The sequence below is a fragment of the Paenibacillus sp. FSL R7-0128 genome, assembly GCF_038002245.1.
GTDB lineage: Bacteria > Bacillota > Bacilli > Paenibacillales > Paenibacillaceae > Paenibacillus_AQ > Paenibacillus_AQ silagei.
Window position 1 is genome coordinate 2,941,245 of sequence record NZ_JBBOCD010000001.1, and the last position, 230,686, is coordinate 3,171,930.

Annotated in this window: 208 protein-coding genes, 1 tRNA gene, 1 pseudogene and 1 other annotated feature (2 of these 211 only partly in view); of the genes and pseudogenes, 146 read left to right on the forward strand and 64 right to left on the reverse strand. The window is 53.0% G+C overall.

What is annotated here, in order from left to right:
* The 3 genes from NST26_RS11870 to NST26_RS11880 all read right to left on the reverse strand — a co-directional run.
* On the reverse strand, positions 1-218 hold the beginning of the coding sequence (locus NST26_RS11870) for an IS3 family transposase (RefSeq protein WP_340979196.1). 715 nt of this gene lie to the left of the window's left edge; 218 of the gene's 933 nt are visible here — the first part of the coding sequence; the start codon lies at positions 216-218; its stop codon lies off the left edge, out of view.
* Positions 219-223: 5 nt separating this feature from the next.
* Positions 224-538, reverse strand: a complete 315-nt coding sequence (locus tag NST26_RS11875) for a helix-turn-helix domain-containing protein (RefSeq protein WP_339313306.1) — start codon at positions 536-538, stop codon at positions 224-226.
* Positions 539-1,054: 516 nt separating this feature from the next.
* A complete protein-coding gene (locus NST26_RS11880) occupies positions 1,055-1,912 on the reverse strand; it encodes an AraC family transcriptional regulator (RefSeq protein WP_340979197.1) in 858 nt (285 codons plus the stop codon).
* 249 nt (positions 1,913-2,161) lie between these two features.
* Between NST26_RS11880 and NST26_RS11885 the strand changes: the two genes are divergently transcribed.
* The 3 genes from NST26_RS11885 to NST26_RS11895 all read left to right on the forward strand — a co-directional run bounded on the left by NST26_RS11885 (position 2,162) and on the right by NST26_RS11895 (position 14,158).
* Positions 2,162-3,511 carry a glucuronoxylanase gene (locus NST26_RS11885; protein ID WP_340979198.1) on the forward strand — a complete coding sequence of 450 codons (1,350 nt, stop codon included), beginning with the start codon at positions 2,162-2,164 and terminating at the stop codon, positions 3,509-3,511.
* 247 nt (positions 3,512-3,758) lie between these two features.
* Positions 3,759-11,885, forward strand: coding sequence for an endo-1,4-beta-xylanase (locus tag NST26_RS11890; RefSeq protein WP_340979199.1), 8,127 nt, complete (start codon positions 3,759-3,761; stop codon positions 11,883-11,885).
* A 917-nt stretch (positions 11,886-12,802) separates the two neighbouring features.
* The gene (locus NST26_RS11895; RefSeq protein WP_340979200.1) at positions 12,803-14,158 is read left to right on the forward strand and encodes a hypothetical protein; all 1,356 of its coding nucleotides are present in this window, start codon (positions 12,803-12,805) and stop codon (positions 14,156-14,158) included.
* A 3-nt stretch (positions 14,159-14,161) separates the two neighbouring features.
* Here NST26_RS11895 and NST26_RS11900 read toward each other — a convergent pair whose 3' ends face one another.
* Genes NST26_RS11900 through NST26_RS11910 form a run of 3 tightly spaced genes read right to left on the reverse strand, consistent with a single transcriptional unit; the run spans position 14,162 to position 18,524 of the window.
* Positions 14,162-15,124, reverse strand: a complete 963-nt coding sequence (locus tag NST26_RS11900) for a sugar ABC transporter substrate-binding protein (RefSeq protein ID WP_340979201.1) — start codon at positions 15,122-15,124, stop codon at positions 14,162-14,164.
* Complete coding sequence (locus tag NST26_RS11905; RefSeq protein WP_340979203.1) at positions 15,121-16,719, reverse strand: response regulator transcription factor; 1,599 nt, start codon at positions 16,717-16,719, stop codon at positions 15,121-15,123. The genes NST26_RS11900 and NST26_RS11905 overlap by 4 nt, the downstream gene beginning before the upstream one ends.
* A gap of 2 nt (positions 16,720-16,721) precedes the next feature.
* Positions 16,722-18,524 carry a cache domain-containing sensor histidine kinase gene (locus NST26_RS11910; protein ID WP_340979204.1) on the reverse strand — a complete coding sequence of 601 codons (1,803 nt, stop codon included), beginning with the start codon at positions 18,522-18,524 and terminating at the stop codon, positions 16,722-16,724.
* A 269-nt stretch (positions 18,525-18,793) separates the two neighbouring features.
* Between NST26_RS11910 and NST26_RS11915 the strand changes: the two genes are divergently transcribed.
* The 9 genes from NST26_RS11915 (at position 18,794) to NST26_RS11955 (ending at position 30,701) form a co-directional block, all read left to right on the forward strand.
* Entirely contained in the window at positions 18,794-19,834 is a 1,041-nt protein-coding gene (locus tag NST26_RS11915) for an ABC transporter substrate-binding protein (protein ID WP_036729933.1), read from the forward strand.
* Positions 19,835-19,919: 85 nt separating this feature from the next.
* The gene (locus NST26_RS11920) at positions 19,920-21,431 is read left to right on the forward strand and encodes a sugar ABC transporter ATP-binding protein (protein WP_340979207.1); all 1,512 of its coding nucleotides are present in this window, start codon (positions 19,920-19,922) and stop codon (positions 21,429-21,431) included.
* A gap of 7 nt (positions 21,432-21,438) precedes the next feature.
* Positions 21,439-22,479 (forward strand): ABC transporter permease, encoded by a 1,041-nt coding sequence (locus tag NST26_RS11925; protein WP_340979208.1) that lies wholly within the window; start codon positions 21,439-21,441, stop codon positions 22,477-22,479.
* Positions 22,469-23,437 carry a galactofuranose ABC transporter, permease protein YjfF gene (yjfF, locus tag NST26_RS11930; protein ID WP_036729927.1) on the forward strand — a complete coding sequence of 323 codons (969 nt, stop codon included), beginning with the start codon at positions 22,469-22,471 and terminating at the stop codon, positions 23,435-23,437. Before NST26_RS11925 ends, yjfF begins: the two co-directional genes overlap by 11 nt.
* A 189-nt stretch (positions 23,438-23,626) precedes the next feature.
* Positions 23,627-24,688: an ABC transporter substrate-binding protein gene (locus NST26_RS11935; RefSeq protein WP_339255666.1), complete on the forward strand. Its 1,062-nt coding sequence runs from the start codon at positions 23,627-23,629 to the stop codon at positions 24,686-24,688.
* A 204-nt stretch (positions 24,689-24,892) separates the two neighbouring features.
* On the forward strand, positions 24,893-26,812 hold the full coding sequence (locus NST26_RS11940; RefSeq protein WP_076073792.1) for a carbohydrate-binding protein: 1,920 nt from the start codon (positions 24,893-24,895) through the stop codon (positions 26,810-26,812).
* A 29-nt stretch (positions 26,813-26,841) separates the two neighbouring features.
* Positions 26,842-28,404: a glycoside hydrolase family 43 protein gene (locus NST26_RS11945; RefSeq protein WP_036729923.1), complete on the forward strand. Its 1,563-nt coding sequence runs from the start codon at positions 26,842-26,844 to the stop codon at positions 28,402-28,404.
* Between the two features lie 44 nt (positions 28,405-28,448).
* On the forward strand, positions 28,449-29,537 hold the full coding sequence (locus tag NST26_RS11950; RefSeq protein WP_340979209.1) for an endo-1,4-beta-xylanase: 1,089 nt from the start codon (positions 28,449-28,451) through the stop codon (positions 29,535-29,537).
* A gap of 525 nt (positions 29,538-30,062) precedes the next feature.
* The gene (locus NST26_RS11955) at positions 30,063-30,701 is read left to right on the forward strand and encodes a hypothetical protein (RefSeq protein WP_340979210.1); all 639 of its coding nucleotides are present in this window, start codon (positions 30,063-30,065) and stop codon (positions 30,699-30,701) included.
* 404 nt (positions 30,702-31,105) lie between these two features.
* Here the strand turns inward: NST26_RS11955 and NST26_RS11960 are convergent, their stop codons facing one another.
* On the reverse strand, positions 31,106-31,912 hold the full coding sequence (locus NST26_RS11960) for a helix-turn-helix domain-containing protein (RefSeq protein WP_340979211.1): 807 nt from the start codon (positions 31,910-31,912) through the stop codon (positions 31,106-31,108).
* A gap of 344 nt (positions 31,913-32,256) precedes the next feature.
* Between NST26_RS11960 and NST26_RS11965 the strand changes: the two genes are divergently transcribed.
* The 5 genes from NST26_RS11965 to NST26_RS11985 all read left to right on the forward strand — a co-directional run bounded on the left by NST26_RS11965 (position 32,257) and on the right by NST26_RS11985 (position 38,332).
* Positions 32,257-33,240, forward strand: coding sequence for an ABC transporter permease (locus NST26_RS11965; protein WP_340979213.1), 984 nt, complete (start codon positions 32,257-32,259; stop codon positions 33,238-33,240).
* Between the two features lie 17 nt (positions 33,241-33,257).
* Entirely contained in the window at positions 33,258-34,139 is an 882-nt protein-coding gene (locus NST26_RS11970) for a carbohydrate ABC transporter permease (RefSeq protein ID WP_209992353.1), read from the forward strand.
* Between the two features lie 69 nt (positions 34,140-34,208).
* Positions 34,209-35,786: an extracellular solute-binding protein gene (locus NST26_RS11975; protein ID WP_235192010.1), complete on the forward strand. Its 1,578-nt coding sequence runs from the start codon at positions 34,209-34,211 to the stop codon at positions 35,784-35,786.
* 96 nt (positions 35,787-35,882) lie between these two features.
* On the forward strand, positions 35,883-37,628 hold the full coding sequence (locus NST26_RS11980; RefSeq protein WP_209875717.1) for a sensor histidine kinase: 1,746 nt from the start codon (positions 35,883-35,885) through the stop codon (positions 37,626-37,628).
* The gene (locus NST26_RS11985) at positions 37,625-38,332 is read left to right on the forward strand and encodes a response regulator transcription factor (RefSeq protein WP_036729911.1); all 708 of its coding nucleotides are present in this window, start codon (positions 37,625-37,627) and stop codon (positions 38,330-38,332) included. The genes NST26_RS11980 and NST26_RS11985 overlap by 4 nt, the downstream gene beginning before the upstream one ends.
* A gap of 49 nt (positions 38,333-38,381) precedes the next feature.
* Here NST26_RS11985 and NST26_RS11990 read toward each other — a convergent pair whose 3' ends face one another.
* Complete coding sequence (locus tag NST26_RS11990) at positions 38,382-39,218, reverse strand: YheC/YheD family protein (protein ID WP_340979214.1); 837 nt, start codon at positions 39,216-39,218, stop codon at positions 38,382-38,384.
* 171 nt (positions 39,219-39,389) lie between these two features.
* Between NST26_RS11990 and sbnA the strand changes: the two genes are divergently transcribed.
* From sbnA to NST26_RS12020, 6 genes are all read left to right on the forward strand, one after another.
* A complete protein-coding gene (gene sbnA / locus NST26_RS11995; RefSeq protein ID WP_340979215.1) occupies positions 39,390-41,612 on the forward strand; it encodes a 2,3-diaminopropionate biosynthesis protein SbnA in 2,223 nt (740 codons plus the stop codon).
* A gap of 248 nt (positions 41,613-41,860) precedes the next feature.
* Positions 41,861-43,087, forward strand: a complete 1,227-nt coding sequence (locus NST26_RS12000) for an MFS transporter (protein ID WP_340979216.1) — start codon at positions 41,861-41,863, stop codon at positions 43,085-43,087.
* Position 43,088: 1 nt separating this feature from the next.
* On the forward strand, positions 43,089-44,402 hold the full coding sequence (locus NST26_RS12005) for an alkaline phosphatase family protein (RefSeq protein WP_340979217.1): 1,314 nt from the start codon (positions 43,089-43,091) through the stop codon (positions 44,400-44,402).
* A 757-nt stretch (positions 44,403-45,159) separates the two neighbouring features.
* Entirely contained in the window at positions 45,160-45,903 is a 744-nt protein-coding gene (locus NST26_RS12010) for a metal ABC transporter ATP-binding protein (protein WP_209875828.1), read from the forward strand.
* A complete protein-coding gene (locus NST26_RS12015) occupies positions 45,896-46,738 on the forward strand; it encodes a metal ABC transporter permease (protein ID WP_209875708.1) in 843 nt (280 codons plus the stop codon). Before NST26_RS12010 ends, NST26_RS12015 begins: the two co-directional genes overlap by 8 nt.
* Complete coding sequence (locus NST26_RS12020) at positions 46,735-47,655, forward strand: metal ABC transporter substrate-binding protein (RefSeq protein WP_339313753.1); 921 nt, start codon at positions 46,735-46,737, stop codon at positions 47,653-47,655. Before NST26_RS12015 ends, NST26_RS12020 begins: the two co-directional genes overlap by 4 nt.
* Before the next feature lie 95 nt (positions 47,656-47,750).
* On the opposite strand, the gene NST26_RS12025 is transcribed toward NST26_RS12020, so the two are convergent.
* Positions 47,751-48,434, reverse strand: coding sequence for an O-methyltransferase (locus NST26_RS12025; RefSeq protein ID WP_036729898.1), 684 nt, complete (start codon positions 48,432-48,434; stop codon positions 47,751-47,753).
* A gap of 146 nt (positions 48,435-48,580) precedes the next feature.
* Between NST26_RS12025 and NST26_RS12030 the strand changes: the two genes are divergently transcribed.
* The 4 genes from NST26_RS12030 to NST26_RS12045 all read left to right on the forward strand — a co-directional run bounded on the left by NST26_RS12030 (position 48,581) and on the right by NST26_RS12045 (position 51,082).
* The gene (locus NST26_RS12030) at positions 48,581-49,465 is read left to right on the forward strand and encodes a LysR family transcriptional regulator (protein ID WP_340979218.1); all 885 of its coding nucleotides are present in this window, start codon (positions 48,581-48,583) and stop codon (positions 49,463-49,465) included.
* 99 nt (positions 49,466-49,564) lie between these two features.
* The gene (locus tag NST26_RS12035) at positions 49,565-50,053 is read left to right on the forward strand and encodes a DUF2975 domain-containing protein (RefSeq protein WP_340953788.1); all 489 of its coding nucleotides are present in this window, start codon (positions 49,565-49,567) and stop codon (positions 50,051-50,053) included.
* 10 nt (positions 50,054-50,063) lie between these two features.
* The gene (locus NST26_RS12040) at positions 50,064-50,279 is read left to right on the forward strand and encodes a helix-turn-helix domain-containing protein (RefSeq protein ID WP_340979219.1); all 216 of its coding nucleotides are present in this window, start codon (positions 50,064-50,066) and stop codon (positions 50,277-50,279) included.
* A gap of 29 nt (positions 50,280-50,308) precedes the next feature.
* Complete coding sequence (locus tag NST26_RS12045; RefSeq protein WP_340979220.1) at positions 50,309-51,082, forward strand: DUF817 domain-containing protein; 774 nt, start codon at positions 50,309-50,311, stop codon at positions 51,080-51,082.
* On the opposite strand, the gene NST26_RS12050 is transcribed toward NST26_RS12045, so the two are convergent.
* Positions 51,045-52,181: a saccharopine dehydrogenase family protein gene (locus NST26_RS12050; protein WP_340979221.1), complete on the reverse strand. Its 1,137-nt coding sequence runs from the start codon at positions 52,179-52,181 to the stop codon at positions 51,045-51,047. The genes NST26_RS12045 and NST26_RS12050 overlap by 38 nt on opposite strands.
* A gap of 123 nt (positions 52,182-52,304) precedes the next feature.
* Between NST26_RS12050 and NST26_RS12055 the strand changes: the two genes are divergently transcribed.
* A complete protein-coding gene (locus NST26_RS12055) occupies positions 52,305-53,366 on the forward strand; it encodes a LuxR C-terminal-related transcriptional regulator (RefSeq protein WP_340979222.1) in 1,062 nt (353 codons plus the stop codon).
* A 129-nt stretch (positions 53,367-53,495) separates the two neighbouring features.
* Here the strand turns inward: NST26_RS12055 and NST26_RS12060 are convergent, their stop codons facing one another.
* From NST26_RS12060 to NST26_RS12080, 5 genes are all read right to left on the reverse strand, one after another.
* Entirely contained in the window at positions 53,496-54,038 is a 543-nt protein-coding gene (locus NST26_RS12060) for an NADPH-dependent FMN reductase (RefSeq protein WP_036729889.1), read from the reverse strand.
* A gap of 196 nt (positions 54,039-54,234) precedes the next feature.
* Complete coding sequence (locus NST26_RS12065) at positions 54,235-55,185, reverse strand: 2-keto-3-deoxygluconate permease (protein WP_340979223.1); 951 nt, start codon at positions 55,183-55,185, stop codon at positions 54,235-54,237.
* 5 nt (positions 55,186-55,190) lie between these two features.
* Positions 55,191-56,648 carry a glycoside hydrolase family 1 protein gene (locus NST26_RS12070; protein WP_340953779.1) on the reverse strand — a complete coding sequence of 486 codons (1,458 nt, stop codon included), beginning with the start codon at positions 56,646-56,648 and terminating at the stop codon, positions 55,191-55,193.
* 28 nt (positions 56,649-56,676) lie between these two features.
* Positions 56,677-58,584: a beta-glucoside-specific PTS transporter subunit IIABC gene (locus NST26_RS12075; RefSeq protein ID WP_340953776.1), complete on the reverse strand. Its 1,908-nt coding sequence runs from the start codon at positions 58,582-58,584 to the stop codon at positions 56,677-56,679.
* Positions 58,585-58,724: 140 nt separating this feature from the next.
* Positions 58,725-59,555 carry a PRD domain-containing protein gene (locus NST26_RS12080; protein ID WP_339255706.1) on the reverse strand — a complete coding sequence of 277 codons (831 nt, stop codon included), beginning with the start codon at positions 59,553-59,555 and terminating at the stop codon, positions 58,725-58,727.
* A 348-nt stretch (positions 59,556-59,903) separates the two neighbouring features.
* Here NST26_RS12080 and NST26_RS12085 point away from each other — a divergent pair, with 348 nt between their 5' ends.
* A complete protein-coding gene (locus tag NST26_RS12085; protein WP_036729879.1) occupies positions 59,904-60,950 on the forward strand; it encodes an aromatic ring-hydroxylating oxygenase subunit alpha in 1,047 nt (348 codons plus the stop codon).
* A 128-nt stretch (positions 60,951-61,078) separates the two neighbouring features.
* On the opposite strand, the gene NST26_RS12090 is transcribed toward NST26_RS12085, so the two are convergent.
* Both NST26_RS12090 and NST26_RS12095 read right to left on the reverse strand, forming a co-directional pair.
* Entirely contained in the window at positions 61,079-61,684 is a 606-nt protein-coding gene (locus NST26_RS12090; RefSeq protein WP_340953771.1) for a histidine phosphatase family protein, read from the reverse strand.
* 178 nt (positions 61,685-61,862) lie between these two features.
* A complete protein-coding gene (locus NST26_RS12095) occupies positions 61,863-62,831 on the reverse strand; it encodes a quinone oxidoreductase family protein (protein WP_340953767.1) in 969 nt (322 codons plus the stop codon).
* A gap of 175 nt (positions 62,832-63,006) precedes the next feature.
* Between NST26_RS12095 and NST26_RS12100 the strand changes: the two genes are divergently transcribed.
* The 8 genes from NST26_RS12100 to NST26_RS12135 all read left to right on the forward strand — a co-directional run bounded on the left by NST26_RS12100 (position 63,007) and on the right by NST26_RS12135 (position 71,674).
* The gene (locus tag NST26_RS12100; protein ID WP_339255711.1) at positions 63,007-63,462 is read left to right on the forward strand and encodes a MarR family winged helix-turn-helix transcriptional regulator; all 456 of its coding nucleotides are present in this window, start codon (positions 63,007-63,009) and stop codon (positions 63,460-63,462) included.
* Between the two features lie 47 nt (positions 63,463-63,509).
* A complete protein-coding gene (locus NST26_RS12105) occupies positions 63,510-63,860 on the forward strand; it encodes an ArsR/SmtB family transcription factor (RefSeq protein ID WP_339255713.1) in 351 nt (116 codons plus the stop codon).
* Between the two features lie 406 nt (positions 63,861-64,266).
* On the forward strand, positions 64,267-64,932 hold the full coding sequence (locus tag NST26_RS12110; RefSeq protein WP_339313768.1) for a TetR/AcrR family transcriptional regulator: 666 nt from the start codon (positions 64,267-64,269) through the stop codon (positions 64,930-64,932).
* The gene (locus NST26_RS12115) at positions 64,925-66,205 is read left to right on the forward strand and encodes an MFS transporter (protein ID WP_036730223.1); all 1,281 of its coding nucleotides are present in this window, start codon (positions 64,925-64,927) and stop codon (positions 66,203-66,205) included. Before NST26_RS12110 ends, NST26_RS12115 begins: the two co-directional genes overlap by 8 nt.
* 3 nt (positions 66,206-66,208) lie before the next feature.
* Complete coding sequence (locus NST26_RS12120; protein ID WP_340979224.1) at positions 66,209-68,527, forward strand: ABC transporter permease; 2,319 nt, start codon at positions 66,209-66,211, stop codon at positions 68,525-68,527.
* Between the two features lie 9 nt (positions 68,528-68,536).
* Positions 68,537-69,295: an ABC transporter ATP-binding protein gene (locus NST26_RS12125; protein ID WP_339313771.1), complete on the forward strand. Its 759-nt coding sequence runs from the start codon at positions 68,537-68,539 to the stop codon at positions 69,293-69,295.
* 74 nt (positions 69,296-69,369) lie between these two features.
* Positions 69,370-70,083 carry an ABC transporter ATP-binding protein gene (locus tag NST26_RS12130; RefSeq protein ID WP_036729857.1) on the forward strand — a complete coding sequence of 238 codons (714 nt, stop codon included), beginning with the start codon at positions 69,370-69,372 and terminating at the stop codon, positions 70,081-70,083.
* On the forward strand, positions 70,076-71,674 hold the full coding sequence (locus NST26_RS12135; RefSeq protein ID WP_340979226.1) for a hypothetical protein: 1,599 nt from the start codon (positions 70,076-70,078) through the stop codon (positions 71,672-71,674). Before NST26_RS12130 ends, NST26_RS12135 begins: the two co-directional genes overlap by 8 nt.
* Positions 71,675-71,782: 108 nt before the next feature.
* On the opposite strand, the gene NST26_RS12140 is transcribed toward NST26_RS12135, so the two are convergent.
* On the reverse strand, positions 71,783-72,784 hold the full coding sequence (locus NST26_RS12140) for a tryptophan--tRNA ligase (protein WP_340953756.1): 1,002 nt from the start codon (positions 72,782-72,784) through the stop codon (positions 71,783-71,785).
* A gap of 44 nt (positions 72,785-72,828) precedes the next feature.
* Positions 72,829-73,085 (reverse strand) — a binding site (T-box leader).
* 198 nt (positions 73,086-73,283) lie between these two features.
* Between NST26_RS12140 and NST26_RS12145 the strand changes: the two genes are divergently transcribed.
* From NST26_RS12145 to NST26_RS12180, 8 genes are all read left to right on the forward strand, one after another.
* The gene (locus NST26_RS12145; protein WP_340953755.1) at positions 73,284-74,162 is read left to right on the forward strand and encodes a MerR family transcriptional regulator; all 879 of its coding nucleotides are present in this window, start codon (positions 73,284-73,286) and stop codon (positions 74,160-74,162) included.
* A gap of 33 nt (positions 74,163-74,195) precedes the next feature.
* Positions 74,196-74,681: a GNAT family N-acetyltransferase gene (locus NST26_RS12150; protein ID WP_339313777.1), complete on the forward strand. Its 486-nt coding sequence runs from the start codon at positions 74,196-74,198 to the stop codon at positions 74,679-74,681.
* Between the two features lie 18 nt (positions 74,682-74,699).
* A complete protein-coding gene (locus tag NST26_RS12155) occupies positions 74,700-75,191 on the forward strand; it encodes a GNAT family N-acetyltransferase (RefSeq protein ID WP_340953752.1) in 492 nt (163 codons plus the stop codon).
* Positions 75,192-75,594: 403 nt separating this feature from the next.
* The gene (locus NST26_RS12160) at positions 75,595-76,533 is read left to right on the forward strand and encodes a ring-cleaving dioxygenase (protein WP_340953750.1); all 939 of its coding nucleotides are present in this window, start codon (positions 75,595-75,597) and stop codon (positions 76,531-76,533) included.
* Positions 76,534-76,564: 31 nt separating this feature from the next.
* Positions 76,565-77,158 carry a flavin reductase family protein gene (locus NST26_RS12165; RefSeq protein ID WP_340953748.1) on the forward strand — a complete coding sequence of 198 codons (594 nt, stop codon included), beginning with the start codon at positions 76,565-76,567 and terminating at the stop codon, positions 77,156-77,158.
* A 281-nt stretch (positions 77,159-77,439) separates the two neighbouring features.
* Positions 77,440-79,869 (forward strand): RNA polymerase recycling motor HelD, encoded by a 2,430-nt coding sequence (gene helD, locus NST26_RS12170; RefSeq protein WP_340953746.1) that lies wholly within the window; start codon positions 77,440-77,442, stop codon positions 79,867-79,869.
* 146 nt (positions 79,870-80,015) lie between these two features.
* On the forward strand, positions 80,016-80,552 hold the full coding sequence (locus NST26_RS12175; protein ID WP_340953744.1) for a hypothetical protein: 537 nt from the start codon (positions 80,016-80,018) through the stop codon (positions 80,550-80,552).
* 207 nt (positions 80,553-80,759) lie between these two features.
* Positions 80,760-81,749, forward strand: coding sequence for an aldo/keto reductase family protein (locus NST26_RS12180; RefSeq protein ID WP_339313782.1), 990 nt, complete (start codon positions 80,760-80,762; stop codon positions 81,747-81,749).
* A gap of 21 nt (positions 81,750-81,770) precedes the next feature.
* Here the strand turns inward: NST26_RS12180 and NST26_RS12185 are convergent, their stop codons facing one another.
* Both NST26_RS12185 and NST26_RS12190 read right to left on the reverse strand, forming a co-directional pair.
* Entirely contained in the window at positions 81,771-82,655 is an 885-nt protein-coding gene (locus tag NST26_RS12185; protein ID WP_340953739.1) for a LysR substrate-binding domain-containing protein, read from the reverse strand.
* A gap of 211 nt (positions 82,656-82,866) precedes the next feature.
* Entirely contained in the window at positions 82,867-83,208 is a 342-nt protein-coding gene (locus tag NST26_RS12190) for a hypothetical protein (protein WP_340979227.1), read from the reverse strand.
* 239 nt (positions 83,209-83,447) lie between these two features.
* On the opposite strand from NST26_RS12190, the gene NST26_RS12195 reads away from it, so the two are divergent.
* The 3 genes from NST26_RS12195 to NST26_RS12205 are packed head-to-tail and all read left to right on the forward strand — an operon-like array spanning position 83,448 to position 84,942.
* Complete coding sequence (locus NST26_RS12195; RefSeq protein WP_340953734.1) at positions 83,448-83,867, forward strand: MerR family transcriptional regulator; 420 nt, start codon at positions 83,448-83,450, stop codon at positions 83,865-83,867.
* Positions 83,864-84,403 (forward strand): hypothetical protein, encoded by a 540-nt coding sequence (locus NST26_RS12200; RefSeq protein ID WP_340953731.1) that lies wholly within the window; start codon positions 83,864-83,866, stop codon positions 84,401-84,403. Before NST26_RS12195 ends, NST26_RS12200 begins: the two co-directional genes overlap by 4 nt.
* On the forward strand, positions 84,400-84,942 hold the full coding sequence (locus tag NST26_RS12205; RefSeq protein WP_340953729.1) for an AAA family ATPase: 543 nt from the start codon (positions 84,400-84,402) through the stop codon (positions 84,940-84,942). The genes NST26_RS12200 and NST26_RS12205 overlap by 4 nt, the downstream gene beginning before the upstream one ends.
* Before the next feature lie 86 nt (positions 84,943-85,028).
* Here NST26_RS12205 and NST26_RS12210 read toward each other — a convergent pair whose 3' ends face one another.
* From NST26_RS12210 to NST26_RS12245, 8 genes are all read right to left on the reverse strand, one after another.
* Positions 85,029-85,991 carry a hypothetical protein gene (locus tag NST26_RS12210; protein WP_340953726.1) on the reverse strand — a complete coding sequence of 321 codons (963 nt, stop codon included), beginning with the start codon at positions 85,989-85,991 and terminating at the stop codon, positions 85,029-85,031.
* The gene (locus tag NST26_RS12215) at positions 85,988-86,482 is read right to left on the reverse strand and encodes an RNA polymerase sigma factor (RefSeq protein ID WP_036729806.1); all 495 of its coding nucleotides are present in this window, start codon (positions 86,480-86,482) and stop codon (positions 85,988-85,990) included. The genes NST26_RS12210 and NST26_RS12215 overlap by 4 nt, the downstream gene beginning before the upstream one ends.
* Before the next feature lie 211 nt (positions 86,483-86,693).
* Positions 86,694-89,351: a family 16 glycosylhydrolase gene (locus NST26_RS12220; protein WP_340953723.1), complete on the reverse strand. Its 2,658-nt coding sequence runs from the start codon at positions 89,349-89,351 to the stop codon at positions 86,694-86,696.
* Between the two features lie 645 nt (positions 89,352-89,996).
* A complete protein-coding gene (locus tag NST26_RS12225) occupies positions 89,997-91,568 on the reverse strand; it encodes a response regulator (RefSeq protein WP_340953721.1) in 1,572 nt (523 codons plus the stop codon).
* 2 nt (positions 91,569-91,570) lie between these two features.
* Positions 91,571-93,412 (reverse strand): sensor histidine kinase, encoded by a 1,842-nt coding sequence (locus tag NST26_RS12230; protein WP_340953718.1) that lies wholly within the window; start codon positions 93,410-93,412, stop codon positions 91,571-91,573.
* A 148-nt stretch (positions 93,413-93,560) separates the two neighbouring features.
* Positions 93,561-95,231, reverse strand: coding sequence for an extracellular solute-binding protein (locus NST26_RS12235; protein ID WP_340953715.1), 1,671 nt, complete (start codon positions 95,229-95,231; stop codon positions 93,561-93,563).
* Between the two features lie 45 nt (positions 95,232-95,276).
* Positions 95,277-96,161 carry a carbohydrate ABC transporter permease gene (locus tag NST26_RS12240; protein WP_340953712.1) on the reverse strand — a complete coding sequence of 295 codons (885 nt, stop codon included), beginning with the start codon at positions 96,159-96,161 and terminating at the stop codon, positions 95,277-95,279.
* 37 nt (positions 96,162-96,198) lie between these two features.
* Positions 96,199-97,119 (reverse strand): ABC transporter permease, encoded by a 921-nt coding sequence (locus NST26_RS12245; RefSeq protein ID WP_340953710.1) that lies wholly within the window; start codon positions 97,117-97,119, stop codon positions 96,199-96,201.
* Between the two features lie 149 nt (positions 97,120-97,268).
* Between NST26_RS12245 and NST26_RS12250 the strand changes: the two genes are divergently transcribed.
* Positions 97,269-98,012, forward strand: coding sequence for a glycoside hydrolase family 16 protein (locus tag NST26_RS12250; RefSeq protein ID WP_340953707.1), 744 nt, complete (start codon positions 97,269-97,271; stop codon positions 98,010-98,012).
* Positions 98,013-98,022: 10 nt separating this feature from the next.
* Here NST26_RS12250 and NST26_RS12255 read toward each other — a convergent pair whose 3' ends face one another.
* The 3 genes from NST26_RS12255 to NST26_RS12265 all read right to left on the reverse strand — a co-directional run bounded on the left by NST26_RS12255 (position 98,023) and on the right by NST26_RS12265 (position 103,013).
* Positions 98,023-98,997: a phosphotransferase gene (locus NST26_RS12255; RefSeq protein ID WP_340953704.1), complete on the reverse strand. Its 975-nt coding sequence runs from the start codon at positions 98,995-98,997 to the stop codon at positions 98,023-98,025.
* An 88-nt stretch (positions 98,998-99,085) separates the two neighbouring features.
* Entirely contained in the window at positions 99,086-99,631 is a 546-nt protein-coding gene (locus NST26_RS12260) for a MerR family transcriptional regulator (protein WP_340953702.1), read from the reverse strand.
* Positions 99,632-99,899: 268 nt separating this feature from the next.
* Entirely contained in the window at positions 99,900-103,013 is a 3,114-nt protein-coding gene (locus NST26_RS12265) for a glycoside hydrolase family 2 TIM barrel-domain containing protein (RefSeq protein ID WP_340953700.1), read from the reverse strand.
* A gap of 132 nt (positions 103,014-103,145) precedes the next feature.
* Here NST26_RS12265 and NST26_RS12270 point away from each other — a divergent pair, with 132 nt between their 5' ends.
* A complete protein-coding gene (locus tag NST26_RS12270) occupies positions 103,146-103,967 on the forward strand; it encodes an AraC family transcriptional regulator (protein ID WP_340953699.1) in 822 nt (273 codons plus the stop codon).
* 21 nt (positions 103,968-103,988) lie between these two features.
* Here the strand turns inward: NST26_RS12270 and NST26_RS12275 are convergent, their stop codons facing one another.
* On the reverse strand, positions 103,989-105,449 hold the full coding sequence (locus tag NST26_RS12275) for an alpha-L-fucosidase (RefSeq protein WP_340953696.1): 1,461 nt from the start codon (positions 105,447-105,449) through the stop codon (positions 103,989-103,991).
* A gap of 120 nt (positions 105,450-105,569) precedes the next feature.
* Here NST26_RS12275 and NST26_RS12280 point away from each other — a divergent pair, with 120 nt between their 5' ends.
* The 3 genes from NST26_RS12280 (at position 105,570) to NST26_RS12290 (ending at position 107,913) form a co-directional block, all read left to right on the forward strand.
* A complete protein-coding gene (locus tag NST26_RS12280) occupies positions 105,570-106,403 on the forward strand; it encodes an AraC family transcriptional regulator (protein WP_076073962.1) in 834 nt (277 codons plus the stop codon).
* A complete protein-coding gene (locus NST26_RS12285; RefSeq protein ID WP_340953695.1) occupies positions 106,403-106,933 on the forward strand; it encodes a GNAT family N-acetyltransferase in 531 nt (176 codons plus the stop codon). Before NST26_RS12280 ends, NST26_RS12285 begins: the two co-directional genes overlap by 1 nt.
* 74 nt (positions 106,934-107,007) lie before the next feature.
* Positions 107,008-107,913, forward strand: a complete 906-nt coding sequence (locus NST26_RS12290; protein ID WP_209875639.1) for a hypothetical protein — start codon at positions 107,008-107,010, stop codon at positions 107,911-107,913.
* A gap of 127 nt (positions 107,914-108,040) precedes the next feature.
* On the opposite strand, the gene thiD is transcribed toward NST26_RS12290, so the two are convergent.
* The gene (gene thiD / locus NST26_RS12295; protein ID WP_036729773.1) at positions 108,041-108,853 is read right to left on the reverse strand and encodes a bifunctional hydroxymethylpyrimidine kinase/phosphomethylpyrimidine kinase; all 813 of its coding nucleotides are present in this window, start codon (positions 108,851-108,853) and stop codon (positions 108,041-108,043) included.
* 185 nt (positions 108,854-109,038) lie between these two features.
* Here thiD and NST26_RS12300 point away from each other — a divergent pair, with 185 nt between their 5' ends.
* A complete protein-coding gene (locus NST26_RS12300) occupies positions 109,039-110,136 on the forward strand; it encodes a glycosyltransferase family 2 protein (RefSeq protein WP_340979228.1) in 1,098 nt (365 codons plus the stop codon).
* A 50-nt stretch (positions 110,137-110,186) separates the two neighbouring features.
* Here NST26_RS12300 and NST26_RS12305 read toward each other — a convergent pair whose 3' ends face one another.
* The 3 genes from NST26_RS12305 to NST26_RS12315 form a co-directional block, all read right to left on the reverse strand.
* Positions 110,187-110,951 (reverse strand): SGNH/GDSL hydrolase family protein, encoded by a 765-nt coding sequence (locus NST26_RS12305; protein ID WP_340953692.1) that lies wholly within the window; start codon positions 110,949-110,951, stop codon positions 110,187-110,189.
* Positions 110,952-111,136: 185 nt separating this feature from the next.
* Positions 111,137-112,219: a glycosyltransferase family 4 protein gene (locus tag NST26_RS12310; protein ID WP_340953689.1), complete on the reverse strand. Its 1,083-nt coding sequence runs from the start codon at positions 112,217-112,219 to the stop codon at positions 111,137-111,139.
* A gap of 123 nt (positions 112,220-112,342) precedes the next feature.
* Entirely contained in the window at positions 112,343-113,185 is an 843-nt protein-coding gene (locus tag NST26_RS12315; RefSeq protein WP_340979229.1) for a sugar phosphate isomerase/epimerase family protein, read from the reverse strand.
* A gap of 97 nt (positions 113,186-113,282) precedes the next feature.
* Between NST26_RS12315 and NST26_RS12320 the strand changes: the two genes are divergently transcribed.
* The gene (locus NST26_RS12320; RefSeq protein ID WP_209875608.1) at positions 113,283-114,245 is read left to right on the forward strand and encodes an acetylxylan esterase; all 963 of its coding nucleotides are present in this window, start codon (positions 113,283-113,285) and stop codon (positions 114,243-114,245) included.
* Between the two features lie 111 nt (positions 114,246-114,356).
* Positions 114,357-114,731, forward strand: a complete 375-nt coding sequence (locus NST26_RS12325) for a YkvA family protein (protein ID WP_051493493.1) — start codon at positions 114,357-114,359, stop codon at positions 114,729-114,731.
* A gap of 352 nt (positions 114,732-115,083) precedes the next feature.
* Here NST26_RS12325 and NST26_RS12330 read toward each other — a convergent pair whose 3' ends face one another.
* Positions 115,084-115,470 carry a winged helix-turn-helix transcriptional regulator gene (locus NST26_RS12330; protein ID WP_340953683.1) on the reverse strand — a complete coding sequence of 129 codons (387 nt, stop codon included), beginning with the start codon at positions 115,468-115,470 and terminating at the stop codon, positions 115,084-115,086.
* A gap of 150 nt (positions 115,471-115,620) precedes the next feature.
* On the opposite strand from NST26_RS12330, the gene NST26_RS12335 reads away from it, so the two are divergent.
* The 3 genes from NST26_RS12335 to NST26_RS12345 all read left to right on the forward strand — a co-directional run bounded on the left by NST26_RS12335 (position 115,621) and on the right by NST26_RS12345 (position 117,648).
* Positions 115,621-116,307, forward strand: a complete 687-nt coding sequence (locus tag NST26_RS12335) for an NAD(P)H-dependent oxidoreductase (protein ID WP_340953682.1) — start codon at positions 115,621-115,623, stop codon at positions 116,305-116,307.
* 238 nt (positions 116,308-116,545) lie between these two features.
* On the forward strand, positions 116,546-116,962 hold the full coding sequence (locus NST26_RS12340; protein ID WP_245368333.1) for a CidA/LrgA family protein: 417 nt from the start codon (positions 116,546-116,548) through the stop codon (positions 116,960-116,962).
* Positions 116,959-117,648 (forward strand): LrgB family protein, encoded by a 690-nt coding sequence (locus tag NST26_RS12345; RefSeq protein WP_209875602.1) that lies wholly within the window; start codon positions 116,959-116,961, stop codon positions 117,646-117,648. The genes NST26_RS12340 and NST26_RS12345 overlap by 4 nt, the downstream gene beginning before the upstream one ends.
* A gap of 18 nt (positions 117,649-117,666) precedes the next feature.
* Here the strand turns inward: NST26_RS12345 and arfA are convergent, their stop codons facing one another.
* Complete coding sequence (gene arfA, locus NST26_RS12350; protein ID WP_340953677.1) at positions 117,667-119,175, reverse strand: arabinosylfuranosidase ArfA; 1,509 nt, start codon at positions 119,173-119,175, stop codon at positions 117,667-117,669.
* Between the two features lie 149 nt (positions 119,176-119,324).
* Between arfA and NST26_RS12355 the strand changes: the two genes are divergently transcribed.
* The 7 genes from NST26_RS12355 to NST26_RS12385 all read left to right on the forward strand — a co-directional run bounded on the left by NST26_RS12355 (position 119,325) and on the right by NST26_RS12385 (position 123,908).
* Positions 119,325-120,227, forward strand: coding sequence for an ArsR/SmtB family transcription factor (locus tag NST26_RS12355; RefSeq protein ID WP_036729749.1), 903 nt, complete (start codon positions 119,325-119,327; stop codon positions 120,225-120,227).
* A gap of 167 nt (positions 120,228-120,394) precedes the next feature.
* A complete protein-coding gene (locus NST26_RS12360) occupies positions 120,395-120,583 on the forward strand; it encodes a hypothetical protein (RefSeq protein ID WP_339255790.1) in 189 nt (62 codons plus the stop codon).
* 217 nt (positions 120,584-120,800) lie between these two features.
* Entirely contained in the window at positions 120,801-121,388 is a 588-nt protein-coding gene (locus NST26_RS12365) for a putative ABC transporter permease (protein ID WP_340953672.1), read from the forward strand.
* 406 nt (positions 121,389-121,794) lie between these two features.
* On the forward strand, positions 121,795-122,040 hold the full coding sequence (locus NST26_RS12370) for a hypothetical protein (protein ID WP_340953669.1): 246 nt from the start codon (positions 121,795-121,797) through the stop codon (positions 122,038-122,040).
* 55 nt (positions 122,041-122,095) lie between these two features.
* Positions 122,096-122,572: an NUDIX domain-containing protein gene (locus tag NST26_RS12375; protein ID WP_339255796.1), complete on the forward strand. Its 477-nt coding sequence runs from the start codon at positions 122,096-122,098 to the stop codon at positions 122,570-122,572.
* A 34-nt stretch (positions 122,573-122,606) separates the two neighbouring features.
* Positions 122,607-122,996, forward strand: a complete 390-nt coding sequence (locus NST26_RS12380; protein ID WP_051478355.1) for a ribosomal maturation YjgA family protein — start codon at positions 122,607-122,609, stop codon at positions 122,994-122,996.
* 120 nt (positions 122,997-123,116) lie between these two features.
* A complete protein-coding gene (locus tag NST26_RS12385) occupies positions 123,117-123,908 on the forward strand; it encodes a lipid II flippase Amj family protein (RefSeq protein WP_209875594.1) in 792 nt (263 codons plus the stop codon).
* A 23-nt stretch (positions 123,909-123,931) separates the two neighbouring features.
* Here the strand turns inward: NST26_RS12385 and NST26_RS12390 are convergent, their stop codons facing one another.
* A complete protein-coding gene (locus tag NST26_RS12390) occupies positions 123,932-124,756 on the reverse strand; it encodes a hypothetical protein (RefSeq protein WP_340953665.1) in 825 nt (274 codons plus the stop codon).
* Between the two features lie 299 nt (positions 124,757-125,055).
* Between NST26_RS12390 and NST26_RS12395 the strand changes: the two genes are divergently transcribed.
* Genes NST26_RS12395 through lepB form a run of 9 tightly spaced genes read left to right on the forward strand, consistent with a single transcriptional unit; the run spans position 125,056 to position 133,436 of the window.
* Positions 125,056-126,057: a beta-ketoacyl-ACP synthase III gene (locus tag NST26_RS12395; protein WP_340953661.1), complete on the forward strand. Its 1,002-nt coding sequence runs from the start codon at positions 125,056-125,058 to the stop codon at positions 126,055-126,057.
* Positions 126,047-127,264 (forward strand): ATP-grasp domain-containing protein, encoded by a 1,218-nt coding sequence (locus NST26_RS12400; RefSeq protein WP_340953658.1) that lies wholly within the window; start codon positions 126,047-126,049, stop codon positions 127,262-127,264. The genes NST26_RS12395 and NST26_RS12400 overlap by 11 nt, the downstream gene beginning before the upstream one ends.
* Complete coding sequence (locus NST26_RS12405) at positions 127,261-128,253, forward strand: NAD-dependent epimerase/dehydratase family protein (protein ID WP_340953655.1); 993 nt, start codon at positions 127,261-127,263, stop codon at positions 128,251-128,253. Before NST26_RS12400 ends, NST26_RS12405 begins: the two co-directional genes overlap by 4 nt.
* A complete protein-coding gene (locus NST26_RS12410; protein ID WP_340953652.1) occupies positions 128,250-129,104 on the forward strand; it encodes an MBL fold metallo-hydrolase in 855 nt (284 codons plus the stop codon). The genes NST26_RS12405 and NST26_RS12410 overlap by 4 nt, the downstream gene beginning before the upstream one ends.
* The gene (locus NST26_RS12415; RefSeq protein WP_340979230.1) at positions 129,101-130,417 is read left to right on the forward strand and encodes a F390 synthetase-related protein; all 1,317 of its coding nucleotides are present in this window, start codon (positions 129,101-129,103) and stop codon (positions 130,415-130,417) included. The genes NST26_RS12410 and NST26_RS12415 overlap by 4 nt, the downstream gene beginning before the upstream one ends.
* Positions 130,414-131,559, forward strand: coding sequence for a GNAT family N-acetyltransferase (locus tag NST26_RS12420; RefSeq protein ID WP_340953647.1), 1,146 nt, complete (start codon positions 130,414-130,416; stop codon positions 131,557-131,559). Before NST26_RS12415 ends, NST26_RS12420 begins: the two co-directional genes overlap by 4 nt.
* Positions 131,560-131,605: 46 nt before the next feature.
* Positions 131,606-132,478 (forward strand): SDR family oxidoreductase, encoded by an 873-nt coding sequence (locus NST26_RS12425; RefSeq protein ID WP_340953645.1) that lies wholly within the window; start codon positions 131,606-131,608, stop codon positions 132,476-132,478.
* Positions 132,479-132,511: 33 nt separating this feature from the next.
* Entirely contained in the window at positions 132,512-132,913 is a 402-nt protein-coding gene (locus tag NST26_RS12430; protein ID WP_339313834.1) for a DUF4265 domain-containing protein, read from the forward strand.
* Between the two features lie 25 nt (positions 132,914-132,938).
* Positions 132,939-133,436, forward strand: a complete 498-nt coding sequence (gene lepB / locus NST26_RS12435) for a signal peptidase I (protein WP_340953643.1) — start codon at positions 132,939-132,941, stop codon at positions 133,434-133,436.
* On the opposite strand, the gene NST26_RS12440 is transcribed toward lepB, so the two are convergent.
* Positions 133,433-133,732: a Dabb family protein gene (locus tag NST26_RS12440; protein WP_340953640.1), complete on the reverse strand. Its 300-nt coding sequence runs from the start codon at positions 133,730-133,732 to the stop codon at positions 133,433-133,435. The two genes, lepB and NST26_RS12440, sit on opposite strands and share 4 nt — an antisense overlap.
* Before the next feature lie 81 nt (positions 133,733-133,813).
* On the opposite strand from NST26_RS12440, the gene NST26_RS12445 reads away from it, so the two are divergent.
* The 9 genes from NST26_RS12445 (at position 133,814) to NST26_RS12485 (ending at position 141,679) form a co-directional block, all read left to right on the forward strand.
* Positions 133,814-134,272: a hypothetical protein gene (locus NST26_RS12445; protein ID WP_340953637.1), complete on the forward strand. Its 459-nt coding sequence runs from the start codon at positions 133,814-133,816 to the stop codon at positions 134,270-134,272.
* A 251-nt stretch (positions 134,273-134,523) separates the two neighbouring features.
* Positions 134,524-135,558: an HD-GYP domain-containing protein gene (locus tag NST26_RS12450; RefSeq protein ID WP_340953635.1), complete on the forward strand. Its 1,035-nt coding sequence runs from the start codon at positions 134,524-134,526 to the stop codon at positions 135,556-135,558.
* 239 nt (positions 135,559-135,797) lie between these two features.
* On the forward strand, positions 135,798-136,538 hold the full coding sequence (locus tag NST26_RS12455; RefSeq protein ID WP_076074027.1) for a GTP pyrophosphokinase: 741 nt from the start codon (positions 135,798-135,800) through the stop codon (positions 136,536-136,538).
* 28 nt (positions 136,539-136,566) lie between these two features.
* Complete coding sequence (locus tag NST26_RS12460; RefSeq protein ID WP_340953633.1) at positions 136,567-137,421, forward strand: Cof-type HAD-IIB family hydrolase; 855 nt, start codon at positions 136,567-136,569, stop codon at positions 137,419-137,421.
* Positions 137,418-138,608, forward strand: coding sequence for a glycoside hydrolase family 9 protein (locus NST26_RS12465; protein ID WP_340953630.1), 1,191 nt, complete (start codon positions 137,418-137,420; stop codon positions 138,606-138,608). The genes NST26_RS12460 and NST26_RS12465 overlap by 4 nt, the downstream gene beginning before the upstream one ends.
* Positions 138,514-139,044 (forward strand): glycoside hydrolase family 9 protein, encoded by a 531-nt coding sequence (locus NST26_RS12470; protein WP_340980843.1) that lies wholly within the window; start codon positions 138,514-138,516, stop codon positions 139,042-139,044. Before NST26_RS12465 ends, NST26_RS12470 begins: the two co-directional genes overlap by 95 nt.
* A 20-nt stretch (positions 139,045-139,064) precedes the next feature.
* Entirely contained in the window at positions 139,065-139,772 is a 708-nt protein-coding gene (locus NST26_RS12475) for an HAD family hydrolase (RefSeq protein ID WP_340953627.1), read from the forward strand.
* 19 nt (positions 139,773-139,791) lie between these two features.
* Positions 139,792-140,343: a YfiT family bacillithiol transferase gene (locus NST26_RS12480; RefSeq protein ID WP_340953624.1), complete on the forward strand. Its 552-nt coding sequence runs from the start codon at positions 139,792-139,794 to the stop codon at positions 140,341-140,343.
* Between the two features lie 562 nt (positions 140,344-140,905).
* Positions 140,906-141,679, forward strand: a complete 774-nt coding sequence (locus NST26_RS12485) for a cupin domain-containing protein (protein WP_445323320.1) — start codon at positions 140,906-140,908, stop codon at positions 141,677-141,679.
* A gap of 191 nt (positions 141,680-141,870) precedes the next feature.
* On the opposite strand, the gene NST26_RS12490 is transcribed toward NST26_RS12485, so the two are convergent.
* The 3 genes from NST26_RS12490 to NST26_RS12500 all read right to left on the reverse strand — a co-directional run bounded on the left by NST26_RS12490 (position 141,871) and on the right by NST26_RS12500 (position 144,860).
* Positions 141,871-142,269, reverse strand: a complete 399-nt coding sequence (locus NST26_RS12490; RefSeq protein ID WP_036729690.1) for a MerR family transcriptional regulator — start codon at positions 142,267-142,269, stop codon at positions 141,871-141,873.
* Positions 142,270-142,306: 37 nt separating this feature from the next.
* On the reverse strand, positions 142,307-143,761 hold the full coding sequence (locus NST26_RS12495; RefSeq protein WP_340979231.1) for an alpha/beta hydrolase family protein: 1,455 nt from the start codon (positions 143,759-143,761) through the stop codon (positions 142,307-142,309).
* Positions 143,762-143,867: 106 nt separating this feature from the next.
* A complete protein-coding gene (locus tag NST26_RS12500; protein WP_340979232.1) occupies positions 143,868-144,860 on the reverse strand; it encodes an acrylyl-CoA reductase family protein in 993 nt (330 codons plus the stop codon).
* Positions 144,861-145,001: 141 nt separating this feature from the next.
* Between NST26_RS12500 and NST26_RS12505 the strand changes: the two genes are divergently transcribed.
* The 12 genes from NST26_RS12505 (at position 145,002) to NST26_RS12555 (ending at position 157,380) form a co-directional block, all read left to right on the forward strand.
* Positions 145,002-145,493: a hypothetical protein gene (locus NST26_RS12505; RefSeq protein ID WP_340979233.1), complete on the forward strand. Its 492-nt coding sequence runs from the start codon at positions 145,002-145,004 to the stop codon at positions 145,491-145,493.
* 81 nt (positions 145,494-145,574) lie between these two features.
* Positions 145,575-146,981: an NAD-dependent malic enzyme gene (locus NST26_RS12510; protein ID WP_340979234.1), complete on the forward strand. Its 1,407-nt coding sequence runs from the start codon at positions 145,575-145,577 to the stop codon at positions 146,979-146,981.
* A gap of 143 nt (positions 146,982-147,124) precedes the next feature.
* Positions 147,125-147,664, forward strand: coding sequence for an AAA family ATPase (locus tag NST26_RS12515; protein ID WP_340979235.1), 540 nt, complete (start codon positions 147,125-147,127; stop codon positions 147,662-147,664).
* A 28-nt stretch (positions 147,665-147,692) separates the two neighbouring features.
* Positions 147,693-148,130: a hypothetical protein gene (locus tag NST26_RS12520; protein WP_339313853.1), complete on the forward strand. Its 438-nt coding sequence runs from the start codon at positions 147,693-147,695 to the stop codon at positions 148,128-148,130.
* Between the two features lie 12 nt (positions 148,131-148,142).
* Positions 148,143-148,709, forward strand: coding sequence for a histidine phosphatase family protein (locus NST26_RS34030; RefSeq protein ID WP_339313854.1), 567 nt, complete (start codon positions 148,143-148,145; stop codon positions 148,707-148,709).
* A gap of 37 nt (positions 148,710-148,746) precedes the next feature.
* Positions 148,747-149,190 carry a GNAT family N-acetyltransferase gene (locus NST26_RS12525; RefSeq protein WP_339313856.1) on the forward strand — a complete coding sequence of 148 codons (444 nt, stop codon included), beginning with the start codon at positions 148,747-148,749 and terminating at the stop codon, positions 149,188-149,190.
* A gap of 13 nt (positions 149,191-149,203) precedes the next feature.
* The gene (locus tag NST26_RS12530; protein ID WP_339313858.1) at positions 149,204-150,103 is read left to right on the forward strand and encodes an alpha/beta fold hydrolase; all 900 of its coding nucleotides are present in this window, start codon (positions 149,204-149,206) and stop codon (positions 150,101-150,103) included.
* Between the two features lie 445 nt (positions 150,104-150,548).
* A complete protein-coding gene (locus tag NST26_RS12535; RefSeq protein WP_340979236.1) occupies positions 150,549-152,252 on the forward strand; it encodes a response regulator transcription factor in 1,704 nt (567 codons plus the stop codon).
* A gap of 5 nt (positions 152,253-152,257) precedes the next feature.
* The gene (locus tag NST26_RS12540; RefSeq protein ID WP_036729661.1) at positions 152,258-154,033 is read left to right on the forward strand and encodes a sensor histidine kinase; all 1,776 of its coding nucleotides are present in this window, start codon (positions 152,258-152,260) and stop codon (positions 154,031-154,033) included.
* Positions 154,034-154,227: 194 nt separating this feature from the next.
* On the forward strand, positions 154,228-155,556 hold the full coding sequence (locus tag NST26_RS12545; protein WP_340953601.1) for an ABC transporter substrate-binding protein: 1,329 nt from the start codon (positions 154,228-154,230) through the stop codon (positions 155,554-155,556).
* A gap of 110 nt (positions 155,557-155,666) precedes the next feature.
* The gene (locus tag NST26_RS12550; RefSeq protein ID WP_209879802.1) at positions 155,667-156,563 is read left to right on the forward strand and encodes a carbohydrate ABC transporter permease; all 897 of its coding nucleotides are present in this window, start codon (positions 155,667-155,669) and stop codon (positions 156,561-156,563) included.
* Positions 156,556-157,380 (forward strand): carbohydrate ABC transporter permease, encoded by an 825-nt coding sequence (locus NST26_RS12555; protein ID WP_036729652.1) that lies wholly within the window; start codon positions 156,556-156,558, stop codon positions 157,378-157,380. The genes NST26_RS12550 and NST26_RS12555 overlap by 8 nt, the downstream gene beginning before the upstream one ends.
* A gap of 409 nt (positions 157,381-157,789) precedes the next feature.
* On the opposite strand, the gene NST26_RS12560 is transcribed toward NST26_RS12555, so the two are convergent.
* From NST26_RS12560 to NST26_RS12575, 4 genes are all read right to left on the reverse strand, one after another.
* Complete coding sequence (locus NST26_RS12560; protein WP_339313862.1) at positions 157,790-158,695, reverse strand: AraC family transcriptional regulator; 906 nt, start codon at positions 158,693-158,695, stop codon at positions 157,790-157,792.
* A 272-nt stretch (positions 158,696-158,967) separates the two neighbouring features.
* Positions 158,968-159,123: a hypothetical protein gene (locus NST26_RS12565; RefSeq protein ID WP_340953596.1), complete on the reverse strand. Its 156-nt coding sequence runs from the start codon at positions 159,121-159,123 to the stop codon at positions 158,968-158,970.
* Entirely contained in the window at positions 159,113-159,508 is a 396-nt protein-coding gene (locus tag NST26_RS12570) for a hypothetical protein (RefSeq protein WP_340953595.1), read from the reverse strand. The genes NST26_RS12565 and NST26_RS12570 overlap by 11 nt, the downstream gene beginning before the upstream one ends.
* A 2-nt stretch (positions 159,509-159,510) precedes the next feature.
* Positions 159,511-159,837 carry a hypothetical protein gene (locus tag NST26_RS12575; protein ID WP_340953593.1) on the reverse strand — a complete coding sequence of 109 codons (327 nt, stop codon included), beginning with the start codon at positions 159,835-159,837 and terminating at the stop codon, positions 159,511-159,513.
* A 228-nt stretch (positions 159,838-160,065) separates the two neighbouring features.
* On the opposite strand from NST26_RS12575, the gene NST26_RS12580 reads away from it, so the two are divergent.
* From NST26_RS12580 to NST26_RS12590, 3 genes are all read left to right on the forward strand, one after another.
* On the forward strand, positions 160,066-160,896 hold the full coding sequence (locus NST26_RS12580; RefSeq protein WP_340953590.1) for a copper amine oxidase N-terminal domain-containing protein: 831 nt from the start codon (positions 160,066-160,068) through the stop codon (positions 160,894-160,896).
* Positions 160,897-160,931: 35 nt separating this feature from the next.
* Positions 160,932-161,780 carry a DUF1835 domain-containing protein gene (locus NST26_RS12585; RefSeq protein WP_340953587.1) on the forward strand — a complete coding sequence of 283 codons (849 nt, stop codon included), beginning with the start codon at positions 160,932-160,934 and terminating at the stop codon, positions 161,778-161,780.
* A 415-nt stretch (positions 161,781-162,195) separates the two neighbouring features.
* A complete protein-coding gene (locus tag NST26_RS12590) occupies positions 162,196-162,687 on the forward strand; it encodes a DinB family protein (protein WP_340953584.1) in 492 nt (163 codons plus the stop codon).
* Between the two features lie 66 nt (positions 162,688-162,753).
* Here NST26_RS12590 and NST26_RS12595 read toward each other — a convergent pair whose 3' ends face one another.
* Positions 162,754-164,430, reverse strand: a complete 1,677-nt coding sequence (locus NST26_RS12595; protein WP_340953582.1) for an ABC transporter substrate-binding protein — start codon at positions 164,428-164,430, stop codon at positions 162,754-162,756.
* A gap of 123 nt (positions 164,431-164,553) precedes the next feature.
* Between NST26_RS12595 and NST26_RS12600 the strand changes: the two genes are divergently transcribed.
* From NST26_RS12600 to NST26_RS12610, 3 genes are all read left to right on the forward strand, one after another.
* Positions 164,554-166,092 (forward strand): DUF4153 domain-containing protein, encoded by a 1,539-nt coding sequence (locus NST26_RS12600; RefSeq protein ID WP_340953580.1) that lies wholly within the window; start codon positions 164,554-164,556, stop codon positions 166,090-166,092.
* A 64-nt stretch (positions 166,093-166,156) separates the two neighbouring features.
* Complete coding sequence (locus tag NST26_RS12605) at positions 166,157-166,855, forward strand: Crp/Fnr family transcriptional regulator (RefSeq protein WP_209879837.1); 699 nt, start codon at positions 166,157-166,159, stop codon at positions 166,853-166,855.
* A gap of 166 nt (positions 166,856-167,021) precedes the next feature.
* On the forward strand, positions 167,022-168,725 hold the full coding sequence (locus NST26_RS12610) for a methyl-accepting chemotaxis protein (protein ID WP_340953574.1): 1,704 nt from the start codon (positions 167,022-167,024) through the stop codon (positions 168,723-168,725).
* Between the two features lie 53 nt (positions 168,726-168,778).
* Here NST26_RS12610 and NST26_RS12615 read toward each other — a convergent pair whose 3' ends face one another.
* Positions 168,779-169,861 carry a nucleotidyltransferase domain-containing protein gene (locus NST26_RS12615; RefSeq protein WP_340953572.1) on the reverse strand — a complete coding sequence of 361 codons (1,083 nt, stop codon included), beginning with the start codon at positions 169,859-169,861 and terminating at the stop codon, positions 168,779-168,781.
* Positions 169,862-170,102: 241 nt separating this feature from the next.
* Here NST26_RS12615 and NST26_RS12620 point away from each other — a divergent pair, with 241 nt between their 5' ends.
* The 3 genes from NST26_RS12620 (at position 170,103) to NST26_RS12630 (ending at position 176,158) form a co-directional block, all read left to right on the forward strand.
* Positions 170,103-173,999 carry a galactose-binding domain-containing protein gene (locus NST26_RS12620; RefSeq protein WP_340953570.1) on the forward strand — a complete coding sequence of 1,299 codons (3,897 nt, stop codon included), beginning with the start codon at positions 170,103-170,105 and terminating at the stop codon, positions 173,997-173,999.
* A 199-nt stretch (positions 174,000-174,198) separates the two neighbouring features.
* Entirely contained in the window at positions 174,199-175,122 is a 924-nt protein-coding gene (gene cysK, locus NST26_RS12625; protein WP_036729630.1) for a cysteine synthase A, read from the forward strand.
* A 19-nt stretch (positions 175,123-175,141) separates the two neighbouring features.
* Positions 175,142-176,158 carry a hypothetical protein gene (locus tag NST26_RS12630; RefSeq protein WP_340953567.1) on the forward strand — a complete coding sequence of 339 codons (1,017 nt, stop codon included), beginning with the start codon at positions 175,142-175,144 and terminating at the stop codon, positions 176,156-176,158.
* Positions 176,159-176,187: 29 nt separating this feature from the next.
* Here NST26_RS12630 and NST26_RS12635 read toward each other — a convergent pair whose 3' ends face one another.
* The 4 genes from NST26_RS12635 to NST26_RS12650 all read right to left on the reverse strand — a co-directional run bounded on the left by NST26_RS12635 (position 176,188) and on the right by NST26_RS12650 (position 179,574).
* On the reverse strand, positions 176,188-176,703 hold the full coding sequence (locus NST26_RS12635) for a VanZ family protein (RefSeq protein WP_036729627.1): 516 nt from the start codon (positions 176,701-176,703) through the stop codon (positions 176,188-176,190).
* Between the two features lie 47 nt (positions 176,704-176,750).
* A complete protein-coding gene (locus NST26_RS12640; protein WP_340953562.1) occupies positions 176,751-177,608 on the reverse strand; it encodes a M15 family metallopeptidase in 858 nt (285 codons plus the stop codon).
* Between the two features lie 180 nt (positions 177,609-177,788).
* Positions 177,789-178,886 carry a HAMP domain-containing sensor histidine kinase gene (locus NST26_RS12645; protein WP_340953560.1) on the reverse strand — a complete coding sequence of 366 codons (1,098 nt, stop codon included), beginning with the start codon at positions 178,884-178,886 and terminating at the stop codon, positions 177,789-177,791.
* Positions 178,879-179,574 (reverse strand): response regulator transcription factor, encoded by a 696-nt coding sequence (locus NST26_RS12650; RefSeq protein WP_339255891.1) that lies wholly within the window; start codon positions 179,572-179,574, stop codon positions 178,879-178,881. Before NST26_RS12650 ends, NST26_RS12645 begins: the two co-directional genes overlap by 8 nt.
* 240 nt (positions 179,575-179,814) lie before the next feature.
* On the opposite strand from NST26_RS12650, the gene NST26_RS12655 reads away from it, so the two are divergent.
* The 9 genes from NST26_RS12655 (at position 179,815) to NST26_RS12695 (ending at position 189,601) form a co-directional block, all read left to right on the forward strand.
* Positions 179,815-180,687: a sensor histidine kinase gene (locus NST26_RS12655; protein ID WP_209877781.1), complete on the forward strand. Its 873-nt coding sequence runs from the start codon at positions 179,815-179,817 to the stop codon at positions 180,685-180,687.
* Entirely contained in the window at positions 180,656-181,321 is a 666-nt protein-coding gene (locus NST26_RS12660) for a response regulator (protein ID WP_209877779.1), read from the forward strand. Before NST26_RS12655 ends, NST26_RS12660 begins: the two co-directional genes overlap by 32 nt.
* Positions 181,322-181,350: 29 nt before the next feature.
* Positions 181,351-182,004 carry a DUF1775 domain-containing protein gene (locus NST26_RS12665; RefSeq protein WP_340953554.1) on the forward strand — a complete coding sequence of 218 codons (654 nt, stop codon included), beginning with the start codon at positions 181,351-181,353 and terminating at the stop codon, positions 182,002-182,004.
* Positions 182,005-182,504: 500 nt separating this feature from the next.
* Entirely contained in the window at positions 182,505-182,771 is a 267-nt protein-coding gene (locus tag NST26_RS12670; protein ID WP_036729612.1) for a hypothetical protein, read from the forward strand.
* Between the two features lie 49 nt (positions 182,772-182,820).
* Positions 182,821-183,048, forward strand: a complete 228-nt coding sequence (locus NST26_RS12675; protein ID WP_036729609.1) for a bacteriocin immunity protein — start codon at positions 182,821-182,823, stop codon at positions 183,046-183,048.
* A gap of 200 nt (positions 183,049-183,248) precedes the next feature.
* Positions 183,249-186,626 carry a X2-like carbohydrate binding domain-containing protein gene (locus tag NST26_RS12680; protein WP_340953549.1) on the forward strand — a complete coding sequence of 1,126 codons (3,378 nt, stop codon included), beginning with the start codon at positions 183,249-183,251 and terminating at the stop codon, positions 186,624-186,626.
* Between the two features lie 178 nt (positions 186,627-186,804).
* Positions 186,805-187,398 (forward strand): sigma-70 family RNA polymerase sigma factor, encoded by a 594-nt coding sequence (locus NST26_RS12685; RefSeq protein ID WP_340953547.1) that lies wholly within the window; start codon positions 186,805-186,807, stop codon positions 187,396-187,398.
* A complete protein-coding gene (locus NST26_RS12690) occupies positions 187,377-188,357 on the forward strand; it encodes a hypothetical protein (protein ID WP_340953546.1) in 981 nt (326 codons plus the stop codon). The genes NST26_RS12685 and NST26_RS12690 overlap by 22 nt, the downstream gene beginning before the upstream one ends.
* A gap of 620 nt (positions 188,358-188,977) precedes the next feature.
* Positions 188,978-189,601 (forward strand): hypothetical protein, encoded by a 624-nt coding sequence (locus NST26_RS12695; RefSeq protein ID WP_340953544.1) that lies wholly within the window; start codon positions 188,978-188,980, stop codon positions 189,599-189,601.
* A 72-nt stretch (positions 189,602-189,673) separates the two neighbouring features.
* On the opposite strand, the gene NST26_RS12700 is transcribed toward NST26_RS12695, so the two are convergent.
* Positions 189,674-190,291 (reverse strand): nitroreductase family protein, encoded by a 618-nt coding sequence (locus NST26_RS12700; protein ID WP_340953543.1) that lies wholly within the window; start codon positions 190,289-190,291, stop codon positions 189,674-189,676.
* A 323-nt stretch (positions 190,292-190,614) separates the two neighbouring features.
* On the opposite strand from NST26_RS12700, the gene NST26_RS12705 reads away from it, so the two are divergent.
* The 11 genes from NST26_RS12705 (at position 190,615) to NST26_RS12755 (ending at position 200,252) form a co-directional block, all read left to right on the forward strand.
* A complete protein-coding gene (locus NST26_RS12705; RefSeq protein ID WP_036729594.1) occupies positions 190,615-191,052 on the forward strand; it encodes a DUF1641 domain-containing protein in 438 nt (145 codons plus the stop codon).
* A gap of 31 nt (positions 191,053-191,083) precedes the next feature.
* On the forward strand, positions 191,084-192,262 hold the full coding sequence (locus NST26_RS12710) for an NAD(P)/FAD-dependent oxidoreductase (RefSeq protein WP_340953541.1): 1,179 nt from the start codon (positions 191,084-191,086) through the stop codon (positions 192,260-192,262).
* A 165-nt stretch (positions 192,263-192,427) separates the two neighbouring features.
* The gene (locus NST26_RS12715) at positions 192,428-193,057 is read left to right on the forward strand and encodes an SGNH/GDSL hydrolase family protein (protein ID WP_036729589.1); all 630 of its coding nucleotides are present in this window, start codon (positions 192,428-192,430) and stop codon (positions 193,055-193,057) included.
* A gap of 96 nt (positions 193,058-193,153) precedes the next feature.
* On the forward strand, positions 193,154-193,900 hold the full coding sequence (gene map / locus NST26_RS12720; protein WP_036729586.1) for a type I methionyl aminopeptidase: 747 nt from the start codon (positions 193,154-193,156) through the stop codon (positions 193,898-193,900).
* An 81-nt stretch (positions 193,901-193,981) separates the two neighbouring features.
* Positions 193,982-194,341, forward strand: a complete 360-nt coding sequence (locus NST26_RS12725) for a carboxymuconolactone decarboxylase family protein (RefSeq protein WP_051478342.1) — start codon at positions 193,982-193,984, stop codon at positions 194,339-194,341.
* Positions 194,342-194,448: 107 nt separating this feature from the next.
* Positions 194,449-194,871 (forward strand): Rrf2 family transcriptional regulator, encoded by a 423-nt coding sequence (locus NST26_RS12730; RefSeq protein ID WP_036729584.1) that lies wholly within the window; start codon positions 194,449-194,451, stop codon positions 194,869-194,871.
* 386 nt (positions 194,872-195,257) lie between these two features.
* Positions 195,258-195,806, forward strand: a complete 549-nt coding sequence (locus NST26_RS12735; protein ID WP_340953538.1) for a GNAT family N-acetyltransferase — start codon at positions 195,258-195,260, stop codon at positions 195,804-195,806.
* Positions 195,807-195,836: 30 nt separating this feature from the next.
* Positions 195,837-196,232, forward strand: a complete 396-nt coding sequence (locus NST26_RS12740; protein WP_339255915.1) for a hypothetical protein — start codon at positions 195,837-195,839, stop codon at positions 196,230-196,232.
* A gap of 30 nt (positions 196,233-196,262) precedes the next feature.
* The gene (locus tag NST26_RS12745) at positions 196,263-196,928 is read left to right on the forward strand and encodes a DUF4085 family protein (RefSeq protein ID WP_339255917.1); all 666 of its coding nucleotides are present in this window, start codon (positions 196,263-196,265) and stop codon (positions 196,926-196,928) included.
* A gap of 245 nt (positions 196,929-197,173) precedes the next feature.
* Positions 197,174-198,040, forward strand: a complete 867-nt coding sequence (locus NST26_RS12750) for a VOC family protein (RefSeq protein ID WP_339255919.1) — start codon at positions 197,174-197,176, stop codon at positions 198,038-198,040.
* A 181-nt stretch (positions 198,041-198,221) separates the two neighbouring features.
* A complete protein-coding gene (locus tag NST26_RS12755) occupies positions 198,222-200,252 on the forward strand; it encodes a Na+/H+ antiporter (RefSeq protein ID WP_340953536.1) in 2,031 nt (676 codons plus the stop codon).
* 112 nt (positions 200,253-200,364) lie between these two features.
* Here NST26_RS12755 and NST26_RS12760 read toward each other — a convergent pair whose 3' ends face one another.
* From NST26_RS12760 to NST26_RS12770, 3 genes are all read right to left on the reverse strand, one after another.
* Positions 200,365-200,802, reverse strand: coding sequence for a threonine/serine exporter family protein (locus tag NST26_RS12760; protein WP_036729575.1), 438 nt, complete (start codon positions 200,800-200,802; stop codon positions 200,365-200,367).
* 27 nt (positions 200,803-200,829) lie between these two features.
* Positions 200,830-201,597, reverse strand: coding sequence for a threonine/serine exporter family protein (locus NST26_RS12765; RefSeq protein ID WP_209877711.1), 768 nt, complete (start codon positions 201,595-201,597; stop codon positions 200,830-200,832).
* Positions 201,598-201,695: 98 nt separating this feature from the next.
* Positions 201,696-202,277, reverse strand: coding sequence for a YitT family protein (locus NST26_RS12770; protein WP_339313896.1), 582 nt, complete (start codon positions 202,275-202,277; stop codon positions 201,696-201,698).
* A gap of 116 nt (positions 202,278-202,393) precedes the next feature.
* On the opposite strand from NST26_RS12770, the gene NST26_RS12775 reads away from it, so the two are divergent.
* Positions 202,394-202,609: a hypothetical protein gene (locus tag NST26_RS12775; RefSeq protein ID WP_036729570.1), complete on the forward strand. Its 216-nt coding sequence runs from the start codon at positions 202,394-202,396 to the stop codon at positions 202,607-202,609.
* A 12-nt stretch (positions 202,610-202,621) separates the two neighbouring features.
* On the opposite strand, the gene NST26_RS12780 is transcribed toward NST26_RS12775, so the two are convergent.
* The gene (locus NST26_RS12780; RefSeq protein ID WP_340953531.1) at positions 202,622-203,494 is read right to left on the reverse strand and encodes a helix-turn-helix transcriptional regulator; all 873 of its coding nucleotides are present in this window, start codon (positions 203,492-203,494) and stop codon (positions 202,622-202,624) included.
* 168 nt (positions 203,495-203,662) lie between these two features.
* On the opposite strand from NST26_RS12780, the gene NST26_RS12785 reads away from it, so the two are divergent.
* Positions 203,663-205,657, forward strand: coding sequence for a glycoside hydrolase family 127 protein (locus tag NST26_RS12785; RefSeq protein WP_340953530.1), 1,995 nt, complete (start codon positions 203,663-203,665; stop codon positions 205,655-205,657).
* A gap of 91 nt (positions 205,658-205,748) precedes the next feature.
* On the opposite strand, the gene NST26_RS12790 is transcribed toward NST26_RS12785, so the two are convergent.
* Positions 205,749-208,184 (reverse strand): GH36-type glycosyl hydrolase domain-containing protein, encoded by a 2,436-nt coding sequence (locus tag NST26_RS12790; protein ID WP_340953528.1) that lies wholly within the window; start codon positions 208,182-208,184, stop codon positions 205,749-205,751.
* 105 nt (positions 208,185-208,289) lie between these two features.
* On the reverse strand, positions 208,290-209,345 hold the full coding sequence (locus NST26_RS12795) for a LacI family DNA-binding transcriptional regulator (RefSeq protein ID WP_339255931.1): 1,056 nt from the start codon (positions 209,343-209,345) through the stop codon (positions 208,290-208,292).
* Positions 209,346-209,577: 232 nt separating this feature from the next.
* Here NST26_RS12795 and NST26_RS12800 point away from each other — a divergent pair, with 232 nt between their 5' ends.
* The 7 genes from NST26_RS12800 (at position 209,578) to NST26_RS12830 (ending at position 218,874) form a co-directional block, all read left to right on the forward strand.
* On the forward strand, positions 209,578-211,404 hold the full coding sequence (locus NST26_RS12800; protein ID WP_340979238.1) for a cache domain-containing sensor histidine kinase: 1,827 nt from the start codon (positions 209,578-209,580) through the stop codon (positions 211,402-211,404).
* Complete coding sequence (locus tag NST26_RS12805) at positions 211,379-213,013, forward strand: response regulator transcription factor (protein ID WP_340953526.1); 1,635 nt, start codon at positions 211,379-211,381, stop codon at positions 213,011-213,013. The genes NST26_RS12800 and NST26_RS12805 overlap by 26 nt, the downstream gene beginning before the upstream one ends.
* Before the next feature lie 64 nt (positions 213,014-213,077).
* Positions 213,078-213,992 (forward strand): carbohydrate ABC transporter permease, encoded by a 915-nt coding sequence (locus NST26_RS12810; RefSeq protein WP_340941401.1) that lies wholly within the window; start codon positions 213,078-213,080, stop codon positions 213,990-213,992.
* 3 nt (positions 213,993-213,995) lie between these two features.
* Positions 213,996-214,835 (forward strand): carbohydrate ABC transporter permease, encoded by an 840-nt coding sequence (locus tag NST26_RS12815; RefSeq protein WP_209877698.1) that lies wholly within the window; start codon positions 213,996-213,998, stop codon positions 214,833-214,835.
* A 36-nt stretch (positions 214,836-214,871) separates the two neighbouring features.
* Positions 214,872-216,188, forward strand: coding sequence for an ABC transporter substrate-binding protein (locus tag NST26_RS12820; protein ID WP_445323321.1), 1,317 nt, complete (start codon positions 214,872-214,874; stop codon positions 216,186-216,188).
* Between the two features lie 78 nt (positions 216,189-216,266).
* The gene (locus tag NST26_RS12825; RefSeq protein ID WP_340953522.1) at positions 216,267-217,916 is read left to right on the forward strand and encodes an MGH1-like glycoside hydrolase domain-containing protein; all 1,650 of its coding nucleotides are present in this window, start codon (positions 216,267-216,269) and stop codon (positions 217,914-217,916) included.
* A gap of 40 nt (positions 217,917-217,956) precedes the next feature.
* A complete protein-coding gene (locus NST26_RS12830) occupies positions 217,957-218,874 on the forward strand; it encodes a glycoside hydrolase family 43 protein (RefSeq protein WP_339255943.1) in 918 nt (305 codons plus the stop codon).
* Positions 218,875-219,322: 448 nt separating this feature from the next.
* On the opposite strand, the gene NST26_RS12835 is transcribed toward NST26_RS12830, so the two are convergent.
* On the reverse strand, positions 219,323-220,600 hold the full coding sequence (locus NST26_RS12835) for a hypothetical protein (RefSeq protein ID WP_339255945.1): 1,278 nt from the start codon (positions 220,598-220,600) through the stop codon (positions 219,323-219,325).
* A gap of 244 nt (positions 220,601-220,844) precedes the next feature.
* Here NST26_RS12835 and NST26_RS12840 point away from each other — a divergent pair, with 244 nt between their 5' ends.
* The 7 genes from NST26_RS12840 (at position 220,845) to NST26_RS12865 (ending at position 224,340) form a co-directional block, all read left to right on the forward strand.
* Positions 220,845-220,979, forward strand: coding sequence for a hypothetical protein (locus tag NST26_RS12840; protein WP_339255947.1), 135 nt, complete (start codon positions 220,845-220,847; stop codon positions 220,977-220,979).
* Between the two features lie 83 nt (positions 220,980-221,062).
* Positions 221,063-221,734: a stalk domain-containing protein gene (locus NST26_RS12845; protein ID WP_036729545.1), complete on the forward strand. Its 672-nt coding sequence runs from the start codon at positions 221,063-221,065 to the stop codon at positions 221,732-221,734.
* A 163-nt stretch (positions 221,735-221,897) separates the two neighbouring features.
* Positions 221,898-222,464 carry a hypothetical protein gene (locus NST26_RS12850; RefSeq protein WP_036729541.1) on the forward strand — a complete coding sequence of 189 codons (567 nt, stop codon included), beginning with the start codon at positions 221,898-221,900 and terminating at the stop codon, positions 222,462-222,464.
* 182 nt (positions 222,465-222,646) lie between these two features.
* Positions 222,647-223,270 carry a hypothetical protein gene (locus NST26_RS12855; RefSeq protein ID WP_155991628.1) on the forward strand — a complete coding sequence of 208 codons (624 nt, stop codon included), beginning with the start codon at positions 222,647-222,649 and terminating at the stop codon, positions 223,268-223,270.
* Positions 223,263-223,790 (forward strand): accessory gene regulator ArgB-like protein, encoded by a 528-nt coding sequence (locus NST26_RS12860; protein WP_340953520.1) that lies wholly within the window; start codon positions 223,263-223,265, stop codon positions 223,788-223,790. The genes NST26_RS12855 and NST26_RS12860 overlap by 8 nt, the downstream gene beginning before the upstream one ends.
* 2 nt (positions 223,791-223,792) lie before the next feature.
* Entirely contained in the window at positions 223,793-223,927 is a 135-nt protein-coding gene (locus tag NST26_RS34035) for a cyclic lactone autoinducer peptide (protein ID WP_081751311.1), read from the forward strand.
* Positions 223,928-223,944: 17 nt separating this feature from the next.
* Positions 223,945-224,340 carry a LytTR family transcriptional regulator DNA-binding domain-containing protein gene (locus NST26_RS12865; protein ID WP_209877684.1) on the forward strand — a complete coding sequence of 132 codons (396 nt, stop codon included), beginning with the start codon at positions 223,945-223,947 and terminating at the stop codon, positions 224,338-224,340.
* Between the two features lie 84 nt (positions 224,341-224,424).
* On the opposite strand, the gene NST26_RS12870 is transcribed toward NST26_RS12865, so the two are convergent.
* Positions 224,425-224,955, reverse strand: a complete 531-nt coding sequence (locus NST26_RS12870) for a GNAT family N-acetyltransferase (protein ID WP_339255957.1) — start codon at positions 224,953-224,955, stop codon at positions 224,425-224,427.
* Between the two features lie 236 nt (positions 224,956-225,191).
* Between NST26_RS12870 and NST26_RS12875 the strand changes: the two genes are divergently transcribed.
* Together NST26_RS12875 and NST26_RS12880 are read left to right on the forward strand one after the other, a co-directional pair.
* Entirely contained in the window at positions 225,192-225,734 is a 543-nt protein-coding gene (locus NST26_RS12875; protein WP_340953519.1) for a hypothetical protein, read from the forward strand.
* 129 nt (positions 225,735-225,863) lie between these two features.
* Positions 225,864-226,395, forward strand: a pseudogene (locus NST26_RS12880) (Rpn family recombination-promoting nuclease/putative transposase); the annotation flags it as partial.
* A 152-nt stretch (positions 226,396-226,547) separates the two neighbouring features.
* Here the strand turns inward: NST26_RS12880 and NST26_RS12885 are convergent.
* Positions 226,548-226,619: transfer RNA gene (locus tag NST26_RS12885), tRNA-Val, on the reverse strand.
* 195 nt (positions 226,620-226,814) lie between these two features.
* Here NST26_RS12885 and NST26_RS12890 point away from each other — a divergent pair.
* From NST26_RS12890 to NST26_RS12900, 3 genes are all read left to right on the forward strand, one after another.
* Entirely contained in the window at positions 226,815-227,237 is a 423-nt protein-coding gene (locus NST26_RS12890) for an NUDIX hydrolase (RefSeq protein WP_340953518.1), read from the forward strand.
* Between the two features lie 32 nt (positions 227,238-227,269).
* Entirely contained in the window at positions 227,270-228,079 is an 810-nt protein-coding gene (locus tag NST26_RS12895) for a helix-turn-helix transcriptional regulator (RefSeq protein WP_340953517.1), read from the forward strand.
* A gap of 153 nt (positions 228,080-228,232) precedes the next feature.
* The gene (locus NST26_RS12900; RefSeq protein ID WP_340953516.1) at positions 228,233-229,186 is read left to right on the forward strand and encodes an aldo/keto reductase; all 954 of its coding nucleotides are present in this window, start codon (positions 228,233-228,235) and stop codon (positions 229,184-229,186) included.
* Positions 229,187-229,227: 41 nt separating this feature from the next.
* On the opposite strand, the gene metG is transcribed toward NST26_RS12900, so the two are convergent.
* Positions 229,228-230,686, reverse strand: the 3' portion of a protein-coding gene (metG, locus tag NST26_RS12905; RefSeq protein WP_339313906.1) for a methionine--tRNA ligase. It continues 260 nt past the right edge of the window; the window shows 1,459 of its 1,719 coding nt (coding positions 261-1,719); its start codon lies beyond the right edge, outside the window — the gene reads right to left on this strand; it ends in the stop codon at positions 229,228-229,230.

The following is a 230,686-nucleotide window of genomic DNA, read 5'->3' on the forward strand; positions in this document are numbered from 1 at the left end:
TCTCCAGCGATTAATTCCAGCAGCCATTCCTGGATTTCCTCGTCGCTAATCTTCTCTCCAGACTCGGTCAGGGAATAGCCGGGTACGGGTCTTCCGCGCCCCTGGGGTACGGCCTGTGCATCCTGCTTCTTGCGTTTCTTACGGTCGTAATACGTAGACTCTGCTAGCCCCACGAGACGTAGTACCAACGCTGCGGTATTCCCCTGCTTAATGAACATGTCGGCTACCTCGATTTTTTCGGATAAGCAGGGGTTGGCTTTTTTAGCAGTTCACGCAGAATCTCGATCTCTAACTCCTTTTCGCCGAGGATCTTGACGGCCTTCTCGTATTTCTGCTCCACGTCCAGGAGGCGCTTCAGTTCCTCCACCTGCTCCTGGGGATACGGATGATCTTGTTCCCCATGGGCCTCTCGGTAGTCCCTCACCCACTGATTCACTGTCGATGGGGTCACCCCATACTTGCGGGCAACCACCGCTGCCTTAATGCCAGACAACACCTCTTGCGCTGCCTTCTCTCTTGTTCCTGTTAAGTGTCCCATACCGTTCATCCTCCTCCTATATCTAGTCTACATTTTTGTGGGGGAGGACTCCAACTTCTTTAGGGGGCTGTGGAGATACATTTGCTGACGCGCAGGCGTGAGGCCTGAATGTATGCGAAAAACAGCATACATTTTGCTGGCGCGCAGGCGTGAGGCCTGAATGTATGCGAAAAACAGCATACATTTGCTGACGCGCAGGCGTGAGGCCTGAATGTATGCGAAAAACAGCATACATTTGCTGGCGCGCAGGGAGCGGTTCCACTCCCCCAAATGCTTACACTGAATCTACTCCAGCATAAAGAGCTATCCCAAGCAACCGTTTCATGGCTTCAGGGACAGCTCCAATTAAGCTATCGTAAATTTCATGCCCATCGTCTGCACTGCATTTCCTTGAATTTCAGTGGAACCGTCTTCTACGAATACACCCTAACGATACAGTATCACACATTACGTCGAACGTAAGGTGAAAAGACAGCTATAATTAACGTTACCTTTTTCAAAAGAATGCCCGGGCACTTACGGCAGCATACCAGCCCGGTACCTGCCCGGGGACATACCGGCCACCTTGGTGAAGCTGCGGATGAAGTTGGCGTAATCGCTGAAGCCGGACAGCTCGCAGGCGGCCGCGACACTCTTGCCGGAGGTAAGGTGACTCATGGCCAGGGAGACGCGCTTGTTAACGATATAGGAGCGGACGGTAAGTCCCGTGTGCTCTTTGAACTGCTGGCTTATATATTTGCCGCTGTAATGAAATTCCTGCTCCAGCTGGGCGGAATAGATCGGTTCGAGCAGATGCTCCTCGATGTAAGCCATCGTCTGGCGGACAAGCTCCGGCATGAGATTATGCGGCAAAGCGGCGGAGGACTGCTGCAGAGTGTTGATGAATACAAGCAGCCGGGTGGCATAGGAATCGGCCAGCAGATCCTGTCCGTACTCCTCGGAGTGAAGGCTATAGATCAATTGGTCCGCCAGTCTGGAATAGAAGGCGCACTGGTCGCGGGAGAGCCGGATCAGCGTGTTCAGCCCCGAGGGAAAGGCGTTGAAGCAGGCCAACAGGTTCGTGCGGCTGCTGGATAGCCGCCGCAGGGCGGATCTTCGCAGGTTCAGCCCGATCCGTTCATAGGTCTGGTTGTCGGCACAGACACAGCGGTGCATCTCACCTGGCCGGATCAGAATCAGATCGCCGGGGGAGAGCTTGTAGCAGGACTGCTCCACATACATATAGGTATTGCCTCTCAGGAACAGGTAGATTTCGTAGGCATCGTGCCTGTGGTAAGGCTGAGCCGGGCTGAGCTGCTCCGTGGTGGTTGATTTGTGGAAGCAGATCATTTCTTCGGGGATCGGGGTGAACACATACTGGGCAAGCTGCTCCATGGCATCCATTCCTTTAATTGGATATATAAGGATTATCGGTATCCGCGCAATATAGTATCGCTGATATGCAACGACGACATATCAACTATTTAATATAATACAGGAATAGGAAGCGCTTGCAAGTGTTGCAAGGGAAAAGGACAAGCCTGTACAGGGTACAGCTGCCGCTTCGATTAGACAGGAGGTGCGACCAGAGGCAGAATTCGGCAGGAATGTTGTGCAGAAATCATATAATAAGGAGATGAAGCAATGAAATCAACGTTTAAAAAATCACTATGTACCTTGCTGGCAACGGTAACTATGTTGTCTATGCTGGTGGTGCCACCGCCACCCAAAGTTTCAGCAGCCAGCGATGTGACGGTCAATCTGTCCGCCCAGAAGCAGGTGATCCGCGGGTTCGGCGGCATTAACCATCCGAACTGGATCGGGGATCTGACCGCCGCGCAGCGGGAGACCGCCTTCGGGAACGGGGCGAACCAGTTGGGATTCTCCATTCTGAGAATCTCTGTGGACGAGAACAAGAACAACTGGTATAAGGAGCTGGATACGGCCAAGGCAGCCGTTGCCAAAGGAGCCATCGTTTTTGCTTCGCCGTGGAATCCGCCTAGCAGCATGACGGAGACCTTCAACCGCAACGGGAATACCTCAGCCAAGCGTCTCAAATATAACCAGTACGGCGCATACGCCCAGCATCTGAATGACTTCGTGACGTACATGAAGAATAACGGGGTTAACCTGTATGCGATCTCGGTGCAGAACGAGCCGGACTATGCCGAGACCTGGACCTGGTGGACACCTGCCGAAATGCTGAACTTTATGAAAAATTATGCCGGTTCCATTAACTGCCGGGTCATTGCTCCGGAGTCCTTCCAATATCTGAAGAATATGTCCGATCCGATTCTGAATGACTCCCAGGCGCTGGCCAATATGGACATTCTGGGGGCACATTTGTATGGAACTCAGGTGAACAACTTCGCTTATCCGCTCTTCAAGCAGAAGGGTGCAGGCAAAGAGCTGTGGATGACCGAGGTCTATTATCCGAACAGCAATAACAACTCGGCCAACCTGTGGCCGGAAGCGCTGGAAGTAGCCTACCATATGCACAATGCGCTGGTGGAAGGGGATTTCCAGGCTTATGTATGGTGGTATATCCGCCGCCAATACAGCCCGATGAATGAAGACGGCAGTATCAGTAAGCGCGGGGACAGCATGGCCCAGTTCTCCAAGTTCGTCCGCCCGGGTTATGTAAGAGTTGATGCTACGAAGAACCCTAACACCAATGTCTATGTCTCGGCTTACAAGGGCAGTAACAAGGCAGTGATTGTCGCTATTAATAAAAGCAATTCGGCGGTTAGCCAGCGGTTCGTCCTGCAAAATGGCTCCGCATCGAGTGTGTCCCCATGGACCACAGACGCCAGCCGCAAGGTAGCCGCCGGATCAGCCATTAATGTGTCGAATGGTGCCTTCACTGCCCAACTCCCGGCTCTTAGTGTAACTACCTTCGTAGCCACACTCGGAAGTAGCAAAAGCTCAGTAACGGATGCAATCTATGACATTGAAGTAGATCCCGCCTTGGCTGAGGAAGTTCTTGCCCAGTAGAATACAGTCGCAGCATTTATGACTTAACCGCAGATAGACTCAGCATCCCGGCCTGTAAATCGCAGCTTGTATAGTGCGTTTACAGGCCGGGATTTTTGGTGCTTTCGGGTCATCGTTTAAATTTGAAAGAGAATAGTGTTATTTTAAAATGAATCGTGCATCCTTCTTCTATAAATGTACAATCTGATTTGTTAGGATATTACCAGGCAAAACAATGTAAGCGCATACAAGAGGAGGAATCTCTAGGATGAGTAAAAAGATCAGGAGAAAGGCACTCTCAGTTTCAATGGCTGGTGTGCTGCTGCTATCCGTCATTACCCCTATGCCATTCTCTAACCCGCTTCAAGCTGCTCCGGCTGCTGCCATGCAGGCTGCTATTGCTCCGGCACAGGTAACCGCCGATTGGTACAAGAGCTATCAGACGATGGATGGTGTAGGAGCCGCCTATGCGTATACGGATTCCGTCCATATGCTGCAGCTCGCTTCGGCCGGCCATCAGGATACGGTCCGGCATCTGCTGGATCTGACCTTCAGTGAACAGAAGGGTACAGGTCACGACATTGTCCGGGTGATCATCGGTGACAACGGCGGCCTGACGACTTCCGGGGCTACTGCGGCAAGCCCGGGGTTCAACCCGCTCACCAGTCTCCTGGCCGATGTGAATAATCCCGGCTTTGACATCGAGGGGAATGCCATTCCCATGCGTGGAACAGCAGGACAATACGGCTACAAGATCGAAGCGGAGAACCGCTATTACGACGGCAATACCGACAGCATCTGGCCGGTTGAACCGGAGCATGCTCCTGGAACGCTTGTACCTGTGCAAGACTTTGTATGGGATTATCCCTCCTGGAATCAGCCGATCGGCAATGACGACGGCGGCCCGACCAATCTCCTCAGTAAGCCCGGTGAACAGCCTGTAGTCATCAAGAATTCCCCGCGTACCCGCAAAGAGCTGTTCGATATCGATCAGGTCTGGACCATGCGCCAGGCACAGCAGTATGGCGTCAAGCAATTCTACGCCTGCACCTGGACCGTACCCTACTGGATGAGCCAGTCCAACACCAATTCTCCCAGCAAAATTGTCCGTGGCGACATCGCCACCATTGGCGGAAAACCGGTAAAAATATACTATCAGGCCTATGCAGATTATCTTGTCAATTATATCCGCGGCATGTGGGAGCAGTATGGGATTCCGGTTACCCACATCAATCCCTTCAACGAAGTCGATCTGGCGGGCGGCTCAGCTGCTTACGTTACGGAACTGATTAACGGTTACATCGGACCTGCTTTGAAAAAATCGATGCAGCCTGGCGGCGACCTCTATGATATTAAGAACCCGGAAGGCAAGCTCATTGACTTCATTCCCCAGCTAGCCGCAGTGGACGGCACCAATCTGGGCGCTTCCTTAAGCAGAGGCGGCGAGGTGTTCTCGCAGACGGACCCGGATAATGCGCTCGACAAGAATCCCTATCTCGATGTATTCACTACCCATCTCTACGGTACAGTTGGCATCGGTACGGATGAGAACAAGCTGTACCACACCGGGGATTTCTCCAAGAATCCTCTGGATTATACCAAGGATGGAAGCAAGTATCCCGAATATCTTACTAAGTATAAGCTCTGGCAGGCAGAATTCATGAACCAGGACACCGCTGACGGTTCGGCTGGAGCGTATACGCAGCGCTACGGCAATCAGAATATCAATGACGCCGTACGCTGGTCCAATCTGATGACCAATATGTTCACCAGCAACCCGGGCTTCACCGGCTTTGTCTGGTGGAGCATGTGGGACAGCAACGGCGCGGACGGCTCTGACCTGATCCGCTTCGTGACGACCAACTCCCAGCAGGAGCCGGGACGGATCAGCACACTGACGGGGGAATACCGGTTGTTCAAGCGCTTTTACAGCTACGGGCATTTCTCCCGGTTCATGAATCCCGGCGATGTGCGCTTTGAGGTTACACGCGTACCGGCGCCTGATCTGAATGTGGTCGGCTTCAAGAATCCGGCTACGGGTGATTTCTCGATGACGATATCCAATGCCAACAATGATGACAGCGTTCAGCCGCTGGAATTCAATCTGAAGGACTTCCCGGCAGGAACAGATAGTGTGACGGTATTCCGCACCTCGGGAAGCGAGAACCAGAAGAAGCTGGGTACGATTCCTGTATCGGGCGGCAAATTCGTCATTAATATTCCGCCCGCCAGCGTTGTGACGGTTGTTCCGTCCAAGGGAACCTTTGCCACTTATCAGGGGCTGGACGGGGAGCGCGATATCTTCTCCACGCTGGAAGCAGAGGGGAATGACAACAGTGTGCCCGGCGACAGTGCAGGCCAAGCAGGCCGTGCCAATGAGGCAGTGACACTGGGTGCAGGCGGTTATCTCGCTTACAACAATGTGAATTTTGCAGACGGCTCGGCGAACGGCGGTGTGGTCCGCAGACACTTGCTGTATCTTACCGCCCAGACGAAGTCGGCGCAGGGAGGCAAGCTTGCTGCTTATGTGCTTCCGGTGGGAACCCCTGCCGGCAGCAGCGCCGATATCCTGTCCCAAGGTACGCGGGTCGCAGAGATTCCGGTACCGGCCAATGACAGCTACGGCAAATTCCAGGACATGGTCGATACAGGCGATCTTAGTGCTTACGGCCATAAGGATCTGTATATCGTGGCCGAACCGAATGGGACTGCGGGTACGATCACCGTTGACCGCTTCCTGTTCGGAGCAGGCGATTCCGACTGGAGTACTGCCGCCAACAATTCTACAGTATCCATTCCGGGCAATCTGCTGCTCAACGGGGATTTTGATACGGCAACCGCTTCCAATACAGACAACTGGTCTGCCGGACGTTACAACAAGGGAACCTTTGAGCCTGCTGCTGCAGGACCAGTGTTAACGGCGGATACCATACAAAGCTATTCGGGGCTGTCACGTTACTTGAAGAACAGCTCGACCTCGAAGGTTGCCGGTTCCAGCAAGCTTGCTGGCCGCATCGACGCTGCGCAGCAGTATGATGGAATGTGGCAGGATGTTACCGGTAAGCTGAACAAGGGAGAGAGCTATAACTTCAAGGGCTACTTCCTCTCGATGATGAGCCGCCCGGACAGCTATGATGTTGCTGCAGAGCATCCGGGTGATGTCGAAGCGGCGCTGGTGTATTACGACGGGAACGGGAATCAGCTCGGAATGACTCCGATCAATGGCCGCGATATGCCTGAACCGTACGCCGCCCGTGAAGCCGGTGATCCTGCATACTGGGCGGGCGGCAAGTTCGTCGGACGCATTCTTGAGGGCGGGCCGCTTAGCTTAAGCTCCTTCCAGCCCGTGGATGTGAAGGTGGCAGACTGGCATGAGACGCCTAATCAGCCATTCACGTATGAGGAACCCGCAGGCACAGCGAAGGTGGTCCTGGCGGTGTATGCGAAGGATGCGAACATCCTGTATGCTGACCAAATGTCGCTTACTCCTGAGGCGGTCGTGTCGCACAACCTCTTTATTGATGGCGTTCAGCCGTCTGATTTTGACGAAGCGAAGCATGAATATAAATATACAGTCACCGGGAACGCCATTCCGAAGGTTACAGCGGTAACCAGCGATCCGGCTGAGCTTGTGAGTATCTCGCAGGCGGACAGTGCGCAGGGCACGGCAGTGGTCCGGTTCGTCAAAGGAGAACAGATCAAGACTTATAAAATCCTCTTCAGTACGAACGAGGTGGTTGATTTCTCGAATGGACTTCCGGCAGGCTGGGAGGTCGTGAATCCGGCTGATCCGCTGAACGCACTTAGCTATAGTGCTGAGGGTGCGGCCATCCAGACCTTGAAGAGCGATACGGACTATCCGGGCAGCCATAATATGCTGCAGATGCCGGGTTCGGCCGAAGGTAACTGGACACTTACAGCAAAGCTTACGGTAGACAAACCGCTTAATGACTCGTCGGTGGGTGAGAATTCCCAAGTAGGACTTGGCATCAGCCGGATTACAAACGGTGAATTTTACAGAATCAATGCCAGAAAGGTAAGCTCCAATATCAAAGTGAATAATTCGGGGTTGATAGGTACTCAGCCCTTCACCAACAATACGAATCAGACGAATCTGAGCGGCATGAACTATTTCTTGCGGATTGTAAAAGAAGGCAATGTGGTGCAAGGCTATTTCTCCACAAACAGTGGTGCTTCCTGGCTGGCGATGGGGAATCCGTCAACGTATACCCCGGAATTCTTCAAGGATGCCAAGGTGCAGTTGTACGGAACCAATACCAGCGCAGTAACGGACTTCAAAGTCACCTTCTCGGGGGTTACCCTGGTGAAGACCCTGGGAGAGACGGGGGAAATTACTGCAGATCAGCAGGCTGTAGAGGAAGCGGCGGCCTTGATTGGCAACCGGATTACCGTTCCTAATGCAGTGGAGGGTGAAGATAACACTAAGCTGATGGCCAAAGCGCAGGCGATTCTGGATGGCAATGAAGCGCTGAAGCAACTGGGAGTGAAGACCGCTATTACTCTCCAGGGAGGCGGATTCACGCTGACTGTAACTAAGGGAAGTGTCAGTGTAAAGGTCAGCCCGTTCACTATTGCAGCGGGGATGAAGGCGGTAAGAGATTTCGAGGATGGGACCATGCAAGGCTTCCAGCCGAAGGGAAGTGCTGGCGTGAAGCTGGAGCTTACCAAGGAAGCTAACCACACCACGGGCGGCGCTTATGCCCTGAAGGTCACAGGCAGAGCGGCTAACCCGGACGGACCTGCGGTCCAGGTCAAGGATGCCGTCACCATCGGCAACGAGTACAAAGCGGCGGTATGGGTTAAGCTGATCAGCCCGGCAAGCGCACAGCTCAAGCTGACGGCACAGGTCAATGCACCTACGCCGTACTATGTCAGTCTGGCTACACAGACAGTCAGTGCAGGCGGAGACTGGGTGAAGCTGGAGGGAACCTACCGTTATCTGCATGATGATGTCACTTTATATGTAGAGAGCCCTAATAGCACTAATGCATCTTACTATATCGATGATTTCAGCTTCACAGACACTGGTCTGGAGAGCATTCTTCCGCTCCAAGAAGTGTATAAGAACGACTTCCTGCTCGGCAATATACCCGGCACGAATGATCTTAATCCGGGTAACGGACAGAATGCGTTCTTCAATTATCACTTCAATGCCGTGACCTTCGAGAACGAGATGAAGCCGGACGCGCTGCAGAAGACCAAAGGCACTTTTACCTTCAACAAATCAGACGATATGGTTGCCAAATCCCGGGCGATGGGGGCGGAGGTCCATGGGCATGTGCTGGTATGGCATAGCCAGACTCCGGCGTGGTTCACGCAGCAGGTGGATGCCTTAGGCAATGCCGTGAAGGATGGGACGGGGAATCCGGTCTATCTCAGCCGCAGTGAGGCACTGGCAAATATGAAAACCCATATCCGTACGGTCATGGAGCATTACAAGGATTCGGTGATCTCCTGGGATGTGGTCAATGAGGCGATGCAGGATGGTCCTCCGGCCGTAACGGACTGGAAGGATGCGCTGCGTAAGTCCCCTTGGTACTATTCTGTCGGCCCTGACTTTGTAGAGCAGGCATTCCTTGCCGCCAGGGAAGTGCTAGATGAGCATCCGTCGTGGAATATCAAGCTGTATTACAATGATTTCAACGATGATTTCCCGGAGAAGCGGGATGCCATCTATGACATGGTCAAAGAGATCAATGACCGTTATGCGCTGGCCCATCCCGGCAAGCTGCTGGTTGACGGCATCGGGCTGCAGTCCCACTACGACATGAGAACCAAGCCTGACAATGTGGAAGCGGCGATTGAGAAATATGCTTCCCTGGGTGTGGAGCTCTCCATCAGCGAGCTGGATGTGCTGGCAGGCATGAATTATTCCCTCTCAGCAGAGTGGGCAGAGAAGCAGGCGAACCTGTATGCCCAATTGTTCCAGATCTACAAGAAGCATGCGGATGTAATCGCGCGTGTCACCCTTTGGGGATATGCAGACAGCGCGAGCTGGAGAGCAGGCCAGAATCCGTTGCCGTTCATCAGCTCGCTGGCACCGAAGCCGGCGTATTATGCCATCCTTGATCCTGAGAAGTATCTGGCCGGGCATCCGCTCTATGTGACTCCAGAGACTAAGAGCTCTACGGCGCTGTATGGTACCCCTGACATTGATGGAAGCATAGACGACCTCTGGGCGAATGCGCCGGAGATCCGGATTGACAATCATCTGATGGCGACAGCGGAGACCACAGGAACCGCCCGGACGCTGTGGGATGAAGAGAATCTCTATGTGCTGTTCCAGGTCAAAGATACGCAGTTAAGCAAAGCCAGCACGGATAAGACGAAGCAGGACTCCGTGGAAGCTTATGTGGACGGAGACCGTATCAACGCCTGGCCGTACCGCGAGGATGACGGGCAATACCGGGTCAACTATGCCGGAGAGCAGTCCTTCAAGTTCCTCAGTAATTCGACACCGGCGGTCTCACCGGGATTTGAATCGGCGGCGGTAACCGAAGGGACGGCTTATACGGTGGAGATGAAGATTCCATTCCGCACACTGAGGCCGGAGAACGGAACACAGATCCGGTTCGATGCGCAGGTGAACAATGCAACCGGGTCCAATCTGATCGGCGTAGCCACCTGGAATGATCTGCTGGGCCGGGCTGCGAAATCAACAGAGGTGTTCGGCAACCTTACTCTCAGCGGCAAGGGAGATGCAGCTCCGCCTGTGTGGGCTGAGGGAAGCAAGCTTGAAGCCACCGGTATTACGCCTACAGGGGTTACCTTATCGTGGCCGGCTGCAATGGATAATCTGGGTGTTACCGGATACCGCATCTACAACGGGATCGATTCCGAGCCGGTGCTTGTAACCGGTATCGAACCGGTGGAGACCGCAACCGGAGCCGTATATCGTTATGAGGTAGCTGGACTGCTGCCGAACACGTCATATACCTTCAAGGTAGAGGCAGGCGATGCAGCGGGGAACTGGAGTAAGGACGGACCGTACGTTATAGTGACCACCCTTCCTGGTGAAGACATCACGCCGCCGGTCTGGGCGGAAGGAAGCACGCTTGCCGCTTCCGGTATCACGAGTAGCGGACTGACGCTGACCTGGTCGGCTACGGCCACAGATGACAGCGGCATCTACGGGTACCGGATTACGAATGGAACCGGAGATAAGCCGATTACGGTTACAGATGCTGTGTATACGGAGACCGTAACCGGTGCTGTATACAGTCATCAAGTAACGGGATTACAGCCGGGTAAGCAGTATACGTTCAAAGTAGAAGCTGGAGACACGGGCGGCAATTGGAGCGAGGGTGGGCCTTCTGTGTCAGCAACGACACTGCCTGCTACCGACACCACACCTCCGGTCTGGATGGAGGGAAGCAAGCTTGAAGCCTCACGGATCACAGCATCCGGTCTGACACTAACCTGGACGCAGGCTGCTGACGATAAGGGAGTGACCGGCTACAAAGTCTATAGGGGAGCAGAGGAAATCGCTGCGTTGTCTGGAACAGAACTGCGGTACGAGGTAACCGGGCTTGCTGCGGGAACAGAGTATCATTTCTCGGTGCAGGCCGGGGATGAAGCCGGGAACTGGAGCAAGAATGGTCCTGCCCTCTCTGTAACTACGCTAAAAGACAGTGGCGGTCCGTCTGAGCCGACGCCAACACCAACAACAAGACCAACACCTACGCCGACGCCAGTACCGACGTCAGTACCAACGTCAGTACCAACATCAACAGCTACGCCAACACCGACACCAACATCGACGCCGGGAGCAACAGGTACACCGGCTGCGTCACAGACACCAGCACCTACGCAGACACCAGTGCCAAGCAGCCCGTTCAAAGATGTAGGTGCCAAATACAGCTGGGCTTCGGAGGCGATTGACACACTGTACAGTCTGGGCATCATCCAAGGAACCTCTGCGGCCACCTTCAGCCCGGAGAAGAACATTACGAGAGCGGACTTTGTGCTGCTGGTAGTGAGAGCATTGGGTCTCGAAGCGGAATCCGGTTCCGGCTTTGCAGACGTAAGCCAGGGAGCCTACTATTATGAAGCGCTCGGTATTGCGAAGCAGCTGGGGATTATCAATGGAACAGATGGCAGCAGCTTCAATCCGAAGGGCGAAATCTCGCGGCAGGATATGATGGTGATTGCAGCCAGAGCCTTGAAGGTGGTGAACAAATTATCTGCCGGCGGCAGTGCCGGAGACCTGGCCGGCTACACAGATAGAATGAAGGTGGCGAAGTATGCCATTGATAGTGTAGCGGCACTGGTCCAAGGGGGAATTGTCCGGGGAGACGGGAAATCCCTTCATCCCACCGGAACAGCCACGCGGGCGGAAGCTGCTGTCATGATCTTCCGGATATTGAAGAAGTAAAGAAGTAACACCCTGCAGGTAAAGCATAGAATCACATTATATAACCCTCACGGCCGCGAGCGTCCACCCATCGGAAGATGGGCCGGATGCTGGCTGGCCGGAGGGATTTTTGAGTAATATAAACTTCCACGTACCAAGTGCAATCCCTCGTCATACCTACCCGACGGACAACCTAGTAGACCATCAGAATTAAACAAGTGATTTCATTCCAACAAAGCGGTAAGGGATGAAACTGCGTTTGTAGGAAAAAACAGGGATAAGTGTATTCTGTGCAACTAAAACCAGTGAAACGGATGTACATCCTCTTCTAATTGTATTTTGTGCAACTACATTTGCCCGGATGGGCGAAAATCCAGGTATAGGGGCATTTTAATTGCACGAACTACATCTAAACGGGGATTTGGCGGCACATCGGACGATTTAGTTGTACGAATTGCAATTAAGCCTCCAACTTGCCTCCTAATCGGGGTGAAGTAACCCCTCAGCAAGCCATTAGTTAAAGTAATTCTCCCGTGTAATCCTGCCCGGAAAACCGAAGCTACCGGAACCGGAATTGGAACTGGAACTAGTTGGAAAATGTACACTGGTGGATTAAGATACGTTTTTCCAACTGTATACTGCTCGAAGCTGTACGTTGGAGCCGGTTACTTCCTGTATCCGATGAGCCACACCCGCTACCTTGTTCCCTGTCATTACTCAACTATTCAGCCTGCCTAATAAACATCGCGTATCCTGCCTATCTCTGGGTCTTCCACATAGCATCCCGCATCCCACCTATTCTGGGTCTTCCCGCCCAGACCTGCCGCTACGCGTTTACCTTGCTGTTATACCGGAAGTACTAATATTTCCTCTACATCTTCTTTTTTACAAATAATTAGTTTATCATTGCTTCATTCCAAAGATTAGGAGGATTTACTATGCATGGAGTAATAAAACATATAAGCCGATTGTGTGCGGGGCTTATGCTGCTGGGTGCTGTATCATATGCGGGAGGGGAGCAGGCACTGGCTTCGCCTGTCCAGAGTGGACAGGTGATCGGGACAGGGGCAGCGGCTCTGGCTGCTGTGGACGTCAGTTCTTCCATTACAGTGCTGGGCAGCCCGTTCAAGAAAGCGGCTTATGCGCGTAATGTCTGGGACATGCAGCTTTTTGGCGGCAAAATCTATCTGGGCCACGGCAACAGCAGCAACAATGCGCCTTCGTCCAATGCGGGGCCGGTTCCAATCTATTACTGGGATCTTGCCCAGAATAAATTCTCTGTGCAGGATGTTACGTATACGAACCCGGCGACAGGCAAGGTGACCACCAATGTCTATGTCATGGATGAGCAGATCGATACCTTCAAGGTGCTGAACGGGGAGCTGTATATTCCCGGGCATGACTCCAGAGTACCGGGGTGGGCTTACGGGAATTTTTATCGGCTGAACGGGGATCACTGGGATCAATACATGAACATTCCCGGAGGCATCCATGTGTACGATATGGCCTACTACAAAGGCAAGCTTTACGCAGCACTCGGCGCTAACGAAGGGCCCTTGATTTACGTATCTTCGAACAGGGGAGCGACCTGGACCCGCTTCGGCACGGTCTCCCAATACGGTATTATGCGTGCCTACAATCTGTTCGAGCTGGGCGATACACTGTATGCGTCCTCAGCCACGGCAGGGAAGACCCAGGGGATTCCAAATGAGAAGGGGTATATGACCTCCATCAAGCAGAGCACAAGCGGGGGAATTCAGACCTCCAAGCTGACGTTTACCAGTACCCAACTGTTCCCGGGTCTCAGCTTCGTTATCAAAGCGGGTGAAGTGAATGTTCCCGGCGTCAGCGGCCAGCCTTGGCTGAAGCTCCTGCGTACGACCCCGGTGAACGACCGGCTGCTCTATATTCCGGGTGTGATCTATAACGACCATCAATCTATCCCGCAAGGGCTGTACTCGGCAGCAGCCAACTTCCAGAATGTGCGCAAGGAGCTGTTGCCTGACTCTGCTGTAGTGCCTATGGATATTCTGGAGCGCGGGGAGACGATATATGTGCTCGGTTATGTCAAGGAAGCCTCGGGACAATATACGAATTACGTCTACCGCAAAAGCACCTCCAGCTTCGCAGCCGGCGGGGAAGGCTGGAGTGAAGTCTTCCACTTCAGCCGGGACACGTTCGCCCGTTCCTTCGAGGAACAGGGTGGCGATTTCTATTTCGGACTGGGGAGCTATGCCGACGTCCTTCCGGCTTCCACCGGCACGATTCTGAAGCTGAGCGCCGGGTCTTATTAATGGCTACTCCCCAATAATCGCAATATCCGTGTTGATCCATTTGGCTGTGTCTACACTTTTGGCCTGTAGAAGCAGTGTGTTGATAATATCCTCGCCCCAGTTCTGCTCGTTCTGTGAGATTACGCGGGTAATCTGGCCGTTATCCAGCGCTTGCTGCAAGGCCGGGGTCAGGCCGAGGGCGAGGTTATAACGCTTCAGCCCCTTGGCCTTCCAGACCAGGACAGAGCTGGTGCTGGAGACGAAATCCAGATTCACCAGCGCGCTGAAATGGGGATGATCCGAGATCATCTGCTCCAGCTGCCCGGCAGCCCGCTCCTCACTGCCGTCGTTGTGACGGATCTCCAGTACATCAATGTCCGTATGCTGAGTCAGGTAAGTCTCAAGTCCCAGCAGTCGTTCCCGGGTGCTCTGCATCCGGGACATTCCGGACTCCACCAGAATCATTCCTTTGCCGCTTAGCAGACGTTCCACCGTCTGTCCCATCACTGCGCCGGTTGCCCGGTTATCCGCCCCGATATAGGCTGCTCTCCGGCTGGCAGGCGAATCCGATTCGAAGCAGACCACAGGAATTCCTTGGGTGGCCGCTTTGTTAATCATGGCAGTGAGCGCCTGCGAATCCACCGGAGCAATCGCAATGCCGTCTACCCCCCGCTTAATCATCATCTCCATGATGCGGATCTGCTGCTCCAGATTGGCTTCATCGGGAGCTTGCACCAGCAGCTCTACATTATGCTTCCGCGCTACCGCTTCCGCTTTTCCGGTGATCATCTCGTAAGTGGCATTCACCATAGGGTAGATAATGCCGAAGGTCAGCGGAGGTTCTTCACCTGCACTTAACGGAGAATCTCCCGTTGTCTTCTCAGAAATATCCGCTGCTCCGGCTGCCTTAAGACAGCCGCCAAGCAGGAAGCCTGCCGTCAGCAGCAGGAGAACCACGGACCATCCCCTAAGCCTGTTTACGCTCACGCATGTCCCGCCCCTCTGCGGATCGTGTGCAGCTGCTCCCCGGTATTTCCCTGCCTGCGGAATTCCATGGGCGTCATCCCCGTTACTTTTTTGAACAGATTGGAGAAATAATGCTGATCATTGTAGCCGACCAGATAGGCGATTTCAAAGGTTTTGTGCCCCGTGGATTTCAGCAGCTCCTTGGCCCGGTCCATACGTGTAGCCGTCAGGAATTCCGTGATGGTCTGCCCGGTCGCCTGACTGAAGGTCTTGCTCAGATGGCTGGGACTGACCCTGACCACCTTGGAGATGTCATTCAGGGAGAGCTGCTCCTTGTCGTATTGCTCACGGATATACTGCTTCACCCGGTCGATCAGCTCACGGTGCTTGTCTGCTCCTTCGGACCGCCATTCCCACAGCCGCTCGTACAGCTGCTTGAGATACTGAAGGCCGTCATCACTACTCGAGATTTGCTTCAGCTCTGTCTGCAATTCTTGGAGTATGCCGGCGTGGCCCGCGGCTGTGCGGAACCCGTTTTTCGCCGTCTGCACCAGCTCCAGGGTGATATCGTTCATCAGGTAACAGGCATATCCTGAGTTCCAGTTCATCTGCTCAAGCTCCTTGGACAGCTCCAGCAGGAAGCCGGACATCTGCCTGTGGTCGCCTGACTTCAGGAACTGGACCAGCCGGCTTCTGTCGAGCAGAACCCCATGGGCGCTAGGATCATAATACGCCTCAAGCATAGCGGCGGAATGCATTCTGGACATCTGCTTGAACATCCGGTCATTCTCAGCCTCCAGATAGGAGAGGTGAATGCCCTGAAGACGTTCGCAGACCTTGCCCCGGCTGACGGACAGCTCCAGCCCGCAGCCTTCCCTCAGCCGCTTCTTCGCAGCCGTGCACAGGTCATCCAGAGTATGGTTCATCCGGAGCGGATCACTGCCTTTATAGATCAGAACCATCTCCATGCGGCTGCGCTTGTAGATGAAGCTGTCGGCCGCCTCCTTGAGCAGGCCTGCTAACAGCGCCTCAGCATCCGGTGAAGCGGGGGGAAGCTCCGGGGACTCCTCCATATTGGGCGGATGCAGAGTAAATATAGCGGCGGCGTAGTAAGGAGCTGTTAACTGCAGCTCAAGCTGGGCCGCCGCTTCATAGGCGGCAGCGGTGCTGATCAGGCCTCCGCACAGATCGGCGAACAGATTCTCGGGGGTGTAGGCATATTTGTGCCTGATCCGTAATTCCTCATCAATCCGGGCGCTGACGCTGCGCAGAAGCTGCAGCAGGTCGGCTGCGCTGAACGGCTTCAGGCAGTAATCCTCGACCCCCAGGCGCAGCGCCTGCTGGGCATACTGGAAGTCATCATGGCCGCTGAGAATGATGATTTTGATCTGCGGGAATTTCTGGCGGACGACAGAGGTAAGCTCCAGGCCGTTCATGAACGGCATTTTGATATCGGTAATCAGAATGTCGGGCAGCTGCGCTTCAATAATAGGCAGCGCCAGCTCACCGTCGGGAGCGTCACCGCAATAGAGGAAGCCCTCCTTCTCCCAATCGATACATTCCCTGATATTCTCGCGGATCAGGATCTCATCATCCACCAGCATAATCTTCTTCATCACTAGACCCCCCTGTTCTTGGGTATGCGAACCGTAATCTGTGTGCCATAGCCTTCCGAGCTGTCCAGACGGATACCATATTCGGGCCCGAAATACAGCCGCAGCCGCTGATGCACATTCTGCAGGCCGAAGCCGCCCTGGCCGGTGTCCTCGGGTTCCTCCGACTGAATGGGATGCTCAACCGATTCCCTTAGCGCCTCCAGCCGCCCGGCGGGGATGCCGATGCCATTGTCCGAGACCGTAAGCATAATGGTGCCTCCGTCGGTGTACCCGCCAATGCGGATGAGTCCCATGCCCCGCTTATTCTTAATTCCGTGATACAGGGCGTTCTCAACCAGCGGCTGCAGGGTCATATTCAGAATCGGATACTCCTGCAGCTCCTCCGCCAGCTCCACCTTGAACTCCAGGATGTCGTGGTAGCGCATCTGCTGGATGATCAGATAGCTCTGCACATGGGCAAGCTCGGAGCGGATCTGTATCCAGTCGCGCCCGTTGTTGAGGCTAAGCCGGAAGAACGCGGATAACGCCTTCACCAGCCGGATCACGCCATCGTGATTCCCCGCTTCCGCCATCCAGACAATAGAATCCAGCGTGTTATATAGAAAATGAGGGTTAATCTGCGCCTGAAGCGTCCGCAGTTCTGCCTTTTGCAGCTGCTGCTGCTTACGGATGCTCTGGGCCAGCAGCTCTTTGATCTGCTCGACCATGATGTTGAAGCTCTGTCCGAGATCGGCGATCTCATCGGTACCGTCCGGTTTGACTTTGGCTTCCAGATAGCCACTTGCGGTCAGGCGCATCTTGTGCTGGAGCAGCTGGATGGGCCGGGTTAGCCGCCGGGTCAGCAGATAATGGAGCGTGATTGCAAAAATAATGCTTAAGCCCACGCTGATAATAATCAGCTGCCTGATCCGGTTCGCCTCGGCCACGATCTCCTGCAGCGGGGCTATGCCGATAATCGTCCAGCCTGTTGCAAGCGAGGAGGTATGGACGATGAACCGGGGCGGTCCGCCCGTCTGAAGCACGAAGCTGCCGCTTCTGCCCCGTTCCCCCGCAGGAATCAGGTTGTCCTGAATAACGGCAAGTTCTCCAGCCCTCACAGGAGGAACATAGAGGGGATTGTTCTGCTCGTCCAGCAGGTAGAAGAATCCGGTAGTGCCGATCGTCACCTTGTCGCAGAACTCTTTAATGAAGGAATCGCTCAGATCCACAATGATATAACCGATGACCTCATGCGTAATCCGCTGCTTGACCGCCGTCATAATCGAGATCACGCCCTCGTCCCCGTAGGTGAATCCGTCCACCCGGTCATAGCTGGTTATCAGCGGCGGGGGCACCCGGAGGATCAGCTCCGGATTCTGGGATAACGCCTGAAAATGCGGATTGCGCAGCGGGTTGCTGGCCGACTGGAAGATTCCCCGGCGCTCGCTGATGCCTTTGCCGTACAGATTAATCAGGCTGATGTTGAGCACATTCTCATACTTGTAGGTGTCCCGGTAGAGGGTGAAGGTCTGCAGAATGTTCTTGGCCTCCTGATAGGTCTCCGACTGTGAGAACAGAAAGTGGATGACCTGAGGATTATTGCTAAGCTCCAGCAGACGCTCGGTATCCTTGAACAGGTTGTCCATATTCGTTCCCAGCATTTCGGCCTGAAGCATGCTTGAAGCCTTGCTGTGACTGGAAATGGATTGGTAGGATTTCTGGTAGGAAATGAGGCCGACGGCAATCAGCGGTATGGTGGACAGCACTATGAACAAAGCCAGCAGTTTGGCTCTAAGACTGGAGGAGATCCAGCGTGTAATCCGCATTATCGGGAATTCCCTTTCACAAGTAGAGTAGATGCCGTTCCTAACTCTATTTTATAACAAATATTGGAATACCGAAACAAAAAAGAAAGCGCAAACAAAATATCCACCTTTTGAATAAAAAAGTACACCAAAATACCTATTCGGAGGGAATAAACCCAAAATTAGAAAGTAAACGCCAAAGGCTGCCCGTATAATGCTCTTCTGTAAGCGTTCTATAATGGGCACAACACCGGAACAAGGTGAACGTCAAGGGGGAGGAATAAGGAGATATGAAGAAGCTTGGAAAAGTGGGGGCTGTGCTGGCCCTGACCCTGTCCATGACCCTGTTAGGGGCATGCAGCAGCAATAACGGCGGGAACACGGCGGCGGATGCGGGTAAGACAGACAGTGCAGCAACGAAGGCGCCGGCGGCAAATGCCACCAAAGAGGCCAAGGACATCACGCTCGGCTTCTCACAGGTTGGGGCGGAGAGCGGCTGGCGCAGCGCGAATACGAAGTCCATTCAGGATTCAGCCAAGGAAGCAGGCTACACGCTGAAATTCTCGGATGCCCAGCAGAAGCAGGAGAATCAGATTAAGGCACTGCGTTCTTTTATCCAGCAAAAGGTCGATGTCATCTCCTTCTCTCCGGTAGTAGAATCCGGCTGGGATACGGTGCTGAAGGAGGCTAAGGCTGCGGGCATCCCGGTTGTTCTGACAGACCGTGCGGTAGATTCCAAGGATACCTCACTGTATGTTACCTTCCTGGGCTCCGATTTCGTGGAAGAAGGCCGCAAGGCAGGGAAGTGGCTGACCGAGCAGTATAAGGATGCCTCAGAGGACGTTAATATTGTGGAGCTTCAGGGAACTACAGGCTCTGCTCCGGCTAATGACCGGATGGCAGGCTTCGCCGAGACCATTAAAGATAACCCGCACCTCAAGGTCATTGCTTCACAGACCGGCGATTTCACCCGCGCCAAGGGCAAGGAAGTCATGCAGGCCTTTCTGAAGGCCAATAAGGATATCGATGTGCTGTATGCCCATAACGACGATATGGCGCTGGGGGCGATTCAAGCGATTGAAGCAGCAGGCCTGAAGCCGGGCCAGGATATCAAGATCATCTCTGTCGATGCCGTGAAGGACGGCATGCAGGCAGCCAGTGAAGGTAAAATCAACTTCATCGTTGAGTGCAACCCGCTGCTTGGACCTCAGCTGATGCAGGTAGTTAAAGATGTGGTCGACGGCAAGCCGGTAGAGGCCCGGATCGTGACCGAGGAGACCACCTTCACTTCCGAGCAGGCCAAGGAAGCTTTGCCTAGCCGCCAGTATTAATCAGTAAGTCGGGTAGAAAACTTGCTCCGGCGGTCCTTGAACCGCCGGAGCGGTTGTCTTTGGAGAAGAAGGAGTGGATATAGCTATGAGCACACAGCAGCCCATACTGCAAATGACCCGGATCCATAAACGGTTTCCGGGGGTGAAAGCTCTGACAGATGTGAGTCTGCGCCTGTTCCCCGGCGAGGTTCATGCCTTGATGGGGGAGAACGGCGCCGGCAAGTCCACCTTAATCAAGGTGTTGACCGGCGTCTATTCGATTGACGAGGGCCTTGTAGAGATGGAGGGCACAGCCATCTCCATGCGCAGCCCGCAGGAGTCGCAGGCTGCGGGCATCAGCACCGTGTATCAGGAGGTGAATCTGTGCCCCAACCTGACCGTGGCCGAGAATATCTTCATCGGCCGGGAGCCGCGGCGGTTCGGCTGCATCCAGTGGAAGCAGATGAACCTACGGGCAGCGGAGCTGCTCCGGGAACGGATGAATCTGCACATTGACGTCACCCTGCCTCTACAGAGCTACTCTGTAGCGGTTCAGCAATTGGTTGCCATTGCCAGAGCGCTGAATATCTCGGCGAAGGTGCTGATTCTCGATGAACCGACCTCAAGCCTGGATCAGAACGAAGTGGATCAGCTGTTCCGCATTATGAGGAAGCTTCAGCAAGAGGGGCTGTCGATCCTGTTTGTGACGCATTTTCTGGACCAGATGTATGAAATCTCCGACCGGGTCACCATTCTGCGCGGCGGCGAGCTGGTCGGTGAATACATGGCGAACGAGCTGAGCCGCCTGGATCTCGTACTCAAAATGATCGGCAAGGAGCTTCATCTGCTGGATGAGTTGCCAACGCTTGCGGCACAGGATAAGAACAGCCTGGGCGATGAGCTGCTGAGGGCGGAAGGGCTGGGCCGCCGGGGCGGAATCGAGCCGTTCGACCTGGAGATCCGCAAGGGAGAGGTCGTCGGACTGGCAGGGCTGCTGGGTTCCGGGCGGACGGAGGCGGCACGCCTGTTGTTCGGTGCCGACAAGCCGGACTTCGGGCAAGTGATCCTGCCGTCAACTGGCGGCGGGGTGCACTCCCCCCGGGAAGCCATAGGACGGCGGATCGCCTTCTGCTCGGAGAACCGCAAGACCGAGGGGATCATCGGCGATCTGACAGTAAGAGAGAACATTATTCTGGCGCTCCAGGCCAAGGACGGGATGTTCAAGACGATCCCGCGCAAGCGGCAGGAGGAGCTGGCCGGAGAATACATCCGTATGCTGAATATCAACCCTCCCAGCCCGGACCAGCTGATCAAGAACCTCAGCGGCGGCAATCAGCAGAAGGTGCTGCTGGCCCGCTGGCTGCTGACGGAGCCGGAGCTGTTCATCCTCGATGAGCCGACGCGGGGCATCGACATCGGAGCCAAGGCAGAGATTCAGAAGCTGGTGCTGACGCTCTCCCGGCAGGGGATGTCGTTCCTGTTCATCTCCTCGGAGCTGGAGGAGGTGCTGCGGGTCAGCGACCGGATCGCCATTTTGCGCGACCGCCGCAAGGTGAAGGAAATTTCAGAGAAGGACATGAGCCAGCAGCAGATTATGCAGGCGATTGCGGGAGGCTGAACCAATCATGAGCTCAATAATGAAGCATCACTTATTCTGGCCGCTGTGCGTTCTGGCTGCACTGCTGCTGTTCAACCTGTGTTATTCGCCGGATTTCTTCTCGATCACCGTCCATGACGGGCATTTATACGGCAGCTTGATCGACATACTGAACTTCGGTGCCCCGCTGATCCTCGTAGCTATCGGAATGACGCTGGTAGTCGCTACCAAGGGGATCGACCTGTCGGTCGGTTCCATAGTAGCCATCTCGGGCGCTATCGCATGCTTGAGTATCAGCAGGGGAGCGGATCAGAACAGTCTGGGGCTGATCCTGACCTCGGTGCTGCTCGCCGCAGGCTTGTCCCTAATGCTGGGGGCCTGGAACGGACTGCTGGTCTCCGGGGCCGGGATTCAGCCGATTATTGCCACGCTGATTCTGATGGTTGCGGGAAGAGGCATCGCCCAGCTCATTACCGGCGGACAGATTATTACGGTAACCAGTACCAAGTATGCGTACATCGGGTCCGGTTCACTGGCTGCGCTGCCTTTTTCTATTTTTGTCGTAGCTCTGGTTCTGGTGATCGCTCTGCTGCTTACCCGGCGGACGGCCCTCGGCCTGTTCATCGAATCGGTGGGCTGCAATCCGGCCGCCAGCAAGATGTCCGGCATCCGTGCCCACTTAGTCATCTTGTCTGTCTATGTGTTCTGCGGCTTATGCGCCGGTATCGCCGGCCTGCTGCTCAGCTCGAATGTCTCCAGCGCTGACGGCAATAATGCCGGTCTCTGGTATGAGCTGGACGCTATTCTCGCCGTGGTCATCGGCGGGACGTCGCTGAACGGCGGCCGCTTCTATCTTACCGGCACCGTGATCGGAGCGCTGATCATCCAGACGCTGACCACCACCATCTATATGATCGGTGTGCCGCCGGAGATTACGCTGGTTGTTAAAGCATGTGTCGTCCTGGCCGTCTGTCTGATCCAGTCGGATACCTTCCGCGCCGCGATTGCCGCCCGCTGGAAGTCGCGGCATTACCCCGCTGAGAAGGAGATGAGCCGTCATGTCTCTTAACCGCAAGTATATTCCGATCGTTGTCACCATTCTGCTGTTCATCGTCATGTTCACCGCCGGTTCCTTCCGGTACACCGGGTTCTTCTCCCTTCAGGTGCTGATGAATCTGCTGGTGGACAACGCTTTTCTGCTAATCACGGCGGTGGGCATGTCGTTCGTTATTCTGTCCGGCGGCATCGATCTGTCGGTCGGCTCGGTGATTGCGTTATCTACGATGGTCTCGGCAAGCCTGGTGCAGCAGCAGGGCTGGCCGCCCGCCGTGGTCATCCCGCTGGTACTCCTGATGGGGGCCGTATTCGGCACGGTCATGGGAGCGATTATTCATTATTTCTCCATCCAGCCGTTCATCGTCACACTGGCCGGAATGTTCCTGGCCCGGGGCTTATGCTATGTGATCAGCATCGATACCATTACTATTGATAATACCTTCTATACCGCCATGGCGCAGACGCGAATTCCGCTGCCGGGCGGCAGCTTCCTCTCCATCAGCGCTGTTATCGCTATACTTGTCGTAGCAGCCGCTATCTTCACGGCTCACTATACCCGGTTCGGGCGCAATGTGTATGCCCTTGGGGGCAGTGAGCAATCGGCACTGCTGATGGGGCTGCCTGTGGCGAGAACCAAGGTGCTGGTCTATACGCTTAGCGGGCTATGCTCGGCGCTGGCAGGCGTGGTGTTCACCTTTTACATGCTGTCGGGGTACGGGCTGCATGCCGTCGGCTTCGAGCTGGACACTATCGCGGCGGTCGTCATTGGCGGCACACTGCTGACCGGAGGTGTAGGATATGTGCTGGGCACCTTCTTCGGTGTACTGATTCAAGGCGTAATTCAGACGATTATCAGCTTCGAGGGCACACTCAGCTCCTGGTGGACGAAGATCGTCATCGGCCTGCTGCTGTTCATCTTCATCCTGCTGCAGCGGGTGCTAAGCTCCAGGCGGCTGACTTTAAAAGAATAAGCACTGCGCATGGAGAGACAAATTATACTTGTCTCTCCATTTTATTGAAATATAAGAATGTATATGTTTCACGCTATACATTATCCTTCTATTTCTCGCCGAAACGAATGCCGTCCTTTAAAAGGATGGCAAAGCCGTTTCCACTTGCTATATAATTGTAATCGCTATCATATGGAAGGGGGGATCTGCTTGCGAACGGTAAAAGAGTGCCTGGTGCTGCTGTTCTTCGTCCTAACACTGATGCTGACGGGCGGCTGCACGGGTGGCGGAAATAACGGCGGGCCGCAGTCGATTCCCATGTCCGAGCCTTCTCCTGCTGCCCTTACAGGCCTGCTGCCATCCGCAGCGGAGATTGCCGCTGACAACGAGCCTATCGTGCTGGGCTTCTCCCAGCTCGGGTCGGAGAGTACCTGGCGGGAAGCGAACACCGCCTCGATCCGCGAAGCCGCCGGGGAGGCGGGGATTACGCTGCTGCTGAAGAACGCCGAGCAGGATCAGCAGCAGCAGTTCGAGGCCATCCGCTCTTTTATCCGCAGCGGGGTCGATGTGATCGCCATTGCGCCTGTGGTGCAGACCGGCTGGGAGCCGATTCTGCTGGAGATTAAGCAGGCCGGAATTCCGGTGATTATCCTGGACCGTTCAGTGAATGTACCGGACAGCTCGCTCTATGTCACGTTCATCGGCTCTGACTTCTACGAAGAAGGGGTGAAGGCGGCCAAGTATGTGAGGGACAAGATGCGCCATCACAGCGAAGAGATCCGCATTGCCGAATTGCAGGGAACCGTAGGCTCAACGCCGTCCATCGACCGCGGGCGCGGGTTCCGTAAGCTGATCGCGGATCAGCCGAACCTGCGGATTACCCTGAGCGCCCCGGCGGATTTCACGCGCAGCGGTGGTCATGAGGTGATGAAGACCTTCCTGCAGCAGCCGAAGGAGCAGTGGCCCCGCGTACTCTATTCCCACAATGACGATATGGCGATCGGCGCGGTAGAGGCCATTAAGGAGGCAGGGCTTGTGCCGGGGGAGGATATAATCATTGTGTCGGTGGACGGGACGCGGCGGGCATTCGAGCAGATGGTGGCGGGAAGCATCAACGCGGTGGTCGAATGTAATCCGCTGCTCGGGCCTCTGCTCATGCAGGCCGTGAAGGAGATTATGGCCGGCCGGACCCTGCCGAAGCGGATGGTGACCCCGGAGGATATATACACCCAGGAGCTGGCTGTAATAGAGATCAACAACCGCAAATATTAAGACAAAAAAACCAAAAAATTTCAACTTTTCAAACAAAAATCTACATTGTTCATTGGGCAGAAGTATATTAAGATGATCTCGAATAACAAATATTAGTAGATTCATTCAAGTAATTCAATAGGAGGGGAGGATTGTGAGCTTCCGGCATAAGTAGCGCATCCGATTGAAAGGGTTTACAAAAAAATGTAATGGAGGAGAATGCCGATGTTCAAAAAGCTCTCGGTGCTTGCGATCACCTTTGTTCTGCTGCTGGGCTGTCTGCCTATGCTGTCTGCTCAGGCGGCAGGGAATGCCACAGCCAAACAGCCGGGAAATTCCAATCCGCTGATGGACCACAAGCTGGGTGCCGATCCCTTCGCATTGACGTACAACGGAAGAGTCTATATCTATATGTCGAGTGATGCCTATGTCTATAACAGCAACGGAACGGTAAAGGATAATGATTTCAGCGCACTGAACAAAATTAATGTCATCTCTTCGGCAGATATGGTGAACTGGACAGACCATGGCGCCATACCGGTAGCCGGAGCCAATAATGTTAACGGTTCTGCGGGTATTGCCAAATGGGCCTCGCTCTCCTGGGCGCCTTCAGCAGCCGTGAAGAAAATCAACGGACAGGACAAGTTCTTCCTGTACTTCGCCAACGGGGCGTCAGGCATCGGGGTACTGACAGCCAACTCTCCGATTGGCCCATGGTCCGATCCGTTGGGTAAAGCGCTGGTGACAGGCAGTACACCGGGAATGTCCGGGGTGACCTGGCTGTTTGACCCGGCGGTGCTGGTCGATGACGACGGCAGCGGCTACCTGTATGCAGGCGGGGGCATCCCCAACACTTCGGACCCGGCATCCATCGCGAGTCCCAAGACAGCCCGCGTGCTGAGACTGGGTGCGGATATGACCAGCATTGTTGGAAGCGCCTCCACTATTGATGCTCCCTATATGTTCGAGGATTCGGGCATCCACAAGTACGGCGGCAAATATTATTACTCGTATTGCTTCAACTTCTCCGGTACGCACCCGGCTGCCTATCCGGCAGGTGAAATCGGGTATATGGTCAGCAACAGTCCGATGGGACCTTTTACGTACACCGGACATTTCCTGAAGAATCCTTACACCTTCTTCGGGGTAGGCGGCAACAACCACCATGCGGTATTTAACTTCAACAACCAATGGTATGTTGTCTATCATGCTCAGACTGTGGCGAAGGCTGTCCTCGGTGACGGCAAAGGCTACCGTTCTCCGCATATCAACAAGCTGGTCCATAATTCGAACGGAACCATCCAGGAGGTTCAGGGAGACATGGCGGGCATCGCCCAGATTGCCAATCTCAATCCGTACACCCGGGTGGAAGCCGAGACGATCGGCTGGAATGCAGGCATTACAACGGAACGTACGCAGGCTGCGGGCGGTCCTGTCAGCAATATGAATGTGACCAATATTAACAATGGAGACTGGGTTGCTGTGGGCAATGCCGATTTCGGCTCCGGCGCTTCCAGCTTCAAGGCGAATGTAGCTTCCGCCACAGGCGGCGGTAAAATCGAAATCCGGCTCGACAGCGCAACCGGCCCGCTGGTCGGCACGCTGAATGTTCCTAATACAGGAGGAGCCCAGTCCTGGCAGGAGGTACAGACTACGGTCAGCAATGCGACAGGAGTGCACAGACTCTATCTGGTCTTTACCGGATCAGGCTCCGGCAATCTGTTCAACTTTGATTACTGGCAGTTCTCGACGGGCGGTGATGGCGGCACGACGCCTCCTCCGGTGAGCAAGGTGGAAGCGGAGGATATGACGCTCAGCGGGACCTATGCGGGCAAGATCACTTCCCCTTTCAGCGGAGTGGCGCTGTACGGGAATGATGACGCTGCTGCGTTCAATCAATATTATGCCTACGGCACGCATAACTTCTCGGTCCGGGGGGCTTCTAACAATTCCTCTACGGCGCGGGTGGATCTGCTGATCGGCGGTGTGAACGTTGGCTCCTTCAATTTTAGCGGCACAACCCCTTCTGTACAGACGTTGACCAATGTGGCCCACGCAACCGGCAATCAGGAGGTCAAGCTGGTCGTAACCACGGACAATGGAAGCTGGGACGCCTATGTGGATTATATTGAATGGAGCCAGTGACGAAGCAATGGGGCGGGAGGAATGGGATTATGGCTAAAAAGGCAGGGCTGTACCTGCTGGCAATTTCGCTCATGCTTGGCATCCTGTTCAATCCTTCTACGGCTGCGGCGGCGACCTTCACCAACCCGTTTATCTATGCCGATGCCCCGGACAATGATGTCATCAGGGTAGGCAATGTGTATTACATGACCAGTACCACCATGCATATGACCCCTGGAGTCCCTATCATGAAGTCCTATGATCTGGTGAACTGGGAAATCGTGAACTATGTCTACGATACGTATGCGAACGGGGATGCCCAGAACCTGAACAACGGACAGAATGAGTATGGCAAGGGTTCCTGGGCCAGCAGCATCCGGTACAATAACGGGATCTACTATGTGTCCTTCGGGTCCAACTCAACCGGCCGGACTTATATCTATCAGACCTCGAATATTGAAAATGGCCCCTGGACCTCATCGGTCCTGAACAGCTATTATCACGATGCGTCGCTGCTGTTCGACAATGGCCGGGTCTTCCTGGTGTACGGAGTTGATAATATCAGCCTGATTGAGCTGACGGCAGATGCCAAGGCGATTAAGTCTGGCGGAATCAGTCAGGTCATCATCCCGAATTCCAGCAATATTGCCGGTTCGAGCTTCATCGTGAAGGCCGAAGGCGCGCATATCCAGAAGATCAACGGCTATTATTATGTGTTCCTGATCTGCTGGCCTTCGGGAAGCGGACGCACCCAATTGACCTACCGCTCCACCAGCTTAACTGGAGGCTATACGGGGCAGGTGTCACTTAACGACTCGGGCATTGCCCAGGGCGGAATCGTGGACACGCCATCCGGCTCCTGGTACGCGATGCTCTTCAGAGACAGCGGGGCGGTCGGGCGGATGCCGTATCTGGTGCCGGTAACCTGGTCAGGGAACTGGCCGGTTTTCGGAAGCGGGGGCAAGGCGCCGCGGACCCTGAACCTGCCTGCCGAAGGGTATCCGGTGAAGAAGGTGTACGCGTCAGACGAGTTCACAGCCCCATCTTCAGGCTCAGGGCTGGCTAAGGTCTGGCAGTGGAACCACAATCCTGATAACTCGAAGTGGTCGCTGACTCAGCGCCAAGGCTTCATGCGGCTGACGACCGGCAAGGTAAGCACAAGTCTGCTGGATGCCCGGAACACGCTGACCCAGCGGACGTTCGGACCGAAGAGCACAGGCGTCACGGCTCTGGAGACGGGCGGAATGAAGGACGGGGACGTTGCCGGACTGGCAGCTTTTCAGGCTAAATACGGGTTCGTCGGTGTGAAAATGTCCGGCAATTCCAAATCCATTGTGATGGTCAATGCCAGCTCCGGGTCTATGACTCAAGTGGCGGGTGTGCCGCTCAGCCAGAACAGAGTCTATCTGAAGGTGCTCTGCGATTTCACTAATCAGACGGATAAGGCGTACTTCTCCTATAGTCTGGACGGCAACAACTGGACATCCATAGGGAATACGCTGCAGATGTCTTATACGCTGCCTCACTTTATGGGCTACCGGTTTGCGTTATTCAATTATGCGACGAAGTCAGCGGGCGGCTATGCGGATTTTGATTATCTGCGTCTGGAATAGCTTGTTTGAATTTGAACCCAATTAGAAAAAGGAGATGTATTCAATTGAAGAATAGAATCAAGAAGGTTGTGGGCGGGCTCGCCTTAGCGAGTGTCCTGCTCACCTCTGTGATGGCAGGCAATGCCAGTGCAGCCATTACCAACGGATCGAAGTTCCTGGGGAATATTATTGCCGGCAGTGCTCCCAGCAACTTCACTACCTATTGGAATCAGGTCACCCCTGAGAACGGCACCAAATGGGGAGCGATTGAAGGCAACCGCAACCAGATGAACTGGGGCAATGCGGACATGATCTATAACTATGCGATTAGCAAAAATATCCCGTTCAAGTTCCATACCCTGGTCTGGGGAAGCCAGGAGCCTAACTGGGTTGCCGGCTTACCGGCAGCGGAGCAGAAGGCGGAGATCAGCTCGTTTATTACTCAGGCAGGCCAGCGTTATTCGGCCAAGTCAGCCTTCGTGGATGTTGTCAATGAACCACTGCATGCCAAGCCTTCATACCGCAATGCCATCGGCGGTGATGGAAGCACCGGCTGGGATTGGGTCATCTGGTCCTTCCAGCAAGCCCGGGCGGCGTTCCCGAATTCCAAGCTGCTCATCAATGAATATGGCATTATCGGTGACCCCAGCGCGGCCGACAAGTACGTGAACATTATCAATATCCTGAAATCCAGAGGACTGATCGATGGTATTGGTATTCAGTGCCACTACTTCAATATGGATAACGTAAGTGTGAGCACCATGAATACTGTACTGGGTAAGCTAGCTGCAACAGGCCTGCCAATCTATGTCTCCGAGCTGGATATTACCGGTGATGACAACACCCAGCTTGCCAGATACCAACAGAAATTCCCTGTGCTCTGGAACCATCCTTCCGTTAAGGGCGTAACCCTGTGGGGCTACATCCAGAATCAGACCTGGGCAGCCAATACCCATCTGGTGAATTCCAACGGTACAGAGCGCCCTGCCCTGAAATGGCTGAAGCAATACCTGGGCGGATCGTCGGCCCTGATGGAAACCACCGACACCCAGGACCTCACTATCACTGACAGTGTGATCCAGCCGGACAGTGTGGTTGAGCCAAACCTGCAACTGGATCCCCAGCCTGTGCTGGAACCCGTTCCGGCCGAGTAAGCTGAGGCAGGCACGCGGTATGTACTAAAAGCATTACTTAAGGGCTGCTCCCGTGGCGCACTGCGCGCCGGGAGCAGCCCTTTTTTTGGTGGGATGGGCAGTGCGGAGGTGCGTGGACCAAATGTAGTCGAAAAACCGAACACAATGGTTAGTGTGGAGGTGGGCGAGCCAAATGTAGGCGAAAAACCGAACACATTGGGCAGTGCGGAGGTGGGCGGGCCAAATGTAGTCGAAAAACCGAACACAATGGTTAGTGCGGAGGCGCGTGGGCCGAATGTAGGCTAAAAACCGAATACAATGTGCGTTTGCAGATGGACCGTAAGGCTCCTTGTGATCTTTATCTTGCGTTCGCTGACCAAAAGTGGCACACTAGTGCTAGATATGTCAAACGTGGCAAAGAATGCCCCGCTCCCTTCTCTTGTAGAAGGAGGCGGGGTTTTGTGCGTTTAGAGATTAATCTCATTGCAGAGCGGGGGAATTAAAGTGGGCTTTACAGAAGAACATGACTAATGGTTAAGCAAGCATTTGAAACGAAGAAAGGGGGAGCGGCTCGATGCACTCAAGCGGGGGCATAGCTACGGTAACCGCTTATTCGTTGAATGTGTGTGGTGGCCACTTACCGGACATTTTCACGGACTCCATCCGGAATATGAAGTTAAGGACTGGCGCGGGAGATCCTATTTTATTGATTTACTGTGGAAGGTTGGTTCCTCGCGTATTGCATTTGAGATTATGGATTATGGTTCGCATGGTACGGACCGGAGTAAATACCGGATGGACTTGAATCGCGGTCTCTTCCTGCAATCACAGGACTATATGGTGCTCTATATCTCACTGGATGAGTTGAAAGAAAATCCCTCTTTTGTCCTCTCCACACTGCGGAACGTTCTGTCTCCTTATTTGTTGGCAGGAACTGCTAATAGAAGCACAGAGAAATCCTATTCCAGAATTGAACGAGAATTGATGAGGTTAGCTATCCGTAACTATCGTGTCCTTCGTCCCATTGATGCAGCGAGAGAGCTTGAGTTACATTACACGACAATTATCAAGTACAGCCGTATGCTGGTGGATAAGGGGAAATTCCGTCCTGTAGCTAGAGGGACATCACCACGAGTTACATACTACGAGTACATAGGTACCATTCAAAGCCCGGATCTGGTCTGATAAACAGTGTCACCTGCATGTAATCGGAAAACCGATTACAATCGGCCGGGCGGGTGGCGTAGCCGGAAATGTAATCGGAAAACCGATTACAATCGGCCGGGCGGGTGGCGTAGATGGAAATGTAATCGGAAAACCGATAACAATCAGCTTGATGGGTGGCGTAGATGGAAATGTAATCGGAAAACCGATTACAATCAGCCGGGCGGGTGGTGTAGCCGGAAATGTAATCGGAAAACCGATTACAATCGGCCGGGCGGGTGGTGTAGCCGGAAATGTAATCGGAAAACCGATTACAATCGGCCGGATGGGTGGTGTATCCGGAAATGTAATCGGAAAACCGATTACAATCGGCCGGATGGGTGGCGTAGCCGGAAATGTAATCGGAAAACCGATTACAATGGCCCCTATCCGCTACCCCCATCCCCACCCGCCGAAGGAAGGGACAGCGTCCCCTCCCTATACACCTTTCTGTACTGTGACGGCGTGTACGAAGTAACCTTCTTAAATATCTTCGAGAAGTACAGCGGGTCGTGGTAGCCGACTGAGTAAGACAACGACTTCACCGACAACCGCGACTCCGCCAGCAGCTCGGAGGCCCGCCGGATACGCACGGTGGTCAGGTAGCCGGAGATAGAGGTGCCCGTCTCTTTTTTGAACAGCCGAAACAGGTAACTGCGCTCAATCGACACATATTCCACCACATCCAGCACCGACAAGGAAGACTTCCAATAGTTACTCTCAATATAGGCCTTCGCTGACCCTACATAGTCCTTCTTGAGACTGGCCTGCTCACTCGGATAATACTCCATGTAATACGACAGCAGCAGATGAAGCGCCGCATCCGAGCGCTCCCGTGCATACGGCTCCTGTTGATACCCCTTGACCTGATCGAACATAGCCCTGAAATCCTGCGGGGCAGCCGTTACAACGGGCTGGTCCGGTGAGATATGAATCATGGCAAGTAAGCGCAGAGCCTCCGCCCCGCTGAACTCAATCCAGCAATACGCCCATGGGTCCTGCGGATCAGGATAATAATACACCTCCGTCTGCGGAAAAATCATAAAGCTCTCACCCGTCTCCACAGGGTGTACCGCCTGGCCGGTCTTCAAGTAACCTCTGCCGCTCACGATATAATGCAACGCATATACATCACGGACGCCGGGTCCCCATCTGTGCAGATTGGGGGGCTTGTACCCGTTCCCTTTTACCATTGGACCCTCATTGAGTCCATATTGCCTAGAGTTCATAATCAGCACCTATATCCTTCATCTTAGAGCTTCTGCTATAAGAAGCACTAATGAAATTAACGTAAAGCAAAAAGAAGCGTAGGGGAAATTTGGAACTGGAGTAGCGGTAGCGGCCGGAAGTCCAAATGTTCACCGCAGTGACGACCAAGCTTCAAGTTCAAATCTTAAGTCTGTCTTCTATACTATAAGACGAATACAACAAATAAACAAAGGAAGCGTATTCAAAAATGACAACGCTTTCTTAAGAATGTTGGCTTACGCCGTCCCCGGGCTTGCAGGTAAACTAAAGGTACGAGGGAGGAGCGCATATGGAATTGGAAACACAGCCAAGAAGTCTCGGAACCGGCGGCGGCCGGCGGTCGATATTATGGAAGCGGTTTAAAAAACAGAAAGTACTGCATTTGTTCGTCGGGCTAGGCATGATCTATCTGCTGATCTTCGCGTATACTCCGATGTTCGGCATACTGATGGCGTTCAAGGATTACAGCATCTCCAGCGGCATCAAAGGAATCTTTACCAGCGATTGGGTCGGGCTGAGGTATTTCGATGAATTCGTCCATGACTATCAATTCGGCAAGCTGGTCCGCAACACGCTGGTCCTTAGTCTGCTGAAGGTCATCTTCGCCTTCCCGGCGCCGATCCTGCTGGCGATCATGCTGAACGAAGTGAAGCACATGGCCTTCAAGCGGTTTGTGCAGACAATCAGCTATCTGCCGCATTTTATCTCCTGGGTGGTCGTGGTTGGCGTATCCTATGCCTTCCTGTCCGCCGATGTCGGTGTGGTCAATAAGGCGCTGATGGCGATGGGCTTCACGGATGAGCCGCTGGCCTTCCTGACCAGTCCGAATTACTTTTGGGGGCTGGCGGTAGGGAGTGCGGTGTGGAAGGAGATGGGCTGGTGGACGATTATTTTTCTGGCGGCGATATCGGGGATCAGTCCTTCCCAGTATGAGGCTGCTGAGATTGACGGTGCCGGAAGGCTGGCGCGAATCCGTTATATCACCCTGCCGGGGATGAAGGGAACCATCGTTGTTGTGCTGGTGCTGACCATCGGGAGTATTCTCGGCGGCGGACTGGTCGGCTCCAACTTTGAGCAGGCCTACCTGTTAGGCAACAGCATCAATAATCCAACCTCTGAGATTGTCCAGACCTACGCATTCAGGGTGGGGTTAAGCGACGGGAGGTTCTCCTATGCAGCGGCGATAGATTTAATTCAATCGGTGATTTCGGTAACGCTGATATTCTCCAGTAACTATATCGCCAAGCGGGTGTCAGGCTCCAGTCTGTTTTAGAGAGAGGAGGGAAGGCTATGCTGAAGAGTCAGCGGCAGAAGGATTTTGTTTTTGACAGCGTGATCTATGTGGTATTGTTCATTATTATGCTTACGATGCTGTATCCGTTCTATTATGTGTTAATTGCCTCTTTCAATAAAGGCTCGGACTCGCTGCTGGGCGGTGTGTATCTGTGGCCCCGGAACTTCACTTTGGAGAATTACCGGGTGTTCATGGATGATCCCAAGTGGGTGAAGGCGTTCCTGATCTCCGTACTGCGGACAGTGTCCGGCACCTTGCTCGGACTGCTGCTCACCAGCATCGTCGCTTACGGTCTATCCCATAGAGATCTGTTATTCAGCAAGGTCTATTTCACAGTGATCGTATTCGCCATGTACTTCTCCGGCGGATTGATCCCTTATTATGTAGTCCTGCGTTCACTAGGCTTGTTAAATTCCTTTGCGGTGTACATTATCCCTTCCATGCTCAGCACGTTCTTCCTGCTCATTGCGATCTCGTTCTTCCGTGAAATTCCCGCTGAGCTAAAAGAATCTGCGCACATAGACGGGGCCGGTGAGCTTACGATATTCTTCCGCATCATCCTGCCGGTCTCAACGCCGGTGCTGGCTACTATGGCCTTGTTCATGGGGGTCGGGCAATGGAATTCCTGGCTGGATTCGGCTTATTTCGTCCAGTCCGAGGAGCTGCGTACGCTGGCCTTCCGCATGATGGAGGTCATCAACAAGAGCAACTCTCCGATGGATTCGCTGGCGGTAGCCAACAGTGCCTCGGCGGGTGTGACCAGCTTCTCCTTACAGGTCACTTCAATGGTGGTGTCCATCGTTCCCATTATCTGTGTGTACCCGTTCCTGCAGAAGTATTTCGTTCATGGCATCATGCTAGGCTCAGTAAAAGGCTAGGCCAGTGCTTCAGTGTTCAAATGTTCCATTGCTCATACAACTCATTAATTCAATCATGGAGGGATTAGCTTGAACAAAAGCAGAAGCTTCAAGATCGTTGCAGCCGCACTCTCAATGGCCGTCGTATTATCCGCCTGCGGCGGTAACGGGGGAAATACCGGTCAGCCCGCCCCGTCCGGCAGCCCGGACGCCGCAGCAGGCGGGAATGCGCCGGCCAAGCCCGGACAGGTGAAGGAGTTAAGCCTCTTCATCGATGCGTCGTGGTACCCGGTTACGGAATGGAAGGGCCCGGTTGCCGACATGATTACCGAGAAGACAGGAGTGAAGCTGAAGGTTACGGTCGCTACCGATGATAAGCAGCTTCCGCTGATGATTGCCTCCGGTGACCTGCCGGACCTGGTGTTCACCTCTTCCAACATAGACCGGTTATCCGACTCGAAGCTGTCATATTCCTGGAATGAGCTGATTGAGAAATATGCGCCAGATTTCAAGATTGACAAGACCCGGATTGCCATTCATACCATGGATGACGGCAAGTTCTATACCGTGCGGAACTCCTTTGCGACCCAGGAGGAGATGAAGAATAGTAAATATTCATTAGGCAGCGACGGCAACCCGGGCATCGCGGTCCGGGAGGATATTCTGAAGGAGCTGGGGAATCCGCCGATCAAGACCCTCGATGATTTCGTCAAGGTGCTGGGCATGGTCAAGGAGAAATATCCCGAGATGGTCCCGCTGATCATGGACAAGGACTGGATCGAACAGTATTTTCTGGCCCAGTTCGGTACGGAGACCCTGCTCGACGGCTGGTATGAACAGGACGGCAAGGTGGAATATGCGATCAGACAGCCCAAGATGCTGGACTTCTTCAAGTTCATGAATAGCCTGTACCGCAATGGCTATATCCTGGCTGAGAATTTCGCACTGGCCAATGACCAGATTGATGATCAATATGCTACGGGCGGCAAAGCCTTCGCCCATAGCCATACGGTATCCACGGCAGATACCGATAACATCAAGATCAAGAGCAATCAGGGGAACTTCTCCTTTAAGATGCTGCCAAGCGTATTGTCGAAGGATGCCAAGGTAGTCAGCTCAGGACTCGGCTTCTCCGGAACCTTCATCACCAAGAAGAATAAGGACCCGGAGGCCTCCATCAAATTCCTTCAGTATCTGGCGAGCGATGAAGGCAAGAAGCTGACGATGTTCGGAGTCGAAGGGGTACACTGGACCTGGAATGAAGAGGGCCACCCCGACTTCAAATATAATCCGTCCGATGCTGATTTCGTGAACAGCAACGGGATTAAATGGTGGTATCTCTATAACGATGGGGTTACCGAAGGTATGCTGTCCTATGTTCCTGAGCTGCAGAAGACCCAGGCGCTGATGGAACTGAAGGCGGTCCGTATCTACAAGCCGGAGCTCGGCTTGATCCAGACCCAGCCGGATTCACAGGAGAAGACCATTAAGACCAAGATCGATGAGATGGTCAAGAATGAGAAGGTCAAAATCTATCTGGCTGAATCGGAGGAAGCCGCAGTAGCAGCCTATGAGAATATGCTGAAGAACGCAGAGAACATCGGCCTGCAGAAGCTGACCGACTGGGCGAATGCGACCTATCAGAAGAAGAAAGAACTGTTCAAGTAAGCGAATTCCTGCCGGTAGAGACCTGTCTCTACCGGGTTTTACATGTTCATGGTAGGATTAGAGAACACAAGTCGGGCACCGGAGGGACAGACTGCCGTGAGCATCGTACGCAAGATGATAGTAGGATATATCTTTCTGATTTTTATTCCTGTAGTTACGTTTGGCTACTATTATTATAGTAAGATCTATGACAGTGTAAGCAGCCAGTTTGTGGAGAGCCGTCAAAAGATACTAGAGCAGGCCTATGCCAATATGAAGGCGGATCTGGCCCGGATTGATTCCACCCAGCGTATGCTGCAGTACAACCCGTATGTCACCGACTATCTGGACGGCAGCTATGAGACGGACTCAGAGAGCATATATGCCTATAACCGTTATATCAATCCGGTGATTCTGCAATCGCTTAATATCAGTCCTGAGATCGACACGTTCAGAATCTATATAACCAAGCAGGGCGTGCTGCCCATTACTGACCGGCTGCTCGAACTATCGGCGCTGGATGAACAGGGTGCCGAGGCTACCCGTATGCTGCGGCCGGGACAGGGCAAGTGGATCATTCCCGATCCTGAGGTGGAAGCGCCCCCGCTGGTATTCTACCAGAAAATATATAACAATGACTTTACCGAGATTGTGGGATTGCTGGAGCTGCGGGTCGGCAGTGAGCTGATCCGCAAATTCTACCGGGCGACAGGCGGAGGGGATTGGACCGCGCTGCTTCTGCCGGCAGAGGGCGGGCCGCTGGAGCGGGAAGGTATCCCCGCAGCGGTGGACGATGCCACCTGGAGAAGACTGACTTCGGGAGAAGCGCAGACCTATTTTATCAACCGGGAGGTCATTGTTAATCAGCTATATATGAAGGAACTGGGCGTACGTGTCGCCGTCATCGGCAAGGTATCCGAGGTGTTCCGCTCGATCAGGAGCCAGGAGCTGGTGATGATTACGACATTCGCGGTGCTGCTTGCGTTATTGTCGTTCGCCTATTACACACTCGCATCAACGATTACGAAGCGCGTACTCCGGCTCGCCAGACATATGCGCAACTTGAATGATGATAATCTGAAGCAGTCCATCAGCAAGGAAGATAAGCCGGGCCGCAGAGATGAGATCAGCTTCCTGACTGAGACCTATAATTCGATGCTCCTGCGTATGGATGAGCTGATCAACAATGTTCACCGGGCCGAGCTGCGCAATAAGGAAGCCGCTTACAAGGTGCTCCAGGCCCAGATCAAGCCGCATTTTCTCTATAATACGCTGGAGACCATCCGCATGCTGGCTGAATCGAACAACGACAAGGAAGTGGCGGAGATCTCTTACTGGTTCGGTAAGCTGATGCGCTACAGCCTGTCCGCCCAGGACGATCATACCGTTCTCTCCCAGGAGCTTGAGACCGTGGTCTTCTACCTCAATATTCACAAAATGCGGCTGCAAAAAAGACTTACCTATGAGGTCGATATCGCTGTGGCTGCGAAGACCCTGATCTGTCCAAGATTCATCCTCCAGCCGCTGGTTGAGAATAGTATTATTCACGGAGCTGCTGTGACGCTGCGGCCGGTCCATATCCTGATTCAAGCGCAGGAGACGGCAGAGGAGATCCGAATCAGCGTATCCGACAGCGGCATTGGCATTCCTGAGAACCAGGTGCGGCTTATTCAAGCTCGGTTATCCCGCGGGGAAGAGGTGAAGACTCAGGAAGAGGCGGAGGGAGGCGTGGGCCTGTATAATGTCAGCGAGCGAATTAAATCATTTTATGGCGGGACCTCACGGCTGGTTCTTGAGAGTGAGGAGGGCAAGGGGACCTGCCTGACCATCATCCTATCGAAAGGGGCGGCAGAGCAAGCATGAGAATTCTGATCGTAGACGATGAGCCGATTATCCTTGGAGGGCTGGTGAAGGTGATTGGCGGAGCCGCGCCGGTCGGGGCTGAGATCCGCGAGGCCGGTGACGCCTTCGAGGCGCTTCAGATTATGAAGGAATACATGCCGGATGTGACGGTAACCGATCTGCATATGCCGGAGAAAAACGGGTTCGAGATGATGGAGGAGGCGAAGGAGAACGGTTTATGTGAGCGCTTCATTATTCTTACCGGACATGATGACTTCGAATATGCCCGCCGGGCGCTCCGCTACGGGGTAGTGGACTACCTGCTGAAGCCGGTGGATAAGGAGGAGGTAGCCCGGCTGCTGAGTCAGGTGAACCGGAATCTTCCCTCCCTGGACAGTACGGACTGTCCGCCTCATGCCAAGCGGATTCTTGCCTATACCCGGCTGAATTATATGAATGACCTGTCCCTGGATCATCTGGCCGAGCTGATGAACCTTCATCCGAATTACATCAGCAGCCTGTTCAAGAAGGTCACGGGTGATACCTTTGTCAATTACCTGAATACCACCCGGATCAAGGAAGCGCAGAAGCTGCTAAGCCTCCACCGGGATCTGCCGATAGTCGAGATCGGACGCCGGGTCGGCTATGAGAACAAGCATTACTTCAACAAGGTGTTCAAAAAATATACCGGCAGCACCCCGGGCGCTTACCGGGAAGACCACTGAAGCTTGCGCTCGGCCGGGAGGCCGGGAGCAAGGATGGGGCATGCTGTACCTACACGCCTCTCTTGGCCTTCCGGCACTTCAGATTGTACGTACGCCCGTAGGCTTTGCCGTATCTCACGATCCGGTCCAGCATCCGGGTATCCTTCAGCTTGGTGAACGGGCAGGGATCAGGGGCGGTGTTCACTTCCAGAATCCAGGGAGTCAGCCGCCGGTCCAAGGCCACATCCAGGCCGATTTCCTTAAGTCCGGGATAGGCAGAGCTTAACTGGATGGCGCACTTCACGCCAAGTCCGTACATTTGGGCAAGCAGAGTCTTGCGCTTCTCGGAACGGGTGTAAGCCTTCAGCAGCGTCTCCAACGGATAGATGGTTCCGCCCTGGCTGCCATTCGTAACCACCTTCTGCGGATGCGCTACGCGTCCCGCCGCTCCTGTAGCCTCCCACTTCCCCTGAAGATTACGCTGCACCATCACACGGATATCAAAAGGCCGTCCGCCGTAAGTCAGCAGCCGGATGCCCTTTTGTACCAGATAGGACCGGCCCCGGGTCTCCGCCAGGAGGGACTGATAGGCCTCGTTATAATTACCGAATGTGCTTATCCTTGTCCCTGCCTGATAGCGGTAGGACCGCGCGTTCCCCGAATCAGCCTCGCTTCCGCCAGCGCCGCTATTGCTCCGCAGTATCCGCTGTTCAACCCTTATGACCCCTTCGCCTAACGAACCGCAGCAGGGCTTAATATAGACCATCTGATGATTTTGCAGCATGGCCTGGAGTACTCTCCGGCTTAGTTTTCGGGTCTCCGGGATATGCCGCTTTAATTCAGACTTCTTCGCCAGTATCGTTGTCTTCGTTAATTTATTGGATATTCGGCTGATTTGCTCCTTCATGCTAATCCCCCGTTCTATGGACTCTAATAGGCTATAGTACGGTACAGAGCCGGATTTGGCTTGGGCGGATGCCCCGGGGCTGAACACACAGGCAGATGATTACATAGATTATTGAAGGTATTCATCCGGGAGGCTGCGTTCAGGCAACCGGTGCGGGAGGCGTCGAAAGGAATGGCGGAGCAGTGGCGGGATAAAATAAACGAAGTAGTCAGGTACTTCCCCTGGTACAAGGATCTTATCGGCAATGAGCACGTGAATTACAGTCTGGAGCATCTTCCCCTTATGACTTCGGATCTGCTGGATACTCATTATTACAATAACGAACCCGATGCTTCTCTTGCCGTCTACCGGACCTCGGGCACCAGTACAGGACGGCGCAAATCAATCGTCTATTCGGAAGAGGATGAACAGCATTATATCGATATCAAAACCAGGCTGTTCGAAAAATTGCTTCAGGGAAGCGGATGTGCAAGGGCGCTGGCGGATATGGGGACCGGACATGCTGCGAATACGGCGCTGGCTATTTTTGCACGGCTGGGACTGGTTAACAGCTCCATTCCCTTCGAGTTGCCGGTAGAACAGCATATTGAGCGTATTCAGGCTTTCCAGCCCGACCTGCTGTACACCATGCCCTCTATCCTGGATCATATCGTATATGCTGCGGAGGACCCCCGGGCATTTGGAATCCGCAAAATCATTCTGGTTGGCGAGATCGCTACCCGGGAGTGGCAGCAGAATATGGCCCGCCTGTTCGGCCTGAGGCCGCAGGATATTACCGATACGTACGGTTCGATTGAAATCGGCACGATTGCTTATTATTCGCATGAGCTGGGCCGGTATCTGCTGGCTGAAGGCATCGTTGCCGAAGCTGTGGGAACGGAAATCGTAGGGGAAGGACTCGACCCGCTGGGTAACGGCGAAGGCATTCTCGTGCTTACCTCAACCGTGCGTAAGCTGCTGCCTGCCCTCCGGTTTGTCACCTATGATGTGGTGAGGGATTTCAGGACCGTGCAGGTAGACGGCGTGGAGCGGCAGAGCTTCCAGTCCATCGTCAAACGGGTGGGCCGTGAGCTGAAGCATGGGGAGAAAATCAGCATCTACGATATTGAACAGGTGGTCTACCGTCATCTTCAGCAGGCCAGGGTCCGGGTCGGGGTCAGCCATAATGCATTATCTGTGTATATCCAGAGCAGGTCAGCAGCTCCCTCCTGCATTCCGCTCATCAGGGAAGAGATCAGGGCATGCATCCCGGAGATTGGTCTGATGATCGCAAATCACCTGCTTGACGATATTAAGGTCATTCTGACGGCAGAGGACGGGGAGCTTATCGGCGGGCAGGTGAAGAACAAGAAGCTGTATTACCGGAAAGATCAAACGGAGCAGCAGATAGTGGAGCAGCGGGCAGAGCCTCAGCTTACCAGCGGGATTTTATCGGCCATCGGACATACACCACTCCTGAAGCTGGATAATCTGTTTGCTGCCAGCGGGTTCAGCGTTTACGCCAAGCTGGAGCTGATGAACCCGGGAGGAAGCGCAAAGGACCGCCCAGCCTTGCGGATGATCCGGGAAGCCTGGAAGGAAGGCCTTATCGGACCGGGGACCGTCATTATTGAATCCAGCTCCGGGAATATGGCGATCAGCCTGGCCATGATATGCAAGCAGCTCGGGATGACCTTCATCAGTGTGGTGGATGCCAGAACCACCGGGATGAATCTTCAGCTGCTGAAGACTCTGGGTGCGGACATTGATTTCATTGACCGCCCTGATCCTGAAACCGGGGAATTCCTGCCGGCCCGGCTGAAGCGTGTGCAGCAGCTGCTCGCGGAGAACCCGGGCAGCTATTGGCCGAATCAGTATGCCAATCCCAATAACTATCTATCCCATTATGATACGACCATGCCTGAGATCGTGACGGAGCTGGGGCAGGTCGATTACCTGTTCTGTAGTGTCAGTACCTGCGGAACGATAAACGGGCTGGCAGAATACGTGAAGGACAAGGGACTGCGGACCCGGATTGTGGCGGTGGATGCAGAGGGTAGCGTTATTTTTGGCGGCCATCCGAAGAAACGGCTCTTCCCTGGACTGGGTGCTGGTATTGTGCCCCCGTTATGCAGACTGGACCTGATCGACCGGATTGTGCATGTGACCGACGCCGATATGGTGAAGGGCTGCCGGGCGCTGGCCCGCAGGGAATCCATTCTGGCCGGAGCCTCCTCCGGGGCAGTGCTTGCCGCTATTCGGCAACTTAAGGAGGAGATCCCTCCCGGCGCGGTCTGCACCGCCATCCTGCATGATAAGGGAGAACGGTATCTCGATACGGTCTACTCAGACACCTGGGTTCAGAGCCAATTCGGAGCGGAGCTGCTGTCAGCCATGGATGAGTATCTGGTGTGACCACCTTACCTGAGCTTGGCCTTATCGGCTGGGGGCCGACGGGTCAAGCTCATGGTCAGCTGACCCTTAGCGCTCCTTGGCGACCGATACGAACGGATTCAGATATAGTCATCACCTGGGAAGAAGGCCTATGGTATGATGGACGTAATCGTAATAGCAGAACCGCCCGTGATTTTACACCCCATTAACATCCTTAATATGTTGGCGTGATATAACTGAAACAATCGGTTATAAGAGGAGAAGATGAGATGAAGCTAAGCAAAGAGGAGAGATCGTGGATTCTGTACGACTGCGGGAATTCCGCTTATTCGATGGCCGTGACTACGGCGCTGCTGCCGATTATCTTCGGGATGTTCGATAATGTGGGCAGCAGCATGGACCTGGGGTACTTCAACTCCATCGCCAGTATTCTGGTCGCGGTCCTCAGCCCGATTCTCGGTACGATTGCGGATTATAAGGACCGGAAGAAGCGGTTTTTTATTTTTTTCGCTGCGCTCGGTATCCTTGCCACCGCCTCCCTGGCCTTCGTGTCCCCGGACAGCGGTCAATGGCAGCTGCTCATCGCCTTTTACATTCTGTCAGCGGTCGGCTTCGCCGGGTCCAACATCTTCTACGATTCCTTCCTGGTGGATGTTACGGAGGAAGAATGGATGGACAAGGTGTCTACCCGAGGGTTCGCCTACGGCTACATCTTCAGTTGTATTCCGTTCGGCATCAGCCTGCTGCTGATCTTCCTGCTGGGAATGGACAAGGCCATCGGCTACCAGATCGGGTTCATCATTACCGCGCTCTGGTGGGGACTGCTGACGGTGCCAATGATCCGCGATGTGAAGCAGAGATATTATATCGAGCCTGAGCCGAAGCCTGTTGCCCGGAGCTTCCAGCGTATCGCTGCCACCTTCAGGAATATCCGCCAGCACCGAATCGTCTTTGTGTTCCTGCTCGCTTACTTCTTCTATATTGACGGAGTGGATACGATTATCAAAATGGTTGTGCCCTACGCCACCTCCGTCCTCGGCACAGATGCCCTGGATACCTTCACGCTGCTGGGAATTCTGCTCATCATCCAGATTATTGCCTTTCCCTGCGCGATTCTCTATGGCAATCTGGCCAAAACCTACTCCGCCCGGAATCTGATTATTGCCGGGATCTTCACCTACGTTATTTCTTGTATCGCAGCGTTCTTCATTAGCTCGGTATGGCATATTTTCCTGCTGGGTGCGCTGATCGGCTCGGCACAGGGCGGTATTCAGGCGCTTAGCCGGTCCTATTTCGCCAAAATCATCCCGAAGGAGAATTCCAACGAATTCTTCGGGTTCTATAATATCTTCGGCAAGTTCGCGGCGATTCTCGGCCCTGCCTTAATGTCTCTGACCACCACCTTGGCGGGGGATGCCCGCTATAGTATTTTGTCGATTATCCCGCTCTTTCTGATCGGCTTCTTCATCTTCATCACATTGCCAAAGGGGACATAGTATGGAATCTACTGGACTGCAACCGCCACCACCCTCAGCAGCCAAACATCTGATCGTCATTTCCTATGACGCCTTCTCTGAAGATCACTGGGAGATGGCCAGCCGCCTGCCCAATCTGTCCAAGCTGATCACCAGCGGTGCCTGCAGCAACCGTCTCAGAAGTGTCTATCCCACGCTCACTTACGTGGTACATACGACCATCGCTACCGGCGTCTACCCGGATAAACACGGCATCTATCACAATAATCCGCTGCAGCCGTTCGTGCCGGAGGAGGAGCAGCGCTGGTTCTGGTTCTGGGAGGCGGTCCAGGTGCCAACGATCTATGATGCCGCGCGTAAGGCGGGGCTGAGTACGGCGGGACTGCTCTGGCCGGTAAGCGGCAAGTCCTCGATTCAGTATAATATCCCGGAGATCCGTGCGCTAAAAGGAGAGAATCAGGCGCTCAAGATACTGCGAAGCGGCAGTCCCCTCTACTGCGCCCGGCTGGAGCTGAAATACGGACGGATCAGGCAGGGCATCGCCCAGCCGCAGCTCGATAACTTCACCACGAAATGCGCCGCCGATACGATTAAGCGGCATAAGCCGAACCTGCTCATGATGCATCTAATCGACCTGGATGACACCAAGCATATGTACGGCACGGATAGCGGGGAAGTAGACGATGTCATCCTGCGGATGGACAACCGGCTGGGTGAGATCATGCAGGCTGTGGAGGATGCCGGAATCCGGGAGGAGACGGTGATTATGGTACTGGGCGACCATGGTCAGTTCAACGTGCGCTACAAGGTGCATTTGAACAATCTTTTGCAGGCTAAGGGGCTGATCTATGAGAAGGACGGCGTGATACAGTGGCGGGCCTACTTCCAGAGCGGCGGCGGTTCAGCTTATCTGCATGTGCAGCCCGGAGATGAGGAAGCGCAGCGGCTGGCCTTGGCGGCGGTGGATGAATATAGGCGTGACGGTGCACCAGGAATTGAGAGTGTATATACGGAAGAGACGCTGAAGCAGCTCCACGCCAGCCCGGTGGCAAAAGTCATGCTTGAAGCACAGCGGGGCTACAGCTTCGATGAGGCGCTGGCGGACAAGCTGATCACCGATCTGAAGGCTGAAGGTATACGCTATGCTACGCATGGCTACTCGCCGGATGCAAGCGGGTACCGCTGCAATCTCGTCATCGCAGGGGCTGGGATCAAGCAGAGCTATCCCATCGGTGACCTGGAGATGGTCGACATCGCCCCGACGATGGGACGGATTCTGGGGATGGAGTTCGGGCCGGGGGACGGGCGGGTGCTGGAGGAGATTTTTGAGGCATAGTTAGGGGAATAGTAATGGTAGTATGGATGATGAATAGAGCAACTTCCATCGGTCTGATCAGGATGTCCGCGCACGCGGCAGCCGGGTTGGGCTTTTTTAATGTTGATAGGGTGGGTGAACAGGAGGATAGCTTGCTTATGCGGAGGTGTGGAGCGGGTGCACGCAAGCTGAATGTATGCGGAAAACCGAACACAATGTGCGCGCCGAGGTAGAGTGGCGTTTACCGCAGGAAATAGATGAATTTCCTCCACTTGCTAATGAACGAATGAGCGCTTCCCGGACAACAGTTGTATAAACAACACTTAATTTCAGCCTATTTAGCCGCAGAAGCCCAAACAAACTAATTTAGTTGTACTATTTCCACATGTTTCCTTAAAGTTGCCTGATGTGGGCTAATTAAGATACGTTTTCCACCTGTTTGCCGCTAAGAGGGAGGCGCTGCCCCTGAACATTAACCAACGCCACGACTGTAATTTAAATTTAAATTACCGTTGACAATTTGCCTATGATCAAATATATTATCCATAAGAATAAAAGTTTCCTTAAGGAAACATATATGTAGATGAGAAACAATAGACACATTAATAGGCCATATAGTTTGAACTGAATAATTCAAGTTGCGGGAAAAGTGGCGGAGGGGAATTTTGGAACTGGAGGAGAGGTAGCGGCCGGAAGTCCAAAACTTCTCTGGAGTCACGGCCAATCCCAAAACCTAAAAAGACTAGATAGACCAAACAAGAGACGGGGTGCTGACATGATTCAGATTAAAGGTTTAAATGTTGATTATTTCGGCCATTCGGCGCTGGAAGGAGTGACGCTCGATATCCCCTTCGGGCATTCGGTAGGCATTATCGGGCCCAATGGCGCCGGGAAGTCCACATTCATTAAGGCGCTGCTGGACGTGATCAAGAAGAGAAGCGGAACGGTGAAGGCAGAGGGGAAGGACATTGCCCTGTACAGACGGAATATCGCCTACGTACCGCAGAAGAACGATATTGACCTGACTTTTCCCATTACAGTGAAGGATACGGTGTTGACCGGAACTTATCCGAACCTGAAGCTGTTCCGGCGTCCGGGCAAGAAGGAGCGGGAGATTGCGGAGCGCAGCATGGCGATGGTGGAGATCGGTGACCTTGCGGATAAGCAGATCAGCAATTTGTCCGGCGGGCAGCTGCAGCGGGTGTTTATCGCCCGGGCGCTGGCCCAGGAGGCTAGTGTGTTTTTCCTGGATGAGCCGTTTGTTGGCATTGATATGGTCAGCGAGCGCATCATTGTGAACCTGTTCAAGCAGCTCCGCGAGGAAGGAAAGACTATCCTGGTGGTGCATCATGATCTGCATGAGGTCGAAGAATATTTTGACAAAATCATTCTGCTCAACAAGCAGCTAATCGCCTTCGGAGATGTGCAGGATACCTTCACCACGGAGAATATCCGCAGAGCCTACGGTACCTCCTTGGGCAATGTAATGATCCAGGGGGCGGGAGGTGCCGCTCATGCTTGAGTCCTTATCCAGCCTGCTGAATATTCCGGTATACGCTCTGAACGCCGGGTTATCTGCGATTATCCTCGGGATTGTCTCGGGGGCGCTGGGCAGCTTCATCGTTCTGCGCAAAATGTCGCTGATGGGCGATGCCTTATCTCACGCGGTGCTTCCGGGCGTCGCCCTGTCTTATATTCTGGGCATCAACATCCTGCTGGGAGCTTCGTTGTTCGGCCTATTAGCCGCTATTCTCATTCAATTCATCACCAGCCGCAGCAATATCAAGAGCGATACCTCCATCGGCATCATTCTGAGTTCGTTCTTTGCACTCGGCATTGTCTTGATTACGTTTGCCCGCAGCGGGCTGGATCTCACCCATATTCTGTTCGGCAACATTCTGGCCGTTCCGCAATCCGAGCTGCTGCAATCCTTCATCATCATGCTGGCGGTGCTTGCCATCATTACACTGCTGTACAAGGAGCTGCTGATCAGCTCGTTCGATCCGGTGGTAGCGAAGGCATACGGACTGAAGACCGGCTTCTATCATTATCTGCTGATGATGCTGCTCTCCGTAGTGACCGTCTCCTCCTTGTCCCAGGTCGGGATTGTGCTGGTCATCGCCATGCTGGTCATTCCGGCAGCCACCTCGTATCTGTGGTCTAATTCCTTGCTGCATATGATCGTTTTGGCCTCTGCAGTAGGGGCAGCCTCGGGGATCATCGGTGTATACGTGAGCTTCCGCTACAATCTGCCGACAAGTGCAACCATCGTGCTGGTAGGCGTCACACTGTTCAGCATTTCATTCATCATATCGCCCAAGAATAATTTTCTGCGGAAAGGATTGAAGCAAGCATGAGACTGTTCAAAATACTATCGGCATCCGTACTCATTCTACTACTAGCAGCATGCTCCAACACCAGTAAGGGGGGAGCGGATGACGGTAAGCTGGAGATCGTGGCCACGTATTCGATTATTGCAGACATGACCCGGAATATCACCGGAGATAAAGCGGAGGTCTACAGCATGGTGCCTATAGGCACAGATCCGCATATGTATGACCCGCTGCCCGCAGATACAGGTAAGGTCTCCAGTGCGGACCTTATTTTCTATAACGGCTTGAATCTGGAGACCGGCAAGGGCTGGTTCCAGGATCTGCTCAAGGTGACGAAAAAGGAAGCGGCCGCGTTTGCCGTCTCCGAAGAGGTCACGCCGATGTACCTAACCGAGAAGGGGAAGGAGTCCCAGGTTGACCCTCATGCCTGGCTGGATATACAAAATGCGGTCAAGTATGTGGACGTCATTACCGCGCGTGTGATCGAACGGGACCCGGACAACAAGCAGTATTATCTGGATAACCAGACCGCGTATGTGAAGGAGCTGACGGAGCTGGATCAGTATGCCAAGGAAGCTGTGAGCAAGGTCCCGCAGGAGAAGCGCGTGCTGGTGACCAGTGAAGGGGCCTTCAAATACTTTTCCCAGGCCTATGGCTTCGAGTCCGCCTTCATCTGGGAGATCAACACTGACAGCCAGGGAACACCGGAGCAAATGAACCGGATCATCGGCATTATTAAGGAGAAGCAGATTCCGGCGTTATTCCTGGAGACGAGCGTCAACCCCAAGACGATGGAGACCATTTCCCGCGAGACCGGTGTGCCGGTGCACTCCAAGATTTTCACGGATTCTCTGGCTAAGGAAGGCGAAGACGGGGACACCTATCTGAAGATGATTAAGTGGAATATCGATCAGGTGATTGAGGGCTTATCGAAGGAATAGGCAGATGCCTGTGTGCGAAAAAGAGCCCGCAACAACAAATAACCCGCAAGGCCGGATAAGCACTGCTATCCTTGCCTGCGGGTTATTCGTTATCCTTAGGGGTTATTTTGTGTGGTGACAATCCCGAGCACGAAGCCGTCATAGCCCTTGCTGCCGACCGTCTGTATTGCAGTAGCATCTATACGCGGCTCTGCGGCGAGCAGCTCCATGAACTGCCGGATGCCTTGAACCCGGTCATCTGCACTGCCCGGGTCAATAACCTCGCCGTCACGTACCACGTTATCGGCTACGATGACTGCGCCCGGCCGGGCCAGCTTCAGCGCCCACTTCAGGTAATGCGGATTATTAGGCTTGTCGGCATCAATGAAGATGAAGTCAAACGGCTCATAGCCCCGGGCTTCCAGCAGCGCCAGCGAATCCAGCGCCGGGCCTTCAATTACCTCTGTCTTGTCTGCTAGCCCCGCCATTCTCAGGTTATCCTCAGCTACTACAACATGCTTGTGCTCGAATTCCAGCGAGACCAGCCTGCCCGTCTCCGGCAACGCCCGCGCCAGCCAGATGGTGCTATAACCGCCCAGGGTGCCAATTTCCAGAATGTTGGACGCTCCCTTCATTTTAGCGAGCAGATGCAGCAGCTTCCCCTGATTAGGAGCGACATCAATCGCCGGTAAGCCAGCCCCTGTATTCGCATCCAGCACAGCGTCCAGGACCGGATCTGCCGCCAATAATCGGTCATTGAAATAAGCGTCTACGTTGCTCCATTTGTTCTGTTCTTCCATGTGAATCCCTCCGTTAGTTGTGTTTTTGTATTGATGTATTAGAACTGCTTTAAATATAAAGGATTATCATTCATAATACTAATATATGTTAATGGTATAATCATAAGTTTAGGTTATGAATCCAACCCATGAATAGGAGCGCATTTATGAACATTCATGCACTGAGGCTTTTTTATTATGTAGCCGAGACGGGAAGCGTTACGAAGGCGGCTGCCCTGCTGAGGATCAGCCAGCCGGCGGTGACCAGCCAGATCAAGAGGCTGGAGAAGGATTTGGGGTTGCCGCTGTGTAGTCCCAGCGGCCGGGGAATCTCGCTGACTCCCTTCGGGACAGAGCTGGCGAAGCAGGCAGGCAATCTCTTCACCTATGAAGAACGGATTGAGGAGTTCGTAGAGGATTACCGCCAGGGACGGAAGGGGAAGCTGCGCATTGCCGCCACCTATCTTCCGGCGAATTTCCTGGTCCCGGGCTGGGCCGCCCGGTTCAAGGCGGGGCAGCCCGAGATGGAGATTGAGATTACCACGACCAATTCCACGCAGGCCTTTGAACAATTGCAGCGTCATGAAGCAGATGTGGCCTTTTACGGGGGCGGAGCCAAGGAGAAGCCGGAGGATGTAGACTGGCTGGAGCTGTTTGAGGATGAGCTGTGGTTCGTAGTGGCCCCTTCCCATCCTTTTGCCAATGGTACGGTATCGCTGCCGGAGATGATGCAGGAGCCGTTCGTGATGCGTGAGGAAGGCAGCTCCACCCGGGAGCGTCTGGTCTCGCTCTGTACAACCTACGGCCTGAAGCCGCCGCGTGTGACCCTGCAATTCAGCGGGTTGGGCGAAGTCATTCGTTCGGTCATGGCAGGGTATGGCGCCAACTTCATCTCCTCGCTGGCTGTGCGGGACTATGTGGAGTGGAAGCAGTTATGCCGGGTACAGGTGGAGGGCATTCAGCTTAGCAACCATATTGCTGTCTGTACACGCAAGAACGAGACCCTGTCAGCCGGGCTGCAGCGGTTTATTGACATCTGCCGGCAACAATAAAACAATAATTAAATATTATTATTCGATCTAAATATATTGATAAACGATAAATACTGTGTTAAATTGAACTCACAATTAATGAGTGAGGTGCTTGTCTTGATGAAACGTAAACCCGCTTCAACCACTTTTTTGAAGGCTGTGATTCTTCTGCTGGGCATGGGTGCACTGGCCCTGTGTATCTTTGCGGTTCCGTCCATCGCCGGCTTTGCAGCCGAGCTGTATCCGGAGCATGCGTACCTCAAGGCTCTGGTCATGATTGATTTATACGGGGCGGCGGTACCTTTCTACATTGCGCTCTATCAGACCTTCAGGCTGCTGGGGTATATTGACCAGAACATGGCCTTCTCGGAGGCTTCGGTACAGGTGCTGAAGAATATCAAGCACTGCGCAGTGGCCATCAGCGGGATATTCGTTATAGGTATGCCGCTGTTCTATCTGATGGCGGAGAAGGATGATGCCCCGGGGATCATCGTCATCGGGATGATCCTTATTTTTGCCTCGCTGGTCATTGCCGTGTTCGCGGCAGTTCTCCAGAAGCTTTTGAAAGACGCTATTGAATTGAAATCTGAGAACGATCTGACAGTCTGAGGTGGCTACCATGGCGATTATCGTTAATATTGATGTGATGCTGGCTAAGCGGAAAATGAGCGTAACCGAGCTTACGCAGCGAGTGGGAATTACGATGGCGAACCTGTCCATTCTGAAGAACGGCAAGGCCAAGGCGATCCGCTTCTCAACGCTTGAGGCGATATGTAAGGCGCTGGACTGCCAGCCGGGAGATATTCTGGAATACACAGCGGATGCTATAGAATAATGGGCACCCGGAGCGGGGAGGGAACGGTATTGAGAGCCATGACACGGCTGCTGCACTTCGGGTATCATCAGGCGATGAGCTGTATTTTTCCTGTAGCGATCTTTGGAACGTTAATCCTGACCCGCACAATCGAGCTGCCGTTCATCCACCGCTATGATCTGATTCTGCTAATTCTGCTTACTGTGCAGTACCTGATGTACCGGAGCGGGCTGGAGACGCTGGATGAGCTTAAGGTCATCTGTGTGTTTCATGTAATTGGACTGGTGCTGGAGATGTATAAAATAAAAATGGGCTCCTGGGCCTACCCGGAACCCGGTTATGCGAAGCTGCTCGGTGTGCCGCTGTACAGCGGATTCATGTATGCCAGTGTGGCAAGCTACATGTGCCAGATCTGGCGCAGGCTGAAGATGGAGTTGACCGGCTGGCCGGGTCTTGCCGCTGCGGGACTGCTGGGCGGAGCGATCTACCTGAACTTCTTCACCCACCACTATATTCCGGATTTCCGCTGGTGGCTGACATCCCTGGTAGTAGTGGTATTCTGGAGAACCTGGATCATCTACCGGGTGCAGGGCAAGACGTACCGGATGCCGCTTGTGCTGGCTTTTGCCATTGTAGGCTTCTTCATCTGGCTGGCCGAGAATATTGCGACCCTCCTGGGAGCGTGGCAATACCCGGACCAGCACGAGAGCTGGCAGCTGGTAGGCTTCGGCAAGATCAGCTCATGGTTCCTGCTGGTGATTATCAGCGTGATTATTGTCGCCCAGCTTAAGCATGTGAAGGCCGGGCGGAGCGCGTCCAGATAGTCAGTCCATCCAGCGGGTAACGGAAGGAGGGCCCGGTTCCGCCGGAGGCGGACGGGATTAGCGAGCATTGTTCCCCGTTGGCATCAAGGGAGAATAGCTGCTCAATGTGATAGACACCGGGAGACGGTGCTGACTCATAGAGTCTCAAGGCGACTCCAGCAGCCGTTGCTGCTGTGATGGATGCTTCATGTACGCCTGTGATTCCGTATTCTCTGGAGGCGGGTATACCGTCCTTCATGCCACAGGCATCGACTTTGACCGCGTAGCGCTCGGACCCGAAGCGGAAGCGGGTGAACGCCTGGACCGCGAGGTTGCGGAGCATCCGGTTACGCAGCAGACGGGAGAGTCCGGTGCGGCGCAGCAGCGCTGCGGCTGAGGTCATGCTCCGTGAATCGAAGCAGAGCCGGGTCGAGACGGAAGGTACGGCAAGGGTCTGAGGCAGAGTCATCTGATCCGAAAAAGGAAACCGGTAGGCTCTATGCGTCCGCAGAGCAAACCCGAAATCCGCAGTCTTAGCCTCCGTGAAGCTTGAGGCGGTGCGCGGTCTGCCGTGTTCGGTAATCTCGAAGTCGGCTCCAAGGTTGTCCACCGTCCACTCCATAGCCGCCTGTCCATGGCTGTCACCCAGTCCCAGCATGATCGAGATGTCGATCTGCTCTGTATGGTCCAGCTCCTGGACAGCCCGTGCCGCAAGCAGGTTCGTTAACCCCGGTGCGAGGCCGACACTCAGCACTGCTGCCGCCTCGAGCTTATGCTTCACAGGGTCGAGCCTTTGCAGCATAGTCAGGAAGTCTCCGCTTGCCGAGACATCTACATAATGGGTGCCGCTCTGGAGGCAGGCTTCTGCTAGCCGGGTGTCCTGCTGATCCAGACACATGACGACCAGCTTGACCTTCCCCAGCAGCTCTGGGGGAAGCGGCTTCTCTGCCGACAGGCGCAGCGGCTTCACATATCCGCCGGTACTGCGGGAGAATTCCTCGGCCCTGTTCAGGTTTCTTCCTGCCGCGTAGACCTTGCCGGGGTGCTGTGCCCCGAGTAGCCGGCATATCTGTGACCCGACATGCCCGTAGCCGCCGATTACTACAATATCTGTTTTCATAAGTATTCCCGTCCTTCGTGGTGGATTGCAGAATCTGCGGTATAATTAACGTTACGTATCATTATCCTGCTAAGGCGGGCGGCAGACTATCCCACATTTGTGGGATTTCGGGGAGGACAGAAGATGAACAAGGGAGTACATAGCCTATTACAGCTTGACCCTGTCCGGGGTGGTCCGGTTCTGGATTCACAGCAGTACCGCGAAGCGGTAATTGCCAGGCTCCGCCTGCTGGTTCCGTTCGCTGCGGCCTGTTGTACGACAGTAGACCCGCACACGCTTTTAACCACAGGGGCAGTCACGGAGCAGGGACTTGAAGAGGTTCATCCGCTATTGTTCGAATATGAATATCTGCATGAGGATTATATGAAGTATGAGCAGTTAGCGGTGTCGGATATTCCGGCAGTCTGCTTAAGCGGAGTGACCGGGGGAAGCCTGGAGAAAAGCGCGCGGTACCGCAAGGTGCTGCAGCCCGCCGGATTCGGGGATGAGCTGCGCGTAGCGCTGCGCACAGGCGGGGTCTGCTGGGGGTTCCTGACCTTATTCCGTCCGCTGGGCCAGCCGGCGTTTCAGGAGCAGGAATGTGCCTTGTTGGCTTCGGTAGCTCCGCTGATCGCTGAACGTCTGCGTGCGTATGCTTCTGTCCTGCCGGTATCCGGAGCGGACCGGGCAGTGCCGGAGGATAACGGTATTCTGGTGCTGAGTGAGCGGCTGGTCCCGGTCAGTGCGAATGCAGCAGCCCGTTATTGGCTGAAGCAGATCTGGAACCTGGAGCAGCTGGAAGAAGGGCAGCTTCCAGGCCCGGTGCGTGCCGTCTGCCTGCGGGTGCTCGGCGCGAAGAAGCCCGCCGGAGCCGGGACTTCTCAGGCAAGAATAAGTCTTCCAATCGGAGACGGGGCGTATCTGACAGTTACCGCAAGCCTGCTTGGCGGCCCGCAGACACAGCTCGCTGTATCCTTGGTAAGTGCCCGCTCCGGCGATGTTTTCCGGCTGCTGGCCGAAGCCTTCGCCCTGACCGCACGGGAGAAGGAGCTGGCAGAGCTGCTGGCGCTGGGGTTATCGACCAAGGAGCTGGCCGAATCGCTGCATATCTCCGCCTACACGGTACAGGATCATTTGAAATCCATTTTCGCCAAGACAGGCGTATCCAGCCGCAGAGAGCTGATCAGCCGGCTGCTTCCGCGATAAAGGTCGAGAATTACTTATGAGAATTACTAATGTAGAACAAATAAGGGGAATCTCCACAGCCTTTGGCTGGAGATTCCCCTTGCTTCATGTTCGGACTTGTATAGATCTGGAACTGCTTCGAATGAATTCTTACTGGCGCAGTGTCTTCAGCGCGCCGCTCCAGGCCAAGACCTGATCCAGCATAGCATTGACATTGGCAGCATGCAGGTCAGCCGGCTTGAACACCGAGCCGTTCTCGAAGTCGGTGAACAGCGAGAGCAGCGGGTGGACACGAACATCGGCGACGGACAATTCGCCGAGAATACCGCGCAGATGCTCAGCAGCGCGGGCGCCACCGGCGGAGCCGTAGCTGACGATTCCGGCAGCCTTGTTGTTCCATTCTTCGCGGGCAGAATCCAGTGCGTTCTTCAGTGCACCGGAGAGACTGTGGTTATATTCCTGAACGATGAATACGAATCCGTCCAGGGTAGCCAGCTTAGCTGCCCAAGCCTGGGCTTCAGCGTAGCTGTCGCTCTCCCCGAGCAGCGGCAGCTTGAAGTCAGCAATATCTACGATTTCGTAATTAGCATCTCCACGGGCATCAGCGATCCCCTTCACCCATTCGCCTACCTGCGGGCTAACGCGGCCCTGGCGTGTGCTTCCAAGAATAATTCCGATATTAAGTGTTGTCATTGTAATTCCTCCTCGAATTTTGTTTTCCGTAATTTGTTTTGCTTGATATGTTTTTTATTATAGCTGATAACTTTAATAAAGCAAGTGAAATTTTGAAACCTAGTTAAATTTTTAGCTAAAAATTAAAGCGGCCCAATCGCAGACCCGAATCTGGGAAGGCAATGGACCGCAACTGGTATTATGTCTCTGGTTGCAGCTAATGGCCGGCTTCGGCCGAGTTCACTTTTCCAGCCAGCCGTTTAACCACATAAGGTATGGTGATGGAAGTCAGGATGACAGTAAAAGCAATCTGTGCTATAGCTGTATCCGCATATGGTGCATAAGCCGGGTTAAAACCGGCAGCTATCCCGGGCACAACCATCGATAGACCGGCGACTGAACAGGTAGCCGCCGCTGCATACCCCGGGCGTTTTAACAAGTGACGGTCAATCATAACCAGCGGCAGCAGACAAAGCAGGAAGAAGAGTAAGGTTAGCAGCAGGCCGGATAAGCTCGACCGGAAGGCCAGGCTCAGGTTGATGCTAGACCCGAAGCTGATGCCGAGGAATGGCAATAGGATCACTGTTCCCGGAGCAAACATCTTCTGAAGGTTAGCATCAAGATTGCCAAGCAGTATACCTACGGCAAAAGGGAGCAGCGTGGCCGCCACGCTAAGATAATCAATTCCTGCCCCGCTGGCTGAGTTCAGAATCATGACCGGAATGACCGGAACGGCGATCAGGTTCAAAATACCAAAGGCTCCCTGATCCATTTCATCTCCGTAGGAATTCATCAGCGCCAGGTAAAGGCCCGGATTGCAGCTAGTCAGCACTGCGATGAAGGCAATGGCAGAAATACCGGCAAAGCCCTCGATGCCGAATCCATAAACGAATGCCCATCCAAACATCCAGGCGATCAGGATTCTTGCCAGAACATGCACCCCGGCGCGCTTCAGTGTAGCAGGGAGCAGGCGGAGGTCCAACTGCGTCCCGGATACAAACAGGATCAAGCCGATAAGCACCATCGTTCCTCTGGAGGTAAACAGAGCGGTTGTAGGATCACCAATGCCGAACAGCTGCGGAAACACCGTGTTGACGGCGGCTGCCAGCAGCATGGGGACGATGAGCAGACCGCCAGGTATTTTTTGGACAGACCGTAGTATATTCATACTGCCTACAGCTCGGCCCCGTTCGTCCGGATAACATTCTGATACCAATAGAAGGAATCCTTGCGGGTTCTCTTCATCGTCCCGTTGCCGTAGTCATCCTGATCCACATAGATGAACCCGTAACGTTTGCTCATTTCCGAGGTAGAAGAGCTGATCATGTCAATCGGCCCCCACATGGTATAGCCTATCATTTCGACACCATCCTGAATGGCCAGCCCCATCTGTTCGATATGTTTTCTCAAGAAATCTATGCGGTAAGGATCGTTCACAGTACCGTCTTCATTCAACTTGTCGTAGAAGCCTGAGCTGTTCTCCAGAATAAACACAGGCTTGTGGTAGCGGTCATACACCAGATTCAACGTATACCGTAGCCCCACAGGGTCGATCTGCCAGCCCCACTCATTTTCCGGCAAATGCGGGTTTTTATAGACACTGTGTACGTTGCCTGCCGTCAGTTCGAGCTGCTCTGTGTCACTGCTGGAGATCATGGAGTTGTAGTAGGACATACCGATGTAATCCGCCGTATGTGCACGGATGCTATCCAGATCGCCATCCTCGATGTGCAGCGTGATATTTTTGTCTTTGAAATAAGTCTTGGCGTAATAAGGATATTCGCCCAGGTTCAAGACATCGAGGAAGAACTGGTTTTTCATCTGGTCATCCTTCTGCATCTGAAGGGCATCCTCCGGTTTGCAGGTGTACGGATAGGTCGTGAAGTAAGCGACCATGCTGCCGATTTGGTTACCCGGATCAATCTCATGTGCCAGTCTGGTCGCTCTAGAGGCTGCCACGAACTGATGGTGTAACCCCTGGAACAGCATTTCCTCATAATTCGGTGCATCGTATTCAATAATTCCGAGCGTTTTTGCTCCGGCTTTGACACTCATATTGATCTCATTGAACGTCACCCAATACTTTACTTTGCCCTTGTAACGCTTGAATAACACCTCGCAGTAGTTGACATATAAGTCCACCAGCCTGCGGTTATACCAGCCGCCGAATTTGTCAATCAGCACGATCGGCGTATCGAAATGGCTAATGGTGATCAGCGGCTCCATGCCGTGCTTCAGGCACTCCTCAATCACCTGATCGTAGAATTGCAATGCCTTCTCGTTCGGGGCGGCATCGTCTCCGCCTGGGAATACACGGGCCCATGCGATGGAGTAACGGAAGACCTTGAAGCCCATTTCGGCGAACAGAGCGATATCCTCACGGAACGTGTGGTAAAAGTCGATGCCGCGGCGTTTTGGATATTTAACCGTATCCGGATCGTTTTTGGCCTCTTCAATCATCTCGCGGTTAATCTTCATCTGCTTGGTTACTTTACGATCGTTATTGGAGTTGAATTTCATCACATCAGGAATGGTCAGGCTCTTGCCGTCTATATTGTAAGCACCCTCCGCCTGACAGGCGGAGAGAGCGCCTCCCCACAGGAAGCCTTCCGGAAACAGAGATTGCGTCATTATAGTGTTCCTCCTTAATTAGTATGAGTTACGGAATCAGTTTCAGCAGTGCTCCGCCTTCTTGGATTGAACCGCTATCTGAGGCCGTCAGTACATCGGCGAACTGCTGCATGTTGGTCACGACAATAGAGGTAATTGTAGGGTAGCCATCGGCAATAATTCCTTTGGAATCGAATTCCACCAGCAGGTCGCCTGCCTGAATGGATTGACCTTGCTCTACATAGGATTTGAAATGCTTGCCTTTCAGGCTCACCGTATTTACGCCGATATGAATCAGTATTTCCACGCCGTTCGCTGCTTTAAGCCCGATGGCGTGTTTGGTTCTGTACAATGCCTCAACCACTCCGTCAAAAGGTGCGTAGACTCTGCCTTCACTTGGCACGATGGCAATGCCTTTGCCCATCAGCTCCTGAGAAAAGGCTTGGTCCTCAACCTCGGCTAACGGCTTAATTTCACCTGTCATCGGGCTGACGATCAGCATACCAGCGGTATCCGCAGCGCGGGATGCCGAAGGGGTGGCATCCTGAGCGGCTGCCGGCGAAGCGGCGTTCTTCTTAGCCTTCGTAGTGGCTTGCCCGTCCGCATCTTCCTTGATGCCTGCGAGCAAGGTGAATACAAATCCCAGAACGACTGCTGCGATGGACCCGATCACAATATAGACGTAACGGTCTGCTGTATACGTTCCCAGGGCCAAGACTCCCGGAAGGGCGATGGCATTTGCACTCGCATGAACAATACTGTAGAAACCGCCTACGATTCCGGCTGCCGCACACCCGGCAAAGAACGGCCGTTTGTAACGAAGATTGACGCCGTAAATCGCCGGCTCGGTAATGCCGAACAGGGCGGTGAAGCCGCTTGACCCGGCTGCGGATTTCATCGTATTGCTCTTGGTGAGAACGAAAACACCGAAGGCGGCTCCCGCCTGGGCCAGGTTAGCTGCAAGAGAGGCCGGCAGCAGCATGGTCGAGCCTATGCTGGCAATCTGTTGAATCTGGATCGGCATAATGGCGTAATGCATGCCAAACATAACCATAATGGGCTTGAAGAACCCGAGAATCGTACCTGCCAATACGCCAACGGTTGCATACAGGTAGTTGATGCCGTCGGTCAGCCAAGTACCGATATAAGAGCCGACCGGTCCAAGTACGATCAGTTCCAGCGGGATCATGATGAACAATACAATCATTGGAGTTAAGAGCACCCGCAGAAACTTGGGAATGAATTTGTCCACTACAGGGTAGAGATAGCTCATGACCCACACGCCCAGAATGATTGGAATCACCGACGAGGAATATTTCATCAGCAGGATCGGCATGCCGAGGAAATCGATTGTTTTCACGCCGGTTTCGGCAATTTTGGCTGCGCCATCGAGAATCACGGGATGCATTAATCCGGCAGCAAGCGCAACGGCCAGATACGGATTGGTTTTAAATTTCTGGGCAGCACTTACAGCGATGAAGAAGGGCAGGAAGTAGAAAATCAGATCGCCAATCATATTGACGATGGACAGGAACCCGGAGCCTTCCATCCATCCTAGCGCTGCCAATACTGTAGCCACGCACTTGATCATACCGCAGCCGATTAAGGCCGGGAGCACTGGAGTGAAGATGCCTGCAATCGTCTCAAGGACCACATTTACCGGATTTTGTTTCTTTTTGGGAGCTACATCCCCGTCTTCGCTCTGGAGGTTCTCCGAGGCGAGATTGCGCAGCTCAGCATACACAGCATCTACCTTGTTCCCGACCACCACTTGAACCTGCCCGCCTGCATTCTGCGCCTTCAGTACGCCTTCGAGTCGGTCCAGCGCCTTCAGATCGGCCTTTCTGTCTTCTTTAAGCACGAATCTCAGCCGTGTTGCACAGTGGGTGAGCGATGAGATATTACGTTCGCCGCCTACAAGCTCCAGTACGTTTTGGGCCAATTCCTTGTTATTCATGACCATTCTCCTTACATAAAGTAGTCTGGGAATAAAAAAATGACCAAGCCAAGGGAATCGTCATTCCCGTGTGCTTGGTCATGCCTGATCGAATCAGTAACAGTCCAATTCATAGTATGCAATTATCGGGCAGGTCCGGTCTAGTCGTTGGAGATTAACCTTTGAATGTGAAGAATCAGATACAGCTTCTCATCATTGGTGCAGCTCCAGCCGTAATTGTTCTGCAGGAATGCCGCGATCTTCTCCACACACTCCAGTTCACGCGGGAATTTCTCTGTTACCATCTCAAACAACGCTTCATTCTCTTTCTTCAGTGACTTGCCGCTCATCTGCCGCATGATGAAATAGCGGACATGGGTGGCGAAGCGCATGAAGTGAATGGACTCTTCCTCAAAATCAATTTTCAGCGCGTATTTGATGATGGACAGCATCTCGCCGGTAACGGTGGTAATTTTGGTTGTATCGCTCATTTCTCCAGACCCCACCTGGGCATTCACAAAATGTAAGGCAATCAGGGTCGTTTCGGCTGCCGGGAGGCGGACTCCCGCTGTAGCTTCAATTAACTGGACTGCAGCTTCACCTACACGGGTCTCATCCGGGTATAGGGTGCGCACTTCCCATTCCAACGGATTCTTGATGGAGACACCTTCACGGGTACGGGCCAGAGCAAAGCTTATATGGTCAGAGAGAGTGAGCAGCAGATTGGTATTGAACGTCTTATGCAGAATGTCGCTGCCCATGGTAATGACTTCTTCCGCCAGATAGATATGCTCAATCGGAATGCTGTTCAACAAGTCGTACATGCGGATGTTTTTGGGAGCGACAAAGATTTTCTCCACCACCATATCGGTTTCAGTTAACTGATAGGGGGTCTTTGGGAAACCAACGCCCTTGCCAACCACAAACACTTCCTCATTGTTGTCATTAATAGCAATAGCTACATTGTTGTTCACTTTTTTGATGACCTTCATACATACTCACCTCCCCGCCAAATAAAAATGACCGAAAAGGATTACAAAAAAATGTAATCGTTTTCGGTCATGCCTGGTTGCCCAGTAACAGTCCGTGTAAGGAATATAACCTTATTATAATCAGCAGCTTCGAAATGTCAATCATGCATTTTATGGGTATTAGAAATCAATTTATATGTCATTTTGCATAACATTGAATAGCTGATTTTAGGCTCGAATACAAAATATTAAGCTAAATAATTGATTGTCATGATGGAATTAGCTTAAAATACACTCAACAAGTCAGTTATTCTGACATATAATTAAGGAATCTTATGTATCTATAATATATGGAGAGGTGGGGCAGCCATGATAGAGGAAAAGAAACGGCAGGCAGAGCTTGAACTCCCGCGTGATTGCACCTTCTCGCCAGAAGACTGGCGTATTCTGGCCCAGTACTGGTATCCGGTGGCTACAGCAGCAGAGGTACAGGATCAGCCGGTGGCTGTGAAGCTGCTGGATATGAAGCTGGTATGCTACCGCAGCGGAGGCAAGGTGGTTATTGCCCGGGATCTGTGTTTTCACCGGGGAGCCCCGCTGAGTAAGGGATGGGTGGAGAACGGGGAGATTGTCTGCCCGTATCACGGGTTCCGCTATAATTGTGAGGGGAAATGTACTGCGGTACCGGCACATCCAAGCGCCAAAATCTCGCCCAAATTGAAATTGATTGTCTATCCGGCCATCGAACGCTACGGTCTGATCTGGACCTGCCTGGCAGATGCGCCGGAGCAGATTCCCGCCTTCCCGGCCTGGGATGATCCCGACTATATTAATATTCTGATCCCAAGCTTCGATATTGCCGGCTCGTCCGGGCGGCAGATGGAAGGCTTCCTTGATGTATCCCATTTCGCTTACGTGCATACGGCAACCTTCGGTGACCGCAATAATACAGAGGTCCCCCAGTACAAGGTGTGGCGTGAAGGGGAGACGGAGCTGGTGGCCGAATACTGGAGCACGGTCAGCAACTATGGCAAAGGGCAGGAGAATCCTGCGCCGGAAGGCTTCCAGTGGCTGCGGGAGTTCCGTGTATTCGCACCGTTCGCCGCTTCGCTAACTGTCTATTTCCCGGATGAGGGCAGGCTGAAGATTCTGAACTGTGCTTCTCCGGTGTCGGCCCGTTATACCCGGCTGTTCTGCCCGATCTCGCGGAATTTTGACAAGAACGCCCCCTTGGAGGACACGGTGAAATTCAATCTGCAGGTGTTCCAGGAGGATGCGGAGATGGTGGAATCGCAGACGCCGGAGGATCTCCCGCTGGATCTGCAGGCTGAAGCCCATATTCCGGCAGACCGCACCTCCATTGCTTATAGACAGCTGCTAAGCAGTCTAGGGCTGGGGCAGAATTATACGTCCTGATTCATCATTTCAAAACATCAGTAACAGCACACGCCCGGCAGCAGAGAGCATAAGCTCGGCAGCCGGGCGTGTGCTGTTGTGTTGAATGGGTCTAGGCTGCCTGCGTAACGTCGAGTCCGCGGCAGCAGCTAGACCGTATAATTTTCCAGAGAAAGGCTCCATCTTCCGTCCACAAGCTCAATTCTGTGCAGGCTGGCATAGGAAGCCGGGAATTTACTGCCACGGTTATTCCAATCGATCCCTTTGATGATGTGATAGATGATATTTATGACACCGCCGTGTGTAACAATAATTATGTTATCATCGGGGCTGCTGTCCGAATGCTCTTCGCAGAGCCGGGTGAAGGTCTCTTGAATCCGGGTGAAGAAATCGAGCGGACTCTCTCCGTCAGGGTAACACTCGTCCATCCGCAGTCCTGAGAAGTATAAGCCGGGGTACCGTTCATTGACGATTTCGTTCGGCATACCGGCGATCACACCATTGTTCATCTCCCGCCAGTCCATACTGCGCTCTAAGGGTAACTCCAGCTCTCTTGCCAGCTCGCCGGCTGTATCCAGCGCCCGCTGCAAATCGCTGCTAACTATACGTTGTATAGGGAATGAAGCCGAATTCTCTCTCAAAAAACAGCCCAGCTTCTCGGCTTGTCTGTAGCCTTGGGTATTTAGTCCCCGCTGGCTCCATCCGCCGCGATATCCTTCGTCATCCTTGCCGTGTCTTACCAGATATATCGCCAACTGCTCCTCGGCCCCCTGTTCTATGATGCGTAAGTATGATTCCTTAAAAGGTTCCTTCAAAAAGGATATCCTGCTAAGTCTATCACTTACTTTCCAGAATGTTCAAGAACAGAAGTTACAGTAGGAGTAACGTAGCTTGACAATACCTGGACACAGCTTGCTTGGAGGGTTCGGGAAACTACTTGTTGTGCGGCACGAAGACAATACGTTGCTGGCTGCCCGGCGGAGTCTTCCATACTTGTTCAATTTCGGATAGCGGGTAAACTACAGGGTTCGCTGTAAGCTGACCCTCTGCAATCGCTTGGATCAACGCCGGGAATTCGGCCAGATATCCGGCAGGCGTAACGGACCCCTGGCCGCTGCCGATGATCTGGAAGTTGGCAGAACGGAGTACAGCGGAAGGAATCGCGGCGTCCGCCCCTGCCATGGAACCGATCTGAATCCAGGTTAACAGCCGGCTGCGGTCGGACCGGCGGGTTAATATCGGGAGCATGGAGAGTGCAGCAGGATCACCCCACAGATAGTCGAGAACGATATCCACTTCAGCTGAGGCTTCGCCGAGGTTCCGGGCCACTGCCCCGGGATCTCCGGTAAGCGATATGACTACATCTGCACCATACTGTGTAAGCGAACGCAGACGTTCCGGGTTCCGCCCGGCAGCGATGATCTGACTGGCTCCCATAAGCTTGGCGATCTGCATGGCCATCTGCCCGGAGTTGCCTGTAGCACCCAGAATAAGAACCTTGAACCCGGGCTTAGCCTGAACGCGGCGGCGGAGAGTTACCCAGGAGGACATGGCCGGATTCATCGCGGCGGCGATGAGCACGGGATCAGCATCTCCGGGTAGCGGGACAGCACGGCGAAGATCGATGAGGGTCTGGTCTGCGAACGATCCCAGGGCCGTATCGGTGGCTACAAAATAGACCAGCTTGCCATCCGGGAGCCGTCCGACGCCGTCAATTCCTGGGATTAACGGAAGTTCATCCGTACTCGTGTAGTGAGAACCATTGGCTTGTGCCCGGACCCGGAGATGTAATCCGGCAGCCAGCACATCCACCAGAGCTTCGTGTTCTCCTGAAGGTACCGGAGCGTCAACCTTTTCGTATTTCGGACCTGAATCGAATGATCTTACAATAGCAGCGTACATAAATAGGCCTCCATTTACCCGGATAGTTACCCGGGTGAGTGTTTTGGTTTGTGAAACAAACTAAAAGGTTTGTAATACAAACAATAATAGTTTGTATTGCGTACAAAGTCAACGGCTGCTGTGGTACAATAGGAGCGAACAGGTCTGAAATATACAAAAGTGCGGAGTGAAATCAATGAGCGGTTACGATAATTCTTTTGATAAGCTGGATGATCTGTCGATGGTAGACAGCCTTGTGCAGCTATCCTTCCTGGTGCAGAATATCCTTGCCCGGATAGGCACGGAGCATGATCTGTCGATCATTCAGATCCGTCTGCTGGGAATACTGCGCGACCGGGAGCCGGGAATGCTGCAGCTGGCCAAGCATCTGGGCCTCGACAAATCCAGTATTACAGGGCTCGTTGACCGGGCGCAGCGCCGCGGGCTGGTAGAGCGTACCGTATCAGAGAGTGACCGGCGGGCATTCAATGTGAGGGCTACTCCGGCAGGCTGGAAGATTATTCACGAGGTCGGGGAGCAGATCGAGCGGCAGATTACGGCGGTAACCGATGGTCTTACCGTGGTTGAGCGGGCACAGATGATAGCCCTGGCCAGCAAGATTCTGGTCACTGCTCCAGGGATGAGCCGCTGAACGAAACGATAGGATTCGTGACGATGAAGCACATAGGAGGGATTTTCATGGATCAGGAGCTTATGAATGAGCTGGCATCTCAATTCAAGAATTCGCTGAAGGTGCTGAACGCGGTCGGTGCCGAGACCCGGCAAGCCATTCTGATGGCCTTGCTGCAAGGGCCGCAAGATCCGGGCATGCGTGTAGGCGAGATAAGAGGGATCACCCACTTTTCCCGTCCGGTCGTGTCCCATCATCTTAGAATATTGTTAGAGGCCGGAATTGTTAGCGTCCGAAAAGACGGCACCCGCAACTATTACCGGCTGGACTCCGGAAGCAAGCTGATGGTGCTCAAAAGCTTGGTGAGCGGGCTGGAGAAGGTTCTGGCACAATGCGAGCGTGAGGCAGGGATTCTCTGATTATGGAGAATCCCTGCTGTGCGTTATGCGAAAAACCGATTACAATTGCTGCTGTGAGGTGCGTGGTCCGAATGTATGCGGAAAACCGAATACAATCGCTGCTGTGAGGTGCGTGGGTGCACAGGACAAATGTATATGCAAAATTTAAGCTACCTTGTTTCAGAAAAGCATGCTATGCTATAATCACTTACCGACAGACAGTCGGTCGGTAAATAATTCATTACAGATCAAGTTACGGTTACAGCCGGAGTTCCAGCAAAGTTCCAGCCAAAGCTAAAACCAAAGTTGCATCCACAGCTACATCCAAAGTTACAGCCAAGGTTACACCCAAAATTACATGTACACTTACAATCACAGTTACTCCCAAACTTAGTATCATCCCACCTTCACATAAGGAGACATGACCATGAGAGTTGTAAAAGAAGCAGAAGCCCGCAGAAATGAGATTCTGGATGCAGCAGAGGAGCTGTTCGGACAGAAGGGCTTCGACGGTACCAGCACGGGCGATATTCTGGGCAAGGTCGGCATTGCGCGCGGGACACTGTATTATCACTTCAAGTCGAAGGAGGATATTATGGACGCGCTGATTGAGCGGACGAATGCCACTATCCTTCATGCCGCGCAGCAGATTGCTGAAGACAAGAGCATCCCCGTCATTGAGCGGATTCTCCGTGCGGTCATGGCGCTGAACATCAGCGGCGGAGACGGCAGCAGCACGGAGATTATGGAGCATATCCACAAGCCGCAGAATGCGCTGATGCACCAGAAGGTACAAAAGGCGGTCATCCGCAGCGTTCCGCCCATTCTGGCCTCCATCATCAGCGAGGGGATCGAGCAGGGGATATTCAATACGCCTTATCCGTATGAATGTATGGAGATGGTTGTGGTCTACGCCACCACCATTTTTGACCAAGATATGGTCGAAATGACGGAGGACGAGCGAATGTCACGCATTCTGGCCTTCATCGCCAATGTGGAAAGGCTGCTCGGTGCCGGGAGCGGAAGTCTGATGAGCGTGATGCAGATGTTCGGCGCCTCCGGTGGAGTGGAAGCGGGCAATGGTGATGAATAGATCCGGCACAGGCTTCGGCAGATTCCTGTTTTTGTGGTCAGGACAACTGATCTCAGCTATCGGCGGCGGGCTCACCGCGTTCGGGCTGGGGATATATACCTTACAGCAGACCGGGCAGGCTTCGGCTATGGCGCTGGTGACATTACTGGCATTCATGCCTTCCCTCCTACTCAGTCCAGTCGCTGGCGTGCTAGCGGACCGCTATGACCGCAGGCTGCTGATGGTGCTGGGGGATACGCTCTCTGCCTTAGGTCTGATCTATATTCTGGTCTGCCTGCTGAATGGAGATGCACAGCTGTGGCAGATCTGCTTAGGGGTGACTGTAAGCTCGGTATTCTCCTCCTTGCTTGATCCCGCCTATAAGGCTACGATAACGGATCTGCTTACCGAGGAGCAGTATACGAAAGCCAGCGGGTTTGTGCAGATTGCCGGCTCCGCCAAATATCTGATTTCGCCGCTCATTGCCGGGCTGCTGCTTACAGTCTCTGATGTGAAGCTGCTGCTGATTATCGACATCTGTACTTTTTTTCTAACCGTGCCTACTACGCTTGCGGTCCGCAGCGGTCTTACCTCCAAGAAGACGGAGCAGGCACCGGCCTTTATCCGTGAATTTCAAGAAGGCTGGAGAGCAGTCTCCGGGAATCGGGGAGTACTGGTGCTGGTGATTATGACCTCGGTCATGACCTTCTTCATCGGGTTCATCGAGACCTTGTCGATGCCGATGATTCTGGCGTTCTCCAGCAGTGCGGTCCTGGGGACGCTTGAGACGGTCATGGCATCGGGAATGCTGGTGTCGAGTGTCATTATAGGGATGCTGCATATACAAAAAAATTTCGTACGCATGCTGACAGTGTCGCTTTTTTGCTCAGGAATCAGTATCGCCGTCTTCGGACTGCGTGAGAATATTGTGCTGATTGGCGCTGCCGGATTTATGTTTTTTGCCATGTTGCCCTTTACGAACACGGCCCTGGATTATCTGGTCCGCACCAATATTGACAATTCCGTTCAGGGGAGGGCCTGGTCATTGATCGGACTGCTCTCACAGCTGGGATTCGTGGCGGCTTATATGCTGGCAGGTGTGCTGGCAGACTACGTATTTACTCCCTTGCTGGTGAGCGGCGGAGTTCTGGCGGATAGTGTGGGGCGGATCATCGGCACTGGCAGCGGGCGGGGGATGGGACTTCTCATCATCATTGCCGGGCTGCTGTTAAGCGCTGCTTCGGTCATGATCTATCGGCTCAAATCCATTACAAGTCTTGAGAGCAGGGGGTAACTTATGTTTTACCGAATCATCCGCAGAGATATCCGTACAAGTAAGGGAATTACGCTCACGACTATGCTGTTCGTAGCAGCTGCAGCCATGCTCGTCTCTCTGTCAGCCATTCTGGTCGTCAATCTGAGCGGGGCCATCGATCATTTAATGACACAGGCGAAGACGCCGCATTTCCTGCAGATGCATTCCGGCCAGCTGGATCAAGCCCGGCTCAAGGCCTTTGCAGAGCAGAACAACAAGGTGGAAGAATACCAGGTGCTTGATTTCCTCAATGTAGAAGGCGCGAGGATTGTCATGGACGGGCATACGCTTGCGGACAGTGTTCAGGATAACGGCTTCAGCACACAGAGCGGGAAGTTTGATTATCTGCTTGATCTGGACGGGAATGTGATTGATGTACGGGGCGGCGAGGTGTATGTCCCGATCAGTTATATGAAGGATGGCTCCGTCAAGGCCGGAGGGAAGGTTACCGTGGGGGACACAAGTCTCACCGTAGCGGGGTTCCTGCGGGATTCACAGATGAACTCGCTGCTCGCTTCATCGAAGCGGTTCCTCGTCAGCACGGAGGATTATGCGGAGCTGGCGCAGTACGGAACCACGGAATATCTGATTGAGTTCAGATTGAAGGACCTGTCGATGCTGGGAGCCTTCGAGACCGACTATACCGCAGCAGGACTTGAGGGGAACGGTCCGGTGATTACATATCCCCTGTTCAGAGTGCTTAATGCGATCTCGGACGGGCTGATGATTGCGGTGATCCTGCTGGCGAGTGTGCTGGTTGTTATTATTGCTTTTCTATGTATACGGTTCACCCTCATGGCAACCATCGAGAGCGATTACCGGGAGATCGGTGTCATGAAGGCCATCGGCCTGCGCGTCTCGGATCTCAAAAAAATCTATCTGGCCAAATATGCAGCGATAGCAGCTCTGGGCAGTATCCTCGGCTTGGCATTATCGTTCAGCTTCAGAGGTCTGCTGCTTGAGAATATCAGGCTGTATATGGGCGAAAGTGCGCATCCGGCACTTGCTCTGGCCTGCGGCATCCTTGGCGTACTGCTCGTATTCCTCGTTATTGTTGCCTATGTGAACAGGGTGCTGAAGCGTTTCCGGAAGATTTCGGCGGTCGAAGCCATTCGTTTCGGTACATCCCAGCAGACACGGACGGGCTCAGGGCGGTTTACCTTGAGCGGCAACCGGCTGCTGAACACGAATGTCTACTTGGGCGTTAAGGATGTTTTGTCCAGAAAAAGTCTATACGCAACCATGCTTGCGGTGCTCGTCATCTCTTCCTTCCTTATGATTGTGCCCCAGAATCTCTATCATACGATCTCCTCTCCAAGCTTCATTACATACATGGGCATCGGTGACAGTGATCTGCGCATGGATATCCAGCAGACGGACCATATTGCAGAGAAGGCCGCAGATATTGCGCGGGTGATGGAGCAGGATGTGATGATCTTCCGTTTTGCCGTGCTGACCACTCAGGCGCTGAACGTGAAGCTGGACAATGGTGTCGTTGAGCGGATAAAGGTTGAGCTGGGTGACCATTCCATTTTTCCGGTTGCCTATGGTGAAGGACATGGCCCGGTTGCAGCGAATGAGATTGCCCTCTCCGCCGCGAATGCCAAGGAACTGGGCAAGCAAGCCGGTGATTCCCTGACCCTGCTCGTAGACGGAGAAGCGAAGGAGCTTACGGTGTCCGGGATTTATTCGGATGTGACCAACGGCGGAAAAACAGCCAAGGCCACCTTCACCACGACTTCTGATCAGGCCATGTGGGCCGTGATTTATGCGGAGCTTGCAGATTCCATGCTAATCAGCAGCAAGGTGAGCGAATATGCAGAGCGGTTCAGTTATGCGAAGGTGTCCGATATCGGGGAATATGTGACGCAGACCTTCGGCTCTACCATTAGCTCAGTCGGTAAGGCTGCATGGGCTGCTCTAGCCGTGATGCTGGTTCTGAATGTACTGATTACACTCTTGTTCATGCGGATGCTGGTAGCCAAGGACCGTTACTCTATAGCCGTCATGAAATCCATGGGCTTCCGGAATTCCGATCTGACTGTACAGTATTATGCACGTTCTATATTTGTGCTTGTGACCGGAATGGCTCTGGGCATCCTGCTGGCGAACACTCTGGGGCAGATTCTCGCCGGGGCTGTGATCTCCTCCTTCGGAGCTTCGTCGTTCAAGTTCGTGATCAATCCACTCTCGGCGTATCTGCTGTGTCCGCTGATCATGACCGGTTCTGTACTCATCGGGGCGGTTATCGGCACATCGGGCATCGGCCACATTCAAATATCCGGCAATATTAAGGAGTAGATCAAGAAGATGAAGAAGATTATTTCGGGTGAAAATATAACCAAACAATACGGCACCGGCGAGGAGCAGCGCAAGGTGCTGGACGAAGTATCCGTCGATATTCACGAAGGTGAATTCGTCTCGGTGATGGGACCTTCAGGCTCAGGGAAATCCACGCTGCTGTTTGCACTGAGCGGAATGGACCGGATCGACGGGGGCCTGGTTACTTTTGAGGGCAGGGATCTGGGGATACTTGAAGAGGATGAGCTTGCGGATCTCCGCAGAACGGAAATGGGCTTCGTGTTCCAGCAGCCGACGCTGATGAAGAATCTGAACATCCTGGATAATATCATTCTGCCGTCGATGCGCGGCAACCGGCGGAAGGTTGCCGCGATTACGGATAAGGCGCAGCAGCTTATGCAGAAGGTGGGCATCGCGGAGCTGGCGAAGCGTGATATCACGGAGGCTTCGGGCGGACAGCTGCAGCGGGCCGGCATTTGCCGCGCGCTGATGGGCAGTCCGCGCATTATTTTCGGGGATGAGCCGACCGGTGCGCTGAATCTGAAGGCAGCCGAGGAGATCATGGCCCTGCTGTCCGGAATCAATGAGGAAGGGACGGCCATCATGCTGGTCACCCATGATGCCACTGTGGCAGCCAGGACGCAGCGGATTATGTTCATGTGCGACGGCCGGATTGTCGATGAGATACGCCTGCCGAAATACAGCGGAGGAACGCTTGAGCCCCGCATGAACTTAATCACGGCAAAAATGCGGGAGAATGGGATTTAATATTGAAATGAACCATTAGCCCGGGCTGTTCGTATTATAGTTATTTGCTAACACCAAGGAAGAGGTGAGAGGAAATGCTGACGATTAGACATTTTACGAAGAGCTATAAGGGCGGCAAAAAAGCAGTAGATGATCTCAGTCTGGTAGTCGAGCGGGGAGACATCTATGGCTTCATCGGCCATAACGGCGCTGGCAAGACCACGACTATCCGTGCTGTGGTGGGCGTGCTTGATTTTGAACAAGGGGAGATTGAAATTGACGGCATCTCAATTAAAAAAGATCCGTTAGCCTGCAAGGCGAAGCTTGCCTACATCCCGGATAACCCGGACTTGTACGATCACCTGACGGGGATTCAATACTTGAATTTCATCGGCGATCTCTTCAGTGTATCGGGGGCCAACCGGGAGCGGCTGATTGGGCAGTACGGCGATGCCTTCCAGCTTACAGCGAGTCTGGGCGATCTGATCTCCTCATATTCCCACGGCATGAAGCAGAAGCTGGCCATTATCTCTGCCCTGATCCATGAGCCGAAGCTGTTAGTGCTGGATGAGCCTTTTGTGGGGCTTGATCCGAAAGCGGCGCATACGCTGAAGACGATCATGGCAGATGTGTGCAGCAGAGGCAGTGCGATTTTCTTCTCCACGCATGTGCTGGATACCGCTGAGAAGCTCTGCAATAAGATTGCGATCATCAAAGGCGGACGGCTGATTGCCCATGGTAAGACCGAAGAGGTCAGAGGCGAGAACAGCCTGGAGGATGTATTCATGGAGCTGATCGATCATGATTAATGTCTGGAGATTAACGAAGCTGCAGCTGTTATCCTCCTTCGGCCTCAATAAAGCGCTGCATACGAAAGACTCTGCACAGAGACGGAAGGCGCTGCTGCTCAGCATCGCGATGATAGCCGGGATACTCATGATCGGAGCCGTGTCATTCGGCTACAGCTTCATGATGGCGCAGTCGTTCGAGCAGCTTGGGCGGATGGACTTATTGCTGGCAGTGATGATGGCGGCCACTTCGTTGGTCGGCTTCTTCACTACGGTCTATAAGGCAAGCGGGGTATTATTCAGTTATAAGGACTACGATATGATCATGTCTCTCCCGGTGAAGACCAGCCATGTGGTGGCGAGCCGGGTGCTTCAGCTTTATGTGATGAACCTGTTCTTCACGCTGCTGGTCATGCTTCCAGCGGGGGCGGTGTATGCGATATATGTGAAGCCGGGCGTGCTGTTCTATCTGTTTTTCCTATTGACGCTCTTCTTCATTACTCAGCTGCCGATTATAGCGGCTACGCTTGTGGGCACCCTCATTAGCTGGGTCTCTTCCCGGTTCCGGTCGAGCAAAATCCTGAATATGATCCTCACGTTCGCCTTCATCATTGTGCTGATGCTGGGCTCGTTCACGCTCAATCAAGGGCAGCAGGCGATTGCAGATGTTGGAGCCGCCTTGGGTGATATGATCTTCAAGGTGTATCCTCCGGCTTCCCTGTACGTTGATGCGGTCTGCTCGTACCGGGTAAGTGCCTTGCTCTTCTTCATCGCGGTGTCTGTGCTGGTCTTTATGCTGTTCTCAGTCCTGCTGGCGACCCGGTACAAGGCAATTCATACAGGGCTTATGACCAGCCGCGCAAGCCGCGGATACACGATGAAGCCGCTGCAGGCGAATTCAGCATTCAAGGCCTTGTATCTTAAGGAGCTGCGGCGTTATTTCAGCTCGGTCAATTATGTGCTGAACACAGGGATCGGGATGGTGCTGCTCCTGATGATGTCCATTTCCTTATTATTCGTCAGCTCAGAGCAGCTGGGAACTATACTTGACATCCCGCAGCTGTCGGACTCCCTAAGTACGCTGAGTCCGCTGGTGATCTCTCTATTCGTTGTTCTGAGCTGTACGACAGCCTGCTCTATTTCGCTGGAAGGCAATCATCTGTGGATCTTGACCAGCTCCCCCGTGCCCAAACCGGCAATTGTATTCAGCAAGGTGGCGGTGAATCTCACTATTACGGTACCGGTTACAGCCGTAAGCTGGGGGCTGCTGGTCTATACCCTGCGTGTTGGGTTGACGGAGAGTATATTGATGCTGGCCGTTCCGGTAATCTATGCCTGCTATTCTGCGCTGCTGGGCGTTATGGTGAACCTGAAGCTACCCAAGCTGGACTGGACCAGTGAAGTTGCGGCGATCAAGCAGAGTGCGTCGGTGCTGGTAACGATGGTTATCGGCGTTCTCACGCTGGCTGTTCCCGCCGTACTGTTCATGCTTCTTCCTGGGGGGGGCGGAAATCTCATCCTGCTGGGATACTGCATTCTAATGGCAGCGGTCTGCGCCGGCATGTACAGATATATCCAGATCAACGGGGAACGGTTATTTCAGAAGCTGTAGCTGCTGAAGAAACCACTCTTGGAACGGAAAGAGACCTGACCTGTTCCAAGAGTGGTTTCTTTGTGTATTCAAAGACAAACAAATGATCACCACTGTCTTAAAACCGGTCTACGCATAACGTCCTATCCTCGATTTAACCTTCTTGAGCAACGGTCCCGCCAGGGCTCTTGCCTTCCGGGCGCCTTCACTCAAGATTGTGTCGATCTGCTCTGGCTCTGCCATGAGATCATAGTATTTCTTCCGTGGCTCCTCCAGAGCAGCATTAACTACCTGGAATAGCTCATGCTTGGCCTCACCCCAGCTAATGCCACTTAGATATTTGTCTCTTAACTCCTGCACTTGAGTGGGCGTCGCAAATTCTTTATACAACAAGAAAATATTAGAGGTCTCCGGGTCTTTCGGTTCCTGCGGAAGTGTAGAGTCAGTTTTGATTTTGCTGATCAGCTTCTTCAGGTTCTCTGCCGTTTCGAAAAGCGGAATCGTATTGTTATAGCTTTTGCTCATTTTCCTCCCGTCAAGACCAGGAATCACCGCTGTGCTCTCATCGACAATATAGTCAGGCAACTTGAACGTATCTCCATAAACCCGGTTGAAGCTTTCGGCGATATCTCTGGCGATCTCCACATGCTGAATCTGGTCTTTACCGACAGGGACCTTGTCTGATTGGAACAGCAGAATGTCCGCAGCCATCAGAATCGGATAGGTGAACAGACCCATATTAACACCAGTATCCGCATCCACGCCCAGTTGTTCATTTTGATCTTGAATCGCTTTGTAGGCATGGGCACGATTCATCAGTCCTTTGGACGTCAGGCAGGCTAGAATCCAGCACAGCTCGAAGATCTCCGGCACATCAGATTGTCTATAGAAAATCACCCGGTCCGGGTTGAGTCCGAGTGCCAGCCAAGTGGCTGCGATACTATAAGACAGATCTCTGAACTCGTCTCTATTCTGTATAAAATTTAACCCATGGTAGTCGGCAATGAAGTAGAGTGAAGTGCAATCACTGGCCCCGGCGATTTGCAGAGCAGGCTTGATTGCTCCGATGTAGTTCCCCAGATGGACTTTGCCCGTAGGTTTAATTCCTGTTAATACAATGTCATTACTCATATTATCCCTCCGTCTATAAAATCAAAAAGGGGTCTTCTCATCCTGAAAAGGACGAGAAAACCCCGTGGTGCCACCTTAGTTAGTCCGAACGGTGATCCGGACCGCTTGAACGTATCGAAACCTCACTATAGGTTTGAATACGCGTCTCTTGTAACGACGAGACTTTCGCCAAAGCCTACTTCCTGAAGGTTCGGTTTGGATGCTCAGAAGCCCACTTCGGCATATTCCCTACACTGATTCGCACCTACCATCAGCTCTCTGAAGTATTCGTTATGCGTACTCTCTTCGTCATTGCAAAGTTATATAATATTGAATTAGTGTATTTATACAGTACTTTCTGGAGAATGTCAAACTTTAGTTCGCGTAGGGTTAGGAGTGGGTCCATGCAGACCATACGAGCAAAGCTGGAGGAGCATACGGCAGTAATCCAAATTCCTCCTTGAAGTTGCCGCTGCGTCAAGTGATAGGATAGGGATGTGATCACAGGAAGGAGGGAGAAATGAACAGGACGGTTGTTAGCATACAGCAATTGTCGGAGCAACTCGGGCTGACGAGCCGCACCTTGCGGCACTGGGAAGCAGAAGGATTGTTTCAGAGTAAGAGAGAGGTATCTTCCGGCTGGCGTACCTACGATGAACATGCGCTTAAGTGTATCAGGATCACAGCGCTGCTGCGGAGAATGGATATCCCGATCAGAGAAATACAGGCTGTCTTGGGTAAAAGTTCTGTGCCTGTGCTTAAGCAGGTTATACAGAACAGGATACTTGCTCTACAGGTGCACCAGGAAGAACTAGAACAGATGGGACAGCAATTACATCAGGTACTCGATTACCTGAATACTTCCAATAAGAGAACCTCCATTCAGGAGGAACTGCTTAGCGAAATGGAGAATGTCTTTATGAGTAATGTAACCGGACAGTCCACATTTAAAGTGATTACACTGCCAACTATGAGGGTAGCCTTTCATATCGTGGTAGACGTTTCTCCGGAAGACAAAGCGATGGGTCCTATCATGGATTGGTTGGAATCCGCAAATCTCTTGGGCACGGCGAGGTTATTCGGCGGGAATATGAAGCCTATGCCAAGTAGTGCAGGTAAACCCTATGGCTATGGAATGTGTGCGACAATTCCCGAAGGAATCAGCGTCCCCGAGCCTTTCGAGGAAATGATCCTGCCCGGCGGGCTATATGCCAAGCTGGACAGCAGTGAAGACATTGGAGGTTCCTGGAAGATGCTGATGGATCAATTAGCCCATAGCCCAAAGTACCGCTCTGACCGCAGCAGACTCTGTCTGGAAGAACATATCCGCAATGACAGCCCTGCGGGCGGTGGAAATTTGTATGACTTGAGTTTACTGGAACCTGTAGTGTTGAAGTGAAAGTAACTATACACAAGAAAAGAAGGGAAGTAAATGAGCATTGAATTCAGTAAAATCAGCCTGTTTGAACGGGGAACATTGCTTGAACTATTGAAGGATGCTTATTCCTTCGACCGCAGGTATGAGCAGAGCTGTCTGGAGGATTGGCAGGAGTTCGACCACTTTTTCTTTGACAATCTGCAACTTGCGGATCAATATGGGTTCATGACTACGCTGCATGGTAAGGCTATTGGCTTCGTATCCTGGGACCCGAGGCAGATGCCCAGATACGCTGAAATCGGCCATAACTGTATTGCGACTGCCCACAAAGGCAAAGGCTACAGTACCATGCAGCTTCAAGAAGCGGTCGACCGAATCCTGCGGAATAAAGTCGGGCAGATTCGGGTGACCACTAATAATGATCTGATCCCCGCGCAGCGGATGTATGAGCGCGTTGGTTTTGTTTTGCAGCAGAAACGGCACATGGGTCCTGGCTCTGTACTTAAGGGTGAACATTGGGACTACGTGTATAGGGTATAAAGCCAGGAGGTACATACAATGGAAAAGTCAGAGGTTACATTAAGTAAAGCTACGTTGGAGGATGCGGCGGATATTCATGCTATGCAGCTTCAGGCCTTTCTGCCGCTCTTGGAGAAATATCAGGATTATGAGACAAGCCCGGCCAATGAAACGGTGGAGAGAGTGGCGGAACGGCTTAATCAGGCTTCTGTAGATTATTACATCATCCGGTATGCCGGTGTCGCAGCAGGTAGCATTAGGGTCAAGAAGACAGATGAGCAGAAATATTGGCTAGGCCAAATATTTATCTTGCCGGAATATCAAGGCCTGGGCATAGCCCAGCAGGTATTCGCCCAAATCGAGCAAATCTATGCTGACGCTACAGTCTGGGGACTGGCTACCATCGTGCAAGAGGAAAGAAACTGCTACTTGTATGAAAAGCTGGGCTACAGAAGGACGGGTGAGACCCAACAGATCAACGACAGGCTGACCTTGTGTTTTTATGAGAAAAAGCTTGTTAAGCAAAGTTAATGCTGATAGCTAAGAAATACTGCATAAATTGCAACTCTGGTTGATTAATACCTAAGTTTCGGGAGAAATGTTGTATAAAAAGCAGGAATAGTTCCGTCCAGCTGTCTGGTGGATGCGGAAAGCTGCCTTTTGTGCAACATTTTTTGATTACGGGCCATAGAGTGAGCAGAATGTTGCAATATGTGCAGGATTGTCACAGTTTCTCTAGTAAAATGTGTTCAAAAACTATTAGTTCAGCGGCCTCTTCTTAGGAAGGGGCTATTTATTGTACTCAAGTACTTGACAACTGTAACTATAGAAAGTAAAGTGAGGATATAAATTATCTTAATTTAAAGATAATATTTAACCAAATATCTTAAAGTAAAGATATAATTCGAATGAATCAACTTAGGAGGCAATTCAAATGAACAAGCAAACCATGGGTATTCATCATATCACCGCTATTGTCGGGCATCCGCAGGAGAATATGGACTTTTATGCAGGGGTACTGGGGCTGCGGCTGGTGAAGCAAACGGTCAATTTCGACGATCCGGGAACGTATCACTTCTACTTCGGCAATGATGGCGGGAAGCCGGGAACGATTATTACCTTCTTCCCGTGGGCGGATGCGTATCAGGGTAAGATCGGCGGCGGGCAGGTTGGTGTGACTTCATATGTGATTCCGGTCGGGGCGATGGCGTTCTGGAGAGAGCGGCTCACGGCATTCAAGGTGGCTTACACAGAGATGGAGCGGTTCGGAGAGCACTACCTGGAATTCGATGATCCGCACGGTCTGCATCTGGAGCTGGTGGAACGGGAGGCGGGTGAGCGTAATGAATGGACCTTCAGCGGGGTAACCCCCGAGGTGGCGATCAAGGGCTTCGGCGGCGCAACACTGCTGTCCACTCAACCTGAACAAACGGCGGAGCTGCTGGAGAAGGTGATGGGACTTACATTCGCAGGGCAAGAAGGTGATGTCGCCCGTTACCATTCGGCTGCGGATCTGGGAAATGTGGTTGAGCTGAAGGTAACGGCTGTACCGCGCGGTGAAATGGGTGTCGGCACCGTACATCATATCGCCTGGAGAGCGAAGGATGATCAGGATCAGCTTGAATGGCAGGAAGTTGTAAATGATAATGGATATGGGGTAACGCCGGTGCAGGATCGGAATTATTTCAACGCCATCTACTTCAGAGAGCATGGGGAGATTCTGTTCGAGATCGCTACCGATCCTCCGGGCTTCGCTCATGATGAAACGCCGGAGACGATGGGGACCAGCCTGATGCTGCCGGAACAATACGAGCCGCACAGAGCACAGATTGAACAAGTTCTGCTGCCGGTTACTGTAAGAGAGCTTGACTAATCTGCTTTGACATTAAAAGGGAGGCACGAGCATGATCACTATTGATCCGCAGCAGGGCACCGAACGGGATAATTATAAGCTTCTGGTCGGGACGATTATTCCGCGTCCGATTGCTTTTGTAACCACCTTGTCGGAGGATGGGGTCTTGAACGGTGCACCGTTCAGCTATTTCAATATTGTATCCTCCAACCCGCCGATGATCTCTATCTCTATTCAGCATGCCGGAGGTCAGTCCAAGGATACTGCACGCAACATCAAGCACATGAAGGAGTTTGTGGTTCATATTGTGGATGAGCAGAATGTCAGACAAGTGAATATGACTGCTGCACCGTTGCCGCCTGACCAGAGTGAGGTCGCCTTAGCAGGTATGACGCTTGTGGATAGCCAGCGCATTAAGGTCCCCGGCGTCCAGGAAGCGAAGGTGCGGATGGAATGTGTGTTGGAGCATTGCCTGGAGCTGCCGAATAATGACTTAGTGATCGGCAGGATCGTGCAGTTTCATCTGGACGAAGCGATCTACGAACAGGGAAGAATTAATCCGGTGGCCTTAGGGGCGGTCAGCCGTCTGGCAGGGAATAACTATGCGGGGATTGGGGAGATTTTTGAGATCGAGAGACCGGTGTAACGGCTGTGCTGGTGAGCAGACGGTTAGCCGATTCAGCGGGGAATACAAGGACAGGTTATCACCTAAACAACAAAACCCTGGCGCAAGCGCCAGGGTTAATTATGATTCAGGAAGTATTGCATACAAAGAAATAATATGCTAATGTTAGAAGACTATTGACTATTTTCAAAAATCAGATCGGAGGTAACGCATCTTATTTATATCTTAATTATAGCAAAGGGACATCCGGTTTGTCAACCCGCCTGTTTGGGACTATGTCAAGAAAGAGGAGTGATCAGGTGATGGAGAAGGTAAGCAGCTGGGAGCAGGAGCAGGAGTGGCTGGAGCAGGTCAAAGAGAAGCTGAAAGCGGGGATCGCAAGCCTGGAGCCGGAGGTTGGCCAGCTGAAGGAGCAGGCCACAGACATCCGCCGGAGATTCTGGGAAGAGGTTACGGTCAATACGAGTACGGAGGAGGATTTCGAAGAGAGCTTCTTCACCATTACCCAGCAGGACGCAGTCCTGTCAGAACGGGAACGCAGTCATGCGCGGAAGCTGCGGCAATGGAAGAATATGCAGCGGCTGCTGCCGTCGCCTTATTTTGGGCGGATTGATTTTCACGAGGAGGGTCAGAAGGCTGTGGAACAGGTCTATATCGGAGTGTCCTCCTTCATCGAAGAGGATGGTCTGAGCTTCGTGGTCTATGACTGGCGGACCCCCATTGCGAGCCTGTACTACGACTATCCGCCAGGAAAAGCAGCCTTCGACACACCCGGAGGACGGATTAGCGGAACGATGGAACTGAAGCGGCAGTACCAGATCCGTGACGGTCAGCTCCAGCATTTGTTCGATTCGAGCGTTACGATCGGAGATGAGCTGCTCCAGCAGGTGCTTGGCAAAGGCGCAGATTCACAAATGAAGAGCATTGTAGCCACGATTCAGGCGGAGCAGAACGCGATTATCCGTAACGATACGAGCCGGATGCTTATTGTGCAGGGAGCGGCGGGCAGCGGCAAAACCTCGGCAGCGCTCCAGCGCGTAGCCTACCTGCTGTACAAACATCGCGAGCGGCTGACGGCGGATCAGATTGTGTTATTTTCCCCTAACCCGATGTTCAACAGCTATGTATCTACCGTTCTTCCGGAGCTGGGTGAAGAGAATATGCAGCAGGTCACCTTTCAGGAATATCTGGAAACGTGGCTGGGTCAGGATTACCGGATTGAAGATTCGTTCGATCAGATGGAGTACGTGCTTACCGCTCAGCAGGAAGAGGGGTATGAAGCCCGTCTCAAGGGAGTCGGATATAAGGCGTCGGAAGCCTTCCTCCGGGCACTTCAGGGTTATGCGCAGTGGCTGAAGCTGGAGGGGATGCTGTTCAAGGACATTTGCTTCCGGGACCGCGTGTTAATCTCGGGGGAGCTAATCAAGAGCAAGCTATACAGCTTTGATCCTTCGATTCGTCTGCCTAACCGGATTACGCTGGTGCAGAAATGGCTGCTCGAAGAGCTGGCCAGACTGCAAAAGCTGGAGCAGGGAGCCGCCTGGGTAGAGGAAGAGATGAATTACCTCGACAATGACCAATACGCTGAAGTATACCGGATGCTGCACAGGGAACGGGGCGTGTTTGATTTTGCCGAGAAATACCTCCGCCTTCAGGAATTGCTGGTCCACAAGCGCGAGCAGGATGAGAGTGACTTTGATTTCGCCGAACGGGAGGAAGAGCTGCTGGCCCAGATGATCGTGAAGGAGCAGTTCAAACCGCTGAGACGGGGGATCAGGAAGTTCACCTTTATCGACATGGCCGGGCTCTACCGTCAATTGTTCAGTGATGAAACGGCCTACAGGGAAATGACGGGTGAACCGGAGGTGCCGGAGCTATGGCCGGAGATCTGTGCGCAGACCCGGGAGATGCTGGATAGCGGCACACTCTGGTATGAAGATGCGACCCCGTATTTGTATTTAAAAGAGCTAATCGAAGGTGTGCGGACGAATACGCAGGTGCGGCATATTTTTGTGGATGAAGGCCAGGATTATTCCATGTTCCAGTATGAGTTCCTCAAAAAGCTGTTTCCGCGTGCCCGCATGACGGTGCTGGGAGACTTCGGCCAGGCGATCTTCACGCAGGCGACGAATCTGTATGGAAGCAGCTCACCGCTGCTGAAGCTCTATGGAGAAGAAGAGACTAGCCAGTTCCTGCTGGTCCGCAGCTACCGCTCGACCTTTGAGATTGTGGAGTTTACGAAGCGGCTGCTGCCCGGCGGCGAGGCGATTGTGGCTTTTGAACGGAGGGGCCGGAAGCCGGTATTAGCTAAGCTGGACAATCGTGAGTTGAAGGCAGAGCGCATCGTGAAAGATCTCGCGGAGCTTCAGGCTGAAGGCCATAGCTCCATCGCTGTGATTACGAAGACGGCCGCAGAGAGCAGAGAAGCTTATGAGTGCCTGACTGCCCAAGGTGGCGCCCCGGAGCTGAGGCTGATTACGAAGAATACGCCCACTTTTGAAAAAGGAATACAGGTGATCCCCGCTTATCTTGCCAAAGGCGTGGAGTTCGATGCCGTACTGATCTACGATGCCTCCCCGCAGACGTATCACAGGGAGAGCGAGCGGAAGCTTTTTTATACGGCATGTACTCGGGCTATGCACCGGCTGCAGTTGTATACTACAGGGGAGTGGACGCCGTTTGTCGGTGGGGTAGAACAGGGGTTGTATGAGCAGACAGTAGCTACGCTATAGTTCTAAGAAGGCCTCTCCAATTTAATGGAGGGGTCTTTGTATGGAAGTTGGATTAGCAGATCAAATTGTACAACTCTCGGAAAAGCTGCATAGTCATAGCGGCAGTTCCTATGGTAAACTTTAGAAAAATATTTAGGGGGATATAAATGCGTCGAGGTGTTGTTCTATTATTAATGGTTGTGTTGCTCACTGCCTGCGGGTCATCAAACAAAGGATTATCCACAGATGATCTTGGAATTGTGAGAGTGAATGATGAAAAACAAATTGTAAGCTACGGTATGAGTCGTGCGTTAGCAGAAAAGGTGCTTGGAGTAGGTGAAGAAGATGGTAATACGAATTTTTTTAATTATGAGAGTGGTATAAGGATATTTTACCGGGATAATGCAGTAGTGTTTATCTACATGGGCGAAGATTCTAAAGGTGTCTATAAGACTGTACAAGGCGCTGAGATTAATATGAATCAAGATGATTTGAAAAGAATATACGGTGAAAATAATTTTATAGAACATAAAGGAAAGGTTTCGGCCTATGTATATGATTCAATAAACAAAAAATATCTTGCTGATACGGAAGTTGGCTTAGAAGAAAGAGATAAGTTTTATGAAATAGGTTTTGCTTATGAAAGTGGAGAAGTTAAGGGGATACTTCAATCAGATCACAAAGCTTCCTATGATAGGAAGTAATACAAACGTATATCCCATAAAAAACTTCATAATTAGCCCGCTGGCTTCGGCTAGTGGGCTTTTAAGCATAGACCTGCCTGGTCCGCCAATGAGAACACAGTGAATGCTCTGTGATACTTTTTTCATATCAAAACACTCATTAAATGATATTTCACCTATTAATAGTAATTTGTTACGCTTAAATGGCTATTAAAAGGAGGTAAGAAGATGGAATATCGGAAATTGGGTGCCAGCGGCTTATCGGTCAGTGAGATTGCTTTTGGAAACTGGATTACGCATGGGGCTCAAGTGGACAATGACACAGCCAAAGCTTGTGTTCATGCTGCATTGGACGCGGGAATTACTACATTTGACACCGCAGATGTGTATTCGGATACGAAGGCTGAGACGGTGCTGGGACAAGTCTTAACAGGTGTGCGGCGGGAGAGCATCGAGTTATGTACCAAGGTCTATCAGCCTACAGGAACAGGCCCCAATGACCGGGGATTATCCCGGAAGCATATCATGGAAGCTTGTAACTCCTCGTTGGAAAGGCTGCAGACGGATTATATAGATATCTATTATGCTCATAGATTTGACAAGAAGGTATCGCTGGAGGAGACCTTCCTGGCCTTCTCCGATCTGGTGCGTCAAGGGAAAGTTCTGTATGTGGGGATAAGCGAATGGACGGCGGAACAGATCACACAAGCTGCGGTGTTGGCCCGGGAGCTGAGGGTTCCCTTGGTGGCTAGCCAGCCGCAATATTCGATGTTATGGCGGGTGATCGAAGCGGAGGTTATCCAGGCTTCCGAGCGGGAAGGGATCGGGCAGGTTGTCTGGTCACCGCTGGCCCAAGGCATTCTGTCGGGAAAATATCTGCCGAATCAACCGGTCCCGCAGGGGTCCCGCGCTTCGACTTCGGCGGGTTCTCCGTTCTTCGAACGATTGGCTGGCCAGTGGCTGCACACAGAGGTTCTTACGGCGGTCTCCCGGCTGTCCTCACTTGCACACGAAGCGGGGCTGACACTGCCGCAATTGGCCATCGCATGGGTGCTGCAGAATCCTCAGGTATCGGCTGCAATCATTGGGGCATCCAGACCAGAGCAGGTACAAGAGAATGTTAAGGCTTCAGGGGTGCGTCTTGGATCTGATTTGCTGAGTGAGATCGACAGAATATTAGAGGGGCTAGTTGAGCGTGATCCTGCAAAAACCGGGTGAATAACGCTGTCCGCTCACCTTTCACCTGGAATTATGTTCTTGTAAAATCTCTATAAATGCAGAGAGGATGGCCTGATTCGTATCCGTTCTCCAGGCGGCATAGAAGGGGACAGGCGGGACATTGTCTTCAAAGGGTCTGAATACGACTCCGCTGCGCTGGAAGACGGAAACTGAAGAAGGGACAATGGAAACCCCCAGGTTCGCTGCCACAAGGTTCACAATGGTATACATTTGTACGGCTTCCTGTACAATCTGAGGGTAGACATCATGCTCAGCGCAAAAGCCCATAATCAGATCATGAAAAGGAAGACCGTGCTTACGCGGAAAGAAGATAAAAGGCTCGGAACGCAAAGCGGAGACTGGCAATGCAGGCAGCTTGGCGAGCGGATGTTGATCAGGCAATACGGCAACCAGAGTTTCGTTGATCAAGCTGCAATGATTAATATTCTGTGCCGGCTCAATGAAGCGCATGAATCCAATATGGATGGTACCGTCGTGCAACGCCTGCCATTGCTGGGCAGAAGTCATCTCCAGCAGGTTCAGCTGTATTTGAGGAAACCGTTGCCGGAATATTTTGAGTACATCGACCATGATTCCGCCTTCTGCTGAACCGATGAATGCAATGTTCAAATGTCCAATGATGCCTTGGCTAGCCAGCCGTACAGTTTGAATAGACCGCTCCAGTTGAGATAAAATCCGGCTGGCTTCCTCATAAAAAACAGCTCCCGCCGGTGTGAGGCGGACCTGACGCTTGTTCCGTTCAAATAGCTTCACGCCAAGCTCATGTTCCAGAGCTTGAATCTGCTGGGTCAACGGAGGCTGTGTCATATGTAATTTCTCTGCGGCACGATGGAAATGAAGCTCTTCCGCAACCGCAATGAAGTATTGTAATTTTCGTATATCCATTGTTGTGGTCCTCTTTTCCTACAGATAAAGCTAGTATAGCATAAGGGAAGTAGGGGGTTGGCTGCGCTGTATGGGCCTAATTAATTGTTGTAAATTCTTTCGACCAGGAAACTATTAGCTAAAAACACCCTTACCAACATTAGGGGACAGTCCCTGGTCAGAGAGGGTGTTTTATGATTTTAATAATTGCATAAATTATGAATATCAGGAGTTATTGTACAGTTACTTTAAAGATCAATCTGTCACCTTGTGGAGTGATCTCAGCAGCTACAACCGAATATCCTGGAGACAGACCGATGAATCTTCCATCTTCTGTTACTAGCAAACTGCCATCCCACCGAAGGAAATGCCATAGATAAGGGTAAAATTCAACAGTTTCACCTACGGCAATTGTTAAATCGCGAACATAATCATTAGGCGCGGATTGAGCAACATTAGTTGGAAGGAATGCGTTGGGAGCCAGAGTAGTTTCAACGCTAGAAGCAAAGGATGTTGATCCTAAAGAAAAAAAGGAAGATACAGTCAATAACCCGGCGAGCAATTTTTTATTCATAAATTCTCACTCCATTTCAAATATTAGGATATTATTAAATATTACAGAAGAAATATCCATATGTAAAGGATTATACATAAAAATATGAATTAATTTATTAGTAAAGGGAATTAGGATGAGATATTATTCCACTTCACTCTGTCAAAACATGAATATTGACAACACAATATAGTTACACTAAACTGTAACATATACAGTTTAGTGTAACTTTTTTTGTTTGGATAAGAAAGGGGAGTAAGATGCATACGTACACTGCTAAGCAGTTGGCTGAGGTGTTACAGAATGAAGATCCGCAGATGAATCTGCGGACAGTCAGGTACTATACGCAAATCGGGATGCTGCCGCCGCTGGAACTGGTGGGCAATAAGAGGGCGTATACAGATAGTCATTTGCATTATTTACGGGCGATCCTTGTATTAACCAGGAGCGGCGAGACGCTGGCCTCGGCCCAAGAGAAGTTAGCCGGACTGACGATGGACGAAATCATGAAGCTGGGCGATAACCTGCGGCTCTACCAATCGGATCAGATGCTCCAGAGTGAGATGCATGTTGTTAGTGAGGATGTCATTCTCTCTCTTAGCCCGCGGATCACCCCGGCGCTCAAAGAGAAGATGGTTGAAGCGCTCACCCGTTTAGTTCAAGAGGAGGGACAGGTATGATCCAAATGCGTTTTGCAAAATCTGCTATAGAGCAGGAAGAAGGAATGAATCATCTCTGGCTTCACATCGTGCTGCCCGGCGGGGTGCAGAATGTCCGCTTACAATTAATCCTTCCGGCATGGCTTCACCGGTCCCCTAATCTGAATGGTGCTGTTGAAGACAGCAGTGGGAGAATATGGATTGACGATACGCAGTCAGTAACGGACCTGTACGTTGAAATCTTCACCAGGGAGCCGGTCCCTTGCGGGGAGTATAGTCTGACGGTTGAATTGTCTTACACGGACAGGGATGGAACGGGTACCAGTGTTAAGCAGGTGATTCCGCTGAAGGTCGTGTCTGAGGAGGAGTCGGTGGAGATTCATACCGATGAGGAAGTGGTGCGCAGAATTAAAGAACTGCGACTCCCACAAGACAAAAGTGAGCTGAATGAGTATAACGAATACACCCCGGCCAAGCTAATCAGGCTTGATTCCAACACTATGTCGGAATGGGAGAAGAAATACCGCGTGGAAGGGGCTAAGATCGAGAGCATATGAGAACCCAATTACCATTATTCATTATCACCGGAGCCAGCGGAGTAGGTAAAACCACGGTCATGCATGAGTTGAGGGAGCAGATGCCGGAATTTGTTCTTTTCAGTACGGATGACGATAATTTCGGGACGACGGGGAAGAAGCTAGAGTATCAGGACCGGTATAATGTGCTGTTTCATTGTGCGCGTGCGGTTGCGTTATCCGGGAGAGGAACGATTATTTGCGGGACGATGATGCCCTGGGACGCCAAGAAATGCGATGTTTACGATGCCTTCAATGAAGTGCACTTTATTAACCTGCATTGTGACGATGCCACCCGAAATGCCCGCCTGCGGGGCCGGGAGGATGCAGCGACCTGGACCGAAGATATGCTCAGGCAGCACGAGGAATTCGCGCAGTGGCTGCTGGACCATGCCGATACGGAATATGATCCGCCGATGCCTACTTTTGACTCCACTTCTACACCTACGGCCGCGCTGGCGGAACAGATCAAGGAGTATATTAAGGAAAAATGGAAGGGCAGCACGGGAATTGTCTCTTAGGTGAATAAATCTGCGGTGTATAGGATGGTTTACTTTCAATTCGTGTGTAAAAGCTTAAGGCCATCCCGGGAGGGATGGCCTTTGAACTATTTTAGGTTATCCCACAGCGCCTGGAAGGCACCGGACTCAACCTCGAAGAATACCGGAGCATTGCTGTAGCGCACGAGTCCCTGGCCGAACAGGGTCAGCTCCACCCGGGTTTTGTCCTCCATCTGGAGGTAGACCAGCTTGCGGTCCTCATTATCATAGATGCCTTGCGCCATGAGCGAGTCCGCGGACAGCGGCTTGGCGGCATTCAGCGCGCTCAGGAAGCCGTCAAGTGCTGCGCCTTCGGGCAGCGGCAGGTATTGCTGCTTGCCGTTATTCCAGCTGTCGAAGCTCTCCCACTGGGCGGAGGCGATGCGCCCGTCCAGGTTCAGCTTACCGATCAGATCGGCTCCGCTGTTCACGGTAATTCCGTTCGTATGCTCGTACAGCTCGGCGAACACCTGGCCGTCCACCTCTGTATAGGACATGACCAGGAAGTCGGAATCATATCCTTTGACAGCATAGATATCCGTCTCCCCGATGTTCGAGGCCAGCTCCGTATACGCATCCTTGCCGCTCCATTCATCAATCCCGCTGGTCGTGCGGCCCAGCTTCTCTCCGAGCAGGGCTGCTGCATCGACCGCTTCAATGCGGATCGCCGCCTGGGTATAGATGTTACCCTGGTAGACGACCAGGCCGATCATATCGGCCACAGCACCGGAGCTTTTATCCGGCAGCTCGATCTTGGGAATAACGACTCCGGCAGAATTCCCTGCCGCAGGCGTGCCCGGATCTACCTGGGCTACTTGATTCGGGGAAGATGTTCCGCCCAGCTGCTTCATCATGCTTGGTCCGGCCAGGCCGATTCCGGCAGCAACCAATACGCTTGCTGCAATATAGACCATTTTACGCGGACGGCGCTTTTGTTCCATTTTATCAGCTAATCCTTGCTTCATCTCTTGGCTTGCACTCATAGTATCCACCGCTTTCTTATATTGGGTTCGAAACTGATCTTCCTTCATTCCGCTTCTGCTCCTTCCAGCTCCAGTCTTAACAGCTGACGTCCGCGCTGAAGTCTCATCTTCACGGCAGACTCGCTGATCTGCAGAATTCTGCTGATCTCCTGGACAGGGTAATCCTCATAATAGTACAGATGAATGACAGTTTTATACTTCACCGGCAGTGCCAGCACGAGCTGCAAGACCGCCAGCTCCTCGGGGTTATCGGCCGTAACCGGCTCCACCCCTTCGAGCTTAACCTCGCGCTTGCGCCAGCCTCTGCCCAGCAGATTCTTGCAATGATTGGTGATGACGCGGATCAGCCAGGCCTTCTGGTGTTCGTCATCCTTGAATACGGGAGCCTTCTCCATCAGCTTGATGAAGGTGTCCTGCGTAGCCTCTTCGGCATCCTGGCGGCTGCCCAGATGAACCAGGGCAATCCGGTACAGCATATCTGCATATTGTTCATAGCTTTTCATCACAGGATGGCCCGGCCGGGTCATGGGTTGCTGCATGAGGTTATGCCCTCCTTTATCTATAACACCCTTTAGGACGGCATCCGGTCACATTTTGTTTCCAGGAATTTATTCTGCTTGCCTTAAGCTTATCCTGATACAGCAAAAAACAGAGGATGAAGAAGTCCAAGACTTCCTCATCCCCTGCGATAGAGGCCGTATGAAGCGGCCGGCCCATCCGGTCCACTTGTCTGTTGCAGCAATCCCGCTGTTACTCGGGGGTTCCCTGGGTTACACCGTGCACATAAGTCTTCCAGGGGGTGTCCAGCGCCCCTTGGCCCGGATTGTAAGTGAAGAAATACTCTACGGAATCGCCTTGCTGCACGTTATTGACCGCATAGGTGTAGTTGCCGTTACCTGTGGAGGTCATGGCTACGTTCTGCTGGCCGCCGCCGTTGATCTTGTAATGCAGATCGGCAAAGGTAGCACCGTTCACGTAGAAAAGCAGGTTATTGCCTGTTTTCTTCAAACCGCGCACCTGGTCTCCGATCACAATGGTTGCTGGCGGCGGGGAGACTACAGTGATCGTGCTGCTGGAGGTTTTGTTACCATCCGCGGTTGTTGCAGTAACGGTAGTAGTTCCCGTTGCAATTCCGGTAACAAGACCACTCTGGCTCACTGATGCAATGTTGCTGTTCGCTACGCTCCAGTTCACCTGTTTGTTGGACGCACCAGAAGGTGCTACGTTAGCTGTTAACTGGACATTCTGCCCAATCTCCACCTGGGAGGTTGACGGAGTTACGGTAACGCCGCTAACCGGAACGGTACCCGGATTGCCCGGGTTCCCGGGATTTCCGCCGCCACTGCCTTCCTTATACACCCGTACATAATCGACCTGCATCGTTGCCGGAATATCGGACGGAGCCGGAGTCAGTCCGCCGTCGAAATGTCCGCCCACTGCCAGATTCATAATCAGATAGAAGGGCTTGTCGAAGGGAGCATTAGGGTTGTTCGGTGCCGCTACAGAATACCACTGCTCTCTATTGACCTTGAAGAAGAATTTGCCGTCCACATACCATTTCACGTTGTCTTCTTCCCAGACCATGGAATATACGTGATAGTCGTTCGCAAAGGTCTGACCTTGCGGGAAGTGATACTCCCCGGCGATGTACTTGTTCACCGGCCATTGTCCGCCGAAGTGAACCGCGCCGCTGGTCGTGCCGGGCAGCCGTCCCTTGGCTTCCATGATGTCAATCTCGCCGGATGCCGCCCAGGCACCGTAAGCCGCATCCTGTGGCAGCATCCACAGGGCGGGCCAGATCCCGTTCCCTGTCGGCAGCTTGGCACGGATGTCTACCCGGCCGTACTGGAAGGACAGATGGTCTTTGGTGTTGATTTTGCCGGAGGAATATTGTGCATACCGGTTCGGGTCCTGCGGGAAGGACTTCGGATCGTTCTTGGCCCGGATATTCAGTTGTCCGTTCTGGACAAATACATTCTCGGTACTATTCGTATAGTGCTGCAGTTCGTTATTCCCCCAGCCCCAGCTGTTAGGGTCATTGGTGATATAGTAACCCTGCTCATAGTTCCACTTGCTGGTATCCAGTGCGGTTCCGCTGAACTCATCCTGCCAGAGCAGGTTCATGCCAGCTACGGCAGGATCTGACGGAGTACCCAACGTAATATCTTCCTGATCGCTTTCATCTGGACGCGGGGCATTCGGATTGCCGGTGAAGGTATAATACACATAATTGCTGCCGATATTGCCGCCCTGCTGGCCGTTTAACGGATAGCCGATGCGGATCTCCATATTCTCCTGGATCGGCTGGAACCACAATCCATACACATAATCTGCCCAATAGCCCCACTGGTTCGCCGCAGACATATTGTTATAGCCGTTGCCTGCGTAGACGAAGCCGCTCAGGGCGGAATTGCTCAGATCGACCCACTGGCCGCCGATTTTGATCTGATACACATATTTGTTCAGCTCGCTGCCGATTGGTGCTCCCCCGTCAATCTTCGGCAGGGGAAAACCAATCGATCCGTTGTTATCCGCAGTAAAGGATGTGCCTTCATAAGCGGTGAGGACATAGGAATTTCTAACCGGCTGATTGAAGGTAAGGGTGTATATCAAATTGGCTGATGAGGTCTTAGATTGCAGCTTCACATTGATCGATTCGGTGATCGTGAACCAGTATCCGCCGCCACCTTCGGTGAACTGGCCGAAGTTGCTGTCGTAGATCCAGCCGCTGGCTGCATTGTTGTCAATATCAATCCAGGTGCTGCTGTTAACCGGCTTCACATAGACCTTCAGGTCATCGGCTACAGCTTCATAAGTGAGCGCCGGATCATTATTGAAGGTAGGGTAGGTGAAGCCAGCGCCGCCGGTGAAGCCTGCTGCAATCTGCGGTCCTTGGGTCGGCGTCATCGCGCTGATCGTTGTCTTGTTCAGGTTCTGAAAAGCCAGCGTATAATTCAGCGTAACCCCGCTATTCGCCTTAGAGTAGAGCTGGATCTCGGTTGTAGCCGAGAGGGTGAACCAGTAGCCGTGCTGGCCGCCGTCGCTCCAGTGTCCCCAGTTCTGGTTGTAGACATAACCGCCTGCGCTGTCGATGTCTGTCCAGTTGCCGTTTACTTTCACTTTGACGCCCACATCGTCCGACACCTGACTCCAGGTAGCAGACCCTCCGTTAAATACCGGCATGACGAACCCGTAGCTCGCCTGGCCGACACCTGATTTGGAGATGACCGGACCGTCTGCCGCTGAGAAATAAGCCATCGAACTAACCGTGGTTCCTGCGGCCTCTGCGCGCTGAATGCCTGAAGCAGGGAGCTGGCCGATGCCGGATAGCAGCAGCAGGACCAGGAACAGACTAAGCACCTTCTGCTTGAAGCCGGGTTGTGTTTGCGTAACATAAAGTCGCTTCATACTTGCCCTCCTTTAATTAAATGGTAGTAAAGGTAACCGCTTACATGTGAGAGAACATCTTTATTCTATCGAAACTTATATCTCGCTAAAAGGGACAATCTTTTTTGTTGTGACCCAATTTTTTGGGTTCTGCTGCCAGTGATGGGTTGATGCGGGGCGCGTGGGCCAGATGTATGCGAAAAACAGCATACAATGGGCTCGCTGAAGGCGCGTGGGGCGAATGTATGCGGAAAACAGCATACAATGGGCTCGCTGAAGGCGCGTGGGCCAGATGTATGCGAAAAACAGCATACAATGGGCTCGCTGAAGGCGCGTGGGCCAAATGTATGCGGAAAACAGCATACAATGGGCTCGCTGAAGGCGCGTGGGGCGAATGTATGCGGAAAACCGAACACATTGGGCTCGCTGAAGGCGCGTGAGCCAGATGTATGCGGAAAACAGCATACAATGGGCTCGCTGAAGGCGCGTGAGCCAGATGTATGCGAAAAACAGCATACAATGGGCTCGCTGAAGGCGCGTGGGCCAAATGAATGCGAAAAACAGCATACAATGGGCTCGCTGAAGGCGCGTGAGCCTGATGTATGCGAAAAACAGCATACAGTGAGCTCGCGCTACCCGCGCGGGCCCACTGGGGATCAGCTTTTTTCACAGCACCGTGTCCCGGTAATCCTCTTCAATGGCAGGCTTCCGGCGGATCAGCAGACGGTATTCGGTCGGCTGCATGTCCATGGCTTCGCGGAAGGCGCGGGTGAAGCTTTTGTAGCTCTCGTAGCCAACCATGGCGGCAATCTCAATGATCTTGTGATCGGTCTCGGCCAGCAGACGCCGCGCTTTGCCCAGACGCACATCACGCAGGTATTCGGCGAAGCCCTTGCCGATATTCTTCTTGAACTGGTTGGAGAAGTAGGCGTAATTCAGCGAGACATGATTGGACACCATCGCGAGATCCAGCGGCTTGTGGTAATTCTCGTGGATGAAGCGGATGGCCTCATTCAGATCCTGTGAGCTGCGGTAGCTGCACTTGTATTCATAGTAGAACTGGTCGAGCCGCAGGAGCTGCTGCTGTAAGGCCTGGATATATTCGCGGATGCCGGGATAGTCGAACAGATTGCGTAGACACTCCAGATCCAGCGCTTCTTCACCCAGATAAGGACGGATGACACGCTCATAATCCTCCATCATCCGGACAACGGCGCGGCATAGCTGCTGGGTGTAACGGATGTGATAGCGCTGAAGCACCTCCTTGTGGAAGAGGCTGGAGATCCCTTGGGTGATTCTGCCGCTGTTACTTGTGCCGGTTAACTGGAAGAGGGCGTACAGCTCCTCATAGGGAAGCTCCCAGTGCTGCTCCAGCCGCGCGATGTGTTGAGGCAGAAGGCAGCGCGTATCCGGGAAAAGAAAGCTGTGGCGGTACAGATCAAGCACCTGTGTATAACTGCCCGGCAGAGTGCTTAATCCTTGGTGCGGATCAGTCATGGCCGTGACGGCCCCGATCTGCTCTTCGCTGAGCGCAGCAGGCAAGGCTCCCGGATCTATGGCTGCATCCACGGCCAGGACCAGGTGAGGGCGGTGCTGGAGACAGATGCAGCCCTGTCTGCCGTACACACGGTAGGCCACGGCTTCGATGCTGTGACTGCTGCTGGCCCCCGGCTGGTTAATCCAGCGCTCCTCGCGCAGGTGGCAGAGGCGGTAGCTGCGCCACAGCCCCGGGTTCTGCTGCTCAGTCGCGGCAATCCACGCTTCATCGCCCGCCGCACCTTGCATATACATCCGCAGCTCCTTGCGGTCCGTCTCCCGGGCGCGCTGCGAGAGCCGCTCAATATTGCTGGTGAGCAATCTGCGCGTCTCGATCTCCTGCCAGACATGCTCCACCGAGACCTGCAGGTCTTCACGCTTCACAGGCTTGAGCAGGTACCCTTTGGCCCCGAGCTCAATGGCCTTCTGGGCATAGGCGAAATCGCTGTATCCGCTAATGATCAGATAATCCGCCTTCAGGCCTTCCAGCCGGCTTTGCGCCATAAGCGCAAGGCCGTCCATATCCGGCATGCGGATATCGGTAATGACGAGCTGGATGCTGTGCGCCCGGAGAAGCTCCAGGGCTTCAAGCCCGTTAGCGGCGCTGTACATATGCCCCGGCTGTTGCGGGAACTGGCAGAGCATCGCCTGCAGCCCGTCACGGATATGCTTTTGATCGTCCACCACCAGAATATTGATCATGCCTACCAACCTCCAAGATTCTCATTTTCCCAGGGCAGCCTCAGGGTTACACAGGTATATTCCCCTTGAACGCTGCTGATCCACAGGCCGCAATCCATGCCGTAATGGAGCTGCAGGCGCTTATGTACATTGTCCAGCCCCAGCCCGCTACTGCTGCTGCTGATAATCGGGGTGTCAGAATCGCCCCGCAGCACAGACTGCAGGCTGTCCAGCATCCGGGGAGCTACCCCGGCGCCGTCATCGCGGATCTCGATCAGCAGCAGACTGTCATTCTCTACCCGTACCGAAATGGTGATCTGAATACTGCCGCCGGAAGGGGCCGCATGGTGTACGGCGTTCTCGACAATGGGCTGCATGCACATCTTGGGGATGCGGTAGCGCTGCACCTCCGGCGGAAGATCTGCCGCGAGCTCAATGCTCCCGCCTTCCATGAAGTTGATGAACCGGATATAGCTGCGGATGTTGGCCAGCTCCTCGCTGAGCGCGACCGTATCGCTGCGCCACTGCATACTGTACCGCAGCAGGGAGCCCAGCGAGACCAGTGCGCCTGCAATGGCAGGCTGCCGTTCCACCTCTGCGCGCATTCTGATAGATTCCAGCGCATTGTACAGAAAGTGGGAGTTGATCTGCGAATGGAGAGAGTGGAGCTGCGCGTTCTTGGCAATAAGCTGCTTATCTACTACCTGTGTCATCAGCTGCTGGATTTCGTCCAGCATACTATTGTAGCTGACGGCGACATAGTCAATTTCGTCACCGGTTTCGTTCGCGCCAAGGCCGGTATCAATCTTGGCATCCAGCTGGCCCCTGCGCACCTTGCGCATCGAGCCCAGCACCTTCTCCAGCCGGCGGAAGATGCGCCGGGTCATCCTCGATACCAGCAGCAGCATCAGCAGCAGGACGGAGGAGGTGATCGCGATGACCAGCAGGTATCCGTCGCGCGGACCTTTTGTCAGCTCATGGCGGGAAGCGATGTCTACCACATAGGCGTTGAGGGGAGCGATGTAACGGTACAGCGCATAGTAGGACTGATCCCCGGACTGGACGGTAACGGGACTCTTCTGCTCCAGTACGTCCAATTGTGCATGAACCCGGCTAAGGATATCGTCCAGCTTCGCTCCGGCTTTCTGCGGCAGCTCATGCCCCGAAAGATACACATTGCGGGAAGCATCCGCGCCGTCCATGATTACCGTGAAGAAGTCGCGCCCGCTGTCTTCCAGCAGGTCATTGAACAGCACGTTGTGCTTCGCACGGACCTCCATAATGGTGGGCAGCTTCTGCTGCTGGCCCTGAAGCCGCACCAGCCTGTAATAAGACAGCGTATCCGCGCCATCCTTGAAGGCAGACAGCCGGAACGCCGCGCCGCCCTCATCCCGCAGCGTCATCCAGTAGTCCTGCGGCCAGAACTTGGAGTAATGATAGATTTCCGGCCAGATCTCATAGACCTCAGGGTTATCGACATAGAAGCTCAGACTGCTGATCATCTCATGACTCTGAATGATGTTATGCATCTGTTCGTACTGGTTCTGCTTGAACCTCACAAGCCTAAGGCCGTCTGCGCGCATATTGGAGTGGATGAAATCCACGAATCCTTTCTGGGTCAGGGCGGTCGCGGAAGCGTTCTCAAGAAGTTCAAGCCGGCTGCGCAGCCGTTCGTTCAGCCGGGCCACATGATTGCTGCCTTCGGCCATGGCCTGCTTGAACAGCTGGCTCTCCTGGTTGCGGATGAACAGGAAGGAAACCACAACAGCGGGAACGGCAATCATCAGGCTGAAGGCCAGGAACAGCTTCTGCGAGATCGGGGCATTGCGGTATAGTCTTCGTATTGTGATCAGCAGCCTCTTCATCGGTAACCCCTCCCGTCCCTGTAATATAGTATAGATTACAAATAGGCTGGTAGGGAATAAGGCAATGCAGCCCTAAGCAGAATCTCCCTGATGCAGGAAATACCGGCAGCCCTCACGGCCGCCGGTACAGCTCCATTACTTTGGCGGGTTATTCCGCCATCTTGGCCTTCCGCGCATCCAGCTCGGTCTGGCGGTATTCCATCACCTGCGCGAACCCGTAGCCGTCGCGGCGGGAGCGGAAGCTCTCGAACACCTTGTCAAAAGCCGCCTCATCCTTGGCCGTAATCAGCTCCGGCAGCACCTCTTCCCAGTTCTGGGAGATCCGCGACCAGGCGACCGCCACATCAGAATCGCCGAGCGGGTCCAGGCCTTTGTAGATCCCGCTGTCAATATCGGCCTGCGCATTCGCGAAGTCCTCCATCTGCTTGATGACCGGGGCTTTCTCCGGTCTCCACTGGTTGACGATGACCGGGTTACGCATCATCCAGTAGGTGTCCAGAATGCCATATTCCTTCTCCAGCTTCTCGATATTGCTGCCCAGCATGTCGGCGAACTCGGCCTTAAGCTGCGGCTTGCCGCCCACCGGATCCCAGGTTTCGCCCTCCTTGCCGAGGAACAGGTCGCGCTGGCCCTCCTCGCTGGAGAGGTAGGTCAGGAAGCGGATCGCCCGCTCCGGGTTCTTCGTGGATTTGCTGATCATGGTCACCATCCAGCCGTCCATGTTGCCGGGGAACAGCTTGGCGCTCTCGCCCTTGTTATTCTGCGGGCCGTCAACCGCGATGTAGTAGGAGTCCGGGTTAGCCCCGGCAGCAAGCATCGGATTGACCGCTGACATGCCGGTCCATTCGCGGATCATCATGAAGTAGCGGGCGTTGTTCGTTTTCTCTTCCACCTGGGTATCTGAATCCACCAGGAAATCGACGTTAATCAGTCCGCGCTCGTACGCTGTGCGGAAGGTTTTGAGCCAGGCGATGTAATCAGGATCGGTAATACGGTCATACACTTTGCCATCCTTCTCATGCGGAACCGCCAGCAGATTCTGGAGGTATTCCGTCATCCCGTAAGGCACATTCCCCTGGGCGAAAAAGGGGCTGATCGGCTGCCCCTTATACTCGGGGTACTTATCCTTCAGCAGTTGCAGCGCACCCAGGAAGCCCTCTGGAGTACTGAGGTCCGGCTTGCCCATCTCCTCGTACAGATCCTTGCGGACCAGGAAGGTCTGGTTGGCCGCCGTCATGCCGGTCTCGTGCATCAGGTTAGGGCTGTAGGAATCATTGGGCACTCCGTAGGTGTTGCCGTTCTCCTGCCGGTACCACTTCAGCGTGCCGTCACCGGCGACCTTGAAGAAGTAGGGATCATACTTGTCGGCCAGTTCATTGAGCGCATAGACATGATCACCTTCCCACAGCTTTTTGACAGCGGTCTCCCAGGAGCCCATGCTGATCAGGTCCGGCAGCTTGCCAGAGGTCATCATCAGCGTAACCTGCTCATTCGCTTCCCCTGAGGGAACCTCCAGCTTGACGTTCACGCCCGTCTTCTCGGTGACATACTTGGAGGCTAGACTCTCACCCCAGGTGTGGGCATACCAGTTCGCGCCGACGAACCAGGTGAGATCCACCGGACTGGTATCGAGCTTCCAGGCGGGCTCCTCCGCATTCAGCTTGGTTTCGGTCTGCGGTTCCGGTGACGCTTCGGCCTGAGGCGCAGCCGTCGGCATATTCTCCTTAGTGGCGGAATTGCTGCTGCAGGCGGCTATGCTTAAGGCCAAGGTTACGGTCATCATTGCGGCCAGGATGGGGCGTACAGGTTTGCTTTTCACAGCATAATCATCCTTTCGGGTTAGGTGTGGTTAGACTTCCTACGGTTATCCCTTAATCGCGCCGATCATCACACCCTTGACCAGATAACGCTGAATGAAGGGGTAGAAGATCAGGATCGGCAGCGTAGCCACCATCATGGACGCGAATTTGATCGAGTTGCCGGGCAGCCGGGCACCGAATTGGGCCATAGCCTGCTGCTGCATGAAGGACATGGAGTTCTCGGCGATGATTTTGTACAGCATGGTCTGCAATGGCAGCAGCTCCTGGGAATGGATGTAGATAACACCCTGATAATAATCATTCCAGTGATAGACGGCGGAGAACAGGGCGATGGTCGCAATGACCGCCATGCTGTTGGGCAGTACAATCCGGAACAGCACGCCGTAATCCGAAGCGCCGTCTACCTTGGCCGACTCCTCCAGGCTGTCAGGAATGGTACGGAAGAAGCTCATGAAGATGACCATATTAAAGAAAGTATACATGGACGGGATGATGAACACCCAGAAGCTATCATACAGGCCGAGCTTCGTCATGAGAATGAAGGAGGGGATGAGCCCGCCTGAGAAGAGCATGGTGATCAGAGAGATTTTGAGATAGAGCTTGCGGCCGATCAGATTGGACTTGCTGATTCCGTAAGCGATGATTGCGGTGAAGAGCACATGCACCACCGTTCCGATAACTGTCCGCATTGTAGTGATGTAGAACCCGTTCATCAAGGTCTTATCGTTAAAAGCCACACTGTAGCTGGCCAGCGACAGCTCTGAGGGGAACCAGTTGACGGTGCCGAGTGAAGCCTGCTCCGGTGAATTCAGCGAATTGACGAGCACGAACCACATCGGGTATAGCGTCAGGAAGCAGACGGCCAGCATCAGCAGCGTATTGAAGATCTCAAAAAAGCCGATCCGCCGCAATCCTCCATGTCTTGCCATGAATCGTTGGTCTCCTTTCCAAGTGAATTTCTTGTGTTCAAAAAATACTGTCCCCCGTAAGTCTCTTGGAGCTCTGGTTGGCTAACAGCAGCAGTCCCAGCGCTACAATGGAGCGGGCGAACAGGACGGCAGTGGAGAAGGAATGGCGCCCGGAGACCAGCCCCATGTTATAGATGTAGAGGTCCAGACTCTCCGCCATCTTCATGTTCATGTTGTTCTTCAGCATGAAGATCTGCTCAAAGTTGCTGCCGAGTATTCCGCTAACGGCGAGAATGAACAGAATCGCAATCGTGGGGCGGATGCTCTGCACCGTGATATGCCACATCCGCTGCCAGCGGTTCGCGCCGTCCAGCTCCGCTGCTTCATACAGCCCGGGATCAATGCCGGCAATGGCGGCTATGTAGATGATCGCGCTCCAGCCGGTCTCCTTCAGCGTATCGGTGAAGAAGGTGATCCACCAGAAGTACTGCGGCTCACTGTTAAACAGGATATCCCGGTCCTGAAGCCCCAGCGCCATCATCAGCTGGTTAATGACACCGCCTTCGCCCAGCCAGTTGAGGGCGATGCCGCCGAAGATCGTCCAAGCGATGAAATGCGGCAGGTAGGAGATCGTCTGCACCGTGCGCTTGAACCGCAGGCTGCGGATTTCATTCAGCAGCAGGGCGAATAGAATAGGGATGGGAAAACCGAGAACGAGCTTGATGCTGCTCATCCCGAGGGTGTTGCGGATCGAGCGCCAGAACCGGTCATCTGTCAGGAAATCGCGGAAATGCTTCAGCCCGACAAACGGAGATTCCAGCATTGGTTTCGCGATACTGAAATCCATAAAGGCTATGATCAGCCAGAGCATGGGGATGTAACAAAAGATAAACATCCAGAGAATGCCCGGGATTACCATGCTTTGCAGCTGCCACTGCCTAAGAAGCGCTTTCATTTGTCCCGTTCGGGTGTGGAACATGTACTGTACCCCCTTCCTTCTTCATCGTATGAAAAAGGCTGGCGGAAAAAAAGGCCATGATTATTGGCCCTATCCCAATTTTTTGGATTCCTCCCGCTGGGGGCGGAAATTCAGTATGCTGTGATTACATGAAGGGAGTGGGCCAAACGATGAACAGACTGGTATGGGAGCAGGATTTCCAAGGGGGAACTGCTGATTTGAAGCAATGGAACATCCGCATGGGCAATGATCTGCTGGACAATGACGGGAATGCGATCTTCCCGGGCTGGGGGAATGGAGAGCAGCAATTCTATACGGGGCGGCCGGGAAATCTGTCGGTTGGCGAGGAGGGACTGCGGCTGTGTGCACGCCGTGAGGTCACAGAGCAGGAGGGGCGGAGCCACGCTTATACCTCGGCCCGGATCGATACAAGAGATCACTTCGCGTTCTGCTACGGCAGGCTGACCGTGCGCGCCAAGCTTCCGGCCGGGCAGGGAATCTGGCCTGCGATCTGGCTGCTTCCACAGGATCAGGCGTATGGACCCTGGCCGGCTTCCGGCGAGATCGATATTCTGGAGGCGAAGGGGCGTCTGCCCCGGAAGATAGCCGGAACTCTGCATTACGGTGCAGACATCGAGCGGAAGATTGTTGAAGAGTTCACTTACGAATTAGAGCGCGGAACGATTGAAGAATTCCGGGATTACACGCTGGAATGGCAGGAAGGCTCCATGAAATGGCTGGTGGACGGGCACTGCTTCGCCGAGCGGCGGCTTGAGCCGGGGATGCCGTTCGACCAGCCCTTTTATCTGCTGCTTAATCTTGCCGTTGGCGGATGGTATGACCCTGTCGCGGTAGATGAAGCTGCGCTGCCTGCGGTAATGACGGTGTCGGGCATCTGGCTGTATCAGAGCTAAGGACTATCTCTCAGATCCCGGCAAAAATATCATTCAAGCGGTCCCAGTTGGCCGCGATCCAATGATTCTCCTGACGGAAGCGGACGAGCGGAGGGAATTCATCCTGCTGAGGCACAGCAATCCATTCGGCTTCCTTCCACCAGGTTAATTTAAGCGACCGGATGAGTGTACTTGCGGGCAAGGGGGTATATTCACGGTAGCCCGTCACGAAGGCCCGTACCCGGTCCTGCCCGATTCCGTCCTCAGATAACGCGCAGGAGAGGATCGGCCGGGCTATATCGAATTCCGGGTAGACGAAATGCAGCCGGTCGAAGTCAAGGATCGCCGCCACCTGATCTGCGCTGAACAGCATATTATCCACGAACAGGTCCCGGTGCCCCCAGCCCCGTTCGCAGTCCGCGAAGATGCCAGTGTCCATCCGGTCGATGATCCTCCGCTGAAGCTCAAGCGCCGATAGAGTATCCTCGCTCTGCCGGGCGGTGGCCTGATGATAGCGTGCCTCCCAGTTTCTCACCATAGACGCCTTACTGCGGACTTCCCAGTACAGCGGCAACGAAGCAGGCTGAGCGTTAAGTAACTTGTGCATCCGGCCGACTACCCTGCCCAGCGAATACATCTGCTGCTTCGTGGCCGATCCGGGGGCAATACTGTGCCCGTCACACAGGGTCATCAGGACATAACGTTCCTGTGAAGGCGTTCTCAATACATAATTTCCCTCATGCGAAAATAGCTTCGGAACAGGAAGGCCTTCCAGGTACAGATGATCCTGATGGCTTAAGGAGACCTCCAGTCCGAGGGTGAGGGCTTCAGGGTAACGGATCTTGCTGTACTGCTTCACGAACAGACGGCCTTGATCACTGTCCAGCCTCCACTTCAGATTCAGGAAGCCCTGATCGATCTGGACCGCTTCAGTGACATGCAACCCGAATCTTTGTGTCATGGAGCCAAGGATCTCATCCCGGATTCTTGCGGCGGTGTCTGACATACAATATCTCCTCACCGGGGTAATATAGGGGCTGGGTTAGCGAAGTGTTCACACTAGTGTAATCTCTGTAATGCTGAAAGAGATAGGGTTACAGGAATGGAAAAAAAGAGCGCAATAGACCTCGCTTCCTTGGTGGAGACGTCAGCCTGCCAGCGGCAACCGGATAAAGCTCTTCACGCGGGGAGAGGGATGGACTGCCGGGCTTCTGCATCGTTTCCAGCGATGCGGATAATTCCTTAATCATTACTCGCATATCCTCAAGCTCTGCACGCTGCTGGAGCAGCTGTACCGAAACGATCTCGCTCGCTTTTTGATCCAGTGCATGTTCAATATACTCGATCCGGGACCATATTTTATTCATAGGATCACCGTCTTTATATAGGCTTGGATTCTCATGCAGCGCGCCCCTTGGCAGCTTGTCGTTCGTAAGATCCGGATCTATGCCTTCCAGTGCTTCTCCCTGATTAATACGGTCTTTAATATGATTGAGCTGGCTGATTTGCTGCTCCGAGAAGGTATAATGTCCAAGACGGTCCTTTGGAAAGAAATCGGGGAACATGGCCGCCCAGCGTTTGATCGTAGTCTGGCTAACGGACAGCAGCTCCGCAGCTTCCTTAGTTTTCAGAATTTCCATTTCAATCCCTCCAGTGTAGTAGTCTTCTATGAGTAATTCGTTATTCTTCGGCGGCTCCCTGCACAGGTGACAAAGGAAGTGCTGATTCGCCAAGCAAAGTGGTATTACGACTATTCTTGCTCTCTAGAGAGAAGTGCAATACTTACATTACGGAGGTAGAATCTATAAAAAAGAAGAAGCTTTCCATAACCCCTTTCGGGTAATTATGAAAAGCTATCTTCAGTTCATTACAGACATTGTGCTGAGCTGTCTTAAGGGAGAAGGCTAGTTATAGCAGGGAGAGCTTGAACTTGAAGGTATACGGACGGTTGGCAGGTAAAGTGAACTGTTCATGGGTTGGCGCACCCCAGCTGTCATCGCCGCCCACGCCCATTTGCTTGTAATTGACACGCAGCACGGTCTTGTCAGAAGCTGGCAGCTTGTAGCCGTGGTCGCTGGCTTCAAGCTCTGCCGGAGACCAAGGCAGCGCATTGACTTCAAGCGGTACGGCCCCTTCCACGGATAATCCGTGTCCTTCGCTTCCTGCGGTGACGGAAGCATACCGGACATCGGTCTTGTTGCCGCACTCCTGAGGGCGGAGATAATTCGTGAACTGCTCACTGACCTTGCCTGTGTAGAGTCCCAGCGGAGCTCCGGCCTTACGGTCCCAATAGTTCTCATGCGGCCCGCGGCCATACCAGAGAATCGTGTCCAGGCTGCTGTCCAGCTCGAAGACCATCCCGAATTCCGGGATCTCCGGCAGGGTGCTGCTGCCCGGGTTAAGCTCCTGTACAATCTCGACCGAACCATCCGTACGAATCTCGTAATGAACACGCAGGGTGGACTGCGGCTGCGTACCCAGCAGATAGTCAGCGGTCACGAATCCGAGGCCCCCTTCCACACGGCAGCTGAAACGGGCCAGCTGACGCTCGTAGGACGCTTCCTTCCAGATCGCACAGCGCTCAGGATGCTTGTTGCCCAGATCATTGTCGGTTACAGCTCTCCAGAAGTTAGGTCTGACCGGTGCGTGCAGAACTTCCTTCCCGGAGGACTTCAGCGAGACAAGCGCGCCGGTTGCTGTCTCGAAGGCAAGCGCGAATCCGTTGCCTTCGAAGTTCACGAAGCCATCCTGTTCCTTCACTTGCAGGGTGCCGCCCGAAAGTTCCGGGTTACGGGACGGAATATACGGGGTTAACACGAACTGTTCCCAGGCAACTTCATGCGCGGCCTCAGACCAGGCGGTTGCGCCCTCCTGAACAAACGACACCGTAAGTACAGCTTCCTTGTCAGATTCCAGCAGCGCTGAATCCAGCGGAACCGTGAAGCTGACCGCTTCGCCAGGCGCTGCGGAGAGCGGCAATTGTCCTTCCTGGGCCGCTACGCCGTCCAGAGCCAGCGTCCATCTCAGCTGATAGTCTGCCAGATCCGTGAACAGGAAGTTGTTGCGGGCCTCGAAGCTCCCGCTCTTCAGATCCAGTGCGGTGATGGTGATATTCTGATAGCATTTCTTCACCTCGTAGAGCTTAGGCGTCACGCTGCGGTCCGCGAACAGCAGCCCGTTGCCGCTGAAGTTGCCGTCATGCGGCTTCTCTCCGAAATCCCCGCCGTAAGCCAGATAAGACACGCCTTCAGGAGTGGTTGTACGGATCGCCTGATCCACCCAGTCCCAGATGAATCCGCCCTGAATGCTGTCATATTTGTCGAACAGCTCCGTGTACAGATGCAGGCCGCCGCAGGAGTTGCCCATGGCATGGCTGTATTCACATAGAATGTACGGCTTCTTCGGATTGCTGAGAGCGTACTCCACGACTTCATCCGGCTTGATGTACATCGTCGATTCAATATCGCTGGCCGCGTCCGAAGGTCTGTAATGATAAGTGCCTTCATAATGCACCGGACGGGTCGGGTCAGCTTGCTTCAAGTGGTCATACATGGCCAGGAAGTTATCGCCGCCGAAGGATTCGTTGCCAAGCGACCAGATAATGACGGACGTGTGGTTCTTGTCGCGCTGCATCATGGAGTTACAGCGGTCAATGACGTTCGCGCGCCATTCCGGGCGGCTGCCGGGAACGTTCCCCTCATGCAGCTCCTTCTGCCCGTATTGCCAGGAGCCATGTGTCTCCAGGTTCGTCTCGTCAATCACATAGAGACCATATTCATCGCACAGCTCGTACCATACCGGTTGATTCGGATAGTGGGAGGTCCGCACGGCATTGATATTGTGCAGCTTCATCAGCTTAATGTCGGTGATCATATCTTCCTTGGAGAGCGCACGGCCGGTATCGCAGGAGAATTCATGGCGGTTCGTTCCTTTGAATACAATCCGTTTGCCGTTAATCTTCATCAGGCCGTCCCGGATTTCGAAGGTCCGGAAGCCCGTCTTGCAGCTGAGCGCTTCCAGCAGCTGTCCCTGATCGTCCTTCACCGAAATCAGCAGGGTGTAGAGGTTAGGCTTCTCCGCGCTCCATTTCAGCGGGTTCTTCACGGCTGCGGACAGCTTAAGCAGCTGAGTTCCTTCTTGTTCAAAGGCAAATCCGGCTGACACCGGCGCTGCCCATACCGGCTGCTGCTTGCTGTCGTAGAGCTGTACTTCAACGGTGTGTGCCCCGATGACCCGGTTATAATAGTTCTCCAGAGTCAGGTCGACCTGCAGCTCCGCATCGGTGAAGCTCTTGTCCAGCTCGGTGCGGACGAAGAAGTCGGCTACCCGTACTGGAGGCGCAGTGTAGAGATAGACATCGCGGAAAATTCCGCTCAGACGCCAGAAGTCCTGATCTTCCAGCCAGCTTGCATCACACCAGCGGTAGACTTCAACGGCCAGCTTGTTCTCGCCGGGAAGCAGGTAGGCGGTGATATCGAATTCTGACGGTGTGAAGGTATCCTCGGAGTATCCGGCAAGTTCGCCGTTCACCCATACATAGAAGGCGGATTCCACACCCTGGAAGCTGAGGAATACCGGCTGTCCGTCCCAATCCTGCGGAACGCTGAAAGAACGGATATAGGAGCCTACCGGATTGTATACCGTCGGAGCGAAGGGAGGCTTCAGATCCGGCTCGGATACTTCCCAAGGATAGCGTACATTGGTGTATTGGGGATAATCATAGCCCTGGAACTGCCAGTGGGAAGGGACGGCGATATCTGCCCAGCCGGCAGCGTCGTATCCGGCCTTATAGAAGTCCTTGATCCGTGCATCCGGTGTCTCGGCAAATGCGAATTTCCATGTTCCGTTGAGCGTCTGGTAACGGGATGAGGACGCTTTATCCCCTTGCAGAGCGTCGGCTGCTGCCGGGAAGGACATCATGGAGGCGTGGGCATCTATACGGTTCAATTGAAAAATCTCAGGATTATTGTTCCATTCGGGATATCCGTTGGCAGGCTGCTGATATGAGAGTTTGTTGCGCAAGTTAACATCTCCTTATATTGTTATATTCATATTATAGAATGGGAAATGTTCTGGGTATATATAATGATTTTGTTTAGATATAATAGAATATGAAACTAAGTGATGCCAGATTGCATCTAGAGGGAGGCTGCTATGGACAGTACGATGATCTTTTGCGAAATGGAAGATATGCTTCTGCTGCCCCTGTATCCCATGACCATCGGGTATTGGGAGCATCAGGGGGAGATGTCCCGGCCTGCGGGCTTCCCGGATTATCAGCTGCACCAGGTCCTCGGCGGCAAGGGTGAAGTGAATATCAAGGGGAAATCCTATATTGCCGAGGCGGGCGATATCTTCTGTCTCTACCCGGATGTGCCCCACTCTTATACGCCGCTTACCCGCGAATGGGAGCTGGCCTGGATCTCCTTCAATGGAAGAGAAGCAGCCCAGATGCTGCTCTACGCCGGAATACGGGAGTCCGGGGTGGGACGCCTCAGAGCAGAATCCATCCTTGCTCCGCTTGAGGAGATGCTTACGCTCTCCTGCGGCAATGAGCTTCAGGACAACATGGAGCGTTCCAAGCTGCTGTACGCGCTGCTGCTCGATCTGAAGCGCAGCCTGCTTCCGGCCTCGAATGAGGACAATGAGCTTGCGCGGATGAAGCCGGTCCTGCAATATATTGAGCTTCACCTGCACCGCCCGCTGCTGCTGAAGGAGCTGGCCGAAGTGGCGTCAGTCTCGCCGCAGTATCTGTGCCGGCTGTTCCAGCGGACGGTCCGTGAACGGCCGGTGGCCTATATTAACAAGCAGCGGATCAACCGGAGCAAGCAGCTGATGTTCAGCAGCCGGGGCCAGCGGATCTATGAAATCGCCCAGCGGGCAGGCTTCGAGAATGTCAGCTATTTCTGCGCCGTCTTCAAACGGATTACCGGCATGCAGCCGGAAGAGTGGAGAGGACTGCACGGATTGGACTAGAGTAGCGGCTTCAGAGATAGCTCACGCCAGTTCCAGCTTGAACACAACCGGCAAGGCGCTTGTGACCGCAGTGGTGCGGATCGTTAAGGCCTCAGTATCCCGTTCCCAGGCCGGCTGCTCGCTGAATCCGAGGACTGTAATGTCCCTCAGGATTCCCTCGAAGCAGGGGGATTTCTCTCTAAGCGACTGGATGCGCACGATACCATCTTCCGGGTACACCAGGACGGTTGCATACAGGCAGCTACCCTTCACGGTGAAGCGAATGTCTTCCGGTGTGAACGTTTTGGCCTGGCCATCAGTAAATTGTCCTTCTTCAATACGTGTCGGCCCTTCACCAAATATGCGCCAGAAGGAGGTATCATAGATCGCTTCTCCGTTTGTTCCCAGCCAGCTGCCGATGGCCGTCAGAATCGCCTGATCCTCCTCTGCGAAGCTGCCATCGGCCTTGGGCCCCACGTTCAGGAGCAGATTGCCGTTCTTGCTGACGATATCAACCAGGTCGCGGATGATTTCTGCGGCGGATTTGTAATCGTTATTCTCCGTATAACACCAGGAATTACGCGCTGCCGCCGTATCTGTCTGCCAGAAGAAGGGCTTCAGCTCGGCGAATTGCCCGCGCTCGACATCGGGGACCGCACTGCCGAACATGAAGGCATCATGCTTATAATTAATAGCTGCCGGCATTCCGCGCTCTGCCGCGCGATTGTAGTAGTAGGCCGCGAACTTTTGCAGATAGGGCCGGAAGGCCGCATTCTCAATCCACCAGTCGAAGTAAAAAATTTTGGGCTGGTACTGATCGACCAGCTCGCAGCAGCGGATCAGCCAGTCCTCCAGATACTCCCTGGATGGGGGAGAGCCGTACGGATCATGATGATCCGGTTCCGGCATAGCCGGCCAGTAGAAGTCGCCGCGGACAAGCGGCTCGCGGATATCGGAGTCGAACGCCTTGCCGTGGGACATGAAGAACCAGTGCTCCGCACGGTGGGAGGAGACGCCCAGCTCCAGCCCCTGCTCTGCGAAGGCCGCCTTCAGCTCGCCGAGAATATCCCGCCCGGGACCCATGTCATAAGTGTTATAATGAGAGACAGCGCTTTTATACATCTGGAAGCCGTCATGGTGTTCCGCCACGGGAATGACATATCTGGCGCCGGAGGCCTTGAATAGTGCAGCCCACCCGCCCGGATCGAACTGCTTCGCTGTGAACAGGGGAATGAAGTCCTTGTACCCGAACTCCTTGTGGTTCCCGTAGACTGCCAGATGATGCTCATATTCCTTCGTGCCCTGAATGTACATATTGCGTGAATACCATTCATTGCTGAAGGCCGGAACCGAATACAGCCCCCAGTGAATGAAGATCCCGAATTTGGCCTGGCGGTACCACTGCGGCACCTCATAAGCGCTTAGCGACTCCCAATTCGCCTTGTAAGGGCCGTTCTTAATCGTCTCGTCAATAACCTGCAGATAATCAGTTGTGTTCATCATGCGCCAGTCATCTCCCTTTGTATGAGGTAATGCCTTCATTGTACCGGGCGGCAGGACAGGTAAGAATGTACGGTACTAACTTTTTGATGTACAAAAATAACCTTTAAGGCGGTCTGTCCCATGGACTCCCACACTCTGCTTACCAGCTACCTGGCCAATCTCAAGGTTGACCTGATCGTAGCAGACTATAACGAATGCTCTACGGACTGGAGGGATCTGGACTATACTCCGGATTACAGCAAGTTTTATTACATAATCGGGGGAGAAGGCTGGCTGAAGATCGGGGATAAGGAGTATTATCCGAAGCCGGGTGAGCTGATTCTGATGCCGGAGGGTGTGAGGCAATCCTATGCCTGCATCAGCGAACGTCCTTTTCTCAAATACTGGTGTCATTTCAGTGCCAAGGTCGGGGAGATGAACCTGTTCCGTGTGCTTGAGCTGAGTCATGTCTGTATTCCTGAGAATCCCGCTGCGGTTGAGGCGGCGTTCAAGGGGATCACCGATAGTGCCAGATCTGACGCGGTCTACGCCCCGCTGCTGGCGAGAAGCAAGCTGCTTGAGCTGATGTCTTATTACATGATGAATCTCAAGCTGGATGAGCTGTCTTATAAGAATCTCGGGGCGGCCCGGAAGCTGACGGCTGTCCTGGATTATATCGCGGAGAATATCGAGCAGAATATGACCATTCATGATCTTGCCGAGATTGCATACATGCACCCGAACTACTTCATGCGCCTGTTCAAGCAGCAGATCGGCGTGCCCCCCATCCAGTACATTACCCGGCAAAAGATTGAAAAGGCCAAAGAGCTGCTGACCACCACCTCCGGTTCGGTCAGTGCGATTGCGGACCAGCTCGGCTTCGGCGATCTGTTCTATTTCTCCAAGCAGTTCAAGAAGCATGCCGGGCTTACGCCCACCGAATTCAGGAAACACAAGAGCGGAGGGATGATATAGTGATTCTGGAACAGAGCAGAGGTTATCAGATCCGGTTAATGGATGAGCAGGCGGCCAGGGAGATTGTTATTTGGAGATACGAGACGCCATATGCCCTGTACAATATGCTGGATGCGGCTGATGACGCAGAGGATATCGAGGAGCTGCTGGACGGCTCTTATTTCAGTGTAGCTGCGGCGGACGGAGCGTTGATCGGGTTCTTCTGTTACGGACAGAACGCGCAGGTGGGGGAAGGGATAGAGAGCGGACTCTACCTGGATGGAACTTCCCTCGATATCGGCTTGGGGCTAAGACCGGATCTGACCGGGCAGGGCCGTGGACTGGCCTTCCTGCAAGCGGGGATGAAGTTTGCAGAGCAGACGTATGACGCGAAGAGATTCAGATTGTCGGTGGCTGCCTTCAACCTGAGGGCAGTTAGCGTGTATAAGAAGGCAGGCTTCGTCCTCCGGCATAGCTTCGTACATCAGCACGGGGACAGCGAAATGGAGTTCCTGCTGATGGAGACCCGGGACATTGCTGCCCGCCTATAGCGCGAGTGGAGAATTCAGGGTGAAGTCTGTTAATATAGAACTACGGCATCATCCATATCAAAGGAGAATTCAATGTGAACGAGAACCTGAAGCAAGCGTATGTACAGTTAGGATTACCTGAAACCGTAACCAGAGAGGAACTGAACAAGCGGTTCGATCTGCTCCTGAAGCGAAGACGTGCCCTGACCACAGAGGAGGAGATAGCAGCCTACGAAGCGGATTTCCGGGCGTACAAGCTGATTCTTGATACCTGGGATGAGCAGGAGATCCAGAAGGCTGAAGATGAGCGGCTTGCCAAGTATGGACGCTTCTCCGGTACGGCAAGCAAGTGGGAGACCTTCATGCGGCTATACCGGACACATGTGATCCTCGGCATTATCGGGCTGCTGGTAGTGATTTTTGGCGGGAAGGCCCTCTATGACAATTATCAGCATAGACAATATCTAGCTTCTCTGCCGCCAGTAGATGCTAAGATTATGTTCATCGGCAGCTTCGGAGTCACGGATACCAGCGGCAAGACCGAGGAGCTGGAGAAGGCGATCATCGCGGCTTATCCGGAATGGAAACGGGTGGAGACGGTGATGACTTATCTGCCCAGAACGGGCGAAGGCTCTGACTCACTGGATATGAATTATATGCAAAAGGCAGTTGTGGAGCTGGCGGCGAACCGGCCGGATATCCTCATTCTGGATGAGGCCACCGTCAAGTGGATCGGCGGACAGACCGGATTCCAGAATCTGGAGCCGATCACAGCGGACGGGAAGCTTGCCGCTGACGATACCCGCATGCAGTGGGGAGTCAACGAGGACACGGGCAAGAATGAGCTGTATGGTGTAGATATTCTGAAATCTCCGTTCATCTCAGAGCTGCCTATCAATTATAATGCGAAATCCATCATTATCGGTGTCCTGAATGACAAGGACAAGGATAAGATGCTGGCGTTCGTGAAGCATATTGCGGAGGAGCCGCCCGTTAAGTAAGCAGGAATTGGATCTAAATTCCTTTTGAAAAAACAACAAAAACCTCTCTTCTATGGCTGGTTACACCGCCATCATGAAGAGAGGTTTTTGTCTGCTGGTTGTTAGCTTGCTTGATTACCCGTTCGCCTTACTGCTCTAGACGGTAGCCCCCATGGAATACAGGACCGACATACTCATTGAACGCATAGCCATTGCGGATGGCGGCGGATACGAAATCCTTCGCCTTCACCACAGCATCCTTCACCGACAAGCCGTTAGCCAGTCCGCCGGTAATCGCTGCGGCGAAGGTGCATCCCGCTCCATGGTTATGGGCAGGCTCGATCTTCGCAGTCTCCAGGACGAGGTATTCGCTGCCGTCGAAGAAGATATCAATCGCCTTGTCGCCGCCCAGCGCCTTGCCGCCCTTGACGACAACATTCTGGGTGCCGAGCTGATGGATCAGGCGGGCAGCTTCCTTCATCTGATCAAGCGTAGTCAGCTTGCCGAGACCCGAGAGCACTCCGGCTTCGAACAGATTCGGAGTAGCCACCGTAGCCAGCGGCAGCAGCAGATCGCGGATGGCATCTGCACTCTCCGGGTTCAGTACTTCATCCTCGCCTTTGCATACCATAACCGGATCGATCACGACATTGGTCTGCTTGTTGCTCTTCAGGGCCTGTTCAGTAACCTTAACAATGTCCACACTGCCGAGCATACCGGTCTTCATGGCATCCACAGGACCGCCGGCGAAGATCGTCTTAAGCTGTTCGGCAACGATGGCAGCATCGACAGGGTATACATTATGATGCCAGCCCCGGTCAGGGTCCATCGTTACAATGGTAGTCAAGGCACTAAGGCCGTAAGTACCGTATTCCTCAAAGGTTTTGAGGTCTGCCTGAATGCCTGCGCCTCCGCTGGAGTCACTGCCGGCAATGGTTAATGTCTTAATGATTTTTGACAAAGGTAACGTCCCCTTCTTGTATATGAATAGTATGCTGCTTATTATAACAAAAATCATCGGCTTAGTCCGCAAAAAAAGTATAAGCTCCAAAAACGCCCCGCAGCCCTTGGGTGAGAGCAAGGGTTCCCGCTCTGCTGTACTGCATATCATGATAGTCTAGTGGATTATGTATTCAGGAGGCTGCCATGATTGAGATCAGTTTATGTATGATTGTCCGCAATGAGGAGAAGAGCCTGTCCCGTTGCCTGGCTTCTGTGGAAGGGCTGATCGATGAGATCATTATTGTGGATACGGGATCGGCAGACCGCACCAAGGACATTGCCGCTGCCTTTGGAGCCGCAATTTATGATTTTACCTGGATTGACGATTTCTCTGCTGCCCGTAATTTCGCCTTCAGTAAGGCGACCCGGGACTATATCTTCTGGCTGGATGCGGACGACTATCTGAAAGAAGAGGATCAGGTACTGTTCAAGGAGCTGAAGTCTTCGCTGCCGGGACAGGTGGACAGTGTGAATATGCAGTACAATCTTGCTTTTGACGGGGAGGGAAGGGTGACGGCCTCCTTGCGGCGCAACCGGCTGGTCCGCCGGGCTTGCGGGTTCAAGTGGATCGGTCCGGTGCATGAATATCTGGAGGTGTACGGCCCGGCGCTGGCAAGTGCCGTATGTGTTACCCATGAGAAGGATAAGGCGTACACGGACCGTAATCTGCGGATCTACCGCAGACGGGAAGCGGAAGGCGAGAGCTTCTCTGCGCGCGATCAATATTATTACGCCAATGAGCTGCGCGACCATGGAATTCACCGGGAGGCCTGCCGGTATTACGAGCTGTTCCTCAGCGGCGGGCAGGGCTGGATTGAAGATAATATTCAGGCCTGCCTGCGGCTGGCCGAATGCCTGGAAGCGCTGGGGGACAAGGAAGCGGCCTTCACTGCGGTCACCCGCACGCTGCAATATGATGCCCCGCGTGCTGAAGGCTGCTGCCGGCTGGGGGCCTGGCATCTGGAGAAGGGGCAGCTTCATCCGGCCATCTACTGGTTTGAGCTTGCTATTCAGCTGCCCGGACAGGCGGAGTCCATGGGGATGAAGAATGAGGCCTTCGCCACCTGGATTCCGAATCTGCAGCTTGCACTCTGCTATGACCGGCTGGGCCAGCATGAGCGGGCCAACCGCTATAATGAGACTGCGCTGCTTCATTCCCCCAGCCATCCCAGCATGCTGTATAACCGGAATTACTTCCAGAAGCTACTGGGCGACAAGTATGTCTCCTTGCAGCAGCCTTGAACACAGAACAAGCGCTCCCCTGCCGAGGCTGGGGGAGCGCTTGTTATTGTCTACGGATGTCCAGGCATTGCCGCAGGCTCCAGCAGCAGCTGGGGTTCACTCATGCGGATGAATTCCAGCACCTTGTCGTAGATAATCCGGTGGCCCTCCCGGTTGGGGTGGATGCCGTCCCGGCAGATGAACTTGGTGTAATCCGGCTGCTGCAGGAAGGCGCCCCGGACATCGATAATCTTGGTCCTGGTGCTCTCGGCGACCTTGAGGATAGCGGAGTTATAACGCTCCTGCCACCAGTAGATTTTGGTGACGCTGCCGAGGAACTTCATAATGTTCACTTCGGAATCGGGATTGTTGCCGCTGACCCACTTGAAGTAGTTGTCCGCATTCAGCGGAGGCAGACTCATCAGAATTGGCGTGATCCCCTGGTTCTTCAGGAAATGAATCATATCAGCCAACATCCGCTCGAAGGCCGGAAAATCCGTCTTAGGACTATGCTCTGCCTCGGGATTGCTCGCAATCTCACTCCAGTGGTAGTCACAGTCATTGCCGCCGTATTCAATCAGCACCACATCCGGCTTCTCCTGCAGGACATCCCGCTTCAGATTACCGAAGCCCTTCATCAGCGTATTGCCGAATCTGGCAGTATTGCGCATAGCTCCCTTGAGCTTGCCCTGAAGCATGGATACATAATTATCCTCCAGAATGACATATTTGCTTCGGGTCTCGTCATACACAACGCCCTTGGAGATAGAATCCCCGCTGACCATATATTTGAACTGAGACCCCATGGACTCTTGCTGCTCCTCATTCCTGTTCATGCTCCCGCCTCCGATAACCCTAGTATATATACAATCAGTGTAAACCATACGTGCAGCCGTGCCTATGTATAGATGTCATGGGTTCTTAGTCTTGCCGGCAGTATTCTGGCGGATCAGTGGAAAATACAGAAAAGGTTCAACCCCATCCTCATAAGTTGGACCTTTTTCTGCATTCTCCGGAGCCTCTACCCATTCTCTGCAAAAGGTCGGCTGGAGCGCGATTTTCCCGCACCGTTCCCTTTTAAAAAGGCAGCGGCTGTCCGTTCCATGATTTTGACACTGTTCTCCCAGGTCCATGATCTTGAATCGGTCTCCCCGCGCGCGGCGATCCGGCTCCGGAGTGCGGGATCTTGAATGAGCCGCATCACATCCGCCGCAAGCCGGTTCTCATACCGGTAGGACAACAAGGAGTTCTCCTCATGGCGGGCATACTCCAGATTTCCTCCCGCATAGACAGAGACCAACGCCGCCCCGCAGCGCATCGCCTCCAGCCCGGGCAACGAGCCGGTGTCGAAAATGCTCGAGCTGACAAAAATATCAGCACCGTTATAGTGATAGCATAGCTCCTCGTCATTGAGCGGCGTGAAGAAGCGGTATTTGCCGCTGTTCATCATCCTTTTTAGTGAATCGGAGGTGAAGCATTCATCCGGCGGACTGATGAAATTGATATTGACCCACGGGAAGTTCTGCTTCACGATATCCAGCTGATTCACCAGGTAATCCTGCTCGCGATGCCAGGAGAAGCCGTGCTCCACCTTCCGTAGGATCGCTGTAATGTTCAGCGGCTCCTGAAGCTCCTTGCGGATATTCATATTCCGGAATGAAGAGCTGATCCCTACCGGCACAATGCTTCCGCTGATTCCGTGCCCCAGCTTAATCAACTCCTGCTGCCATCTGGAGAGGACGATCAGCTTATCAGTAATATGATAGGAGGGGAAGGATACCTCGTTCTGCGGCAGAAACAGCGGTTCATAGCATAAGGAGAGGCGGATATGCATACCTTTGCCGTTCAGGCTGGCTGCCTGTGAGACCGGAACCGTAGTGTAGAAATTGGAGACGATGATATCACTGACGGGGAAATCGGATTCGCGGAGCAGCGGGTAGTCGGTAATCAGCAGAGTGGAACGGACGTCATAGGAAACATCCCCTCCCAGCGGCATGACAATCACAACCTGGTGGCCCCGGGCAGTAAGACCGTTCGTAAGCTCCACGAGCATGCGTTGTGCCCCGCCATGGCTTAAGGTAAGAATGGGGAAAGTGAACCGCATCTGTGATCCCTTCCTTTCTGCACCATCGCCCTGCAAAAATGCGATAGGTATACTATTTTATTCAGTGAAAAGCGAAAAGTACCGCTAAGCGGTACTTTTGGAGGAAATGGGGTTATGGCCGGATTATAACGATTTGCGCAGATTAAGCAGCAGATTCACAGTGTCCCGGATCTTCAGGCTGGTGACATCCTCCAGCGAGACATCGATCATCGGCTTATGCGCCTCAAGCTTGTTCAGGAACTCAGCGGTGTGGAACAGTCCGGCTCCGGGAGCGCCGTGACGAATGCGTCCACCGTCCTCATAGATTCCTTTGAGATGGGCGAGGATGATCCGGTCGCCGAACAGGCTGAAGGATTGATCGACGATCTCATCCTGGAGATGAACCTCTTCACCGATCAGGTTGCATGGGTCGAATACGACTCCGATGGAGCTTGAAGGCACTTCGTCGAGGATATGCCGCATTTTGGCCGGAGAGGACAGGGTATGAGTGCTTACGCCCTCGAGACCTAGGAATACGCCCCATTTCTCCGCCTCCTCTGCCAGCTCCTCGATGGTTGCCTTAAGGGCATCCCAGCCGATCTCCTCATAGCGGTAAGGGTCGATTTCCTGGAAGGTCGTAAATGCCCCCGTCTCCGTAGCGACCATAGGTGCGCCGAACTGGCGGGCGTAGCGCAAATGCTCCTTGAAGCGGTCAATCTCCGACCGGCGGACCGCAGGATCGGGGTGAATCGGATTAATGTAGCAGCCAAGCACACCGATGCGGATGCCGGCCCTGTCGAATTGCTCGCCAATGTATGAGGCCAGTCCAGGACTAAGCTTGCCGGGGGAGAGGTCAATGTCCTGTATGGCTTTGGATAAGGCGAGCTGTACGAAGTCAATATTGTAGGTCTGAAGAGCGGCGGTCAATTCCTTAAGCGGCAGGCAGCCGGCAGTGTGTGCCAACGTTCCGTAACGAATAATAAACAACTCCTTTGGAATTCTATGAATTTATATCTATAATATTAATGACGCTTACATAGACATGCAAGGTTTTAAGAATGCATGCAACACAGGAGGAATTGAGATGAATGCAATAGAGATGCGTAAGCAAGAGCTGGAGAACTGCCGTCCAGAGCCTACACTGGACCGGGAGACGATTGATGAATTCTGGAATGATCTGCTCGCGGAAGATGAAGAGCAGCCGCTGGATGTGAGCATCACCCCTGAAGATACCCCCTATCCGGGCATGAAGGTGAGCAAGGTCAGCTATATGAGCTATGGGGAGACTACGATCAATGCCTGGTATATCCAGCCTGCCGGTGATACGGACGGCATGGGAGACCGGCCGTGTGTTGTGACCTTTCCAGGTTACACCGGTGACCGGGGATATCCCGAGCGTTACGCAGATTTCTTGCTGCTTGGATACACAGTACTGGCCGTAGATGTTCGTGGTCAGCTTGGAGAGACCGGCAATCTGCTGCCGCAAGAGCACGGGATTGTCAGAGGCTGGATTACCCAGGGGCTGCTGGAGAAGGAGCAGTCCTACTATCTGGCGTTAGCCATAGATACCGTACGGGCTATAGAGACGGCAGCACAGCTGCCGGGGGTTGATCCGGCACGTATTGCGATTACAGGAGCCAGCCAGGGCGGAGGGATCGCTCTGTTGGCGGGAGCGCTCAGCCGCCGCGTGGCTGCGGTAGCCGCAGATATTCCTAATCTGTGCCGGCTGGATTTCGGGGTGCTGAATTCCACCAGTTCACTTACTGAGATCGCGGAATACCTGAAGCGCTATCCGGAGCATCTGGAGCGTGTGTTTGAGAATCTGGCCTTTTTCGATATCGTCAATCTGGCTCACCGCTTCACCGTCCCTGTTCAGATGTCCGTAGGCTGGAAGGATACGGTATGTATGCCGGAGACGATCTATGCCGCGTATAACCGGATAGAATCACCTAAGGAGATTATGGATTATCCGTTCTCCGGGCATGAGGTGAGCGAATTCCAGCGCAGACAGACGGCGTTGTTCTTCCAGGAGCATCTGGGCTCCTAAGTGAAGCATTATAAGCCACAGTGATTAGCCGCAAGGGAATGGTGTGAAGATATAGTAAGGGTTGGCGCGAGGCCATATATAGGCAGTCTAATCACCGGGAGGGAACTACGGATGGACAATCAGACAGGTAAGCTGCCGGCAGGAGTATTGGTGGAGAGCTTTGAGTATGACAAGAAGAATGAGGAGCTTGTGAAGAAGAGCTTCTGGAGCAAAACCAGGAAAGCCGCCGGTAAAATCCCCTTCACCAGAGAAGCGATAGCCATGTATTACTGTGCTATGGATGCCAAAACACCGCTATGGGCGAAAGGGATTGCTTTTGGAGCGCTGGCGTATTTCATTTCCCCGATCGATGCTATTCCCGATGCGCTGATCGGCCTGGGCTTCACAGACGATGCTGCCGTCATGGCGGCGGGCATCCGGGCTATTGCCGGACAGGTCAAGGAGGAGCATAAGCAGAAGGCGGAGGAGTTTTTCGAAGATTCATAATAGGCTGGAAGATAGCCTCTTTTTTTGAGCAGGATCAACGTGAGTACTTGGGTGGACGCTGCGTGAACGAACCGTTGTTCCAATCGCTGTGGTCTCCAGATTTTTTTCATTCCCCTTAGCGGTGAAAATCCGGAGACCAAGGCGACCGCTATCGCTTTTACACAATCGTTTCGTCCTCTCCGCTGTTTAAGTGGGATACGAAAATACATTTTTTAAACAAAAACAGAAAGCAGCGGTTCTCCAATATGAGAGAATCGCTGCTTTTTTAACATTTGAATCCTTTGAAACATCTGAGATCTGACTCGTCTATAGAATATCTACTTTGAGACAGTCCCTATTCTGCTATGCCCCGTTACACTCCGGTGTCTATAGTTGGACGCTCTGAAGTCTGCTGCTTCGCCTGGTACTCCAGACCCCAATCTCTCATCAGCTTGATGATCGGAATCAGAGACCGGCCGAAATCAGTCAAGGAGTACTCGACCTTGGGCGGCACCTGATGATAGACCTCACGGTGTACGACGCCATCCTCCTCCAGCTCGCGGAGCTGCAGGGTCAGCATGCGCTGGGTGATGCCGGGGCAGATGCGGCGGAATTCGTTGAACCGGACTGTGGAATCCATCATATGGTACAGCAGCACACCCTTCCATTTACCGCCGATAACATCGAGGGTGAATTCTACAGGACAAGCAAAGGCATTGCTATCAGGGCAAGTGCCGAAACCGCCTTTACGGTTGCGCATCACTGAACACGCTCCTTAGTATCATTTTGTATACTACATCACAAAAATGTGCGTACTTCTAAATGTGTTGTATATCCATTACTATAGGCATGGGAACAGGAAAACGTCAATTCCTTATCATGAACGGTACACAGAAAGGGAGTATGGAGGATGGAGAACACAAGCACAGCAACTCAAATGACGAAAGAGCAGATTTTGGCAGCCTATGAGTACAGACATGCGACCAAGGAATTCGACAGCAGCAGAAAGATCAGCGGGGGGGATTTCGGCTTCATTCTGGAGACGGGACGTCTGTCGCCGAGTTCGTTCGGCTTCGAGCCCTGGAAGTTTGTAGTTGTCCAGAACCCGGAGCTCCGGCAGAAGCTGCTGCCATACGCCTGGGGCGCGCAGAAGCAGCTTCCGACTGCAAGCCATTTCGTGCTTATTCTGGCCAGACAGCCGCGTGATCTGGCAGCTGACTCAGAATATATTCAGAGTATGATGTCGGAGGTACAGAAGCTGCCGGTTGAGATTGCAGAGGGCAAGCAGCGGGTCTACGGCGCATTCCTGAAAAACGATTTCGGCCTGGCTGGCAATGAGCGGGCGATCTTCGAGTGGGGCGCGCGTCAGACCTATCTGCCCCTTGGCAATATGATGACCGCAGCTGCGCTGATCGGCATCGATTCCTGTCCGATTGAAGGCTTCGATAAGCAGAAAATGGAGCAGCTTCTGGCCGACGAGGGGATTATGGACCCTGAACATTTCGGGCTGGCCTGCATGGTAGCCTTCGGCTACCGGAGCGATGAGCCGCGTGTGAAGACCCGGCAGAACGCTTCGCAGGTGGTAGAGTGGGTCTAAGGGCGATAAGGCCTGCGAGCCGGAGGCTGTTATGAGGATCACAAAGAAACGGATGCTGCCCTGAGGGGTTGCATCCGTTTCTTTTTTTTGAAATATTAGATCAATAATGAAAGTACATAGAAGAGTCGAAAACTTATTGAAAATTTGCTGAAAACTCTGCTACTCTTAGGAAGTCAGCCTGCTGCCGGTAAGCGGCTGCTTATGATCGTCATTTCAAGATTGAAGGGATTCCTGCATTATGAAAATCATCCGCATTATCGCCGAGGTCTGCTTGCTGTATGTGTTCTTCCTGGCCGGAGGCTATCTGCAAGAGCTGCTGCATTTGCCGATTCCAGGCAGTATCGTGGGACTGTTGCTGCTCTTCGTGCTGCTTTTGCTAAAGATTGTGCCCGTGAAGCTGATCGAGAACGGCTCGTCCTTTATACTGGCGTATCTGCCCATGTTCTTCATCCCGGCCACCGCAGGCATCATGAACCATCTGGATATCTTTAGCGGAAGAGGCTTGCTCCTGATCGGCATTCTCGTCATCAGCAGTGTGCTGACCATGGTTGTTACAGCACATTCCAGCCAGTGGATTGCCGCCCGCAGCGTCAAACGCTTAACACGCCGGACGTACCGTGCCCGTAATGTCCAAGGGAAGGGGAAGGAAGCATGAGAATTCTGCTGGCTGCCAGCTTCGTGCTGATGAACGTCGTGATCTATCTGGTCATGTCCATACTGTACAGACGTTACCGTCTTCCTGTCCTCCTGCCCGCGCTCACCGCAACGTTCACGGTTGTTGTGCTGCTCATGGGCTTCCATATCTCTTATGAGACTTATATGATCGGCGGCGACTGGATTAACCGCCTGCTGGGACCAGCGGTAGTATCGCTGGCTTATCCCTTATACAAACAGCGGCATGTACTGTGGAAGAATCTCCCCGCCATTCTCGGCGGAACGGTCACCGGACTTATGGTCGGAATGTTCAGCGGGCTGCTGATGGCAGCCGGACTCGGCTTCTCCAAGCTGTATGTGCTGTCCATTCTGCCCAAGTCGATTACCACCGCTGTAGCGATCCAGATCTCCAGCAATCTCGGCGGAGATTCATCGCTGACCTCCGTGTTCGTGATGGTTGCCGGCTTCACGGGAGCAATCGGCGGCCCCTATATAATTAAGCTGTTCAGAATCCGCAGCGAGTCGGGGATCGGCATTGGCCTGGGCACAGCTTCCCATGCCCTCGGCACAGCCAAGGCACTGGAATACGGCGAAGAGTCGGTGTCCATGAGCTCTGTAGCCATGACTGTGTGCGCGATTGTCGGCTCCATCGCCGGACCGCTAGTCGCCTGGATCATGTACCATTAAGCTTGCAGCATTCAGTAATCAGCCGTTCACACGCAGCCGGATTACGTTCCAGGAAGCAGCCGGAAGCATTGCGCTCACCCGGGCGCCGTCTGCGGCTGCTGTTCCCCGGTTGTGCGGAAGTACATTCGACGGGTTGGAGCGGGTATTGGCCGCCTGAAGATCCTCATGCTCAAGAACCGTGTGCTGAATAACCTCTACAGCGCCGAAGCTCCGCAGATCAACCGCCAGCTCCATGCCTTCGCTCAGATGGCGGTTCACTGCAAACACAGTAACCTCGTTCAGCTCCTCATTATATACACTGACCGCTTCCAGATATGGAACGTCGGTGAAATCCTTGGAATCATATTTGGAACTTGTAATCAGCGGGTGCAGCACCGTTCCCCGGCCGTAGATGGAGGCATGCATGTAAGGATAATAAGTGGTCTGCAGCCAGAGCGGTCCGCCATCCTCCGTCATAATCGGTGCAATGACATTAATGAGCTGGGCGATACAGGCCATCTTGACCCGGTCTGCATGCTTAAGCAGGCTGATCAGGCAGCAGCCCACTACCAGCGCATCCTCCAGGGTATAGACATCCTCGAATTCAGGCGGTGCAATCTGCCAGTGCTGCTCAGCACGGCTTGAGCCCTGCGACTTCCACACATTCCATTCATCGAGGGAGAGGTAAATCTTTTTCTTGCTTTTCTTCTTAGCCTTGATATAATCACATACTGCTGCTACGCTGTCGATGAACTGATCCATATCGAGTGATTGGGCCAGGAAGTTCGCTGTATCTCCATCATTGTTATTGTAGTAAGTGTGCAGCGACAGGAAATCGACATTATCATAGGTGAGATCCAGAACTGTAGCTTCCCATTCGGCAAAAGTGCTCATGTTGCTGCCCGAGCTGCCGCAGGCGACAAGCTCCAGAGAAGGATCCACCCAGCGCATCGCTTTGGCGGTCTCATTGGCGAGTCTTCCGTATTCGACTGCAGTCTTGGCTCCGATCTGCCATGGACCGTCCATTTCATTGCCCAGACACCAGGTGCGGAATTTGTGCGGATCCTTGTAGCCATGGGAGATCCGCAGGTCACTCCAGTAAGAGCCGGAGGGATGGTTGCAGTACTCGACCAGATTCCTTGCAGCGTCGATTCCGCGTGTGCCCAGGTTCACTGCCATCATCACTTCAGAACCGGCCAGCTTGGCCCAATCGGCGAATTCATTCGTGCCTACCTGGTTAGTCTCTGTAACCCACCAGGCAAGTTCAAGAGAGCGCTTCCGTTCCGCCTTGGGTCCAACGCCGTCTTCCCAGTTATAACCGGATACGAAGTTGCCTCCCGGATAACGGATGATCGGTACGCGTAGTGCCTTGATAGCCTGGAGGGCATCGCCGCGGAACCCGTTATCGTCAGCGGTAGGATGTCCCGGCTCATAGATTCCGCCATAGACGGCCCGGCCCAGATGTTCAATGAAGGAACCGTACAGCCTTGGATCTACCTCGGCCAGTTTGAAGTCTTTGTCGACAATCATCTTGGATTGAATGCTCATAGTTAGAAGCTCCTTTGTATTAGATTAATGAAATAGCTAATCGTTAAAGCCCGTTTATGATTACATGATACGAATTACGGGGTATACTAAGCAATAACTAATTTCAGGATTAACTTAATAACTAATTCAAAGAGCGCGGAGGGCCACCGATGTATTTAACCACAGATTCTGAATCGTTGAAGGTCTATGAAGCACTTGCCAGTGAAGTGCGGCTGCGGATCATCGATCTGCTTAGCAGCGAGGAGATGCATATTAAGGAGATTGCAGCCAGGCTGTATCTCAGCAGTGCCATTGTCAGCTCGCATGTAGCGAAGCTGCAGAAGGCCGGCATCGTCAGCTCCCAGATGAAGCGGATCGACGGGGGGACTTATAAATTCTGCTCACTTTCCGCGAATTTCTTGCAGATTAAATTATCCGGGGCCAAAGGCATCGCCCGCAAAGTAGTGGAGGTCTCTGTCCCTGTGGGCCATTACACCGACCTTGCAGCTTCACCGACCTGCGGCATTGCCACAACGGAGAAGCTGATCGGGTATTATGACGACCCGCGTTATTTCCTGGACCCGCAGCGGGTGGATGCCGGCATTCTCTGGTTCGCCAAAGGATATGTGGAATATAAGGTTCCGAATTATCTGTTCATGGATCAGACTGTCCAGGAGATTGAGATTTCCATGGAGATCGGCTCGGAGGCACCGAGTGTGAACGAGAAGTGGCCTTCGGATATCTCTTTTATGATGAATGGCATTTCGCTTGGCAAATGGACCAGCCCCGGTGACTTCGGCGTAATGAGAGGCCGGCTGACTCCAGCCTGGTGGAAATCGGATGTGAACCAGTACGGGCTGCTCAAGGTGCTCAGAATTAATGCAGGGGGAACTTATATAGACGGCCAGCAGATATCGGCAGTTACCATTGATCAGGTGGGCTGGCAGCAGGACCAGTGGAGCTTCAGGTTCACGGCAGAAGACACCACCCGAAGGCGGGGCGGCTTAACGTTATTCGGGCGCGGCTTCGGGAATTACGAGCAGGACATTGTGTTTCGTGTGTATTACGAATAAGAGGGAGCAGTCTGCCGAAATGGCAAGTGATATGGAAAAGACAAGTGAATGGATAAGACAAGTGAAAAGGATCTTTGTTCACATGAGATGTTTGCAAAAGGGGTCTGCGGGTAACTATAACTAAGTAATCCAAATCGCGCACAACTTGCATACAAGGAGGAATTCACATGTCAGATCATTCCGGTAATGAGGCAGACATCCGCAACAAAGAGAATAAAGACGGGGATTCACTCGCAGAACGCAAAAAGATGGAGAACGGTGTGGATATTGAACCTGAAGCCGATGATTGGGAAGCCAAACCGGCCGAAACCGCTCATCCTGACCCGCTTCCTAAGAATTCGGGTGTAGGGGATTAAGGTATAAGGCATATGCACATAGCAGACTGTTCCTACTGGGGCAGTCTTTTTTCTGATATAGGGATTATGATTTCACCAGACGCAGGCCGACGGAGGTAATAAGGAGTCTGGAATGTATGCGAAAAACCGCCAGATATTCCCGTCATAGCATCCGGTTCCTGGAGGCATACTAGCTCTAATTGGAAAATTAATGGGACCGGAGGCGCGAATAACTACGATGACACCGTTACTTTTACAGCATAGTTACAGTGTAGTGGCTGCGGCAAGTCCCTATCTGTTCTGTTTCACTGTCTACTCGTTCCTGGGATGGGTCCTTGAAGGCAGTTATAACCTTTACAGCACCGGGACCTTTCGCAAAGAGGGCTTCCTCAAAGGGCCATTCAAGCCCATGTACGGCTGCGCCCCCTTGCTGCTGCTGGCAGCACATGAAAATAGGCTTCCCTTTCCGTTATTCCTGCTGCTTGCGCTGATCGTCCCTTCGGCGGTTGAGTTTATCAGCGGCTGGCTGCTTAAGAGAATCTTTCGTAGACAGTGGTGGGATTATTCTGAGATGCCGTTTCAGCTGCATGGGCATATCTGCCTGAAATTCTCGCTGTATTGGTGGGGACTGTCAGTGGCTTGCATCTTCGGCTTGCAACCGTTGGTACACTTCCTGTATCTGCAAATAGAGAGGGTATGGATGCCTGTACTGCCCGTGTTCCTACTTATATTCACAGCTGATCTGCTGTGGACGTTCCGCACCCGCCGCCGCGGGCTGCAACTGCTGGATCATCTGTTGGAGTCACCGGAGCTGGGCGAAGGTTGAAGACTTAGTGAAGAGTGGGAATATGAAAATCACAAAGAATCCAAAAATATCTCCGCCTTATGGCTGGAGATATTTTTGGGTTACATAACCTTTTGCTATCACAATTGTGCGTCAGACAAGGAATATCATACAACCATGTCAAATATAGTGCTAACCCAGTTTATTCATAAACCGTGGAGCGGGAGGGCACATGAACAACTTTTTCAACAAATACAGTCGGGCTATTATAATTCTTGAAACGCTACTTATTGCGGTACTCTCACTATTGCTGATACGGGAAGTCAACAAGCCAGCCCCTCTGGTCAGGGACCAGCGGAACTTGATTACGCATTTTGATCAGCTGGATTTGGACAGAATTACAGAAATGATACATAGATTTAAGGAAGGTAAGGGAGATAACCTCACCATGCTTCAGTGGGGTGTTGACAGCGGGCCGTATATTCATGATTTCTACAACGATGGCAGGGTACTGCACTGGACGGTGGACAACAGCCGGGACTGGGCAGGCGACGGCGGGAAGATCGAATATGTGTGCAGAGCGATCCGGCTTGCCGAGACCGAGGAGTTCTATAATGTTGAGCTGACGGATTGTGAGAATCAGCCGGGTGATTTCGTGGTTCATCCGATTTCTTTCCGCAAGGATGAGCTATAGGCTGGAATTAACAATGATATAGGGACCAATTGAAATCAAGTCAGGAGGAAGCTTCATGTCAATATCTGAGTATTACCGGGAGCTGCGCGGGAAGGCCGGCAACGGGCTGTTAATGATGCCGTCCGTAGCGGCTGTAGTAAGAGATGAACAGGATCGGATTCTGCTGATCCGCAAAAAGGATGAAACCTTATGGGGCCTGCCGGCCGGAGCGGTTGAACCTGGAGAGACCCCGTCCAGGGCGCTGCGCAGAGAGGTGTTCGAAGAGACCGGCTTAATGGTTACGCCTGAACAGATTATCGGCGTATTCGGCGGTGAGAAATTCAGATATGAATATAGCAACGGGGATCAGGTAGAGTACACGGTTATTGTATTTGAATGTGTCATTGTTAAAGGCCAGCTCAGGAGCCTGGACGGGGAGGCGGAAGAGCTGAGATTCTTCAAGGAAGATGAACTGCCCGGGCTAACAATCCCTTATCCCCCGAAGCTGTTCATGCGGGATGCAGCTGCGCCCAGGAAGGTTATATTTGATTGAAGGTTGTATTTGATTGATGAAGGAGTAGTTACGATTGCTGATTTTGAATTTACAATCCAGAATGATCTACTGCGGTGCAGTACTGCTAGCTGCCCTGCTGGGTCTTGCGACCAGGGCATACGGGAACCAGTTGCCGCACTTTGTCAGCGAACACTTTGGGGATGCGATCTGGGCAGGGATGATTTACCTTGCCTCCCGGGTGCTGCTGATCCGGCATCCGCTATGGATGTCGCTTGTCCTTAGCCTGTGCTTCAGCTTCGGAATTGAGTTCAGCCAGCTCTATCAGGCAGAGTGGATTCTGCATGTGCGTGCTACAACCCTTGGCAGCTTGATTCTCGGCCACGGCTTCCTCTGGATTGATCTGGTCCGGTATACAGCCGGAATTCTGTTCTGCTGGACGTTAGACCAAATCTTACAAAATTGATTCTGGATTATATAGGAAGAAGAATATATATTAAGTGAGGCGATCCGGTCTGTAATAATCTGGAACAAGAATGCCGGTCATCTGCCGAATGCTGCCTGATTTGGAGATGAGTAACCGTAAATGACGAACAGCTTATTAGTGGTATGTCTATTGACTCTGATTATTCATACGGCGGAGACCTTGTCGTATTCGGTGCGTTTTGCCGGAGTGAAGCTGAACAAGATCGCCATCGCCTTATCCCTGACCGGAATTATCGTGCTGGTCTCCAGAACCGCAAATATGGTACAAGGCCCCTTAACGGCGAAGTTCGTAGATTATGCCAAAGCTGACGACAGCTTCCCGCTGCTCAACTATTTGCGGATTATTATGCTGGCTTCTTCACTGGGTACATTGATCGCCATCGCCTTGTTTCCAACCTTCGTAGGACTGTTCGCAAGAGTAATTTCCAAGCTGGAGATCGAAGGATCTATCCCTAAGCTGCTGACGAGTGTAACAGTCAGCCAACTTAAGAATACGCGCAAATATATCCGCAGACCGAAGGTCAGGCTGAGCAGCTTCCGTTATCTTGGAATTCCCAAGCGCTTCATTGTGATGAATGTCTTCGTGACGGCCTTCTACACGGTTGGCGTACTATCCTCGATGTATGCGGCCAAGCTGTTGCCGGCATTCAGCACTACTGCTTCCCAGGCATCGGGCCTGATTAACGGGATAGCAACGATACTGCTGACGGTGTTCATCGATCCGCAGCTGGGAATCATCACCCATAAGGCAACGGAGAATGTGGAATACCGTGACCAGCTCGGGAAGATCTATGTACTCTTGATGGGCTCGCGCTTCCTGGGATCTCTGCTGGGGCAAGCCCTGCTTGTACCGGGAGCCTTCATTATCACCTGGCTGGTGAAGCTGCTCTGACCCTGATGAATATGCTGCTTCGGCTACTTCGGCAGCTTAAGCTCTGCGGCACGGAGCGCCGTGCTGATCTGTTGCTCCCAGCCGTACAACTGTCCGGCCATAGTACGGATCTCCTTCATCCGGTTATAAGACAGCTTCATTGCAGCCGCAGCCTGGGTAGCGTCTCCCGCCTGGACCGCGGCTTTGTAGCGCTTGTCGGCCTCGGTTCTCTCTGATAGTGCGGCTGAGAATAGCTTGTTCTGGGCGGCAATCTGCTTCTTGAGCAGGGTGATGGGGGCAAGGGCATCCTTAGCCGGCTTGTTCTTCGCGGCAGTTAAAGCTTTAGCTTCTGCCAAGGCTGAGGTGGCCTTCTTCACTTCAGCCCGTGCTGCGGTAGCAGCAGCCTTAAGCTTATTGCGCTTCAGCTCAAGCACAGTGGCACTCTTCAGATTGCTTACCTTGCGGGCAGCGGTGATCTGTTTGCTGAGAGCAGTATACTGGTCCAGGAGCGGAGCATGCTTCTTCTGCACCGCTTCCGAGGCAGCCTTAAGCTTGGCGAGCTGGGCAGCATTAGTGGCTTGAAGCTGCTTGTTCACTGCGGCAAGTGCGGCGTTATTCTGCTTGCGCAATTCCTGATTCCGCTGGAGGTCAGACTTCAGCGATGCCTGTAGACCCGTATAGTCTGTATACAGATTATGAATTTCGTCCAGCGCAGCATCCCAGCCGGAATCGGCAGAGACACCGGACAAGGGAGATGTACAAAGTGACAGCAGTATCACCAGCACAAACAGCCTTCTTACAACTCTTCCCGAGAAAGGTGTAACAACTCCCATACCTCTCCAATTCGTTAAACCCGTGAATTTAAACATTGCATTCAGCTCCTCTGATTGTTCATTTGGTAATAGACACAAAGAAGCACCTCCAAGAAAGGCATGAACTGCCTGTCCTGCGAGGTGCTTCTCCCGCTTAATATGTGTTACCTGTGCATTTACTATAACCCCGGTGAACCTGCATAGTCAAGCATTTTTAGGAACATTAGTTCCTGTAATGGGATATTTATCTTCTTTTTGTATATGACTCTGCCGGAAAATCTAGTAGAATATATCTGTAGTTTACAATATTATATAAAGTTCGACATCTTGGTACTCACACGAATGGGAGATGCATTATGCAGCTTAGACATGTGAAAATAAAAGGAACAGGCAAATATTTGCCGGAGCGTGTAGTTAGTGATGCAGAGCTTGATCAGATCCTTGGCACAACACAGGGCTGGGTGAACAAAATCACCGGCGTCGGTACCCGCCATTATGCCAATACAGATGAAACCGCCTCCTTCATGGGCGCAAGAGCTGCTGAAGCGGCCCTCGCCGATGCAGGCCTCAGCTTCAGTGAGGTCGATTGTCTGGTGTGTACGAGCGGAACCAAGGAGCAGCCGCTGCCGAGTACCGCCGTGTTCATTCAGCAGGCCATGGGGCAGGCTGATTCCGGTGTGCCGGCTTTTGATATCGATGCGACTTGTCTCAGCTTTCTGGTAGGGCTTGATGTGATGTCCTACATGGTGGAAGCGGGCAGATATAAGAATGTGCTGCTGGTGGCCACTGAGATTGCCTCGGTGGGGCTGAACTGGCAGGATAAGGAGAGCTCGGCCTTGTTCGGTGACGGAGCGGCAGCGGTAGTGATCGGGCCTGCGGAGACCGGTGATTCCTCGCGGATACTTCATGCTTCGCTCAAAACCTACAGCAGCGGTGCACGTTATTCGGAGATTGCCGGGGGCGGGACCAGACTGCATCCCCAGAATTATACAGCCGAGGATGCACTGCCTTATCTGTTCCATATGGATGGACAGGCTATATTCCGCAAAGCGTCCAAGCTGCTTCCGGATTTCATTGCTGACATGCTGAATGCCACAGGCAATAAGATGGACGACTTCAGGCTGGTCATTCCCCACCAGGGCAGTGCAATGGCGATGCGTCTCCTTCGTAAAAAGCTGGGAATTGCCGAGGACCGCTTCCTCGACAATACCGCAGGCCATGGCAATACGATTGCTGCATCCATTCCGATGGGGCTGCATGAAGCTATCCGTCAGGGCCGGATAACACGCGGAGACCGGATCATGCTGATCGGCACAGCGGCTGGGCTGTCTCTGGGAGGCATGATTATTGAGTACTGAAGCCCGGCGTATTCTGATTACCGGCGGACGCGCCCCGGTAGCCCTGGAGCTGGCAAGGCTGTTCAAGGCGGCAGGCCACCAGGTATATGTGGCAGAAAGCGCCGAGTATCATCTGTGCCGGGTATCCTCTGCCGTCGAGGCCAGCTTCCGGGTGCCTGCCCCAAGGCATCACCCGCAGGCCTATGTCCAGCGGCTGGCAACGTTAACGGAAGAACTGGGCATTCACTGCCTGATTCCGACCTGCGAGGAGATATTCTATATCTCTGCCGGTCTTGAGCATCTGACGGGGTGCCGCGTACTTACGCCAGACCGGAGTATTCTGGCCGGGCTGCACCATAAAGGGGAGTTCATGATCCTGCTCCGTTCGCTCGGATTCAAGATCCCGGACACGGTGCTGATCAGCAGCGCAGAAGAGTGGCGGAGAGCCGTGATGCAGGCAGCGCAGGAGGGAGAGCAGCGGGTCTACAAACCTGCATATTCCCGCTTTGCCTCGAAGGTCATTCTCCCGGATAAAAGATCCGCTTCAACTAATCCGCATAACCGCGTTCCGGGAGAAATAGAGCCTCCAGCCGGACTATCGGCCGGGGCTCCCTGGGTATCGCAAGAGTACATTCAAGGCAGAGCGGTTTGTACGTACAGCATACTTCACGAAGGCACAGTTGTGGCGCATGCTGCTTATGACAGCAGGTACAGGACGGGACGCAGCGGGGCCAGCGTGTATTTTGAACCGTTGGAGCATCCTGCGGCCCTGGAATGGGTACAGCGGTTCGCCGCAGCAACCGGCTTCAGCGGCCAGATCGGATTCGATTTCATCGAACCGGAGAACGGGACGCTGTATCCAATTGAATGCAATCCGCGCGCTACAAGCGGGATTCATCTGTTCTCGCCGGAGGAAGGGTTGACGGAGGCGCTGCTGAATCCCGGTCTGCTCGTGCAGAGCGGAACAGTCATTGTCCCGCGTTCAGCCCGCACAGCCATGCTGACGCTGCCCATGCTGGGCTGCGGGCTGAAGCCGGGACCCGGGGGCTTCGGCAGCTGGCGGCAAGCGCTGCTTGGAGCAGCAGATGTGGTCTACCGCAAGGATGACCGCCGCCCTGCCCGCGAGCAGTTCCGCATAGTATACGCCGCCTGGAAGACAGCCAGGCGGCACCGCATCTCGATCACAGAGGCGTTAACTGAAGATATAGAATGGAATGGTGAGGCATGACCAAAGCGCTGGTAACAGGTGCAACCGGATTTCTTGGACGGCATACCGCCCGGAGGCTGGCCCGGATGGGCTGGGAGGTCTACGCGCAGGGACGCAACCCGGAGCAGGGAAAGCAGCTGGAGCAGGAAGGTGCAGTGTTTCTGGCCGGGGATCTGCGTGACCCGGAGACTGCCTATGGCTTTTGCCGGGGAATGGATGTGGTGTTCCATTGTGCAGCCTTGTCGTCACCTTGGGGGAAGTACAAGGAGTTCTATACATGCAATGTGGAGGCTACAAGCCATATAGTTGAGGGGTGCAAACGTCATGGCGTAGGAAGGCTGGTTCATATCTCCACGCCCAGTGTGTATTCCAGCCAGCGGCCCCGCTTCGGCATCCGGGAGAGTGATCCGCTTCCCGGCCGGCCGGCCAATGCCTATGCCGCAACAAAGCTGATCGCCGAGCAGGTAGTCCGGCAGGCAGCGAGAGAAGGGCTTACCGCCTTCATGCTCCGGCCCAGAGCCATATTCGGCCCGCTGGACAACGCCCTGTTCCCCCGGCTGCTGGCAGCGAATGAGAGCAAGGGGGTGCCGCTGATGAATGGCGGAGCGGCCAGGCTTGATCTCACCTGCGTAGAGAATGTAGTCGATGCCATGCTGCTCTGCTGTGAAGCCCCGGTGTCTGCTTCCGGCAGCGTCTACAATATTACTAATGGTGAGCCGCTAAGGTTCGAAGAGCTGGTCACCCGGCTATTCTCACTGCTCGGGGTTCCGCTGCACACCCGGCGATTGCCCTACCCGGTAGCTTATACCGCAGCGGCCTTAATGGAGGGGATCTACAAGGTGCTGCCTATTTCGGGTGAGCCGCTGCTGACCCGTTATTCTGCAGCCGCACTCGGTATCTCCCAGACACTGGATATTACACTGGCCCGCGAGCAGCTGGGTTATCAACCGCGTATAACAACAGACGAGGGACTTCGTGCCTTTGCAGAATGGTGGAGGGAACAGCAATGATTACAGAAATTCCAGTTGAATTATCTATACTGTCTGCGGGCTATTGCCTGCATCCCGAGCGTCTGACGCTGCGTGGAGGCACACTGAAGCCGGTTGCCTTCCCGGCAGGTTACGCCCTGATCCGGCATCCGGAATACGGTCCCATCCTGTTCGATACAGGCTACAGCGCGCGTTTCTTTCAGGAGACAGCTAGTCTGCCAGCTTCTCTATACCGCAAGATTACTCCGGTTGTCTATAGAGAGGAAGAGAGTGCAGTGCGGCGGTTGCAGGCAGGGGGGATCTCGCCGGAGGAGGTGCGGTATGTGGTGCTGTCGCATTTTCATGCCGACCATATCGGCGGGGTAAGGGATTTCCCGCAGGCACAGTATATTTATTTGCAGAAATCTTACGATGCCGTAAGCGGGTTGGGTCCGGTGCGGGCGACGAAGGCGGGATTCCTGCCCGGGCTGCTGCCGGATGATTTCAGACTCCGCTCCTTCCCTGTGGATGAAGCTTCAGCGAAGCGTGCGTTGCCGCAAGGCCTCCCGTTCACGGAAGCCTATGATTTGCTTGGAGACGGCAGCCTGCTGGCGGTTGAGCTGTCCGGCCATGCCGCCGGGATGATCGGCGTATTCGTCTCCACCTCCCAGCATGATTATCTGCTCTGTGCAGATACGGTCTGGTCGAGCCGGGCATTCCGGGAGAACCGCAAGCCGCACCTGGCAGCAGGCTTGATCATGTCCAGCCGCACAGAATACCACCGCAATTTCGAGCGGCTGCGCCAGCTGCATGAACAATTTCCCCTGCTTCGGATTGTGCCCAGCCATTGCCGCGAGGCGCTTGCGCACTGGGGAACGGGAGGTGTGACATGAAGCGGATAAGGCTGGTAATGACCCATTACATTCTCACCAAGTGGGGCAGACGCTGGAAGAACCGGGCAGCAGTCGAACAGTGGCAGGAGAAGCGTATCCGGCTTCATGTAGAGAAGGTGAGGCAGCGTTCGAAGTTCTACAGGGAGCTGTGGGCAGGCATTCCGTCCAAGGAATGGCGGAGTTTCCCGGTGATCGGGAAGCCGGAGATGATGGAGAATTTCGATCAGCTTAACACTGCGGGTATTACGAAGGGGCAGGCCTTTGCCGAGGCCTATGAAGCGGAGAACAGCAGGAACTTCAAGCCTACGCTGCAAGGCGTCACCGTCGGGTTATCCTCGGGAACCTCCGGCAACCGGGGGATTTTTCTCGTTGGAGAAGAAGAGCAGGCTGCCTGGACCGGCACGGTGCTGGCAAAGCTTTTGCCGGGTGGACTGTGGAAGCGGGCGAGCATTGCATTTTTTCTGCGGGCAAATAGTAATTTGTATGAATCCGTGAAGCAGGGAAGGCTGCAGTTCCGGTATTTCGATCTGCTGGAGCCGCTTCCCAGGCTCTTGACCCGTATGAAGGAGTACCAGCCGGATATCTGGATTGCACCGCCGTCCATGCTGCGTCTGCTGGCTGAGGCACAGCAATCGGGTGAGATGAATCTGCATCCCCGCCGGATCATTGCGGTTGCGGAAGTGCTTGACCCGCTCGACCGGCAGCAGATTGAGCAGACCTTCGGGCAGAAGGTGCATCAGGCTTATCAGTGTACCGAGGGCTTCCTCGGAGCTACCTGTAGTTACGGAACATTGCATCTCAACGAAGATATTGTACATATCGAAAAAGAAATACTGGATGAACAATCACGCCGGTTCGTGCCTATCGTGACCGATTTCTCCAGAAGTGTGCAGCCCATCGTCCGCTACCGGCTGAATGATATTCTGACCGAAGCGGCAGAGCCGTGTCCCTGCGGTTCACTGTTCACGGCCATTGAGCGGATCGAAGGACGCTGTGATGATATTCTGTATCTGCCCCATACGGCAGACGGCACGCACGTTACGGTATTCCCTGATTTCGTTACCCGGGCTGTGCTGGCAGCTTCCGCAGACATTGAGCATTACAGGGTCATCCAGCACAGCCTGACTGAGCTGGAGATCTCCTATCGTACACGGACCGGCACCGATCAAGGCACGGAGCAGCAGATTACAACAGAGCTGACACGCTTGTTCGCGAGGCTGTCCTGTATCCCTCCGCAGCTGACTTTTACCGCTTACAGCTTCGTGCCCGGAACTGTGAAGCTGCGCCGTGTGGAGAGGGGCTGGAAGCCGTGAAGAACCGGGTAACGCAGTATGACCGCGATTCTGTTGCCGGGTTGGACTGGCCGGATACGGAGTACGGGCGGTATGCCCGGGAGTACCTTACACCGCTGCTGGAGCGGGGAGCGCAACCTTTTATCGATAATGTGAGTACAACTGTTAAGGTGCTGACCATTGATGGTCTGCCGGTTCCGATTACGGTCAACGAAGCAGACTATGACAATTCGTATGTATGCTCACCCTATACCCACTATGTCAGCTATGCGCGTGAGGAGCTGGCGCTGCTCAATAACCGGCTTCTAGAGGGCCTATTGTCGCTAATGCTCTCAGGCATGGGCTGGATGCTGCGACAAGCACGGTTCAACCGGGTGGTTCAGGTGAATAACTGGCTGCTATCCACCAATCTGTATCCTGCCTTAAATGCGGAACAGCTGACGGCGATACTGGATTACCTCCGGCAGACTTATCCGGGTTATACCTTAATGTGTCGTTCGCTTAGCCGGGAGACTTCGGGAGAACACATTGTCAAATTGCAAGGATATGGCTGCAAGCTGGTTCCAAGCCGTCAGATCTACCTGCTGCATCCGAATACCTCCGGCTCGAAGGCCAGGTGGCTGGTCAAACGCGACAGGAATCTGCTGGCGAAGCACGGCTATACTGAGGTGGGCCCGGAGGAGATCACACGGGAGGACATTCCCCGGATCGTGGAGCTGTACAGACTGCTGTATATCGATAAATATTCGACCTATAATCCGCAGTTCACCGAAGCCTATATTGCCCTGGCGCTGGAGCGACGCACCTTGCAAATCTACGGTCTGCGCAAGGAGGGAAGGCTGGATGCGGTGCTTGGCTTCTATGAGCGGGAGGGAGCGATGACTGCGCCATTATTCGGTTATGACACAAGTCTGCCTCAGTCTCTAGGACTCTACCGTATGCTGTCCGCCGTCCTGATCGGGCTTGCGGGCAGCAGAGAACTATTACTGCACGAAAGCTCGGGCGTCGGCCAGTTCAAGCGCAACCGGGGAGCGGCCGGAGCCACCGAATATTCGGCGGTGTATGACCGGGGCACCTCACTGCTCAACCGCTGCGGTTGGTCCTTCCTGGAGCTGCTGCTCCGGCGGATCGGCATGCCGCTTATTCAGAGGCTGAAGCTGTAGGCGGATTCATAACCTGTTAACTTGAGAAAAATGAAAGGGGTGTCCCATGAACAATAATTTAGTCCAGCCCCAAGGAATTGATCCGGTTGCGCTGGTTACAGGGACCTCCAGCGGATTTGGGCTGCTGACCGCAATTACGCTGGCCCGCAGAGGGTACCGGGTCATTGCCACCATGCGGGATCTTGGCCGCAGCAAGGAGCTTGTTCAGCAAGCTGAACAGGCGGGGGTACGGGAGCGCATTCATTTGCTGGCACTGGATGTCACGGACGAAGCTTCGATTGCATCTGCTATTCAGGAGAGTCTTGAGCTTGCCGGCAGAATGGATGTGCTGGTGAACAATGCTGGCTTCGCCGTAGGCGGATTCGTGGAGGAGGTCAGCATGGAGGAATGGCGGCGGCAGCTGGAGACCAACTTTTTCGGACTGGTTGCCGTAACGAAGGCGGTGCTTCCCCACATGCGGGTCCAGCGCAGCGGCCTGATCATTAACGTGAGCAGTGTCAGCGGCCTGAGCGGATTCCCGGGCTATGGTCCGTATGCCGCCTCGAAGTTTGCGGTGGAAGGGTTCAGCGAGAGTCTGCGCCAGGAGATGCTCTCTTTTGGCGTCCGCGTTGTACTGGTTGAACCGGGCTCCTTCCGTACCCCCATCTGGGACAAAGGGATTACGGGGATGCACAGAAGTGAAGGCTCCCCGTATCACACCAGGCTTGAAGAGGTGCTGCGGTACTCCCGGCGGGCGTCCGAGACGGCTCCCGATCCGCAGGAGGTGGCTGATCTGATTGGAAGGATCACTGCCTTACGTGCGCCGAAGCTACGCTATCCTGTAGGCCGGGGCTCGCGGGTGCTGATGATCGGCAAGGCCCTGCTTCCCTGGAAGGTGCTCGAGGGCATCATTTCGAGGTCACTTCGGGCGATGAAATGATAGCATGACAGAACAGAATTGAGGTGGAGGCTTTTGCCGGGAACGGTTGGATTACATATATGCTTTGATGAGCAAGGCCGGGAGATTGAGGTGCTGGATGTGACCCGGGTCGACAAGGATATCTACCGGATTGAGGAGACGCCGATTTTCAACCCGGGGATTGCGCTTGGCGATATTATCCGAGTGAGTGAGCGTGAGGGGATCGCTTATTACGTTGAGACGGTGAAGAAGTCCGGACTTGTCCGGTATGCCTGGCTGCTCAGCAAAGAGGCGGCGGCTTCCGGCGAGATCCGCAGCTTCACGGAGCGGGTTACAGAGCATGGGGGTAGATGGGAGCAGATCTTCGGCGGCCTGCTGGTGATTTATCTGCCGAAGCACTCTCTAGTAGACGCGGAGCTGGAAATGTCACAGATTATTGAGCATTTTGAAGGTTAATTATACGAATCTGAGGTGAAGGAAGTTGAAAAAATTCTTGAAGCAGTGGGTGCCGAGTATTGCCATTGGCATTATTCTATCCCTATTTATCCGTACTTACGTAGCAGAAGCAATGCGTGTACCTACCGGCTCGATGATTCCGACGATAGCGATTAACGACCGGCTTGTGGTAGACAAAATGCTCTGGAATACCTCGCTGAAGCATGGTGATATCGTGGTGTTCCATCCGCCGGTCGCTGAAGATGCGCATAAAAGATATGTAAAACGGCTGATCGGACTGCCGGGCGATGTGATTGAGATCAAGGAAGGCACCCTGTATCGTAACCATGAGGCGGTCGATGAGCCATACCTGCAGGAAAAGATGACCTATAGCTTCGGGCCGGTCACCGTTCCCGCAGACCAGTATTTTTTCTTGGGCGACAACCGTAACGTCAGCTATGATGCTCACCTATGGGAGACTCCGTTCGTAGACAAGGATGCGCTGATCGGCAAGGTGCTGTTCGATGTGAACCAGTTGTTCTAAATCGGGTAGTCGACCACCACAACGTTCTCCAGAATTCCGTCCAGCATGGACACGAACTTCTGATGGGCCGGATGCGGCCCGTAGGCACGCAGGGCTTCCTGATTCTCAAAGGTCACGCGGAGCCCCAGCGTATAGCCGTGGACATTCTCCTGCTCCTCGGTTACATTAACGCCTGCTGTAAGGTCAATGATGCCGGGGATTTGCTTTTTCAGCGCCAGCAGTGCTTGTAACAGGGCTTGCTCCTGGCTTGGTTCGAATTGCTCATTGAAGCGAAAGATGACGAGATGCTCATACATAATGGAATGATCCTCCTTGGACAAAGTGTCGGACTGCATTAGCGATTATACTACAAATTAGCCGGATGGAGGTTGAATACGTTGACCGGAGATTCTCTAGCCATAACCGACCGAATCAAAGCGCCTAACCCTGTTAGAGTCTTGATAGGTGTGCTAATTCCCATTATTATTCTGAGACTGCCCCCTAACCCCGACCCGGATAGACATTTCTATTTAAACTACATCATACAGGTATGGGTTGGACTCAGCATCGCGGCCTGCCTCTTCATTCTCATCAACGCGTTGCGTAAGGAAGGTCAGCTTCAGTGGGGGACAGATTCGCTTATTATTCGCAAAAAGCGCATCTCCGCGCAAGGGATTAAGGCCATTTACATAGATGGTCCGATAGTAGGAATATTGCCTGCTGGCAAACGGATTGTCCCGGTTAATCTCTGTTTCAGGTTCACAGAAGACACGGCAGCGGGAAGGAAGAGACTAATGAACTGGGCGGAAGAGAACGAAATTAGGCTAAAATACAAGAGATTTGTCAGATGGCTCTGAACAGAATATGGAAAGGCGTCTAAAGACAGGGATTCTATAGCACTAGATTACGGGGAGTTTGTGACTTTGACCGGATTGTTACTTTACCGTCTGTTGACTATGATCAAGTGGAGCATAACGGAATATTCCTATCAAGCGGAAACAGCTTGGCCGTCCTTTCAAGGACGGCACGTTTCAGCGAGAAATAGAAGGATAAGTTACCGTGTGAAACCTGTAAGTTCTTATATTTAATACAAAAGGGGTGCTGGTACTTGAAAGTACATGTCACGGATCTGAAGCACGGTGATTGTCTCATGGCAGACACTTTCAATGGTGTAGGGCTGCACGTTCTCCCCAAGGGGACTCGTGTGGAGCGGGAAGAGATTAGTATCCTGATCCGGCACAAAATTGATTATGTCGATATCGAGCCGCGCAACGGGCTGTATACGGACGCTGAACCTGCGCCCAGCCACGGGCTGCACGATGATTTTGATCTCGCTATTTTGAATTATGAAGCGATTTTTCTGGAAGCCTTGACGAAGGGCAGCTTCTCGCAGTCTGCAGTCGATGATACGTTGAAGCCGCTTCTGGAGACCTTGGAGGGGCAAAAGGATGTTGTCTCCCTGCTGCTCCTGCTGGACCGGGATGACATCGATACATATCACCACTCATTACAGGTGGGCTTATTATCCTATTACATTGCAGCGTGGATGGGTTACTCCAAGGAGGAGCGTTACCAGATCAGCCGTGCGGGCTATCTGCATGATATCGGCAAAAGCCAAGTGCCACTATCGATCCTGAACAAGCAGGGTCTGCTGACGGATTCCGAGAAGGATGAGCTGGCGCGCCACACCTTCTATGGCTATGATCTGATCCGCGGCTCCCAGATGGACGAGGTTACCGCGCTGGTAGCTCTACAGCATCATGAGTACGAGGATGGCTCAGGCTATCCCAATCAGCTGCTCAAAAAAGAGATTCATCCATACGCCCAGATTGTTTCGGTAGCCAACATCTATATGTCGCTCACCACTTCTACTGCGAACCGTCCCAAGCAGGGGCTGGTTACGGTGCTGCGCAAGGTGCATGAGATGGGCTTCGGCAAGCTGAATGAGACGGTGGTGCAGGCATTGACCGGGCATTTACTGCCGAGCTTCGTGGGCAAGAATGTACAGCTCAGCAACGGAGAAGTGGGTATGATCGTCATGAACAACCCGCTGGACCTCTTTAAGCCGCTGGTAAAAGTAGGCGAGGGCTTCCGGGATTTGTCGCGTGAACGCAGCCTATCCATCGATGAAGTGGTGAACTGAATAACCGGATGAAGAGGCGCTGTCAACAGCGCCCGCTTCTAAAGAACGGCCAGACTGTCCTTTTGGACGGTTTGGCTTTTTTTCGTAGGCAGAGAGAAGAAAGGAGGTTGCACGCAGGAGTTCCGGTGACCGGAGGAAGGTTTGTGTTCACGTCATAGATTGGCTATGATTAATGAGAGATGGAAGAGTTGTATGGAGATTATAGTCATTCTGTACAGCAGCACAAAGGAGAAATGAAGATGCATACCGACAACCAGTTAGAGAAATTGAAGCAGCTCAAATATGAGCTTACCCGCTTTATGATGATTTACAAGTTCGCTCTTGCCGAGATGGAGACCAAGATTGATATCCTCAAAGAGGAATTCCAGCTGCTTCACGACTATAGCCCGATTGAGCATACCAAGTCCCGGATCAAATCCCCGGAGAGCATTATGAAGAAAATGCTGCGCAAGAACAGTGAACTGTCCCTCCCGCAGATCAGATCCAGTATCAAGGATATCGCCGGACTGCGGATCACCTGTTCATTCATTTCGGATATTTATCAGGTTAGCGCCATGCTGCAGAAGCAGGACGATCTCAAGGTGCTTGAGGTTAAGGATTACATTAAAAACCCGAAGCCCAACGGTTATCAGAGTCTGCATCTGCTTATCGAGGTTCCCGTATTCATGTCGGACTGTCAGGAGCATGTCTGTGTTGAGGTACAGATCCGCACGATTGCTATGGATTTCTGGGCCAGTCTGGAGCATAAAATCTTCTATAAATACAGCCAGGCGGTTCCCGAGCATCTGACCCGTGAACTTAAGAATGCGGCTGACAAGGCGTACGAGCTCGATCTGCAGATGGAGCGGCTGCACCGTGAAATTAAGGAAATCAAGGATTCGCAGGAGGACGAAGATCCATTCTCCGAGTTGCGGGATATGATTCTTAACAATCAACAGTTCAGTCTGCCGGATAACTTTGTTAAGCTGTTGAAGGAATAGATGATGGAGGGTGGTTGTTAGAAGGCTCATGCATAGAAAAGCCTACGTTACTGATCTGGATGGAACGCTGCTGAACTCGGAACAAAAGCTGTCTGCATACACTATACAGGTGATTACAGAAGCGATGGAACAGGGAATGATTATCAGCTTTGCAACAGCAAGAGGATTTATCAGTGCTGACAGCGTAGTGGCGGATATTCCCTGGAGATATCCGGTGATTCTTTATAATGGTGCACTTATCTATGACAGCGTAGCACGTAGGGTGATTGACGGCTATTGGCTTGATCCGGCTATTTCCGGGGAAATTATAACGCTGGGCCGGGCTTATGGAATTACCCCTTTCCATTTTCTGCTGGATGGAGCAGGCAATGAGCGGGTGTTGTATGAAGCTCCTACCCGGACTGGCGATGTGGAATTCTATAATTCCCGTAAGAATGATGTGCGTTTCCGTGAGGTAGAGATGCTTGAATGCCCTGCCGGGCACCGGACCGTTGTAATGACTTTTATAGGCAGGATGGAGGAGCTGGAGCCTCTTCACCAGAAGGTACTTGAGCGCTTTGGCGCAGAAGTTCATATTCATTTTATGAGGGATATATACATAGAGGAACATTATTTTTTGGAATTTAGCCATCCGAATGCGAATAAAAGTCAAGGGCTTAAGCTATGGGCACAGCATATGGGGCTTCTTGCCACGGAAATTGTGGTGTTCGGCGATCACTTGAATGATCTGGGGCTGTTCGCTGCTGCCGGGACGAGTGTTGCCGTTGAGAATGCCCAAGAGGAGCTTAAGGCAGTTGCACATGTAATTACAGCATCCAATAATGATGATGGTGTAGCAGTGTTTCTGGCGGAGACTATGAACAAGGGAGCGGTTACAGGATGAGTGACAAGCGTCTTCGTACCATTGTAGTGAACCAGGCGGGATATTCAAGCGGAGGAGATAAGCTGGCTCTGTTCTCCGGGGACACCCTCGGATATCATGTAATTGACACAGGAAGTGGGGATGTGGTATTCACCGGACAGACGGGAGCTTATATTGAGGATAAGCCCAGCGGCTGCCGTGTGCGCAGCGGAGATTTCTCCGCGCTTACCTCACCCGGAAAGTACCGGATCGAGGGGGCGGAGGGTGAACAGTCCGCTGCATTTGTTATTGCAGACAAGCCGTATAAGGAGCTGCAGCGGGGATTGCTGAAAGCCTTCTATTACTACCGCTGCGGCGTGGAGCTTGAGGGAGAGTATGCGGGAGCCTGGGGGCATAAAGCCTGCCATCTGGCAGAAGGTACAGTCATCGGCCAGCCCGGGTCGAGACTGGACAGCAGCGGAGGGTGGCACGATGCAGGAGACTATGGTAAATACTCCGGTCCTGGAGCGAAGGCCGTAGCGGATCTTCTTTTGGCCTGGGAGCTGTATCCTGCAGCGTTTGCTGGTGTACATACACTACCGGAGAGTGATGGCAGCCTGCCGGATGTCCTGCTGGAATGCACCGTGGAGCTGGATTGGCTATTCAAAATGCAGGAGTCCGGCAGCGGAGGAGTCTACCACAAGCTGACCACAGCGCATTTCCCCGGACTTGATGTGATGCCGGAGGAGGATACTGGGGAGCTGTATTTCTCGCCGGTCTCTGCGGCTGCTACCGGGGACTTCGCCGGTGTGATGGCTATGGCGGCACGGATCTACAAGCCGTTCGATGAGGCATATGCGGCGCGGTGTCTGGAAGCCGCGTGGGCTGCCTGGAGCTGGCTGACTGCGCATCCGCATGTGCCGGGCTTCACCAATCCGCGAGGGATTACCACAGGGGAATACGGTGATAAGGTAGACAGTGACGAGCGCTTTTGGGCAGCGGCAGAGCTATTCCGCACGACAGGAGATGAACAATTCCACAGTGCTGCTCTTGAGCTTGCCAAGCTGCCGTTACCCATAATACAGCTTCGGCTGGGGGGATATGGGCGGCTATGGCACACTGGCTTACCTGCTCATAGGGGAAGCAGGTACGCTGCCATCCTTGTATGCGGAGCTAAGGGAGGGCTTGCTGGCAGAAGCAGACCGCCTGCTGCGGCAGAGCCGTCATGACGGCTACAGAATCTCGCTGCTGGAGCAGGATTATATCTGGGGCAGCAATATGCTGGTCATGAACCATGCCATGCTGCTGCTGGCAGCGGAACATTTCAGCGGGGAACAGGAATATGCTGCATGTGCTCTGGATCATCTGCATTACCTGCTGGGCCGCAATGTGCTGGGAATCAGCTATGTGAGCGGGTTCGGCGAACACGCGGTCATGCATCCCCATCACCGCCCTTCTGTGGGCGATCATGTGCTTGAGCCGGTTCCGGGCCTGGTGGTTGGCGGCCCGGACCGGGGACTGCATGATGAATATGTGAAGAAGCATTTGCGGCGCAAACCCGCAGCCCAGTGTTACGCGGATCACGAGGACAGTTATTCCACGAACGAGGTAACGATCTACTGGAATTCACCGGCATTGTTCGTGACGGCAAGATTCAATTGCTGATCAGATAAGGAGACGGGCCCATGCAGTCATTCAAAGTGATTAGTCTGGATATGTTCCAGACCTTGGTGAATATTGAGAGCAGGCGGGCAGAGGTCTGGAGGCCGATTCTCCAGCAGAAGTTCAGTGAAGCAAGGGCACTCCAGCTCGGTAAGCAATTGCTGAGCCGTTATTATGCAGCAGCCTGCGAAGCCCGGGAGGCGGGTACTTTTATCAGCAGCAGAGAGATTTATTACAGAGGGTTTCAGAGCGTATTCCAGGAGTCCGGCTTGGATTACGATTGCTGGCAGGCAGTGGATAACCTCTTTGCCCAGCATCGGCTGTCTGAAATGTACGCTGACACCGAGACTTTCTTACAGCGCATATGCCGGGATTATCAGGTATGTATTGTAAGTGATACAGATGATCTTATGCTTCCTGAGTTCTACCGGAATTATCCCATCTCGCTGTTCACTTCGGAGACGTATCAGTCGTATAAGAATGACACGCATAACCGTATGTTTACTGAGGTGATAGCCCATTATGATGTGGAGCCGGAGCAAATTATCCATATTGGAGATTCTGCGTCAGATATTCTTGGAGCAGCCAGAGCCGGAATCAAGTCCTGCTGGCTTAACCGGAACGGACAGCCCTGGGAGCTGGAAGTGAAGCCGGATGTTACGGCGGGAACACTGGAAGAGGCCTATGCGCTGTTGTCACCCGAAAATGGTATGATATCCAAACAACAATAACAAAGGAGCTGTGAGCGAAATGAACGACAATGTGGAAGAGCAGGAGCTGGAGTTGTTAAAATACCCGATTGGAAGATTCGCCGCTAAGGGGAACCGGACAGCAGAAGTGCGGGAAGCATCGGTTGCGGTCTTTAGGCAGTTGGCAGAGGAGTTGCGGGCAGCAGTAGAACCGCTAACGGCGGAACAGCAGCAGACCCCGTACCGGCCGGGCGGCTGGACTGTGGTTCAGGTCGTGCATCATCTCGCCGATACGGGCATGTATGCATACCTCCGCTTCAAGCGGGGGCTGACGGAGGAAGCACCGCAGGTTCCAAGCTACAGACAGGATCTGTGGGCGGAGCTGAGCGATTCTTCCAACGAACCGGTGGAATCCTCACTCCAGCTCATCGGACTGCTTAACCGCAGATTCGCGAACTTACTGGAATCCTTGCAGCCTGAGGACTATAACCGGACCTTTGTAAGCGGTGGTCTTGGTGAGATGACACTGGATACCGCAGTGGAGAGGTACATCTGGCACAGCCGCCATCACATCGCCCAGATTACAGCATTGATCCAGCGAAGCGGCTGGTAAAGGACAACTTTGGTTTACCATGAACAGACGGAGAGGGTGTTTACCCGCCGTCTTTTTATTTTGTCCGGGACCTGAAAAGGGTGTGGAGGCCCGGCGAGTATACGTGGAGTCTGGAGTGTATACGAAAAACCGAATACAATGGGCGTGGTGTCCCGAATGTATGTGGAAAACAGCATACATTGGGGCAGATACGGGGCCTCCGGTCAAAATGTATACGGAAAACAGCATACATTCGGGCGGAAGTGGGGCTCCGGGCAAAATGTATGTGGAAAACAGCATACATTCGGGCGGAAGTGGGGCGCCGGTCAAAATGTATGATGAAAACAGTATACATTCGTGAGGCTGCGGGGCATGTGAGACGTTATTCCTTTTATGGTTGCAGCCTCATCCAGCCCAGCCCGTCCGCCCAATCCATTGTCGAATTGACCTGTCCAGCTAATTATTCGGCTTAAGGGGCAAATTTACTGTGCGGCGGAGCTATTCATCGTCACCTGGGCATGGGCGGATACATATCCTATAACCAGAACGATAAAAAACGGCCCCGAGGAAAGGACGGATTTGTGTGACCTCTTATACGGACTATACGTCGCCCAATACACAGTTTACGTTTGATATGAACGGCAACACCTTATTCAAGAAGGATGACTGCAATTATATCAACGTACTGGGCATCAAAAATCTGAACACCCTGGAGAATACCTCGCTGCTCGATATCTATCTCAGCAGATCCAATGTGGTCGAGCCGCATTATCATCAAAATGCCGCTGAGCTGGTGTATTGTATCTCGGGCGCGGCTGTGGTGTCGCTGATCAACCCGTTTACGAACGAGTTGCTGCATTTTCCGATCACCCCGGGCCAGGTTGCCAATGTGCCGCAGGGCTGGTGGCATTATGAAGTGGCCACGATGGATTGCACCCATCTGCTGGCAATCTTCGATGCTCCAACACCGGAGGTCATCCTCGGCTCGGATCTTCTGAGCTTAACTCCGGCTAATGTGCTGGCACATACCTACTGCCTTAATGAAGCGCTGGTTAAGGAAGCACTCGCTCCGGTGAAGCCACAGACCTTCATTGGTCCGCCTGCGGATTGCTGTCCTCCTGTGAAGGCGGCAGCCGAGAATATGAAGGGAACCCACATCGCTCCTGCCAATATGACGCCGATGATGGCTAATGCGAACATGCCGCCTTACATGCACCCGCAGCAGGCTCCGCAATCCTTCGGATACCAGCCGATGACGGTACACGGTTATTATGCTCAGCCGTATGCCCAGCCCTACCGCCAGCAGCAATACGTCCAGGCTCCTCCGCAAGCAGTGCATGAGGCGGGAGCCGAATAACAGAAATCCAGAGGGCACAAACGGCAGCGTATTCTGTGAATGCAGAATGACGCTGCCGATTTTTTTGCAAATATAAGAAATTATATGTTTCACATGATAACTTATCCTTCTATTTCTCGCTGAAACGGGTGCCATCCCTGAAAGGACGGCAAAGCCGTTTCTACTTGGATCCAAGAAGGGATAGCTTGTCTTCAATGATGCTGATCTGGAACCTGGAAGGAACGCAGATAATTCTGAATATCCTCCTGCGGGGTCTCAAGCAGACCGGCCAGCATGCTTTGAATAGCGTACAGGGCAGCAACCTTTTCGTCGATTTCGGTGATTTTGTCGCGGACGAGTTCCTTTAAGGTATCTTCATCCATCTTCGAGCCGAGCAGGGCAAGCGCCGCCTGGATTTCTTTCAGTGAATAGCCCAAGGACTGGGCATCCTTGATGAACTTCAGCTTCACCAGAATATCTGCAGAGTAGATCCGGTATCCCTTAGCGGTCCGTTCCGGGGCTGGCAGGATGCCGCTGTCCTCATAGTAACGGATGGTTGCCGCACTCAGCCCCGCCTGCCGCGCCAGCTCACCACGGGTCATTCCCTTCATCTGGCATTACCTCCTGTATTTTGATATCTATCTACTCCTATGGTCTCTTGTGCGTGTAGGCCGGTTCAAAGGTTACTTCCGGGTATTCGGCCGATGGACCGTTCAGCAGCGCCTGCGGCTCATCTAGCAGATACTGATCGAAAAATGACCGGACATAGGTTCTGCTTATATCTACAGTATGCACCGGATCAAGGCCATTGGCGAATAAGGAGGGCGACAGCAGGGCTATATCCGTAAAACTTTGGTGAATGAAATGATCGACTGTCAGATAATAGGTATCCCGGGTGCTGCGGCTCATAACTGATTTCAGATCCGGCGTGAATTCTTCATAGATCAGGGGATCTGTGCTCGCTTCGGGATGTGCAAGATTCTGCGCTGTCGTGCCGGACATCACATACATAAAAGGCTGTGTCAGCCCTTCATGGGCAACCTTACCCCAGAACCCGCCCTCCAGACTGACACCGGCCTTGAACCGCTTGTCCTGGGCTAAAGCTTCGGCGGTTGTCGCCCCTCCGTAGGAATGGCCGAAGATACCTGCACGGCTGAGATCCAGCCTGGCCTGGAACAATCCATTCGGGTCTTGGGTATTCCAAGCTGTCAGGGTGTCCAGCACAAAGCTGGCGTCCGCTGCACGGATGGCAATTCCGCTCACATTGTAGTTGTAGAGCTCTGCGGAAGTATCGAACTTCGGATCAGGCATGTAGTAGACCGAAGCACCGTCCGGGTAAGTGACCTTGGCTGAGGTGTAAGGATGATCGATCCCTACGACAATATAGCCGTGGCTGACCAATTCTTCGATAATCGACATACTCTGGAATCTGGTGGAGCGGATTCCCGGCGAGAACAGCAGGACCGGATAGCTGGGTTCTTGTGCCGATAGCTTCACTCCGTCTGTAACATGAGTCGGAATATCGGTCACATGGCTGAATAGCTGCTTCGGCAATCCGAATACAAGGCTGATCGCTTCGCCCAGTGCTGAGGGGTAATGCTCCTTAGGCTTACCCTCAGTCTGGTCAGGATCGGCCGGATACCATACATTGACCATCAGCTTACGTTTGCCGCCTTCCTCAGCGCTCAGCGTCTCGTCACGCTGCTCATCGGTAAGCTCGCGTGCGATCGTCCCGACGGCATATTGCCCTGTTGGCTCAGGTTGCGTGAACATCGGCAGCAGCCTGGACGCATAGACGGATACTCCTGAAAGAAGGAGGATGCATATCAGCAGCAGACTTTTCCATAACTTCGCATACCGCTTAGGCTGGCCCGATCGGGGACGCCTCACAAGTCTGAATCCGAGTATGGTCACCAGCCAGAGCGCTGCGGCGTAGGCCGGAGCCATCTGGATACGGTAATTCTCAAGCACCCCATGCAGCGCTACAGCCATAACGACAGCCAGCAGCATAAGGGTATTCAGCCCCCAGTTTTTCTTGGCCCCTATCATTCCTGCTGTAACAGCCAGAATCACCACAATGACTATAATCTCAAATATTCTCATTTGTACTCCCTCCAACTCTATTCATCTGGAATAACTAGAGTATAAAGGTTGAAGTATACTTCAGGGTCAAGGCTTAAATTATAATCTATGGTAGAATCAAGTTAGATTAGGATAAGCGGACAAGCACCCGGCCCCGGGTGCCCGACTGGAGAATATCCTGAAGCGCCGCAGGCAGCTCAGTCAGGGAAATCTCACGGTCCACCAGCGTATCCAGCACCTCCGGCTTCATGTCACCTGCCATTCGCTGCCAGAGCTTGGTCCGTGTCTCCATAGGGCAAGCTACGGAATCGATGCCGAGCAAACTGACTCCGCGCAGGATAAACGGCAGGACGGTAGTCGAGACATCCGTGCCAGCGGTTAAGCCGCTTGCGGCAACTGCGCCGCCGTAGGCGATTTTGCTCAGGACAGCAGCAAGCGGCGCACCCCCGACTGAATCTACTGCGGCCTGCCAGAGCTGCTTGTCCAGCGGCTTCACCGCAGTGCCCGCGACCTCTTCGCGGGAGATCACCTCAGCAGCACCCAGCTCCTGCAAATATCCGGCTTCTTCTATTCTGCCGGTACTGGCAGTGACCAGATAGCCCAGCTTCGCCAGGATGGCGGTTGCCGCGCCTCCGACACCGCCGGTGGCACCGGTTACGAGCACTTTTCCCTGATCAGGGGTCATTCCTTGAGCTTCCAGCGCCTGCACAGACATCGCCGCCGTGAATCCGGCCGTGCCGTAGATCATTGCTTCCCGCAGCGTCAAGCCCTCCGGGAGTTCAACAACCCAGTCCGCAGGGATACGGGCGTATTCGCTGAAGCCGCCGAAGTGGGAGACGCCGATCCCATAGCTGGTGGCAATGACAGACTGGCCTTCGCGGAAGCGGCTGTCCTTCGATGAGACTACCGTCCCTGACAGGTCAATCCCTGGAATGAACGGATAATTTCGCACAATATTTCCATTCGGGATACTTGCCAGCCCGTCTTTATAGTTTACACTGGAATAAGCTACCTTAATTAACACTTCACCGGCGGGCAGTTCCTGCAGCGATACCGGTCTGACCTCTACGGAGAATGGTTCTGTCTTGTCCACTACCAATGCTTGAAAAGGGTTCCGCATATCTTCTCTCTCCTAATTCGTGTTATATTTGTTTGGTTCAAAGATAAGAATCCATAGGCTTCGCGCCATTACTATTGTGCCCTGTCAATTAAGGAAACACAATGATATCCTACACTAAATGCTTACAAAGGAGCGTTCATAATGAGAGTGAAAATACGTAAAACCGTGCTTACCGCAGCAATCTGCCTCGTTCTGGGCGGGGGAGCGCTATACGGGTTCGCAGCATCTGATTCCGCCACAGCGGTACACCGGCTGCGTCTAAGTGAGGACGAGCCTGCGCGGTATTTGCAAGGGTTGGAGTCTGTGACTCAAGATCAGCTGGAGCTGTCGCTTGGCGATCAGAGTCGTCCGGGTAATTATATCAGCATCCCTAATCATACAGAATTGCTATGGAGGAAGCCGGTGCCGACTCCGGCAGGTGAAGGGGAGCTGATCAAGTTCGTACAGGGGGGAAGCGCGGTCTATCCTGCTCCTGAGGTTACTTATTATTGGCTGTGTTATCAGCGTCCGGGCCAGAGTGACAGCGATAATACGCTAACCTACTATATAGAAGCGAAAGTATTGGGGCAAGATGAAGAAGCTGCGGAAGCAGAGCTGCTAAAGCTGGCTGAGGATTGGGAAATTCCCGGTTAACCCGGATTTAATTGTGAACAACAAGTGAACTGTAGTATATTGAGGATAGAATTCATCCGTCTGATGAGGGAGGCATACTCTATGTCCATTGCAACAACGATGATTATCCGGCTTGAAATCCGCAAGGCCGAAGCTTCTTTTGGCGATGTGGCGTCCAGGCTGGCAGCAGCCGGGGGCGATATTGTAGCGATTGACGTGATCCGTGGCGGCAAGGATGTGACGACCCGTGACCTGACCGTGAATGTACAGGATGCGGCGAATGAAGAGATTATAAGCGTGCTGAAGAATATGCCTGGAATCAAAGTCATCAATGTCTCCGACCGTACCTTCCTGGCCCATCTCGGCGGCAAAATCGAGGTCACCCCGAAGATGCCGATCAAGAACCGGGAGGATTTGTCACTGGTGTATACTCCCGGTGTGGCCCGTGTCTGTACGGCAATTGCCGAAGATCCGTCCAAGGCGTATTCCCTGACGATGAAAAGAAATACGGTAGCCGTCGTCACCGACGGTACCGCTGTGCTGGGCCTTGGCGATATCGGACCGGAGGCGGCGATGCCGGTGATGGAGGGCAAGGCCATGCTGTTCAAGCAGCTGGCAGACATTGATGCGTTCCCGCTGTGTCTGGACACCAAGGATCCGGAAGAAATCATTCAGATTGTGAAAGCGGTCGCTCCCGGCTTCGGCGGCATCAATCTGGAGGATATCAGCTCGCCGCGCTGCTTCGAGATTGAACGGCGGCTGTCGGCGGAGCTGGATATTCCAGTCTTCCATGATGACCAGCACGGAACGGCAGTAGTTGCTCTCGCCGGATTGCTGAACGCGCTCCAGGTGGTGGAGAAGTCGATTGCAGACTCCAGAATTGTAGTCGTCGGCATCGGTGCGGCAGGCGTGTCGATCTGCCGTCTGCTGCTGGCGGCTGGCGCGAAGCAGCTCTACGCGGTAGACAAGGAGGGAATCCTGAACCGGAACGAAGCCTATACCAATGCTGAATGGAGCTGGCTGGCCGAAAGTACGAATCCTGAGAATCTGAGCGGAGGACTGGATGAGGCGGTGCGCGGAGCGGATGTCTTCATTGGCGTATCCAGGGGAGGGATTTTGCAGGTTAGCCATCTGCAGAGCATGGCCCAGGACAGCATCGTGTTCGCTATGGCTAATCCGACTCCGGAGATTGAACCGGATCTGGCGGAGCCTTACGTCCGGGTGCTGGCAACCGGCAGAAGCGATTACCCTAACCAGATTAACAACGTGCTGTGTTTTCCGGGGATTTTCCGCGGGGCGCTGGACTGCCGGGCGAAGACGGTGAATCTGGAGATGAAGCTGGCAGCGGCGCAGGCCATTGCAGCCGTGGTGCACCCGGATGAGCGGAATGAGCAATATATTATTCCGAGCATTTTCAACGAAAAGGTCGTGGAGCAGGTACGTCTGGCTGTCATCCGGGCCGCTATCGCTACCGGCATCGCCCGGCGCATCCCGCCTGATGTGAGCTGAGGAGCACGCTGAGCATTAGGAAGGTGAACAAGCTGTGGCCTTAGGCTGCGGCTTTGTTTGCGTGGTCCATTTGCTTTATATATAAGGGGCAGCATGGTAAAATATACAAATGGATACAATGATTCTTTCATTCAGGAGGGCCTATGTACCGCAAAATTCATATTATGGGAGCTTCCGGGGCGGGAACAACAACCTTGGGCAAGGCGCTGGCGGCGAGGCTTCCGCATGTACATCTGGATAGTGACGACTACTATTGGGAACAGAAATACAGCATTAAGAGCGATGTTGCCGCACGTCTGAGCAGACTGGAGATGGACCTCAAGCGGCATGAGCCGTGGATTCTGTCCGGTGCGGTCTGCGGCTGGGGGGATTCGCTGCGCGATACCTTTGACCTGGTGATTTTCCTGTGGATTCCGGAGGAGATTCGTCTGGAACGGCTGCGGGCGCGGGAGTATGAACGTTACGGGGATGAGGGTCTGCCGGGCGGAGACAAGTATGAGGATGTTGAGAGCTTCATTGACTGGGCAGCGCTGTACGATACGGGCGGAATGGAGATCCGCAGCCGGATGCTGCATGAGGAGTGGATGGCCGGACTAAGCGGCGATCTTTTGCGGCTGGAAGGAGACCTTACGGTGGAGGAACGGGTGGAGGCAGTACTACAATACCTATCCCGTTCACGTTAATGTAATCTATGGGAAAAGGGGGCTGACCATGAAGAAGATACTGCGTGCGCTGCTGCTTCCGGCAATTCTGATACTGCTGCTAACGTCATGCAATACGGAAACGACCCATTTCAACTATACCTTCAAGGGCGAGGGGGGCACCTGGTCGGGCGTCTATAAGCAGGAGGCCAGCCAGAAGCTGATTACGAAGAAGGATAAAGTGACAAGTGAAAGCTCCAAACAATATACCTTCGATTTGAAATATAAGGGTGAGCAGTCTGATCTGGGAGAAATCAAGCAGTTCAAATATGGCTACAAAGGCACCAGCGGCGGCAGCACCCGGACGGAGGAAGGACCCGTGCGCTGGGATATGCTGCATATGGGGGGACATGGGAATGGTGCGTTTGAATATGAGGACTCCGTCATTAAAGTCACTGTCGAGTGGGACGGGAAGAGTGAGGAGTTTGAGTTGAGAAATGCGAAATAGGGGATTAGAAGATTGAAGCTGGGACTAATTAGGCATTTCAAAGTAGACCTTAAACCGCAGCGGACTTGGCTGACAGGGGTACAATTCGATCAGTGGCTTCAAGAGTATGAATTAGCACCAATTCAAGCTCCTGAACATGAGATTGGGGGGCAGCGTTGGACCCTTTGTCTGTGTAGTGATCAGGCGAGGGCGGTACATACGGCAAGTTATTTTGAGGCTCAGAGGTTTGTGTATACAGAGCTGTTAAGGGAGATTAGCGTGGCAGCACTGCGGCTCGGGAGAATTAGGCTTAGCCGACTGCGTCTGCCTGTTTCTTTCTGGCTTATACTTGGACGTTTGTTCTGGTCGGTAGGTCATTCTTCTCAACCGGAGAGCCGAGTCGCTGTACTGCGGCGAGCGGATAGAGTAATTGATGCTTTGCTTGTTGATGAGGCGTGTGCGCAAGAAGGTTGTGTGCTAATTGTCAGTCATGGTGCATTCATGAAAGTACTAGACCGCAGGCTCCGGCGCAGGGGCTATGAGGCTGAACGTATGCGTTATCCTCGCAATGGTCAATTATTTATGTATGAAATGAAGTGATAGTTCCACAACCATATGAAAGCGGAGGCCACCTGTCATGGTAACCATAGAAGAAATCGGAATTGAATCGCTTGAAGCATTAAACACACTTTACCATGAATTAATAGGCGGGCCGACGGACCCGGTGAAGCTGGAAACCGCTTATCGGACAATCCGGGAGGATGAGCGGGTTGTGCTGCTAGGTGCTTTTGTAGACGGGGAACTGCTGGGCTCCTTGATGGGGATCGTCTGCCAGGATCTGGTGGGCGATTGCCGCCCGTTCATGGTGATTGAGAACGTGGTCGTGTCTTCGCGCGCACGGCGGCAGGGGCTTGGCAAGAAGCTGATGACTGCGATCGAAGCGATTGCGCATGAACGGGACTGTTACTATATCATTTTCGTGTCGGGGGAGAAGCGGAAGGAAGCGCATATTTTCTATGAGGCGATGGGGTATAGGGAAGAGAAGGTCGAGGGGTATAGGAAGCATCTTAGCTCGCATTAGGATGGAGAAGAATATGGATCACGGGAAACTTATAAGTGTAGGACAGCACAAGTTGTACATCAGTATTATTGGTGAGGACAAAGGCCTGCCTACAGTAGTGTTGGAGCATGGCTGTGGTTCTTCCGCGTTGTTCTGGTCGCTTGTTGCTCCTGAGGTTGCTAAGGTCACACAAGTGATCGTATATGATCGTGCGGGCTATGGCTGGAGCGAGGCAGGCCCGTTCCCGCGTACCAATGAACAGTGCGTATCCGAGCTGTACGAGCTGTTGCAAAGATCTGGAGTTGTGGGGCCTTACATATTGGTCGGTCATTCCTATGGCGGATTAAATGTAAGGCTGTTTGCGGGGAGATACCCGGGGCTAGTGGCGGGAGTGGTGCTGGTAGATTCGATGCATGAGGATGAAGTCACAGCGCGGTTTCCGGAAGAGCATGTGAAGGGGCAGCTTTTGGCGGTGAGGTTCTATCGGGCCTTGAATTTGCTGTCCAGAACTGGATTTTTAAAGGTCTTTTCCGCATTGAGAAGCTTCCCCGGATTCTCTGCTACTATTAAGCCTTTTTCCAAGCAGACGCAAGCGCTGTTATGGAGATTATCCTTTCAAAAAAAGACTATAGCGGCCATGCACAGCGAGTTCTCTAATGTTCAGCCCGGCTATGAGCAGGTTAGGGAACTGAAGCAAACCGATATTCCATTGACCGTTATCAAATCGGAAATAGTCAATGACTTCTATCCGGGGACTTCGGAAGATACGAAGCGGATCATAAGAGAGAAGCTGCAGGAAGTGGCAAATGAGCTGAAGCATACCTCCACTAACGGTCACTTAGTTGAAGCACAGGGCAGTGGGCATAACATACATATTGAGAAACCGCAGGTTATTATCGATGCAATAGAGCAGATGCTTGGAATTCTTACTTGATTCATTTGATGAAGCGTGGTTGTATGCCTACCCTTCACCATTCAGTATTCTCAGTAGCTGGGACGTTTAAGTTCCGGCTCTAATTGTATTTACTACAATTAAAAACTTAGATTGGAGTGCTCAATGAGATTTAGTTGTATTTTCAGCAATTAGAATGTTAAGTGTTCTCCTTAAGAGGGAGTTTACTTGGATTTAGCTGTACAGAATACAATAAAAGTAGAAAAGTTCTGGTTTTCCCCGTTTTTAGCTGTATGAAATACAACTATCCTCTAGCCTATAGACTTCATCAGATTTCATCCCCGCATTAGTCTCTGAACACTTGTCCCGAAAGCTCTATCACCACAAATCCCAGAATTTAAGTTTGACCATCTCCATGATAGCGCTTTATAATCCGTTCATAGTGGCTAGGGCCAGAGGTCAAGACTACAGAAAGCGGGGGAGAATCATGAATCCAATATGCAAGGTGCTGATTGTGGACGATGAAATCCTGGTCCGGCAAGGGATTAAATATGTGCTGGACTGGGAGCAGGAAGGATTTCAGATCGTGGGTGAAGCGGCCAATGGGCAGGAAGCGCTGAATTCGCTGCAGACCCTGCAGCCGCATATCATCATTACGGATATTGTCATGCCGGTGATGGATGGCGAGGAGTTAACCCGGCTGGTGAAGCGCGATTATCCGGCTACCGAGGTGATTGTGCTAAGCAGCTTCAGCGAGTTCCATTATGTGCGCTCGACGTTCCAGCATGGGGTGGCGGACTATATTCTGAAGCCGAAGCTGGAAGCCGGGGCCTTATTGCAGGTGTTAAAAAAAACCCGGGACCGCATCCCGGAACTGAGTGCCGCCGGAGGACAAACGGAGGCAGCAGCGCAGCCGCTGGATACCCTGCTCGGCCGGATGCTGGCCGGTTACCGGCTGCCGCCGGAGAGCGAAGCGTATGTGAAGCAGCAGCTTCCGCATCACGCCTTCGCGCTGCTGGGCTGGGAACCGGTGCAGCAAGCACCGGGCGGCGAAGCCATGAACCATACCGCCATAAACGCGGTCAGCAGCGACAACGCTATGAATCATACCGCTATTAACGCAGTCAACAGCAGCAATGCCATGAACCGTATCAACATCAATACTGCCAGCAACGCAGCCAATGCACAAGAGGCCGCATCCGCCACCGTCATCACCACTATCACCAGTGAACTAAACCAGTGTGTACCGGGACGGGTGCAGTGTATTATTCCAGTCGCAGAGCCTTCGGGCACTACATTCATGCTGATCAATCTGGAGGAAGCCCATTGGCCGCAGCTGCTAAAGGCTGTACACCAGTCGGCCGATACGATGGCCGGGCAGGAAGTGGAGCTGCGTCTGACGCTCAGCCGGAGATTCAGTTCCCTCAGCGAGCTTGCGGCCGTCCAGCAGGAGAGCAATGCGAGACTACAGCAGTGCCGGTTTTTCCGGCCGGAGCAGACCCTGCTAATCCAGGAAAAACGTCCGGATCCGGAGACTCCGTTGCCGAAGTTCAATCTGGCGCAATTCACCGAGCAGTTGAAGCGTCAGCAGCTGGCGGAAGCATTCGGTGACCTGCATCAGCATGTGGATGCGCTCAGCCGCCAGAATGATGGAGACGTGTATCAGTTTAAGTCCTTCCTGGGCAATATTATCTTCAATATTACGAATCAGTTCAGTCATCTGCAGGAGCTGGAGGAGGGGAAATACGGCCTGTTCCGGGCCATCGATGAAGCGGGCACGGCCGAGCAGGCCATGCAGATTCTGGATGATTACCTGCGTCGGATCATGGAGCTGACTGCATCGGCAGCGCCGGCACCGGGCGGCAATGCCAGTATGACGAAGCTGCTTCAGTACATAGAGGAGCATTATGCTGAGCCATTAACCCTTACGGAGCTGGCCCGTCATTTTCATTTCAATCCTTCCTATCTGTCGAGCCTGTTCACGACCTACAATCACGAGGGCTTCAAAGAGCATCTCAACACGGTCCGCACGGGCAGGGCGGCAGAGCTGCTGCGGGCCGGGGAGGCACCCATAGCGGAGATTAGCAGCATGGTCGGATATGGCGATCACAGCTATTTTTGCAAAGTGTTCAAGAAATATTACGGCTTGTCCCCGAGCGGCTACCGGCGTCAGCATTACGGGCAGGAGTAGAGCGTATGCGCAGATACTGGGAGCGGTTCAAATTTCACAGCCTGTTCATCAAAATCTTCCTCGTTATGCTGTTCAGCATCATCGCCGTAGCCATCGCCTCCTCCTGGACGACCGTCCGCATGTCGGAGAAGCTGTTCATGAATACGTTCAGCATTACGAATTCCAAGGTGATCAGCCAGATTAAGGCGAGCTTTGAAGCTTTTCATTATTCGATCGTTACGGCTACTAATAATACCCAGCTGAGTGGCACGATCCGTTCCTTCCTGTCTGAGGAGGACTCGGACTCCCTGCGGATGCTGCGGACCTATTACAATATGACCACGCAGATGAAGAAGATTCAGTCCACGCTCGATGCCTACCAGGTCGGGATCAAAATCATGGGCAAAAATGGCCGCAGCTACTCCACCAACACGAACAATCTGCTGATGAGTGACCGGGAGCTGCAGCAGCATGAGCTGACACGTAATACTTTGGCTGAACCGAAACGGCTGATGTATCAGTTCTATGAAGAGACGATGCCGGATTCGGCGCAGAAGGAAGCGGTGATTGTAGGCAGCAAAGCGTTGATGGACCGGACGACCGGCGATATTTACGGGACGCTGTATTTTACCATTCATGAAAAGGATTTCCGCTCCTTCTACGGCAGCTTTGTCAGTACCGGGAACGATGTGGTGATCCTGAATAAGCAGGGGATGATAGTGTCCAGCAACCGTAGTGATCTGATGGGCCAGCGGGCAGAGGATCTATTGCAGGTGGCGAGGCAGATTGAGGAGCAGCAGCTTGCTTACCAGAACACCGATTTCCAGGGCACCGATTCGATTCTGATTGCGGATTACCTGCCGTCTTATGATTTCTATATTGTGAACCTGATCGATAAGCAGACGGCCCTCGGCCAGATGGTCAACGGTAAAATGGTCGTGCTCTTCTGCTCAGCCATCGTGGCCGTGGCCCTGATCGTGGTGTTCCTGATCTTCAGAAGGCTGACCCGGTCGCTCACGCTGCTTACCCGGCAGATGTCCAAGATCACCGAGCGTAACTTCCACAATTACATTACGGTTACGGGAAGCTTTGAATTTCAGGAGCTGGGTCATGCCTATAACTATATGCTGGACGAGCTGAATGAATATGTCGAGAAGCTGGTGGAGACGCAGAAGGAGCAGCGGAATGCCGAGCTTGCGGCCTTGCAGCATCAGATTAACCCGCATTTTCTGTACAATACGCTGGCTTCGGTCAACTTCCTGGTGCAGCAGGGCAGTCAGGAGAAGGCGGTGCAGACGATTCATGCCCTGATCTCGATGCTGCAGAATGCGCTGAGCAATGTCAGTGAGAGCATTACGGTGACGCAGGAACTGGAGAATCTGAAATCCTATGTCTTCATCAACCATGTGCGGTACGGCGAACGGATCCGGGTGAATTTCTTCGTCTCCCCGGATTGTATGGACTGTCATCTGCCGAAGCTGATTATTCAGCCGTTCATTGAGAATGCCTTCTTCCATGCGTTTACGCGCAAAAGCGGCGGATATATCCATATCCTCATCTCCCAGGATGCCGGATCTCTGCTCTGTGAGGTGGTGGATAACGGGGACGGGATGGATACTGGAGCGGCTGATCTGCCTATGTCGAGCCTTGCGGGGAAGCGCCAGCTGTTCACCGGAATCGGTATCCGCAATGTGCATGACCGGCTGGTGCTGATGTACGGTGAAGAATATGGAGTCACCATTAAGAGTGCGCCGGGGGAGGGGACTGCGATCCGAATCCGCCTGCCGCTGATGAAGAAGTGAGATTATTACCATTTTCCAAAAAAAGAACAAACGGCAATCAAGGTAACGCTTACAATCAGGCGATAAAATGACCAATCCCCATAAAGTAAGTTCTAACGGGTCCCCCGGACCGGGTGATAAGATTACTTATGTAATAAATAAGCGCTTACATTCAAGCGAGAGACAGTAAAGCGCATTAAAGGGGAGGCTTACCAATGAAAAAAGGCTTTGCGTTAGTCCTGATTTGCCTGCTTCTGCTTACGGCCTGCAGCTCGAACTCCGGGTCGAAGAACACCAGCAATAGCGCTGCGGACACGGGAAAGACAGAGAATACAGCAGCTACAGAGCCTGCACAGGCGAAGGAAATCACCATTTGGGCTTGGGACCCTGCATTCAACATCGCTGCACTGGAAGTGGCCAAAGCAGAATATGCCAAGACGAACCCGGATGTGAAAATTAACATTGTGGAATATGCACAGGCGGATATTATCCAGAAGCTGAACACGGGGCTGAATTCCGGAACCACCAAGGGTCTGCCGAACATCGTGCTGATTGAGGATTACCGTTCCCAGAGCTTCCTTCAATCGTACAAGGATTCCTTCTACGATCTGAGCAGCTCGATCAAGGGCGCTGACTTCGCAGATTACAAAAGCGGGCCGACCAGCCTGGACGGGAAGCAGTACGGGGTTCCTTTTGACTCCGGCGTTACCGGACTCTATGTCAGAACGGACTATCTGGAGCAGGCAGGCTACAAGCTGGCCGATCTGCAGGATATCGACTGGAAGCAATATATTGAAATCGGCAAAGCCGTGAAAGAGAAAACCGGCAAAGCGCTGATTACACTGGATCCGAACGACCTTGGACTAATCCGGGTGATGATTCAATCCGCAGGCAAATGGTATCTGAAGGAAGACGGCAAGACGCCGAATATCGCGGGGAATGCACCGCTTAAGGAAGCTTTTGAAACCTATAAGGAACTGACTGAATCAAACGTAGCTAAGGTACATGCAGACTGGAGCCAGTTCGTAGCCGCCCTGAACAGCGGCGATGTAGCCTCCGTGCCGACAGGCAACTGGATCACCCCTTCGATTACGGCTGAAGCGTCACAATCCGGCAAGTGGGGAATCGCACCGCTTCCTAAGCTGACTGCGAACAAATCCGTTCATGCTTCGAACCTGGGCGGAAGCTCCTGGTATGTCATGAATGTGGACGGTAAGGAGACGGCAGCAGACTTCATGGCGAAGACCTTCGGCTCGAATGTGGAAATGTACCAGAAGCTGCTCACGGACATCGGTGTCATCGGTACCTTCAAAGCGGCTGCGGGCGGAGAGGCTTACAGCCAGGCCAATGAATTCTTCAGCGGCCAGAAGATTGTATCCGATTTCGCCGCCTGGACGGAGCAGATCCCAAGCGTCAATTACGGAATCAACACGTATGCGATTGAAGACATCCTGATTGTAGAGATGCAGAATTATCTGAACGGCAAGGATATTGACAGCGTGCTGAGCGATGCCCAGGCCCAGGCCGAGTCACAGATTAAATAGTTAGGTTGTGCACACCGTGAACCTTGGGCGTGGCCTGCAGCTTCCGGGAGTTCAGGAGGCGGGCTGTGCCCGGGGCTTATTTTAAATGATAAGGAAAGGACTGGGCAGCTGTGCATCAAACTAATTCCAAACTAAGATTCCGCACCAAAAGCGTGTTGACCGGATGGTCCTTCGTCCTGCTTGCGGTCATTCTGATCTTCGTCTTCTATTTCTATCCGATGCTTCAGGCACTTATTCTGTCGTTCCAGACGGGAACGGGCAGCAATCTTACGTTTACCGGCTTCGATAACTATTCACGGCTTCTGTCTGACAAGACATTTATTGTATCGGTTAAGAACACCTTCATCTATCTGCTGGTTCAAGTGCCGCTGATGATCATCCTCGCGCTGTTTATCTCGGTGCTGCTGAATGACAGCAAGCTGAGATTCAAGGGGTTTTTCCGGACGGCGATCTTCCTGCCCTGTGTCACTTCACTGGTCGCGTATTCTGTGGTATTCAAGTATTTATTCTCCGGTAATGGCCTGGTGAATACGATGCTGCTGAAGCTCCATCTGGTCAGCGCCCCGATTGAATGGATCACCGATCCGTTCTGGGCCAAAATCACCATTATCCTAGCGATCACTTGGCGCTGGACGGGTTATAATATGATTTTTTACCTGTCGGCCCTGCAAAATATCGATCACTCCATCTACGAGGCCGCCAAAATTGACGGGGCATCTTCTTCCCGCCAGTTCTTCGGAATTACGGTCCCGCTGCTGAAGCCGATCATCCTGTTCACCTCGATTACCTCAACGATCGGGACGCTGCAATTGTTCGACGAGGTCATGAATATTACGAAGGGAGGCCCGGGCAACGCGACCCAGACAATCTCCCAGTACATCTACAATTTGTCATTCAAATATGCAGCAGACTTCGGCTATGCAGCCACCGTATCGTATTCGATTGTCATTATGATCGCGCTGCTGTCGGTCATCCAGTTCAAAGTGGCAGGTGATAAAAATGGCTAAAAGTAAACGTGTCTTCATGTATCTGTTCCTCAGCATTGCGGCCATTGTCTCAATTTTTCCATTCCTGTGGATGGTCGTCAGCTCGACGAACCAGTCGGTGGATGTCACCCGCGGGCGTCTGCTGCCAGGCACCCATCTGCTGGAGAATCTGCGTAAGCTGCTGGACACCACGGACCTGCAGTTATCCCTGATGAATTCAGCGAAAATCTCCATAACCACCACGCTGCTGGCGCTGCTGATTGCTTCGCTGGCCGGTTACGGCTTCGAGGTATTCCGCAGCCGCTCGAAGGATATTGTATTCAACATTCTGCTGCTGTCGATGATGATTCCGTTCGCCGCGCTGATGATCCCGCTGTACCGGATGTTCGGCCAGATCTCGAACGTCTTCCCGTGGATGGGCATTGATACGATGACCTCGGTCATTCTACCTACGGTGACTACCGCGTTCCTGATCTTCTTCTTCCGCCAGAGCACAAAGATGTTCCCGAAGGAGCTGCTGGAGGCCGGCAGAATGGATGGGCTTAGCGAGCTGGGCATCTTCCTGCGCATCTACCTGCCGACCATGAAGACGACTTACGCCGCCGGAGCGATCATTACGTTCATGTCGAGCTGGAACAACTATCTCTGGCCGCTGATCGTATTGCAGACTCCGCAGACCAAGACCATGCCGCTGCTCATCTCCACTCTCGGCTCGGGCTACGCCCCGGACTACGGGATGATTATGATCGCGATTGTGATTGGTACGATCCCGACGGCGCTGGTGTTCTTTGTGATGCAGAAGCAGTTTGTGGCTGGGATGATTGGGTCGGTGAAGTAAGGTGAACATGGGCAATTCAACACCTTGGGAATAGTCGTGGCTCCAGGGATTGTTTGGACTTTCGGCCGCTGTTAGATTTGGATTTCCTGATTTATGCCGCATAGTCTGCGGTAGAAATCCAAATCTAAAGGCGGACGCTGCCGCTCCTACAGTTCCAAACATCCCTTCCGCCACTTCTCCCAAATGGGGGAGAACCAAGTTCACTTACTATTGGGGTAGGGCAGGGGGAAAGGCAAGAGTAAAGGCAAAAGCAAAGCAAAAGCAAAAGCAAAAGGGTTTGCTTAATTGCACTCGGTACATCTTGTGTTCAGTGATTTTGAATTTGATGCTTTACTAACTTTGCAGAAGTACTTCTAAAGACAAAAAGAGCGCGGTGACCGGACATTCCGGACACCGCGCTTTTCCATAACTATTCCCCGACTCTATACCAGAGCTCACAATATTCATAGCCGTCTGCGCTTGTACCATACATCTCGAAATTACCGCCGTCCAGAATCGTATAGGTTGAGGTTGGCAGCCATTCCGAGAAGATCCGGTTCTTCAATGACTGCAAATCGTATTTGCCGCTGCCGTTCCCGTCATGGAGTGTTGAGAACACGGCCCACGTAGACGCGGGAACATCAACGACAGTGTATCCGTTCACCTGGCTGCCTGGCGCTCTGTAGCACCCGATTAGATAAGGGAAGGTCATGTTGCTTGTGAAGGTGTAGGCATCGAAGGCAAAGACTGCTCCAAGTTCCTTGCTGAAATTGCCTTCGTCTCTCCAAGCCCCGCTTACTGATTGGGCTAAACGTTCGAACTCACCATTCTTGCAGATATTTTGCCAAACCTCCGGGATCGTTACGCCCGCTTCATTCGCAATAGTGTCGTACTGGTAGATGTCCTCCAGCCCATACACTTGAAAAGCATCCCGTTTCTCCATCCGGTAATTCATTCCGGTCACTCCCTTTAAGATGATTTGAAAGGAGATGCGCGGATAGGCTCTTAACTCACTTCCGGCATTACGCGCTAATGTAGGCGTCATTCCATGCAGATTCTGAAATGCACGGGAGAAGGCTTCCGGTGATTCATACCTGTACTTCAAGGCTATCTCCATCACAGTGTTTTTTCTGTCCTTTAGATCAAACGCAGCCAGTGTCAGCCTTCTGCGCCTGATATATTCGGATAAGGGGACATCAAGTACAAATGAAAACATACGTTGAAACTGGTAAACCGAACATAAGGCGATTTTAGCGATTTGATCGTAGTCAATGTCTTGTTCCAGGTTATCTTCAATATAGCTGATCGCCCGGTTCATTCGCTCCAGCCACTCCACGCAATCCCTCCTTTCGTAAGAAGCATATCATCCGGTAGTAATCGTAGCCTGATTATCCATGCAGCATATTGTCAGGTGGTCATCTGAGCTGGAGCCGCTTTACTTTGGGAATAGTCTTGGCTCCAGGGATCGTTTGGACTTTCGGACGCTGCGGCTCCTACAGTTCCAAACATCCCTTCCGCCACTCCTCCCAATCCACGAAATTGAGATTTTCTTTATCCTTCAGGCTCCATTCAATTATAGTTTTCACAAGGCCCGGCGTTATAACGTTGTCATCCCACAACTTCATAGGAAACATTAAATTTTTTATCTTCCGAAACAATAAATAGTTTGATCCGTCCGTGCTCTTCATCATCTTCTTTGACATACCAGAAATAACTCTTTTCGCCATGAACGAACTTTCTTCTTCCCTTTTTATTAACACCCAATATGTTCGTCCCCGCATTCGTAAATAATTCTATTTCCGATGTTCCACTTCATGAATAAATTAATATCCTCAATAGAATCGCGAACTCTCCATTCATACTCTTTGTTTTCGCGGAGCTCTCTCAGAACAATGGGATTAACGATGTGTTTCTCTAATTGTCCCTTTGTCCTTGCAATATATGCGAATCCCAAAACCGCATTAGCCCGAACAGCAGCTGATTCATGGTTAGAGAGCCGGGCACAAATATCTTGAGCGAACTTCCAGTTCGAATGGTATTCACCGACAGAAAGAGGGAGCGTTAGAAGATGAGCGGTGTCATTTCTTTTTAGACGGTCCTTTATCTCCTCGCTGGAGAGATCATTGAGCGGTTTATAAATTCTGGACATTTTTAGTATAATTCTCCTTCATCCCCTTGTACTTTGGCATTAAGTTCAATTGCAATCTCCTTCATCTTATCAATCACATTGCCTTCATTGGCTCCGGAAACTGTAAGTCTACCATTAGAATAACGAAAAGGAACCGTTACTTCATCAACCTTCCATATGAAAAAATCACCACTTATTGATATTTGAAATGGGCCAGATGTTGTGAAAATATTCGAATACTCGAAATCATTTTTATTCAAAAATATATCCTTTAACTCGTCAAGTGAAATGGGGTTTTCCGTACTCTCTGTCCAATGATTTGCTCTTGTAATATGAATATCATAGCTCATAATAATAATCTCCTTTGCAATAACTTCACTCTAATTATAAATATCTCAAGTCAGTATTCAAACGGCTTTTACGTGTTCAAGCTGAGAAAAGGCATGTCACGAAAATGACACTGCATCCCTGTGCCGGTTGTTAGATTTTAGTAGAGAGGCGCAACTGATGTGGAAATTTGGAGTAATAAGAAAGATGATAGAAAAATATGAAATAGAGGAAAAGAGAGGATGTTTGGGATGAAGACAGGTAAAAAAGTGTTGACAGCCTTACTGGCTGCGGGGTTGAGCTTCGCCATGTTGACGGGTGTGAATCCGGGAAAGGTAGAGGCAGCGGCTAAGAAATACCCTGCGCTTCTGAAAATCAACGATTATTATGTGCTCTATACAGCACCGAAGGCGCCATATGTGGATGCCAACTACCGGACGATGATCCCGCTTCGCTCCATTAGTGAGCTGATGGGGGCGAAGGTCAGCTATGATGCTAAGGCTAGAACAGCTGCCATCGAAAAGGATAGTGTAACGGTTAAGTTCACTATTGGTTCCAAATCTGTTTCGGTTAACGGGGTTGCCGGGTCAATGGATACGGTTCCGGTGATGGAGCAGAATTCGATGTTCATTCCGGTCAGTGTGCTGGCCGGACGTCTGGGCATTGTGAGCAAATGGGATCAGTCGAATCAGCTCTACACGCTGACGGGTGAAACCTTGATGCAGACGGATATGATCAAGTATTCTTTAGAGGACATTGAGCAAGGTCCCTTCACTTCCCCGCCGGGGAAGATTATTAGCGATGATGCGTTCCGGCCAGTTTCTTACACCTTTGATCCTGAAAAAGGCAGCTTTACGGTAAAGGCGAAGAATATAACAGGTAAGGATGTTTCTGAAGGAGCGGCGGATGTAGCAGCGTATATACTTTATGATGATCAATTGATTCAGTTTCCGGCACAGAAGCGGGAAAGACCAGCTGTTCGTAAGGATGGAACGATTGAGGTTACCGTTAAAACCGAAACACCGAGTACTCCAGCTTATTTACTTGTAAAAGGGCGCCTGCTCGACCGTTCCGGAAATTAATTTCAATTTCGATTTTGAATCAGAGGTGAATCCGTTTGAAGGACACTCATATTCACATTCTCTGCGGCGACTCCTTCGGAGGCAGTGTGAAGCAGGTGCTTAAAGAATTTGGCTGGAAGGATACGCATAAGCTGATTATCCTGCGGGAGAATTATGCTATAGGTCCGCTGGAGCAGTTGGATACGCCAGTAGGGAGGAAGCTCCGCAGCGACTGGTTCCGCCAAAATATAACGGAAAACTATAATGTCTCATATGATTGTGAAGAAGAGTACACGGAGCTGCTGGACAATCTGGAGCAGATTCCCGAACTGGCCCAAATTGTGATCTGGACCAGTGGCAATGCTTGCGAGCAGACTGCGCTGCGGCTAACCGCTCATCTGCTGGGGAACAGACAGAATGAGATCATAGTGTGTGATGCCTGCGCAATCTGTGAGGAACTGTTCAACCGGCCGGATGCTTATATAAATTACTATCATTCCGGTGAGATTCCGTCAGACAAGCTCCGGGAAGCACTTCTGCGAATTGATGAGGGCAACAGGTTGAGTGCTGGCGATATCGCGCGGGTGTCTCAGGATTGGCTGACGATTTCCGGGCAGTCCGGCGTACTGCGAATCTGGCAAGAGAATGCCCTGCTGGAAGTGCCCGCTGATTACTACGACAGCTATCTGCTGGAGAAGCTGGACTCGCTTCAGCCGCCGCCAGGGGATGATGGATTCCTGAAATCAGCACGGCTGGTCGGTGAGGCGCTCGGATACTGTGAGCAGTATGTCGGTGATGCTTATTTTGAGTACAGGGTGAGAGAGCTGATCTATAGCGGGGTGCTGGAGATTAAGGGCGTTCCCACAGCGATGAGATTCTATAGCATCCGACGAAGAAAAGGGTAAGGTATATAGTATATAGAAGCACTAAAGCAATTAACAAAAAGCAAAAGAATATGAGAGGGATTTTGGAACTCTGGGGGCGATAGCACCCGCTATGTCACGGGATTTTCCGCTTTATAAGAAGCACTAAAGCAATTAACAAAAAGCAAAAAGAAGCGGAGGGGAAATTTGGAACTGGAGGAGCGATAGCGTCCGCCTTTGTGTTTGGATTTCTACCGCGAGGAGCGGCTATAATCTGGAAATCCAAACACAACAGCGGCCGGAGGGCCAAATGTTCACCGCAGCGACGACCATGCTTGGAGTTCAGATCTTAAGTGCATTTTATATAGCAGCGGTTTAATCAGCAACAGCGGCCAGCAGTCCAAATGTTCACCGCAGCGACGACCAAGCTTTGAGTTCAAATCTAAGGAGGACAACCATGCAAACCTTATTTCGTTATAACTGGCAGGTCCGCGAGGAATGGTATCAATGGTGTGAGGAGCTGCCGGAAGAAGAACTTGTGAAGACACGCATTGGCGGGGTGGGCGGAATCCTGCAGACGCTGGTGCATATTGTGGATGTGGAATTAAGCTGGGTCCGGGATATGGAAGGTAAGCCGGATATCCGTTTAGACTTCACGGAGTACAATACTTTGCAGAAAATCAGAGAGGTGGACGCACGCTTCCGGCCGGAGGTGGAGTCCTTCATAGTGGCCTGGAATGAGGGATTGGAACAGAGGATTCTAAGGGAGGAGCGGCCGGATGGGCAGGTTACCCAGCATAGATGGGGCGAAGTGATGCGCCATGTTGCCGCGCATGAGATTCATCACATCGGCCAGCTCTCGATCTGGTCCAGGGAACTCGGCCGGAAGCCAGTCTCGCCTAATTTGGTGCGCAGAGGTCTGGATACGTATTTACCCGGTACAGAATAAAGGAGGCTGCTGGTCCTAATATAGTCTGGCGGTGTAGTCAGCCTCCCCCGAACTTCTACTTCATATCTACAGCTCCGGCGGAAACCACAGATGGCGCAGATCGACCCAGCCCTGGCTGTTGAAGGTCACCCCGCGCACGGAGGGCAGATAGGCGGTCTCGGCAGGCCGTTCGTAGAGAATATGCAGCTGGTGGTCACGGGTTAGAGTATCCTCGATCACCCGGAAGCCTTCCGCCCGAACGGCGGCGTCAGGCTCCCGCGAGATCTGGCGCAGCCTGCCCTCAATGCCCGCACGGGTGCGTGGCTCGATATGCTGCGAGAGGGTCAGGTACAGGTCGTACAGCCGGAGCTGCTCGTCCTGGTCGCGGAGCAGCGAGAAGACGATCAGGTCGGACTTCAGGCGGATCGGACCTTTGAATTCCTCCGGCGACACGGATAACACCTTGCAGGAATATCCATGCTGCGTTAGTCTTGCGGCGATGTATTCGGCATCCCCGGCGTACTGCGGGATTGTGGCAATCTGCAAGACTTCAGCCGGAGGCGCTGCGAAATGCCGGAAGGGCACTCTCGGCGCTTCATGCAGACAGGACAGCAGTTCGGCACGGAGAAGGGGATCGCTTAGCGGTCCCTTTTTCTTCGTGTTGCAGGTTACGAATTTGCGGACATAGGACTCGGAGTGGATTCTGCTTAGAGAGTCTGCGCCCGCTGCTGACGGATTCGGGATGACATGGAAGGCAGATCTGGTCTCTGAGGGCTCCCGGTCAAGGCTCCATGGGACATAGATAATCTCTACACGGTCCAGATGGGCCCGCCCCTGAAAATAATAAGGGAACACCTCCAGCACACAGGTATCCTCATTCATCTCTACGACCTTGAACGGACCGGTGCCCGCAGGCCTGCGTCCAAACAGATTCTCTCCAATGGATTCCAGATCGCGGGGCACAATTGCCGCCCGGCTGGTGCAGAGGAAGGGAAGGAAGAGCTCATTCGGCTTCTTCAACAGGATGCGGACGGTAGAGGCATTCAAGGCCTGGACCTCCTGAATCTCTTTGACAATATAGCTGTACAGCATGCGCTGCGAGGTAGACATCATCCGTTCGAACGAGTAGACGACATCCTCGGCGGTCAGTACCTTGCCATGATGGAACAAGACCTCCTTGCGCAGATGAAAAGTCCAGGCCGTCCGGCTCCCGTCTATCTCCCAGGCATGGGCCAGGCCGGGGATCACCTTGCCGCGTTCACCGCTGCGGCCGACCAGCCCGTCAAAAACATGGCTCGAGACAAACGACTCCGCCAGCAAATTCATGTAGAGCGGATCGAAGGTATGGAGCTGCTGGGTGACCGGCAGCCGCAGCGTATCGATCCGCTTGTCGCTGTGCACCTCGGCATGATGCCCGAAGTAAGCCAGCAGCCAGCCTTGCAGCGTGTCCTGCAGCGATGAGGTGCGGGCATGTCCGCGGATGCCCTCCAGGGCGCTGCTGATATCCTTGCTGCTTATGGCCTGCTTCATGGATTCCAGGGCAATGTCCTCGGCCGCTGCGAGGAACACCAGCTTGGAGCGCCGCCCCCGTCCCCGGCTGGGGGTCCAGGTGATCCAGCCTAGATCGGCCATTTTGCGGATCACATGCAGTGCATTGCGGTGGGTGCAGCCAAGGGTCAAGGCCAGCTCGTCCAGGGTGACAGAGATCTCGGCCGGACCTCCATGCTGCGAATGCAGCTTCAGGAATTGACTGTGCAGCTTCATATGGGACATTCTCCTCCTGCCTAATTTATAAAATAGGAAATTAATAATATTATATTTCTCTTTTTCTTCTTATTTTATCAGCTAGAATCAGGATATGACAGTAAAAAGATGGGGGAATTTACCATGGACGAACAAACGGTATCCAAACCGGGGCTTGGGCGTGTAGCCTTACTGGCCGCATTTCTGCTTGCGATTGTGCATCAGTACCTGTTCTACGGCAAAATGCCGGGGATCTCATACCCGATTTTTGTGGTCTTATTTTATACTTTTATGCTCTATTTCGCCAAGGAGCAGCTGCGCAAGCAGACCTGGTTCAGCTATGTTTGGATGGTGTCCATATTTCTGTTGTCCCTGACCTATATGCTGTTCGGCAACTGGTTTTTCTTTGCGCTTAATATCGTTGTTATTCCGGTGCTCATTCTATTACATATGACGTATATGCTTAGTTACCGCAAGCCCGCCTGGAGCGGACTCGCACTGATCGGCGCGGCCCTTGAGCATCTGTTCCCGCAAAGTCTGCGCAACTGGGCCACGGCATTGAGGCTGCTGCGCCGGGGCAAAGGCGGGATACCGAATGAACGCAAGCAGGTATTGATGCGGGTGCTGATCGGCCTGCTGATTTCCGTGCCGCTGCTGCTGATTGTGATCTCGCTGCTCTCCACGGCGGACGGAGTGTTCAGTCAGCTGCTGGAAGCACTCCCGGGGATTTTTGACAATATTTCACTGGGGGACTGGATCTTCCGGGGCCTGTGGGTTCTGCTGCTCGGGCTGGGCATGTTCGGCTTCGTCTGGGGGTTCGTACAGAGTAAATCCTATATCCGCACTCCTCTGGTCAGTGAGTTTGATGCGATGGGGCAGAAGCTGGAAGCGGCTGAAGCAGGGGAGGAGGGTATCGGTCTTGATGACCCGGTCATTATCACTACCGTGCTGACCGCAATCAATGCGGTGTACATGCTATTTGTGAGTGTCCAGTTCTCGTATTTGTTCGGCGCCTGGGACGGGATTCTGCCGGAGAATAGTACGTATGCGGACTATGCGCGGAGCGGTTTTCTGGAGCTGATTCTGGTCACATCCATTAACTTTGCGATCTTGCTGTTGTCCTTGCTGGCAGTGCGTAAAGCGGGCGGAATTCTGAAGCGGGTCATTCAGCTCCTGCTGTATATTCTGGTGTTATGCTCCATGGTCATGCTGTATTCTGCGTACTCGCGGCTGACTCTATATGAAGAGGCGTACGGTTACACCTACATCCGGTTCCTGGTGCATGCCTTCATGATCTTCCTCGGATTGCTGCTGGTGCTGGCGGCCGTGCGGATTAGCCGGGAACCCTTCCCGCTTCTAAAATGTTACATCGTGCTCGGCCTGCTCTCCTACGTGCTGATGAACTATATAGGGATGGATCATATCATTGCGCAGCAGAATATCCAGCGTTATGAAGCAAGCGGCACACTGGATGCCAGTTACCTGGCCGGACTCTCCGCAGATGTGGTTCCAGAGCTGATCGAATTCAGCAAGCAGGAGAAGGGGATTCTGGACGAGGCGCTGCGCAGCAGACTGTCTTACCGTACTCAGCCTAAGCAGAGCTGGCCATCATTCAATCTGGCGAATCACCGGGAGCGCAGAGCGCTTGCGGAGTATTTTGCAGGAGAGGTAACGCAGAAATAGCTTCTGTGCTCAGGCTTGTGATACAGTAATTTCAGCAGAAATGACACAAGGAGAGAAGAACCTCATGCAATCGATTATAAATCCGGAGGCGGTTCGAAGCCTTACCGAGCAGAATGGTCTCACAGCCATGTTCAGCAGCAGCGCCATTGCCCAAATGGAGCTTCGGCGTTACGGCGGAGGGGAGGCAGTCTGCTCGGTTGGCGACCGGCTGGAGCATATGTTTTTCCTGATGCAGGGCAAGCTGAAGATTCATACGCTGCTGCCTAACGGCAAGTCGATGCTGGTCCGGTTCGCCCGGCCGATGTCGGTGATCGGGGATGTGGAGCTGCTGCGCCAGTATCCCGTCAAGAATGAAGTGGTCTCCGTAGGGGACAGCCTGCTGCTTGTCGCCGGAAGGAAGCTGCTGCTCCGGGAGATTGAAGACAATACAGCGCTGCTGCGTTTCCTGGTCGGAGAGCTGAGCCACAAAATGTACACGCTCGGCCAGACCTCAGCCATGAATGTGCTCTATCCGGTGGAGAACCGGTTCGCCAGCTATCTGATGTCGCTGTTCGCGGACAACACTGGCGCCCAGCGTGTAGAAGAGATCCGCACCTCCACGCTGACAGAGACCGCCGATCTGCTCGGCACCAGCTACCGGCATCTGAATCGGGTAGTGCGCCGCCTCATTGAAGATGGGATTATTGAACGCAGGAACGGCCGGCTGATTGTGCGGGATGAGGAGCGGCTGGCAATGCTTGCGAACGGGAACCTGTATGATTGAACCGGAATTAAGAGATGTAATTCATAGAACCTCCATTCCTGCTTTTGGCAGGGGTGGAGGTTTTTTTGTGCTCCCGGCAGCATATTTCAGTTTCATTTAAGAATGATGATGTACGATACGTAGAGATTACATAGCAGAGCTTACATATCGAGTGGAGGTAGTTATAATGTTCAACAGACTTAGAGGAATCCGGGCCAAAATCATGTTTGGCTTCGCCGCTGTAATTATCGTGTTCATTCTCGCTATACTAGGCAGTACTATTTTTCAGGCTAAGGTGACTATGCTTACAGAGCAGATCAACCGTAATTACAGCAAGCTGTCGATGGTACAGAAATTAACCGATGATATCCGGACGGCGGACGGTCTGGCCGCAAGGTATGTGATGAGTAATACCACGGAGGAGAGAACAGCCAATCTGACCGCCTATGAAGCCAAGATACCAGAGATTACAGCCTCAGTCGAAGAGCTTAAGGGAGCCGGTCTGAATGAAGCGGAGCTTGCAGGAATTCAGAATCTGGAGGGAGAATGGGACAATTATCTGACGGTGCTGGAGCAGGCTTTTGCCTTGGCCAAGGAAGGGAACTTCCCGCAAGCGCAGAAGTCGTTCACAAGCCTCTCCCTTACGACGATCATCGATTCACAGCTGGTGTTCGAGACGATGCTGCATGATGAAATTATGAAGGAACAGAGTCAGGCGGCAACCCACCGCAGCTCCTCTATGATTACCAGCATGGGGGTGACGGGATTATCGGTGGTACTGGCTCTGTTGATCGCATTCGTATTGTCTGCCCGGATACTGAAGCCGGTGAAAGATGTCAACAGGCAGCTTCAGGAGATTGCCGACGGCGATGCCGATCTAACCCGCAAGCTTAGTGTGCAGACGAAGGATGAGATCGGTGAGCTGGCCCGGAATTTCAATACAATGACCGATAATCTGGCAACGATGATCACCCAGGTGAAGCTATCCGCGAACGGTCTGGCGGCTTCTTCAGTGAAGCTGACCTCGGATAGCGGATTGACCGCCGAAACGACCGAGAAGATCTCCGGAATTATGGGTGAGGTCGCAAGTGGTGCGGGCATGCAGATGAATGACCTGCAGACTAACATGAACACCATTATTGAAATGTCGGACGGTATTCAGCTGATTGCTGCCAGTGTACAGGATATCTCGGAAGCTTCCCTGCGTTCTGCAGATTATGCGGTGGCCGGGGATCTATCCCTGCAATCTGCCGTCCGGCAGATGGATTCCATCAACGAATCCATTCAGTCCTTATCGGAAAAGGTTATGGGCTTCGTGAAGCGTTCACAGGACATTAGCAGCATTGTCGGGGTGATCAAGGGGATCGCCTCGGAGACGAATATGCTGGCACTGAATGCGACCATAGAAGCGGCCCGGGCCGGAGAGCACGGCAGAGGATTTGCTGTGGTAGCCGATCAAGTGCGCAGACTGGCTGAGCAGTCCGCAGATTCCGCCAATCAGATTGCTGAAATGGCAACCGGTATCCAGGCCGATGCAGATCATGCAGTGAAGGTGATGAAGAACAGCATGAACGAAGTGCTGGGGGGAACCCGGATCATAGAAGAGGCCGGGCAGTCCTTCAATGCCATCCGCCATTCGATTGATTCACTAGCGGGACAGGTTCAGGAGGTATCCGGCGCGGTAGAAGAAATCACGGCAGCGACCGAAGAGATTGTAGACTCTATCCGTAACGTTACGCATATCTCGGAGACTACAGCGGCAAGTACACAGCAAGTATCCGCCGCATCACAAGAGCAGATGGCTTCAGTGGAACAGATCGCCTCTTCTGCCAGTGCCCTCAGCATGCTGGCGCAAGGTCTGCAAGGTCTGGTAGCACGCTTCAATGTATAATTAGGCAAGCCCCCAACCTGAACGAAGGGAGGGGGCTTGATCTTGCTTATCTGTTACTTTTTCATATATTGCCGGTACAGCTCTTCACAAGTATCGTAACGCTGGGGCTGCCGGCCGACCCGCTGATATTCCTCCAGATAGTCATCCATTGCCTGGAGGAACCGGTCCTTGAACAGATCCAGATTACTTGCATCAAAATACTGCATGAGTTCGAACTTCCGGGTTCCCCGCGACTCAGTCATTTCATCCAGCAGACCCTGCGCTCCCATGGCGGCGTAGAAGGCGTAAGAAGCATCCTTACTTTCAGCGCTGGCAATGATCTTGTTGCGGTAGTTGCACCATAATTCCTCATAGGTGCCCGCCAGATTATCATAGGTAGGAACAGGCTGTTCCACATATTTCTGATACAGGGTGCTGTACAGATCGAGGATACTTTTGAGCAAAATGCCGGAGGTACTTCGGATCTCGTCCGTCGTCATCGCGCAGATCACATTCATATAGATCGTCTCATAATTCTCAGGGAGGTAGCGGTAAGCTGCGGTGTCCTCCAGGTATCTTTTCAGCCCTCTTTTCAGATAAGTATTGTTCATATGCGTCAAAGCGTTCACCAGATTGTAGACCAACTCCGCTGAAGCCAGCCTAACGGCTCCCTTATCCTCCGCAAGACAAACATTCGCGTATTCCTGCTTCGCCAGATTGATCCATTTCTTCGCCCGTTCCAGAGAATCGCGCCCCATGGGCTTCGCCAGAGTATCTCGCGCCCGTTGCTGATAGACCCTAAGCTTCTCCAGATCCTCAGGCTTGGCATAGTAGAGCACCTGCAAATCTATTAGAGAGGAGATCATCGGACTTTCAAGCGCGGCCTGTTCTTCGATCCGGGTCTCCCAAGGAGTGCAGTAGATATCATAACCGACATCCCCCAGAATGAAGCAGGACGAGATGCCCCAGCCTTGGTTGTTATTATTGATGATGATCAGATCCAGGTCGCTTTTCTCATGATAATCCCCGGTACGGCAAGAGCCCGTAAGCCCGATCACCGCAATCTCCTCTGGATAATCCCGTTTGGCCCGCTCGATCACCATGTTGATCAATTTTTCGTTTTTGGATAATAGCTCCTGCCTGGTACTTTCATTCATAGCTGATTCCTCCTGCGCTGTGGCTTGTTGTTGTATTCATTGTAAAAGCATCTGCCGTCCGCGGGTATGCCGACTTCAGTTAGGTCCATTCTCTCCCTGAGCGCTCCGTATGTACGCACATACTTTTCATAGAATACGCCATCGACCTGAGCCAGGCTCTATCTTATATTATTACCATAATTTGTTTTATGAAAGCGCATACTCGAAGGTGGCACCATAATCTATGGGAGGTGGTTGTCAAATGATCAGCAGAACTAGGTCTTCGGTAGCAAGGACATTCCTGATGTACGGTCTGATGCTTGTGTTATGTGTGGGACAGCTCGCGTTATTTCCGGCAGTGGGGGCGGCGGCAGGCAATCTGGCTCAGGGCAAGACGATCAGCGCAAGCTCAGTCGGTGATGTGTATGTAGCAGCGAATGCTAATGACGGTAACCAGGGTACGTACTGGGAGAGTGCCAGCAATGCTTTTCCGCAATGGATCAAGGTGGATCTGGGTGCCAGCAGCAGTGTGAATCAGGTTGTACTGAAGCTGCCTGCGGGCTGGGAAGCCAGAACACAGACGCTGTCTGTGCAAGGCAGTACGGATGATGCGTCTTACAGCAATCTGGCGGCGTCTGCGGGGTATGCCTTCAATCCGGGCAGTGCGAACTCCGTCACCATCAACTTCACAGCTGCAACCGCCCGGTATGTCAAAATCAACTTCACGGGCAACACCGGCTGGCCCGCAGCACAGCTGTCGGAGATTGAGGTGTACGGCACCACGGCCTCGCCACCCGGAACCTATGAAGCGGAGGCCGCTGCCTTATCCGGCGGGGCCAAGACGAATACCGATCACAGCGGCTATACCGGTGCTGCCTTCGTAGATGGCTACCTGACGCAGGGAGCAGTCACAACCTTCACGGTAACGGCTCCGGCGGCAGGGAATTACAGCGCAGCCCTGAGGTATGCCAATGCCTCCGGCAGTACGAAGACGCTGAGTATCTACGTGAACGGCACGAAGGTCAAGCAGACCTCGCTTGCCAATCTCTCGAACTGGGATACCTGGTCGACACAGGCAGAGATTCTTGCCTTGAACGCCGGAACCAACACCATTGCTTACAAATATGATGCGTCTGACTCCGGCAATGTGAATCTGGATCAGCTTGTGCTGAGCGCTTCCTCGACGCCGACGGCAACGGCAACGCCAGCTCCGACGGCTGTGCCGACCGCAGCCCCAACGGCTACGCCAACCGTAGCTCCAACGATCGCGCCGACCGTTGCACCGACAGCTACACCTACTGTAGCCCCAACGGCGACTCCGGCTCCGACGATCACGCCAACGGCCACCCCGAGCACGGGTCCCGGCTCGAATCTGGCGGTCGGCAAGGCTATCCATGCTTCTTCTTCCGTCTTCACCTTCGTCCCCTCCAATGCCAATGATGGAGATGTCACTACCTACTGGGAAGGTGCGGGCGGCAGCTACCCGAATACGCTGACCATCAGCCTCGGCGCGAATGCCAATGTCACCTCGGTGGTCGTGAAGCTCAATCCGGCAGCCGCCTGGTCAACCCGTACCCAGACGATCCAGGTGCTGGGACATAACCAGTCCACAGGAACGTTCACCAGTCTGGTATCTGCGGCGGAGTATACGTTTAATCCGGCCAGCGGCAATTCAGTGACCATTCCGGTGACCGCTACAGTCAGTGAGCTGCAGCTGAGAATTACGGCGAATTCCGGTTCAGGCGCCGGACAGGTAGCCGAGCTACAAGTCATCGGCACACCGGCGGCGAATCCTGACCTGACGGTAACCGGAATGTCATGGAGTCCGTCCGCTCCGGTGGAGACCGATGCCCTCACGCTGAGTGCCAGCGTCAAGAATATCGGCTCAGCGGCTTCGGCCGCAACCACAGTCAGCTTCTATGTCGGCACCACCCTTGCCGGGACAGCACCGGTGGGTGCGCTCGCCGCAGGAGCTTCCGCGAATGTATCCTTCAGCCTCGGAGCCAAGGATGCCGGAACCTATACGGTAAGCGCCAAGGTTGACGAGAACAACAATGTCATTGAGCTGAATGAGGGCAATAACAGCTATGCCCATCCTGCGGGCCTTACTGTGAACCCAGTATCCAGCTCGGATCTGATTGCTTCTCCGGTCAGCTGGTCTCCCGGCAACCCGGCAGCAGGCAACACGGTCAGCTTCTCGGTAGCCATTAAGAATCAGGGAACGGCGGCCTCAGCCAGCGGTGCGCACAACATTACGCTGACCTTGACCGATGCTACGACAGGCGCAGTCCTCAGAACGTTGACTGGCTCCTATAACGGTGTCATTGCTGCCGGAAGTACTACGGCCCCTGTGGCTCTTGGGACCTGGACGGCGGTGAACGGAAAATATAATGTCAAAACAGAGATTGCCGTGGATGGCAACGAACTGGCGGTAAAGCGGGCCAACAACATCCAGAACCAGTCGCTCTACATCGGACGCGGGGCTAATATGCCTTACGACATGTATGAGGCAGAGGATGGAGTGATCGGCGGCGGAGCTGTCAAGCTGGCACCGAACCGGAATATCGGCGATCTGGCCGGTGAAGCTTCAGGCAGACGGGCCGTTACGCTGAATACCACAGGCAGCTATGTTGAATTCACGACCAAAGCCAGCACGAATACCTTGGTTACCCGGTTCTCTATTCCCGATGCTCCGGGCGGTGACGGCACTACAGCTACACTCAACATCTACGTCAATGGAGTGTTCAACAAGGCTATTACCTTGACCTCCAAATACGCCTGGCTGTATGGCTCGGAGGCCAGTCCCGGCAATTCGCCGAGTGCCGGATCCCCGCGTCACATCTATGACGAAGCGAATATCATGTTCGACAGCACGATTCCGGCAGGCAGCACGATCCGGCTGCAGAAGGATGCAGCCAACACTTCGCAATATGCGATAGACTTCGTGAGCCTGGAGCAGGTATCGCCAATAGCCAATCCTGACCCGTCCAAGTATACCGTTCCGCTTGGATTCACTCATCAGGATGTGCAGAATGCGCTGGATAAAGTCCGTATGGATACAACGGGTAATCTTGCGGGTGTCTATCTTCCTGCCGGAAACTATGAGACCTCGAATAAATTCCAGGTCTACGGCAAGGCAGTGAAGATCATCGGAGCCGGACCGTGGTATACCCGGTTCTACGCTCCGCTCAACCAGTCGAATACAGACATCGGCTTCCGCGCGACAGATTCAGCGAATGGCTCAACCTTCTCGGGGTTTGCCTACTTCGGCAACTATACTTCACGGATTGACGGCCCCGGCAAGGTGTTCGACTTCTCCAATGTGGCGAACATGACAATTGATAATATCTGGACGGAGCATCAGGTGTGTATGTACTGGGGCGCGAATACCGATTATATGGTCATTAAAAACTCGCGCATCCGCAATACCTTTGCCGACGGCATCAATATGACCAACGGCAGCACGAACAATCTCGTGTCTAACATCGAGGCCCGGGCAACCGGAGACGACAGCTTCGCCTTGTTCTCGGCGATCGATTCCGGCGGCTCCGACATGAAGGACAATGTCTATGAGAATCTGACGTCCATCCTGACCTGGCGGGCAGCCGGTCTTGCCGTCTACGGCGGGTATGCGAATACCTTCCGCAACATCTATATTGCGGATACTCTCTGCTATTCGGGGATTACGATCAGCTCGCTGGACTTTGGTTATCCGATGAACGGCTTCGGGGCATCACCGACGACGAACTTCCAGAATATCTCCGTCGTCCGCTCAGGCGGACATTTCTGGGGCGCACAGACCTTCCCGGCCATCTGGGTATTCTCCGCTTCCAAGGTGTTCCAGGGCATCCGGGTCAGCGATGTGGACATCATCGACCCGACCTATCACGGAATTATGTTCCAGACGAACTATTCCGGCTCTACGCCGCAGTTCCCCGTAGCCGATACGATCTTCTCGAACATTACGATTTCCGGTGCCCTCAAGAGTGGTGACGCCTTCGACGCCAAATCCGGTGTCGGCATCTGGGCTAATGAATTGCCGGAGCCCGGCCAGGGACCGGCAGTGGGCAGCGTGGTCTTCAACAACCTGAAGATTCTGAACACGGTAACGCCGATCAAAAACACAACCTCCACGTTCACGATAACGGTGAATCCTTAGAGGCACGTGAAGAGATCTCACTGAACCTGCACCGCTACCGCAGGTATCATTGAGCAGAAACAGAGCAGAAAGCCGTCTCCCGTTTTGTGGGAGGCGGCTTTTACTGCTGCACCTGATAATCGACAAATGCTATCCCGTAACTATACAATGGGTGTTATATCGTGCATAGGATAAGGACCGAAACAAAGGAGGCACACCCATGACGAAGCGGGTAGTCAATAATATTACAGAGCTGATTGGCGGCACGCCGGTTGTACGCTTGAACCGGGTAACCGGACCGGAGGACGCGGAGCTGTATGTGAAGCTGGAGATGTTCAATCCCAGCGGCAGCGTCAAGGACCGGGCGGCTTATAATCTGATTCGGCAGGCGGAGCTGGACGGACGGCTGCAGCCGGGCGGGACGATTATCGAGCCGACCAGCGGGAATACCGGGATTGGACTGGCGATGAACGCGGCAGCGAAAGGGTATAAGGCGATCCTGATCATGCCGGATAATATGACGAAGGAACGGATCAATATCCTGAAAGCCTACGGGGCGGAAGTGGTGCTTACTCCGGCGGCGGAGCGGATGCCCGGTGCGATTGCCAAGGCGGTGGAGCTGGGACGGAAGATCCCTGGCAGCTTCATCCCGCAGCAGTTCGAGAATCAGGCGAACCCGGATATTCACCGCACCACCACCGCGCCGGAAATTCTGGAACAGATGGAAGGGAGGCTGGATGTCTTCGTTGCCACTTCCGGGACAGGCGGCACCATCACCGGAACCGGCGAGGCTCTGCGCGCACGACTGCCGGAGCTGCGCGTGGTTGTCGTGGAGCCGCAGGGTTCGCCGGTGCTGTCCGGCGGCCAGCCCGGGCCGCATAAGCTGGTGGGGACCAGCCCGGGCTTCGTGCCGGCGATTCTGAATACCAGCATTTACGATGAGATCGTGCAGGTATCCGATGAGGACGCCTTGGAGATGGTAAGAGAACTGGCCCGTACCGAGGGAATTCTGCTCGGACCTTCAGGCGGAGCCGCAGTCTGGACGGCCTTGCAGGAGGCGCAGCGCCTGGGACGGGGGAAGCGGGTGTTATGTATCGCGCCCGATACCGGGGAACGTTACCTCAGCATGGGGATTTTCGACTAAATTATATTGGAGGACCGTTATGAATCAAGCGAAGCACAGTTTCCGGCACAGGGTAAGAGCGGCCGGAAGTCTTATTTTTGCAGCAGCCATAGTCTTTAGCCTGACCGGGTGTGCCCGAACGAATAGCAATGACGCTGCCAGCAGTGCAGCAGCATCGGCCGGGCCGTCTACCGGCAGTCCATCGCCAGCTGCTCAGCAGACGGATAGCCCGCCAAGTGCGGTTCCGACAGCATCATCGTCAGCTACGGCTTCTCCAGCCCCGGCTGCCTTGCTCGACCCTGCCAAGCTGCAGCCAGTCTTCGGATTCGCGAGTGAGACCGGGAGTCATATCATGGTCACCAGGGAAGAGGAGGGCGCCGGGGAGCAGATGAAGTCCCTGAACACTGCCATCGGGAACGGAGGCCAGGTGCTGGCTGTGAAGCTGGAGAAATGGCAGACGGGTAACGAGAACAACAACGGACGGGAGCTGGCGAATAATATTCCGAATCTGTCCGGGTATCTGTTCAAGGTAGAGGGTGACGCAGCGATGCGGGATGAGACCTATGTTCTGGTTGATTCTGCGGTCTTTCCGCAGGCAGCCTTGCTGGAGCTTCAGCCCGCTGACCCGGCAGGCCCGCAGCTTGCAGCTGGTGATCCGCTTCGTAAGAGTGTAGAAACTGCCAAAGGGCGGAAGATCCAGGCAGCCTGGAAGCTGGCCGGGCTTGGCCCGGACAGACAGCTCTATCTGGTGCAATTCGTAAGACAAGATAAGGATATGTTGTTTAGCCTTGTGCTGGTGGAAGGCGGGAAGCTCAGCTTCAAGGACTATCCTGCGGAGATTACGGATAATGAATATTCAGTCTGGCGTGTCGATGACGGCGGTGAGGTGAACCCGCAGATGTTCTCCCTGCTGTTCGCGGCACAATCGGCAGAGGGACTACTGCTTGGGCTGAACTGGTGGGGAGCGGAGAGTGTGAACAGCTTTTTCCTGAAGCAGGAAGGCAATGGCTTCACAGAGCTAGCCATCGAATATGGCCGCTATATCTCTCCCTTGTGAGCAGGGCGAACGGACAGCAGGGCTCCCCGTTACTTCTGGGTGACGGAGGAGCCTTGTCTGCCTGACATATAGATCATCATGATTGGCCTCATCAGCATGTATCCCAGTATTCCGCCGAAGGTGTTCAACAGCAGATCATCCACATCAAACGTTCCAATATAGAAGACGGCTTGCGAGCATTCCAGCACCGCGCTTAACGCGAAGGACCACAGCAGGACACCGGTGAAGGAGCCGCTGCCTTTTCCATTCGGGTTGAGCAGCACCAGGAAGATGCCATAAGGGATAAACAAGGCGATATTTCCCAAGAAATTAACGACGGTGCTAGTGCTGATATGGTGATAGGTGTTAGTCAAGGTGGCCAGCGGGATCAGATTTCCGCGTTGCAGACTGGCCGCAATATGGCCCGGGCTGTGCTGAAGCTGCTGCCATAGAAACGGGAGATCCATCGACCCGAATTTGAACAAAATGATTTTAAACAAAATATACACGTAGACGGTAAACAGTACCTGCAAACCGTACTTTGTCTGCTTGTGTGCCTGATTCATTTTACATCACCGCTTTCTGTAGATTGTACTGTTATATGGGTTAGTCATTAAGGATAGACCGTCATAATCACACCGTTCATATTGTCGCCGGAGAACTCAACGTGCTGGGCGTCAGGGGTAGGGACAGGAGTATTCCCGTTAATTTCGATATAGGAGATCTGATATTCAACCCCGTTAACGGTAGTGGCAATCGACTTCTGCTCCTTTAGGAATTCAAGATATTCTTCAAGCGTGAAGTTCTTGTCGCGCATAATCACACTGTGCGGAAGTCCTACATAACGGAAATGCCATGGCTCATACTTGATGCCGGTGATGTCTGTTTTATCCTCAGGATAGCGCAGAATGAAGCCGTAATCCCATGCATGCTCACGCAGCCACTGCCCTTCAGGGGCATGGCTCATGGCCATTTGGGAGGAGCCGATGTCAAGCGACAAGCCCAGGTTATGCTCGCTGTATCCGGGTGGAAGAGCGTAGTCGGCCCCTTTTTCATCGTATAACTGCTGCTGCTTGTCATTGTCCCTATATCCGCTGCTGATCAGGAAGCTGTTGATGTCATCCCCGGCTGCAGCATGTACCATCTCTGTGAATTTCTCCGCGACTTGCCTGGAGAGCAGCGTTTTGTGATCCAGCAGCAGGTAGCCGGAAGTCAGCTCCTCATGATCGAGCAGACGTACGATATCCTGGCTGACTCCTGTATCGTGAACGGGGTAATCCTTGTTGACCAGCAGCAGGTTCCCCTGATAAATTTGGCCCTTCGGGATCACTGTCAGAGTCTTCGAACCATTATCTGCAGAGACTCGTACCGTCTTAATATTCAGATCTGCCTTGGCATCCTCTTTATCCCTGGACATCCACTCATACCCGATCAGCAAGGCAATCACAATTAACAATAACCATTTCTTCATGTTCTCGTCCTCCTTGTTTCAATGACTTAAGCATAGAGGAGTGTGTTTAAATAGAAGTGGGGGAAAGATAAAGTTTTTCTTAAAAGATAAAACTAAAGCCGTTTCCACCTGAAGTGTCAACGCAAAAAAACGCCCTTCTAAATTCTAAAAGGACGGTAACACTGCTACAGCTGGACCAGACTATTGGATCACACCCGGCAGACGGACCTCGAAGAGCGTGCGGATCGTGTCACTCTGTACGGAGATCGTCCCCTGATGCTGCTCGACGATATTTTTGGCAATGAATAATCCCAGCCCGGTACTGCCTTCCTGATGGGTCCGTGCCCGGTCACCTGTATAGAACATATCGAACAGAAAAGGCAGGTCCTCCGCCGGAATCCTATCTCCGTAGTTCATGACCTGGACAACGATAGTCTCACCCTCCGGGTAGCAGCGGACATCGACATAACGGCCGTCTTTGCCGTAACGCACCGCATTGGTCAGCAGGTTCTCGAACACCCGGGCCAGCAGTTCCCCGTCTCCGGTAATTTTGAGCTGCGGAGTGACCTGGGTGCGGGCAGTCAGCCCGTTGTTCTCCAGCAGAGGATACAATTCCTCGTTCAGCTGGACCAGCAGCTCGCTCAGATCCAGGGGGCGCTGCTCCACGGTAAGCATGCCGTAGTTCATCCGGGTAATCTCGAACAGCTCGTCGATCAGCTTTTCCAGCCGCTGTGATTTGGTGTAGGCAATTGTGGTGTAATGTTTCACTTGTTCAGCGGTTAACTCCCCGTCCTTCAGCACCAGATCCAGGTAGCCGAGCACAGAGGTCAGCGGAGTCCGCAGATCATGAGCCAGATTCAGCACCAGCTTGTCCTTGCTATTCTCCGCGAAGTCCCCGCGTTCCACCGCTTCCTCCAGCTTATCCTTGGCCTGATTCAGATCAGCGGCAATATCCTCGAATTCATCGTTAGAATGGATTTGAATCCGGCTTTTGAAATCCCCGTTAGCCAGCAGGCGGATATGGTGCGAGATTTCTTTGAAATAGCGGGCATACGGCTTGGTGAACAGGAAGAAGAACAGCAGCGCCAGCGGGATGAAGAAGATCAGGAAGAAATTCAGGTCGCCGAAATCGGCAATCAGATAACGGAAGCGGGTCAGCTTGTCTTCATACTTCACCTGAGAGGTATAATACATTTGCAGGCTTTTGTAGAGTACAAAGGTAATAGCACCGGAGCAAATCATGCTGAGTACCAGCAGCGATATCATTTTGAAGCGGAAGCTGCGGACAAGTTTAGCCATTGAACGTGTACCCTACTCCCCAGATCGTTTTGATCCATGTATTTTTATTCTGGTCATCGCCGAGCTTTTTGCGCAGGGTGCGGATATGGACCATCACGGTGTTCCCGCCTTCATAATAAGCCTCACCCCAGATTTGCTGAAAAAGCTGCTCGGCGCTGAATACTTTCTTCGGGTAGCTGGCGAGCAAATACAGGATGTCGAATTCCTTCGGCGTCAGCTCCACGGGATGTCCGTATAAGGTTACGGAACGGCGGTCCGGATCAACAATCAGTCCCCCGGCTTCCACCACGGCCTTCTGCTCGGTAACCGGCTGGTTCAGCTTCATAGAACGTCTAAGCTGCGCGTTCACTCTGGCGACCAGCTCCATGGGATTGAACGGTTTGGTCATATAATCGTCGGCGCCGATGACAAGACCGGTGATTTTGTCTAGATCCGAAGTCTTGGCGCTCACAAAAATAATCGGCAGCCCATGCTGCTCCCGGATCTGCCGGGTCACCTCATACCCGTCCAGCCCGGGCATCATAATATCCAGAATCGCCAGGTCGATATGCCTGGACTGGATGACCTGCACTGCTGCCGGGCCGTTTGTAACCTTTATGGGGTGGTAGCCTTCTTTTTCCAAATGCAGTCCGATCAGATCGGCAATGTCGGGATCATCGTCGGCGATTAGAATCGTAATCCGTTTCATTTCAATATCTCTCCTGTATTGTCAGTATGAATGTATTCTTGATTAAATGTCATTCCTAGTGTAACCTATCGGATATTGTTTCGCTAACCGTTATGATAGGACGATGGGAGCTATGAAGAGAATGATTTAATTTTTAAATACTTAATTCTGTAACATATGCGGACGGGCATAGCCCTAAAGAGTCATGCCGGAGATCACCCGGAAATGGTAAAATAACGAACAGAAATTAAGGAGGGAACTGTGACGTATACCCGAATTAAAGTGCTTATTCTGCTGATTCCAACGGTCATGGTGGGTATCTGGGAGTGGGTGAGACATCAGTTCCTGATGCCGTACATCTCTATGGACACAGGCAACTTCTTAACACCTGTATTGGTATTTCTCTTCAGTATTATTCTGCTGCTGCCGCTCTTTCGCCTCATGGAGCGCAATCAGCGGGAGCTGGAGCAGGAGCGGGCGGCAACCGGAGCGATGGAAGCACGGGAGGCACTGGCAAAAGAGCTGCATGACGGCATGGCCCAGTCCCTGTTCCTGCTCTCTGTACGGATCGACCGGCTGGAGCACGGCCGCAAGGATGGCGGCATCAGCGCGGACAGTGTGGATCAGATCAAGAAGACCGTTCACGAGGTTAACCGTTATGTACGTCAGGCCATTGCCAATTTGAAGGTGCCGTTGAGCGGCGCGGAGAGCTTCTCGCTGGAGCGTTCTATCCATGAGCAGCTGGCGGCAATAGCCGGAGAAGTCATGATCGAGGTATCGCTGGACTGGCATCTGGAAGAGCGGGCGCTGACAGCGGCGGAACAGGCAGAGCTGTTGTCCTGCATTCGTGAAGCGATTATTAATGTGCGTAAGCACACACGTGCGGGCAGGGTGTCCGTATCAGGTCAAGGGAATGAGCACGGCTGGCGTGTAACCGTTGCAGATGACGGTGCGGGGATTGAGCATGATGATCCTTTTGCGGTGAGCGGCAGCTATGGCCTGCAGATTATGAGGGAACGGTCCCGCAGTATGGGCTGGGCGCTTAGGCTTCACTCAGGAGCGGACGGAACCACTGTAGAAATTGTAAAAGGGGGTGCGCAGGATGGAACGCTGCCGGGTGCTGATCGTCGATGACCATGCGCATGCACGCGAAGCGATGACCGAGATTGTGGGGCTGGATGAACGGTTTGAAGTGATTGGTGCGGTGGCCAGCGGAGCGGAGGCGATCGTCTGGACCGGGCAATGGATGCCCGACCTGATCCTGATCGATATCGAAATGCCGGGAATGGACGGTCTGGAGACCACGCGGCGCATTAAGCTGGAATATCCGTATGTCCGGATTGTCATCGTCACCGTGTCGGATGAGATCTCTTATCTGTTCGAAGCGCTGAAGCAGGGAGCGCAGGGGTACCTCCTGAAGAACCTGGCTCCGTCTACCTGGATCGAATATTTGCTGGCGATTGTAAGCGAAGAGGTTCCGCTGAGCCGGGAGCTGGCGTTCCAGATTCTGAAGGAGTTCGCCGTCACCTCTGTCAAGGAGGAGCGGGAGGCATTAACGGCTCGGGAGAAGGAGATACTGGGCTGTGTATCCTCCGGGTCTACCAATAAGGAGATTGCCGCCACCCTCGGGATCTCCGAGCATACGGTTAAGAATCACCTGAAGAACATTCTGCAGAAGCTTCAGCTTCAGAACCGCACGCAGCTCACAAGGTACGCCCTGGAGCAGGGGCTGGCTTCGCGGGAGCGGGATTTTCCGGGGAAGAGATAGTCATACACAAGAGACAAGGAGAGATTCATTTGAATAGATTGTTTCGTAAAATAGCAGCACTGGCCGCACCGGCCGCCGCCGCACTACTGTTGTTCGCAGCCGTGGCGAGTGCCCACGTAACCGTAAGTCCAGCGCAGTCCAGTACGGGGGCCTGGGAGACGTATACCCTGAAAGTGCCGTCCGAAAAAGAAAGCGCCACCGTGCAGGTGGATCTGCGGATTCCCGCAGGTGCGGAATTTAAGCAATATGAAGCCACTCCCGGCTGGGAGGTAACAGTGGACGGGAATAAAGTAAGCTGGATTGCCAAGGATGGCGGCATTCAGGCCGGACAGTTCCAGCGCTTCTACTTCACAGCCAAGAATCCGGACTCCGCAGGCGATATCGCCTGGGATGCCTATCAGCACTATGCCGATGGCAGCCTCGTACAATGGTCCGGCGAACTCGGCTCGGAATCCCCGCATTCCATCACCGCCATCGCAGAAGCCTCCGGCAGCGCCGATGGCGGTCACGGCCACGGTGCCGCAGACATGTCCGGCAACGGCACCATGACCATGGACGAGCATCAGGCCATTGTGGAGAAGGAAGGCACCGGCACCTCGCCGATGGTTTACATTACCCTCGGCATCTCGCTGGTCTCCTTCCTGCTGGCAGCGATCGCTTTGCTTCGGGGGCGCACGGAGTAGGCCGGACGTAAGTGATGGATTGACTTGTATGGAAGAACCCCGCAGCAGATGTGAAATCTGCTGCGGGGTTGTTTGTGGTTGGTATATCCAGTGTGCCAAATTATACTGCTGAAGCCGCGGCTCCTTATCCGTTAAGCAACATGAGGCTAAGTGGAAAAACAGCATTTATTTTCGCTGAAATCCCTACAAACAGGCCAACAGTTGGATAAATGCTGCTTAATTTAGCCGAAAGTAGATAATAAGCAAATTAGACCAGAATTAAGTGCTGTTTATCCAATTGCTGTCGGTGTTGTGGTGGAGAAAGAGGGAATAAGTGTTGGAAATCCAATTGTTGTTTGGAGGGTAAAGGGAGTCATCATCTGTGAATGTATTGAGGAGCTAACACTATATCCATTACCAGCACCTTTTATTATAATTGCAGATAACGGAGTCTAAGACCTGAAAAGACTTACCCTAAGTAAGTTATCTCTCAGAAATATTTCCAATAAGGGAGTGCATTTATGTTTGATTACATTGATTTTTCACCGGGTACAATTACTTATAATGAAACGAGGTACTTGGATCAAGAGGATATATTTCAAGTCAGTTATTTCGAAGGAAAGTATACTCTTGATGTTGGCTGGTATAGAAAAGAGTTCGCGGTATATGTAATTAGAGCTTACGATTGGGAGAATCCGTTGTTAGAAAAGCGTTGTACAGAAGCGGGTATGCTACATGCTCTGGTTCAGGAATGCTCTGTGTATGTTAGGGATATTCTAAGCCGCTAAATGTGTTATGTTTATTGATTGAAATGCACCCTAAAAGGAGGCCCCCGAAATGTCCCTAACCCGACAACAACTAATCACACTCGTAACCAAGATCGTGAACGCCGAAGGAACAGAGGAGGAGCTGGACCAATGGCTGGAGATCGTAGCGAGCAATGTGCCTCATCCCGGTGTGAGTGATCTGATCTTCTGGAATGAGCCGGAGCTGACACCGGAGGAGATTGTAGATGCTGCGTTGGGTTATCAGCCGATTGTGCTGCCGCCGCCAACAGAGAACTAGCTCTGAACTACCTTGCGATTGCTGATCGCGAGGTTTTTTCATATTACGTACTACCCCAATCCCCAATTTCGTCAAGTGTGAAAATGGTGTGCTAATTGCTGACAAAATTCCCGCATAATCAACCATTTTCTCTCACGGAACGGGCGAAGCCTGCTCTATAATGGAAGCGTTACCAAAGTATGTTTGGGGAGGTTAGGATCATGAGTCGAAAACGTATCCGAAGACTAGGAATACTCGTCCTGCTGACAGCGATGTCAGGCTCTTTGTTTAACGTTGCTCCCGCTGTAACCCATGCCGCAGCCAGTGAAGACTACAGCTGGAACAGTGTGGTTACCGGTGCGGGCGGCGGTTTTGTGCCGGGGATTATTTTCAACCAGAGTGAACCGAATCTGATCTACGCGCGGACGGATATTGGCGGGGCTTACCGCTGGAACGAGGCGGACGGGAGCTGGATTCCGCTGACGGACAGCGTTGGGTGGGCGGATTGGAACAAGAATGGTGTCGATGCGCTGGCTACCGATCCGGTTGATCCGGACAAGGTGTATATGGCAACCGGGACGTACACGAATTCCTGGGATGGCAATGGTCAAATTATGCGTTCCAGCGACCGTGGGGATACCTGGCAATCTTCGCCGCTTCCGTTCAAGGTTGGAGGCAATATGCCTGGACGTTCAGCCGGGGAACGGCTGGTCATTGACCCGAATAAGAACAGTATCCTGTTCTTCGGGGCGCGGAGCGGGAACGGCCTGTGGAAGAGCGTGGATTCCGGCGTGACCTGGTCCAAGGTTACTTCCTTCACTAACGTAGGGACGTATGTCCAGAATCCGGGGAATGAGTATCAGAGTGATATCGTGGGCTTGTCCTGGATTACTTTTGATAAAAGCACGGGCTCTGCCGGACAAGCTACCCAGACCATCTATGTCGGTGTCGCGGATACCGCAAAAAGTGTGTTCCGCAGCACAGATGGAGGTGCAACCTGGTCAGCGCTGCCGGGGCAACCGGTAGGCCTGCTTCCGCATCATGGGGAACTGTCGGCAACCGGTGATCTGTACATTACTTACAGTGACGGGGTGGGTCCATACGACGGAAGCAAGGGCGAGGTCTGGAAATGGAATACAACCAGCGGCATCTGGAAAAATATCAGCCCTTCCACAGGGGCCGATAACTTCTACGGCTTCGGGGGGCTTGCGCTGGATGCCCAGCATCCGAATACAGTCATGGTTACCAGCTTAAATTCCTGGTGGCCGGACGGGGTCATCTTCCGCAGTAAAGACGGCGGGGAAACGTGGAGCCGGATCTGGGATTGGGGCTTCTATCCGGAGCGCAATTACAAGTTCGAGATGGATATCACGGCGGCACCGTGGTTGAATCTCGGGTTGACCTCAACCTCGCTTGATCCCGCGCCGAAGCTGGGCTGGATGATGGGGGATCTGGAGATTGACCCGTTCAACTCGGACCGGATGATGTACGGCACCGGCGCAACGATCTACGGTACGAATAACCTCGGGGACTGGGACACCGGCGGTAAGGTCAACATATCCGTGATGGCCAAAGGGGTAGAAGAGACCGCAGTGCTCGGGCTGATCAGCCCGCCAGCGGGTGCCCACCTGATTACCGCGCTTGGTGATGTGTCCGGCTTCCGGTATGAGGATCTAACAGCGGCACCTGTCAAGTTCCAGACCAGCCCTTCCTGGGCCAGCACGAACAGTATCGATTATGCGGAGCTGGACCCGGCCTATGTTGTCCGTGTCGGCGGTGTGGACAAAGAGAAATATCCGAACGGTAAGTCGATTGGGATCTCGAATGACAACGGCAAGAACTGGTACATGCCGAATGCAGAACCCTCCAAAGGAGGCAGTACCACAGTAGGGCAGGGTCAGGTAGCTGTATCTGCCAGTGGGAATGCGCTTCTGTGGAGCACCTCTGATATCGGGGTCTTTTACTCCAAGTCAGGGGGCAACTCCTGGACGGCGAGCAGCGGAATTCCTGCCGGAGCGAAGATAGCATCCGACCGGGTGAATCCGAATAAATTCTATGGCTTCTATGAGGGCAAGCTCTATGTCAGTACAGATAACGGAGCTACCTTCACAGCTACGGCTGCGACCGGCTTGCCAGCCAATAACGTGAACGGCCTGCAGCCGAACCAGGCGCAAGTGAGCCTGAAAGCCATGCCGGGCGTGGAAGGCGATATCTGGTTTGCCGGAGGACATCCGCAGGATAAGTACGGCATATGGCATTCTACGAACTCCGGGGCAAGCTTCACCAAGCTGAGCAATGTGGAAGAAGCGGACCTGATCGGGTTCGGAAAGGCCGCGCCGGGTGAGAATTATATGGCCCTATATACTGTTGCCCAGATTGACGGAGTAAGAGGAGTGTTCCGCTCGGATGACGCCGGAGCCAGCTGGGTGCGGATTAATGATGATAATCATCAGTATGCCAGAATTAATATGGCGATTACAGGAGATCCGCGCGTCTATGGCCGCGTCTATCTCGGGACCAATGGCCGCGGGACCTTATATGCTGATCCGGTGAACCCTCCGGCAGCAGGCTCCGTCATCACGCCGGTCACGGCCAGCTTCGATAAGAAGGCAGCGAATCAGAACGACATCGAAGTGTCGATGACCTTGAACGGGAATACCCTGGATTCCATTACCAATGGTGCTTCTGCATTATCCGCTGGAACGGATTATACGGTGAGCGGTTCCACAGTGACGATCCATAAGGCTTATCTGGCGGCACAGGCTGTGGGAACAACCACCCTAAGCTTCCATTTCAGTGCCGGAGCTGCGAAGACCTTAACGGTTACGGTGGCGGATACGACAACAACGGCTAATGATTCAACCATCACACCGGTCACGGCCAGCTTCGACAAGAAGGCAGCGAATCAGAACGACATTGAAGTGACGATGACCTTGAACGGAAATACTTTAGCTTCTATTAAAAATGGTTCGGCGGCGTTAACCGCCGGAACGGATTATACGTTAAGCGGATCGGCTGTGACGATCCACAAGGCCTATCTGGCAGCACAGGCTGTGGGAACAACCACCCTGAGCTTCCAGTTCAGTGCCGGCGCACCGCAGAGCCTGGCGGTCACGGTGACAGATACGACTGCACCAGTGGATGGCGGTCTGAAGGTCCAGATGTTCAATAGCAGCACGGCTAATGCTGTCAATGCCTTCAGCCCGCGGATCAAGCTGGTGAATACCGGTACTGCTGCGGTCTCCCTCGCTGATGTGAAGCTCAGATATTATTACACCAGTGATGGCGAGCAGGCCCAGAATTTCTTCTGTGACTGGTCGCAGGTAGGGAGCGCCAATGTGACTGGGACGTTCGTGAAGCTTCCGGCAGCCTTGAGCGGCGCGGATCATTACCTGGAGCTGGGCTTCACAGCAGCAGCAGGCTCGCTTGCTCCGGGAGCCAGCATAGATATTCAGATGCGGGCCTCCAAGGCAGATTGGAGCAATTACTCCCAGACCGGCGATTATTCCTTCAATCCAGCAGGCACAGCTCCTGCGGATTGGGCCAAGCTTCCGGCCTATATCTCCGGCAGTCTGGTATGGGGGAATGAGCCCTTGTAATCTGTAACGCATAGCCAGGGAGGTTCCGGCGGCAGCAAAAGAACCGGTTGCACATGATGAAATTCATGGGCAGCCGGTTTTTGATATGTCAGGATGTAATAAATTGCATATCAAGGGAACCTTCCACCGCCAGCGGACCAATATAGAGTGTAAGCAAGATAGAGAGGGGGAGAGGAAGATGACAGAAGAAGAGCTTCGGGAATGTCTGCAAAGGCTGGAACATGGAGATAAAGAAGCCTTCACCTTACTACATAACACCATTAGGCAGCAGGTGTACGGAACCGTCAGCCTGCTGGTGAACCGGCCGGCTGATGTGGCTGATGTAGTCAATGAAATCTACATCGAGCTATTCCGCTGCTTGCCGCAGTATGACGGCAAACGGCCTTTCGGAGCCTGGCTGAACGGTATGATCGTCAGGCAATGCAGCAACTGGAACCGCAGAAGCTGGCGCAGGCTGCGGCTCATGAACCGCAGCCGGGAGCATGCATCTGAGAGTCTGTATCCGGGAGCGGACGCGCAGCTTCTGGTCCAGGAACAGCAGGGAGAGCTGATGCAGCTGGTCAGCGGACTGCCGCCTAAGCTCCGCAGCGTAATTGTCCTGCGTTACTACGGAGAGTGCAGCTATGATGAGATTGCTGCGGCCCTGGGCATCCCGCTGGGAACCGCCAAATCCAGGCACCATAAGGCGCTGCGCAAGCTGCGGCAGAATGCGGTATTTACAGCGGACGATGAGATGAAGGGGGAATGGACATGTCTGTCGGAAATCAACTGAAGCAGGAGTTCAACAGGTATAAACAACATACAACGATGCCGGAGCCGCTGGAGCAGCGGTTAGCAGCGAGCTTTGAGCAATTCCAGCAGCCGCAGCAGAGAGGAAATAGGCCCGTGCGCGCGCGCGGGACAGCGAGGATCGCCCTGGTACTCTGCGGACTGATGCTCTTCGGAGGCGTGGTCTATGGTGCGGAGCGGCTATGGCAGGTTACCTATGGTGCAACCAGTTTGGAAGTGGATATTCATGAGGGCGCTAATGAGTCAACAGCTTTTGCCAACCAGACCCGGCGGGTGATTACAGAGATTCAGTCTCAGCTTGCTGATAATGAATCGGCTATGCTGTTAATTGCTAGATCAAACGGGATGAAGGAGCTCCGTATGATCAACCGTCCGCAGATATTCACAGATATCGAAAGCTGGAAGAAGGCTACAGAGCCTGTCACAGGTAAGCTGGCCGTGCCGGGCAGAATGCCGGAAGAATACCATTTTGCCGAAGGAAGATCCGACAGTACAGTGGGCATTACAGATAGCTCCTGGGTTAAAAAATACACCAATGTCCTTACCAAACGGCTGAAGCCCGGTGAGCATTACGCCTGGATCAAGAGCTTCAATGTGCCCAACCAGCAGGCCGGGACGGTCAGTCCTGAGCTGGTGTACCAAGGTCCTAAGGGAGAAAATGATTACATCTCCGTTACTTATTCCCCGCTTACTCCGTGGGCACAGCTAATGTCTGATGTTTGGGCGGATACAAAGGTTGAGCATCTGAAGGTAAAATCTCAGGCAGCCTTGTATGTTGAAAACCGCCAAGCCTATGAGAATAACAGCAACGGCTATTATGCGTACATCCGCTGGATTGAGGTTCGGGAGAACGAGGAGAGAAATATAATGCATGAGGTAGGGACCGGATCGCCTGAAGTCACCAGAGAGATGCTGCTACAAGTGGCGGAAGGCCTGCGTTAACCTAGAGCGGCGGTAAGACCGTGCAGACACATATAAACCTCTATTGTTGATCAGTACATCAACAATAGAGGTTTATATTGTTACCACTATACCCATGTTAGTCTCAGACTCCTTATCCTATCCTTTGTACTCAGCCGGGTAGAAATGGTCCGAGGCGGCAGTATATTTGCCTATCCTGCACATTCAAACTGCTCAAAACTGATCCGCTAACCACGATAGGATGGATTGTGAAGCCTGTGAGCTTTAAGAAGCTCATACCGTTTCGTGCAGGGACTCACTTCAGGCGGGAATGTCAGGATCAAAGATATAGTCTCAGTCACAAGGAGGAGCGCTGCTTAAGATTAGCTGCCGGAGATTCTGTCCTGGCTTACGTTCTTCCTGCAGTGTCTGTTTCCTTGAGCTGATATCTGAATTATACCGTCCGTGCGGGCAATAGTAAAAAGCCGAAATTTTTAAATTTGCACTTCCTGTTTGGAAAAAGGTCTTGTAAGCGCTATTATTCTGCGTTTTCCTTAGAATCTGCCGAATTCAAATCCCGCTGCCTTTGCTGTATAATGAAAAGGATGGTTTCAATGCTGCGTAGACTCCGGCAGCTTTGCCTGGAGGGAAAGGAAACGGAAATGAGCTTGTATGCAATGAAGCTTGAGGAACTCGGCAGCGGGCTGCTGAAGTCCTTTTTGGAGGATAATTATATATGTGCAGGCTATCCCGGTACGGGAGATCTGGAGAAGCATAGCAGAGAAGAGATCATCAGCAAGCTGGCTGCCGCCGGCTATCACGGGCAGGAGCTGGAGGGTGCAACCCATACTCTGGATACCTTCGTCAATGCGATGCAGGATGGGGATTATGTGCTGATCGCCGATGAAGAATGGGTGTATCTCGGGGACCTTGGCGATTACTTCTATGATACCCGGCACAGCGGCGCAGAGGATAGTACAGCCCACCGGCGCGGTGTCACCTGGCTGAAGAGTCTGCCACTCGCTGCGGTTAATCCGGCTGTAGCAGGGCTGCTTGCCTCTGACAGCAGAATAACTGCCTATTCAGGAGTGCTGCCCGCAGCCCGAATGGATCTTTGGCTAGAGAATCAGGCCGGGGATAGCGGAAGTGCCGCCGGGGCCTGTCCGGTTCAGGTGGATGAAGCTACAGTAGCGCAGGCGCTGGCTGTCCTGAAGGCAGCCTTGAACAGCACGGATGTAGAGCGGCAGGAGCGTGCGGCTGTGGCGATTTTGCAGTATGCGCGGTGAGTATGGATTGAGAATACGGCAGGATGATATAGACAAGGGTCTTTCGGCATAGTAGCCGGAAGACCCTTTTTATTAGATGAATTCAACAAACTCATTGACCGGCTTGCGATAACCACGCGGTCTGATCTTGTGCTGGTTATCCTTGCCGATCGTAATCAGCATCACCGGAACCATATGGTCGCCGAGACGGAGGGTAGCCTTCACAGCCTCCGGATCAAAGCCGATCATCGGGCAGGTATCCCAGCCCTTATCCTTGGCAATCAGCATGAACTGCATCGCCGACAGAGAAGCATTGCGGATCGCTTCATCCCGCTGGAACGCATCATTCCCGGTATAAGCATCGTTGATAGATTGAATGGTTTGCTCGTATGCATCCTCGCTCATCGCTCCCAGCAGCTTAAGCCCGCTATAGATTTCTGGAGCCTGCAGGTAGGCATTTTTGTCACCCAGCACCACAATAACAGCAGAAGCGGTGTGAATCTTGTATTGGCCATACGCGTCCTTGCGGATGGCTTCCTTTACGTTGTCATCGCTGATCACCTTATAATGGGTGTGTTGAAGATTATAAGCCGAGGGAGCCAGACGTGCCAGGGAGAACATCTCTTCGAGCTCACTCTGCGGAATGGTAACACCTTCCACGAAATTATTAGCCGATCTGCGGGACTGCACCAATTCGGAAAAAGTACTCATAAGTCATTACCTCCATCTAATATGTATGCTGCTTAGTAATAATCAATTGCTGATATTAATTAATAAACTTACATTTAGTTACTTGCTTAAGATATCACGACTCTTTGTATACGTCAATGAGGAAAAACATAATAATTTGTAAATTTAACCTGATTAAACGACTGGGTTCGATAAAACCGATGATGAAGTGATAATAATCACAAAAATAGGTTGCAAAGGTAAAAAGATTGTGACAATAATAACAAAGAGAGTGTTATAATAGTCACATAGTTTCACCTGGATGTCATTGTGCAAGAATACGATTTGTAAAAGGAGACTTCGATATGTCAGAAACCGTTACCCAAACCCTGCCTGAACAAGAAATACCAGAAGCAGCTCTTCCTAGAGAGGATGTGCTGAAAGAGCTTTTGAAGCCGGAGGTGCAGCAATCTCTGATTCTTTTGGTAGAGCAGCTGCCGCAGATCACACAAATGGTCAGTGTATTGTCCAAATCACTAGATTTTGTGCAGTCGGTTGCCACGGATGAAGTACTTAAGAATGATACAGTCGGTGCGATTAAGGAAATGGCGGGTCCTGTGGTGGGCACTGCCAAGAATCTGGCGGCTACTGTTATTGAAGCGAAAGACCGCGCGGAAGCAAGCAGCGAAACAGTCAGCCTGTTCGGCATGATGAAGATGATCAAGGACCCGCAGGTACAGAAGGCTCTCCGGTTCATGAATGCCTATCTGCAGGTCAGCGGTGAACGTCAATCGGGCAAATAAGCCCGTAATACTTAATGATGGAGGAATTATCATGTCAAAACATATAGTGATCCTAGGTGCAGGCTACGGCGGCCTGCTTAGTGCCTTAACCATTCGTAAATATATGAGCAAAGCGGAAGCCAAAATAACAGTAGTCAATCAGTATCCTACACATCAGATTATTACGGAATTGCACCGGCTTGCAGCGGGCAGTGCGTCTGAACAGGCGGTTGCCATGCCGCTGGCGAAGCTGTTCGCCGGTAAAGATATTGATCTGAAAATCGCCAAGGTCAATTCGTTCTCCCCGGATAACAAGCAGGTTATTCTCTCGGACGGCGTCATGCTGACCTATGATGCTCTCGTTGTCGGTCTGGGCAGCACCACCGCATACTTTGGTATTCCGGGACTTGAAGAATACAGCATGGTGCTGAAATCAGCAGCAGATGCGCTGCGGATCCGCCGTCATATTGAAGACCGGATTCGTGACTACTCCAAAACCCGCAACGCAGCAGATGCAACGATTCTGATCGGCGGCGGCGGACTGACTGGCGTAGAGCTGGTAGGCGAAATTGCCGATATTCTGCCTAAGCTGACGAAGCAATATGGAGTGAATCCTGCTGAGATCAAGCTTCTGCTTGTTGAAGCGGGTCCGAAGATTCTCCCTGTCCTGCCGGATCATCTGATTGAGCGCGCTACAGCCAGCCTGGAGAAGCGCGGGGTGCAATTCCTGACGGGTCTTCCGGTTACGAAGGTGGCCGATAATAAGATTGATCTCAAGGATGGGCAGCAGATTGTGGCGAACACCTTCGTCTGGACCGGCGGGGTACAGGGCAATCCGCTGGTTGGCGAATCCGGTCTTGAAGTCAACCGCGGCCGGGCCACGGTGAATGAGTTCCTGCAGTCCACTTCACACCCTAATGTATTTGTAGCCGGAGACAGCGCTGTTGTCTTTGCACCGGATGGCCGTCCTTATCCGCCAACGGCACAGATCGCCTGGCAGATGGGTGAGCTGATTGGCTACAATCTGTTCGCTTATCTTAATGATAAACCGCAGGAAGCCTTCAGCCCGGTCAATTCCGGCACACTCGCCAGCCTCGGACGCAAAGACGGGGTAGCCATTGTCGGCGGTAACTCCACTCCGCTGAAGGGGCTACCGGCAACGCTGATGAAGGAAGCCAGCAATATCCGTTACTTGACTCATATCCACGGCTTGTTCAGCCTGGCCTATTAATCATCTATCCTTAGATCCCCCTGGGGCTGTCATATGGCAGTCTGAGGGGGTTTTCTGTTTAAATAGAAGGAATAATTTTCAATGAAAACGTGTCCGCAGGAAAGCCGATTTGCTATAATGATCATGTTTACATACTATAGATGTTTTCATAGGAGGATTTCAGGCATGCCATTTCAAAAGAACGATATCATCCTGTTTCAGGGGGATAGTATCACAGATTGTGGACGCAATTACGCCGATGCCTCATCGCTGGGTGTAGGTTACGCGCTGATGGCGGGTGCCCGGCTTGGCCTTCAGTATGCGGAGAAGAATCTTACGTTCCTGAACCGCGGAATCAGCGGCAACCGGGCGGTCGATCTGCAGGAGCGCTGGGAGAGGGATTGTCTTGCGCTGAAGCCAACCTGGGTGTCTATCTATATTGGCATAAATGATACCTGGCGGTGGTATGATTCCGGGCAGGAGACTACAGCGGCTGAATTTGAGACGTCCTACCGTGATCTGATTGAACGGACCAAGCAGCATCTGGATGCCAAGCTGGTGCTGGTGGAGCCGTTCGTATTGCCGGTGCCGGAAGACCGCAAGGGCTGGCGTCAGGATCTGGACCCCAAAATCCACGTAGTCCGTGAGCTGGCCCGTGAATACGGCGCTGTACTCGTGCCGCTGGATGGCCTGTTCGCAGCGGCATCCGTCAAGGCTGAACCTGCCTACTGGGCGGCGGATGGCGTACACCCTTCGCCTGCCGGACATGCCTTAATCGCCGATGCCTGGATGAAGGCTGTAGGTGCAATAAGCTAAGAAGTACGTTGATTTCACTCTGCGTAACAAGGCTGTTATACTTGTAGGATACATACTCAAGGTGAAGCTTTGATAACGAGAGGAATGTGAGCAGGGATGACGAGCGATACGCTCCAGGATATGCAAGGACTGAAAGCGGCGGGTGCAGTGGTAGGCCACACCATCGCCGAGATGAAGAAAAGTGTGGTTCCCGGAATGACGACTGCGGAGCTGGATGAAGTGGGGGCGAAGATTCTCAACCATTTTGGCGCAAAATCTGCTCCAAAGGTAACCTACAACTTCCCCGGAACGACCTGTATCAGTGTGAATGAAGAGGTAGCGCATGGAATTCCGGGACAACGTGTCATTCAGGCCGGAGATCTGATCAATATTGATGTCTCCGCCGAGCTGAACGGTTATTTTGGCGATGCCGGGGTATCGTTTCAATTGCCTCCTTATAATGAGAAGCTGATTCACCTCTGCCGGAGTACGGAAGAGACCATGATGAGCGTGATTAATCATCTCCGGGCGGGCATGAAGGTGAACGAGATCGGCCGGGTTATGGAGTCCGAAGCGCGGAAGCGCGGCTATAAAGTCGTGCGTAACCTGTGCAGCCACGGCATTGGCAAAGCGTTGCATGAGAAGCCGTTTGAGATTCTGCCCTTCTATAATCCGCGTGTAACGACGGTGCTGAAAGAAGGCCAGGTCATTACCATCGAACCGTTTCTGTCCACAGGCACTGATTTCGTAGAGCAGCAGCCGGATGGCTGGACACTCAGCGTTGCCGACAACAGCCGCGTGGCCCAGTTTGAGCACACAATTGTGGTCACCAAGGGCAAGCCGATTATTTTGACTAGTGCTTGAAGATATATAGGAATATTTAACAGTTGTAATGTATGCATTACGCAAGAAACCCTCATACTAAAGATGATGTTATCATATGGAATGCAAGAATCTGTTTCCAGAATCGGAGGGTTAATTAAAGTGGATAATGTACCGCAAGTCAGTCATGCCTTTATGACATTTATGAAGGAAGCGCCGGAGCAGCAAAAGGCCCTTGGCGAAATTGTGAAGAAGCTGGATGCCGCAAGCAGCCTGGATGCCAAAACCGAGGAGATTGCCTATATTTCCGTACTTGCGGCGGTTAGGCTGGAGAGCGGACTGCCCTTTCATGTCAAGCATGCCAAAGCGCTCGGCGCAACCCGTGATGAGATCATCAGCGCAGTGCTGCTGCCCCTTCCGGCAGTGGGTAATGTGGTGATTCAAGCCCTGCCGGTGGCATTGCAGGCGTATGACAGTGAATAGTGTTCTGTTGTCTGCAAACTCCTCATGGGATTGACAATTGCTCTAAATGTAACTATTATAGTTGCATCTGGCGGAAGCATTCCGGCCAGTGTGAAGGAGTGATTGACATGAACATTAGCACGCGGTTTGCGGTGGCTATTCATATTCTAACCTTAATTGACAGCAACAAAGACGGCAAAAGCACCTCAGAGTGGATCGCCGGTAGCGTGAATACGAACCCCGTAGTGATTCGCCGCCTTACGGGTATGCTGAATAAGGCAGGACTTGTGGAGGTTCGTCCCGGTGTGGCCGGAGCGAAGCTTGCCCGCAGTGCAGCTGATATTACGCTGCTGCAGATTTATAAGGCGGTGAATGCGGTGGAAGAGGACTCCCTGTTCTCTGTCCATGAGCATCCGAACCCGGAGTGTCCGGTAGGCAAGAACATTGCAGGCGCTATTGTTCCAGTATTCTCTCTTGCACAGAAGGCGATGGAGAATGTGCTGCAGGAGGTCACCCTGGATCAGATCGTTCATCAGCTTCCTGTGGCTTGAGACAGGATCTGATGTACGTAAATTTAAGGAAACCTTCAGCCCCGTTTTATGTTTTTTTAAGGTTCGGGGAGTATAGTGAAGTTCTCCACCCCCCAGTGGAACCATTTGTGGAAGACCCCGCCGTGCCTCGGCAGGGTCTTTCTTTGATCCTTGCGGAATTCTGTCTATTTTCATTAAACCTTTATGTGTTTTTCATCTGGGCTTAAGCTTCGCTCAGTATAGTAGACCCATGACCCCCTTACAATAGACTTTTGGCCCTGCCGGTTACCGGCGGGGCCACTTTTTTTGATGAGCAGCTGCTTGGTGCTGACTTTACACTTCAATTTCTATCGTTTAGACTGACACATATGTGACAGGACTAGAGGAATATAAGGAGTGATCTCATAATGATTCTTTTTCAGAACGGCGACCTCAGTGTCCGCAGGCTGGAACAGGAGGATGCACCGCTGCTCGTACGATGGCTCTCGGACCCTGCAGTGCTGGAGTATTATGAAGGCCGGGACTGTCCGCATGATCTGGAACGGGTACAGAAGCATTTTTATGAAAGTGAAGAAGAGGGATTATACCGTGGAATCGTGCAGTTCATGGGTCAGGATATAGGTTATATCCAGTTCTATCCTGTTGGCAGGGAAGAGCTGACGGAGTACGGCTACGCAGATTATACGGGAAAGGTCTACGGAATGGATCAGTTCATTGGTGAGCCGCAGCTATGGAGCCAGGGGATAGGTTCGCTACTGGTAGGTGGGATGGTGAAGCATCTGCTCGAAGCAGAGCAGGCAGACCTCATTGTGATGGACCCGCAGTGCTGGAATCACAGGGCACTCAGAGTCTATGAGAAAATCGGATTTGTACGCAGGAAGCTTTTACCGGAGCATGAACTGCATGAAGGGGAGTGGAGGGACTGTTGGCTCCTTACTTATACTCCTGCACATTGATTCAAGCATACATATAAGGAGATTTTGCCCATGAAGAACAATTATACCATCCTGGGAGCTGCTCTGATTCTGGGCCTGTGTCTGGTTGCCGGCAGCTTCGTAATCGGAGATCGGATTAGAGCGGGCTACGAGATGCAACTGCCGACACCTGCCGGAGCGCAGACGGAAAGCCAAGCTGAGGACCATCCGTTGATGACACTTGCAGAGACTGCACAGTTCCTGCGTCTGAGTGAAGATCAGGTGAAGAATATTATGAAGGCGGAGAATGCAATGTTGCGTAATGATGGACCCTTCGAGGGGACAAAGCTCCCTTATCTCAGAATAGATAACGAGTTCCTGTTCAATAAGCAGCAATTGACGGTCTGGATTCTGGCCGCTACGCAGGAGCACAGGGTATACGCGGGGGAGAAGCTGGCCGGGAATTAAGGATCGCTACAGAGTGGAGGAAGCTTCAGGATGAAATTTTTCACTATACCCTGGTATGAAGAAATGCAGGTGCGCGGGTTCATGGTCTTCCCGGAGACGGAGCAGGACTGGCTGGAGGATGTGGCCTGGCATGTGGCAGAGGGGATCAGCTATGAGGAGCGGGCCAAGGATTTTCTGGAATATATGAAAAAAGATCTGCTGAAATATCTACCCGGGTACTTCCACGCTTCAATACATGACGGAACGATAAATTCCACTTATCCTGCGCCTGAGTTCAAGCAACGGGCCTTGCAGTGGGGCAGGGAATATGATGAACGGGTGCAGGCGATCTTCAGAGAATACCGCAAAGGGTACGAAGCCATTAAGCATGAACTCCCGGAGAGCGCCGTACAGTTAGTCGAGAAGAGTCTGCATGACGCCAGAGTGATCTCCTATACTATGCCTACAGAAGGTGTGCTGGAGATGATTCTGGACTGCGGCGGGGCAATGCATTACCAATGTGAGATCAAGCTAAAGTTCAAAGGTGTGAGCGGACTACGCTTGCCTGAACCGCTTGAAAAGAAATATTGGCTGTATGACGAGATCTATGCCGCGGAGCAGGGGTTCGAGCTTCGGGTTCTAATGGATTCCCCGCCAAGTGAACTAAGAATTACTGCACAGGATGTATTGATAGAGATCCTTGGTGAATCTCAATAACGAAATGACTGCTTCGGAGTCTGGCCTGTCGGCTGGGCTTTTTTTGTAGACTCTAATGTGTATTGTAAAAGTAATTGACAAACATATAGATCGCAACTATACTTAAGTAAGTTAATGTGTAACGGAAATTGAAATTACCTTTGCATGGACAGGATAGGAACAGTCAACACTAACCGTTATTATGCGTGCTTTGGTACCAGGGACTTTATTTGAATTAGCCTATATTCATTTCAGGGGGGATTCCTATGACAGCAACAGCTATATTACCACAACAACTGGAAATTGGACTTGTACAGATCCGTGTAAGTCATTTGGAGCGCTCGCTCAGCTTTTATCAGAATGTAATCGGACTGAAGATTCTGCGGCAGCAAGGGCGCGTGGTAGAGCTGACGGCGGATGGCCAGCAGGTGCTGCTTGTCCTGCGGGAGATTGAGCAGGCTCAGGTGCTGCGCCGGAACTCGGTGGCCGGACTATACCATTATGCGATTCTGCTGCCGGACCGGCCTTCTCTGGGACTGGTGCTGCGCAATCTGATCGACTCCGGGATTTCGGTCGGCCAGGGGGATCATCTGGTCAGCGAAGCTCTATACATCGAAGACCCTGATCATAACGGAATCGAGCTGTACCGCGACCGGCCCCGTGACACCTGGAAGTATGAAGCAACAGGCAATGTGGTCATGACCACCGATCCGGTGGATGTGGACGGTCTGCTGGCTGCATCGGAGGGCCTGAGCTGGACCGGGCTGCCTGCGGGCACTGTAATGGGTCATGTTCACTTCCATGTGGGCGATCTGGCAGAGGCCAAGAAATTCTATGTGGATGCGCTTGGATTCACGGTGACCGCCCATTACGGCGATGCGGCCATGTTCATTTCGGCTGGAGGCTATCATCATCATATGGGACTGAATACCTGGGCTGGAAAAGGGGCTCCGGCGGCTCCTGCGAATGCAGCGGGCATCGATTATTTTACACTATTGCTCCCTGACATTCAGGAAGTGCATGAAGTGGTTGAACGTGTGAAGCGTGCCGGATACCGTGTGGAAGAAGAGGGCGGTATCATTACTCTAAGGGACCCGTGGAATATAGGCATACAGCTGCTAGTGAAACGCTAAAATAACAGGGCGGACAGCATCGCGTTAATATTTACTGCTAGACCAGCGGCGGAAGCCGTGAATGATAAGGCAACGGAAGGTACGGGCGGAGAATTGTAATTTCCGCTGTGCCTTCCGTTTGTTGACGTTAGCCGGGTCATTGCAATAATATAATTGATTATCAGACGGGGAGATGATGGAATTGGAGACTTTTCTGGCTGTGCTGTTGATGCTTGGATTAATCGCCGTATCGAATATCTTGAACCGCTTCATTCCGTTTGTCCCGGTTCCCCTGATTCAGATCGGACTAGGAATCATTGCTGCACTAATTCCGACGGGAATACATATGCACTTCGAGCCTGAGCTGTTTTTTGTATTATTCATTGCTCCGCTGCTCTTCAATGACGGGCGGCGGACGCCGCGCGGTGAGTTGTGGAACCTTAGGGCACCGATTCTGCTGCTGGCGCTGGGACTTGTATTTGTCACGGTATTTGTGGCGGGCTATGCGATTAACTGGATGATTCCCTCGATTCCGCTGGCAGCTTCCTTCGCACTGGCGGCTATTCTGTCTCCTACGGATGCGGTAGCGGTAAGCGCGCTGGCTGGACGGGTTCATCTTCCCAAAAGCATCCACCGGATTCTCGAAGGAGAATCGCTGATGAACGATGCCTCCGGCCTGGTCGCCTTTAAATTTGCGATTGCAGCCATGGTTACCGGCGTGTTCTCTCTGCCTAAGGCCTCGTTTAGCTTTGTGCTGATTGCCGCAGGAGGACTGCTGCTTGGTGCAGTGCTGTCATTCCTGCTGATCCGGCTCAGCGTGTTCATCCGCAGGTTCGGTATGGAGGATGTGACCATCCATGTGCTGTTGCAGATCCTTACGCCGTTCATTATTTATCTGATCAGCGAGGAGATCGGGGTCTCGGGCATTCTGGCCGTTGTGGCAGGAGGTGTCATGTACGCCATTGAGAAGGACCGGGCCGTCTCTCCGCAATATAAGCTTCAGCTTGTATCTGCCAGTACCTGGTCAGTGCTGCTGCTGGTGCTGAACGGGCTGGTCTTCCTGATTCTCGGTGTGTCCGTTCCGGATGTGATCGAGGTGATTTACCGGGATCAGACGCTGAATAACTTCATGGTTGCCGGCTATGTTCTGGCGATCACGGCGCTGCTGATTGTGCTGCGTTTTCTGTGGGTCTATGGTTACTCCTTATGGGAGAGCAAGCGGCTGAAGGCAGAGAAGGCCCCGCTGAAGTCACAGATTATTACCTCGATCTCAGGGGTGAGGGGGGCTGTAACCCTTGCAGGTGCCTTCTCCATTCCGCTGGTGCTTGGGGACGGGGTGACACCTTTTCCGGAGCGGGATCTCATTATTGCGCTGGCGGCAGGTGTGATTCTGATGTCGCTGGTCATCGCCAGCATCTTCCTTCCGCTGCTTGCGGACAGTGAAGAGACCGTAGTTCAGAGCGCCGGAGCTGTATACGGGAATACGGAGCTGGCGGCCAGAAATGTGGTCATTGATGCCGGGATGTCGATGTTGCGCAGCTTGGTCTCTGAGAGCCCGGAGCGCTCAACACAGCCTGTGCTGCTGGAATTTACAGATAAGGTTGACAGACTATGTGCTGCAAGACCGGATCATGACCCGGCCCATGAGCAGTTCCTCCGTCTGGGTGTCGAGGCACGCAAGAGTGCGCTCGAAGCCGAACGCACGGAGTTGCGGCGGATCATGGAGAACGGGGCGCTGCCGGAGCCTGTTGCCGTGAAGATGGAGGAGCTGCTGGATCATACGGAGTCTCTGCTGTGCAAACGGCTGAATACGCAGATTAAATTCTCTTTAACAGAAATTCAGCGGCTGTTCTCTGGACTGTTCTCAGGTAAACTCAGCGGGGAAGAAGGACAGCTCGCCCTGCAGAATGCCGAAAGTGCGCGGACGGCAAAGATTGCGATGTGCCAGGCGGCAGTATCCGCCGTTAGTGCAGGAATGAGTGATGAGAACCGGCTCGCCTCGCAGAAGGTCATCGACAAGTACGAACGGCTGGAATCCAGGCTGGAGCAGGGGGAAGGCTGGAGCAATGACGGCGTACTGGATGATGACAAGCTGGAACTGAAGCTGCAGGCGATTCAGGAGCAGCGGAATACCGTGCAGGAGATGTATCAGAACGGGGCAATTAATCTTAAGATTGCCGGCAGGCTGCGGCGGTTCGTCGATCAGCTCGAAACCTCAATCTGGGAGGATTAGACTGTTAGAGCGCCGGTGTTGCAATATATTTTACCTGATACAATATACAAAGCCCGCTTGCGCAGGGACCCGGGGTCCTTGCTGCAAGCGGGCTTGTCTGTGAAATGGAGCCTTACGGTTGTTTGGGCAATTTCTTGATACGCAAAAACATCTGTCCGAGCACCTCGCTTAGCACCAGACCGGCCGCAATGGCTCCGGACAGCAGGAGCGCCTGAACCCCATACTGGATGCCGAGGTTATTATCATTCTCCACGAACCTCCGCATGGCATCATACGCAAGACCGCCCGGCACAAGCGGGATGATGCCGCCGACACTGAAGATAATGACGGGCATCTTGAAGGAACGCGCAAAAAACTGGCTGATCAGTCCGATCACAACGGTAGCACCAAAGGTTGCGACGACAGTATCGGAACTGTAATCCAGCAGCAGGTACAGCATCCAGCCGATCATTCCGGCGAAGCCGCATTGCAGCAGCGCGCGCACCGGTGCATTGAATAGAATGCAGAAGGTTGAGGCAGCGATGAAACTGGTGATCAATTGCAAAATCATGGCAGGACGACCTCTTTCAAGTGGGTGTTAAAAAATGGACAGGACCAGCCCGATGCCGGTCCCGATGGCGAACGCAGTCAGAAAGGCGTCGGCACCTTTGGAGATGCCGGATACCAGATGCCCGGCCATCAGGTCACGGACCGCATTGGTGATGAGCAGCCCCGGTACGAGCGGCATTACACAGCCGATAATAATCTTGTCCATCTCCCGTCCCACGCCGAGCTTGACGGAGAAGAAGGCCAGCAGACCGATAATGAAGGAAGCAATGAATTCCGCGAAGAAGCGAAACTGCACCAGACGGTGAAGATAAGTGGCCGCTGCGAAGCCTGTACCAGAGATCAGCAGCGACGGCAGAGCATCCTGCAGGCTGCCCTTGAACATGACCGTGAAGCAGGCTCCGGTCAAGGCTGCCGCTGCGATCTGTACCCATACCGGGTAAGCATGGGCTGCGTCATCGACGATGCCCAGACGCTCCCGCGCTTCTGCGGCTGTCAGCTGGCGTTCGGTCAGCCGCCTGGAGATGTCATTGACCTCGGATACCTTTTGCAGGTCTGTCGTCCGTTCGGCGATCCGGAACAGCTTTACCGGCTCGGTCCGGCTGGTGGTGAACATAATGACCGTCGGCGTGACATAGCTATGCGCACCGGGGAAGCCGAGTGCCGCCGCCATCCGGCTCATGGTATCCTCCACACGGTAGGTCTCTGCACCGCTCTGCAGCATGATCTTGCCTGCCAGCAGGCACAGATCGACAATGTCATGTATGGAAGTGTTGCTATTCGTGCTTGTACTATCCAACTTCGCTAATCCTCCCCGGGAATGTTATCTATTCGATTGTCGCCTGAAAGTCTGAAAATTTCAACCTTTATTCATAGCATCCGGCAAATTCCGGGTTTTTACTCTTCCAGCGTGCATAATCCCGTAGCGACCCCTCCTGAAACAATCGTCAGAATCGAATGGAAAAAGGTCTCCTTGGAGATCAGAATTCCGCCAGCGCCGATGATCAGGAAGTCCGTCAGGAAGATAATCAGGCCGACATTCAGCGGCAGGTAGCGTTGGATGAATCTGGCGAGGAGGTCTGTTCCGCCTGTGCTGGCTTTGAAGCGCAGCATCAGCCCGAGTCCGGTACCCATCAGGAAGCCGCCGATAATGGCGCTTGAGATGGAGCCCAGCTCAATATAGTACAGGAAGTAATACTGAAGCGGAAAGAGCAGCTCGATCAGCAGGGAGGAAGCCAGCAGACCCAGAATGCTGTTGTAGAAGATCTCCCGTTGCCGGAACCAGGCCAGCAGGAAGATAGGCAGACTGCATAGCATAATGCACAGTCCGATTTTGGTGCCGGAGATATAATTAATAATGAGGGCAATGCCGATAATTCCTCCATCGAGGATTTTATAGGGGACCAGGAAGAAGTTCGTTCCTGTTGCAATCAGCAGGCTGGCCAGCAGAATAATAATATAGCTTGGGAAGGATCGCATAGTCAACATCTCCGGAATTGAGGCATGTCTTAATCTTTATGCGCCCATTTGGAAAAAAATAGCTAAAAATTCTGCGCTGCCCGAATCAATTGACCATAAAGCAGGTGAAGTCTGAAATGGGTTATTTCTATAAAATACTGGAGACCGATATGGAGCTGCTGGCTGCTGCACTATCGGAGGTGCCGGTGGCAGTGTTGCTGAAGAGCGGACCGGAGCAGCAGCTGGAAGCGGGCCCGATCAGAGCCTACACGCCCCAGTCCGTACGGATTCGCGGGTTATCCTACTGCCGGGAATTGCACGAGTTCCGCATCCTTGCCCCGGGTTCCGCCTAAGGGCATTCATGCTCAGCGGGAATATCGCTTGCGGAAGCGCAGCGGAGAGATTCCGACCTTGCGGCTGAAGCGCCGGGAGAAGTAAGCTGTACTCTCGAAGCCGGTGCGCTCTGCGATTGCCGCGATCGGGATCTCTGTCTTAAGCAGCAGAAGCTTGGCCTGCTCCAGCCGGTAATCGGTCAGGTACTCCATGGGCGTAAGCCCGTAGACACGCTTCATGCAGCGGGCCAGGTAATTGTAGTGAAAATGCAGGGCATCCGCCAGAGAGGTATTCGTGACTTCTTCCATATAATGATTCCGCAGATAGGCCTCCGTCTGCTCGGCAATCTCGTCTGCCTGGCTTCCGGCCGTATCTTGCCGGGCCAGATCCATCGTCCGCAGCATCTCCTCGAAGATGCGCTGCTGCTGCCACACGGCGCTTGAGCGCCTGCTATGGTTCAGCTGCAGCAACTGCCCTGCCTGGCCGCTTCGTGCGAAGGGGGCAGGTAGCGGTCCGAACTGGGGAATACGGATGGTATAAGGGTGGGTAAGAAACTGCCGGAAATGCGTTTCCCGGTCCGCATATACCGGCTCACCCGCTGATTCCGTCCATTCTCCCACCGTGTGAAAATGAACCCAAGTGAAGATCGTCTCTGCATCACACGGCTGCACTGAATAATGGTAGCGGTCAGGCAGCAGCAGCAGGGTATGCCCGGCGCCCACTGCCCATTCTGTATGCTCCTCTCCAATATGCAGGCATCCCTGTTCCACGATGATCAGATCGAATTTGCCCATACGGCTGCGGTTCGGATGCTGGTCTCCAGGCAAATAGACGGTACGGCCGCATTCCAGGAAATAGGGGAAGGGTGGTGCGGCCAGATGAATATAGGAAGAATTAAGTGTCATTAGCAGCTCCTTGGAAAGGCATGTGTCCTGAATTAACTTCGCTAAGCCTTATATAAAAGTTGTGTGAAATAGTACAAAAACGGGGTTGTTTATGCTTCTGTTTTTGTTATATTGTACCGTCTATAATGGCAATTAGCGAGGACGAAATGCTGAAGAGGAGATGCTACAATGAGTCAATTTGAAGGTGCAAAGGTTCGGACAACCGTTCAACCAGATCATTCCGGTCATTCGGATCAGGGAGGCCACAGAGTGCACGTTCAGGATGAATTCTGGGGCCGTTATATCCGGTTGGTGCAGGAGACAGTGATTCCTTATCAATATGAGGCGCTTCATGACCGCGTGGCCGGGGCTGAACCGAGCCATGCCATTGCCAATTTTGAAATCGCTGCCGGAAGAAGACAGGGTAAGTTCGGGGGCATGGTCTTCCAGGACAGCGATGTAGCCAAGTGGCTGGAGGCAACGGCTTATTCCCTCAGCATCCGGCGGGACCCGGAGCTGGAACGCCAGGCGGACGAGGTGATCGATCTGGTAGGAGAAGCACAGCAGGCCGACGGATACCTGAACACTTACTTCACTGTCAAGGAACCGGGCAAGCGCTGGACGAATCTCCAGGATTGCCATGAACTGTATTGCGCCGGACATTTCATCGAAGCTGCAGTGGCTTATTATGAAGCGACCGGTAAGGACAAGCTGCTGAGTATTATGCGCCGTATGGCCGATCATATCGACTCTGTCTTCGGAACGGAGGAAGGCAAGCTGAAGGGCTACGACGGTCATCAGGAGATTGAGCTGGCGCTGGTGAAGCTGTACCGGCTGACAGGGGAAGAGAAGTATCTGAAGCTCAGCCTCTTCTTCATTGACCAGCGCGGGCAGGAGCCGAACTTCCTGCGCCAGGAATGGGAGGGCCGGGGCAGGGTTACACATTGGGGCGGCCAGACGGATCAAATCGATATGGCCTACAATCAGTCCCATATACCGGTCCGTGAGCAGACGGTAGCCATAGGCCACTCTGTCCGCGCCGTCTATATGTATACCGCCATGGCCGACTTGGCCCGCCTGACCGGAGATGAAGCACTTCGCGAGGCGTGCCTGCGCCTGTGGAACAATATGACAGAGAGACAGATGTATATCACTGGCGGAATCGGCTCCACCCATCACGGCGAAGCATTCACCTTTGATTACGATCTGCCTAACGATACGGTCTATGCGGAGACCTGTGCTTCGATCGGGCTGATCTTTTTTGCCAGACGAATGCTGGAATTGACTCCAGATAGCCGTTATGCCGATGTGATGGAGCGTGCGCTCTATAATAATGTACTCGGCTCGATGGCGCAGGACGGCAAGCATTATTTCTACGTCAATCCGCTGGAGGTCTGGCCGCAGGCCTGCACCTGTAATCCCGGCAAACAGCATGTGAAGGCGCAGCGCCAGGGCTGGTTCGGCTGTGCCTGCTGCCCGCCGAATGTGGCGCGCCTGCTGACCTCATTGAATCAGTATATCTACACTGAACACAGCGATACGCTCTATACGAATCTGTATATCGGAAGTGAGCTTATAACCCTACTTGGAGGAACAGAGGTGAAGGTCACTCAGTCCAGCAAGCTTCCATGGGAGGGCATAGTCACACTGAAGGTTGATCCTGCGGAAGCCGGGGTGTTCGGTATCGCCCTGCGTATTCCATCGTGGAGCAGCGGAAAGGTCCGGATCAGCGTCAATGGCGGGCTCCTTCCAGCACTTGATGCTTTGGAGCAGGGTTATGCGGTAATCCGCAGGGAATGGCAGCCCGGTGACATAGTGGAGCTGATGCTTCCAATGGAAGCGCACCGTGTATACGCCCACCCGGAACTGCGGGCTAATGCCGGGAAGACGGCTATTCAGTACGGGCCGCTGGTCTATTGTCTGGAATCTGCGGATAACGGCGAGCCGCTAAGCTCAATATCTCTAAGCAAGGAGGGCAGGTTCAAGGAGGCTTACGATGAAGAGCTGCTTGGCGGAGCTGTAGTAATCCGGGCGGAGGGCTACAGGGTGGAGGAACAGAGCTGGAGTGGCGGACTCTACGGCAGTACCAGGGCGGCAGTACAGCCGGTGGAAGTAACGGCAATTCCGTACTATCTGTGGGGCAACCGTGGCAGCGGAGAGATGAAGGTGTGGATACCGGAGTAATTCCGGGGCCGCCTGTCCATGAACGAACAACCCGGTTGTACCGCCTAAGCGGACAACCGGGTTGTTATGCTTTTTTAGGAGTGATAGATAATTAGCCGAGAGTGACTACAACCTGATGAACAGCACCGTCGCCTACAGGAGCGATAATGTTGCCTTCCACGGCAGCGCCGTCGAGGGTCAGGCTGGCTACGCCTTTAGATACATGGTTCGGATTCTGGATCGAGATTACATAAGTGTCGCCACGGAAGACGCGGGTAATCTCGAAGCCGTCCCATTCTGCAGGGATACAAGGGTCAACCTTGAGCCCGGCAAAGTCGGCCTGAATCCCCAGGATGGACTGTGTAATCGCTACATAGTTCCATGCTGCTGTTCCTGTCAGCCAGGAGTTCTTCGCTTCGCCGTGACGTACAGCATCTTTACCGGCGATCATCTGGGAGTACACATAAGGCTCCATCCGGTGCACTTCGCTGATGTCCTCCAGATAGGCCGGAGCGATTTTTTTGTAGATTTCAAAAGCTCTGTCGCCGTGTCCAAGGACCGTCTCCGCAATCATGATCCAAGGGTTGTTATGGCAGAAGATCCCGGCATTCTCTTTGTAGCCCGGAGGGTACGTGGAGATTTCACCCAGGTTCAGATAGTACTTGGAATACGGAGGCTGCTGCAAAACGATACCATAGTCCGTATCCAGACGTTCCTGCACGGAAGTCAGGGCGCGGGCTGCTTCACCGTTCTCTACACCGATTCCGGCCATTACGCACATGCCTTGCGGCTCAATGAAGATCTGGCCTTCCTCGTTCTCCTTGCTGCCGATCTTGTCGCCATAGTGGTCATAAGCGCGCAGGAACCAGTCGCCGTCGAAGCCGTGGGACAACGTGATGGCACTCATGTTCTCGATCTTGGCAACAGCGTCAGCGGCTACATCATCCAGTCCGCGCATCCGGCAGATCTCGGCATAGTCCGGTCCAACGAAGACGAACAGACCTGCAATGAACACGGATTCCGCTACGCCGCCTGCGATATTCTCCGTAGTCTGGAACGATTCGCCCGGTTCGGTGGAGAAGCAGTTCAGGTTCAGACAGTCATTCCAGTCCGCGCGTCCAATCAGCGGCAGGCCGTGAGGCCCGAGGTTGTTCGTGACATGCTCGAAGCTCAGCTTCAGATGCTCGAACAGGGTTGCAGTGTGATCCGGATTGCTGTCAAAAGGAACCTGCTCATCAAGGATCGAATAATCGCCGGTCTCCTTAATATAGGCTGCTGTACCCGAGATCAGCCAGAGTGGATCATCATTGAAGCCGGAGCCGACTTCATTATTGCCCTTCTTGGTTAGCGGCTGGTACTGGTGATACGCGCTGCCGTCAGGGAACTGGGTAGCGGCGATATCGAGAATCCGTTCTCTGGCACGCTCAGGAATCTGGTGGACGAAGCCGAGCAAGTCCTGGTTGGAGTCACGGAAGCCCATACCGCGGCCAATCCCGGATTCGAAGTACGATGCGGAACGGGACATGTTGAAGGTCACCATACACTGGTACGGATTCCAGATGTTCACCATCCGGTTCAGCTTGTCGTCCCCGCTCTTAATCTGATATTTGGACAGCAGGTTATCCCAGTGTGCAGCCAGAACTGCAAGGGCGGCATCCACCTGGGCATCGGTAGCGAACTGATCGATGACAGCCTGGGCCGGCTTTTTGTTAATAACGTTCAGGGCTTCCCATTTCTCATCCTCAGGGTTCTCGATGTAGCCGAGCACGAAGATGAAACTTTGAGCTTCGCCCGGCTCCAGCGTGATGTCAAGGGCGTGGGAGCCGATCGGCGACCAGCCGCTGGCGACAGAGTTAGTAGCTTCACCGGCAGCAACCGCCTGCGGAGCATCCAGGCCATTGTACATGCCCACGAACGATTCGCGGTCCGTATCGAAGCCGGCAATTTCTTTATTTACAGAATAGAAGGCGTAGTGGTTTCTGCGCTCGCGGTATTCTGTTTTGTGATAAATGACGGAATCCTTCACTTCTACTTCGCCGGTGCTGAGGTTACGCTGGAAGTTGGTCATATCATCATTGGCATTCCACAGGCAGAACTCGGCAAAAGAGAACAGCTTCACGGTCTTCTTCACATCGCCTGTGTTCTTAACAACCAGACGGTGGACTTCCGCATTATGGCCCATCGGTACAAAAGCAAGCTGATTCACGGAAATGCCGTTACGCTCGCCTGTAATAGAAGTGTAGCCCAGACCGTGGCGGCATTCGTAGAAGTCGAGATCCCGCTTCACTGGCATCCAGCCCGGGGTCCAGAAGTCCCCGCCATCGTACAGGTAGTAATAGCGGCCGCCGGTATCCAGCGGAATATTGTTATACCGGTAACGGGTAAGTCTTCTCATCCGCGCATCGCGGTAGAAGGTATAGCCCCCGGCAGTATTAGAGATCAGGCCGAAAAACTGCTCGTTGCCGAGGTAGTTAATCCAAGGATAAGGTGTTTTGGGGGTGTTGATTACATACTCTTTGCGGGTGTCGTCAAAAGTTCCGAATTTCATGAGAGACAAGTCTCCTTTCGATTGTGAACGCGCGTTTACAGAGCGGAGAAAAAATTCCCTCGGGGCAAGGGATTTTTCTGGATCTGTCTGAATCGGAGTGTAGCTCTACTTCTTCGGCGGCTGACAGGAATCTCGGGTAATCAGACGCGCCGGAAAACTGATGGTGCTGAAGGTAGGCTGCTGTGAATCACACAGCTCAATGACCTTCTCGACAGCGGCTTTGGACATTTCATAAATCGGCAGACGGACGGAGGTCAGCTTGGGATGAATCCGCGCAGCAAGCTGCACATCGTCGAACCCCGCAATGGAGATATCCTCCGGCACGGAAATGCCATGCTCCGAGAACGCTTCCATCGCCGAGATAGCCATATCGTCATTGGAAGAGAAGAAGGCTGTCGGCAGCGGGCCGCCGGAACTGAGCAGCTTTTTCACTTCCTGATAGGCGGTTTCCTTGAGAAAATCACCCTGAAGGACGAAGTCCTTCTGCAGGGCAAGTCCATGGCGCTTTAGCGTATTCTCGTAAGCCATGTAGCGCTCCCGTCCGGAATAAGTATTCATCCGTCCGCAGATCATGCCGATCTCCTGATGGCCGAGACCGATTAAGTACTCAATGGCTTCTACCGTACCTTCATAATCCTTGGAATTCACAATGGCGAGATGATTGCGGTCCAGATGCTCTGACATAATCTCTGAAATGTCATAATCGATCAGCACCAGCGGAGCGCTGAGACCGACCATTTCCCGTACGATCCCGATATCCTTCTGGGTGCCGACAATAATGCCGCCGTCAATCCGTTTCTGCAGGAAGGCCTGCTTGACCTTCAGGAAGTCGTCGGGAGAATAGACGGTGTGAATCAGAACATAACAGCCGCGGGCATTCGACGTATCTACCACAGCATCGACGAACGGGGCAAAATAATTGTTCTGATAGATCCGCGTCGCATTCTCCTTCTCGTTCATGCTGATGGCAAACAGCCCGATCGTGTCGGTCTTCTTGCCGGCCAGCGCCCGGGCGAAGCTGTTCGGCTCGTACTGATGCTGTTCAATCACCTTCAGCACCTTGGCCCGGGTCTCTTCAGGGACATTGGAATAGTTGTTGATCACACGGGATACGGTGCTTCGCGAAACCCCGGCTAGCTTGGCAATATCTTCGCTTCGCATAATGTACCCCCTCTAATGTAAACGCGCGTTTATGAGTTTATTGTAAAATAAACCGGTCCGCAGGTCAATCGTCCTCTGCAATATTTTTACCTAGGCATTCAAGCGGTTTCCACTTGCCGGATTCTCCGTTCTGCGTTACAAATAAATGCAGTAAACAAAATGTACCACGGGAAAGGCAGGAACAGATCATGATACAGGCATCCGCTTCGCATTTGAGCAAGGAGAAGGAGGGATGGCTATCTTTTACTCGCTGAAAAACCGACTGATCGCATTCTTCGTTGTGCTGCTTGTCTTGTCCTTCGGCACGATGTCGCTGCTGCTGTTCAATCAGGCGCGCTCGATTATCCGCTCTTATATCGAAACGTCGGCACTGGAGAAGATGGACGAATACGGGTCCTTTATTCATATGGCGCTCCAGCAGAGCTATGACTTGTCCTCTCTGGTCTATAACAGCGATATCACCCAGAAGTGGGATGCGATACTTACCCAGCCGGCTTCCACCGAAGGGCAGAGGATGCTGGCCAGCATCAACATGAGCAAGTTCCTGACCCAGACGACGAATAATTATTCGATCGTCTCCTCGGTCAACATCTACCGCAAGGAGGGGATGCGGGTCGGGGCCGAGAATCAGGTGGTGGCAGATAGCTCGTTTAGGCAGGAAGCGTGGTACCGCAACTTCATCGAACACAGCAATCACTGGGTTCCGGCCCATACCGATGAGGCGGAGATCAAGGGAGCTAAGCCATACGAGGTGGTGAGCCTGCTGCTGCCGATCGGGATCTTCGAGCCGTCCCTGGCCAAAAATGTGATGAAGGTCAACATCAAGGCGGAGTTCCTGCTGGAGCCGCTGAATCGTATACATTTGGGTGAAAGCGGTACCATTTTCCTGTTGAACCAGCAGGGCCATCCAATCCTGTCGCAGCAGGAGTACAGTACCTATCCCGAAGCGGCGAAGGAGGTTGAACGGGTCCGGGCAGGCCGTACGGCACAGGGGGTGGTCTACCTGAAGGATCAGAAGGGTGACTCGCATATTCTGGTCTACAAAAAGCTGGCCATCACCAACTGGCTGCTGGTCGGCTTCGTCTCGGAGCAGGACCTGTACGCCAATCTGTTCAAGCTCCGTAACAGCATTATAGTGTTTGCTTCGCTGATGCTGGCGGCTGCCTTTGCGCTGGCCTACTGGATCTCATCGGGCATTACCAAGCCGCTCTCGCGGCTGGTCTCGGCCATGCGCCATGTGCAGAAGGGCGACTTCGCCCAGGCGGAACGGCTGACCCCGCCGAAGCGCAGAATCCAGAGTGAGGTGGATTACGCCACCGATACCTTCCGCAATATGGTCCAGCAGCTACGCCATCTGATCCGTACCGAATTTGAACAGAAGCTCCTGCGCCAGCAAGCTGAATACAAGGCGCTCTTGATGCAGATCAATCCGCATTTCCTGTTCAATACGCTGGAGCTGATGAGCAGCCTGGCGATCCAGCAGCGCACGAAGGAGACGGTTACGGTCATAGAATCGCTGGGTAAAATGCTCAGGTTCTCGCTGCGGATCAGCGAGGATCTGATCCCGCTGCGCGAGGAGCTGAAGGTCGTGCGCTATTACATGTCCATCCTGGAGGTCCGCTTCGGTGCGGGTCTGGATCTGCGGCTGGACGAGGAGGAGGCGCCATACGATCTGGAGATCGTCAAGTTCCTGCTGCAGCCGCTGATTGAGAATGCGGTGAAGTACAGCTTCATTCACCAGGCTAAGGCCAAGGTACGGATTACCGTCAGAGCGGACAAGGACCAGCTGGTTCTCTCCGTCGCCGACAACGGAATCGGAATGGACCCGGAGCTGCTGCGCGAGCTGAAGGATCAGGCGATGCACCAGCAGCCGGAGCAGTTATTGCAGAGCATGACCCATCAGATTGGACTGCGCAATGTACTGGCCAGATGCCGGCTGTATTACGGAGGGCTCTTCACCCTAAGCATAGAATCAAGCAAGGAGGCGGGCACCTGCATCACGCTGGGCCTGCCCCTTCAGAGGAGGAATGACCATGTACCGCGTATTGATCGTGGATGATGAGCCGGAGATCCGCCAGGGCCTGCGGCTCAAGGCTGACTTTGCAGCGCTGGGCCTCAGCGTAACCGGAGAGGCGGGCAACGGCATGGAGGCCATGGAACGGCTGGCAGGCCAGGCGGTCGATATTGTCATTACGGATATGAACATGCCGGTGATGAACGGCGTATCGTTCCTGGACGATTGCCGCAGGCTGTACCCGGAGCTGAAGCTGGTAGTCATTACAGGCTATGAAGATTTCCATTATGCCAAGGCAGCGATCCGCAATCAGGCGCGTGATTATCTGCTCAAGCCGGTGGCCGCCGATGAGCTGACGGCCGTGCTTCAGAAGCTGAAGGACGAGCTGGATCAGGAGCGCAATGACCGTGACCGGCAGGCGGTGAATGAGTGGCGGCTGTCCCAGTACTACAAGGAGATGAAGGAGCATTTCCTGGTGCAGCTTGTCAAAGAGGAAGTGGAGCCGGTCCATGCGCTGAAGGAGCGCGCTGTGCTGTTCGAACTGGACGGCTGGGACCTGACGCAGGTGCGGTTCGTAACGGCCGGACTCCGTGAGCGTGCGGCGGCGGCGGTGCCGGAGCCTGGGCACGGCAAAGGTTCAGCGCTGCCGGAGCGTACGCCGGGCAAGCTGCGGCTGCCGTTCGAGCTGCTGACCAGGGAATTCGCGGGCAGCTCCGGGGAGCGCTGCCAGGTGCTGCGGGACCCGAGCTATCCAGGGCTGGTCCACTTCATTCTCCAGGATGCGCTGACCGATATGGACCGCTTCTGTGCAGAGCTGGCGGAATGCGTCGCCGCCCATCTGGGCTTCAATCCGGTGATCGGCTACAGCGGCGGGAAGCTTGGATTCCTCCGCTGGAAGGAAGGCTACCTGGAATCTTTGCTGGCCTGGAACCTCTCGGAGAATGCGGCCCAGCCGCCGGCCGAAGGAAGAAGCGAGCCGGGACTGGTGCTTACGGAGGAATTGACACGGACCCTGCGCAGGCTTCTGATCCAGGGGGAATGGGACGCCTTCGGGCAGAGCATCCGCCAGGAGCTGCAGCAGGCGTTCTCCCAGTCCCGCTCCTGCCTGGTGAAGCTGATCTTCCAGCTCTGCCTGCTCGTGGACGGGGCGGGTGCAGAGGCTGCAGACGTCAACATCCAGTCCCAGGAGCTATGGCTCTATCCTGAGGCGGTTCACAAGCTGGATTCGGTGGACAAGGCCGGACAATTCCTGCTGGAGCGGGCGGTCTCCGTGTACCGAATGATGCAGGGGGCCGGCGATGCCGAGGATTCGGTCATCCGCACAGCGACGCAATATATCGACAGCAACTACATGTATGATCTTAACCTGACCCAGCTTGCCAGACGGTTCAATTACAATTCCTCCTATTTCTCGGAGCTGTTCAAGGCCAAGGTGGGCCGGAGCTTCATGGTCTACCTGACTGACATCCGCATGGCCCAGGCCACGCATCTGCTGTTGACGACAACGCTTAACCTGTGGGATATCGCCGAGCTGACCGGCTTCTCGAATGCCAGCTACTTCAGCTCCAGATTCAAAAAAATGTATGGAACCTCCCCGTCGGACTTCCGCCAGCATCCACCTGAAAAATTCAGTAGTCAACAGCCGAAGAAATAGCATTCAAGCAAGCAGCGTTGCTTTCTATAATGAGCCTATATCCATGAAGAAGGAGAAGGCGCATATGAAGACAGCACACAGATCGGCGATGTGGAGAAGGAGCGGTACCGCTTACCTGTTCCTGCTTCCCTGGCTGATCGGCTTTTTCGGACTGACACTCGGGCCTATGCTGGGCTCCTTGTATCTGTCCCTGACCAAGTACGACCTGCTCAATGCCCCGCAGTGGCTGGGCCTGAACAATTACAGGCACATCTTCACGGCAGACGAATACTTCTACAAGTCTCTTACCGTGACGTTCAAGTACGTGCTATTCTCGGTTCCGCTCAAAATGGCCTTTGCCCTCCTGGTCGCCATCGTCCTGAACAAAGGCATCCGGGCGCTGGGCATCTACAGAACGGTGTATTACATTCCGTCCCTGCTGGGAGGAAGTGTGGCAATCGCCATCGTCTGGCGGCAGATTTTCGACGGGGAAGGGCTGATTAATCACTTCCTGGCCTGGTTTGGGATCGAAGGCCCGTCCTGGATTGCCCATCCCAGCTATATTCTCTCGACCATCGTCACGTTGTCCGTCTGGCAGTTCGGCTCCGCCATGGTCATCTTCCTGGCCGGCATTAAGCAGATTCCTGCGGACCTGTACGAAGCGGCGCAGGTGGACGGAGCCGGGAAGCTGCGCCAGTTCGGCCGGATTACGCTGCCGATGCTCTCCCCGGTGATCTTTTTTAACCTGGTCATGGGGATTATCAATTCCTTTCAGGTGTTCACTCCGGGATATGTCATTGGAGACGGGCGCGGCGGTCCGGTGAATTCCACCCTGTTTTACACGCTGTATCTGTATCTCAAAGGCTTCTCCTTCTTCGATATGGGGTATGCTGCCGCTCTGGCCTGGATCATGCTGATCATCATCGGCCTGTTCACCTCCATAGTGTTCGTGACCTCCAAATTCTGGGTGTTCTACGGCGACGGAAAGGACGGGCGATAATTCATGACAGACGACAAAATGATCTTTAGGCTAGGCAAACATGGCGTCATTATTCTGTTCGGGCTGTTGATGCTGTATCCGGTGCTGTGGCTGCTGTCTAGCTCCTTCAAGCCGAATGCGCTGATCTTTTCGGAACCGGGGCTGTGGCCGGGGAAATTTACGCTGGAGAACTACGTGAATGGATGGAAGGGGCTGCAGGGCATCTCGTTTAGTCGCTTTTTCCTCAATTCTGCCACGATCTCTGTACTGTCGGTCATCGGCAACATACTGACCTGCTCGCTGGCGGCTTACGCGTTCGCCCGGCTGGAGTTCCGCTTCAAAAGTGTGCTGTTTGCCTGCATGCTGGTGACCATTATGCTGCCTTACCATGTCGTGCTGATTCCGCAATATATTATTTTCAGCAAGCTGGAGTGGGTCAACACCTATTTGCCGCTGATCGTGCCGAAATGGCTGGCGCATGACTCGTTCTTCATTCTGCTGATGATCCAGTTCATCCGCGGCATCCCGAAGGAGCTGGACGAGAGTGCCACGATTGACGGCTGCGGCCAGGGCCAGCTGTACTTCCGGATCATTATTCCGCTGCTGGTTCCGGCGCTGATTACAACGGCGATCTTCACCTTCATCTGGTCGTGGGATGATTTCTTCAGCCAGATGATCTACCTCAGCCGGATCAATCTGTTCACCGTGCAACTGGGCATACGCTCGCTCTATGATCCTTCGGGCTCCTCCGACTGGGGCGCGCTGCTGGCGATGTCGGTGCTGTCGCTGGTGCCGATTATGACGATCTTCATGCTCTTCCAAAAGCACTTCCTGGAGGGCATCGCCACGACCGGTCTGAAATGAGCAAGCGATTACAATTATTCTTGGGGGGATATGTTTATGAAGAAAAGCTTAGGTCTTACGCTGAGTGTTCTGCTGCTGGCAGCCACAACCGCCTGCTCGGGCGGCAATAACGGTAAGCCTGCGGCGGCCGGCAACTCCGGCGGTGCCGGAGCTGCGGATCAGGTGGAGCTGCGGATTATGTGGTGGGGCGACCAGAAGCGCGCGGATAAGACGAACGAGGCTCTGCGTGCCTTCGAGTCGAAGCACCCGAACATTAAGGTGGTCGGGGAGTTTGCTCCGAACTCCGGGTATTTCGACAAGCTGAACACCCAGCTCGCTTCGGGCACAGCGCCTGATGTGTTTTTCCTGGGAGGGAACGTAACTGATTACGCCGCTAAAGGCGTGCTGCTGGACTTACAGCCCTATGTCGGCCAAGAGCTGGATCTGACGGATATGGATCAGACGATGGTGGAATACGGAACGCTGGGAGGCAAGCTGGTGCATATCTCTGCCGGGGCGAACGCCCGGGGGATGGTGCTCAATACAGAGCTGTTCAAAAAGGCTGGAATGGAGGTTCCGGCAGACGGCTGGAGCTGGGAAGATTACGCCCGCATCAGTAAGGAAATCTCCGATAAGCTGGGCAAGGGTTATTACGGCACCTACAACTTTACCGTTGAGGGGATGGACATCTATATGAAGCAGCGCGGCAAGCAGGTCTATGATATGGAGAAGGACGCGCTGGGCTTCGGGCAGCAGGATGCAGAGGAGTGGTTCAACTACTGGCACGGGATCACTAAGAACGGCGGAATGGTCACTCCATCCCTGCAGGTATCCAATCCTCCGGGAGACACAAGTAAATCCCTGGTCGTTACCGGCAAGGTGGCGATGAGCCTGATTCCATCCAACCAGTTCGCCGCTCATCAGAATCTGACCCAGGATAAGCTGACCATGATTCAGGTGCCGCGCGGGCCGAAGGGAACGGGGGTTGTCTTTGAATCCAGCCAAGGCTTGTCCGGTTATGCCAAGACCAAGCACCCGAAGGAAGTCGCGGAGCTGATGAACTTCTGGATCAATGATCCCGATGCCGCGCAGATTCTGGGCAGTGACCGCGGTGTGCCGGTTACCTCCAAGATGCGTGACCTGCTGATGAAGGAGGCTACGCCGCTGGAACAGACCGTATACGACTTCACCAGCCGGGTATCGGAAGCGACGAAGAAGGAGCCGTTTGCTGTCAGCTATAATCCGCCGAATTTCACCGAATTCACCAAGCTGGCGGAGACCGCTGTACAGGAGATCGGTTTTGAGCAAAAGGATGTCAAGCAAGGGGTAGAGGATTTCTATACAGGTGCGACGCAGTTATTCGGAGCCAAGTAGCCATATCCCGGAAGCAGGCTGCCCTCGGCAGTCTGCTTCTCTGTCTGGAGAGCAACTAATGTTACAGGAGGGAATGGAATGACGGGTAGTGTACTTGAGAGACTGCGGAGGATAACGGTGGACGACCAGATCGGAGTGCTTAAGAAAGCTGCGGACCGGGATTCGCTGGAGGAGTGGAAGCGATCGGGCGTGGCCTTCGCGGCTTCATCGGAGAATATGGAGAAAGTCTATTACTCTGCGCTGCACAAGCTGCTGGACTGTATCGTGCCGATGGACGGAGGCGGACTTGTGCTGCATGAAGGCGGAGTCTATCTCGGGAGCTGGCTGGAGAGCACGGGTACGATCTGCGCTGAACGGCTGTCGCGGTTCATGCCGGAGGTGGCGGGAGCGACCTTCCGGCTGTTCGCCGACCAGCAGCGGCAGGATGGGCTGATGCCCTACAAGGTGACGCCTGCGGGACCGGCCTACCGGCAGATTCAGATGGTGACGCCGCTGGCCCGCAGCGTCTGGAATCATTATCTGGAGAACGGGCGGGATAAGAGCTTCCTTCGCTCCATGTATCAGGCGATGGGCCGGTTCGACCATTGGCTGCATATGTACCGCAACACTAGAGGGACCGGCTGCGTCGAAGCCTTCTGCACGTTCGATACCGGACATGACCTCTCGCCGCGCTTCTGGCATGTCCCCGACACGCCCCATCTGGAGGATGCGGGACAATATAACCCGGATTCGCCGCTGCTGCCTTTTCTGGCCCCGGATTTAACGGCCAATGTCTACTGTCAGCGGCTCTACCTGTCCAAGATAGCGGTGGAGCTTGGCGGGAGCGGGGACGAATGGCGTGCCCGGGCAGCGGCAAGCAGCCACAGCCTGTTCAGCCATTGCTATGACGAAGAGGATGAGTTCTTCTATGACCGGGATCGCGGAGGCCGGTTCGTCCGTCTACAATCGGATGTTCTGCTGCGTGTGCTGGCCTGCGAGGTGGGGGACGGGGTGTTTTTTGCGTCAGCCCTCCGCCGTTACCTGCTCAATACCGGCAAGTTCTTTGCCAAATATCCCTTCACCTCCATTGCGATGGATGATCCCAGGTTCGACCCTTTCTCCAGCTATAACACCTGGGGAGGTTCGTCGAACTTCCTCAGCCTCATCCGTGCGCCGCATGCCTTCGAGCAGCACGGGCGTTATGTCGAGCTGACCTGGGTCATCCTGCCGATCCTCGCAGCGTTCTCGCGGATGACCCGGTTCGGGCAGACGTTAAGCCCATGGACCGGGGAAGAGGGATATACGGAGACCTATTCACCTGCGATTCTCTGCCTGCTGGACTATATGGAGCGGCTATGCGGGATCGTGCCGGTAGCCGGAGAGGAGCTATGGTTCACCGGCCTGCTTCCCTATGACATGGATCATGGCAAAGAGGTGGCCCATGAGACCGGATACCGCCGGACCGTGGACGACACGGTCTTCGAGCTGGTTACTACGCGTGAGCGGTCTGTAATCTACCGTAATGAAGAGGAGTACCTGACCTTTCCATATGGTGTGCGTGTGGTCCTGGGCCGGGGCGGACAACTGCTGAAGCTGATCGGCATGAGTGTCCGCCAGATCGAAGGGAGTCTGTGCTATGAGGGCCAGACGCTCCCGTTCACCATCAAGGGCAACGAGCAACTTGAATATGCGGACGGCGGTTTCGTGAGCGTCAGCGATATTGGAGTGGTACTGCCGGAATACAGGTAGATCAGGGAGAGTATAAGAGCGAAGTGAGGAGAGGGTCTAAATGAACCACCCGATGAGAACGACAGCGAATAGCGAGCTGCAAATCAGAGATCCGTATGTGCTTCCGCTGGCCGGAGAGGGGCAAGAGGCGGGCACCTACTATTTATATGGCAGCACCGACAGCAATATCTGGGGCACGGGCACGGGGTTCAACGCCTACACCGGCACAGATCTGGAGCACTGGGATGGCCCGTTCCCGGTCTTCCGGCCGGAGCCGGATTTCTATGCGGAGCGGAATTTCTGGGCACCGGAGGTCTATGGTTATGGCGGCAATTACATCATGTTCGCCACCTTCCGGCGCAAGGACAATGATCTGCTGGGCACCGCCGTTCTGATATCGCTGCATCCGCTGGGTCCGTTCATCCCGCATAGTGAGGGGCCGGTGACTCCGCAGGAGTGGAGTTCACTCGACGGAACGCTGTATGTGGACCGGCAGGGCCAGCCGTGGATGGTCTTCTGCCATGAGTGGCAGCAGACCGGGGACGGCGAGGTCTGCGCCATGCGGCTAACAGAGGACCTGCGGAGTGCCGCTGGGGAACCTGTTGTTCTGTTCCGGGCATCCGAAGCCCCGTGGACCACTCCGTTTGAATCCAAGCGTTATGCGAATCAGCTTAATTATGTCACGGACGGGCCGTTCCTGTTCCGCTCAGCGGACGGCACCTTGTATCTGCTGTGGGCCAGCTTCATTAATAATACCTACGCGCTGGGTATCGCCCGTTCCGGGAGCGGAGAGATAACCGGACCCTGGCTTCATCAGGAGCAAGCGCTCTACCAGCAGGACGGCGGTCACGCCATGGTCTTCCGCACCTTCAGCGGTCAGCTGATGCTGGCCATCCACACGCCGAATCAGACGCCTGATGAACGGCCGGTGTTTGTGGAGCTGGAGGAGCAGGACGGTGAGATGAGAGTGAAGGCGTAGGCACTTACGCGGGCAGGCGGGCAGGGGGAGGGCAAATCTGCGGGTAACTAGTCTGCGAGGAATCAGCGGCGGTTCAGCAACAAATCAGCAACGAGGCAAGAACATCACTCTCCCTGCGATTTAGGCTCTAAATGTAATTTGTACAACTAAAATGGGCAAATATTGCGCAGGGAGAGCTTTAGTTGCACTCTGTACACTTATAAGTTACTCTCATGGCGGGAAAGAGCGTTTTCCTCAAATTTAGCTGTACAGAATACAACTATCCCTGCGCGCCAGCCAATTCGCCGTCATTTAGCTGTACAAAATACAACTATCTTCCAAACGCTGCCCATTCCCGGGTGAAGTTTGATTTGCACTATCGGAGTAACCTAAGCCTGTAAACGAACAAAACGATTGCCCTCCTTTAAAAAGTGGCAATCGTTTTTGGGTGCAGGTAACCTGCGGAAGCTTATTCGATATCAATGCTCCATTGTCCGTCTGCTTCCACGGAAAAGACATAAATTCCGTCGGATTCGATTTTTTCCGCTGTGGAGCCGGAGTAGTTCCCAATTTCATTAACCAGCAAGAGGCTATCATTCACTTTGACAGCAAAATTGGATTCACCCGTGTGCTTAGATGTGAACCGGGTCAGCTTGCTTTGCAGCCTTGCAAACACAACATCGTTCCCCTTACCGGATAATTTAACCGGAGCGCTCTTGACGTTCTCAGGGATGCTCTGCTTAATATCTGCTTTCCACGAGCCATCCGACTCCACCTTCAGCATATATTTCCCGCCGTCAGGAATCACGGCTAAAGATTTTCCTTTGTAAGGCCCAATTTCATTCACGAGCATTTTTTTGGTATCTCCTGTTTCATCGTACATATAGATCACAAAGTTAGAATCCCCGTTGTCTGTTGCCTCAATTATGGCGATCCCGCTGTTCAAATAGAAGAACTCTGTAGCCTGGTCCTTTTTCCCTTTGAGATGTATGACTTCGTCCTTTGCTGGCGCTGGCGTAGCGGCTGCAGATGTGGCTGAACTAGGTATCCCTTGGTATAACGGCAGCAGCTCAGCGTATAGCTTTTCAACAGTTGCCTTGTCATCCTTTTGAATGGCATTAGCCATTTCCTTGTATTTGCTTTGATTTTCCTTAATTATAAAATCCACGCTACTGAGAAAATATGCTGAAATATCATCTTTAATTTCTTGGGTAATCTCCTTTTCCAGATAGCTTTTCGCTAAATTAAGTCCTCTCGATCCAAACTCCTGATCTGCTTCTAGGTAGGTCATATCCGTATCTCCGCCAGAGGGTACATCCGTTTCATCGGGTGTAGGTGTGGGATCCGGGTAGCGGCTGGCAACGGAAGCAGGTAGAACTCCACCAATTTTTGTGAAAAGCTTCTTTACATTTTGCACATCATTTTTCTCAATAGAGTCAGCAATCTCCAGGTAAGTGAAGGTATTCTCTTTATCCTCCCGGGCCTTAATCCGGATGTTATTGGCAATTTCTTTGGACGACTCAATATTCCATGAATTAGTACCGAAGTTCTCTAGGTATTCCTGCGTCTTATCTTTCACTGAGAAGTTCTTCAGCTCTGGCGCTGGAGTAGGAGAAGCAGTCGGAGCAGCAGAAGGAGTCGCCGTTTCGGCTTGAGTAATCTCAGCAGACCCGCCACATCCGCTCAATATCACAGGTGAAGCTAAAAGAGCAAAAGCTAAAGTCATTTTGGATAATTTTTCGTACATCAGTAATTTCCCCCAAATGTTTAATCATACTTAGCCAGTATAGCAAAATTGGATTATTTCTACAGTGAAATTTAATAGAACTTTGCATTCCTTACACAAACGTGCCAAACTTGTTATGATTAGGATATAGATCTTATATCATTTTGAATGGGGGATGTAAGCTGTGTATATGACAGGTTTTGGGTCCTTGCTCGCTGGAGGGTTCAGTATTTTTGCTCTTTTACTCTGGTTGAGTTGTCTGGGAATGGGGATATATTTATTTGTGCTGGTGGTGAAGCTTGCCCGCAGGGGAATCATTGCGCTGGATTTGTACAATCACTCCAAAAATCTGGAGATACGCGAACGTTACGAAGCGGCTCACCGGAGAGATGAGTTCTGAATGATTGCATCTGATGGCAGGATTTATTATACTCCCAATAAGGAATATTCAAATTTGTTATAAATGGAGAGGAGTATGATCGAATGAAGAAGAAGATGACTGCTGCACTGACTGCATTTGCCGTACTTGGAGGAATGGGCACAGGTGTGTACGCCGGAGCCAACCTGCAGGAGATCAAGGCATATCTCAATCCAAGCATCAAATTCAAGATGAACGGCCAGCCCGTACAGCTTAAGAATGGCAGCGGTGCGGTGGTTGCCCCAATTTCCTATAAGGACACAACGTATCTGCCGGTCCGTTCCGTATCCGATCTGCTGGGAGTTACCGTTAAGTTCGATGCTGCAACCAACACCATATCTCTGGGGGAGCAGACAGCGGGCGTACCAATCGCTACAGGTTTTGACGACATGTATCACACCAAAGATCCGGGCAAGACGGTCTTCAAGGACAAGGATTACAAGGATGTCTTCTTCGATAACGCCAGTGGTGACCGAGGCACTTCATTCATGCTCCACCCGAACAAAAAATATCAGAAGCTTTATCTCCAGGTAGCCGCGATCGGCGGAGAGATTAAAGACTTCGCGGTACAAGACAGCGACACCAATACTGTGTTGAAGAAGCAGACCATTGACCCTGCCAGCGGGCTTACTACCATCGAAGTGGATATTGCCGGAGTAAGCAGCCTGTATGTCAACGGAGATGTGAAGGATGGAACCTCGGTCTTCGTTCCGCTTACGACATCGTATTATAAATAAATTCTGAACTTATACATCATTCACGAATGACCCGGGAGCCTTGGTTTCCGGGCTTCTTTTTGTCTATTCGTTGTTTTGAGGAAAAAGAAAATGGGTACTATCCGGTAAGCCTGTGAATCTAACTGGCCATGTAACTTTCAATGAATTGACGAGGAGTGAGAAGATGTACACCAAAAAGCTAATAATGTCCTTATCCTTGACGTTGTCCCTATTGGCCCTCAGTGCCTGCGGTAATGCTGAGGATAAGCCGTCCACCGAATCGATGCAGACCACTGCACCGGCAACAGAGACTGTGCAGACTCCAGCGCCGACAACAGAGGCCGAACAGACTCCAGCACCAACGACAGAGCCGGAGCAGACCCCTGAGGCGACGGCCGGAAGTAACGAGACGGCTGCCGGATCTGCGGACCTGCCGAAATATCTGCCGGAGGACTTCCCGATGCCGGAGAATGTAACGGAGACCATTCTTTCGAATGCGGAGGAGAATGAGGGCAAGAAGACGGCATTGCTGATTTTTAGAACAACGGATAGTATGGAATCGGTAACGAAGCTCTATGATGATTATCTGGCTTCCAAGCTGGGCGATCAGTCCGTGAAGACTATCGATCCTAAGAACCTGATCATTCAAGGCAAGACCAAGGACGATAAGCAGAGCTGGTCAATCATTGGCGGTCCGCTTGCGTCCCAGGAGGGAACCGTGGAGGTTAACGTCATTTGGTCTGAAATTTAATACGGACAGCCAAGCTGCTGTACCCAGAGGAACATCCGTTGAGGCTCGATTCAGAGCGGCCAACGGATGTTTTTTTGATTTGATAAAAAGTGTCGAATTTTGTAATTAAGTAGTATACGTCAGGTGCGGCGGGGATATATAATTAATCTTGTGAACGAAAATTAGTCAGGCGGTGTTATGGTTTGTCGTGGGAACCTGTAGGATTTATGTTTTTCTCAACGATAGAGACGCTTGCGCTCTATTATCTGATTATGTCTCTCTATAGATTCAAGTGGAGATGGTACATCTGGCAGGCTTTATTTGTCATCTTGCTGAACAATCTGCAAAGCTATCTGTTACGCAATGAACTGGGCATGTCGAATGTTGCACCACTTGTTTTAATCTTGATTTTTATCTTCTTTTTCGCTGCGGTGGTGAGGATGCCGCTCATTCTATCCATCATCGCAACAATATCGGGATTTGCTATTTTTGCCGGGATTCAGACGCTGCTCACCCTGCTCATGTTCGGATCTATATCGAATATTGGTAGTACCGCGAACGGATATTTTCTGCAGGTAGCGACTGCGGCAGCGGTGTTCGGTATTTTTGGGCTTCTGTACCGCAAAGGCAAGGGCTTCACGTTCGACTTGGATAAACTCCGCTTTAAGATAGAAGATATCCTGCTGTCTCTGCTGATTTTCGGCTTCGTAATAGGGATTTCAGTGCTACTCTACTATAATGATATTCTGCTAAATGCCTTGATTTTCCTGGTGATGACTGTATTCCTTCTATATTATTCCACCCGGAGGGAGCGGGAAGATGCTTGAATTCATGTCCAGCAAGCTGGCATTTACGATTAAAAATATCGTACCTGAGCACCCGGCATCCTACGCTGTCCTGAAATTTGCTATTAGCGTAGTGCTTAATGTGGTGTTTATTATTGGGCTGACGCTGGTAGTATCCCTTTTGACAGGCAGGACAAGTGAAGCTCTGCAGATTCTGATCTCCTTTGCCTTATTACGTCAGGTGTCGGGCGGGGTCCATCTAAAGTCTGGTATAGCCTGTGTCTTGTTTACGGTAAGCTTGTTCACAGTACTGTCCTTCGTGGAGCTTAGCTCCTTCTACGTTATGTTATTGAATGCAGCGAGTCTGTTAATAGTTCTGTGGCTGGCGCCCATTGGGATTGAACGACAGACCCGGATTCCGAGGCGGCACTGGCCTAAGCTGAGAATCGTGGCGTTACTGCTGGTAGCTGCCAATATCGTTATAGGCTCATCTGTTATCGCAGCCAGCTTTTTGGCACAATCCATCAGTCTGATTATAGCTAGAAGGGAGGTGAACATCTGACAATGAGAGCTTTGCAGCGCAAAGTAGTGTATAAGCTTGCTTCTGGTTTGTCCGCCTTGGCTGCCCTTATCGTGTTGGTTACAGCAAGTGTATTATACATTAATCAACCGGAGGTACCTGAAGAGTTACTTAAATAACATTGGAGTTGATCCCTTTGAGCACGATATCTGTTACTAGAGACACAGAGGGAAACACTGGTGTATTCTCACTCGATATTGAAAAAATAACTTTTATGGAATTTGAACGGACTATCTATCGGATCATTGTCCATACGTACGATCAGACCTTTTATACAGTAGGTACGCTGAAATATTGGCTTAATACCCTGGCCAGTTCAGGATATAATTTCGTTCTAGCAGATAGAAACACGTTAATTCAGGTTTCTAACATTATCCAGCTGGATAAGACGTTTCATATTGCTTATTTTGGGGAAGACCACAGAGGAGTCGAGCAAAAGTGTTTTCTGTCAGAGAAGGGCTATAAAGAAATTCTCAAATACGTAAAGACATCCGCATCGGATATTCAATTAGTGGAGCTGCCCCAGTGGTAGCTTTGTTTTTTATGGTATATAAAATTAGGCTGACCCTGCGCAGTTCATTCTGTAGCGCTTGGGTCAGCCCTTGTTCAGGTTAGCTTAATCTGCAGCTAATCTGGAATACATACACAGATCAATGAAGCTTCCTTTGGACCGCTCACTCTGCCTCAGTGTTCCTTCCAGCGAAAAGTTTAATTTCTGCAGTACCTTAATAGAATTGATATTAGCAGGCTGGGCCTTTGCTTCTATTCTATTGAAGCCCAGTGTATCAAACGCATAATCTATTAGTGCGCGAAGGGCTTCAGGCACATATCCTTTTCCCCAGCACTCGCGGCTAAGGTCATAACCGATCTCTGTCTTGGCATTGTCATAGTCCAGCGCATTGAAACCACAGGAGCCGATAATCCGGCCGGATTCTGCTTCCGTGATGGAATAGCGGATCGCCTGATTCTCGGTGGCTAACTTACCCAGCAGCTCAATCATTTCCACGGCCTGACTCTCATCCGTGAAGCTGCTGATATTCATGAACCGGGTGACTTCAGGATCGGACCAGATCGGGAACAGGCTGGCTGAATCGGCGGTGCGCATTTGTCTTAATACTAATCTCTCGGTTTGTAATTCTGTAATCATCAATAAGTTACCTCCATTAAATATATATGGTATTGGTGAGGTGCAACTATTGATATCTGCGCATAGTTCAGTCCTTTCCGTGTGTAAGCTACCTCTATTATATAGAATGCAAGGGAGGAAGTTAAGATCGATTCAGGACCGTTTCAACAAATCTTCATACAGTCCTGTCAGGGATGCTACTGTTTCGTATTCCTCCTAACAAGGTAAACTTTAGATAAAAGGATCTGGAGGGCATTATGAGAAAAACGGTACTGGTAGTGTTGTTCTTGTTTGTATTGACAGCTTGTGCGGATTCCAAAGACGGGGTAACCACTAAAGACTTAGCCATCCAAAAGGTGAACGATCATAAAGCCATTGTTGAGTATGGAATGAGCCGCGCGGAAGCGGAAGAGGTATTGGGTAAGGGGGAGGATAAGGATATTGCGAATTCAGTCATGTATAGCTCTGGCGTGAGGATTATGTACCGGGAGGATAAAGTGGCAGGGATTACTCTGGCAGAGGAATCGAAAGATACATATGAAACCACTGGCGGTTTTAAAATTGGCATGTCTAAGGATGACTTCAAACAAATCTATGGCGATCAATATCTGAAGGAGATGGAGCGCAACCTGGATTATGCTTACGATGCCACCAACAAGCGATATTTGCAGGAGAAAGAGTGGGTGGCGAAAGCGGAAGATGACACAAAAATATATGTAATTTCAGCCATGTTCAACGGTAAGGGTGAAGCAGACGCCGTTGTATTGGTGGATAAGCGAATGGCGATAACATTAAGGTAGAGGGGGGGCTGAAAGATAAAACATGTTCTTGTATGTTTCATAGCGCTTAGGGGACAGGATAGCAGTATATGGAGCCCAAAAAGCTGGCCTTGTCTACAACGAGTAGTTCTGCCATGATATAATCAGTGTTTGAAGAAGTGTATAACGATTAATATATTGAACTACTCCTGTCTGCCGAATGACCGTCATCATAATGTGTTTCATCTTCGGGAAGATCACACTGGAATTTCTCTTAATAACGATCTTGAGATTCATGTGATGGAATTAACGAAGCTCGAGGAGCAGGCCGTTCCATTAACTGGTGGTCTGATCAACTGGCTATTATTCCTCAAGGGTGTTGAACAACCAAACTGGGAGGTGCTGACCATGAATGAACCGATGTTGAAAAAAGCAATGGATACGCTCGAGTTCCTGAGTCAGGATGCCGCTACAAGGATGGAGTATGAAGCCCGGATGAAGTATTTGCGTGATGAGGCATCACGGATGAATGGGGCTAAGGCTGAGGGGCGGGCTGAGGGACGAGCAGAAGGTGAGCGAAAAAGCAGAGGCAATGGTGCTTGAACTTCTTGCTCTTGGAGTGGAAACTTCCATTATTATTAGAGCCTCAGGCCTCTCAGAGCAAGAAGTTTTAAGCTTGAAATCACTAATGGGTAGACACTGACCGTGAATGAACCGATGAGAAAAAAGAGAAACTGCTAGAAAGCTCTTGGCAATGGGGCAATGGAATTCAAAATTTAAAACTGTTGCAATGATAACAACGAAAAACGAAGCCGATCATAAGATCGGCTTCGTTTCTTTAAAACTCTCCATATATAGGACGGATGGGGTTCGAACCCATGACCCCTACCCTGTCAAGATAGTGCTCTCCCGCTGAGCTACCGTCCTGCAACGAAATTTATAATAACACAGGACGTGAGGGAATGGCAAGAGATTTTTTACTATGATACAAATGATACCTTTAATCATAACTCTCCCACACCACCACAATGACAAAAACCCACGACACCCCATCCATAATATATTACAATAATGGCGCTTCTCTGGAAGATTCTAACGAACTATAAAAGGTGGAATTCTATCATGATCGTAACATTGCATGAAGCGGAGTGCCCTGGGGTGAGTCTCAAGTATGTAGTGATTTTTATGAAGCAAGGGAACGATTGGGTGCTGGTGCGGCACCGTGAGCGGTCCACATGGGAATTTGCCGGCGGGCATATTGAGGCGGGTGAGAGTCCCGGGGAAGCTGCGGTAAGAGAGCTTTACGAAGAGACAGGTGCTGAAGAATATGAACTGCATCCGTTATGCATCTATTCGGTAAGCAGTGAAGAGCTGGTTGAGAGCTTCGGAATGTTGTATTATGCAGATGTCAAAAGGTTCGGAAATTTGCCCCCGTACGAAATGGCGGAGCTTCGAAGCTTCAAGGAGCTGCCGCAGGCGGTGACATACCCGGGGATTTACCCCACGCTATATGCGAGAGTGTGTGAATATGTGAAGCATCTATGAATCCATCGTAATGCTGAAAGGAGGCCCAGCTCATGAGTTACGAGATTACGAGGTTTAGGCGTCTTGGCGACTACCTGAGATCACGCCGGGAACGTCTGCAGCCTGAAGCTGTAGGGATCAAGGAAACGAACAGTCAGCGCAGAACACCAGGGCTGCGCCGGGAGGAGGTTGCGGTTCTGGCTGGTCTCAGCAGCACCTATTATACTTGGCTGGAGCAGGGCAGGGAGGTTACCGCCTCCAGAGAGGTCATGGAGAGTCTCAGTCAGGCGCTGCGGTTGTCGGCAGATGAGCGTAAGCATCTGTTTGAGCTATGGAATCCGGGCTTGCCGGATACACTTGCTTCTATAGATACAGCCAGTCCGGAGCTGAATTCGCAGTGGCGGGATATTATCCGCCAATTGACTTATCCGTCTTTTATTACGAATGAGCGGTCTGAGGTACTGGCCTGGAATGATAAGGCGAGTGAAGTCCTTAGTGATTTCGGAGGTCTGTCTGCTTCAGAGCGCATTATGATGCGTCTTCTGTTCCTGGATATGGAGCTGCGCCGTCGGATGCGGAACTGGGAGGAGTTCGCAATCTATTCAGTAGGGGTGTACAGAACCTATTATGACATGAATCTGCACGATCCCTGGTACAAGGAGATGGTCGATCAGCTCATGGAGGACAGTGCGGATTTCGCTCAGATGTGGAAGCAGCACAATATTCAAGGCAAGAAGGTCAACCGTGTGGTCATAGAGAGTCTTGGCACGAGCCAGCCTGTAGTCTACGATATCAATTCGATGGCCAATCTGGCGGATCACCCGGGTCTGCATATTTGTATCTACACCCCTGTCTTAACCTAGCAGAGAATCACCTGAAGGCGCATATCTTACTGGTCTGCTGCTCCCTGGTAATGATCTTACTAGCATGAACGTACTGTGGCTGCTTCACGGCAGGACGGTTAGAATAAGGTCATGTTCATAAGATCTATTACAGGGACAAGAGGAGGCAACCATATGCACACAAGAACACTTGGGAACGAAGGGCTGATCGTATCGGCTCTGGGACTCGGAATGATGATGATGCCGGATAATGAAGAGTCTGTACGAACCATTCATGGCGCGCTTGACCTGGGCGTAACCCTGCTGGACACAGCGGATATCTACGGAGCTTTCGAGCAGCAGCGCTTCGGCGGCAATGAACGGCTTCTCGGACGGGCACTTAAGGGCCGGAGAGATCAGGCTGTGATTGCGACCAAATTCGGCATTACGCATACTCAGGGACCCAAGGGAGACCCGGCCTATATCAAAAAATCCGTAGATGCCAGCCTCTATCATCTCGGCACAGATTATATCGATCTGTACTATCAGCACCGTCCCGATCCGAACACACCTATTGAGGAAACCGCCGGTACCCTGGCTGACCTCGTCAAGGAAGGGAAGATCCGTTATATCGGCTTATCCGAGGCTTCGCCTGAACTGATCCGCCGGGCACATGCGGTGCATCCGTTGACCGCCCTGCAGACAGAGTATTCGCTCTGGAGCCGGGAGGTGGAGGATGAGATTCTGCCGCTGGTCAAGGAGCTGGGCATCGGCTTCGTTCCTTATAGCCCGCTGGGCCGCGGTTTTCTGACTGGACAGATCATGAGCTTCGATGATCTGCCGGAGGATGATTACCGCCGCCATTACCCTCGGTTCCAGGGAGAGAACTTCACCCGGAACCTGGAGGTCGTCTCGCTGATCGGGCAGATGGCGGCCGAGAAAGGCTACGTCCCGGCACAGCTAGCCCTGGCCTGGCTTCTAGCACAAGGAGATCAAATTGTACCGATTCCCGGCACGAAGCGGCTGGAGCGGTTACAAGAGAACCTCGGAGCGCTTCAGGTTACATTGACGGCAGAGGATCTCGCCCGGATTGAGCGGATATCCCCGCAAGGTATTGCAGCCGGAGCACGTTACCCCGGCCAGAACTAAGTTATCACACAGAGCGGACAGCCGCTGTGTATTCATCAATATTAAGACCCCGGAGCGTCCTTGCCTTCGCCGCTTGCTTTCGTGAGCGGTATGAGAGGCAGGACGCTTTTGTCTTTCATCCGCTCTATTTCCTCCTCTATGCGCTCTACATCTATCCGCTCGAACAGCAGCTCAAGCTCCAATATAGGCTGCTCTGCCAGGACGGATACCGGGTGCCATACGGGCTGTTCTATGGACAGGAAGCCTCTAATCTTCTCGCAGGAGAAGGGGAGGAACGGGTTCAGCAGGTTAGACAGATTGGCAATAATCTGAACACAGGTGTACAGCGTGTTAGCCCCGGCTGCAGGATCATGCTTGATCTGGAGCCACGGCTGCTGCTGATCGAAATACTTATTGGCCTGGCGGATATGCGAGAAGATGAATTCCAGGGCCTCCTTGAAGTGTCCGGCTTGGGTCAGCCTTCCTGCCTCCTTATACAGCTGGTCCAGACTGCTAACCCATGCTTTATCCAAGACTCCATCTGGAACTCTGCCGTTCCAGAACTTATTCACGAATACGAGGCTGCGGTTGACGAAATTGCCGAATGCGCCCAGCAGCTCGCTGTTATGGCTGTAGATGAACTCTCTCCAGGAGAAGTCGGCATCCCGCTTCTCGGGACCGTTCGCAGTCAGGAAATAACGGACCGAGTCCGGGTCATACCGGCTGAGAATATCCGGCACCCAGACCGCCCAGTTGCGGCTGGTGGAGAATTTCTGCCCTTCCAGGGTCAGATATTCAGAAGAGAAGATCCGGTCCGGCAGATGTAGTTCCTCAGCTCCAAGCAGGATAGCAGGCCAGATCAGGCTGTGAAAAGGAATATTGTCCTTCCCGTGCACATAGTAAGCGGTTATAGGCGGCTGCCCATCGTTATCTTGTGCGGACGCTACAGACCAGAAATCCTCCCAGCGGCCCCCCGTCTCGGCGGCCCATTGCTTGCTGGCCGACAGATAACCGCTGACCGCTTCGATCCAGACATAGATTTTTTTGTCTGCGAAGCCTGGGGTGGGGACATCCACGCCCCAGTCCAGATCGCGTGTTGCTGCGCGGTCCTGCAGGCCTTCCTGCAGATATCTGCGGGTTAGACGGACGGCATTGTCTCTCCAGCCCTGCGCGGAATCAGTATATTCTGTGAGTGCTTGCTGGAAGCTGGACAGCGACAGATAGTAATGCTGAGTAGAGCGCAGCACAGGCGTAGAGCCGCAGAGGGCGCATGTGCGCTCCAGCAGATCCACCGGATCGAGAATCGTTGAACAGTAATCGCATTGGTCTCCCCGGGCCTGCTGTCCGCATACCGGGCAGAGGCCATGAACATAACGGTCCGGCAAGAAGCGCTGGTCCTGCTCACAATAACACTGGAGACTCGATTTCTGGTACAGATACCCGTGATCCAGCAGCTTAAGGAACAGCTCCTGCACCGTATTGTGGTGATGTGCCTGATCGGTCCGGGTATACAAGTCATAA

Coding starts and splice junctions, on each gene's coding strand:
- NST26_RS11960 (WP_340979211.1), bottom strand. CDS start 31,912: ATGGTAAAAGGGAACGGGTACAAGCCCCCCAATCTGCACAGATGGGGA.
- NST26_RS12000 (WP_340979216.1), top strand. CDS start 41,861: ATGAAGCTAAGCAAAGAGGAGAGATCGTGGATTCTGTACGACTGCGGG.
- NST26_RS12340 (WP_245368333.1), top strand. CDS start 116,546: ATGAAAATCATCCGCATTATCGCCGAGGTCTGCTTGCTGTATGTGTTC.
- NST26_RS12410 (WP_340953652.1), top strand. CDS start 128,250: ATGATTACAGAAATTCCAGTTGAATTATCTATACTGTCTGCGGGCTAT.
- NST26_RS12850 (WP_036729541.1), top strand. CDS start 221,898: ATGTACACCAAAAAGCTAATAATGTCCTTATCCTTGACGTTGTCCCTA.
- NST26_RS12675 (WP_036729609.1), top strand. CDS start 182,821: ATGTCCCTAACCCGACAACAACTAATCACACTCGTAACCAAGATCGTG.
- NST26_RS12220 (WP_340953723.1), bottom strand. CDS start 89,351: ATGAAGCGACTTTATGTTACGCAAACACAACCCGGCTTCAAGCAGAAG.
- NST26_RS12840 (WP_339255947.1), top strand. CDS start 220,845: ATGGGGATATATTTATTTGTGCTGGTGGTGAAGCTTGCCCGCAGGGGA.
- NST26_RS12440 (WP_340953640.1), bottom strand. CDS start 133,732: ATGTATGAGCATCTCGTCATCTTTCGCTTCAATGAGCAATTCGAACCA.
- NST26_RS12460 (WP_340953633.1), top strand. CDS start 136,567: ATGCATAGAAAAGCCTACGTTACTGATCTGGATGGAACGCTGCTGAAC.
- NST26_RS12595 (WP_340953582.1), bottom strand. CDS start 164,430: ATGAAGCTGCACAGTCAATTCCTGAAGCTGCATTCGCAGCATGGAGGT.
- NST26_RS12245 (WP_340953710.1), bottom strand. CDS start 97,119: ATGTTCCACACCCGAACGGGACAAATGAAAGCGCTTCTTAGGCAGTGG.
- NST26_RS12130 (WP_036729857.1), top strand. CDS start 69,370: ATGCTGACGATTAGACATTTTACGAAGAGCTATAAGGGCGGCAAAAAA.
- NST26_RS34035 (WP_081751311.1), top strand. CDS start 223,793: ATGAGAGCTTTGCAGCGCAAAGTAGTGTATAAGCTTGCTTCTGGTTTG.
- NST26_RS12405 (WP_340953655.1), top strand. CDS start 127,261: ATGACCAAAGCGCTGGTAACAGGTGCAACCGGATTTCTTGGACGGCAT.
- NST26_RS12020 (WP_339313753.1), top strand. CDS start 46,735: ATGAGACTGTTCAAAATACTATCGGCATCCGTACTCATTCTACTACTA.
- NST26_RS12070 (WP_340953779.1), bottom strand. CDS start 56,648: ATGACGCAATCTCTGTTTCCGGAAGGCTTCCTGTGGGGAGGCGCTCTC.
- NST26_RS12480 (WP_340953624.1), top strand. CDS start 139,792: ATGAACGACAATGTGGAAGAGCAGGAGCTGGAGTTGTTAAAATACCCG.
- arfA (WP_340953677.1), bottom strand. CDS start 119,175: ATGAGCATTCAATCCAAGATGATTGTCGACAAAGACTTCAAACTGGCC.
- NST26_RS12395 (WP_340953661.1), top strand. CDS start 125,056: ATGCAGCTTAGACATGTGAAAATAAAAGGAACAGGCAAATATTTGCCG.
- NST26_RS11875 (WP_339313306.1), bottom strand. CDS start 538: ATGGGACACTTAACAGGAACAAGAGAGAAGGCAGCGCAAGAGGTGTTG.
- NST26_RS12390 (WP_340953665.1), bottom strand. CDS start 124,756: ATGTTTAAATTCACGGGTTTAACGAATTGGAGAGGTATGGGAGTTGTT.
- NST26_RS12240 (WP_340953712.1), bottom strand. CDS start 96,161: ATGGCAAGACATGGAGGATTGCGGCGGATCGGCTTTTTTGAGATCTTC.
- NST26_RS12250 (WP_340953707.1), top strand. CDS start 97,269: ATGAACAGACTGGTATGGGAGCAGGATTTCCAAGGGGGAACTGCTGAT.
- NST26_RS12760 (WP_036729575.1), bottom strand. CDS start 200,802: ATGATTTTGCAATTGATCACCAGTTTCATCGCTGCCTCAACCTTCTGC.
- NST26_RS12100 (WP_339255711.1), top strand. CDS start 63,007: ATGAGCGGTTACGATAATTCTTTTGATAAGCTGGATGATCTGTCGATG.
- NST26_RS12060 (WP_036729889.1), bottom strand. CDS start 54,038: ATGACAACACTTAATATCGGAATTATTCTTGGAAGCACACGCCAGGGC.
- NST26_RS12870 (WP_339255957.1), bottom strand. CDS start 224,955: ATGATTACAGAATTACAAACCGAGAGATTAGTATTAAGACAAATGCGC.
- NST26_RS12780 (WP_340953531.1), bottom strand. CDS start 203,494: ATGACACTTAATTCTTCCTATATTCATCTGGCCGCACCACCCTTCCCC.
- NST26_RS12465 (WP_340953630.1), top strand. CDS start 137,418: ATGAGTGACAAGCGTCTTCGTACCATTGTAGTGAACCAGGCGGGATAT.
- NST26_RS12135 (WP_340979226.1), top strand. CDS start 70,076: ATGATTAATGTCTGGAGATTAACGAAGCTGCAGCTGTTATCCTCCTTC.
- NST26_RS12225 (WP_340953721.1), bottom strand. CDS start 91,568: ATGATCAATATTCTGGTGGTGGACGATCAAAAGCATATCCGTGACGGG.
- NST26_RS11945 (WP_036729923.1), top strand. CDS start 26,842: ATGGCTAAAAAGGCAGGGCTGTACCTGCTGGCAATTTCGCTCATGCTT.
- NST26_RS12110 (WP_339313768.1), top strand. CDS start 64,267: ATGAGAGTTGTAAAAGAAGCAGAAGCCCGCAGAAATGAGATTCTGGAT.
- NST26_RS12570 (WP_340953595.1), bottom strand. CDS start 159,508: ATGTCCAGAATTTATAAACCGCTCAATGATCTCTCCAGCGAGGAGATA.
- NST26_RS12365 (WP_340953672.1), top strand. CDS start 120,801: ATGACACCGTTACTTTTACAGCATAGTTACAGTGTAGTGGCTGCGGCA.
- NST26_RS12185 (WP_340953739.1), bottom strand. CDS start 82,655: ATGGATATACGAAAATTACAATACTTCATTGCGGTTGCGGAAGAGCTT.
- NST26_RS12425 (WP_340953645.1), top strand. CDS start 131,606: ATGAACAATAATTTAGTCCAGCCCCAAGGAATTGATCCGGTTGCGCTG.
- NST26_RS12610 (WP_340953574.1), top strand. CDS start 167,022: ATGTTCAACAGACTTAGAGGAATCCGGGCCAAAATCATGTTTGGCTTC.
- NST26_RS12205 (WP_340953729.1), top strand. CDS start 84,400: ATGAGAACCCAATTACCATTATTCATTATCACCGGAGCCAGCGGAGTA.
- NST26_RS12005 (WP_340979217.1), top strand. CDS start 43,089: ATGGAATCTACTGGACTGCAACCGCCACCACCCTCAGCAGCCAAACAT.
- NST26_RS12635 (WP_036729627.1), bottom strand. CDS start 176,703: ATGAATCAGGCACACAAGCAGACAAAGTACGGTTTGCAGGTACTGTTT.
- NST26_RS11915 (WP_036729933.1), top strand. CDS start 18,794: ATGAAGAAGCTTGGAAAAGTGGGGGCTGTGCTGGCCCTGACCCTGTCC.
- NST26_RS12535 (WP_340979236.1), top strand. CDS start 150,549: ATGAATCCAATATGCAAGGTGCTGATTGTGGACGATGAAATCCTGGTC.
- NST26_RS12495 (WP_340979231.1), bottom strand. CDS start 143,761: ATGAGAATATTTGAGATTATAGTCATTGTGGTGATTCTGGCTGTTACA.
- NST26_RS12310 (WP_340953689.1), bottom strand. CDS start 112,219: ATGCGGTTCACTTTCCCCATTCTTACCTTAAGCCATGGCGGGGCACAA.
- NST26_RS12055 (WP_340979222.1), top strand. CDS start 52,305: ATGAACAAGGGAGTACATAGCCTATTACAGCTTGACCCTGTCCGGGGT.
- NST26_RS11905 (WP_340979203.1), bottom strand. CDS start 16,719: ATGAAGAAGATTATGCTGGTGGATGATGAGATCCTGATCCGCGAGAAT.
- NST26_RS12645 (WP_340953560.1), bottom strand. CDS start 178,886: ATGGCTAAACTTGTCCGCAGCTTCCGCTTCAAAATGATATCGCTGCTG.
- NST26_RS12515 (WP_340979235.1), top strand. CDS start 147,125: ATGTACCGCAAAATTCATATTATGGGAGCTTCCGGGGCGGGAACAACA.
- NST26_RS11885 (WP_340979198.1), top strand. CDS start 2,162: ATGAAATCAACGTTTAAAAAATCACTATGTACCTTGCTGGCAACGGTA.
- sbnA (WP_340979215.1), top strand. CDS start 39,390: ATGGCGGAGCAGTGGCGGGATAAAATAAACGAAGTAGTCAGGTACTTC.
- NST26_RS12805 (WP_340953526.1), top strand. CDS start 211,379: ATGTACCGCGTATTGATCGTGGATGATGAGCCGGAGATCCGCCAGGGC.
- NST26_RS12230 (WP_340953718.1), bottom strand. CDS start 93,412: ATGAAGAGGCTGCTGATCACAATACGAAGACTATACCGCAATGCCCCG.
- NST26_RS12860 (WP_340953520.1), top strand. CDS start 223,263: ATGCTTGAATTCATGTCCAGCAAGCTGGCATTTACGATTAAAAATATC.
- NST26_RS12590 (WP_340953584.1), top strand. CDS start 162,196: ATGCAAACCTTATTTCGTTATAACTGGCAGGTCCGCGAGGAATGGTAT.
- NST26_RS12255 (WP_340953704.1), bottom strand. CDS start 98,997: ATGTCAGACACCGCCGCAAGAATCCGGGATGAGATCCTTGGCTCCATG.
- NST26_RS12190 (WP_340979227.1), bottom strand. CDS start 83,208: ATGAATAAAAAATTGCTCGCCGGGTTATTGACTGTATCTTCCTTTTTT.
- NST26_RS12575 (WP_340953593.1), bottom strand. CDS start 159,837: ATGAGCTATGATATTCATATTACAAGAGCAAATCATTGGACAGAGAGT.
- NST26_RS12115 (WP_036730223.1), top strand. CDS start 64,925: ATGAATAGATCCGGCACAGGCTTCGGCAGATTCCTGTTTTTGTGGTCA.
- NST26_RS12685 (WP_340953547.1), top strand. CDS start 186,805: ATGACAGAAGAAGAGCTTCGGGAATGTCTGCAAAGGCTGGAACATGGA.
- NST26_RS12145 (WP_340953755.1), top strand. CDS start 73,284: ATGAACAGGACGGTTGTTAGCATACAGCAATTGTCGGAGCAACTCGGG.
- NST26_RS12500 (WP_340979232.1), bottom strand. CDS start 144,860: ATGCGGAACCCTTTTCAAGCATTGGTAGTGGACAAGACAGAACCATTC.
- NST26_RS12520 (WP_339313853.1), top strand. CDS start 147,693: ATGAAGAAGATACTGCGTGCGCTGCTGCTTCCGGCAATTCTGATACTG.
- NST26_RS12890 (WP_340953518.1), top strand. CDS start 226,815: ATGATCGTAACATTGCATGAAGCGGAGTGCCCTGGGGTGAGTCTCAAG.
- NST26_RS12660 (WP_209877779.1), top strand. CDS start 180,656: ATGGAACGCTGCCGGGTGCTGATCGTCGATGACCATGCGCATGCACGC.
- NST26_RS12150 (WP_339313777.1), top strand. CDS start 74,196: ATGAGCATTGAATTCAGTAAAATCAGCCTGTTTGAACGGGGAACATTG.
- NST26_RS12810 (WP_340941401.1), top strand. CDS start 213,078: ATGAAGACAGCACACAGATCGGCGATGTGGAGAAGGAGCGGTACCGCT.
- NST26_RS11895 (WP_340979200.1), top strand. CDS start 12,803: ATGCATGGAGTAATAAAACATATAAGCCGATTGTGTGCGGGGCTTATG.
- NST26_RS12695 (WP_340953544.1), top strand. CDS start 188,978: ATGAGCTTGTATGCAATGAAGCTTGAGGAACTCGGCAGCGGGCTGCTG.
- NST26_RS12275 (WP_340953696.1), bottom strand. CDS start 105,449: ATGATGAACACAACTGATTATCTGCAGGTTATTGACGAGACGATTAAG.
- NST26_RS12730 (WP_036729584.1), top strand. CDS start 194,449: ATGAACATTAGCACGCGGTTTGCGGTGGCTATTCATATTCTAACCTTA.
- NST26_RS12030 (WP_340979218.1), top strand. CDS start 48,581: ATGAACATTCATGCACTGAGGCTTTTTTATTATGTAGCCGAGACGGGA.
- NST26_RS12650 (WP_339255891.1), bottom strand. CDS start 179,574: ATGAAACGGATTACGATTCTAATCGCCGACGATGATCCCGACATTGCC.
- NST26_RS12705 (WP_036729594.1), top strand. CDS start 190,615: ATGTCAGAAACCGTTACCCAAACCCTGCCTGAACAAGAAATACCAGAA.
- map (WP_036729586.1), top strand. CDS start 193,154: ATGACGAGCGATACGCTCCAGGATATGCAAGGACTGAAAGCGGCGGGT.
- NST26_RS12525 (WP_339313856.1), top strand. CDS start 148,747: ATGGTAACCATAGAAGAAATCGGAATTGAATCGCTTGAAGCATTAAAC.
- NST26_RS12725 (WP_051478342.1), top strand. CDS start 193,982: ATGCAAGAATCTGTTTCCAGAATCGGAGGGTTAATTAAAGTGGATAAT.
- NST26_RS12325 (WP_051493493.1), top strand. CDS start 114,357: ATGGACAATCAGACAGGTAAGCTGCCGGCAGGAGTATTGGTGGAGAGC.
- NST26_RS12615 (WP_340953572.1), bottom strand. CDS start 169,861: ATGAATGAAAGTACCAGGCAGGAGCTATTATCCAAAAACGAAAAATTG.
- NST26_RS12050 (WP_340979221.1), bottom strand. CDS start 52,181: ATGAAAACAGATATTGTAGTAATCGGCGGCTACGGGCATGTCGGGTCA.
- cysK (WP_036729630.1), top strand. CDS start 174,199: ATGACGAAGCGGGTAGTCAATAATATTACAGAGCTGATTGGCGGCACG.
- NST26_RS12795 (WP_339255931.1), bottom strand. CDS start 209,345: ATGCGAAGCGAAGATATTGCCAAGCTAGCCGGGGTTTCGCGAAGCACC.
- NST26_RS12640 (WP_340953562.1), bottom strand. CDS start 177,608: ATGAAGAAATGGTTATTGTTAATTGTGATTGCCTTGCTGATCGGGTAT.
- NST26_RS12080 (WP_339255706.1), bottom strand. CDS start 59,555: ATGAAGGTCATCAAAAAAGTGAACAACAATGTAGCTATTGCTATTAAT.
- NST26_RS12875 (WP_340953519.1), top strand. CDS start 225,192: ATGAGAAAAACGGTACTGGTAGTGTTGTTCTTGTTTGTATTGACAGCT.
- NST26_RS12120 (WP_340979224.1), top strand. CDS start 66,209: ATGTTTTACCGAATCATCCGCAGAGATATCCGTACAAGTAAGGGAATT.
- NST26_RS12385 (WP_209875594.1), top strand. CDS start 123,117: ATGACGAACAGCTTATTAGTGGTATGTCTATTGACTCTGATTATTCAT.
- NST26_RS12200 (WP_340953731.1), top strand. CDS start 83,864: ATGATCCAAATGCGTTTTGCAAAATCTGCTATAGAGCAGGAAGAAGGA.
- NST26_RS12740 (WP_339255915.1), top strand. CDS start 195,837: ATGAAGAACAATTATACCATCCTGGGAGCTGCTCTGATTCTGGGCCTG.
- NST26_RS12105 (WP_339255713.1), top strand. CDS start 63,510: ATGGATCAGGAGCTTATGAATGAGCTGGCATCTCAATTCAAGAATTCG.
- NST26_RS12415 (WP_340979230.1), top strand. CDS start 129,101: ATGAAGCGGATAAGGCTGGTAATGACCCATTACATTCTCACCAAGTGG.
- NST26_RS12825 (WP_340953522.1), top strand. CDS start 216,267: ATGACGGGTAGTGTACTTGAGAGACTGCGGAGGATAACGGTGGACGAC.
- NST26_RS12900 (WP_340953516.1), top strand. CDS start 228,233: ATGCACACAAGAACACTTGGGAACGAAGGGCTGATCGTATCGGCTCTG.
- NST26_RS12455 (WP_076074027.1), top strand. CDS start 135,798: ATGCATACCGACAACCAGTTAGAGAAATTGAAGCAGCTCAAATATGAG.
- NST26_RS12845 (WP_036729545.1), top strand. CDS start 221,063: ATGAAGAAGAAGATGACTGCTGCACTGACTGCATTTGCCGTACTTGGA.
- NST26_RS12040 (WP_340979219.1), top strand. CDS start 50,064: ATGGCGATTATCGTTAATATTGATGTGATGCTGGCTAAGCGGAAAATG.
- NST26_RS11970 (WP_209992353.1), top strand. CDS start 33,258: ATGCTGAAGAGTCAGCGGCAGAAGGATTTTGTTTTTGACAGCGTGATC.
- NST26_RS12690 (WP_340953546.1), top strand. CDS start 187,377: ATGTCTGTCGGAAATCAACTGAAGCAGGAGTTCAACAGGTATAAACAA.
- NST26_RS12835 (WP_339255945.1), bottom strand. CDS start 220,600: ATGTACGAAAAATTATCCAAAATGACTTTAGCTTTTGCTCTTTTAGCT.
- NST26_RS12710 (WP_340953541.1), top strand. CDS start 191,084: ATGTCAAAACATATAGTGATCCTAGGTGCAGGCTACGGCGGCCTGCTT.
- NST26_RS12600 (WP_340953580.1), top strand. CDS start 164,554: ATGGACGAACAAACGGTATCCAAACCGGGGCTTGGGCGTGTAGCCTTA.
- NST26_RS12510 (WP_340979234.1), top strand. CDS start 145,575: ATGTCCATTGCAACAACGATGATTATCCGGCTTGAAATCCGCAAGGCC.
- NST26_RS12075 (WP_340953776.1), bottom strand. CDS start 58,584: ATGAATAACAAGGAATTGGCCCAAAACGTACTGGAGCTTGTAGGCGGC.
- NST26_RS12775 (WP_036729570.1), top strand. CDS start 202,394: ATGGGTTATTTCTATAAAATACTGGAGACCGATATGGAGCTGCTGGCT.
- NST26_RS12355 (WP_036729749.1), top strand. CDS start 119,325: ATGTATTTAACCACAGATTCTGAATCGTTGAAGGTCTATGAAGCACTT.
- NST26_RS12745 (WP_339255917.1), top strand. CDS start 196,263: ATGAAATTTTTCACTATACCCTGGTATGAAGAAATGCAGGTGCGCGGG.
- NST26_RS12305 (WP_340953692.1), bottom strand. CDS start 110,951: ATGAACAGGAATGAGGAGCAGCAAGAGTCCATGGGGTCTCAGTTCAAA.
- NST26_RS12605 (WP_209879837.1), top strand. CDS start 166,157: ATGCAATCGATTATAAATCCGGAGGCGGTTCGAAGCCTTACCGAGCAG.
- NST26_RS12820 (WP_445323321.1), top strand. CDS start 214,872: ATGAAGAAAAGCTTAGGTCTTACGCTGAGTGTTCTGCTGCTGGCAGCC.
- NST26_RS12785 (WP_340953530.1), top strand. CDS start 203,663: ATGAGTCAATTTGAAGGTGCAAAGGTTCGGACAACCGTTCAACCAGAT.
- NST26_RS12895 (WP_340953517.1), top strand. CDS start 227,270: ATGAGTTACGAGATTACGAGGTTTAGGCGTCTTGGCGACTACCTGAGA.
- NST26_RS12830 (WP_339255943.1), top strand. CDS start 217,957: ATGAACCACCCGATGAGAACGACAGCGAATAGCGAGCTGCAAATCAGA.
- NST26_RS12165 (WP_340953748.1), top strand. CDS start 76,565: ATGATCACTATTGATCCGCAGCAGGGCACCGAACGGGATAATTATAAG.
- NST26_RS11965 (WP_340979213.1), top strand. CDS start 32,257: ATGGAATTGGAAACACAGCCAAGAAGTCTCGGAACCGGCGGCGGCCGG.
- NST26_RS12375 (WP_339255796.1), top strand. CDS start 122,096: ATGTCAATATCTGAGTATTACCGGGAGCTGCGCGGGAAGGCCGGCAAC.
- NST26_RS12280 (WP_076073962.1), top strand. CDS start 105,570: ATGGACTCCCACACTCTGCTTACCAGCTACCTGGCCAATCTCAAGGTT.
- NST26_RS12490 (WP_036729690.1), bottom strand. CDS start 142,269: ATGAAGGGAATGACCCGTGGTGAGCTGGCGCGGCAGGCGGGGCTGAGT.
- NST26_RS12750 (WP_339255919.1), top strand. CDS start 197,174: ATGACAGCAACAGCTATATTACCACAACAACTGGAAATTGGACTTGTA.
- NST26_RS12330 (WP_340953683.1), bottom strand. CDS start 115,470: ATGCGCAACCGTAAAGGCGGTTTCGGCACTTGCCCTGATAGCAATGCC.
- NST26_RS12680 (WP_340953549.1), top strand. CDS start 183,249: ATGAGTCGAAAACGTATCCGAAGACTAGGAATACTCGTCCTGCTGACA.
- NST26_RS12085 (WP_036729879.1), top strand. CDS start 59,904: ATGATAGAGGAAAAGAAACGGCAGGCAGAGCTTGAACTCCCGCGTGAT.
- NST26_RS12025 (WP_036729898.1), bottom strand. CDS start 48,434: ATGGAAGAACAGAACAAATGGAGCAACGTAGACGCTTATTTCAATGAC.
- NST26_RS12155 (WP_340953752.1), top strand. CDS start 74,700: ATGGAAAAGTCAGAGGTTACATTAAGTAAAGCTACGTTGGAGGATGCG.
- NST26_RS12125 (WP_339313771.1), top strand. CDS start 68,537: ATGAAGAAGATTATTTCGGGTGAAAATATAACCAAACAATACGGCACC.
- NST26_RS12065 (WP_340979223.1), bottom strand. CDS start 55,185: ATGAATATACTACGGTCTGTCCAAAAAATACCTGGCGGTCTGCTCATC.
- NST26_RS11990 (WP_340979214.1), bottom strand. CDS start 39,218: ATGAAGGAGCAAATCAGCCGAATATCCAATAAATTAACGAAGACAACG.
- NST26_RS11920 (WP_340979207.1), top strand. CDS start 19,920: ATGAGCACACAGCAGCCCATACTGCAAATGACCCGGATCCATAAACGG.
- NST26_RS12370 (WP_340953669.1), top strand. CDS start 121,795: ATGCTTCAGTGGGGTGTTGACAGCGGGCCGTATATTCATGATTTCTAC.
- NST26_RS12335 (WP_340953682.1), top strand. CDS start 115,621: ATGGAGAACACAAGCACAGCAACTCAAATGACGAAAGAGCAGATTTTG.
- NST26_RS12175 (WP_340953744.1), top strand. CDS start 80,016: ATGCGTCGAGGTGTTGTTCTATTATTAATGGTTGTGTTGCTCACTGCC.
- NST26_RS11925 (WP_340979208.1), top strand. CDS start 21,439: ATGAGCTCAATAATGAAGCATCACTTATTCTGGCCGCTGTGCGTTCTG.
- NST26_RS12620 (WP_340953570.1), top strand. CDS start 170,103: ATGATCAGCAGAACTAGGTCTTCGGTAGCAAGGACATTCCTGATGTAC.
- NST26_RS12180 (WP_339313782.1), top strand. CDS start 80,760: ATGGAATATCGGAAATTGGGTGCCAGCGGCTTATCGGTCAGTGAGATT.
- NST26_RS12530 (WP_339313858.1), top strand. CDS start 149,204: ATGGATCACGGGAAACTTATAAGTGTAGGACAGCACAAGTTGTACATC.
- NST26_RS12215 (WP_036729806.1), bottom strand. CDS start 86,482: ATGCAGCAACCCATGACCCGGCCGGGCCATCCTGTGATGAAAAGCTAT.
- NST26_RS12555 (WP_036729652.1), top strand. CDS start 156,556: ATGGCTAAAAGTAAACGTGTCTTCATGTATCTGTTCCTCAGCATTGCG.
- NST26_RS11940 (WP_076073792.1), top strand. CDS start 24,893: ATGTTCAAAAAGCTCTCGGTGCTTGCGATCACCTTTGTTCTGCTGCTG.
- NST26_RS12475 (WP_340953627.1), top strand. CDS start 139,065: ATGCAGTCATTCAAAGTGATTAGTCTGGATATGTTCCAGACCTTGGTG.
- NST26_RS12735 (WP_340953538.1), top strand. CDS start 195,258: ATGATTCTTTTTCAGAACGGCGACCTCAGTGTCCGCAGGCTGGAACAG.
- NST26_RS12140 (WP_340953756.1), bottom strand. CDS start 72,784: ATGAGTAATGACATTGTATTAACAGGAATTAAACCTACGGGCAAAGTC.
- NST26_RS12790 (WP_340953528.1), bottom strand. CDS start 208,184: ATGAAATTCGGAACTTTTGACGACACCCGCAAAGAGTATGTAATCAAC.
- NST26_RS12670 (WP_036729612.1), top strand. CDS start 182,505: ATGTTTGATTACATTGATTTTTCACCGGGTACAATTACTTATAATGAA.
- NST26_RS12630 (WP_340953567.1), top strand. CDS start 175,142: ATGAATCAAGCGAAGCACAGTTTCCGGCACAGGGTAAGAGCGGCCGGA.
- NST26_RS12260 (WP_340953702.1), bottom strand. CDS start 99,631: ATGGAAATTCTGAAAACTAAGGAAGCTGCGGAGCTGCTGTCCGTTAGC.
- NST26_RS12345 (WP_209875602.1), top strand. CDS start 116,959: ATGAGAATTCTGCTGGCTGCCAGCTTCGTGCTGATGAACGTCGTGATC.
- NST26_RS12505 (WP_340979233.1), top strand. CDS start 145,002: ATGAGAGTGAAAATACGTAAAACCGTGCTTACCGCAGCAATCTGCCTC.
- NST26_RS12320 (WP_209875608.1), top strand. CDS start 113,283: ATGAATGCAATAGAGATGCGTAAGCAAGAGCTGGAGAACTGCCGTCCA.
- NST26_RS11880 (WP_340979197.1), bottom strand. CDS start 1,912: ATGGAGCAGCTTGCCCAGTATGTGTTCACCCCGATCCCCGAAGAAATG.
- NST26_RS12540 (WP_036729661.1), top strand. CDS start 152,258: ATGCGCAGATACTGGGAGCGGTTCAAATTTCACAGCCTGTTCATCAAA.
- NST26_RS12270 (WP_340953699.1), top strand. CDS start 103,146: ATGGACAGTACGATGATCTTTTGCGAAATGGAAGATATGCTTCTGCTG.
- NST26_RS12015 (WP_209875708.1), top strand. CDS start 45,896: ATGCTTGAGTCCTTATCCAGCCTGCTGAATATTCCGGTATACGCTCTG.
- NST26_RS12715 (WP_036729589.1), top strand. CDS start 192,428: ATGCCATTTCAAAAGAACGATATCATCCTGTTTCAGGGGGATAGTATC.
- helD (WP_340953746.1), top strand. CDS start 77,440: ATGGAGAAGGTAAGCAGCTGGGAGCAGGAGCAGGAGTGGCTGGAGCAG.
- NST26_RS12300 (WP_340979228.1), top strand. CDS start 109,039: ATGATTGAGATCAGTTTATGTATGATTGTCCGCAATGAGGAGAAGAGC.
- NST26_RS12800 (WP_340979238.1), top strand. CDS start 209,578: ATGGCTATCTTTTACTCGCTGAAAAACCGACTGATCGCATTCTTCGTT.
- NST26_RS11890 (WP_340979199.1), top strand. CDS start 3,759: ATGAGTAAAAAGATCAGGAGAAAGGCACTCTCAGTTTCAATGGCTGGT.
- NST26_RS12160 (WP_340953750.1), top strand. CDS start 75,595: ATGAACAAGCAAACCATGGGTATTCATCATATCACCGCTATTGTCGGG.
- NST26_RS12195 (WP_340953734.1), top strand. CDS start 83,448: ATGCATACGTACACTGCTAAGCAGTTGGCTGAGGTGTTACAGAATGAA.
- NST26_RS12700 (WP_340953543.1), bottom strand. CDS start 190,291: ATGAGTACTTTTTCCGAATTGGTGCAGTCCCGCAGATCGGCTAATAAT.
- NST26_RS11910 (WP_340979204.1), bottom strand. CDS start 18,524: ATGCGGATTACACGCTGGATCTCCTCCAGTCTTAGAGCCAAACTGCTG.
- NST26_RS12360 (WP_339255790.1), top strand. CDS start 120,395: ATGTCAGATCATTCCGGTAATGAGGCAGACATCCGCAACAAAGAGAAT.
- NST26_RS12545 (WP_340953601.1), top strand. CDS start 154,228: ATGAAAAAAGGCTTTGCGTTAGTCCTGATTTGCCTGCTTCTGCTTACG.
- NST26_RS12815 (WP_209877698.1), top strand. CDS start 213,996: ATGACAGACGACAAAATGATCTTTAGGCTAGGCAAACATGGCGTCATT.
- NST26_RS12095 (WP_340953767.1), bottom strand. CDS start 62,831: ATGTACGCTGCTATTGTAAGATCATTCGATTCAGGTCCGAAATACGAA.
- yjfF (WP_036729927.1), top strand. CDS start 22,469: ATGTCTCTTAACCGCAAGTATATTCCGATCGTTGTCACCATTCTGCTG.
- NST26_RS12035 (WP_340953788.1), top strand. CDS start 49,565: ATGAAACGTAAACCCGCTTCAACCACTTTTTTGAAGGCTGTGATTCTT.
- NST26_RS12580 (WP_340953590.1), top strand. CDS start 160,066: ATGAAGACAGGTAAAAAAGTGTTGACAGCCTTACTGGCTGCGGGGTTG.
- NST26_RS12210 (WP_340953726.1), bottom strand. CDS start 85,991: ATGAAGGAAGATCAGTTTCGAACCCAATATAAGAAAGCGGTGGATACT.
- NST26_RS11985 (WP_036729911.1), top strand. CDS start 37,625: ATGAGAATTCTGATCGTAGACGATGAGCCGATTATCCTTGGAGGGCTG.
- NST26_RS12770 (WP_339313896.1), bottom strand. CDS start 202,277: ATGCGATCCTTCCCAAGCTATATTATTATTCTGCTGGCCAGCCTGCTG.